Origin of the sequence: Leclercia sp. 29361, from assembly GCF_011290365.1 — a bacterium.
GTDB classification, from domain to species: domain Bacteria; phylum Pseudomonadota; class Gammaproteobacteria; order Enterobacterales; family Enterobacteriaceae; genus Enterobacter; species Enterobacter tamurae.
In genome coordinates this window covers 632,767-863,452 of the sequence record NZ_CP049786.1, presented here as the reverse complement: position 1 = coordinate 863,452, position 230,686 = coordinate 632,767, and the positions used below count along the sequence as shown (strand labels likewise).

General features: G+C 55.8%; 205 protein-coding genes, 3 tRNA genes, 1 pseudogene, 1 riboswitch and 1 other annotated feature (1 of these 211 cut by a window edge). Of the genes and pseudogenes, 104 read left to right on the top strand and 105 right to left on the bottom strand.

The window, feature by feature from the left end; genetic code table 11:
* The first annotated feature begins 18 nt into the window (after positions 1-18).
* Positions 19-1,452 carry a DUF3300 domain-containing protein gene (locus G7090_RS04070; RefSeq protein WP_166181611.1) on the top strand — a complete coding sequence of 478 codons (1,434 nt, stop codon included), beginning with the start codon at positions 19-21 and terminating at the stop codon, positions 1,450-1,452.
* An 11-nt stretch (positions 1,453-1,463) separates the two neighbouring features.
* Positions 1,464-2,258 (top strand): DUF2950 family protein, encoded by a 795-nt coding sequence (locus G7090_RS04065; protein ID WP_166181610.1) that lies wholly within the window; start codon positions 1,464-1,466, stop codon positions 2,256-2,258.
* Positions 2,259-2,316: 58 nt separating this feature from the next.
* Here G7090_RS04065 and lpdA read toward each other — a convergent pair whose 3' ends face one another.
* The 4 genes from lpdA to pdhR form a co-directional block, all read right to left on the bottom strand.
* The gene (gene lpdA, locus G7090_RS04060) at positions 2,317-3,741 is read right to left on the bottom strand and encodes a dihydrolipoyl dehydrogenase (RefSeq protein ID WP_106994262.1); all 1,425 of its coding nucleotides are present in this window, start codon (positions 3,739-3,741) and stop codon (positions 2,317-2,319) included.
* 175 nt (positions 3,742-3,916) lie between these two features.
* Positions 3,917-5,815 (bottom strand): pyruvate dehydrogenase complex dihydrolipoyllysine-residue acetyltransferase, encoded by a 1,899-nt coding sequence (gene aceF, locus G7090_RS04055; RefSeq protein WP_166181609.1) that lies wholly within the window; start codon positions 5,813-5,815, stop codon positions 3,917-3,919.
* Between the two features lie 14 nt (positions 5,816-5,829).
* Complete coding sequence (gene aceE / locus G7090_RS04050; protein ID WP_106994260.1) at positions 5,830-8,493, bottom strand: pyruvate dehydrogenase (acetyl-transferring), homodimeric type; 2,664 nt, start codon at positions 8,491-8,493, stop codon at positions 5,830-5,832.
* A 121-nt stretch (positions 8,494-8,614) separates the two neighbouring features.
* Positions 8,615-9,379, bottom strand: coding sequence for a pyruvate dehydrogenase complex transcriptional repressor PdhR (gene pdhR, locus G7090_RS04045; protein ID WP_103947083.1), 765 nt, complete (start codon positions 9,377-9,379; stop codon positions 8,615-8,617).
* A 538-nt stretch (positions 9,380-9,917) separates the two neighbouring features.
* On the opposite strand from pdhR, the gene aroP reads away from it, so the two are divergent.
* The 3 genes from aroP (at position 9,918) to G7090_RS04030 (ending at position 13,806) form a co-directional block, all read left to right on the top strand.
* Entirely contained in the window at positions 9,918-11,288 is a 1,371-nt protein-coding gene (gene aroP, locus G7090_RS04040; protein ID WP_166181608.1) for an aromatic amino acid transporter AroP, read from the top strand.
* Positions 11,289-11,447: 159 nt separating this feature from the next.
* Complete coding sequence (locus tag G7090_RS04035) at positions 11,448-12,845, top strand: glycoside-pentoside-hexuronide (GPH):cation symporter (protein WP_106994258.1); 1,398 nt, start codon at positions 11,448-11,450, stop codon at positions 12,843-12,845.
* A 10-nt stretch (positions 12,846-12,855) separates the two neighbouring features.
* The gene (locus G7090_RS04030; protein WP_166181607.1) at positions 12,856-13,806 is read left to right on the top strand and encodes a family 43 glycosylhydrolase; all 951 of its coding nucleotides are present in this window, start codon (positions 12,856-12,858) and stop codon (positions 13,804-13,806) included.
* An 18-nt stretch (positions 13,807-13,824) separates the two neighbouring features.
* On the opposite strand, the gene ampE is transcribed toward G7090_RS04030, so the two are convergent.
* Together ampE and ampD are read right to left on the bottom strand one after the other, a co-directional pair.
* On the bottom strand, positions 13,825-14,679 hold the full coding sequence (gene ampE, locus G7090_RS04025) for a beta-lactamase regulator AmpE (RefSeq protein ID WP_106994256.1): 855 nt from the start codon (positions 14,677-14,679) through the stop codon (positions 13,825-13,827).
* On the bottom strand, positions 14,676-15,239 hold the full coding sequence (ampD, locus tag G7090_RS04020) for a 1,6-anhydro-N-acetylmuramyl-L-alanine amidase AmpD (RefSeq protein ID WP_106994255.1): 564 nt from the start codon (positions 15,237-15,239) through the stop codon (positions 14,676-14,678). Before ampD ends, ampE begins: the two co-directional genes overlap by 4 nt.
* Positions 15,240-15,326: 87 nt before the next feature.
* Here ampD and nadC point away from each other — a divergent pair, with 87 nt between their 5' ends.
* From nadC to hofC, 4 genes are all read left to right on the top strand, one after another.
* Entirely contained in the window at positions 15,327-16,220 is an 894-nt protein-coding gene (gene nadC, locus G7090_RS04015; protein ID WP_106994254.1) for a carboxylating nicotinate-nucleotide diphosphorylase, read from the top strand.
* 184 nt (positions 16,221-16,404) lie between these two features.
* Entirely contained in the window at positions 16,405-16,857 is a 453-nt protein-coding gene (ppdD, locus tag G7090_RS04010) for a prepilin peptidase-dependent pilin (protein WP_106994253.1), read from the top strand.
* Positions 16,854-18,239: a type II secretion system protein GspE gene (gene gspE / locus G7090_RS04005; RefSeq protein ID WP_166181606.1), complete on the top strand. Its 1,386-nt coding sequence runs from the start codon at positions 16,854-16,856 to the stop codon at positions 18,237-18,239. The genes ppdD and gspE overlap by 4 nt, the downstream gene beginning before the upstream one ends.
* Positions 18,229-19,425, top strand: coding sequence for a protein transport protein HofC (gene hofC / locus G7090_RS04000; protein ID WP_166181605.1), 1,197 nt, complete (start codon positions 18,229-18,231; stop codon positions 19,423-19,425). Before gspE ends, hofC begins: the two co-directional genes overlap by 11 nt.
* Before the next feature lie 31 nt (positions 19,426-19,456).
* Here the strand turns inward: hofC and G7090_RS03995 are convergent, their stop codons facing one another.
* Positions 19,457-20,500 (bottom strand): GMP reductase, encoded by a 1,044-nt coding sequence (locus G7090_RS03995; RefSeq protein ID WP_106994250.1) that lies wholly within the window; start codon positions 20,498-20,500, stop codon positions 19,457-19,459.
* A 235-nt stretch (positions 20,501-20,735) separates the two neighbouring features.
* Here G7090_RS03995 and coaE point away from each other — a divergent pair, with 235 nt between their 5' ends.
* From coaE to yacG, 3 genes are read left to right on the top strand one after another with little or no spacing between them, the layout of a single operon-like run.
* A complete protein-coding gene (gene coaE, locus G7090_RS03990) occupies positions 20,736-21,347 on the top strand; it encodes a dephospho-CoA kinase (protein WP_106994249.1) in 612 nt (203 codons plus the stop codon).
* A complete protein-coding gene (zapD, locus tag G7090_RS03985; protein WP_166181604.1) occupies positions 21,347-22,090 on the top strand; it encodes a cell division protein ZapD in 744 nt (247 codons plus the stop codon). Before coaE ends, zapD begins: the two co-directional genes overlap by 1 nt.
* 9 nt (positions 22,091-22,099) lie before the next feature.
* Positions 22,100-22,294, top strand: coding sequence for a DNA gyrase inhibitor YacG (yacG, locus tag G7090_RS03980; RefSeq protein ID WP_106994247.1), 195 nt, complete (start codon positions 22,100-22,102; stop codon positions 22,292-22,294).
* A 34-nt stretch (positions 22,295-22,328) separates the two neighbouring features.
* On the opposite strand, the gene mutT is transcribed toward yacG, so the two are convergent.
* The 23 genes from mutT to leuO form a co-directional block, all read right to left on the bottom strand.
* Positions 22,329-22,721, bottom strand: coding sequence for an 8-oxo-dGTP diphosphatase MutT (gene mutT, locus G7090_RS03975; RefSeq protein WP_166181603.1), 393 nt, complete (start codon positions 22,719-22,721; stop codon positions 22,329-22,331).
* Between the two features lie 57 nt (positions 22,722-22,778).
* Complete coding sequence (gene secA / locus G7090_RS03970) at positions 22,779-25,484, bottom strand: preprotein translocase subunit SecA (protein WP_106994245.1); 2,706 nt, start codon at positions 25,482-25,484, stop codon at positions 22,779-22,781.
* A gap of 59 nt (positions 25,485-25,543) precedes the next feature.
* Positions 25,544-26,047, bottom strand: a complete 504-nt coding sequence (gene secM, locus G7090_RS03965) for a secA translation cis-regulator SecM (RefSeq protein ID WP_166181602.1) — start codon at positions 26,045-26,047, stop codon at positions 25,544-25,546.
* 251 nt (positions 26,048-26,298) lie between these two features.
* A complete protein-coding gene (gene lpxC / locus G7090_RS03960) occupies positions 26,299-27,216 on the bottom strand; it encodes a UDP-3-O-acyl-N-acetylglucosamine deacetylase (protein WP_166181601.1) in 918 nt (305 codons plus the stop codon).
* Positions 27,217-27,317: 101 nt separating this feature from the next.
* Positions 27,318-28,469 (bottom strand): cell division protein FtsZ, encoded by a 1,152-nt coding sequence (gene ftsZ / locus G7090_RS03955; RefSeq protein WP_032616544.1) that lies wholly within the window; start codon positions 28,467-28,469, stop codon positions 27,318-27,320.
* Positions 28,470-28,532: 63 nt separating this feature from the next.
* Positions 28,533-29,789 carry a cell division protein FtsA gene (gene ftsA, locus G7090_RS03950; RefSeq protein ID WP_106994244.1) on the bottom strand — a complete coding sequence of 419 codons (1,257 nt, stop codon included), beginning with the start codon at positions 29,787-29,789 and terminating at the stop codon, positions 28,533-28,535.
* 2 nt (positions 29,790-29,791) lie between these two features.
* Positions 29,792-30,628, bottom strand: a complete 837-nt coding sequence (ftsQ, locus tag G7090_RS03945; protein WP_106994243.1) for a cell division protein FtsQ — start codon at positions 30,626-30,628, stop codon at positions 29,792-29,794.
* A gap of 1 nt (position 30,629) precedes the next feature.
* On the bottom strand, positions 30,630-31,550 hold the full coding sequence (locus G7090_RS03940) for a D-alanine--D-alanine ligase (RefSeq protein ID WP_166181600.1): 921 nt from the start codon (positions 31,548-31,550) through the stop codon (positions 30,630-30,632).
* Positions 31,543-33,018, bottom strand: coding sequence for a UDP-N-acetylmuramate--L-alanine ligase (murC, locus tag G7090_RS03935; RefSeq protein ID WP_166181599.1), 1,476 nt, complete (start codon positions 33,016-33,018; stop codon positions 31,543-31,545). The genes G7090_RS03940 and murC overlap by 8 nt, the downstream gene beginning before the upstream one ends.
* A 59-nt stretch (positions 33,019-33,077) precedes the next feature.
* Positions 33,078-34,142, bottom strand: a complete 1,065-nt coding sequence (gene murG / locus G7090_RS03930; protein ID WP_166181598.1) for an undecaprenyldiphospho-muramoylpentapeptide beta-N-acetylglucosaminyltransferase — start codon at positions 34,140-34,142, stop codon at positions 33,078-33,080.
* Entirely contained in the window at positions 34,139-35,392 is a 1,254-nt protein-coding gene (gene ftsW / locus G7090_RS03925) for a cell division protein FtsW (RefSeq protein ID WP_166181597.1), read from the bottom strand. The genes murG and ftsW overlap by 4 nt, the downstream gene beginning before the upstream one ends.
* Entirely contained in the window at positions 35,392-36,708 is a 1,317-nt protein-coding gene (murD, locus tag G7090_RS03920; RefSeq protein ID WP_166181596.1) for a UDP-N-acetylmuramoyl-L-alanine--D-glutamate ligase, read from the bottom strand. The genes ftsW and murD overlap by 1 nt, the downstream gene beginning before the upstream one ends.
* Before the next feature lie 2 nt (positions 36,709-36,710).
* The gene (mraY, locus tag G7090_RS03915) at positions 36,711-37,793 is read right to left on the bottom strand and encodes a phospho-N-acetylmuramoyl-pentapeptide-transferase (RefSeq protein ID WP_039030377.1); all 1,083 of its coding nucleotides are present in this window, start codon (positions 37,791-37,793) and stop codon (positions 36,711-36,713) included.
* Positions 37,787-39,142, bottom strand: a complete 1,356-nt coding sequence (murF, locus tag G7090_RS03910) for a UDP-N-acetylmuramoyl-tripeptide--D-alanyl-D-alanine ligase (protein ID WP_166181595.1) — start codon at positions 39,140-39,142, stop codon at positions 37,787-37,789. Before murF ends, mraY begins: the two co-directional genes overlap by 7 nt.
* Positions 39,139-40,626 (bottom strand): UDP-N-acetylmuramoyl-L-alanyl-D-glutamate--2,6-diaminopimelate ligase, encoded by a 1,488-nt coding sequence (gene murE / locus G7090_RS03905; RefSeq protein ID WP_166181594.1) that lies wholly within the window; start codon positions 40,624-40,626, stop codon positions 39,139-39,141. The genes murF and murE overlap by 4 nt, the downstream gene beginning before the upstream one ends.
* Positions 40,613-42,379 (bottom strand): peptidoglycan glycosyltransferase FtsI, encoded by a 1,767-nt coding sequence (locus tag G7090_RS03900; protein WP_106994235.1) that lies wholly within the window; start codon positions 42,377-42,379, stop codon positions 40,613-40,615. Before G7090_RS03900 ends, murE begins: the two co-directional genes overlap by 14 nt.
* A gap of 15 nt (positions 42,380-42,394) precedes the next feature.
* Complete coding sequence (ftsL, locus tag G7090_RS03895; RefSeq protein ID WP_106994234.1) at positions 42,395-42,760, bottom strand: cell division protein FtsL; 366 nt, start codon at positions 42,758-42,760, stop codon at positions 42,395-42,397.
* Positions 42,757-43,698, bottom strand: a complete 942-nt coding sequence (gene rsmH / locus G7090_RS03890) for a 16S rRNA (cytosine(1402)-N(4))-methyltransferase RsmH (RefSeq protein WP_106994233.1) — start codon at positions 43,696-43,698, stop codon at positions 42,757-42,759. The genes ftsL and rsmH overlap by 4 nt, the downstream gene beginning before the upstream one ends.
* A gap of 3 nt (positions 43,699-43,701) precedes the next feature.
* Complete coding sequence (mraZ, locus tag G7090_RS03885) at positions 43,702-44,160, bottom strand: division/cell wall cluster transcriptional repressor MraZ (protein WP_103178262.1); 459 nt, start codon at positions 44,158-44,160, stop codon at positions 43,702-43,704.
* Between the two features lie 599 nt (positions 44,161-44,759).
* Positions 44,760-45,764 (bottom strand): catabolite repressor/activator, encoded by a 1,005-nt coding sequence (gene cra, locus G7090_RS03880; protein ID WP_106994232.1) that lies wholly within the window; start codon positions 45,762-45,764, stop codon positions 44,760-44,762.
* A gap of 179 nt (positions 45,765-45,943) precedes the next feature.
* Complete coding sequence (gene ilvN / locus G7090_RS03875) at positions 45,944-46,435, bottom strand: acetolactate synthase small subunit (RefSeq protein WP_032616525.1); 492 nt, start codon at positions 46,433-46,435, stop codon at positions 45,944-45,946.
* A gap of 1 nt (position 46,436) precedes the next feature.
* Positions 46,437-48,161: an acetolactate synthase 3 large subunit gene (gene ilvI / locus G7090_RS03870; RefSeq protein WP_166181593.1), complete on the bottom strand. Its 1,725-nt coding sequence runs from the start codon at positions 48,159-48,161 to the stop codon at positions 46,437-46,439.
* A 386-nt stretch (positions 48,162-48,547) separates the two neighbouring features.
* Positions 48,548-49,492 (bottom strand): transcriptional regulator LeuO, encoded by a 945-nt coding sequence (leuO, locus tag G7090_RS03865; RefSeq protein WP_106994230.1) that lies wholly within the window; start codon positions 49,490-49,492, stop codon positions 48,548-48,550.
* A 634-nt stretch (positions 49,493-50,126) separates the two neighbouring features.
* Between leuO and leuL the strand changes: the two genes are divergently transcribed.
* The 5 genes from leuL to leuD all read left to right on the top strand — a co-directional run bounded on the left by leuL (position 50,127) and on the right by leuD (position 54,987).
* Positions 50,127-50,213 (top strand): leu operon leader peptide, encoded by an 87-nt coding sequence (gene leuL / locus G7090_RS23910; protein WP_106994229.1) that lies wholly within the window; start codon positions 50,127-50,129, stop codon positions 50,211-50,213.
* A 92-nt stretch (positions 50,214-50,305) separates the two neighbouring features.
* Complete coding sequence (leuA, locus tag G7090_RS03855) at positions 50,306-51,877, top strand: 2-isopropylmalate synthase (protein ID WP_166181592.1); 1,572 nt, start codon at positions 50,306-50,308, stop codon at positions 51,875-51,877.
* Positions 51,877-52,968 (top strand): 3-isopropylmalate dehydrogenase, encoded by a 1,092-nt coding sequence (leuB, locus tag G7090_RS03850; protein WP_106994227.1) that lies wholly within the window; start codon positions 51,877-51,879, stop codon positions 52,966-52,968. Before leuA ends, leuB begins: the two co-directional genes overlap by 1 nt.
* Before the next feature lie 2 nt (positions 52,969-52,970).
* Complete coding sequence (gene leuC / locus G7090_RS03845) at positions 52,971-54,371, top strand: 3-isopropylmalate dehydratase large subunit (protein WP_106994226.1); 1,401 nt, start codon at positions 52,971-52,973, stop codon at positions 54,369-54,371.
* Positions 54,372-54,381: 10 nt separating this feature from the next.
* Positions 54,382-54,987, top strand: a complete 606-nt coding sequence (gene leuD / locus G7090_RS03840; RefSeq protein WP_166181591.1) for a 3-isopropylmalate dehydratase small subunit — start codon at positions 54,382-54,384, stop codon at positions 54,985-54,987.
* Between the two features lie 89 nt (positions 54,988-55,076).
* Here leuD and G7090_RS03835 read toward each other — a convergent pair whose 3' ends face one another.
* The 3 genes from G7090_RS03835 to sgrT form a co-directional block, all read right to left on the bottom strand.
* Positions 55,077-55,229 carry a Hok/Gef family protein gene (locus G7090_RS03835; RefSeq protein WP_106994224.1) on the bottom strand — a complete coding sequence of 51 codons (153 nt, stop codon included), beginning with the start codon at positions 55,227-55,229 and terminating at the stop codon, positions 55,077-55,079.
* Positions 55,230-55,426: 197 nt separating this feature from the next.
* Positions 55,427-56,632, bottom strand: coding sequence for a sugar efflux transporter (locus G7090_RS03830; protein WP_166181590.1), 1,206 nt, complete (start codon positions 56,630-56,632; stop codon positions 55,427-55,429).
* 103 nt (positions 56,633-56,735) lie between these two features.
* A complete protein-coding gene (gene sgrT / locus G7090_RS03825; protein ID WP_166181589.1) occupies positions 56,736-56,888 on the bottom strand; it encodes a glucose uptake inhibitor SgrT in 153 nt (50 codons plus the stop codon).
* A gap of 87 nt (positions 56,889-56,975) precedes the next feature.
* Here sgrT and sgrR point away from each other — a divergent pair, with 87 nt between their 5' ends.
* The 4 genes from sgrR to thiQ all read left to right on the top strand — a co-directional run bounded on the left by sgrR (position 56,976) and on the right by thiQ (position 62,050).
* Positions 56,976-58,631 carry an HTH-type transcriptional regulator SgrR gene (sgrR, locus tag G7090_RS03820; protein WP_166181588.1) on the top strand — a complete coding sequence of 552 codons (1,656 nt, stop codon included), beginning with the start codon at positions 56,976-56,978 and terminating at the stop codon, positions 58,629-58,631.
* A gap of 36 nt (positions 58,632-58,667) precedes the next feature.
* A riboswitch (TPP riboswitch) is annotated at positions 58,668-58,767 on the top strand.
* A 34-nt stretch (positions 58,768-58,801) separates the two neighbouring features.
* The gene (gene thiB / locus G7090_RS03815; RefSeq protein ID WP_166181587.1) at positions 58,802-59,785 is read left to right on the top strand and encodes a thiamine ABC transporter substrate binding subunit; all 984 of its coding nucleotides are present in this window, start codon (positions 58,802-58,804) and stop codon (positions 59,783-59,785) included.
* Positions 59,761-61,371 carry a thiamine/thiamine pyrophosphate ABC transporter permease ThiP gene (gene thiP / locus G7090_RS03810; RefSeq protein WP_166181586.1) on the top strand — a complete coding sequence of 537 codons (1,611 nt, stop codon included), beginning with the start codon at positions 59,761-59,763 and terminating at the stop codon, positions 61,369-61,371. The genes thiB and thiP overlap by 25 nt, the downstream gene beginning before the upstream one ends.
* On the top strand, positions 61,355-62,050 hold the full coding sequence (thiQ, locus tag G7090_RS03805) for a thiamine ABC transporter ATP-binding protein ThiQ (RefSeq protein ID WP_166181585.1): 696 nt from the start codon (positions 61,355-61,357) through the stop codon (positions 62,048-62,050). The genes thiP and thiQ overlap by 17 nt, the downstream gene beginning before the upstream one ends.
* Positions 62,051-62,056: 6 nt before the next feature.
* Here the strand turns inward: thiQ and G7090_RS03800 are convergent, their stop codons facing one another.
* Together G7090_RS03800 and araC are read right to left on the bottom strand one after the other, a co-directional pair.
* Positions 62,057-62,824 (bottom strand): DedA family protein, encoded by a 768-nt coding sequence (locus G7090_RS03800; protein WP_166181584.1) that lies wholly within the window; start codon positions 62,822-62,824, stop codon positions 62,057-62,059.
* Between the two features lie 129 nt (positions 62,825-62,953).
* The gene (gene araC, locus G7090_RS03795) at positions 62,954-63,799 is read right to left on the bottom strand and encodes an arabinose operon transcriptional regulator AraC (protein ID WP_106994216.1); all 846 of its coding nucleotides are present in this window, start codon (positions 63,797-63,799) and stop codon (positions 62,954-62,956) included.
* 335 nt (positions 63,800-64,134) lie between these two features.
* Between araC and araB the strand changes: the two genes are divergently transcribed.
* The 6 genes from araB (at position 64,135) to rluA (ending at position 74,288) form a co-directional block, all read left to right on the top strand.
* Entirely contained in the window at positions 64,135-65,844 is a 1,710-nt protein-coding gene (araB, locus tag G7090_RS03790; RefSeq protein ID WP_166181583.1) for a ribulokinase, read from the top strand.
* A gap of 10 nt (positions 65,845-65,854) precedes the next feature.
* The gene (gene araA / locus G7090_RS03785) at positions 65,855-67,357 is read left to right on the top strand and encodes an L-arabinose isomerase (RefSeq protein WP_106994214.1); all 1,503 of its coding nucleotides are present in this window, start codon (positions 65,855-65,857) and stop codon (positions 67,355-67,357) included.
* A gap of 51 nt (positions 67,358-67,408) precedes the next feature.
* Positions 67,409-68,104, top strand: coding sequence for an L-ribulose-5-phosphate 4-epimerase (gene araD / locus G7090_RS03780; protein ID WP_166181582.1), 696 nt, complete (start codon positions 67,409-67,411; stop codon positions 68,102-68,104).
* Between the two features lie 118 nt (positions 68,105-68,222).
* A complete protein-coding gene (gene polB / locus G7090_RS03775) occupies positions 68,223-70,580 on the top strand; it encodes a DNA polymerase II (protein WP_166181581.1) in 2,358 nt (785 codons plus the stop codon).
* Positions 70,581-70,709: 129 nt separating this feature from the next.
* Positions 70,710-73,616 (top strand): RNA polymerase-associated protein RapA, encoded by a 2,907-nt coding sequence (rapA, locus tag G7090_RS03770; protein WP_166181580.1) that lies wholly within the window; start codon positions 70,710-70,712, stop codon positions 73,614-73,616.
* A 12-nt stretch (positions 73,617-73,628) separates the two neighbouring features.
* On the top strand, positions 73,629-74,288 hold the full coding sequence (rluA, locus tag G7090_RS03765) for a bifunctional tRNA pseudouridine(32) synthase/23S rRNA pseudouridine(746) synthase RluA (RefSeq protein ID WP_106994210.1): 660 nt from the start codon (positions 73,629-73,631) through the stop codon (positions 74,286-74,288).
* Between the two features lie 40 nt (positions 74,289-74,328).
* Here the strand turns inward: rluA and djlA are convergent, their stop codons facing one another.
* Positions 74,329-75,147 carry a co-chaperone DjlA gene (djlA, locus tag G7090_RS03760; RefSeq protein WP_142488203.1) on the bottom strand — a complete coding sequence of 273 codons (819 nt, stop codon included), beginning with the start codon at positions 75,145-75,147 and terminating at the stop codon, positions 74,329-74,331.
* A gap of 239 nt (positions 75,148-75,386) precedes the next feature.
* Between djlA and lptD the strand changes: the two genes are divergently transcribed.
* From lptD to apaH, 6 genes are read left to right on the top strand one after another with little or no spacing between them, the layout of a single operon-like run.
* Positions 75,387-77,735, top strand: coding sequence for an LPS assembly protein LptD (gene lptD / locus G7090_RS03755; RefSeq protein WP_166181579.1), 2,349 nt, complete (start codon positions 75,387-75,389; stop codon positions 77,733-77,735).
* A gap of 53 nt (positions 77,736-77,788) precedes the next feature.
* Entirely contained in the window at positions 77,789-79,075 is a 1,287-nt protein-coding gene (gene surA / locus G7090_RS03750) for a peptidylprolyl isomerase SurA (RefSeq protein WP_106994207.1), read from the top strand.
* On the top strand, positions 79,075-80,061 hold the full coding sequence (gene pdxA, locus G7090_RS03745) for a 4-hydroxythreonine-4-phosphate dehydrogenase PdxA (RefSeq protein ID WP_166181578.1): 987 nt from the start codon (positions 79,075-79,077) through the stop codon (positions 80,059-80,061). The genes surA and pdxA overlap by 1 nt, the downstream gene beginning before the upstream one ends.
* The gene (rsmA, locus tag G7090_RS03740) at positions 80,058-80,879 is read left to right on the top strand and encodes a 16S rRNA (adenine(1518)-N(6)/adenine(1519)-N(6))-dimethyltransferase RsmA (RefSeq protein ID WP_106994205.1); all 822 of its coding nucleotides are present in this window, start codon (positions 80,058-80,060) and stop codon (positions 80,877-80,879) included. Before pdxA ends, rsmA begins: the two co-directional genes overlap by 4 nt.
* A 3-nt stretch (positions 80,880-80,882) precedes the next feature.
* Positions 80,883-81,260 carry a Co2+/Mg2+ efflux protein ApaG gene (gene apaG, locus G7090_RS03735; protein WP_106994204.1) on the top strand — a complete coding sequence of 126 codons (378 nt, stop codon included), beginning with the start codon at positions 80,883-80,885 and terminating at the stop codon, positions 81,258-81,260.
* 2 nt (positions 81,261-81,262) lie between these two features.
* Positions 81,263-82,111: a bis(5'-nucleosyl)-tetraphosphatase (symmetrical) ApaH gene (gene apaH / locus G7090_RS03730; RefSeq protein ID WP_106994203.1), complete on the top strand. Its 849-nt coding sequence runs from the start codon at positions 81,263-81,265 to the stop codon at positions 82,109-82,111.
* A 43-nt stretch (positions 82,112-82,154) separates the two neighbouring features.
* On the opposite strand, the gene folA is transcribed toward apaH, so the two are convergent.
* From folA to kefF, 3 genes are all read right to left on the bottom strand, one after another.
* Positions 82,155-82,634, bottom strand: a complete 480-nt coding sequence (folA, locus tag G7090_RS03725) for a type 3 dihydrofolate reductase (RefSeq protein WP_039030411.1) — start codon at positions 82,632-82,634, stop codon at positions 82,155-82,157.
* A gap of 114 nt (positions 82,635-82,748) precedes the next feature.
* A complete protein-coding gene (kefC, locus tag G7090_RS03720; protein WP_166181577.1) occupies positions 82,749-84,614 on the bottom strand; it encodes a glutathione-regulated potassium-efflux system protein KefC in 1,866 nt (621 codons plus the stop codon).
* Entirely contained in the window at positions 84,607-85,137 is a 531-nt protein-coding gene (kefF, locus tag G7090_RS03715) for a glutathione-regulated potassium-efflux system oxidoreductase KefF (protein ID WP_166181576.1), read from the bottom strand. Before kefF ends, kefC begins: the two co-directional genes overlap by 8 nt.
* Before the next feature lie 381 nt (positions 85,138-85,518).
* Between kefF and G7090_RS03710 the strand changes: the two genes are divergently transcribed.
* A complete protein-coding gene (locus G7090_RS03710; RefSeq protein ID WP_166181575.1) occupies positions 85,519-88,362 on the top strand; it encodes an autotransporter outer membrane beta-barrel domain-containing protein in 2,844 nt (947 codons plus the stop codon).
* Positions 88,363-88,413: 51 nt separating this feature from the next.
* On the opposite strand, the gene G7090_RS03705 is transcribed toward G7090_RS03710, so the two are convergent.
* The 3 genes from G7090_RS03705 to carA form a co-directional block, all read right to left on the bottom strand.
* Entirely contained in the window at positions 88,414-88,647 is a 234-nt protein-coding gene (locus G7090_RS03705; protein WP_106994198.1) for a YgdI/YgdR family lipoprotein, read from the bottom strand.
* 187 nt (positions 88,648-88,834) lie between these two features.
* Positions 88,835-92,059, bottom strand: a complete 3,225-nt coding sequence (carB, locus tag G7090_RS03700) for a carbamoyl-phosphate synthase large subunit (protein ID WP_106994197.1) — start codon at positions 92,057-92,059, stop codon at positions 88,835-88,837.
* Between the two features lie 18 nt (positions 92,060-92,077).
* Entirely contained in the window at positions 92,078-93,226 is a 1,149-nt protein-coding gene (carA, locus tag G7090_RS03695) for a glutamine-hydrolyzing carbamoyl-phosphate synthase small subunit (RefSeq protein WP_166181574.1), read from the bottom strand.
* Between the two features lie 65 nt (positions 93,227-93,291).
* Between carA and G7090_RS03690 the strand changes: the two genes are divergently transcribed.
* On the top strand, positions 93,292-93,534 hold the full coding sequence (locus G7090_RS03690; protein WP_166181573.1) for a hypothetical protein: 243 nt from the start codon (positions 93,292-93,294) through the stop codon (positions 93,532-93,534).
* A gap of 148 nt (positions 93,535-93,682) precedes the next feature.
* On the opposite strand, the gene dapB is transcribed toward G7090_RS03690, so the two are convergent.
* Together dapB and G7090_RS03680 are read right to left on the bottom strand one after the other, a co-directional pair.
* Positions 93,683-94,504, bottom strand: a complete 822-nt coding sequence (gene dapB, locus G7090_RS03685) for a 4-hydroxy-tetrahydrodipicolinate reductase (protein WP_166181572.1) — start codon at positions 94,502-94,504, stop codon at positions 93,683-93,685.
* A gap of 210 nt (positions 94,505-94,714) precedes the next feature.
* Complete coding sequence (locus G7090_RS03680) at positions 94,715-95,347, bottom strand: alanyl-tRNA editing protein (protein WP_166181571.1); 633 nt, start codon at positions 95,345-95,347, stop codon at positions 94,715-94,717.
* Between the two features lie 92 nt (positions 95,348-95,439).
* On the opposite strand from G7090_RS03680, the gene G7090_RS03675 reads away from it, so the two are divergent.
* Positions 95,440-96,345 (top strand): LysR family transcriptional regulator, encoded by a 906-nt coding sequence (locus tag G7090_RS03675; RefSeq protein WP_166181570.1) that lies wholly within the window; start codon positions 95,440-95,442, stop codon positions 96,343-96,345.
* Positions 96,346-96,362: 17 nt separating this feature from the next.
* On the opposite strand, the gene ispH is transcribed toward G7090_RS03675, so the two are convergent.
* The 6 genes and pseudogenes from ispH to G7090_RS23705 all read right to left on the bottom strand — a co-directional run bounded on the left by ispH (position 96,363) and on the right by G7090_RS23705 (position 102,396).
* The gene (gene ispH, locus G7090_RS03670) at positions 96,363-97,313 is read right to left on the bottom strand and encodes a 4-hydroxy-3-methylbut-2-enyl diphosphate reductase (RefSeq protein WP_106994191.1); all 951 of its coding nucleotides are present in this window, start codon (positions 97,311-97,313) and stop codon (positions 96,363-96,365) included.
* Complete coding sequence (fkpB, locus tag G7090_RS03665; protein WP_106994190.1) at positions 97,294-97,764, bottom strand: FKBP-type peptidyl-prolyl cis-trans isomerase; 471 nt, start codon at positions 97,762-97,764, stop codon at positions 97,294-97,296. Before fkpB ends, ispH begins: the two co-directional genes overlap by 20 nt.
* Before the next feature lie 117 nt (positions 97,765-97,881).
* Positions 97,882-98,382, bottom strand: coding sequence for a signal peptidase II (gene lspA, locus G7090_RS03660; RefSeq protein WP_166181569.1), 501 nt, complete (start codon positions 98,380-98,382; stop codon positions 97,882-97,884).
* Positions 98,382-101,198, bottom strand: a complete 2,817-nt coding sequence (gene ileS / locus G7090_RS03655; RefSeq protein ID WP_106994188.1) for an isoleucine--tRNA ligase — start codon at positions 101,196-101,198, stop codon at positions 98,382-98,384. Before ileS ends, lspA begins: the two co-directional genes overlap by 1 nt.
* 33 nt (positions 101,199-101,231) lie before the next feature.
* On the bottom strand, positions 101,232-102,170 hold the full coding sequence (gene ribF, locus G7090_RS03650) for a bifunctional riboflavin kinase/FAD synthetase (protein ID WP_106994187.1): 939 nt from the start codon (positions 102,168-102,170) through the stop codon (positions 101,232-101,234).
* Between the two features lie 7 nt (positions 102,171-102,177).
* Positions 102,178-102,396, bottom strand: a pseudogene (locus tag G7090_RS23705) (DUF2575 domain-containing protein).
* Positions 102,397-102,497: 101 nt separating this feature from the next.
* Between G7090_RS23705 and rpsT the strand changes: the two are divergent.
* Complete coding sequence (rpsT, locus tag G7090_RS03640; protein ID WP_012015991.1) at positions 102,498-102,761, top strand: 30S ribosomal protein S20; 264 nt, start codon at positions 102,498-102,500, stop codon at positions 102,759-102,761.
* A 57-nt stretch (positions 102,762-102,818) separates the two neighbouring features.
* Here the strand turns inward: rpsT and nhaR are convergent, their stop codons facing one another.
* The 4 genes from nhaR to dnaK form a co-directional block, all read right to left on the bottom strand.
* The gene (gene nhaR / locus G7090_RS03635; protein WP_166181568.1) at positions 102,819-103,718 is read right to left on the bottom strand and encodes a transcriptional activator NhaR; all 900 of its coding nucleotides are present in this window, start codon (positions 103,716-103,718) and stop codon (positions 102,819-102,821) included.
* A 58-nt stretch (positions 103,719-103,776) separates the two neighbouring features.
* Complete coding sequence (gene nhaA, locus G7090_RS03630) at positions 103,777-104,952, bottom strand: Na+/H+ antiporter NhaA (protein ID WP_166181567.1); 1,176 nt, start codon at positions 104,950-104,952, stop codon at positions 103,777-103,779.
* A gap of 172 nt (positions 104,953-105,124) precedes the next feature.
* Positions 105,125-106,261: a molecular chaperone DnaJ gene (gene dnaJ / locus G7090_RS03625; RefSeq protein ID WP_106994184.1), complete on the bottom strand. Its 1,137-nt coding sequence runs from the start codon at positions 106,259-106,261 to the stop codon at positions 105,125-105,127.
* An 86-nt stretch (positions 106,262-106,347) separates the two neighbouring features.
* The gene (gene dnaK / locus G7090_RS03620) at positions 106,348-108,267 is read right to left on the bottom strand and encodes a molecular chaperone DnaK (RefSeq protein WP_106994183.1); all 1,920 of its coding nucleotides are present in this window, start codon (positions 108,265-108,267) and stop codon (positions 106,348-106,350) included.
* A gap of 297 nt (positions 108,268-108,564) precedes the next feature.
* Here dnaK and satP point away from each other — a divergent pair, with 297 nt between their 5' ends.
* The 4 genes from satP (at position 108,565) to G7090_RS03600 (ending at position 112,385) form a co-directional block, all read left to right on the top strand.
* The gene (gene satP / locus G7090_RS03615; protein ID WP_166181566.1) at positions 108,565-109,134 is read left to right on the top strand and encodes an acetate uptake transporter; all 570 of its coding nucleotides are present in this window, start codon (positions 108,565-108,567) and stop codon (positions 109,132-109,134) included.
* A gap of 249 nt (positions 109,135-109,383) precedes the next feature.
* The gene (locus G7090_RS03610; RefSeq protein WP_106994181.1) at positions 109,384-110,457 is read left to right on the top strand and encodes an iron ABC transporter permease; all 1,074 of its coding nucleotides are present in this window, start codon (positions 109,384-109,386) and stop codon (positions 110,455-110,457) included.
* A complete protein-coding gene (locus G7090_RS03605; protein ID WP_166181565.1) occupies positions 110,454-111,230 on the top strand; it encodes an ABC transporter ATP-binding protein in 777 nt (258 codons plus the stop codon). The genes G7090_RS03610 and G7090_RS03605 overlap by 4 nt, the downstream gene beginning before the upstream one ends.
* Before the next feature lie 18 nt (positions 111,231-111,248).
* Complete coding sequence (locus G7090_RS03600; protein ID WP_166181564.1) at positions 111,249-112,385, top strand: ABC transporter substrate-binding protein; 1,137 nt, start codon at positions 111,249-111,251, stop codon at positions 112,383-112,385.
* 33 nt (positions 112,386-112,418) lie between these two features.
* On the opposite strand, the gene G7090_RS03595 is transcribed toward G7090_RS03600, so the two are convergent.
* The 3 genes from G7090_RS03595 to tal form a co-directional block, all read right to left on the bottom strand.
* On the bottom strand, positions 112,419-113,708 hold the full coding sequence (locus tag G7090_RS03595; RefSeq protein ID WP_166181563.1) for an MFS transporter: 1,290 nt from the start codon (positions 113,706-113,708) through the stop codon (positions 112,419-112,421).
* 123 nt (positions 113,709-113,831) lie between these two features.
* The gene (gene mog, locus G7090_RS03590) at positions 113,832-114,419 is read right to left on the bottom strand and encodes a molybdopterin adenylyltransferase (protein ID WP_106994177.1); all 588 of its coding nucleotides are present in this window, start codon (positions 114,417-114,419) and stop codon (positions 113,832-113,834) included.
* 110 nt (positions 114,420-114,529) lie between these two features.
* Positions 114,530-115,483, bottom strand: a complete 954-nt coding sequence (gene tal, locus G7090_RS03585; RefSeq protein ID WP_106994176.1) for a transaldolase — start codon at positions 115,481-115,483, stop codon at positions 114,530-114,532.
* A gap of 261 nt (positions 115,484-115,744) precedes the next feature.
* Between tal and G7090_RS03580 the strand changes: the two genes are divergently transcribed.
* A complete protein-coding gene (locus G7090_RS03580) occupies positions 115,745-117,175 on the top strand; it encodes a sodium:alanine symporter family protein (RefSeq protein WP_166181562.1) in 1,431 nt (476 codons plus the stop codon).
* 66 nt (positions 117,176-117,241) lie between these two features.
* Positions 117,242-118,015, top strand: coding sequence for a peroxide stress protein YaaA (gene yaaA, locus G7090_RS03575; RefSeq protein WP_166181561.1), 774 nt, complete (start codon positions 117,242-117,244; stop codon positions 118,013-118,015).
* A 30-nt stretch (positions 118,016-118,045) separates the two neighbouring features.
* On the opposite strand, the gene G7090_RS03570 is transcribed toward yaaA, so the two are convergent.
* The 7 genes from G7090_RS03570 to yjjY form a co-directional block, all read right to left on the bottom strand.
* On the bottom strand, positions 118,046-118,333 hold the full coding sequence (locus G7090_RS03570) for a DUF2502 domain-containing protein (RefSeq protein ID WP_106994173.1): 288 nt from the start codon (positions 118,331-118,333) through the stop codon (positions 118,046-118,048).
* A gap of 212 nt (positions 118,334-118,545) precedes the next feature.
* The gene (gene thrC, locus G7090_RS03565) at positions 118,546-119,832 is read right to left on the bottom strand and encodes a threonine synthase (RefSeq protein ID WP_166181560.1); all 1,287 of its coding nucleotides are present in this window, start codon (positions 119,830-119,832) and stop codon (positions 118,546-118,548) included.
* A 3-nt stretch (positions 119,833-119,835) separates the two neighbouring features.
* Positions 119,836-120,765, bottom strand: coding sequence for a homoserine kinase (gene thrB, locus G7090_RS03560; RefSeq protein ID WP_106994171.1), 930 nt, complete (start codon positions 120,763-120,765; stop codon positions 119,836-119,838).
* Position 120,766: 1 nt separating this feature from the next.
* Positions 120,767-123,229, bottom strand: a complete 2,463-nt coding sequence (gene thrA / locus G7090_RS03555; protein WP_166181559.1) for a bifunctional aspartate kinase/homoserine dehydrogenase I — start codon at positions 123,227-123,229, stop codon at positions 120,767-120,769.
* Between the two features lie 25 nt (positions 123,230-123,254).
* Positions 123,255-123,372, bottom strand: a sequence feature (Thr leader region).
* Complete coding sequence (gene thrL / locus G7090_RS03550) at positions 123,311-123,379, bottom strand: thr operon leader peptide (RefSeq protein ID WP_103181027.1); 69 nt, start codon at positions 123,377-123,379, stop codon at positions 123,311-123,313. Its footprint overlaps the feature before it by 62 nt.
* A 212-nt stretch (positions 123,380-123,591) precedes the next feature.
* Positions 123,592-124,278 (bottom strand): tRNA/rRNA methyltransferase, encoded by a 687-nt coding sequence (locus G7090_RS03545; RefSeq protein WP_166181558.1) that lies wholly within the window; start codon positions 124,276-124,278, stop codon positions 123,592-123,594.
* 399 nt (positions 124,279-124,677) lie between these two features.
* Complete coding sequence (gene yjjY / locus G7090_RS03540) at positions 124,678-124,818, bottom strand: protein YjjY (protein ID WP_001541509.1); 141 nt, start codon at positions 124,816-124,818, stop codon at positions 124,678-124,680.
* Positions 124,819-124,913: 95 nt separating this feature from the next.
* Here yjjY and arcA point away from each other — a divergent pair, with 95 nt between their 5' ends.
* Positions 124,914-125,630, top strand: coding sequence for a two-component system response regulator ArcA (gene arcA, locus G7090_RS03535; RefSeq protein WP_032616427.1), 717 nt, complete (start codon positions 124,914-124,916; stop codon positions 125,628-125,630).
* A gap of 44 nt (positions 125,631-125,674) precedes the next feature.
* Here arcA and creD read toward each other — a convergent pair whose 3' ends face one another.
* From creD to creA, 4 genes are read right to left on the bottom strand one after another with little or no spacing between them, the layout of a single operon-like run.
* A complete protein-coding gene (gene creD, locus G7090_RS03530) occupies positions 125,675-127,024 on the bottom strand; it encodes a cell envelope integrity protein CreD (protein WP_166181557.1) in 1,350 nt (449 codons plus the stop codon).
* A gap of 58 nt (positions 127,025-127,082) precedes the next feature.
* The gene (gene creC / locus G7090_RS03525; protein WP_166181556.1) at positions 127,083-128,507 is read right to left on the bottom strand and encodes a two-component system sensor histidine kinase CreC; all 1,425 of its coding nucleotides are present in this window, start codon (positions 128,505-128,507) and stop codon (positions 127,083-127,085) included.
* Positions 128,507-129,196 carry a two-component system response regulator CreB gene (creB, locus tag G7090_RS03520; protein ID WP_166181555.1) on the bottom strand — a complete coding sequence of 230 codons (690 nt, stop codon included), beginning with the start codon at positions 129,194-129,196 and terminating at the stop codon, positions 128,507-128,509. Before creB ends, creC begins: the two co-directional genes overlap by 1 nt.
* A gap of 14 nt (positions 129,197-129,210) precedes the next feature.
* A complete protein-coding gene (creA, locus tag G7090_RS03515; protein WP_106994165.1) occupies positions 129,211-129,681 on the bottom strand; it encodes a protein CreA in 471 nt (156 codons plus the stop codon).
* A gap of 214 nt (positions 129,682-129,895) precedes the next feature.
* Here creA and robA point away from each other — a divergent pair, with 214 nt between their 5' ends.
* Positions 129,896-130,765 carry an MDR efflux pump AcrAB transcriptional activator RobA gene (gene robA, locus G7090_RS03510; RefSeq protein ID WP_106994164.1) on the top strand — a complete coding sequence of 290 codons (870 nt, stop codon included), beginning with the start codon at positions 129,896-129,898 and terminating at the stop codon, positions 130,763-130,765.
* Here robA and gpmB read toward each other — a convergent pair.
* Positions 130,762-131,409 carry a 2,3-diphosphoglycerate-dependent phosphoglycerate mutase GpmB gene (gene gpmB / locus G7090_RS03505; protein WP_166181554.1) on the bottom strand — a complete coding sequence of 216 codons (648 nt, stop codon included), beginning with the start codon at positions 131,407-131,409 and terminating at the stop codon, positions 130,762-130,764. The two genes, robA and gpmB, sit on opposite strands and share 4 nt — an antisense overlap.
* Before the next feature lie 49 nt (positions 131,410-131,458).
* On the opposite strand from gpmB, the gene yjjX reads away from it, so the two are divergent.
* Positions 131,459-131,974, top strand: coding sequence for an inosine/xanthosine triphosphatase (yjjX, locus tag G7090_RS03500; protein ID WP_166181553.1), 516 nt, complete (start codon positions 131,459-131,461; stop codon positions 131,972-131,974).
* Between the two features lie 30 nt (positions 131,975-132,004).
* On the opposite strand, the gene trpR is transcribed toward yjjX, so the two are convergent.
* Positions 132,005-132,334, bottom strand: coding sequence for a trp operon repressor (gene trpR, locus G7090_RS03495; RefSeq protein ID WP_106994162.1), 330 nt, complete (start codon positions 132,332-132,334; stop codon positions 132,005-132,007).
* Between the two features lie 56 nt (positions 132,335-132,390).
* Entirely contained in the window at positions 132,391-134,328 is a 1,938-nt protein-coding gene (gene sltY / locus G7090_RS03490; RefSeq protein ID WP_166181552.1) for a murein transglycosylase, read from the bottom strand.
* A gap of 220 nt (positions 134,329-134,548) precedes the next feature.
* On the opposite strand from sltY, the gene ettA reads away from it, so the two are divergent.
* The gene (ettA, locus tag G7090_RS03485) at positions 134,549-136,216 is read left to right on the top strand and encodes an energy-dependent translational throttle protein EttA (protein WP_106994160.1); all 1,668 of its coding nucleotides are present in this window, start codon (positions 134,549-134,551) and stop codon (positions 136,214-136,216) included.
* A gap of 94 nt (positions 136,217-136,310) precedes the next feature.
* Here ettA and nadR read toward each other — a convergent pair whose 3' ends face one another.
* The 3 genes from nadR to serB are packed head-to-tail and all read right to left on the bottom strand — an operon-like array spanning position 136,311 to position 139,944.
* A complete protein-coding gene (nadR, locus tag G7090_RS03480; RefSeq protein ID WP_106994159.1) occupies positions 136,311-137,543 on the bottom strand; it encodes a multifunctional transcriptional regulator/nicotinamide-nucleotide adenylyltransferase/ribosylnicotinamide kinase NadR in 1,233 nt (410 codons plus the stop codon).
* Between the two features lie 35 nt (positions 137,544-137,578).
* Positions 137,579-138,964 (bottom strand): DNA repair protein RadA, encoded by a 1,386-nt coding sequence (gene radA, locus G7090_RS03475; protein ID WP_166181551.1) that lies wholly within the window; start codon positions 138,962-138,964, stop codon positions 137,579-137,581.
* A gap of 11 nt (positions 138,965-138,975) precedes the next feature.
* Positions 138,976-139,944: a phosphoserine phosphatase gene (serB, locus tag G7090_RS03470; RefSeq protein WP_106994325.1), complete on the bottom strand. Its 969-nt coding sequence runs from the start codon at positions 139,942-139,944 to the stop codon at positions 138,976-138,978.
* A 121-nt stretch (positions 139,945-140,065) separates the two neighbouring features.
* Here serB and G7090_RS03465 point away from each other — a divergent pair, with 121 nt between their 5' ends.
* A complete protein-coding gene (locus G7090_RS03465; protein ID WP_106994326.1) occupies positions 140,066-140,710 on the top strand; it encodes a YtjB family periplasmic protein in 645 nt (214 codons plus the stop codon).
* Between the two features lie 39 nt (positions 140,711-140,749).
* Positions 140,750-141,766, top strand: coding sequence for a lipoate--protein ligase LplA (gene lplA, locus G7090_RS03460; RefSeq protein ID WP_106994157.1), 1,017 nt, complete (start codon positions 140,750-140,752; stop codon positions 141,764-141,766).
* 70 nt (positions 141,767-141,836) lie between these two features.
* On the opposite strand, the gene yjjJ is transcribed toward lplA, so the two are convergent.
* From yjjJ to deoC, 5 genes are all read right to left on the bottom strand, one after another.
* Positions 141,837-143,165 carry a type II toxin-antitoxin system HipA family toxin YjjJ gene (gene yjjJ, locus G7090_RS03455; RefSeq protein WP_166181550.1) on the bottom strand — a complete coding sequence of 443 codons (1,329 nt, stop codon included), beginning with the start codon at positions 143,163-143,165 and terminating at the stop codon, positions 141,837-141,839.
* Positions 143,166-143,304: 139 nt separating this feature from the next.
* Positions 143,305-144,027, bottom strand: a complete 723-nt coding sequence (deoD, locus tag G7090_RS03450; protein ID WP_010427122.1) for a purine-nucleoside phosphorylase — start codon at positions 144,025-144,027, stop codon at positions 143,305-143,307.
* A 124-nt stretch (positions 144,028-144,151) separates the two neighbouring features.
* Positions 144,152-145,375 (bottom strand): phosphopentomutase, encoded by a 1,224-nt coding sequence (gene deoB, locus G7090_RS03445; RefSeq protein ID WP_166181549.1) that lies wholly within the window; start codon positions 145,373-145,375, stop codon positions 144,152-144,154.
* Between the two features lie 50 nt (positions 145,376-145,425).
* A complete protein-coding gene (gene deoA, locus G7090_RS03440) occupies positions 145,426-146,748 on the bottom strand; it encodes a thymidine phosphorylase (RefSeq protein ID WP_166181548.1) in 1,323 nt (440 codons plus the stop codon).
* A 55-nt stretch (positions 146,749-146,803) separates the two neighbouring features.
* Positions 146,804-147,583, bottom strand: a complete 780-nt coding sequence (gene deoC / locus G7090_RS03435; RefSeq protein WP_207630095.1) for a deoxyribose-phosphate aldolase — start codon at positions 147,581-147,583, stop codon at positions 146,804-146,806.
* A gap of 261 nt (positions 147,584-147,844) precedes the next feature.
* On the opposite strand from deoC, the gene G7090_RS03430 reads away from it, so the two are divergent.
* On the top strand, positions 147,845-149,386 hold the full coding sequence (locus tag G7090_RS03430) for a YjjI family glycine radical enzyme (protein ID WP_166181547.1): 1,542 nt from the start codon (positions 147,845-147,847) through the stop codon (positions 149,384-149,386).
* Positions 149,358-150,218 (top strand): YjjW family glycine radical enzyme activase, encoded by an 861-nt coding sequence (locus G7090_RS03425; protein WP_166181546.1) that lies wholly within the window; start codon positions 149,358-149,360, stop codon positions 150,216-150,218. The genes G7090_RS03430 and G7090_RS03425 overlap by 29 nt, the downstream gene beginning before the upstream one ends.
* On the opposite strand, the gene G7090_RS03420 is transcribed toward G7090_RS03425, so the two are convergent.
* The 8 genes from G7090_RS03420 to G7090_RS03385 all read right to left on the bottom strand — a co-directional run bounded on the left by G7090_RS03420 (position 150,213) and on the right by G7090_RS03385 (position 156,611).
* The gene (locus tag G7090_RS03420) at positions 150,213-150,995 is read right to left on the bottom strand and encodes a metal-dependent hydrolase (protein WP_166181545.1); all 783 of its coding nucleotides are present in this window, start codon (positions 150,993-150,995) and stop codon (positions 150,213-150,215) included. The genes G7090_RS03425 and G7090_RS03420 overlap by 6 nt on opposite strands.
* Positions 150,992-152,053 (bottom strand): patatin family protein, encoded by a 1,062-nt coding sequence (locus G7090_RS03415; protein ID WP_166181544.1) that lies wholly within the window; start codon positions 152,051-152,053, stop codon positions 150,992-150,994. The genes G7090_RS03420 and G7090_RS03415 overlap by 4 nt, the downstream gene beginning before the upstream one ends.
* A 149-nt stretch (positions 152,054-152,202) precedes the next feature.
* Positions 152,203-152,364 carry a DUF1328 domain-containing protein gene (locus tag G7090_RS03410; RefSeq protein ID WP_002887716.1) on the bottom strand — a complete coding sequence of 54 codons (162 nt, stop codon included), beginning with the start codon at positions 152,362-152,364 and terminating at the stop codon, positions 152,203-152,205.
* A gap of 124 nt (positions 152,365-152,488) precedes the next feature.
* The gene (gene osmY, locus G7090_RS03405; RefSeq protein ID WP_106994148.1) at positions 152,489-153,106 is read right to left on the bottom strand and encodes a molecular chaperone OsmY; all 618 of its coding nucleotides are present in this window, start codon (positions 153,104-153,106) and stop codon (positions 152,489-152,491) included.
* Positions 153,107-153,410: 304 nt separating this feature from the next.
* Positions 153,411-155,000 (bottom strand): peptide chain release factor 3, encoded by a 1,590-nt coding sequence (gene prfC / locus G7090_RS03400; protein ID WP_166181543.1) that lies wholly within the window; start codon positions 154,998-155,000, stop codon positions 153,411-153,413.
* A 90-nt stretch (positions 155,001-155,090) separates the two neighbouring features.
* Complete coding sequence (gene yjjG, locus G7090_RS03395) at positions 155,091-155,768, bottom strand: pyrimidine 5'-nucleotidase (RefSeq protein WP_166181542.1); 678 nt, start codon at positions 155,766-155,768, stop codon at positions 155,091-155,093.
* Between the two features lie 17 nt (positions 155,769-155,785).
* Positions 155,786-156,229, bottom strand: coding sequence for a ribosomal protein S18-alanine N-acetyltransferase (gene rimI / locus G7090_RS03390; protein ID WP_106994145.1), 444 nt, complete (start codon positions 156,227-156,229; stop codon positions 155,786-155,788).
* Entirely contained in the window at positions 156,198-156,611 is a 414-nt protein-coding gene (locus G7090_RS03385; RefSeq protein WP_166181541.1) for a DNA polymerase III subunit psi, read from the bottom strand. The genes rimI and G7090_RS03385 overlap by 32 nt, the downstream gene beginning before the upstream one ends.
* A 102-nt stretch (positions 156,612-156,713) precedes the next feature.
* Here G7090_RS03385 and rsmC point away from each other — a divergent pair, with 102 nt between their 5' ends.
* From rsmC to G7090_RS03365, 4 genes are all read left to right on the top strand, one after another.
* Positions 156,714-157,742, top strand: coding sequence for a 16S rRNA (guanine(1207)-N(2))-methyltransferase RsmC (gene rsmC / locus G7090_RS03380; protein ID WP_166181540.1), 1,029 nt, complete (start codon positions 156,714-156,716; stop codon positions 157,740-157,742).
* 140 nt (positions 157,743-157,882) lie between these two features.
* Positions 157,883-157,968, top strand: a tRNA-Leu gene (locus G7090_RS03375).
* A 29-nt stretch (positions 157,969-157,997) separates the two neighbouring features.
* A tRNA-Leu gene (locus G7090_RS03370) sits at positions 157,998-158,083 on the top strand.
* A gap of 32 nt (positions 158,084-158,115) precedes the next feature.
* A tRNA-Leu gene (locus tag G7090_RS03365) sits at positions 158,116-158,201 on the top strand.
* Positions 158,202-158,242: 41 nt separating this feature from the next.
* On the opposite strand, the gene G7090_RS03360 is transcribed toward G7090_RS03365, so the two are convergent.
* The gene (locus G7090_RS03360; RefSeq protein ID WP_106994142.1) at positions 158,243-158,473 is read right to left on the bottom strand and encodes a DUF1435 domain-containing protein; all 231 of its coding nucleotides are present in this window, start codon (positions 158,471-158,473) and stop codon (positions 158,243-158,245) included.
* A gap of 156 nt (positions 158,474-158,629) precedes the next feature.
* Here G7090_RS03360 and fhuF point away from each other — a divergent pair, with 156 nt between their 5' ends.
* The gene (fhuF, locus tag G7090_RS03355) at positions 158,630-159,418 is read left to right on the top strand and encodes a siderophore-iron reductase FhuF (protein WP_166181539.1); all 789 of its coding nucleotides are present in this window, start codon (positions 158,630-158,632) and stop codon (positions 159,416-159,418) included.
* 131 nt (positions 159,419-159,549) lie between these two features.
* Here fhuF and G7090_RS03350 read toward each other — a convergent pair whose 3' ends face one another.
* The gene (locus G7090_RS03350) at positions 159,550-160,893 is read right to left on the bottom strand and encodes a PTS sugar transporter subunit IIC (RefSeq protein ID WP_106994140.1); all 1,344 of its coding nucleotides are present in this window, start codon (positions 160,891-160,893) and stop codon (positions 159,550-159,552) included.
* A gap of 332 nt (positions 160,894-161,225) precedes the next feature.
* On the opposite strand from G7090_RS03350, the gene G7090_RS03345 reads away from it, so the two are divergent.
* The gene (locus tag G7090_RS03345) at positions 161,226-161,684 is read left to right on the top strand and encodes a YbaK/EbsC family protein (RefSeq protein WP_166181538.1); all 459 of its coding nucleotides are present in this window, start codon (positions 161,226-161,228) and stop codon (positions 161,682-161,684) included.
* 44 nt (positions 161,685-161,728) lie between these two features.
* Here the strand turns inward: G7090_RS03345 and bglJ are convergent, their stop codons facing one another.
* Together bglJ and G7090_RS03335 are read right to left on the bottom strand one after the other, a co-directional pair.
* Positions 161,729-162,364 (bottom strand): DNA-binding transcriptional activator BglJ, encoded by a 636-nt coding sequence (gene bglJ / locus G7090_RS03340; protein ID WP_106994138.1) that lies wholly within the window; start codon positions 162,362-162,364, stop codon positions 161,729-161,731.
* Complete coding sequence (locus G7090_RS03335) at positions 162,364-163,095, bottom strand: response regulator transcription factor (RefSeq protein ID WP_207630113.1); 732 nt, start codon at positions 163,093-163,095, stop codon at positions 162,364-162,366. The genes bglJ and G7090_RS03335 overlap by 1 nt, the downstream gene beginning before the upstream one ends.
* 437 nt (positions 163,096-163,532) lie before the next feature.
* Between G7090_RS03335 and G7090_RS03330 the strand changes: the two genes are divergently transcribed.
* The 8 genes from G7090_RS03330 to opgB all read left to right on the top strand — a co-directional run bounded on the left by G7090_RS03330 (position 163,533) and on the right by opgB (position 170,413).
* Positions 163,533-164,309 (top strand): threonine/serine exporter ThrE family protein, encoded by a 777-nt coding sequence (locus tag G7090_RS03330; protein WP_166181537.1) that lies wholly within the window; start codon positions 163,533-163,535, stop codon positions 164,307-164,309.
* On the top strand, positions 164,300-164,773 hold the full coding sequence (locus tag G7090_RS03325; protein WP_106994136.1) for a threonine/serine exporter: 474 nt from the start codon (positions 164,300-164,302) through the stop codon (positions 164,771-164,773). Before G7090_RS03330 ends, G7090_RS03325 begins: the two co-directional genes overlap by 10 nt.
* A 66-nt stretch (positions 164,774-164,839) precedes the next feature.
* On the top strand, positions 164,840-165,481 hold the full coding sequence (locus G7090_RS03320; RefSeq protein ID WP_106994135.1) for a TetR family transcriptional regulator: 642 nt from the start codon (positions 164,840-164,842) through the stop codon (positions 165,479-165,481).
* 32 nt (positions 165,482-165,513) lie between these two features.
* A complete protein-coding gene (locus G7090_RS03315) occupies positions 165,514-165,942 on the top strand; it encodes an organic hydroperoxide resistance protein (RefSeq protein ID WP_166181536.1) in 429 nt (142 codons plus the stop codon).
* 106 nt (positions 165,943-166,048) lie between these two features.
* Positions 166,049-166,594 carry a primosomal protein DnaT gene (gene dnaT / locus G7090_RS03310; RefSeq protein ID WP_166181535.1) on the top strand — a complete coding sequence of 182 codons (546 nt, stop codon included), beginning with the start codon at positions 166,049-166,051 and terminating at the stop codon, positions 166,592-166,594.
* Positions 166,591-167,328, top strand: coding sequence for a DNA replication protein DnaC (gene dnaC / locus G7090_RS03305; protein WP_106994132.1), 738 nt, complete (start codon positions 166,591-166,593; stop codon positions 167,326-167,328). Before dnaT ends, dnaC begins: the two co-directional genes overlap by 4 nt.
* Positions 167,329-167,412: 84 nt before the next feature.
* Entirely contained in the window at positions 167,413-167,910 is a 498-nt protein-coding gene (locus G7090_RS03300; protein WP_166181534.1) for a DUF2501 domain-containing protein, read from the top strand.
* Positions 167,911-168,121: 211 nt separating this feature from the next.
* Positions 168,122-170,413, top strand: coding sequence for a phosphatidylglycerol--membrane-oligosaccharide glycerophosphotransferase (gene opgB / locus G7090_RS03295; protein ID WP_166181533.1), 2,292 nt, complete (start codon positions 168,122-168,124; stop codon positions 170,411-170,413).
* A 52-nt stretch (positions 170,414-170,465) separates the two neighbouring features.
* Here opgB and G7090_RS03290 read toward each other — a convergent pair whose 3' ends face one another.
* A complete protein-coding gene (locus G7090_RS03290; RefSeq protein ID WP_166181532.1) occupies positions 170,466-171,488 on the bottom strand; it encodes a zinc-binding alcohol dehydrogenase family protein in 1,023 nt (340 codons plus the stop codon).
* Between the two features lie 202 nt (positions 171,489-171,690).
* On the opposite strand from G7090_RS03290, the gene G7090_RS03285 reads away from it, so the two are divergent.
* Both G7090_RS03285 and G7090_RS03280 read left to right on the top strand, forming a co-directional pair.
* Entirely contained in the window at positions 171,691-172,605 is a 915-nt protein-coding gene (locus G7090_RS03285; RefSeq protein WP_166181531.1) for a GntR family transcriptional regulator, read from the top strand.
* A gap of 206 nt (positions 172,606-172,811) precedes the next feature.
* A complete protein-coding gene (locus tag G7090_RS03280; protein WP_166181530.1) occupies positions 172,812-174,173 on the top strand; it encodes an MFS transporter in 1,362 nt (453 codons plus the stop codon).
* Between the two features lie 112 nt (positions 174,174-174,285).
* Here G7090_RS03280 and tsr read toward each other — a convergent pair whose 3' ends face one another.
* On the bottom strand, positions 174,286-175,950 hold the full coding sequence (gene tsr, locus G7090_RS03275; protein WP_166181529.1) for a methyl-accepting chemotaxis protein: 1,665 nt from the start codon (positions 175,948-175,950) through the stop codon (positions 174,286-174,288).
* Positions 175,951-176,034: 84 nt separating this feature from the next.
* Positions 176,035-176,475 (bottom strand): homoprotocatechuate degradation operon regulator HpaR, encoded by a 441-nt coding sequence (gene hpaR / locus G7090_RS03270; protein ID WP_166181528.1) that lies wholly within the window; start codon positions 176,473-176,475, stop codon positions 176,035-176,037.
* A 272-nt stretch (positions 176,476-176,747) separates the two neighbouring features.
* Between hpaR and hpaG the strand changes: the two genes are divergently transcribed.
* The 9 genes from hpaG to G7090_RS03225 all read left to right on the top strand — a co-directional run bounded on the left by hpaG (position 176,748) and on the right by G7090_RS03225 (position 185,340).
* On the top strand, positions 176,748-178,037 hold the full coding sequence (hpaG, locus tag G7090_RS03265; protein WP_166181527.1) for a 4-hydroxyphenylacetate degradation bifunctional isomerase/decarboxylase: 1,290 nt from the start codon (positions 176,748-176,750) through the stop codon (positions 178,035-178,037).
* Positions 178,034-179,500: a 5-carboxymethyl-2-hydroxymuconate semialdehyde dehydrogenase gene (gene hpaE, locus G7090_RS03260; protein WP_166181526.1), complete on the top strand. Its 1,467-nt coding sequence runs from the start codon at positions 178,034-178,036 to the stop codon at positions 179,498-179,500. The genes hpaG and hpaE overlap by 4 nt, the downstream gene beginning before the upstream one ends.
* A 1-nt stretch (position 179,501) precedes the next feature.
* Positions 179,502-180,353 carry a 3,4-dihydroxyphenylacetate 2,3-dioxygenase gene (gene hpaD, locus G7090_RS03255; RefSeq protein ID WP_166181525.1) on the top strand — a complete coding sequence of 284 codons (852 nt, stop codon included), beginning with the start codon at positions 179,502-179,504 and terminating at the stop codon, positions 180,351-180,353.
* Between the two features lie 9 nt (positions 180,354-180,362).
* Positions 180,363-180,743 (top strand): 5-carboxymethyl-2-hydroxymuconate Delta-isomerase, encoded by a 381-nt coding sequence (locus tag G7090_RS03250; RefSeq protein WP_165717373.1) that lies wholly within the window; start codon positions 180,363-180,365, stop codon positions 180,741-180,743.
* 103 nt (positions 180,744-180,846) lie between these two features.
* Complete coding sequence (gene hpaH / locus G7090_RS03245) at positions 180,847-181,650, top strand: 2-oxo-hept-4-ene-1,7-dioate hydratase (RefSeq protein ID WP_166181524.1); 804 nt, start codon at positions 180,847-180,849, stop codon at positions 181,648-181,650.
* A gap of 9 nt (positions 181,651-181,659) precedes the next feature.
* A complete protein-coding gene (gene hpaI, locus G7090_RS03240; protein ID WP_166181523.1) occupies positions 181,660-182,457 on the top strand; it encodes a 4-hydroxy-2-oxoheptanedioate aldolase in 798 nt (265 codons plus the stop codon).
* Between the two features lie 21 nt (positions 182,458-182,478).
* Positions 182,479-183,831, top strand: coding sequence for a 4-hydroxyphenylacetate permease (hpaX, locus tag G7090_RS03235; protein ID WP_106995712.1), 1,353 nt, complete (start codon positions 182,479-182,481; stop codon positions 183,829-183,831).
* Positions 183,832-183,840: 9 nt separating this feature from the next.
* Positions 183,841-184,731: a 4-hydroxyphenylacetate catabolism regulatory protein HpaA gene (gene hpaA / locus G7090_RS03230; RefSeq protein ID WP_166181522.1), complete on the top strand. Its 891-nt coding sequence runs from the start codon at positions 183,841-183,843 to the stop codon at positions 184,729-184,731.
* 276 nt (positions 184,732-185,007) lie between these two features.
* Entirely contained in the window at positions 185,008-185,340 is a 333-nt protein-coding gene (locus G7090_RS03225) for an addiction module antidote protein (RefSeq protein ID WP_166181521.1), read from the top strand.
* A 50-nt stretch (positions 185,341-185,390) separates the two neighbouring features.
* Here the strand turns inward: G7090_RS03225 and G7090_RS03220 are convergent, their stop codons facing one another.
* Positions 185,391-185,846, bottom strand: a complete 456-nt coding sequence (locus G7090_RS03220) for a hypothetical protein (RefSeq protein WP_166181520.1) — start codon at positions 185,844-185,846, stop codon at positions 185,391-185,393.
* Between the two features lie 572 nt (positions 185,847-186,418).
* On the opposite strand from G7090_RS03220, the gene hpaB reads away from it, so the two are divergent.
* The 24 genes from hpaB (at position 186,419) to G7090_RS03100 (ending at position 216,526) form a co-directional block, all read left to right on the top strand.
* The gene (hpaB, locus tag G7090_RS03215; RefSeq protein ID WP_166181519.1) at positions 186,419-187,981 is read left to right on the top strand and encodes a 4-hydroxyphenylacetate 3-monooxygenase, oxygenase component; all 1,563 of its coding nucleotides are present in this window, start codon (positions 186,419-186,421) and stop codon (positions 187,979-187,981) included.
* A 17-nt stretch (positions 187,982-187,998) separates the two neighbouring features.
* Positions 187,999-188,511: a 4-hydroxyphenylacetate 3-monooxygenase reductase subunit gene (locus tag G7090_RS03210; protein WP_166181518.1), complete on the top strand. Its 513-nt coding sequence runs from the start codon at positions 187,999-188,001 to the stop codon at positions 188,509-188,511.
* Positions 188,512-188,996: 485 nt separating this feature from the next.
* On the top strand, positions 188,997-189,371 hold the full coding sequence (locus G7090_RS03205; protein ID WP_106995706.1) for a hypothetical protein: 375 nt from the start codon (positions 188,997-188,999) through the stop codon (positions 189,369-189,371).
* Between the two features lie 17 nt (positions 189,372-189,388).
* Positions 189,389-191,152, top strand: coding sequence for a polysaccharide biosynthesis/export family protein (locus G7090_RS03200; protein ID WP_166181517.1), 1,764 nt, complete (start codon positions 189,389-189,391; stop codon positions 191,150-191,152).
* A 111-nt stretch (positions 191,153-191,263) separates the two neighbouring features.
* A complete protein-coding gene (locus G7090_RS03195) occupies positions 191,264-192,007 on the top strand; it encodes an ABC transporter permease (protein WP_242685353.1) in 744 nt (247 codons plus the stop codon).
* Between the two features lie 10 nt (positions 192,008-192,017).
* Positions 192,018-192,668 (top strand): ABC transporter ATP-binding protein, encoded by a 651-nt coding sequence (locus G7090_RS03190; protein ID WP_166181515.1) that lies wholly within the window; start codon positions 192,018-192,020, stop codon positions 192,666-192,668.
* Positions 192,669-192,679: 11 nt separating this feature from the next.
* A complete protein-coding gene (locus G7090_RS03185; RefSeq protein WP_166181514.1) occupies positions 192,680-193,882 on the top strand; it encodes a sugar transporter in 1,203 nt (400 codons plus the stop codon).
* Between the two features lie 130 nt (positions 193,883-194,012).
* Positions 194,013-195,797 (top strand): hypothetical protein, encoded by a 1,785-nt coding sequence (locus tag G7090_RS03180; protein WP_166181513.1) that lies wholly within the window; start codon positions 194,013-194,015, stop codon positions 195,795-195,797.
* A gap of 2 nt (positions 195,798-195,799) precedes the next feature.
* The gene (locus tag G7090_RS03175) at positions 195,800-197,842 is read left to right on the top strand and encodes an FkbM family methyltransferase (RefSeq protein ID WP_166181512.1); all 2,043 of its coding nucleotides are present in this window, start codon (positions 195,800-195,802) and stop codon (positions 197,840-197,842) included.
* Between the two features lie 123 nt (positions 197,843-197,965).
* Entirely contained in the window at positions 197,966-200,029 is a 2,064-nt protein-coding gene (locus G7090_RS03170; RefSeq protein WP_166181511.1) for a glycosyltransferase, read from the top strand.
* Positions 200,030-200,070: 41 nt separating this feature from the next.
* Positions 200,071-201,069 (top strand): glycosyltransferase, encoded by a 999-nt coding sequence (locus G7090_RS03165; protein ID WP_166181510.1) that lies wholly within the window; start codon positions 200,071-200,073, stop codon positions 201,067-201,069.
* Between the two features lie 16 nt (positions 201,070-201,085).
* Positions 201,086-202,270 carry a nucleotide sugar dehydrogenase gene (locus G7090_RS03160; protein ID WP_166181509.1) on the top strand — a complete coding sequence of 395 codons (1,185 nt, stop codon included), beginning with the start codon at positions 201,086-201,088 and terminating at the stop codon, positions 202,268-202,270.
* Between the two features lie 128 nt (positions 202,271-202,398).
* Positions 202,399-203,790, top strand: coding sequence for a glycosyltransferase family A protein (locus G7090_RS03155; RefSeq protein ID WP_242685352.1), 1,392 nt, complete (start codon positions 202,399-202,401; stop codon positions 203,788-203,790).
* Between the two features lie 212 nt (positions 203,791-204,002).
* Positions 204,003-205,088, top strand: a complete 1,086-nt coding sequence (gene rfbB / locus G7090_RS03150; protein ID WP_166181507.1) for a dTDP-glucose 4,6-dehydratase — start codon at positions 204,003-204,005, stop codon at positions 205,086-205,088.
* Positions 205,088-205,975, top strand: a complete 888-nt coding sequence (gene rfbD, locus G7090_RS03145; RefSeq protein WP_166181506.1) for a dTDP-4-dehydrorhamnose reductase — start codon at positions 205,088-205,090, stop codon at positions 205,973-205,975. Before rfbB ends, rfbD begins: the two co-directional genes overlap by 1 nt.
* A gap of 87 nt (positions 205,976-206,062) precedes the next feature.
* Positions 206,063-206,935 (top strand): glucose-1-phosphate thymidylyltransferase RfbA, encoded by an 873-nt coding sequence (gene rfbA / locus G7090_RS03140; protein WP_166181505.1) that lies wholly within the window; start codon positions 206,063-206,065, stop codon positions 206,933-206,935.
* 52 nt (positions 206,936-206,987) lie between these two features.
* Complete coding sequence (gene rfbC, locus G7090_RS03135) at positions 206,988-207,536, top strand: dTDP-4-dehydrorhamnose 3,5-epimerase (RefSeq protein WP_166181504.1); 549 nt, start codon at positions 206,988-206,990, stop codon at positions 207,534-207,536.
* A gap of 50 nt (positions 207,537-207,586) precedes the next feature.
* A complete protein-coding gene (locus G7090_RS03130; protein WP_166181503.1) occupies positions 207,587-209,590 on the top strand; it encodes a capsular polysaccharide biosynthesis protein in 2,004 nt (667 codons plus the stop codon).
* Between the two features lie 85 nt (positions 209,591-209,675).
* Complete coding sequence (locus G7090_RS03125) at positions 209,676-210,920, top strand: capsule biosynthesis protein (protein ID WP_166181502.1); 1,245 nt, start codon at positions 209,676-209,678, stop codon at positions 210,918-210,920.
* 203 nt (positions 210,921-211,123) lie between these two features.
* Complete coding sequence (locus G7090_RS03120) at positions 211,124-212,011, top strand: YafY family protein (RefSeq protein WP_166181501.1); 888 nt, start codon at positions 211,124-211,126, stop codon at positions 212,009-212,011.
* Positions 212,012-212,231: 220 nt separating this feature from the next.
* Entirely contained in the window at positions 212,232-214,382 is a 2,151-nt protein-coding gene (locus G7090_RS03115; protein ID WP_106995691.1) for a carbon starvation CstA family protein, read from the top strand.
* Between the two features lie 98 nt (positions 214,383-214,480).
* The gene (locus tag G7090_RS03110; RefSeq protein WP_032616354.1) at positions 214,481-214,684 is read left to right on the top strand and encodes a YbdD/YjiX family protein; all 204 of its coding nucleotides are present in this window, start codon (positions 214,481-214,483) and stop codon (positions 214,682-214,684) included.
* Between the two features lie 10 nt (positions 214,685-214,694).
* A complete protein-coding gene (gene yjiA, locus G7090_RS03105; RefSeq protein WP_166181500.1) occupies positions 214,695-215,648 on the top strand; it encodes a GTPase in 954 nt (317 codons plus the stop codon).
* Positions 215,649-215,980: 332 nt separating this feature from the next.
* Positions 215,981-216,526 carry a YfaZ family outer membrane protein gene (locus tag G7090_RS03100; RefSeq protein ID WP_106995689.1) on the top strand — a complete coding sequence of 182 codons (546 nt, stop codon included), beginning with the start codon at positions 215,981-215,983 and terminating at the stop codon, positions 216,524-216,526.
* Between the two features lie 63 nt (positions 216,527-216,589).
* Here G7090_RS03100 and G7090_RS03095 read toward each other — a convergent pair whose 3' ends face one another.
* The 3 genes from G7090_RS03095 to G7090_RS03085 all read right to left on the bottom strand — a co-directional run bounded on the left by G7090_RS03095 (position 216,590) and on the right by G7090_RS03085 (position 219,501).
* Complete coding sequence (locus tag G7090_RS03095; RefSeq protein WP_106995688.1) at positions 216,590-217,960, bottom strand: NAD-dependent succinate-semialdehyde dehydrogenase; 1,371 nt, start codon at positions 217,958-217,960, stop codon at positions 216,590-216,592.
* Between the two features lie 120 nt (positions 217,961-218,080).
* On the bottom strand, positions 218,081-218,560 hold the full coding sequence (locus tag G7090_RS03090) for a type VI secretion system tube protein TssD (protein WP_166181499.1): 480 nt from the start codon (positions 218,558-218,560) through the stop codon (positions 218,081-218,083).
* 248 nt (positions 218,561-218,808) lie between these two features.
* On the bottom strand, positions 218,809-219,501 hold the full coding sequence (locus tag G7090_RS03085; RefSeq protein WP_166181498.1) for a hypothetical protein: 693 nt from the start codon (positions 219,499-219,501) through the stop codon (positions 218,809-218,811).
* Positions 219,502-219,778: 277 nt separating this feature from the next.
* Here G7090_RS03085 and G7090_RS03080 point away from each other — a divergent pair, with 277 nt between their 5' ends.
* On the top strand, positions 219,779-220,522 hold the full coding sequence (locus tag G7090_RS03080; protein WP_166181497.1) for an AraC family transcriptional regulator: 744 nt from the start codon (positions 219,779-219,781) through the stop codon (positions 220,520-220,522).
* A 47-nt stretch (positions 220,523-220,569) separates the two neighbouring features.
* Positions 220,570-221,205 (top strand): LysE family translocator, encoded by a 636-nt coding sequence (locus G7090_RS03075; RefSeq protein WP_166181496.1) that lies wholly within the window; start codon positions 220,570-220,572, stop codon positions 221,203-221,205.
* On the opposite strand, the gene G7090_RS03070 is transcribed toward G7090_RS03075, so the two are convergent.
* Together G7090_RS03070 and G7090_RS03065 are read right to left on the bottom strand one after the other, a co-directional pair.
* Complete coding sequence (locus G7090_RS03070) at positions 221,202-222,017, bottom strand: nucleotidyl transferase AbiEii/AbiGii toxin family protein (protein WP_166181495.1); 816 nt, start codon at positions 222,015-222,017, stop codon at positions 221,202-221,204. The two genes, G7090_RS03075 and G7090_RS03070, sit on opposite strands and share 4 nt — an antisense overlap.
* Positions 221,980-222,978 carry a type IV toxin-antitoxin system AbiEi family antitoxin gene (locus G7090_RS03065; protein WP_166181494.1) on the bottom strand — a complete coding sequence of 333 codons (999 nt, stop codon included), beginning with the start codon at positions 222,976-222,978 and terminating at the stop codon, positions 221,980-221,982. The genes G7090_RS03070 and G7090_RS03065 overlap by 38 nt, the downstream gene beginning before the upstream one ends.
* 117 nt (positions 222,979-223,095) lie before the next feature.
* Between G7090_RS03065 and G7090_RS03060 the strand changes: the two genes are divergently transcribed.
* Both G7090_RS03060 and G7090_RS03055 read left to right on the top strand, forming a co-directional pair.
* The gene (locus G7090_RS03060; RefSeq protein ID WP_166181493.1) at positions 223,096-223,860 is read left to right on the top strand and encodes a metallophosphoesterase; all 765 of its coding nucleotides are present in this window, start codon (positions 223,096-223,098) and stop codon (positions 223,858-223,860) included.
* Positions 223,861-223,929: 69 nt separating this feature from the next.
* Positions 223,930-225,210 (top strand): DUF445 domain-containing protein, encoded by a 1,281-nt coding sequence (locus tag G7090_RS03055; protein ID WP_166181492.1) that lies wholly within the window; start codon positions 223,930-223,932, stop codon positions 225,208-225,210.
* On the opposite strand, the gene G7090_RS03050 is transcribed toward G7090_RS03055, so the two are convergent.
* The 5 genes from G7090_RS03050 to G7090_RS03030 all read right to left on the bottom strand — a co-directional run.
* Positions 225,106-226,275, bottom strand: a complete 1,170-nt coding sequence (locus G7090_RS03050; RefSeq protein ID WP_166181491.1) for a glycoside hydrolase family 105 protein — start codon at positions 226,273-226,275, stop codon at positions 225,106-225,108. The two genes, G7090_RS03055 and G7090_RS03050, sit on opposite strands and share 105 nt — an antisense overlap.
* Complete coding sequence (locus tag G7090_RS03045) at positions 226,272-227,327, bottom strand: hypothetical protein (RefSeq protein ID WP_166181490.1); 1,056 nt, start codon at positions 227,325-227,327, stop codon at positions 226,272-226,274. The genes G7090_RS03050 and G7090_RS03045 overlap by 4 nt, the downstream gene beginning before the upstream one ends.
* 242 nt (positions 227,328-227,569) lie before the next feature.
* A complete protein-coding gene (locus tag G7090_RS03040; RefSeq protein ID WP_166181489.1) occupies positions 227,570-229,243 on the bottom strand; it encodes a hypothetical protein in 1,674 nt (557 codons plus the stop codon).
* Between the two features lie 69 nt (positions 229,244-229,312).
* A complete protein-coding gene (locus G7090_RS03035) occupies positions 229,313-230,380 on the bottom strand; it encodes a DUF2955 domain-containing protein (RefSeq protein ID WP_166181488.1) in 1,068 nt (355 codons plus the stop codon).
* Positions 230,370-230,686, bottom strand: the 3' end of a protein-coding gene (locus G7090_RS03030; RefSeq protein ID WP_166185067.1) for an HlyD family secretion protein. It continues 751 nt past the right edge of the window; only the last 317 of its 1,068 coding nucleotides appear in the window; its start codon lies beyond the right edge, outside the window — the gene reads right to left on this strand; its stop codon occupies positions 230,370-230,372. Before G7090_RS03030 ends, G7090_RS03035 begins: the two co-directional genes overlap by 11 nt.

The window sequence follows — 230,686 nt, the reverse complement described above, 5'->3', positions numbered from 1 at the left end:
TCTCGTCGGAGTCTTACTATGAAGTTGCCCCTTAAGCCACATCTGATTGCTCTCCTGTGTAGCGCCGGGCTGTTAGCCGCCTCGGGCGTTGTCTACGTGAATAGCCGCGTACCGGAAACCATCACTCAGCCTCCCCCACCCGTGCAGCCCGCTCCGGTCACCCAAACTGCGCCAGTGGCTGTGCCCCAGGTGCCGGTGGCCTACACCGCAGCGCAAATCGATCAATGGGTCGCTCCGATTGCCCTTTACCCGGACGCACTGCTGTCGCAAGTGTTGATGGCCGCTACCTATCCGGCAAACGTGATCCAGGCAGCCCAGTGGTCGCGGGACAATCCGAAGATGCAGGGAGATGCGGCGGTTCAGGCGGTCGCGGGGCAGCCCTGGGATCCGAGCGTAAAATCGCTGGTCGCCTTCCCCCAGCTGATGTCGCTGATGGGGGAAAACCCGCCGTGGGTGCAGAATCTCGGGGATGCGTTTCTCGCCCAGCCGAAGGATGTGATGGACTCCGTCCAGCGCTTGCGCCTGCTGGCGCAGGAAACCGGCGCGCTGCAGTCCACGCCGCAGCAGACGGTGACCACGGTGGCGAAAACCGAACCGCCAAAAGCCTCGACTTCAACCTCAACATCAGCTCCTGCCCCAACGGTGATCAAAATTGAATCCGCCGATCCGCAGGTGGTGTATGTCCCGACCTACAACCCCAGCACGGTTTATGGTACCTGGCCTAACACCAGTTATCCGCCAGTCTTTCTGCCGCCGCCTCCGGGGGAGCAGTTCACCGACAGCCTGGTGAAAGGGCTGGGCTTCAGTCTCGGGGTGGCCACAACCTATGCCATCTTCAGCAATATCGACTGGGATGACGATGATGACTGGGATCATGACCATCATAACGGGGATCATCACGGCGGCTATTCGCGTAACGGTGATAACAACATCAATATCAACGTGGATAACTTCAATAAAATCAGCGGTGAACGACTGGATGCTAACCGCGGCTGGCAGCATAATCCGGCCTATCGTGGGGGCGTACCCTACGCCACCAGCCTCACTACGCCGCAAGGGACCGTCAACCGCGACGCCCAGCGCCAGGCGGCAAACCAGCAGCTGAACCAGCTCTCCCAGCGCAATAACTACCGGGGATACGACAACGAGCGCCCGAAAACCACCAAACGGGAAAATAACCCCCAACGCAGCGCGCCCCGTCAGGAAACCGCCCGCAACGCACAACCGCAGCAGCGCACTGAGCACACCCGCCAGCGAGCCACGCAAACGCATCAGCGGGCCAACGCCCTCAGCGGCAACGACAGCCGTTCGGCCAGCTGGCAGGCCCAACAGCAGCGTGGGATGCAGAGCCGTCAGCAATCGGCCCGTACCCCGGAACAGCGCAGCGGTGGCAGAGCCCAGATGTCTGAACGCCGGGGCGGCGGTGAACACCGTGAATTTCGTCATCGTTAAGGGAGACGACAATGAAAAGTAAATTACTCAGCGCAATGATGTTGTTCATGGTATCGACCGGCATCTTTGCCCAACAACATTTCAACACGCCCGAACAGGCGACCGATGCGCTGGCGAAAGCCATCAACGAGCAGAACGACAAGGAACTGGGCAACCTGCTCGGCGAAGACTGGCGCACCTTCTTACCGGCCGACGGCGTTGACCCGGAAGCGGTGGATCGTTTTAAGCGTGACTGGCAGGTGAATCATCACACGGTGATCGATGGCGACATGGCCTGGCTCACCGTGGGCGAGTACCACTGGCAGCTGCCGATCCCGGTGGTGAAACGCGCCGAGGGGTGGCAGTTCGACATGCAGGAGGCCAAAGAGGAGATTCTCAACCGCGAAGTGGGCCGCAACGAGCTGGCCGCCATCGAGGCGCTGCACGCCTACGTCGATGCGCAGGAGAGCTATTACGCCCTCACCAACCAGTATGCGCAGAAAATTGTCAGCAGCGAGGGTAAAAAAGATGGTCTCTACTGGCCGGTGAAACCCGGTGAAGCCCCCAGCCCGCTCGGCCCGGCCTTCAGCCCGAAAGAGCCGGGTCAGGGCTACCACGGCTACCACTTCCGCATCCTGCCGGACAGCAAATCAGGCTTTGCGATGATTGCCTGGCCAGTGAGTTACGGTGAAACCGGGGTGATGAGCTTTATGATCAACGGGGATGACCGGGTGTGGCAGGCCAATCTGGGTGAGGCGTCGGCGGAGGAAGCCAAAGCGCTGGCGGCGTTTAACCCGGGCGATCGCTGGCAACTTGTGGCGCAGTAAGGATTTGCAGGATAAAAAAAAGCGGCTCATGAGCCGCTTTTTTATTGCCGGAAGAAAATTACTTCTTCTTCGCTTTCGCGTTTGGCAGGTCGGTGATGCTGCCTTCAAACACTTCTGCCGCCAGGCCAACAGACTCGTGCAGAGTCGGGTGAGCGTGGATGGTCAGGGCGATGTCTTCAGCGTCACAGCCCATTTCGATCGCCAGACCGATCTCACCCAGCAGCTCGCCGCCGTTGGTGCCGACAATCGCACCACCGATCACACGGTGAGTCTCTTTGTCGAAGATCAGTTTGGTTACGCCATCTGCGCAATCAGAAGCGATAGCACGGCCAGAAGCAGCCCACGGGAAGGTGGCGGTTTCGTAGCTGATGCCTTTCTCTTTCGCTTCTTTCTCGGTCAGACCAACCCAGGCAACTTCTGGCTCGGTGTAGGCGATAGATGGGATTACTTTGGGATCGAAGTAGTGCTTCATGCCGGCGATAACTTCTGCGGCAACGTGACCTTCGTGAACACCTTTGTGTGCCAGCATTGGCTGACCGACGATATCGCCGATAGCAAAGATGTGCGGCACGTTGGTGCGCAGCTGCTTGTCAACGCGGATGAAGCCACGGTCGTCAACTTCCACGCCCGCTGCACCTGCATTGAGGTTTTTACCGTTCGGCACACGGCCGATCGCCACCAGCACGGCGTCGTAACGCTGCGCTTCTGCAGGGGCTTTTTTGCCTTCCATGGAAACGTAAATACCGTCTTCTTTCGCTTCAACGGCAGTCACTTTGGTTTCCAGCATCAGGTTGAACTTCTTGCTGATGCGTTTGGTGAAGACTTTAACGATGTCTTTGTCCGCAGCCGGGATAACCTGGTCGAACATTTCAACCACGTCAATCTCTGAACCCAGCGCATGGTACACGGTGCCCATTTCCAGACCGATGATACCGCCACCCATAACCAGGAGGCGTTTTGGTACTTCTTTCAGTTCCAGCGCATCGGTGGAGTCCCATACGCGTGGATCTTCATGAGGAATGAACGGCAGTTCGATCGGACGGGAGCCCGCCGCGATGATCGCGTTGTCGAAGTTGATCACGGTTTTGCCGTTTTCGCCTTCCACTTCCAGGGTATTTGCCCCGGTAAATTTGCCCAGACCGTTGACCACTTTCACTTTACGGCCTTTGGCCATACCAGCCAGACCACCGGTCAGTTGAGTGATAACTTTCTCTTTCCAGGTACGAATCTTGTCGATATCGGTTTTCGGCTCGCCGAAGACGATACCGTGATCGGCGAGCGCTTTGGCTTCTTCGATAACTTTTGCAACGTGCAGCAGCGCTTTAGAAGGGATACAGCCGACGTTCAGACAAACACCACCGAGGGTGTTGTAACGTTCTACGATGACGGTTTCCAGACCTAAATCCGCGGCACGGAATGCTGCGGAATAACCTGCCGGGCCTGCCCCAAGTACTACGACCTGAGTTTTGATTTCTGTGCTCATCATGACCTCTTAATTTATACCCGTCGTCCACCGGGTCGTTCTATCCGCTCGTATTTTACAAAATTGTTAACAATTTTGAAACAACAAACGGCTCACGAATTTTTGCTTTCGCCAGTAAGCTCACCAACTGCATGAGATTACCAGAAAAAAGCCGGCCGTCAGGCCGGCTTTTCGATTACATCACCAGGCGGCGAATGTCGCTCAGGGTGTTGTTGATGATGGTAATGAAGCGGGCACCATCAGCACCGTCGATCACGCGGTGGTCGAAGGAGAGAGAAATCGGCATCATCAGACGCGGCATAAACTCTTTCCCGTTCCACACTGGCTCCATCGCAGACTTGGAGACACCGAGGATCGCCACTTCCGGCGCGTTAACAATCGGCGCGAAGTGGGTAGTACCCAGGCCGCCGATGCTGGAGATGGTGAAGCAACCGCCCTGCATTTCGCCAGCAGTCAGCTTACCGTCACGCGCTTTCTTGGAGATCACGGTCAGTTCGCGGGACAGCTCAGTGATGCTCTTCTTGTTCACGTCTTTGAAGACCGGAACAACCAGACCATTTGGCGTATCAACCGCAACACCGATGTTGATGTATTTCTTCAGCGTCAGCTTCTGACCATCTTCGGACAGGGAGCTGTTGAAACGTGGCATCTGCTCCAGAGCAGCGGCAACGGCTTTCATGATGAAGACAACCGGGGTGAATTTCACGTCCAGTTTACGCTTCTCAGCTTCGGCATTCTGCTGTTTACGGAACGCTTCCAGATCGGTGATATCGGTTTTGTCGAAGTGGGTAACGTGCGGGATCATCACCCAGTTACGGCTCAGGTTAGCACCAGAGATCTTCTGGATACGGCCCAGTTCCACTTCTTCGATTTCACCAAACTTGCTGAAGTCGACTTTCGGCCATGGCAGCATGCCCGGGATACCGCCACCGGTGGCAGCAGCAGGTGCCGCTTCAGCACGCTTAACCGCGTCTTTCACGTAAGCCTGAACGTCTTCGCGCAGGATACGGCCTTTACGACCGGTGCCTTTCACTTTCGCCAGGTTCACACCGAATTCGCGCGCCAGGCGACGAATCAGCGGAGTCGCGTGGACGTAAGCGTCGTTTTCAGCGAACTCAGATTTGCCTTCTGCTTTCGCAGCAGGGGCAGCGGCAGGTTTAGCTGCCTGAGCCGGTGCAGCAGCAGGTGCCGGAGCGGCAGCCGCAGGGGCCGCAGCAGGCGCAGCGCCTTCCACTTCGAAGACCATGATCAGAGAGCCGGTAGACACTTTGTCGCCGGTGCTGATTTTGATCTCTTTAACGGTACCGGCGAACGGCGCAGGGACTTCCATAGAAGCCTTGTCGCCTTCAACGGTGATCAGTGACTGTTCAGCAGCAACTTTGTCGCCCACTTTAACCATCACTTCGGTCACTTCAACTTCGTCGCCACCGATGTCCGGGACGTTAACGTCTTTCGCACCGCCAGCCGCAGCTGGAGCAGCAGCCTGTGCCGGAGCAGCAGCCTGAGCTGGCGCGGCAGCAGGTGCTGCACCTGCCACTTCGAAGACCATGATCAGGGAGCCAGTAGACACTTTGTCACCGGTGTTGATCTTGATCTCTTTAACGGTACCTGCGAACGGCGCCGGGACTTCCATAGAGGCTTTGTCGCCTTCAACGGTGATCAGAGACTGTTCAGCGGCAACGGTGTCGCCTACTTTGACCAGAATCTCGGTAACTTCAACTTCGTCACCGCCGATATCAGGCACGTTTACTTCTTTCGCTGCCGCGGCAGCTGCTGGAGCAGCGGCGGCCGGAGCGGCTTCTTTCTTCTCTTCCTGCGCAGGTGCAGCAGCTGCTGCACCGTCGGCGGAATCGAAAATCATGATCAGTTTGCCAGTCTCGGTTTTATCGCCAACAGAGACTTTGATCTCTTTAACGATGCCAGCCTGAGGAGACGGGACTTCCATAGAGGCTTTGTCGCCTTCTACGGTGATCAGCGACTGTTCAGCTTCAACTTTGTCGCCTACTTTGACCAGGATCTCGGTGATTTCAACTTCATCAGCCCCGATGTCCGGTACATTGATTTCGATAGCCATTATTCTTTTACCTCTTACGCCAGACGCGGGTTAACTTTTTCTGCATCGATGTTGAATTTGGTAATTGCGTCTGCAACCACTTTCTTATCGATTTCGCCACGTTTAGCCAGTTCGCCCAGTGCTGCTACAACCACGTAAGAAGCATCAACTTCGAAGTGGTGACGCAGGTTTTCGCGGCTGTCAGAACGACCGAAGCCGTCAGTACCCAGAACGCGATAATCATCAGCTGGAACGTAAGTACGAACCTGCTCAGCGAACAGTTTCATATAGTCAGTAGAAGCGACCGCTGGCGCGTCGTTCATCACCTGAGCGATGTACGGAACGCGTGGCGTTTCCATTGGGTGCAGCATGTTCCAGCGCTCACAATCCTGGCCATCACGTGCCAGTTCGGTGAAGGAGGTCACGCTGTAGACGTCAGAACCTACGCCGTAGTCGTTCGCCAGGATCTGCGCTGCTTCACGAACGTGACGCAGGATAGAGCCGGAGCCCAGCAGCTGAACTTTACCTTTGCTACCAGCAACGGTTTCGAGTTTGTAGATACCTTTACGGATACCTTCCTCGGCACCTTCCGGCATCGCCGGCATGTGGTAGTTTTCGTTCAGAGTGGTGATGTAGTAGTAAATGTTCTCTTGCGCTTCACCGTACATACGGGTCAGGCCATCATGCATGATGACTGCCACTTCGTACGCGTAAGACGGGTCGTAAGAGATACAGTTAGGGATAGTCAGAGACTGAATGTGGCTGTGACCATCTTCGTGCTGCAGACCTTCACCGTTCAGGGTCGTACGACCGGAAGTACCACCTACCAGGAAGCCGCGAGCCTGTTGGTCGCCAGCCTGCCAGCACAGGTCACCGATACGCTGGAAACCGAACATGGAGTAGTAGATGTAGAACGGGATCATCGGCAGGTTGTTGGTGCTGTAAGAGGTCGCAGCAGCCAGCCAGGATGCGCCTGCGCCCAGCTCGTTAATACCTTCCTGCAGAATCTGGCCTTTCTCGTCTTCTTTATAGTATGCAACCTGCTCGCGGTCCTGCGGGGTGTACTGCTGACCGTTCGGGCTGTAGATACCGATCTGACGGAACAGACCTTCCATACCAAAGGTACGCGCTTCGTCAGCGATGATTGGAACCAGACGATCTTTGATCGACTTGTTCTTCAGCATCACGTTCAGGGCACGCACGAAGGCGATAGTGGTGGAGATCTCTTTGTTCTGCTCTTCCAGCAGCTGAGAGAAGTCTTCCAGCGCTGGCAGTTCCAGTTTCTCAGTGAAGTTCACCTGACGGGATGGCAGGTAGCCGTTCAGTTTCTGACGCTGCGCGTGCAGATAGGTGTGCTCTTCAGAACCTTCCGGGAAGGTGATGTAGGAGAGGTTTTCAACCTGCTCGTCGGTCACTGGAACGTTGAAACGGTCGCGGATATAACGCACGCCGTCCATGTTCATTTTCTTCACCTGGTGCGCGATGTTTTTACCTTCGGCAGTATCACCCATGCCATAACCTTTAACGGTATGCGCCAGGATTACAGTTGCTTTGCCTTTGGTGTCCTGCGCTTTTTTCAGTGCAGCGTAGACTTTCTTCGGATCGTGACCACCACGGTTCAGGGCCCAGATCTGATCGTCAGTCCAGTCTGCAACCAGGGCTGCAGTCTCAGGGTATTTACCGAAGAAGTGCTCACGTACGTAGGCACCGTCTTTGGATTTGAAGGTCTGGTAGTCGCCGTCAACGGTTTCCTGCATCAGCTGGAGCAGTTTACCGCTGGTGTCTTTACGCAGCAGCTCATCCCAACGACCGCCCCACATGACTTTAATCACGTTCCAGCCAGCACCTGCGAAGATGCCTTCCAGTTCGTTGATGATCTTACCGTTACCGGTTACCGGACCATCCAGACGCTGCAGGTTACAGTTGATGATGAAGCACAGGTTGTCCAGCTTCTCACGGGTAGCGATGGTGATCGCACCTTTAGATTCTGGCTCATCCATCTCGCCGTCGCCCAGGAAGGCGTAAACGGTCTGCTGGGAGGTGTCTTTCAGACCACGGTGTTCCAGATATTTCAGGAACTTAGCCTGGTAGATCGCACCGATTGGACCCAGACCCATGGATACGGTCGGGAACTGCCAGAATTCTGGCATCAGTTTCGGGTGCGGATAAGAAGAGAGGCCTTTACCGTGAACTTCCTGACGGAAGTTGTTCATCTGCTCTTCAGTCAGACGACCTTCCAGGAACGCACGTGCGTACACGCCCGGAGAGATGTGGCCCTGGAAGTACACCAGGTCGCCGCCGTCTTTCTCGGTGCGCGCGCGGAAGAAGTGGTTAAAGCACACTTCATAAACGGTTGCAGAAGACTGGAAGGAAGCCATGTGGCCGCCCAGCTCCAGATCTTTTTTGGACGCGCGCAGAACGGTCATGATGGCGTTCCAGCGAATTGCAGAACGGATGCGGCGTTCCAGATCCAGATTGCCCGGGTATTCCGGTTCGTCTTCGACGGCAATCGTGTTTACGTAGTTGTTAGCCCCTGCACCTGCAGCTACTTTCACGCCACCTTTGCGGGCTTCAGAAAGCATCTGTTCAATCAGATACTGAGCGCGCTCAACACCTTCTTCACGGATGACCGATTCGATCGCCTGTTGCCAGTCGCGAGTTTCGATCGGATCCACGTCATTTTGGAGACGTTCTGACATGGGGGTATTCCTTATCTATCTAATACGTTGATTTGTCTGGAACCTGTCCCATTGTATTTTCGCCAGAAAACACAATAAGACAGGTTCTGCGTTTAGTTGCCGCGCTCTAAAAAACTGGCGCTTAATCCTTTCGTTGCTGTATGCGGCGCAGTGAACGTTCTCGACGACTCTGTTCACGGCTGCGGTCCAGCAAGATTTCCTCAATGAAAGCCAGGTGACGGTGCGACGCTTCACGCGCCTGCTCCGGCTCCCCGGCCATTATCGCCTCGAATACACGAGTGCGATGGTTGCTGACCAGCGGGAGCATCTCCCGACGGGCATACAACAATTCAAAATTCTGACGAACGTTCTGGGCAAGCATTGGCTCCATGCAGCGTAGCAGATGGAGGAGCACCACGTTGTGGGCTGCTTCAGTGACGGCAATTTGATACTGGACGACGGCATCGGACTCGGCGTCGAGATCGCCGGACTGTTGGGCCCGTTCAATGGCCTGATGGAGTTCGCGAATGCGTTCACGATCTTCATCGTTGCTGCGCAGCGCCGCGTAGTAAGCCGCGATGCCTTCAAGCGCGTGACGGGTCTCAAGCAGATCGAACTGGGATTCTGGGTGGTCGGAGAGCAGCTCCACTAACGGGTCGCTGAAGCTCTGCCACAGGCTGTTTTGCACAAAGGTTCCGCCACCCTGGCGACGAAGCAGTAGGCCCTTGGCTTCGAGACGTTGAATCGCCTCACGCAGCGAGGGACGGGAAACATCGAACTGTTTAGCCAGTTCGCGTTCAGGTGGTAGTTTTTCACCGGGGCGCAGGGTCCCCTCAAGGATCAAAAACTCCAGCTGCTGCTCAATCACATCGGATAATTTTGGTTGGCGAATTTTGCTGTAGGCCATATTCCCTGTCTTACGCCTTTTTGCCCGGAGTCAATTGGTCTTACCAATTTCATATTCGTATCGCTAAAGTAACAAAGTATTCACCTTCTGTCCATATTGGTTTTGACCGAAATCAGTAAACCCTGCTTATTTTAACAACCTTACAGAAATAACGTTTCAAAAATGTAACTCTGCACAAATGAAATGATTACTCCTAAAGAGGCAGTTTTAACGTTATCGAAACGATGAAAAGTGCGATCTGAACCGATTTAGCGGAGTAAAAAATGAAAAACTGCCCACTTATGGAGCATTTTTATTCTATAGGTTGATGAAGGGACGCAAACGGAACGATTTACAAATGCTTTCTTTTTATTCGAACTCGCTTTCTCCACGCATAAAGCAGGTGCATTCGCCGTCGCTTAACACTATTCTTCCGATTACGGAAGACACATCCGGTTATTTCAGCCAATTGAACCGTAAACTAATAAATACATGAAATGGAATTTCATAATTACACACGCCTGAGCGTGAACATAACAACCACACACGAGGTTTCATAATGGATGGTCAACAGCACGGCGATCAGCTGAAGCGCGGCCTTAAAAACCGCCATATTCAGCTTATCGCGCTCGGGGGCGCTATCGGTACCGGCCTGTTCCTGGGCAGCGCATCGGTTATTCAGTCTGCCGGTCCGGGTATTATTCTTGGTTACGCCATTGCCGGTTTTATTGCCTTTCTGATTATGCGTCAGCTCGGTGAAATGGTGGTCGAAGAGCCGGTCGCCGGTTCTTTCAGCCATTTTGCCTATAAATACTGGGGCAGCTTTGCCGGCTTCGCCTCTGGCTGGAACTACTGGGTGCTGTATGTGCTGGTGGCGATGGCGGAACTGACCGCAGTTGGTAAATACGTCCAGTTCTGGTGGCCTGAGATCCCGACCTGGGTCTCCGCGGCGGTCTTCTTCGTGGTGATCAACGCCATTAACCTGACCAACGTAAAAGTGTTCGGTGAGATGGAGTTCTGGTTCGCCATTATTAAAGTTATCGCAGTTGTGGCGATGATCCTGTTTGGCGGCTGGCTGCTGTTCAGCGGCAACGGTGGCCCACAGGCAAGCGTAAGCAACCTCTGGGATCAGGGCGGCTTCCTGCCACATGGCATGACCGGGCTGGTGATGATGATGGCGATCATTATGTTCTCCTTTGGTGGTCTGGAGCTGGTGGGTATTACCGCCGCTGAAGCAGACAACCCGGAGCAGAGCATCCCGAAAGCCACCAACCAGGTGATCTACCGCATCCTGATCTTCTATGTGGGCTCGCTGGCGGTGCTGCTCTCCCTGCTGCCATGGACCCGCGTTACCGCGGACACCAGCCCGTTCGTGCTGATCTTCCACGAGCTGGGCGACACCTTCGTGGCCAACGCCCTGAACGTAGTGGTACTGACCGCGGCGCTGTCGGTGTACAACAGCTGCGTTTACTGCAACAGCCGTATGCTGTTCGGCCTGGCTCAGCAGGGTAACGCTCCGAAAGCGCTCCTCAATGTCGATAAGCGTGGCGTGCCGGTTAACACCATTATCGTGTCGGCGGTTGTGACGGCACTGTGCGTGCTGATCAACTACCTGGCCCCGGACTCTGCCTTCGGTCTGCTGATGGCGCTGGTGGTCTCCGCCCTGGTGATCAACTGGGCGATGATCAGCCTGGCGCACATGAAGTTCCGTCGTGCGAAACAGCAGCAGGGCGTAAAAACGCGCTTCCCTGCCCTGCTCTACCCGCTGGGTAACTGGGTTTGCCTGATCTTTATGGCCGCGGTACTGGTTATCATGCTGATGACGCCGGGCATGGCGATCTCGGTCTACCTGATCCCGGTCTGGATTGTGATCCTCGGGGTCGGCTATATGTTTAAAGAAAAAAATGCCAAAGCAGTAAAAGCGCATTAATGCCCTTCCCCTCTGCGTCCCCCGGACGCAGAGGGTTGTTACCTTCCTCACACTTTCCCGTCTACAGCCATTTTATCCATATCACCGACGTTATACTGCAACGCATATTTTGCTTTGGCAGCGAATAATTCTCTCCATACCGAACTCGGAGAATCGTCGATGGATAACAATAAACTTTCAGTAAAAGAAAAGATCGGCTATGGAATGGGGGATGCCGGATGCAACATCATCTTTGGCGCCATCATGCTGTTTGTGAACTATTTTTATACGGATATTTTCGGTCTGGCCCCGGCGCTGGTGGGGGTGCTGCTGCTCTCCGTGCGCGTCATTGATGCCATTACCGACCCAATTATGGGCGCCATTGCCGATCGTACCCGCAGTAAGTATGGGCGATTTCGTCCATGGCTGTTATGGATCGCCTTCCCCTATGCGCTGTTCAGTATCCTCATGTTCACCACCCCGGACTGGACCTACAACAGCAAAGTTATCTATGCCTTTGTTACCTACTTCCTGCTCTCTCTGACCTATACGGCGATCAACATCCCCTACTGCTCGCTGGGTGGCGTGATCACTAACGATCCTAAAGAGCGCGTGGCCTGTCAGTCCTATCGCTTCGTGATGGTCGGTATCGCCACGCTGCTGCTGTCGCTGACGCTGCTGCCGATGGCTGACTGGTTCGGCGGCGAGGACAAAGCCAAAGGCTACCAGATGGCGATGACCGTGCTGGCGCTGATTGGTACCTGCATGTTCCTGTTCAGCTTCTCTACCGTGCGCGAGCGCGTGCGCCCGGCAGTGCAAACCCATGACGAGCTGAAAAACGATCTCAAAGACGTGTGGAAGAACGACCAGTGGGTACGCATTCTGCTCCTGACCCTGTGCAACGTCTGCCCGGGCTTTATCCGCATGGCGGCAACCATGTACTACGTCACCTGGGTGATGGGCCAGAGCACCCACTTCGCCACCCTGTTTATCAGCCTGGGCGTGGTGGGCATGATGCTTGGCAGCGTGCTGGCAAAAGTGCTGACCGACCGCTGGTGTAAGCTGAAGGTCTTCTTCTGGACCAACATCGTGCTGGCGATCTTCTCCACCGCCTTCTACTTCTTCGATCCGAAAGCCACCGTGACCATTGTGGTGCTCTACTTCCTGCTGAACATCCTGCACCAGATCCCGTCGCCGCTGCACTGGTCGCTGATGGCCGACGTGGACGACTATGGCGAATGGAAAACCGGTAAACGCATCACCGGGATCAGCTTCTCCGGCAACATCTTCTTCCTCAAGCTGGGCCTGGCGATTGCCGGGGCGATGGTGGGCTTCCTGCTCTCCTGGTACGGTTATGATGCGGGTGCTAAAGCGCAAAGCGCGGACGCCATTAACGGGATCGTGCTGCTGTTTACCGTCATCCCTGGCGTCGGGTATCTCGTTACCGCTGGCGTGGTCCGTCTGCTGAAAGTCGATCGCGAAACCATGAAGCAGATTCAGGAAGACCTGGAAAAACGCCGGAACAACTATCGCGAGCTGAATGATTTTCAGGAACTCAAAGCCGCTGAGACCAAATAAGGAAAGCCGAATGCAAACCTGGCCAAACCCGTTTATTGAACAACGCGCTGACCCGTACATTCTTCATCATGAAGGGCAATACTACTTTATTGCCTCGGTGCCGGAATATGACCGGCTGGCGATCCGCCGTGCCGACACGCTGGAGGGGCTGCGCAGTGCCGATGAGGTGGTGGTCTGGCGCAAACCGGCCACCGGCCCGATGAGTCAGCTGATCTGGGCCCCGGAGCTGCACTGCATTGACGGCAACTGGTACATCTATTTTGCCGCCACGCACACCCAGGCGCTGGATAAACTCGGGATGTTCCAGCACCGGATGTTTGTGCTCGAATGTACCGACAGCGATCCCCTGACAGGAGAGTGGACGGAAAAAGGGCAAGTTAAAACGCCCTTCGATACCTTTGCTTTAGACGCCACCACTTTTGTTCATCAGGGGAAACGCTGGTATCTCTGGGCGCAAAAAGCCCCGGATATCACCGGTAACTCGAATCTGTATCTGTGCGAGATGGAGAACCCGTGGACCTTAAAAGGCGAGCCGGTGATGCTCAGCAAACCGGAGTATGACTGGGAGTGCCGCGGGTTCTGGGTCAACGAAGGTCCGGCAGTGCTGTTCCACGGCGAGCGGTTGTTTATCAGCTACTCCGCCAGCGCCACGGATGAAAATTACTGCATGGGGCTGCTGTGGATCGACCTCAATGCCGACCCACAGAACCCGGCGAACTGGCATAAATCACCGCAGCCGGTATTCACTACCAGCTATGAGAACCGTCAGTACGGGCCGGGACACAACAGCTTCACCCAAACGCCGGACGGCGAAGACGTGCTGATTTACCATGCACGCAACTACACCGAAATAGAGGGCGATCCGCTCTACGATCCAAACCGCCACACCCGCCTGAAACTTGTTCGCTGGAATGAAAACGGGATGCCTGATTTTGGCATCCCGTCAGCGGATACAGTGTAAGTCCTGCGGCACGCTGGTTTAGATCAGCGTGCCGTAAATGGTCAGCAGCGCCACTATTACCACTACCACAAACGACGTTTTCTTGGCCATTGAGACGGCCGCTTTCGGCGTTTCGATCTTATCGGTGTGCGGCTCGCGTGCCAGCGAGAACTGCGCCAGACGCGTTAACACCAGGTACTGCGAGGTATGACGATCTCCCAGCGAGGCGAACCATGCCGGCAGGGCTTTCTCACCATGCCCGATCAACGCATACACCACCCCGAACAGCCGCACCGGCAGCCAGTCCAGCACATGCAGAATGGCGTCGATCCCTGACTGCAATCGCTCGTGCGGGGTCAGGTAGCGTGCCAGCCAGCTCTGCCACGCGCGTAAAAACGCATAGCCCATCATCAGGACCGGGCCCCAAGCACCGCCCACCACAAACCAGAACAAGGGTGCCAGATAGAAGCGGAAGTTAATCCACAGCAGCGCATTCTGCAGCTCGCGTAAAAACTCGCGCTCATTGCACTCCGGCGGTACGCCGTGGATCAGCGTCAGCTCGCTGGCCATCGCCCCGCGGGCATGGGCATCATTGTTGGTTGCCGCCTTCAGGTAGGCATGGTAGTGCAAACGCACCTTGCCCGCGCCAATGCAGAGGACGCCGAGCAGGATCCACACCACCAGCAGCGGCACATTAAAGAACAGGCCATACAGCGAACGCAGCAGCAGGAACACCACCAGCATCACCCCCGCCGTCATCAGCAGGGTGCGGATCATGGAAAAATGGCGGATGCGACGAAACAGCACTTCCATCCGGTGATCCAAGTGCCAGTGCTCGCCCAGCTTGAACAAACGCTCAGCAATCATTACCAGCAGCATGGTAAATAACGTCATGTCATCTCCTTTTCTGACAGGGCGGTAAGCAGGGTGTTGAATCGTTGCCAGTCAAACGCCGGCCCGGGGTCGGTCTTGCGCTGCGGCGCAATATCGCTGTGTCCGGTCACGTTGCGGGCGATAGCCGGGTAGAGGCTGATAAGTGTGCGCGTCACCGCGGCCAGCTGCTGATACTGCGCATCGGTGTAAGGCAGCGTATCCGTGCCTTCCAGCTCGATACCAATAGAAAAATCATTGCAGCGTTCACGCCCCTGATACTGAGAAACGCCTGCATGCCAGGCACGTTTATCAAAGGGAACATACTGGACGATTTCACCGTCACGGCGAATCAGACAATGGGCAGAAACGCGCAGGTGAGCGATCTCCGCGAAAAAGGGGTGAGCATCGGGATCGATTGTCCCGGTGAATAGCGCGTCAATCCACGGACCGCCAAACTCGCCAGGCGGCAGGCTGATGTTATGCACCACCAGCAGCGACGGGATCTCATCCTCCGGGCGGCAATCGTGGTGTGGCGAAGGAACACGCCGTGCCTCTGCCAGCCAGCCATGTTCTGAGTGCATGCAGGATCTCCTTATATATGGTGCTGATTCCCGGTTCAGAGTAGCATGTTTCAATCTTATGATTCGTTACCAATTTGGAGTTTTAACATGCCGCCTCGTCGCTACAACCCCGACCACAGACGTAACGTACTGCTGGAACGTATTAATCTCGATATTCCGGTAAGCGTCGCCAATGCGTTGCGCGAAGATCTGGGTGGAGACGTCAACGCTGACAACGACATTACCGCCCAGTTGCTGGCGGAAGATGCCCGTTCCCATGCGGTGGTGATCACCCGTGAGGATGGTGTGTTCTGTGGTAAACGCTGGGTGGAAGAGGTCTTTATCCAGCTGGCCGGGGACGGCGTTCAGGTGACGTGGCATGTTGAAGATGGCGATAACATTAAAGCTAACCAGCCGCTGTTTGAACTGGAAGGCGCATCGCGCGTCCTGCTGACCGGTGAGCGCACCGCGCTCAACTTTGTCCAGACGCTCTCCGGCGTCGCCAGCGAAGCACGCCGCTATGTCGATCTGCTCGAAGGCACAACGACCCAGTTGCTGGATACCCGCAAAACGCTGCCGGGCCTGCGTACCGCCCTGAAATATGCCGTGCTGTGCGGCGGCGGCGCCAACCACCGTCTGGGATTATCCGATGCGTTCCTGATTAAAGAGAACCACATTATCGCCTCGGGCTCCGTTCGCCAGGCCGTGGAAAAAGCCTTCTGGCTGCACCCGGATGTGCCGGTGGAAGTGGAAGTGGAGAATCTGCAGGAGCTGGACGATGCGCTGAAAGCCGGTGCTGACATCATCATGCTGGACAACTTTACGACTGAGCAGATGCGCGAGGCCGTTAAACGCACTAACGGCCAGGCCCGCCTTGAGGTCTCTGGCAACGTGACGCACGAAACCTTACGTGAGTTCGCCGAAACCGGCGTCGATTTCATCTCCGTTGGCGCGCTGACCAAACACATTCGCGCCCTCGACCTGTCAATGCGCTTTCGCTAAGTGACACTAAGCCCGGTCAGCACTGGCCGGGCAAGCCCGATTTACGACCCGCCTCGCAAACCCGCTGCATTGCACTGTAACGCCCGCACATCCCGCTGAATCATGCTTCACGAATCGATTTTTGCCCCTCGCCCCCGGTCTGTCCCGCTGCCACAGTAGCCTGCGTCAACTTAAGGAGCGACCCATGGAAAGACAAAAAGGATTTACCCTCATCGAGTTAATGGTGGTCATCGGTATCGTCGCCATTCTCAGCGCGATTGGCATTCCGGCTTACCAGAACTACCTGCGTAAAGCCGCTCTCACCGACATGCTGCAAACCTTTATGCCCTACCGTACCGCCGTCGAACTCTGCGCCCTCGATCATGGCGGAACTGAGCGCTGCGACGCAGGCGTCAACGGCATTCCCTCCCCGGCAACCAGCCGCTATGTCTCCGGGATGAGTATCGCCAAAGGTGCCGTCACCCTTACCGGCCAGGAGAGCCTGAATGGTCTCGAGGTAGTAATGACCCCGCAGTGGGATAATGGCAACGGCATCACCGGCTGGAAGCGACTCTGCACCGTGGGCGAGGACAGCGCGCTGAAGCAGGCCTGCGAAGAGGTGTTCCGCTTTACGGCTGAGCAGGAGAGCGGGCAATGAAGCCTGAACAGTTAACGGCGCTGTGTCGGCGTCATCACGCCCTGCTGCTGACCAGCGACCCGGACAGGATCAATATTGCGGTGGTCGGCAACCCGCCGACCGAATTGCTGGAGGCGTTACGTTTCGCGACGCAGAAAAGAATCGATATTGAATGCTGGACCGCCGAGCGCATGGAAAAGCAGCAGCAAACCACGTCGGAGGCACATCTGCCCGTGGTCAATACCTCGACGCGTTCCGCCACCGACCTTCTTAACCACACCCTGACTCACGCCCTGAGCCAGCGCGCGTCGGATATTCATATCGAGCCCACCGACGAGAGCTGGCAGATCCGCTTGCGCATTGACGGCGTGCTCTATCCGCAGCCGCCGCTCTCAGCCGAACTGGGCAAAACGCTAATCGCCCGGCTGAAGGTGCTGGGCAATCTGGACATCGCCGAACGTCGCTTACCCCAGGACGGGCAATTTACCGTCGAGCTTTCGGGATCGCCCGTCTCGTTTCGTATCGCCACGCTCCCCTGTCGCAGCGGCGAAAAAATCGTTCTGCGGCTTCTGCAGCAGGAGCAACAGACGCTGCAGCTCGAACAGTTGGGGATGAACGAGGCCCAGCAGCGACTCTTCGCCAGCGCGCTGAACAAATCCCAGGGACTGATTCTGGTGACTGGCCCCACCGGCAGCGGCAAAACCGTCACGCTTTATAGCGCATTGCAGGCCAGGAACACGCCCGAAGTAAACATCTGCAGCGTGGAAGATCCGGTCGAAATCCCGCTGGCGGGGCTCAATCAGACCCCCATTAACCCGCGGGCGGGGTTAACCTTTCAGAGCGTATTGCGGGCGTTTTTACGCCAGGATCCCGACATCATCATGGTGGGCGAAATTCGCGATGGCGAAACGGCGGAGATCGCCATCAACGCTGCCCAGACCGGCCATCTGGTGCTGTCGACGCTGCATACTAACTCCACTGCAGAGACGCTGGTTCGCCTGCAGCAGATGGGGGTGGCGCGCTGGATGATCTCCTCGGCGTTGTCTCTGGTGATCGCCCAGCGGCTGGTGCGCCGATTATGTCCCCATTGTCGTACTGAGTTGCGTCGGGATGCGCCGCTACCCCAGGCGCTGTGGCCTCGCCCTTTGCCGCACTGGCAGCCCGTGGGCTGCGACCGCTGCTATCACGGCTTTTATGGTCGGGTGGCAATCTTCGAGGTGATGGTCATCACCCGTGAGCTGCGCACCGCCATTGCCAGCGGCGCGCCGGTCGAAGAGATCGAAAAACTGGCCCGGCAGTCAGGCATGATCACGCTGTTTGAGCATGGCTGTATGGCGGTAGAGCAAGGCCACACCACCCTCGGGGAGCTGGTACAGATGCTGGGCGAATCGGATGACAGGTAATCAACTCTGGCGCTGGCGGGCGCTCACCCAGCAGGGGGAGCAGCAGACAGGCGCGCTCTGGGCGCCCGACAAACAGACGGCGTGGGATCTCCTCTCAGGCCGGGAGCTGGTTCCCCTTGAGCTCAGGCGCTGCCGGCAACAGACGCGCTGGCAGGCGCAGCACCGCTACGAGATGATCCACCAGTTGGCGACGCTACTGCAGGCGGGCTTAACGCTCTCGGCCGGTCTGGCGCTTCTGGCCCAGCAGCATCCGGCCCGACAGTGGCAGGCCTTACTGCAGAGCGTGGCCGACGATCTTAGCGCCGGATGTGCCTTTTCTGAAGCCATGAAAAAGTGGCCGCACGTCTTCCCTCCCCTCTATGTGTCGATGATCAAAACCGGGGAGCTGACCGGCAAGCTTGATGAGTGCTGTCGTCAACTGGCCCAGCAGCAAAAAACGCAGCAACAACTCAGCGCGAAGGTGAAAAAGGCGCTGCGCTATCCGATCATCATTCTCGCCCTGGCCGTCGCCGTAGTGCTGGCGATGGTGACCCTGGTGCTGCCGGAGTTTGCAGCGATCTATAAAACCTTCAATACGCCCCTACCGGCCCTGACCCGGGCCGTAATGGCACTGGCGACCACGCTTCAGGAGTGGGGGGCCGGACTGGTGTTAAGTCTGCTGGCGGCGGCATCTGGCCTGATGTTGGTTCGCCGCAACCGGCGGTGGCAACGTGCTAAGCAGCGTCTGCTGCTGAACAGCCCAGTGATTGGCCCGCTGGTGCGCGGGCAAAAGCTCAGCCAGATCTTTACCGTGCTGTCGCTCACCCAGCAGGCAGGCATCGCCTTTCTGCAGGGACTGGACAGTACCGAGGAGACGCTAACGTGCCCCTTCTGGCAGGAGACATTACAGGCGGCACGCCAGCGCATCATGCAGGGTGCGCCTATCTGGTCTGCCCTGAATGAAGCAGCGATCTTTACGCCGCTCTGCATTCAGCTCGTGCGTACTGGTGAAGCGTCGGGGTCGCTGGATATCATGCTGGCTAATCTGGCGCAGCATCATAATGAACAGACTTTTCAGCAGGCTGATAATCTGGCCTCGCTGCTGGAGCCGCTGCTGTTGATTGTGACGGGGTTAATTATCGGCACGCTGGTGGTCGCGATGTACCTGCCGATTTTCCATCTGGGGGATGCGATGAGTGCGGGATAACGCTGGCGCGAGATGCGCCAGCGAGAGTGTATTACAGGCTATTGAAAACGCGGTTTTCCTGTTCCTGAACGCGGATAAAGGTGGTGCGCTTGGTCAGCTCTTTCAGGCGGGATGCGCCCACGTAGGTACAGGCTGAACGCAGGCCACCCAGGATATCACGCGCGGTATTCTCAACCGGGCCGCGCAGTGGCAGTTTGACGGTTTTACCTTCTGCCGCACGATACTGAGCAACACCGCCTACGTGACGGTTCATCGCCGATTCAGAGCTCATGCCGTAGAACAGCATGAATTTTTCACCGTTTTCATCAACCACGGTACCGCCGCTCTCTTCGTGGCCTGCCAGCATACCGCCCAGCATGACGAAGTCTGCACCGCCACCAAAGGCTTTCGCCACGTCACCTGGCGTGGTGCAACCGCCGTCGCTGATGATCTGGCCGCCCAGGCCGTGAGCGGCATCAGCACACTCGATCACTGCGGAAAGCTGCGGATAGCCAACACCGGTTTTCACGCGGGTGGTGCAGACGGAACCCGGGCCAATGCCCACTTTCACGATATCGGCGCCGGACAGGATCAGCTCTTCACACATTTCACCGGTAACCACGTTACCCGCAATAATGGTTTTGGTCGGCCAGGCCTGACGCGCTTTGCTGACGAACTGCACGAAATGCTCAGAGTAACCATTGGCGACATCAATGCAGATGAAGTTCAGGTTCGGGTTGGCAATCAGGATCTGTTTCGTTTTTTCGAAATCGGCGTCAGAGGTGCCGGTGGAAACCATCACGTGCTTGAGCACGGTTTCAGATACCGAGCCTGCAAACGCATTCCACTCTTCAACGCTGTAGTGCTTATGCACCGCGGTCAGAATGTCGAAGGAGGCCAGTGCTTTTGCCATCGCAAACGTCCCAACCGTATCCATATTGGCGGCGATAACAGGCACGCCAGACCAGGTCTGACCGGAATGCTTAAAGGTGAATTCACGTTCGAGTTCAACGTCGGAGCGACTTTTCAGGGTAGAACGTTTAGGGCGGATAAGAACGTCTTTGAAACCTAACTTCAGATCTTCTTCGATACGCATTTGCGGATTCCTGGGGTACTGGGGTAAATGTCGAAAAACGAAACACACAACTCCAGTGACGCTATCATACGCACTAATACCTGTTGCGCAAGACTGCGAAATTCACTTTTTTTACGCTACAATCCTATAAATTTACCTGGTAAAAAGTCCGTAAGCAGAGCTTAACCATTGCCGTTAAAAGATTAAATCTTAAGCAATTGATATCAATAATGAATATTTCCCAGGATTTTAATTAATGGGGTACATCGTTGCATTAACGGGAGGCATTGGCAGTGGCAAAAGCACTGTGGCCGACGCCTTCTCACGTCTGGGTGTCACAATTATTGATGCCGATATCATTGCCCGCCAGGTGGTAGAGCCCGGTACACCTGCATTACACGCTATCGCAGAACATTTCGGCCACGACATGATTGCGCCCGACGGTACCTTAAACCGCCGGATGCTGCGTGAACGCATTTTCTCGCATCCTGCAGAAAAAGCCTGGCTTAATGCCCTGCTTCATCCGCTGATCCAGCAGGAGACGCAGAAGCAGATATCGCAGGCGACCTCCCCTTATGTACTCTGGGTCGTACCGCTTCTGGTGGAAAATAAGCTTCACGACAAAGCTGACCGGGTCCTGGTGGTGGATGTCTCTCCGACAACACAAATTCAGCGCACCATCGCCCGCGATAATGTCGGGCGCGAACATGCTGAACAAATTCTTGCCGCGCAGGCCACGCGTGAAGCGCGCCTTGCCGTCGCGGATGATGTTATTGATAATAACGGCGCACCGGATGCCATCGCCTCCGATGTTGCCCGCCTGCATCAGTACTACCTGGCGCAGGCCGTTTTACAGGAAAAAGCCTAATGCACACCCACGTTCTTTTTGAGCATCCCCTCAATGAAAAAATGCGTACCTGGCTGCGCATTGAGTTTTTAATCCAGCAGCTTTCAGGCCTCCTGCCGGTACACGACCACACCTCGGCGCTGCATTTTTTCCGTAACGTAAGCGACCTGCTGGATGTGTTAGAGCGTGGCGAAGTCCGCACTGAATTACTGAAAGAGCTGGAGCGTCAGCAGCGCAAATTGCAGGCATGGGCCGAAGTCCCGGGCGTGGATAACAGCCGCATCGACAGCCTGCGTCAGCAGCTGAAACACAACAGCACGGTATTGATGGCTGCGCCACGTATCGGCCAGTTTTTGCGGGAAGATCGCCTGGTAGCATTGGTTCGTCAGCGTCTGAGCATTCCTGGCGGCTGCTGCAGTTTCGATTTGCCGACCCTGCATATCTGGCTGCATATGCCGCAGGAGCAGCGCGATATCCAGGTCCAAAGCTGGCTCGGCAGCCTTGAGCCGCTGACGCAGGCGCTGTCGCTGATCCTCGATTTGATCCGCAACTCCGCGCCGTTCCGCAAGCAAACCAGCCTGAACGGGTTTTATCAGGATAACGGCGAGGATGCCGATCTGCTGCGCCTGCAGCTGACCCTTGCCGATCAGCTTTATCCGCAAATTTCAGGCCACAAGAGCCGCTTTGCGATTCGTTTCATGCCGCTCGACAGTGAACATGGTCTGGTGCCGGAACGTCTCGACTTTGAGCTGGCGTGTTGTTAAGGAGTCATGATGTCTGATGTTACTACCGTGAACTGCCCCACCTGTGGGAAGCCCGTCATCTGGGGCGAGCAGAGTCCTTTCCGTCCTTTTTGCTGCAAACGTTGCCAGCTGATCGATCTCGGTGAATGGGCGGCAGAGGAGAAACGTATCCCGAGCGAAGGCGATCACTCTGAAAGCGATGACTGGAGCGAAAGCCAGCAGTAACAGTATCAGCCTGCTGGCGCTTCGCTGAGCAGGCTTACTCGATACCCACTAAGCGGGTAATAACAGGCGCATTGGCCGGCGGGAATTTATCGGCATCACTTGCCTGAAGCGTAACCCAATTCCCCGGCTGCCCCTCTTTGCCCCACGGCTCCCCTTCCCAGTTTTCTACCAGCCAGAACCACAGCGTGATATGGCGATCGGGAAACGCATATTCCAGTTTATCGAACAGGGTCGCTCCAAGCGGGGTGATCCCCACCTCTTCCTGAAGCTCGCGTATCAGCGCCTGCTCCGGCGTTTCACCAGCCTCGATCTTCCCGCCGGGAAACTCCCATTTATTCGCCATGTGCGCATCGGCCGCACGCTGGGTAATAAAGATTTGATTATCGGAATTGCGAATGATCCCGACAGCGATTTGCAGTGTTTTCATTGTCCTGATTCCATAAAAAAGGCGCAGATATCTGCGCCTTTTCAGTTGGTTTAATGCTTAGCTCAGACGGCCATGGCACTGTTTGTATTTTTTACCTGAACCACATGGGCACGGATCGTTACGACCGACCTTACGCTCACCGGCCTGCGCAGCAATGGCGGCAGCGGCGGCTTCTTCGTCGTCCTGATGGCTGAGCTGCTGCATCTGGGCCAGACGTTCAGCCTCTTCGCGACGCTGCTGCTCCATCTCTTCCACTTCTTCCGGCATGCGCACCTGCACCTTACTCAGGGTGCTGATCACTTCGTATTTCAGGGATTCAAGCATCGCGGCAAACATGGCAAAGGATTCGCGCTTGTACTCCTGCTTCGGATCTTTTTGTGCATAGCCGCGCAGATGGATACCCTGACGCAGATAGTCCATCGCCGCCAGGTGCTCTTTCCACAGGGAGTCCAGAGTTTGCAGCATCACGCCTTTCTCGAAGTGACGCATCATCTCAGCGCCGACCACTTCTTCTTTACGCTGATAAACTTCAATGGCATTAGCAAAAATACGCTCGCGCAGGGTCTCTTCGTGCAGCTCCGGCTCTTTATCCAGCCACTCCTGGATAGGCATGTCGAGGTCGAAATCGTTTTTCAGACGCACCTGCAGGCCTTCGATATCCCACATCTCTTCCAGAGATTGCGGAGGAATGTGAGCATCGATGGTGGCTTTAAACACGTCTTCGCGGATGCTGTTGATGGTTTCGCTCACGTCGGACACGTCCAGCAGCTCGTTACGCTGGGTGTAAATCGCGCGACGCTGGTCGTTAGCCACGTCATCATACTCAAGCAGCTGCTTACGAATATCGAAGTTACGGCTTTCCACTTTACGCTGCGCGTTGGCGATGGCTTTGGTCACCCACGGGTGCTCGATCGCTTCGCCCGGCTTCATGCCCAGCTTACGCATCATGCCTGACACACGGTCAGAGGCGAAAATACGCATCAGCGCATCTTCCATCGACAGGTAGAAGCGGGATGAACCGGCATCACCCTGACGGCCTGCACGACCACGCAACTGGTTGTCGATACGACGGGATTCATGGCGTTCAGTACCGATGATGTGCAGACCGCCCGCAGCCAGTACGGCATCGTGACGAACCTGCCAGTCGGCTTTGATCTGCGCGATCTGTTCCGGGGTTGGATCTTCCAGCGCGGCCACTTCTGCCTGCCAGCTACCGCCCAGCATAATGTCAGTACCACGACCCGCCATGTTGGTAGCGATGGTCACCGCTGACGGATAACCCGCCTGGGCAACAATATCAGCCTCTTTGGCGTGGAACTTGGCGTTCAGAACGTTGTGCTTGATCCCGGCTTTGGTCAGCTCTTCGGAGACCACTTCCGATTTTTCGATGGAAATTGTCCCCACCAGAACTGGCTGGCCCGCGGCGGTACGGTCGCGAATATCTTCGATGATGGCCTGAATTTTTTCCGCTTCGGTCATGTAGACCAGATCCGGCATATCTTTACGGATCATCGGACGGTTGGTTGGCACCACCACGGTATCCAGCTTGTAGATAGAGCTGAATTCAAAGGCTTCGGTATCCGCCGTACCGGTCATCCCTGCCAGCTTCTCGTACAGACGGAAGTAGTTCTGGAAGGTGATAGATGCCAGCGTCTGGTTTTCGTTCTGGATATCGACGTTCTCTTTGGCTTCAACCGCCTGGTGCAGGCCGTCAGACCAGCGGCGACCCTGCATGGTACGGCCGGTGTGTTCGTCGACGATAATGACTTCGCCATCTTTAACGATGTAGTCCACGTCACGGGTAAAGAGCACGTGCGCACGCAGCGCTGCAGTCACGTGGTGCATCAGCATGATGTTGGTTGGAGAGTAAAGTGACTCACCCTCTTCCATAATGCCTTGCTGCACCAGCAACTCTTCAATCTGGACCAGACCACGTTCGGTCAGGTTTACCTGACGGGATTTTTCGTCCACGGAAAAGTGGCCTTCACCCTGGAAGCTATCGGAGTCCTCTTTTTCCTGACGGATCAGGTGAGGAATGATTTTGTCGACTTTGCGATACATCTCGGAGCTGTCTTCAGCCGGGCCGGAGATGATCAGCGGAGTACGGGCTTCATCGATCAGAATGGAGTCGACCTCATCCACCAGCGCATAGTGCAGTTTACGCTGAACGCGCTCTTCCGGGCTGAACGCCATGTTGTCACGCAGGTAGTCAAAACCGTATTCGTTGTTGGTGCCGTAAGTGATGTCCGCGCCGTAGGCTTCGCGTTTCGCCGGAGCCGGCAGGCCTGACATGTTGATCCCAACGCTCATGCCGAGGAATTCAAACAGTGGACGGTTGTTTTCGGCGTCACGCTGCGCCAGATAGTCGTTGACGGTAACGACGTGAACGCCTTTACCGGACAGGGCATTCAGGTAAGCAGGCAGGGTCGCGGTCAGGGTTTTACCTTCACCGGTACGCATCTCGGCGATGCAGCGGTCATTGAGGACCATACCGCCCAGCAGCTGCACGTCGAAGTGACGCATGCCAAACACACGCTTACTCGCTTCGCGGACAACGGCAAAGGCTTCCGGGATCAGACTTTCAACGGTTTCGCCTTTTTCAAGGCGGGCACGGAATTCGGCAGTTTTGCCTTTCAGTTCGTCATCGGAGAGTTTTTCCATTGCTGGCTCAAGGCCGTTGATGACGCTGACAGCTTTGCGCATGCGGCGCAAAGTACGATCGTTACGACTACCGAAAACTTTAGTTAGTAATTTGATTAACATAATAAATTCTCAAACGCCCCATCATGGGCAGTTAAATTAAGGTATTGAAAAGGGTTAATTTAGCTGAGGCGTTGAGGTCCGGCGCGGATGCCCTGTACCTGGCTAATCCAGGCCGACACGGAGAAAGCGGATGGGGGATAAAATGCGGTAAGGGCCACCTGACGAACAATGACCGGCGGCTCGCTCTGCTGGGTAAGCAGTGAGTTGAGCGTATCCAGCAGCGCCAGATGGTGCGCCTGAACCGGTAACGTCTCTTCAACAGCAGGCAACGCCTGCGGTGCCATGGCGAAAGAGAGATGGCGAATAACGGTGCGGATAGCGTGTTGATGCCAGTAATCTACCGTGTAATTCGGTCGGCGGTTCGCTTCCAGCAGGGCAAGGTTAGTGAAATTAACCCGCGTGTTCAGATCTTGTCGGGAGGTAGCGGTCTTCGCAGGATTAGCCGCTTCGGCATTGCTGCTGAGCGCGGGCAGGCCAAAACTCGCCGCGACCATCCCCAGAAGGAGATGCGGCCAGAAGTAACGTCTGCCAAATTGTCGCCAGCGCGTCAGAATTCCGCTCAATTGCCCCACCACAAGTAAGTAAGCCTTAAGACTCACCGTATGATTTTTATATTTTCGCGCCCAGATATTACCACTAAAGCTACTTTACAGCAGCAGTAATGAGGCACCGCAGAGGTTAAAAATGGTGATGAAATCAGCAAACGCGCCATTGACTACGGCAATTCAGAAAGGACAAAAACAAAAACGACTGGTCTTGCTGGCCGGAGAGAGTGCCAGGTCAACCAGTCGAATTTAGATAACGGGATCTACCGTTACGCCAGAACCGTGCTCGGTGCTTTGAATGCCAGTGGCAGTTCAGCTTCGTCTTCGAAGGTCACATATTCCCAGGCTTCCTGTTTTGCCAGAACAGCCTGCAACAGTTTGTTGTTCAGCGCGTGACCGGATTTATACGCGGTAAACGCACCAATGATATTGTGACCACACATGAACAGGTCCCCAATCGCATCCAGCATTTTGTGACGAACGAATTCATCTTCAAAACGCAGGCCGTCTTCGTTCAGTACGCGATAATCGTCAACAACGATGGCACAATCGAAGCTGCCGCCCAGGCACAGGCCGCGGGACTGCAGATATTCGATATCACGCATGAAACCGAAAGTACGTGCACGACTGATCTGACGCATAAACGCATCAGCAGAGAAGTTCATCGCATAGCGCTGGGTGCTGGAATCAATCGCCGGATGGTTGAAGTCGATGGTGAAGTCCAACGAAAAACCATTAAACGGCTTGAATTCAGCCCATTTGTCGCCATCCTGGACACGAACGGTCTCTTTGATACGCACAAATTTCTTCGCACTGTTCAGTTCTTCAATGCCAGCGTCCAGCAACAGATAAACGAACGGTGCAGCGCTGCCATCCATGATCGGGATTTCCGGCGCATCGACTTCGATAATGATATTGTCGATACCCAGACCCGCCAGGGCGGCATTCAGGTGCTCTACGGTAGAGATCCGCACGTCATGCTCGTTCACCAGGCAAGTACAGAGCATAGTATCACGCACAGATTTGGCATCAGCCGGGAAATCTACCGGTGGATTCAAGTCGGTGCGACGATAGATGACCCCGGTATTGGCCGGCGCAGGGCGCAACGTCAGCGTGACTTTCTTGCCGGTATGTAAACCGACACCAGTCGCCTGAACGATACGTTTTAATGTCCTTTGTTTGATCATCGTATAATCTCGCCAAGTTACTTATCCAACCGAGAGTGTATATCACTATCGGGCGGCCAGTTTAGCACAAAGAGCGTAAATTCCCTAATTCCAGCTAATTCTTAATCAGCTTGCTTACGCAGGAACGCTGGGATATCCAGATAATCCGGCTCTTTCTGGGTCTGGGTTGTATTGTCATTGACCACTTTCGCGGCCGGTTTCTGCTCTTGCGTCAGCGGTGCCATGCCGTGCGGCTGGTAGCGATCCATCACCGGCTGCTGAGCAGTTTTGTTAGTTACCAGGGTGATCTCAGGACGTTTGTCCATGCCGATACCGGTAGCAACAACCGTTACGCGCAGCTCATCGTTCATTTCCGGATCAAGGGAAGTACCGATTACTACGGTGGCGTTGTCAGAGGCGAACGCACGGATGGTGTTACCCACGGTTTCGAACTCATCAAGACGCAGGTCGAAGCCCGCGGTGATGTTGACCAGCACGCCACGTGCGCCAGAGAGATCGATATCTTCCAGCAGTGGAGAAGAGATCGCCATTTCAGCGGCTTCTTCTGCACGGTCTTCACCTTTCGCCACGCCGGAGCCCATCATCGCGTAGCCCATTTCGGACATCACGGTGCGCACGTCAGCAAAGTCGACGTTCATCAGACCCGGACGGGTGATCAGCTCAGCGATACCCTGGACTGCTCCCTTCAGCACATCGTTCGCTGCGCCAAAGGCGTCCAGCAGAGAGATGCCACGGCCCAGCACCTTCAGCAGCTTGTCGTTCGGGATAGTGATCAGCGAGTCCACATGCTTGGACAGCTCGGTGATACCCTGCTCGGCGAACGCCATACGCTTCTTGCCTTCAAAGTTGAAAGGCTTGGTCACGACAGCAACCGTCAGGATACCTAAATCTTTAGCAACTTCAGCAACCACTGGCGCAGCACCGGTTCCGGTACCACCGCCCATACCTGCGGCGATAAACACCATGTCTGCACCATCAAGCGCAGCACGCAGTGCCTCACGATCTTCTTCTGCAGCATTGCGGCCGACTTCCGGGTTTGCCCCAGCGCCCAGCCCTTTGGTGATGCCGCCACCGATTTGGATCGTCTGGCCAACCGCCGTCTTACGCAGTGCCTGCGCATCGGTGTTCACCGCGAAGAACTCTACACCTTCGATGCGCTCGCGCACCATGTGCTCTACAGCATTACCGCCGCCGCCACCGACGCCGATGACTTTAATCACCGCGTCGTTGGTCAGTTCCATAGGTTCAAACATAGTTTCTCTCCGTTTTGTGCCTGTCGCCCGAAACCGTTAATTTTCGCCGGTCTCTTACTAAAATTAAAATTCTTTTCGCAGCCAGGTGTTGATTCGTTTAAACCACGAACCTACCGACACGCGTTTTTCTACTTCTGCTTCACCACTGAGATGCGTTTCTTTCCCGTAATGAAGCAAGCCCACTGCCGTTGAATAATACGGCTCCTGAGCATAATCCGTCAGACCGGTGATGTTCAGCGGTGCGCCGATGCGCACCTGCGTATGGAAAACTCGCTGAGCACAGGCCGCAAGACCTTCAATTTGCGCCGCGCCGCCGGTTAATACAATCCCCGCCGCAAGATGGTGTTTGACACCCTGCTGGCGAAGCTGTTCCTGTAACTGCAAAATCTCTTCGTTGACCAGGTTGAGCAGCTCGGTATAACGCGGCTCAATGACCTCGGCTAACGTCTGGCGCTGCAGGCTGCGCGGTGGACGCCCACCGACGCTTGGCACTTCAACGCTCTCATCTTTGCCCACAATGGAGCCCAGTGCACAACCGTGGCGCACTTTAATTGCCTCTGCATCGCTCGGTGGCGTGCCAAAGGCGTAAGCGATATCGCTGGTCACCACGTTCCCCGCATACGGGATAACTTTGGTATGGCGCAGCGCACCACCGGTATAGACGGCCATGTCCATCGTACCACCACCGATATCCACTACACAGACGCCCAGTTCACGTTCGTCTTCGGTCAGCACAGAATAACTTGCCGCCAGACCGGCGAAAATCAGTTGGTCAACTTTAAGACCACAACGTTCCACAGCTTTGACAATGTTCTTCGCCATATCGTTGTGACATGTGATCAAGTGCACTTTTGCCTGCATACGTACGCCGGAAAGGCCTACCGGATTTTTAATCCCTTCTTGATAGTCGATCGCATACTCCTGCGGGATCACATGCAGAACGCGATGCTCGTCGCGAACGCGTACAGACTTGGCAGTATGCACGACGTTTTCGACGTCTTCCTGCGAGACTTCTTCTTCTGAGATCGGCACCATGCCAATCTCGTTCTGGCAGCTAATATGCTTGCCAGAGAGCGCCAGATACACGGAGGAAATCTGGCAATCTGCCATCAATTCGGCCTGATCGATGGCGCGCTGAACGCATTTCACCACCGACTCGAGGTCGTTTACCCCACCTTTATCCATACCACGAGACGGGCAGCTACCCACACCAATGATATTGACCATACCGTCGGGCAGAACTTCCCCTACTAAAGCGGCAACCTTCGCAGTGCCAATCTCCAGTCCTACTACCAGTTTTCTGTCCGTCGCCTTGATCATTGTTATTCTGCCTGTACCTGAGCCTGATTCTGTTGCTGATTAGGTTCCTCAACCGGCGCCGGGATCCACCCGACCGATGCGCCTGAGTCATAGCGCAAATCAACGTAGCTAATCCTTTTGCCTTCAGCCTGCCCCTGCTGCTGCAGAACGGGATAAAGTTCTACAAAACGGGCCAGACGCTTCATCGTGTCACCCCGGCCAAGATTCAGCTTAATGTCGTTCGTCAGCGTCAATTGCCAGGAACGACGCGCAGTCATGGCGGCTTGTTTCAGGGTAAAACGATCTTTAGCCAGCACTTGCCCCATGTTACGGAAACCTTCAAGCACTTCATTTTCGCTGCCTTCCGGACCATATAACATGGGTAAATTTTGCTTGCTGACACGATCGGCCGGGACGCTGAAAGAAATTCCATCTACGTCAACCATATGCTGATCATTCCAACGCGCAATGGGTACATATTCAACCAGATGAATCTTCAATTCATCCGGCCACTGCTTTCTGACGCTCGCCTGTTTAATCCATGGCAAGCGTTCAATCTGGCTCTGGATAATATTCACGTCCTGCGTCATGAAGGTGCCGGGCGATCCTAATGCCAGAATAGACTGCCGGATATCATCATTACGCGTGTAGTGACGGTCACCCGTCACCACCAGTTTCGACAGAGGTAGACGTTGTGCATCTTCCATCCAGCCGAGCACCATCCAGCCGCTGACAAACACCGTACACAGCACGGCGAGCAGGAAGGTGATCCCTGCAAGACGCGTTCCATTACTCCGACGCGAAGAAGAATACTCTTCTTCTTCGTCACGGTTTCGCGTGTTCAGCGCAGCCTGAGACATATCAGCCCGCCTGGTCCAGAATGCGAACCACGAGCTGCGAGAAACTCATTCCCGCCTGGCGCGCCGCCATCGGCACCAGGCTATGGCTGGTCATCCCCGGCGAAGTATTGGCTTCCAGCAGATAAAACTGCCCATCACTATCCTGCATCACGTCGATTCGTCCCCAGCCACGGCAGCCAAGTACATGCCAGGCTTTGAGCACCAGAGCGTTTAAAAGGGTCTCACGCTCCGCTTCCAGACCACTTGGGCAGAAATATTGCGTCTCATCAGAGAGATACTTCGCCTCATAATCATAGAAGGTTCCAGCTGGTTGGATACGAATTGACGGTAAAATTTCTTCACCGAGCATCGCAACGGTAAATTCCGGTCCGCTGAGCCATTTTTCTATCAGAACTTCTTCATCATGTTGAAATGCCAGCGCTAATGCAGATGATATATCGCCTGCTTCGTCAACTTTAGACATTCCTACGCTTGAGCCTTCACGGCTCGGCTTAACGATTACCGGTAATCCCAGCGCCGCAATACGTTCAGTGACGCTAGCATCAAGGCCCTGCTCAAATTCACGACGGGTCAGTGCCACCCATGGCGCAACCGGCAAACCGGCCCCCTGCCACAGCAATTTGCTGCGCAGTTTGTCCATGGAGATGGCCGAGGCCATTACGCCGCTGCCGGTATATGGCAGGCCGATGATGTCCAGCAAGCCCTGCAGCGTACCGTCTTCACCGCCGCGGCCATGCAGGGCGATAAAGACTTTAGCAAAACCCATCTCTTTCAGGCGCGTCACGTCAGTCTCTTTCGGATCGACCAGGTGCGCATCAACGCCGCCTTCACGAAGACCTGCCAGTACCGCAGCACCGGAATTCAGGGAAACCTCGCGCTCTGCAGAGGTGCCGCCAGAGAGGACCGCAATCTTATCAGCCATGACGCTCTTCCTCCGAAATTTGCGGCTTAAGTTTGATTTCGGCCAGCGTACGGGCGATCTTGCCGATATTTCCCGCACCCTGCACCAGAATCAAATCATTGCCGGTCAACACCGGGGCAAGCATCGCGGCTGCCTGGGCATGATCGGAGACCAGAATCGGGTCAATCTTGCCGCGGCCGCGAATGGTGCGGCACAGGGAGCGACTGTCAGCGCCCGGAATGGCCGCTTCGCCCGCGGAGTAAACATCCAGCATCAGCAGGGCATCAACCTGTGACAGCACGTTAGCAAAATCGTCGTACAGGTCACGGGTACGGGTATAGCGGTGTGGCTGGAACACCATCACCAGATTTTTGTCCGGCCAGCCCGCGCGCGCCGCTTTGATCGTCGCATCCACTTCGGTCGGGTGGTGGCCGTAGTCATCAACCAGCATCGCGGTGCCGCTTTTTCCGTTAACAGTTTCCAGTGGGAACTCGCCGAGGAAATCGAAACGACGACCGGTACCCTGGAAGCTTTCCAGCGCCCGCAGAATGGCTTCGTCTTCAATGCCTTCTTCTGTAGCTACCGCAACGGCCGCTGCAGCGTTCAGGGCGTTGTGACGGCCTGGGGCATTCAGCGTGACCTGCAGCAGCTCTTTATCCTGACGCGCGAGGGTGAAATGCCCCTGCGCACCGACCTGCTTGTAGCTTTCCACACGCACGTCAGCGTCTTCGCTGAAACCGTAAGTAGTGATCTGACGACCGACGCGCGGCAGCAGCTCGCGGATCACCGGGTCGTCAACGCACATTACCGCCCGTCCATAAAACGGCAGATTGTGGAGAAAGTTTATGAATGTTTGCTTTAAATTTTCGAAGTCGCCCTGGTAGGTATCCATATGGTCAGCTTCGATGTTGGTGACAATCGCTACCATCGGCTGCAGATGCAGGAAGGACGCGTCGCTTTCATCTGCTTCGGCAATCAGATAACGACTGTTGCCCAGGCGGGCGTGCACGCCTGCGGCTTTCACCAGACCGCCGTTGACGAAGGTCGGATCGAGGCCCGCTTCGGCATAAATACTGGAGACCATCGCCGTGGTGGTGGTTTTACCGTGAGTACCGGCGATGGCGATGCCGTGACGAAAACGCATCAGCTCGGCCAGCATCTCGGCACGGCGGATCACCGGGATACGCGCTTCGTGTGCGGCAACGATTTCCGGATTGTCGGCAGAGATGGCGCTGGAGACTACAACCACGCTGGCATCAAGGACGTTTTCCGGGCGATGGTTAAAATAGATGGTCGCACCAAGGGACGCCAACTGTTGCGTAACAGGGTTCGGCGCCAGATCGGAACCGCTGATCTGGTAGCCTTCATTCGCCAGCACTTCGGCAATACCGCCCATACCGGCGCCGCCGATGCCAACAAAGTGAATGTGCCGGACGCGACGCATCTCGGGCACGATTGAACGCAGTTTCGCCAGTTGTTGTGTATTCATTCTCTAAACGCCATCGACTACTTCAAAAAATTCGTGCAGCGCAACACGCGCTGCGAGGGTTAAACCTGGGCTGCCAGGCTCACTTCTTTCGCCACCCGCTCCGTTGCATCCGGGATCGCTGCGGCACGTGCGTGCTGCGCCATCTCCAGTAATGTCTCCCGGTTCCAGCCCGCCAGGGTGGTGGCGACCGCGTCTGCGGTGAACTGCGGCTGTTCAAAAATTTTCGCGGCGCCGGCTTTCTCAAGCGGCAACGCATTCCAGTACTGCTGACGATCTTTGTGCTGGAACGGCACAAACAGCGCCGGTAAGCCTGCGGCGGCAATTTCGCTCACCGTCAGCGCGCCGGAGCGGCAGACCACGACATCGGCCCAGGCATACGCCGCCGCCATGTCGTCGATAAATTCAGTCACTTTATGCTGCGGCTGGCCCGCGTCGGCATACGCCTGTTCGACCGTTTGCTGACCGCCCTTCCCGCTTTGATGCCAGATGGTCACCGCGTCACCGAGCTTCGCTGCGACTTGCGGTAGCGTCTGGTTCAGAATGCGCGCGCCCTGAGAGCCGCCCACCACCAGCACACGCACCGGACCTTCACGTCCGACAAGACGCTCCTGCGGCAACGGCAGCGCCAGCACGTCTACACGCACCGGATTGCCCACCACGTCCGCTTTCGGAAATGCGCCGGGGAAAGCCTGCATCACTTTGCTGGCGATCCGGGAGAGCCACTTGTTGGTCAGGCCAGCAATACCGTTCTGCTCATGCAGCACAACCGGGATCCCTAGCGACCATGCCGCCAGTCCGCCTGGACCGGAGACATACCCGCCCATTCCCAGCACCACGTCCGGCTTAAAACGCTTCATGATCGCCCGCGCCTGGCGCCAGGCGTTGAAAATGCGCACCGGTGCCAGCAGCAGAGCTTTAATCCCCTTGCCACGCAGGCCGGAGATATGGATAAAGTCGATCTCAATCCCGTGCTTCGGCACCAGATCGGCCTCCATGCGGTCTGCGGTTCCCAGCCAGCGTACCTGCCAGCCCTGATCCATTAAATGGTGCGCAACCGCCAGTCCCGGGAACACATGTCCGCCGGTACCGCCTGCCATCACCATTAACCGCTTCGGTTGATTCATCGTGAACCTCGTGTAAACGCCTGGGCATTTTCCAGACGCGTTTCATAATCTATGCGTAGCAAAAACATAATGGCGGTCGACATGATCAACAGACTCGAACCACCATAACTGATTAACGGCAACGTCAGACCCTTGGTTGGCAGCATACCTGCTGCGGCACCGACGTTAACTAAAGCCTGAAAACTGAACCAGATACCGATTGAACAGGCCAAAAAACCCGAGAAACGGTGGTCGATAACCAGTGCTTTCCGGCCGATCGACATCGCACGGAAAGCCACGAAGAATACCATTAAAAGTGCCAGTACCACACCGATATAACCCAGTTCTTCCCCAATAATGGAGAAGATGAAGTCGGTATGCGCCTCGGGTAAATACTCGAGTTTTTGCACGGAATTCCCCAGCCCCTGGCCCCATACTTCACCGCGGCCAAAGGCCATCAGTGACTGGGTCAGCTGATAGCCGCTGCCGAACGGATCTTCCCACGGGTTCCAGAAAGAGGTCACACGGCGGATACGATACGGCTCGGCAAGGATCAGCAGCACCACCGCCGAAATCCCCATCCCGATGATGGCGATGAACTGCCACAGTTTTGCTCCGGCCAGGAACAGCATCGCCAGGGTGGTTACGAACAGCACTACTACGGTACCGAGGTCAGGCTGGGCCAACAGCAGCACCGCCAGCACAAGGATCACGCCCATCGGTTTTAAGAAGCCGCGCAGGTTGTTGCGGACCTCATCCACCTTACGCACCAGGTAGTTGGCGAGATAGCAGAACAGCGACAGCTTGGTGAACTCCGCAGGTTGTATACGCAGCGGACCGAAGGCAATCCAGCGTGATGCCCCGTTCACCGAGCTACCCACCACCAGCACAATCAGCAGCATGACGATCGAGGCGATCAGCATTGCCGTACTGTGGCGCTGCCAGAATGACATCGGCAGACGTAACGTCACCATCGCCAGACAGAACGCCAGGATGATGTACAGCCCGTCACGCTTGGCGAACAGGAAGGGATCGTTAGCCAGACGCTGCCCGACGGGCATCGAGGCCGAGGTCACCATAATAAAGCCAATCGCCGCCAGCCCCAGCGTGAGCCAGAGCAGCATGCGGTCGTACATAATCAGGCTATCGGAATCTTTATCCCGGGAGCCCATGACCCAGCCCTTTAACGCCGACGAGATCCACATCAGGATGCCAAATCCTGGCATCCGGGGCATCCGGGGCATTCTCAGGCGAGGGAGAGAGAAGCGCATCAGCCTAACTCCTTCGCCAGGCGGGTAAAGAGATCGCCGCGTTGCTCGAAGTTCTTAAACTGGTCGAGACTGGCGCAGGCCGGGGAAAGCAGCACCATGTCGCCCGGCTTCACGCGCGGGGCAATCAGCCGCATCGCCTGCTCCATGGTGTCGGTTTGCTCGGCAACGTCCGGACGCAGCGCCGCCAGTTCGGCACCGTCACGGCCAAAGCAGTAGAGACGCACGTTGTCACCGCCGAGGTACTGCTTCAGCGAAGAGAAATCAGCCGATTTGCCGTCGCCACCCAGCAGCAGATGCAGGGTGCCATCAATGTGCAGACCATTCAGCGCCGCTTCGGTGCTGCCGACGTTGGTGGCTTTTGAATCGTTGATCCAGCGTACGCCGTTATGCTCCAGCGCCAGCTGGAAACGATGCGCCAGACCGCTAAAGGTAGTCAGGGCTTTCAGGCTGGTGGCGCGCGGCAGACCGGCGGCATCCGCCAGCGCCAGTGCGGCCAGCGCGTTGGTATAGTTATGCTGACCCGTCAGGTGCATCTCTTTCACGTTCAGCACCTTCTCACCCTTCACCCGTAGCCAGGTTTCGCCCTGCTGACGGTTCAGGTGATAGTCGCCCATATTGATGCCAAAGCTCACGCAGCGTTCGTCCGCCCCGCGTACCGGCATGGTCAGCGCATCATCGGCGTTCACCACGCAGACATGGGCATTTTCATAGACACGCAGCTTGGCGGCACGATACTGCTGCAGGCCAAACGGATAGCGATCCATATGGTCTTCGGTCACGTTGAGGATGGTCGCCGCCACCGCCTGCAGGCTGGATGTGGTTTCCAGCTGGAAGCTGGAGAGCTCAAGGATGTACAGCTCACGGGCCGCATCCAGCAGCATCAACGCTGGCAGGCCGATATTGCCGCCCACGCCCACATTGACGCCCGCCGCTTTCGCCATTTCACCTATCAGGCTGGTAACGGTGCTTTTGCCGTTAGATCCGGTAATGGCCACAATGGGCGCCTGGGCTTCACGGCAGAACAGTTCGATATCACCGACGATCTCGACGCCCGCGTCCGCCGCAGCGCTTAATGCCGGATGAGCCAGGGCGATACCCGGGCTGGCGACAATCAGATCCGCGGCGTTGAGCCACGTTTCATTCAGACCACCAAGGTGGCGTTCAACCTGCTCCGGCAGTTTATCCAGACCAGGCGGAGAGACACGCGTATCCATTACGCGAGGCGTCACACCCCGCGCGAGGAAAAAGTCCACGCAGGAGAGGCCGGTTAAGCCTAACCCGATGATGACGACTTTTTTACCCTGGTAATCTGCCATGATTAACGTACCTTCAGCGTTGCCAGGCCAATCAGCACCAGCATCAGCGAAATAATCCAGAAGCGCACAATCACGCGCGGTTCTGGCCAGCCTTTCAGTTCATAGTGGTGATGGATAGGCGCCATCCGGAAGATGCGCTGTCCGCGCAGCTTGAAGGAGCCTACCTGCAGGATCACCGACAGGGTTTCGACCACGAACACGCCGCCCATGATTACCAGCAGGAACTCCTGACGCAGCAGTACGGCGATAATGCCCAGCGCGCCGCCCAGTGCCAGCGAACCGACGTCGCCCATAAAGACCTGCGCCGGGTAGGTGTTAAACCAGAGGAAACCCAGGCCCGCGCCGACAATCGCCGTACAGACGATCACCAGTTCACCGGCATGGCGCAGATACGGGATGTGCAGGTAGCTGGCGAAGTTCATGTTGCCGCTCGCCCAGGCCACTAAGGCAAAGCCCGCCGCGACGAAGACCGTGGGCATGATCGCCAGGCCGTCGAGGCCGTCAGTCAGGTTTACCGCGTTGCCGGTACCGACAATCACGAAGTAGGCCAGCAGGATGTAGAACAGACCCAGCTGCGGCATGACGTCTTTGAAGAACGGCACCACCAGCTCGGTGGCCGGGGTGTCTTTGCCTGCCAGATAGAGCGCAAAGGCCACGCCCAGCGCAATCACCGACATCCAGAAATACTTCCAGCGGGCGATCAGACCTTTGGTGTCTTTACGCACCACTTTGCGGTAGTCGTCGACAAAACCGATAATTCCATAGCCCACCAGCACCACCAGCACGCACCAGACGTACGGGTTTGACGGGTAAGCCCACAGCAGCACCGACACCACAATCGCGGTGAGGATCATAATGCCGCCCATGGTTGGCGTGCCGCGTTTACTAAAGTGTGATTCGGGACCGTCGTTACGCACAACCTGACCGAAAGAAAGTTTTTGCAGACGGGCAATCATGCGCGGGCCCATCCACAAGGAGATGAACAGCGCAGTCAGCAGGCTGACGATGGCGCGAAACGTCAGATAGGAAAAGACGTTAAAGCCGGAATAATATTTGACCAAATGTTCGGCCAGCCAAACTAACATGTCCCATTCTCCTGTAAAGCGTGCACAACCTCTTCCATGGCGGCACTGCGTGAACCTTTCACTAAAACTGTCACAATTTGTTGTTCTTCGACCAGGGCCTTAAGGCGGGCGATCAACGCCGCTTTATCGGCAAAATGCTCGCCTACGCCGCTGGCCTGGCTGATATTTTGACTAAGATGACCGGCGCTTAACACGCGATCGATACCGGAGGCTTTCGCCGCTTCACCCACCTGGATGTGACAGGCTTCGCTCTCATCACCCAGCTCGGCCATATCGCCGACCACCAACACGCGATAACCGGGCATCTCAGACAGCACCTGTACCGCAGCGGTCATGGAGCCAACGTTGGCGTTGTAGGAGTCATCCAGCAGCAGTTTGTTTTCCGCCAGCGGGATCGGGAACAGGCGTCCGGGAACGGCTTTCAGGTTCGCCAGACCGGCTTTGATAGCCGACAGCGGTGCGCCGACCGCCATCGTCAGCGCAGTGGCGGCGAGGGCATTGGCGATATTGTGACGACCCGGCAGCGGCAGCAGTACATCCACATCCCCCGTTGGGGTCTGCAGCGTAAATTCGGTACCGTGGGAGGTCACATGGACGTTGGTGGCGGTGAAGTCGCTGTTGGCGGCATTCGGTGAGAAGCGCCAGGTTTTACGATCCCCGATAACGCTTTTCCAGTTCAGCCAGTCGTTGTTGTCGGCATTCATGATGGCGATGCCGCCGACCGGCAGGCCGGTGTAGATCTCGCCCTTCGCTTTCGCCACGCCTTCCAGCGAGCCGAAACCTTCCAGATGCGCTGCGGCGAGGTTATTCACCAGCGCCGCTTCCGGCTGCGTCAGGCTAACGGTCCAGGCGATTTCGCCCTGGTGGTTAGCGCCGAGTTCGATCACCGCATATTCATGCTCGTCGGTCAGACGCAGGAGCGTCATCGGCACGCCGATATCATTATTCAGATTGCCTGCGGTATAGAGGGTGTTGCCACACTGACTAAGGATCGCGGCGGCCATCTCCTTGACGGAGGTTTTACCGGAGGAGCCGGTCAGCGCCACAATGCGCGCCGGCACCTGCTGGCGAACCCATGCCGCCAGTTCACCAAACGCCAGGCGGGTGTCTTTCACCACCGCCTGCGGCAGGTCGATATCCAGTTTACGGCTCACCAGCAGCGCGCCTGCGCCCGCGGCTTTCGCCTGCTCCGCAAAATCGTGCGCATCAAAACGCTCACCCTTCAGCGCCACAAACAGGCAGCCGGGAGTGATTTTACGCGTGTCGGTGGTGACCGCATCGAAGGTCAGCTCGCCGCTGACGTCTGCGCCCAGGATAGTGGCCAGCTGGCTTAGCGTTACGCTAATCATCCCATCACTCCCAGCAGACGCGCTGCGGTCACACGGTCGGAGTAGTCCAGACGGTTGGTGCCGACGATCTGATAATCTTCATGGCCTTTACCGGCCAGCAGCACGACGTCGTTCTCGCCAGCCTGCATAATGGTGTTGGTCACCGCTTCGGCGCGACCCTCGACAACACGGGCACGCCCGGCATCCAGCATCCCGGCCAGAATGTCGTTGATGATGGCGCGCGGCTCTTCGGTACGCGGGTTATCATCGGTCACAACCGCGATATCCGCGAACTGCTCGGCAATGGCCCCCATCAGCGGACGTTTACCTTTATCGCGATCGCCGCCGCAGCCAAAGACGCACCACAGCTTACCGGCGCAGTGCAGACGGGCCGCTTCCAGCGCTTTTTCCAGCGCATCCGGGGTGTGAGCGTAATCCACTACCACGGTAGGTTTACCTGGGGCAGTGAATACTTCCATCCGTCCGCAAACCGGCAACAGACGCGCGGAGGTGCTGAGCAGCGCTGGCAGCGGATAACCCAGCGCCAGCAGAGTGGCGAGAGCCAACAGCAGGTTGCTGACGTTGAACGCCCCCATCAGGCGGCTTTCGATTTCGCCTTCACCCCAGGAAGAGGCAAAGCGGATGGTCGCGCCGCTGTCGTGATAAGTCACGTCAGTGGCTTTCAACCAGCGGCCGTGGCAGTTGGGATTGATATGGTCTTCCATGGAGACCGCAACGGCATCCGGCAGCTTAGCCAGCCAGCGACGGCCCACGTCATCGTCAGCATTGATAATTGCCTGACCGCAGTGGTGCGTGGCATACAGCTGCCATTTTGCCGCTTCGTAGTTTTCCATGTCGCCATGGTAGTCAAGATGGTCCCGGCTCAGGTTAGTGAACACGGAGGCGGCAAACTTAAGCGCCGCAACACGGTGCTGGACCAGACCGTGGGAAGAGACTTCCATTGCCGCGAAGGTTGCACCCTGCCCTGCCAGACCGGCCAGCACATGCTGCACGTCGACGGCGGAGCCGGTGGTGTTTTCCGTTGGGTTCACTTTGCCCAGCAGGCCGTTACCCACGGTGCCCATCACCGCGCTGGTTTCACCCAGCAGCTGCGCCCATTGCGCCATCAGCTGCGTGGTAGTGGTTTTACCGTTAGTGCCGGTCACGCCCACCAGGCGCAACTGGTCAGAAGGTTCGTTATAAAAACGCCCCGCCAGCGCGGAGAGACGTTCGGTTAACTGGCTGAGATAGATGACCGGCACACCGTGCATTTCACGGATTTCACCATCAGCGGCTTCATCTTTTGCCTCAGCAATAATGGCAGCTACACCTTGCGCTATCGCCTGCGGGATATACCGACGCCCGTCCGCCTGATGACCAACCACTGCCACAAAAAGATCGCCCGACGCAGCCACACGGCTGTCGAGTACCATCTCCCGCAGTTCTCGCGCAGGTAAACCAGCTACCCACGGAGCAAGAAGGTCGCGCAAATTACGATCTGCCACCTGTTCCCTCGCCTTGATTAATTACAAATTCACTTTTCTCGCCCGTTGCCAGCGCATCCGGCTCGATGTTCATGGTGCGCAGTACGCCGCCCATGATGGCACCAAAGACCGGCGCGGAAACGGCGCCACCATAGTATTTACCCGCCTGTGGATCGTTGATAACCACCACCAGCGCAAAACGCGGATTACTCGCAGGCGCAACGCCTGCGGTATATGCAATGTATTTATTGATGTAGCGGCCATCCGGCCCGACTTTTTTCGCCGTACCGGTTTTAATCGCGATGCGATAGCCTTTGATCGCCGCCTTCACGCCACCGCCGCCGGGCAGGGCCACGCTTTCCATCATGTGCACGACGGTGCGGACAATCGATTCCGGGAAGATACGCTCACCGGGAACCGGCGGATCGACCTTGGTAATCGACAGCGGGCGATAGACGCCATAGCTGCCAATCGTGGCATAGACACGCGCCAACTGTAACGGGGTTACCATTAGCCCGTAGCCGAAAGAGAAGGTGGCCCTCTCTATGTCAGACCACCGTTGTTTTTGAGGATATAAGCCACTGCGTTCTCCGACCAACCCCAAATTGGTCGCTTTTCCCAGCCCAAAACGTGAGTAAGTATCTACCAACGCTGAGGACGGCATCGCTAACGCCAACTTAGAAACGCCGACGTTACTCGACTTCTGTAAAACCCCGGTGAGGGTCAATTCGCTGTAACGCGCCACGTCTTTGATTTCGTGACCGTTGATTCGGTAAGGCACGGTATTGAGCACGGTATTTTCATTGACGATGCCGCGCTGCAGAGCCGTCATCACCACCATCGGTTTAACCGTTGAACCCGGCTCAAAGACGTCGGTGATAGAACGGTTACGCATGGCGTCTTTGGCCGTTCCGGCAAAATTATTCGGGTTATAGGACGGGCTGCTGGCCATCGCCAGCACTTCGCCGGTGCTGACATCCACCAGCACCGCGCTGCCGGACTCCGCCTTGTTAAAGGCCACGGCGTTATTCAGTTCACGATAGACCAGCGCCTGCAGACGTTCGTCGATGCTCAGCGCCAGGTTGTGCGCCGCCTGGCTGTCCGTGGAAGAGATATCTTCAATAACGCGGCCATAACGGTCTTTACGCACCACACGCTCGCCCGGCTGGCCGGTCAGCCATTTATCAAAACTCTTCTCGACGCCTTCAATCCCCTGGCTGTCGACGTTGGTAAAGCCGATCAGATGCGCGGTTACTTCCCCGGACGGGTAGTAGCGACGGGACTCTTCACGCAGGTGGATACCGGGCAGCTTCAGCTTTTTGATATAGTCGGCCATGTCAGGGTTAACCTGACGCGCCAGATAGATAAAGCGCCCTTTCGGGTTGGCGTTAACGCGGGCTGCCAGCTGATCCAGCGGCATTTTCAGCGCGTCAGAGAGGGCTTTCCAGCGGTTATCAAGAGAGATCCCGCCCGCATCATGCAGCTCTTTAGGATCCGCCCAGATCGCTTTCACCGGCACGCTGACCGCCAGCGGACGACCGGAACGGTCGGTGATCAGGCCACGCGAGGTGGAGACCTCCTGCACGCGCAGGGAACGCATGTCGCCCTGACGCACCAGCATGTCGGGAGCGATAATTTGCAGCCATGCCACGCGTCCCAGCAGGAAACCCAGCGCCAGTAAAATGCAGCCGCAAAGCAACGCAAAACGCCAGCTGATAAAGCTGGCCTGTTCTTCCTGACGTTTTGGTTTTAGCGCCTTCGCCGCGGGTTTCATGCGTCGCGTTTTCCCTTATTTTTGTACTACGATATTTTCCTGAGAAGGATCAACATGCTGCAGCTGCAGCTTTTCCGTTGCGATCCGTTCAACCCGGCTATGATCGCCGAGCGCATTTTCTTCGAGGATCAAATTTCGCCACTCGATATCCAGCGCATCACGCTCCAGCACCAGCTGTTCGCGTTGCGCCGTTAACAAACGGGTATGGTGAGCGGTGGTCACCACGGTAACCGCCGTCACAATGATGCAAATGAAAAGACACAGTGGCAGCTTGCCGAAACGCAACAGGTCGTCCCAGATAACGCCCGGCAAGGCATGACGCTCGTTGCTGCCTAACGTCTCTTTTACCTTGCTGAGGGTGTCTGCCACTCTGCCGATCATGCACTGGTCCTTTCTGCGATACGCAGCACTGAACTACGGGCGCGTGGGTTCTCTTCCACTTCCGCTTCGCCTGGCATTAACTTGCCTAAAGCGCGCAGCTGGCGACCGCCCAGTTTTCTGAGCTGCTCTTCCGTCATCGGCAACCCGGCCGGCACCTGTGGACCACGGCTTTGCTCACGCATAAAGCGCTTCACAATGCGGTCTTCCAGCGAGTGGAAGCTGATCACCGACAGGCGACCACCCGGCGCCAGAACGCTAATCGAGTTTTTCAGCGCCTGCTCAATCTCTTCGAGCTCGCTGTTAACCCAGATACGAATCGCCTGGAAGGTACGGGTTGCAGGGTGTTTGAACTTATCTTTCACCGGCATGGCTGCAGCAATAACGGCCGCCAGCTCTTTGGTGCGGGTCATGGGCTCAATGCGGTTGCGTTCAACGATGGCGCGGGCAATACGTTTGCCAAAGCGCTCTTCCCCGAAGGTTTTGATCACCCAGGCAATATCCGCTTCTTCTGCCGTTTGCAGCCACTCGGCGGCAGACTGGCCGCGCGTTGGATCCATACGCATGTCCAGCGGGCCATCGCGCATAAAGGAGAAGCCACGTTCAGCATCATCAAGCTGCGGTGAGGAGACGCCAAGATCGAGAAGGATCCCGTCAATCTTGCCGGTTAAATCGCGCTCGCCGACATAGTCAGCCAGCGCGGAGAAAGGTCCATGAACGATGGAAAAGCGTGGGTCATCGATGGTTTTCGCCACGGCAATAGCCTGCGGATCGCGATCGATTGCCAGCAAACGGCCGTCCGCGCCCAGATGGGAGAGGATCAAACGTGAGTGGCCACCCCGGCCAAAAGTGCCATCAATATAGATGCCATCAGGACGAATATTCAGGCCGTTGACGGCCTCATCCAGTAGCACCGTCGTATGTTTATAATTTTCCATCATTTTTTATAGAGACAAATCCTGCAATCGTTCCGACAATGTTGCGGAATCGGACTGCTCAGCGTCGATATCTTCCTTGACCCGTTGATACCAGGCCGTTTCATCCCACAGTTCAAACTTATTGAACTGTCCGACCAGCATCACTTCTTTTGTCAGACCGGCATGCTGCCGCAGCACGGGCGCAATCAATAAACGCCCCGCGCTGTCCATCTGACATTCACTGGCATGACCCAATAACAGCCGCTGCACGCGGCGCTCCTGCGGGTTCATGCTCGACAGTCGAGACAGCTTTTGCTCAATGATTTCCCATTCAGGCAAGGGGTAAAGCAGCAGGCAGGCGTGGTTGATGTCAATGGTGCATACCATTTGACCAGAAGCGCTCTCGTTCAGCTGGTCGCGATATCGGGTTGGTACCGATAAACGCCCTTTGCTGTCGAGATTGACTAACGTCGCTCCACGGAACATGCCAGTCTCACCCCTCCTCACCACTTTAACCCACAAATTCCCACTTAAGGGAGTTTACGGAGCGATGGAAAAGCTTGTCAAGCCAGGACTTCCGCGACATCTGTCTAAATGTCACTGATTTACGAATGGAAGTTGACCCGGCTATTAACTGCACAACTGGCGCGGCAAAATTAACGTGATGAATATTTGTGAGAAAAAACGCAAATATGCATACCCGTCTTAAAAACCCCTCATATCATCACGGGGAAATATAAAGTGTCAGTTTGCGACGCGGGCGGCATTTTAAGCCATATTGCAGGGGGATGACAGCGCCAGATGCACCGCGGGCGCGAAGCCTGTAGCGGGCAGGTGCAGGCAGGGAGATTCAGAGAGAAAAAACGGCTGATAATTCAGCACTGGCGGTCGGTTATGTAACAAAATAATACAATTCATCGCACTACTAACAATAATATAAACATGAAGTGACGTTTTAAACAGTAAAGGGAATTAAAACGCGTAGCAGGCAAAGATTTTAAAGGAATTATCTTAAAAAGAATGTGGGAATTAACAGGTTAATCCAGGATGAGAAATTCAGGGCAGCGCGTACTGCCCTGACGTCATTACGAACGGCTTAATATGCCGCGACGATAAAGATTACGACGAATACGCGTCAGACCCGGTTTCGGCTTACGCGGTTCATCGAGGCTTGCCAGTACGATCTCCAGTACCCGCTCAGCCACATCGCGATGACGCTGCGCCACGGCCAGCACCGGGCACTGCAGGAAGTCGAGCAACTCATGATCGCCAAAGGTGGCAATCGCCAGATCCGATGGCAGCTTGCCTTCACGACGCAAGGTCACGTCCATGACCCCCTGTAACAGCGCAAACGACGTGGTGAACAGGGCCTGCGGCATCGGATGGGTTTCGAGCCACTTCTCAAACAGCTGGGCCGAGGCTTCACGCTCGTAGCTGTTGGCATAAAGGTAATCCACTTCACGGGGATCGTCTTTCCAGGCGGTGCGGAAACCTTGCTCGCGCAGGAAACTCACAGAGAGTTCCGGCAATGCCCCCAGATAGAGAACGTTTTCCGCCGGGAAGGTGCGCAGCTCTGCCGCCAGCATTTCAGCATCGTCCTGATCCGCACCTACCACGCTGGTGAAATGTTCACGATCCAGCGCACGGTCGAGGGCGACAATCGGGAACGCATTATTGGCCCAACGCTGATAGAAGGGGTGTTCAGGGGGTAAGGAGGTGGAGACGATAATGGCATCAACCTGGCGTTGCAGCAGATGCTCAATGCAGCGCATCTCATTATCGGGCTGATCTTCGGAACAGGCGATCAGCAGCTGGTAGCCGCGCTGACGCGCCTGGCGCTCAAGGTAGTTTGCGATCCGGGTGTAGCTGGTGTTTTCCAGATCCGGGATCACCAGACCGATCGAACGGGTGCGCCCGGCACGTAAACCTGCCGCCACGGCGTTCGGATGGTAGTTATGTTCACGAACCACTGCCATGACTTTTTCAACGGTCTTATCGCTGACACGATACTGCTTCGCTTTACCGTTAATCACATAGCTTGCCGTCGTTCGCGACACACCGGCTAGCCTGGCGATTTCATCCAGTTTCACAATTGCCCCTTAAAAAAAAGAAAAGAGTCCATGACCTCGTCAGGGTTATGGCTAAATCTTGTAACATCTAAGCGCAGAATAGCCTGTCCGGCAACCGCTTTTGTCGGTACAGCGACATCGGTGCACAAAAAAAAGCCCGGTCATTCACACCGGGCAAGCTCGAGGCGAAACTTTTATCCTTAACGCATCACTTTGTCACCGCGGGAAAGTCCCACGACGCCAGAACGCGCTACTTCAACAATTTTGGCGACATCCCGCACCGAGGCGAGGAAGGCGTCCAGTTTATCGCTGGTACCGGCCAGCTGAACGGTATAGATAGAGGGGGTAACGTCGATGATCTGCCCGCGGAAAATGTCCGCATTGCGTTTCACCTCTTCCCGCCCGTAACCGGTGGCCTGAATTTTCACCAGCATGATTTCACGTTCAACGTAAGCCCCCTGCCCCAGCTCGCTGACGCGTAACACATCAACCAGTTTGTGTAGCTGCTTTTCGATCTGCTCCAGCACCTTGGCGTCACCGACCGTCTGGATAGTCATGCGTGAGAGTGTGGGATCGTCTGTCGGGGCAACCGTCAGGCTTTCGATGTTATAGCCGCGCTGTGCGAAGAGCCCAATCACGCGCGACAGCGCGCCGGACTCGTTTTCCAGTAATACAGATAATATCCGGCGCATATCAGGTTCTCTCCGTTTTGCTTAACCACATTTCATCCATACCGCCGCCGCGAATATGCATCGGATAGACATGCTCGGTGCCATCAACCACGACATCGACAAACACCAGGCGGTTATTGTTGACGTGCTCAAGGGCTTCGCTGAGCTTCGCTTCCAGCTCTGCCGGATCGCTGATACGAATGCCAATATGGCCGTAGGCTTCAGCCAGACGAACAAAATCAGGCAGTGACTTCATATAAGATTGTGAATGGCGACCGGAATAGATCATATCCTGCCACTGCTTCACCATGCCCAGATAGCCGTTGTTCAGGTTGAGCACCAGCACCGGCAGGTCATACTGCAGTGCAGTGGAGAGCTCCTGGATGTTCATCTGAATACTGCCATCGCCGGTCACGCAGACCACCGTTTCGTTTGGCAACGCCAGCTTAACCCCCAGCGCGGCGGGCAGGCCAAAGCCCATGGTGCCCAGGCCACCGGAGTTGATCCAACGGCGCGGCTTATCAAACGGATAATAGAGTGCGGCAAACATCTGGTGCTGACCCACGTCAGAGGTCACGTAAGCCTCGCCTTTGGTCAGTCGCCAGATAGTCTCAATTACCGCCTGCGGCTTGATGCTCTCGCTTTGGGTGTCATATTTCAGGCACTGACGGGCGCGCCACTGCTCAATCTGCAGCCACCAGTCGCGGATCTCATCGAGCGGCTGGACGCTGCTCTCCTGCGCCAGTAACTCCAGCATCTGCTCCAGAACCTGTCGCGCGTCGCCCACAATCGGCACATCCGCCGGGACCGTTTTGGAAATGGAGGTTGGATCGATATCAATGTGCAGCACGGTGGCGTTGGGGCAATATTTCGCCAGATTGTTGGTAGTGCGATCGTCAAAGCGCACCCCCACAGCAAAAATGACATCGGAATTGTGCATCGTCATGTTGGCTTCGTAGGTGCCGTGCATACCGAGCATGCCGAGCGCCTGACGATGGCTGGCCGGGAACGCCCCTAAGCCCATTAACGAAGAGGCTACCGGCAGATTCAGCTTTTCGATAAGCGTGCGCAGCTGCGTTTCACACTTAGCATTCACCGCCCCGCCGCCGACATACACCACCGGCTTTTTGGCGGCGATCAGGGTTTGCAGCGCCCGCTTGATCTGGCCTTTGTGCCCCTGGGTCGTTGGATTATAGGAGCGCATGCTGACTGACTCTGGCCAGACATAAGGCAATTTGTTCGCCGGATTGAGGATATCTTTCGGCAGGTCAACCACCACCGGCCCCGGACGCCCGCTCGCCGCCAGCCAGAAGGCTTTTTTCAACACGCCGGGAATATCTTCCGTCTGTTTAACCAGGAAACTGTGTTTCACCACCGGACGGGAGATGCCGACCATATCGCACTCCTGAAAGGCATCGTATCCAATCAGCGAGGTCGCGACCTGACCGGAGAGCACCACCATCGGAATGGAGTCCATATAGGCGGTAGCGATACCCGTAATGGCGTTGGTTGCGCCGGGGCCGGAGGTTACCAGCACCACGCCAACCTCACCTGTCGCACGCGCCAGTCCGTCGGCCATATGTACGGCAGCTTGCTCATGACGCACCAGGACGTGATCGATACCGCCCACGGTATGTAGCGCATCGTAAATATCGAGGACCGCGCCCCCGGGGTAGCCGAACACTTGCTTCACGCCCTGATCGATTAACGACCGGACGACCATTTCGGCGCCAGACAACATCTCCATGATTAGCCTCCAGGCTTATCGTTTCAGACGGACAGGAAAAATATGCACCGTGCCGTCTTTTTTGTCAGGGTCACCCCTGGCGTTTTTTTATTGTGCAGAGTGACAGTTACCATAACCGCTCCCCGGAAGGCAGGCAATTAGCAAACCCGCGCGAACGCAGAAGCGTGAAAGAAGAAATATGAGGTATTAATATTTGTTATGGATAAATCAACTACGATAACGAAGCGCCGTGAGCATTCATCATTAAAAAAGGGAAAGGTGCAGTAATTCATGCAATTTTACTGACCGAAAGCGGCATTGAAAAAAATGGCTACAGAATATTATTTCAATAATAAAAAGAAAGTCAGGATAAATAACAACAACAGCGCTATTTATCCTGAGGTCGATTAGCGGCGGCAGACGCTCACCAGCAGCTCTTCCATCCACTGATGGCCTTTGTCGCGTCCGGCGGCTTCATGCCACGAGAGATAACACGTCCGCGAGTTCAGGTTCAACGGCAGCGGCAATATCCGCAAATTCAGCGGCTCAGCAAACTCCTCTACCAGCCAGCGCGGCGCAATAGCAACCAGCTGCGTTTGTGAGACGACGTTTAATACGCTGACCATCGCCATTCCCTGATACGCCACGCAGGCCTGTCTATCCGGGGTGTCATACCACGGCTGGCTAAAGGATGCGTAGCGATCGAGGGCGACGACCGCATGCTGTTCGCGATAAATATCGCTCTCCAGCAGCGTACCGTGCAGGCGCGGGTGTGTTTTGCTGGTCACCAACACCATTTCATCTTTGAATAAGGGTACGCAGGAAAATTCCGGGCGGCGGAACTCTTCATAGCCAATCACAAACTCGGTTTCCTGATAACGCAGCTGATGTTCAGTATTCTGGTTAAGGGAAGACTTGAAAACCAGATGAATATTAGGTGCGACCTTTTCAACCTTATTATAAATAAGCGAGGTCAGATAATTATCGAGAGGACTGCAAACACACAAATGGAAAATACGCTCGCTGCTGGACGAGTCGAATCCCGATCCCGGCAGCTCATTCTGCACAAGCTGCAAAGCCTGGCGTACCGATGCAAACAGCTGGAATGCCCGAGCCGTAGGCTGGATCCCGCGGCCATAGCGCACAAACAGTTCGTCATTGAACATGACCTTGAGTCTGGCAACGGCATTACTCACCGCGGGCTGGGACATCCCCAGCGACTGCGCGGCGCGCGTGATATTTTGCTCCTGCATCACCGCATCAAATACCGTTAACAGATTCAGATCTACCGTACGCAGCTGTGGTTTTGCCCCGTCGAGTGCTGCCGGTTTTTCATTTTTTTCTTCAGACATATCCTGCTCCACTGTCACGCTAAACTCCCTTTACTCGTCCGCAACAATCATTTTTAAAAATATGATTTACCACGCATATAAAACAAGAAAAAGAGAAATGTTACAAATTAGGAATATATAAATACCCGTCAATGGTGACAGGGACACAAAATAAAACGTGAGAACATGTTCAGGGAGAAAAAAACATATCTATAAGTTTATAGATCGAATGAAACCATAAATCACACAAATAAACAACATGGCGTTTAGTTAAGGCTTATTTAAGTTTTAATAAAATATTAATAGCAACTTAATTTAAATGCTTAACATTTTATTATCAGTAACACTACCTTCGCAGGCTTTATACGCCTGGCATCAGGCTAACATAATGAAAGTTAACACATTCAAAAGGGCGATGTATTGTTTCGAAAGTTTGAACAATTGCAATGAAGTATATTAAAACAATTCTATCGATGTATTCAGCGACATCCTGCAGAAGAACAAAATTGTCAGAAAGGGAAAAACCAGCACAATAAGCTAATTCCACTGATGGCGTCTGGTATGCCGAATCACCGTTTTCACCTCTCAGGGGTTGACATCAAACGGCGTATCCAGTACCACTAAAAGCATATCTTATTTATCTGGGGCATGATTCATGAATCACAGCATTCGTTTCACCGGTCTACTACTACTAAACGCATCCACTGTGCGCGGTAGACTGGCGGGCGAAATTCAGCGTTGAATCGTTCTCTGGTAACACAAAAAACCCGCGCCACTGCGCGGGTTTTTTTATGCTCGTAGCAAGGCGCCCAAATTCAGACAAGGACCTAACCCATGAGCCAGCAAGTCATTATTTTCGATACGACCTTACGTGACGGTGAACAGGCATTACAGGCAAGCCTGAGCGTTAAAGAGAAATTGCAGATTGCGCTGGCCCTGGAACGTATGGGCGTAGACGTGATGGAGGTGGGTTTCCCGGTCTCTTCTCCAGGTGATTTTGAATCCGTTCAGACCATTGCCCGCACCATCAAAAACAGCCGCGTGTGCGCCCTGGCCCGCTGCGTTGAGAAGGACATTGATGTGGCCGCTGAGTCACTGAAAGTCGCTGAAGCCTTCCGAATTCATACTTTTATTGCTACCTCACCTATGCACATCGCCACCAAGCTGCGCAGCACGCTGGATGAGGTGATTGAGCGCTCCATCTATATGGTGAAACGCGCCCGTAATTACACCGACGACGTTGAGTTCTCCTGTGAAGACGCAGGCCGTACGCCAATTGAAGATTTGGCCCGCGTGGTTGAAGCGGCGATCCGTGCCGGGGCCACCACCATCAACATCCCGGACACCGTCGGCTACACCATGCCGTTCGAGTTCTCCAACATCATTACCGGGCTGTATGAGCGTGTGCCGAACATAGATAAAGCGATCATCTCCGTACACACCCATGACGATTTGGGCCTGGCGGTAGGTAACGCCATTGCGGCCGTCCACGCCGGTGCACGTCAGGTAGAAGGTGCCATGAACGGTATCGGTGAGCGCGCGGGCAACTGTTCGCTGGAAGAAGTGATCATGGCGATCAAAGTGCGCAAAGACATCATGAATGTGCAGACCCGCATTAATCACCATGAAATCTGGCGCACCAGCCAGACCGTCAGCCAGATCTGCAACATGCCGGTCCCGGCAAACAAAGCGATTGTCGGCACCGGGGCCTTTGCCCACTCCTCCGGTATCCACCAGGACGGCGTGCTGAAGAACCGCGAAAACTACGAGATCATGACCCCGGAATCCATCGGTCTGAACCAGGTGCAGTTGAACCTGACCTCCCGCTCTGGCCGTGCCGCGGTAAAACACCGCATGGAAGAGATGGGCTACAAAGAGACCGACTACAACATGGATCATCTGTACGACGCCTTCCTGAAGCTGGCCGATAAGAAAGGTCAGGTCTTCGATTACGATCTGGAAGCGCTGGCGTTTATCAACAAACAGCAGGAAGAGCCGGAGCACTTCCGTCTGGACTACTTCAGCGTGCAGTCCGGTTCAAGCGATATCGCTACCGCCTCCGTTAAGCTGGCCTGCGGCGACGAAATCAAAGCCGAAGCCGCCAACGGCAACGGTCCGGTAGATGCCATCTACCAGGCGATTAACCGCGTCACCGAGTACGACGTTGAGCTGGTCAAATATGACCTGACGGCTAAAGGCCAGGGCAAGAACGCGCTGGGCCAGGTTGATATCGTGGTCAACTACAATGGCCGCCGCTTCCACGGCGTGGGCCTGGCGACCGATATCGTCGAATCCTCAGCCAAAGCGATGGTTCACGTCCTGAACAACATCTGGCGCGCCGCCGAAGTGGAAAAAGAGTTGCAACGCAAAGCTCAGAATAAAGAGAACAATAAGGAAACCGTGTAATGTCGAAGAATTACCATATTGCTGTGTTACCGGGCGACGGAATTGGCCCCGAGGTTATGGCACAGGCGCTGAAGGTTCTGGAAGCGATCCGCACCCGTTTTGCGATGAAAATTACCACCAGCCACTACGATGTGGGCGGTATTGCCATCGATAACCACGGCACGCCGTTGCCGCAGGCGACCGTGACCGGCTGTGAGAATGCCGACGCGGTGCTGTTTGGCTCCGTGGGTGGCCCGAAATGGGAACATCTGCCGCCGGCCGAACAGCCTGAGCGCGGCGCGCTGCTGCCGTTGCGTAAACATTTCAAGCTGTTCAGCAACCTGCGTCCGGCGAAGCTGTATCAGGGGCTGGAAGCGTTTTGCCCGCTGCGCGCGGATATCGCCGCCAACGGTTTCGACATTCTGTGCGTGCGTGAGCTGACCGGCGGCATCTACTTTGGTCAGCCGAAAGGCCGTGAAGGCAGCGGTCAGCACGAAAAAGCCTTTGATACCGAGGTCTATCACCGTTTTGAGATCGAACGTATCGCCCGTATCGCGTTCGAATCTGCCCGCAAACGCGGCCATAAAGTGACCTCAATCGATAAAGCGAACGTGCTGCAATCCTCGATCCTGTGGCGTGAGATCGTCAACGAAATCGCGCGGGAATACCCGGACGTGCAGCTGTCGCATATGTATATCGACAATGCCACCATGCAGCTGATTAAAGATCCGTCCCAGTTCGACGTGCTGCTGTGCTCCAACCTGTTCGGTGACATTCTCTCTGACGAGTGCGCGATGATCACCGGCTCGATGGGGATGTTGCCGTCCGCCAGCCTGAATGAAGAAGGGTTTGGCCTGTACGAGCCGGCAGGCGGCTCAGCACCGGATATCGCGGGCAAGAATATTGCTAACCCGATTGCACAGATCCTCTCTCTGGCGCTGTTGCTGCGCTACAGCCTGGATGCGAACGACGCGGCAACGGCAATCGAGAGCGCCATCAACCGTGCGCTGGAAGAAGGCATTCGCACCGGTGATTTGGCCCGTGGCGCTGCTGCAGTTACTACCGATGAAATGGGTGACATCATTGCCCGCTATGTCGCTGAAGGGGTGTAATCATGGCGAAGACGTTGTACGAAAAGTTGTTTGATGCGCACGTGGTCTTCGAAGCGCCGAACGAAACCCCATTGCTCTATATTGACCGTCACCTGGTTCACGAAGTGACCTCGCCGCAGGCGTTCGATGGCCTGCGCGCGCATAATCGCCCGGTGCGTCAGCCAGGCAAAACCTTTGCCACGATGGACCATAACGTCTCGACGCAGACCAAAGACATCAACGCCTCCGGTGAGATGGCGCGCATTCAGATGCAGGAGCTGATCAAAAACTGCAACGAATTTGGCGTGGAGCTGTATGACCTGAACCACCCGTATCAGGGCATTGTTCACGTAATGGGGCCAGAGCAGGGTATCACTCTGCCGGGCATGACCATCGTCTGCGGCGACTCCCATACCGCCACCCATGGCGCCTTTGGTGCGCTGGCCTTCGGGATCGGCACCTCAGAAGTGGAACACGTGCTGGCGACCCAGACCCTGAAGCAGGGCCGGGCGAAGACCATGAAGATTGAAGTTACCGGCCAGGCTGCACCGGGCATCACTGCCAAAGACATCGTGCTGGCGATCATCGGTAAAACCGGCAGCGCTGGCGGCACTGGTCACGTGGTGGAGTTCTGCGGCAGCGCGATCCAGGCCCTGAGCATGGAAGGCCGTATGACCCTGTGCAACATGGCCATTGAGATGGGCGCAAAAGCCGGTCTTGTTGCCCCGGATGAGATCACCTTCGCATATGTGAAAGATCGTCTGCATGCCCCGAAAGGCCAGCACTACGACGACGCCGTTGCGTACTGGTCGACCCTGAAAACCGACGAGGGTGCACAGTTTGACACCGTGGTGACCTTGCAGGCCGAAGCGATTGCGCCGCAGGTCACCTGGGGCACCAACCCGGGGCAGGTGATCTCCGTTAACGACAGCATTCCTGACCCGGCCTCGTTCGCCGATCCGGTTGAGCGCGCCAGTGCAGAGAAGGCGCTGGCCTATATGGGGCTGAAACCTGGCGTGCCGTTGACCGACGTAGCGATTGATAAAGTATTTATCGGCTCCTGCACCAACTCACGTATCGAAGATTTGCGTGCGGCGGCAGAAGTCGCGAAAGGCCGTAAAGTGGCCCCGGGCGTGCAGGCGCTGGTAGTGCCGGGCTCCGGTCCGGTGAAAGCGCAAGCCGAAGCCGAAGGGCTGGATAAGATTTTCATCGAAGCCGGCTTTGAATGGCGTCTGCCGGGTTGCTCCATGTGTCTGGCAATGAACAACGACCGCCTGAATCCGGGTGAACGTTGCGCCTCCACCAGCAACCGTAACTTTGAAGGTCGTCAGGGTCGCGGCGGGCGTACCCATCTGGTCAGCCCGGCGATGGCCGCAGCTGCCGCAGTGACCGGCCATTTTGCCGATATTCGCAGCCTGAAATAAGGAGACCATCATGGCAGAGAAATTTACCCAACATACTGGCCTGGTGGTCCCTCTGGACGCGGCCAACGTCGATACCGACGCTATTATTCCCAAGCAGTTTTTGCAGAAGGTCACCCGCACCGGTTTTGGTGCCCATCTGTTTAACGACTGGCGTTTCCTGGATGACAAAGGCGAAGTGCCGAATCCGGAGTTCGTGCTGAACTTCCCGGAATTCAAAGGCGCGTCGATCCTGCTGGCGCGGGAAAACTTCGGCTGCGGCTCTTCCCGCGAGCACGCCCCATGGGCCCTGACCGACTACGGTTTCAAAGTGGTGATTGCCCCGAGCTTTGCCGATATCTTCTACGGCAACAGCTTCAACAACCAGCTGCTGCCGGTGACGTTAAGCGATGAGCAGGTCGACGAGCTGTTTGCGCTGGTGCAGAGCCATCCGGGGATGACCTTTGAGGTGGATCTGGAAGCGCAGGTAGTAAAAGCCGGCGATAAAACCTATGGCTTTAACATCGATACCTTCCGTCGCCACTGCATGATCAACGGCCTGGACAGTATCGGGCTGACCCTGCAGCACGAAGAGGCGATTTCGGCCTACGAGAACAAACAGCCAGCCTTTATGAGTTAATTTAATGGCCCGCTAAGCGGGCCATTAAAAAAGGTGCCTGAGCCAACCACACACCTGGAAAGGCGGGGAAAGATCTCCCCGCCCTCGCCTTAACGTTTCACTTCACACGCTAACACTGCCGCCAGCTCTGTATGATCCTGTCGGTATCGCAGCTCACACAGCGAGTCGCGAACCATCCAGGTGAAGATCAATAACGTCATACAGATCATCAACAAACCTAACAGCAGAGTACGTTTTGGCATTCCAGCCTCCTTATTGCTTTCCAGCGATGAAGAGGCTACCCTCATAGGGTCAAGTATGTTGTGTAGGGTAGCCTCACATCAATGTTAAGTTGAGTGGGGCTTTCTTCTGTCTACCCTTGCGCAAATGCTTCAGGCAAACAGCCTCAAGCACCCACCTGAACTCTATTCGTATTCCCCCCCGCTGTCAGAATGGGCTCTCATTTCGTGAAGCCGCCTTCCAGAATTTCACTCTCTTTTACCCGCCAGGTCAGCACCAGCGCCACCAGCGAAATCGCTGCAATTACCCAGTACACCACGTAATGACCATAGCTTTGCACCAGCGCCCCCTGGATGATCCCCGCCAGAATCACCCCGGTTGAAATGCTGTTGGTAAACAGCGTAGTGGCTGAACCTGCCCGCCCCGGCATCAGATCCTGAAACCAGAGCATGCCAATCCCGGCGACAATGCCGATAAAGACCGCGTTGAACAGCTGCAGGGCAAGTAACGCTTCACGGCTGTGGAAGAGGATCAACCCCAGATAAAACAGCACGCCTGCCGCCACCGCAATCACCATCATCCGCCGTTTACCAAAGTGTTTGACGTAATAACCGGCGAGGATCATCGCCGGAATTTCCAGCCCGGCGGCGGTGCCCATTAAGATCCCGGCCAGCTTGTCCGGCAGGCCCAGATCGCTGCTGATCCACAGCGGCATGTCGATGATGTACATAGTGTTGCAGGTCCACATCAGAGTGGAGGCGATAAACAGCCTGCGGACGTTTTTGTTTTTCCAGCCGCTGACCTGGGTCACCGGTATCGCGCCTGCGGAATCCACCCGGGCAACGGAGGGCAGCGCAAAGGCGATTAACCCCAGGCTGATGGCAAAAATGGCCGCCGCAATGGAGAACATGGCGGTAAAGCCATAGTTAAGCGCCAGCATAAAGGCCAGCGGCGGGCCGATAACCCACGCCAGCGACAGCTGGGCACGCATCACCGAGCTGAACATCACCACTTCCCGCGCCGAGCTGTCGGCATATTCCCGCGCGAGGGCAAACAGCTGTGGCATGGCGGTATTGGCCAGCGAAGCCAGCAGTACGCCGCAGGTGAGTAAGGTCAGATAGTGACGGTTAAAAGCAAACAGCAGCGCATTGCCGATCGCCATCGCGCAGCAAAAGAGGATCAGCTTGCGGCGATCGCCCTGGCTGTCGGATCGTTTCGCCAGCCACAGGCTGACCAGGATCCCGGCGACGGCGTTGACGGTGTAAAAAATCCCTACCCAGAAGGGCTGGGCCCCCACCTCGCGGCTCAGGAACAGGCTCAGGGTCGGGGCCTGCAGCGCACCGGCGATGCCCATCATAAAAGCCACCATTAAAAAGGCGGCATAAACACCGTTGAGACGGCGTCCCATCGTCATTAACCAGAGCATTACCTGTTCCCTTTAGCGCAAGTGAAAACGAAAAAAGCCAGCAGATAATACCTGCTGGCGTGGTGATTCGCACCAATACTCAGTCACACATGATCGAAGCCATTCAGCGTTCCGAGGTCGACGTTGTCACCTCCCACTGCATCAGATCTTCCAGTATTTTCAGCCGCTGCTCTGCACACCGGCGGGCCAGCCAGGACATTCCCTTTGTCGCTGAGAAGTACTGTTGGTAAAACTGATTCGTGGTCGACCTCTTCATATTCACCTCCTCGCTTCATCGAAGAAGATTATTGGCCTAATATAGGGATTAATAAATTGCTGATTTTTTGTCAGGAGTTCCTCTTTTATGCCCTCTGGTCGTCTGCAACAACAATTCATCCGCCTGTGGCAGTGCTGTGACGGCCAACCCCAGGAGACCACGCTCAGCGAACTGGCCGAGCTGCTCAACTGTTCGCGCCGTCATATGCGCACCCTGCTTAATACCATGCAGCAACAGGGCTGGCTGAGCTGGGAGGCCGAAGCCGGGCGCGGCAAACGTTCCCGCCTCACCTTCCTTTACACCGGCCTCGCCCTGCAGCAGCAGCGGGCAGAAGATCTCCTCGAGCAGGATCGCATCGAGCAACTGGTGCAGCTGGTGGGTGACAAGGCCGCGGTACGCCAGATGCTGGTCTCCCACCTGGGCCGCAGCTTTCGCCAGGGCAGGCATATCCTGCGGGTGCTCTACTATCGCCCGATGAAAAACCTGTTACCGGGCAGCGCACTACGGCGCTCCGAAACCCATATGGCACGGCAGATCTTTAGTGGCCTGACGCGCATAAATGAGGAAAACGGGGAACTGGAAGCCGATATTGCCCACCACTGGCAGCAACTTTCCCCGTTGCACTGGCGCTTTTTCTTGCGGCCCGGCATCCATTTTCATCATGGACGTGAGCTGGAGATGGCCGACGTCATTGCCACCCTGCAGCGCGCCCGCGAGCTGCCCCTCTATTCACACATTACCCGGGTCCAGTCCCCCACCGCCTGGACCCTGGATATTCAGCTCTCGCAGCCCGACCGCTGGCTGCCATGGTTGCTGGGATATGTACCGTCGATGATCCTGCCGCGCGAGTGGGAATCGATGCACAACTTTGCCAGCCAGCCGGTGGGCACCGGGCCGTATGCGGTCTCCCGCAACAACAATAACCAGCTGAAGATCCGCGCCTTCGATGACTACTTTGGTTACCGGGCGCTGATTGATGAGGTCAACGTCTGGGTACTGCCGGATATCAACGAAGAGCTGAGCGTCGGCCTGACGCTGGAAGGGCCCACCGAGGGCGAGAAAGCGGTGGAGAGCCGGCTGGAAGAGGGCTGCTACTATCTGCTGTTCGACGCCCGCTCCCACCGCGGCGCCAGCGCAGAGGTGCGGCAGTGGGTAAGCCGGATCCTCTCCCCGGCGAACCTGATCTACCAGGCCGAGGAGGTATATCAATCCTACTGGTTCCCGGCGTATGGCCTGCTGCCGCGCTGGCACCACGCCCGCCCGGGACGCGGCGACAAACCGGCCGGGCTGGAGAGCCTCACCCTGACCTTCTACCGCGAACATATCGAGCACCGGGTGATCGCCCGAATGATGAGCGAGCTTCTGGCCGCCGAGCAGGTGACGTTAAACATTCAGGAAGTCAGCTATGAGGAGTGGCATCGCGGCGAGACGGTGAGCGATATCTGGCTCAACAGCGTTAACTTCACCCTGCCCCTCGACTTCTCGCTGTTCTCGCATCTGTATGAAGTCCCGCTCCTGCAGCACTGTATTCCCCGCGACTGGCAGCAGGACGCCGCCCAGTGGCGTGCGGGCGAGATGAACCTTGCCGTCTGGTGCCAGCAGCTACTGTCCCAGCAGGCGATTGTCCCGCTGATCCACCACTGGCTGATGATCCAGGGGCAGCGCAGTATGCGCGGTTTACGCATGAATACCCTGGGCTGGTTTGACTTTAAATCGGCGTGGTTTGCACCGCCGGAACCTTAACACTTTCGTAATATTCACCAAATCATTACAATACCGTCGTTCTCAACGGGGTGCTGCGCGCAAGCGTGTGCTGAGAAAATACCCGTCGAACCTGATCCGGATAACGCCGGCGAAGGGATTTGAGGCTGTCGCTCAAAATCCTTTGCCACTCTCACATACAGAGGTGCAAAGTGTTCAAAACTGTTCTTCCCCTGCTGGCGCTCATTGCGCTGCCTGCCGTTGCCAGTCCTGTCCTGACGGTCTACACCTACGACTCCTTCGCCGCCGACTGGGGCCCTGGCCCGGCGGTCAAAAAAGCCTTCGAAGCCGACTGCAACTGCGAGCTGAAATTCGTGGCGCTGGAAGATGGCGTCTCGCTGCTCAACCGCCTGCGGATGGAAGGTAAGAACAGCAAAGCCGACGTGGTGCTGGGTCTCGATAACAACCTGCTGGAAGCGGCTACGCAAACCGGGCTGTTCGCCAAAAGCGGCGTGGCAACCGATGCGGTTAAGGTTCCTGGCGGCTGGAAGAACGATACCTTTGTACCCTTCGACTATGGCTACTTCGCCTTCGTGTATGACAAAAACAAGCTGAAAAACCCGCCGAAGAGCCTGAAAGAGCTGGTTGAGAGCGACCAGAAATGGCGCGTGATCTACGAAGATCCGCGCACCAGCACCCCGGGGCTGGGTCTGCTGCTGTGGATGCAAAAAGTGTACGGGGACAAGACCCCGGAAGCCTGGCAGAAACTGGCCGCCAAAACCGTTACCGTCACCAAAGGCTGGAGCGAGGCCTACGGGCTGTTCCTGAAAGGCGAAAGCGACCTGGTGCTGAGCTATACCACCTCTCCGGCATACCACATTATTTCGGAGAAAAAAGAGAACTACGCCGCCGCTGATTTTGCCGAAGGTCACTACCTGCAGGTTGAAGTCGCCGCCCGGACCTATGCCAGCAAACAGCCGGAACTGGCGGAGAAGTTCCTGAAATTTATGGTCTCGCCGTCGTTCCAGAATACGATCCCAACCGGCAACTGGATGTACCCGGTGACTGACGTCGCTTTACCGGCCGGTTTCGACAGCCTGGTCAAACCGCAAACCGCGCTGGAATACTCTCCGCAAGAAGTGGCCGGGAAACGTGCCGCCTGGGTCAGTGAATGGCAACGCGCCGTCAGCCGCTGATCGCCGGCTGGTTACTCCCGGGGCTGATCGCCGCCATCCTGATGGTGACCGTCGCCCTGGGAGCATTTCTGGCGCTGTGGTTTAACGCGCCAGCCACCGACGTCACGGCGCTGCTGCACGACAGCTATCTGTGGCACGTCATCCGCTTCTCGTTCTGGCAGGCGTTTCTTTCCGCCCTGCTCTCCGTGGTACCCGCTATTTTCCTTGCCCGCGCCCTCTACCGGCGCCGGTTCCCCGGACGGCAGGCGCTGCTGCGCCTGTGCGCCATGACCCTGATCCTGCCGGTGCTGGTGGCGATATTCGGCATCCTCAGCGTCTACGGACGCCAGGGCTGGCTTGCCGCACTCTGTCAGGCCCTCGGGCTGGAGTGGACCTTCTCCCCTTATGGCCTGCAGGGCATCCTGCTGGCGCACATCTTTTTCAACATGCCGATGGCGACGCGGCTGCTGCTGCAGGCGCTGGAGAATATCCCTGGCGAGCAGCGCCAGCTGGCCGCTCAGCTCGGGATGCGCGGCTGGTCCTTTTTCCGCTTCGTAGAGTGGCCGTGGCTGCGCCGTCAAATTCCGCCCGTTGCCGCGCTGATCTTTATGCTCTGCTTTGCCAGCTTCGCCACCGTGCTCTCGCTGGGCGGCGGGCCGCAGGCCACCACCATTGAGCTCGCCATCTATCAGGCCCTGAGCTACGACTACGATCCGGGCCGGGCGGCGCTGCTGGCGATGGTGCAGATGGTCTGCTGCCTGGGGCTGGTGATGCTAAGCCAGCGGCTGGGTAAAGCCATCGCCGTGGGCAGTAGCCAGCTTACCGGCTGGCGCGATCCGCAGGACAGCCTGCGCAGCCGTCTGACCGATGGCCTGCTGATCACTCTCGCTCTGCTGCTGTTACTCCCGCCGCTGCTGGCGGTAGTGGTGGATGGCCTGAATCTTAACCTGCTGTCGGTGCTGCAACAGCCGGTGCTGTGGCAGGCGCTCGGCACCTCGCTGCGCATTGCCCTGGGGGCGGGGCTGCTCTGCGTGGTGCTGACCATGATGCTGCTGTGGACCAGCCGGGAGCTATATGCCCGTCAGGCAAAGGTGGCTGGGCAGGCGCTGGATCTCAGCGGGATGCTGATCCTGGCGATGCCTGGCATTGTGCTGGCGAGCGGGTTTTTCCTGCTGTTCAACAGCACTATCGGCCTGCCGGAATCCGCCGATGGCATCGTCATCTTCACCAACGCCCTGATGGCCATTCCGTATGCGCTGAAGGTGCTGGAAAACCCGATGCGCGATCTCAGCGCCCGCTACACCCTGCTCTGCGATTCGCTGGGCATGCACGGCTGGCAGCGGCTGAGGGTGGTAGAACTCCGCGCCCTGAAACGCCCCCTGGCGCAGGCGCTGGCCTTTGCCTGCGTGCTGTCGATCGGTGATTTCGGGGTGGTGGCGCTGTTTGGCAATGATGATTTCCGCACCCTGCCGTTCTGGCTGTATCAGCAGATCGGCTCGTATCGCAGCCAGGACGGTGCCGTCACGGCACTGCTGCTGTTGCTGCTGTGCTTTGCGTTATTTACCGTTATCGAAAAACTCCCGGGGCGTGATGCTAACTCTCACTGATGTAACCTGGCTTTATCAGCACCTGCCGATGCGCTTCACCCTGTCCGTGCGCCAGGGGGAATTGATCGCCGTGCTCGGCCCCAGCGGGGCGGGGAAAAGCACGTTGCTCAATCTGGTGGCCGGTTTTCTGCAACCGGCCAACGGCCAAATTACCATTGAGGGCCATGATCATACCCACACGCCGCCTGCTGCGCGCCCGGTGTCGATGCTGTTTCAGGAAAACAATCTCTTTACCCACCTGACCGTGCGCCAGAATATCGGCCTCGGCATGCATCCGGGTCTCCGGCTGAACGCCGGACAACAGCAGAAGCTGAGCGATATCGCGGCGCAAATGGGGATTGGCGATCTGCTGGAGCGGTTGCCGGGCGAGCTCTCCGGCGGCCAGCGCCAGCGCGTCGCACTGGCACGCTGTCTGGTACGCGAGCAGCCGATTCTGCTGCTGGATGAGCCCTTTTCGGCGCTCGATCCGGCATTACGTCAGGAGATGCTGCTGCTGGTCAAAGAGGTGTGTGAACGCCAGAACCTGACGATGCTGATGGTGTCCCACAGCGTGGAAGATGCGCTTAAAATCGCTCATCGGTCTGTGGTGATTGCCGATGGCCGTATCGCCTGGGACGGCGATACGGAACAGCTGGTGAGCGGCAAGGCCAGCGCATCGCGCCTGCTGGGGATCCACTGACGATAGTCAGCGGCTGACGACCTTCAATAAAATCTCACCGTAGACCGGCATCAGAGGATGGCGAACCAGGGCCACCAGCGCCACTACGGCAATCCCCAGGGTGACGGGCGCTACCCAGAATAAGCGCGCGCGCGGCAGGTAAGTGCTCAGACGATCCGCGGAGGCCGTTCCGCTGCGCCACAGCCGCCAACAGAGCCAGGCCGCCAGCCACAGCAGCAGCGCGGTTGCCAGCAGCAGCCACTTAAAGCCGCCGCTCTGCACCCCGGCAGGAATATCGATGGCCGCCCCGGCCAGAATGCCCGGCAGGAAGTAGATCGGTGGCCAGAACAGGCAACCCAGCAGGTTCGGCACGATGAACTTGGTCACCGGCAGATCCAGCATCCCCGCCACCATCGGCACCAGGGGACGCGTCGGGCCGACAAAGCGGCCCACCAGAATGGTAAACATGCTGTGCTGATGCAGGGCGTGCTCGGTTTTATCGAGCAGGGCTTTGTTCTTCTTCATGAACGACCAGCGGTGGAGCGGTTTTTTAAAGCGCCAGCCCAGCCAGAATGAGATCCAGTCCCCCAGCAGACACCCGACGATCCCCGCCAGCCACGCCTGCCAGAAGTTCACCTCGCCGCTGCCGATCAGCGCGCCGAGCCCGCTCATCATCACCGTGCCGGGTAAAATCAGTCCGACCAGCGCCAGGGATTCAAGAAAGGCCACTAACGCCACAGCGATAAGCGAGTAAGTAACGGACTGGGTAATGAAATGTTCCAGCAATGCCTGCATAACAGTTCCGGTCAGGTGGCGAAGCAGGGATTCTGCGAACAGAGGCCTGCTGCGTCAAGACAACAATTGTCTGAATAGTTTACCGGGTGTGAACGGCATTCAGCGAATATGTTTAGTTTTATTTACCTTCTATTCACAGCCTGCGCGAAATTCGCTCGGGCTGGCCCCGGTACATTTTTTAAACACCCGTGAGAAATAGAGCTGATCCTCAAAGCCGACGTTGCGTCCGACGGTAGCAATCGGCATCCGGGTGGTGCTGAGCAGCAGCTTGGCCTGGCTGATACGCTGATCCTCGCGCCAGCTCAGGACACTCACCCCCAGCTGCTGGCGGAACAGATGCGACAGACGCGACGGCGACAGGCAGACGTGCTGGGCGACGCTGGCGATATCAAACTGGCTGTCCGCCAGATGATCGCTGATGTACTGGCAGGCTTCGCGCACCCGGTGATCCAGCGGCGGGTTCAGGGATTCGTTGATCGCCTCCATCCGGCGCAGCAGGAGCTGCTCCAGCAGGTTGATCGCCAGCAGTTCGGCATAGCGCCCTCCCGCCTGTCCGGCCTCGATAATCTGGGCAAAGAGCTCACGAAACTGCGGCTGATGAACCTCATCCGGGCGATAAAAGCCGGTATGGGCAAACATCGACGGCCAGGCCAGCCACTCATGCCAGTAGGCGCGGGGGCGGAAGTAGACCCACTGGTGATACCACTCCCGGGCGTCAGGATGGCGACCGTAGTGGTGAATCTCCCCCGGCGGGAAGAGCAAAATATCCCCCGGACGGCAGACGAAGGTCCGATCGCCATTCTTGATCACCCCCTCCCCGCGCACGGTCAGGTTGAGGATATAACCCTTCATCCCCAGTGGTCGGTCAACGTAAAAATCGAGATAGCCGTCGGCCTCGATGGGCGTCAGCCCCGCCACCAGATGCGCGTTAAACGAGTAGCCCGGCAGCAGGGGATCACTTTGCGTTTCAGCCATATTGTCTGTACTCCTGACGGTCCTGAAGGAAACCATTTGTCCATATCAACAAAAGCGGCATAAAAACGGGCCAGTCAAAGAACGAAAAGGTATCAGCCCGCTTTTAGGTCCGCCATCTTAACGCTTCCGTTGCGATTTAACCGTAACATCGAGCGGGTCGGCAGTAACAAAAGTGTCTATAACCACGGCAGAAATGTCCACATCGATTATTTGCACGGCGTCACACTTTCCCATGTCACAGCAAAATCATCCATAAGATTAGCGGATCCTGCCTGACGATTTTCCCCCTCACTCTCTAATGTTCATGCATATCTGTTTTTTGATGGAGCAACACCATGGCAATTGCGATTGGCCTCGATTTTGGCAGTGACTCAGTACGCGCCCTGGCAGTGGAGTGCACAACGGGTCAGGAGATAGCGACCAGCGTTGAGTGGTACCCACGCTGGCAGGAGGGGCGCTTCTGCGATGCGCCGAACAATCAGTTCCGCCACCACCCACGCGACTACATCGAGTCGATGGAAGCGGCGATCAAAACCGTGCTGGCAGAGTTAAGCGAAGTACAGCGCAGCCAGATCGTCGGCATCGGCGTGGACAGCACCGGCTCCACCCCGGCCCCGATTGATGCCGACGGCCAGGTGCTGGCCCTGCGTCCGGAGTTTGCCGACAACCCGAACGCCATGTTCGTGCTGTGGAAAGACCATACCGCGGTGGAAGAAGCCGAAGCCATCACCCGTTTGTGCCATCAGCCCGGCAAAAGCGACTACTCCCGCTACATCGGCGGCATCTACTCCAGCGAATGGTTCTGGGCGAAGATCCTGCACGTTACCCGTGAGGATCAGCGCGTTGCCGAGGCGGCGGTATCGTGGATTGAGCTGTGCGACTGGGTTCCGGCCCTGCTCTCCGGCACCACGCGCCCGCAGGATATCCGCCGCGGCCGCTGCAGCGCCGGGCATAAATCCCTCTGGCATGAGAGCTGGGGTGGCCTGCCACCTGCCGCCTTCTTTGACGAGCTCGACCCGATCATCAACCAGAATCTCGACTACCCGCTGTTTACCGACACCTGGACCGCCGATATCCCGGTGGGCACGCTCTGCGCCGAGTGGGCAGAACGTCTGGGCCTGCCGCAGCAGGTGGCGATCTCCGGCGGCGCATTTGACTGCCATATGGGCGCGGTCGGCGCCGGTGCTCAGCCAAATACGCTGGTGAAAGTGATCGGCACCTCCACCTGCGACATTCTGACCGCCGACAAAGCCAGCGTCGGCGACCGCGCCGTGAAAGGTATCTGCGGCCAGGTGGACGGCAGCGTGGTACCTGACTTTATTGGCCTCGAGGCGGGTCAGTCCGCCTTTGGCGACATCTACGCCTGGTTTGGCAGGGTGCTTGGCTGGCCGCTGGATCAGCTGGCCGCTGCGCACCCGGAACTGAAAACCCAGATTGACGCCAGCAAGAAACAAATTCTGCCGCAGCTCACCGAAGCCTGGGCCAGGAATCCGTCGCTGGAGCATCTCCCGGTGGTGCTCGACTGGTTTAACGGTCGCCGCACGCCGAACGCCAACCAGCGTCTGAAAGGCGTTATTACCGATCTGAACCTCGCCACCGACGCCCCGGCGCTGTTCGGCGGGCTGGTGGCCGCCACCGCCTTTGGCGCACGCGCCATCATGGAGTGTTTTACCGAGCAGGGGATCGCCGTTAATGAGGTGATGGCCCTGGGCGGTATCGCCCGTAAGAACCCGGTGATCATGCAGGCCTGCTGCGACGTGCTGAACCGTCCGATGCAGATTGTCGCCTCCGATCAGTGCTGTGCCCTGGGCGCGGCGATCTTCGCCGCGGTCGCGGCGGGAGTCCATGCCGATATCCCGACGGCGCAGCAGCATATGGCGAGCCAGGTGGAAAGCATCCTGCAGCCGCGCCCACAGCAGGCGCAACGTTTTGAACAGCTTTATCAGCGCTACCAGCAGTGGGCGAAGAGCGCTGAGCAGCACTATCTCCCTGTCGCCGCCCCGGTTAAGAGCATCCCGGAATCTACGGCAACCCTGACACATTAAGGACACGATAATGACGATTTTTAATAATTATGAAGTGTGGTTTGTGATTGGTAGTCAGCATCTTTACGGGCCGGAAGCCCTGCGCCAGGTGACTCAGCACGCAGAACATGTGGTCAACGCCCTGAATGCGGAAGCAAAACTGCCGTGCAAACTGGTGCTCAAGCCGCTCGGCACCTCGCCGGATGAAATCACCCATATCTGCCGTGACGCCAACTACGACGACAAATGCGCCGGCCTGGTGGTGTGGCTGCACACCTTCTCCCCGGCCAAGATGTGGATCAACGGCCTCACCATCCTCAACAAACCGCTGCTGCAGTTCCATACCCAGTTCAACGCGGCGCTGCCGTGGGACAGCATCGACATGGACTTTATGAACCTGAACCAGACCGCGCACGGCGGCCGCGAGTTCGGCTTCATCGGCGCGCGTATGCGCCAGCAGCACGCGGTAGTGACCGGCCACTGGCAGGATAAACAGGCCCACCAGCGTATTGGCTCGTGGATGCGTCAGGCGGTATCGAAGCAGGATACCCGTCATCTGAAAGTGGCGCGCTTCGGCGATAACATGCGCGAAGTAGCGGTGACCGACGGCGATAAAGTCGCCGCGCAGATCAAATTTGGTTTCTCCGTCAATACCTGGGCGGTGGGCGATCTGGTGCAGGTCGTCAATGAAGTCAGCGATGGCGACGTCAATGCGCTGGTGGATGAATATGAAAGCAGCTACCGCCTGACGGCGGCGGCACAGGTGAATGGTGACAGACGCCAGAACGTGCTGGATGCAGCACGCATCGAGCTGGGCATGAAGCGCTTCCTCGAACAGGGCGGCTTCCATGCCTTTACCACTACCTTTGAAGATCTTCACGGCCTGAAGCAGCTCCCGGGCCTGGCGGTACAACGTCTGATGCAGCAGGGCTACGGCTTTGCCGGGGAAGGCGACTGGAAAACTGCCGCTCTGCTACGCATCATGAAAGTGATGTCGACCGGTCTGCAGGGCGGCACCTCCTTTATGGAGGACTACACCTACCACTTCGAGAACGGCAACGATCTGGTGCTGGGCTCGCACATGCTGGAAGTCTGCCCGTCGATCGCCGTGGACGAAAAACCGATCCTCGACGTTCAGCAACTCGGCATCGGCGGCAAAGCCGATCCAGCCCGTCTGATCTTCAACACCCGCACCGGCCCGGCGATTAACGCCAGCCTGATCGATCTGGGGGATCGTTTCCGCCTGCTGGTCAACTGCGTAGACGCGGTGGAAACCCCGCACGCCCTGCCGAAACTGCCGGTGGCCAACGCCCTGTGGAAAGCCCAGCCGGATCTGGCGACCGCGTCCGAAGCCTGGATCGTGGCAGGCGGTGCCCACCATACCGTCTTCAGCCATGCGCTGGATCTCAACGATATGCGTCAGTTCGCGGAGCTGCACGACATCGAGCTGACCGTGATTGATAACGACACCAGGATGCCGGCGTTCAAAGACGCCCTGCGCTGGAACGAAGTCTATTACGGTTCAAAACGTTAACAGGGGAACCTTTGGCCTGCCGCAGGGCGGGCCTTTTTTCCTGGAGGAAACATGCTGGAAGATCTCAAACGTCAGGTGCTTGAAGCCAACCTGGCCCTGCCGGAACACAATCTCGTCACCCTGACCTGGGGCAACGTCAGCGCGGTTGACCGTGACGCTGGCGTGTTCGTTATTAAACCGTCCGGCGTCGACTACCGGGTGATGACCGCCGAGGATATGGTGGTGGTCAGCATCGCTACCGGTGAAGTGGTGGAAGGAACGAAAAAGCCCTCCTCCGATACGCCGACCCATCGCCTGCTGTATCAGGCTTTCCCGTCGATCGGCGGCATCGTCCACACCCACTCCCGACACGCGACCATCTGGGCGCAGGCCGGGCAACCGATCCCGGCGACCGGCACCACCCACGCCGACTATTTCTATGGCACCATCCCCTGCACCCGCAAGATGACCGACGCCGAGATCAACGGCGAGTACGAGTGGGAAACCGGCAACGTGATCGTCGAAACCTTCGAGAAACAGGGGATCGACGCCGCGCAGATGCCGGGGGTGCTGGTTCACTCTCACGGCCCGTTCGCATGGGGCAAAAATGCCGAAGACGCGGTGCACAATGCCATCGTGCTGGAAGAGGTGGCCTATATGGGCATCTTCTGCCGCCAGCTGGCACCACAGCTGCCGGATATGCAGCAAACCCTGCTGGATAAGCATTACCTGCGTAAGCACGGCGCGAAAGCCTATTACGGTCAGTGATTGTTCCCTCTCCCCTTTGGGGAGAGGGCCAGGGTGAGGGGATACCTGTATAAAACCCCAGCAATACACCCGCAACCAGGCTATACTCACGCCTGGTTTTGTTTTATGAGAAAACGGCGTGGCGCAGGCGCAAGAAGGCTTTTTACTGACCCGACACTGGCGGGATACCCCGCAGGGTACCGAAGTGGAATTCTGGCTGGCGACCGATAACGGTCCGCTGCACATCATCCTGCCGCCGCAGGAGTCCGTGGCCTTTATTCCTGAGCCTGACGTCGAAAAAACAAAACAGCTGCTGCGCGGTGAAAGCGGCTGGCGGCTGACCCCCCTTGAACTGAAAGATTTCCAGCGTCGTCCGGTCTACGGCCTCTACTGCCGCGCCCATCGCCAGCAGATGCGCTATGAAAAACTGCTGCGCGAGGCGGGCGTGACGCTGTACGAAGCCGACGTTCGTCCCCCGGAACGCTTTCTGATGGAGCGCTTTATCACCGCCCCGGTCTGGGTGGACGGTACGCCCCAGGGCGACCGGCTGATCAATGCCCGCCTCAAACCCAACCCACACTATCGCCCGCCGCTGAAATGGGCATCGGTGGATATTGAAACTACCCGCCACGGCGAGCTGTACTGCATCGGCATTGAGGGCTGCGGCCAGCGGGTGGTCTACATGCTCGGTCCGGCCAATGGCGATGCTTCCGGCCTCGATTTTGAGCTTATCTACGTCAACAGCCGCCCGCAGCTGCTCGAGAAGCTTAACGCCTGGTTTGCGCAGCACGATCCGGACGTGATCATCGGCTGGAACGTGGTGCAGTTCGACCTGCGGGTGCTGCAAAAGCACGCCGAACGTTACCGTATCCCCTTGCTGCTCGGGCGCGGCAACAGCGAGCTGGAGTGGCGCGAGCACGGCTTTAAAAATGGCGTCTTCTTTGCCCAGGCGAACGGGCGATTGATTATCGACGGCATCGAGGCGCTAAAGTCAGCATTCTGGAGCTTTTCGTCATTTTCGCTGGAGTCGGTATCGCAGGAGCTGCTCGGGGAAGGTAAGTCCATCGACAACCCCTGGGACAGGATGGACGAGATTGACCGCCGCTTCGCCGAAGATAAACCGGCCCTGGCCACCTATAACCTGAAAGACTGCGAGCTGGTGACGCGGATTTTCCACAAAACCGAGATCATGCCGTTCCTGCTGGAGCGCGCCACGGTCAATGGTCTCGCCGCCGATCGGCACGGTGGCTCCGTGGCCGCCTTCAGCCACCTCTATTTCCCACGCATGCACCGGGCGGGTTATGTGGCCCCTAACCTCGGCGACGTACCGCCTCAGGCCAGCCCCGGCGGCTATGTCATGGACTCCCGCCCCGGTCTTTACGACTCGGTGCTGGTGCTGGATTACAAAAGCCTCTATCCGTCGATCATCCGCACCTTTCTGATCGATCCGGTCGGGCTGGTGGAAGGTCTGGCCCAGCCGGATGAGCAGCACAGCACCGAAGGTTTTTTGGGGGCGCGTTTCTCCCGGGAAAAACACTGCCTGCCGGAGATTGTCAGCCAGATCTGGCACGGGCGCGAAGAGGCCAAACGCCACGGCAACAAGCCTCTCTCCCAGGCGCTGAAGATCATCATGAACGCCTTTTACGGCGTGCTCGGCACCAGCGCCTGCCGCTTCTTCGATCCGCGCCTGGCGTCGTCGATCACCATGCGCGGCCATGAGATCATGCGTCAGACCAAAGTGCTGGTGGAATCCCGGGGCTATGACGTGATTTATGGCGATACCGACTCAACCTTCGTCTGGCTCAAGGGCGCGCAGAGCGAAGCGGAGGCGGCCGCCATCGGCCAGGCGCTGGTGACCTACGTGAACGACTGGTGGCGGGCCCATCTGCAACAGGCGGGCTTAACCAGCGCCCTTGAGCTGGAGTATGAAACCCACTTCTGCCGCTTTTTAATGCCCACTATCCGCGGCACCGATCAGGGCAGTAAAAAGCGCTACGCCGGGCTTATCCAGGAGGGCGAAAAGCAGCGGATGGTGTTTAAAGGACTGGAGACCGTGCGCACCGACTGGACCCCGCTGGCGCAGCACTTCCAGCAGGCGCTGTATCTGAAAATCTTCCGGCGCGAGCCCTATCAGGAGTTTGTCCGCGAGACCATCGCCAGCCTGATGGCGGGTGAGCTGGATGACCAGCTTATCTACCGCAAACGCCTGCGCCGCCCGCTGGCGGAGTATCAGCGTAACGTGCCGCCGCACGTTCGCGCCGCCCGGCTTGCCGATGAGGAGAACGTCCGTCTCGGACGGGCGCCGCAGTACCAGAACCGCGGCACCATCAAATATGTCTGGACCACCAGCGGGCCTGAGCCAGTGGATTATCAGCGCGCTCCTCTTGACTATGAGCACTACCTGACGCGGCAGCTGCAGCCCGTGGCAGACGGAATTTTACCTTTCATGGACGACGACTTTGCTACACTGATGACAGGTCAGTTGGGGCTATTTTGACAGGTGACGAAATCGCTGCCATCCAGTACCATAGCGCCCTTTCCATTCCCGGACCCATTATTCGATTACCGTCATTTCTGATCGGTGGTTGAACTATTGCCTGCAATTAAAGATTAGAGCCGAACAAATATGCCTTTTACACTTGGTCAACGCTGGATCAGCGACACAGAAAGCGAACTTGGGTTAGGAACTGTGGTAGCGCTGGATACGCGGATGGTGACTCTCCTGTTCCCCGCCACCGGTGAAAACCGTCTGTATGCTCGCAATGATTCCCCTGTTACCCGCGTGATGTTCAACCCGGGCGACACCGTTACCAGCCATGAAGGCTGGCAGCTGAAGATTGAAGACGTAAAAGAAGAGAATGGACTGCTCGCCTATATCGGGACTCGCCTCGATACCGACGAGACCGATGTGATGCTGCGTGAAGTGCTGCTCGACAGCAAACTGGTCTTCAGCAAGCCGCAGGATCGCCTGTTCGCCGGTCAGATTGACCGCATGGATCGCTTCTCGCTGCGCTATCGCGCGCGTAAGTTCCAGAGTGAGCAGTATCGCATGCCGTGGAGCGGCCTGCGCGGCCAGCGCACCAGCCTGATCCCCCACCAGTTAAACATCGCCCATGATGTGGGTCGTCGCTATGCGCCGCGCGTCCTGCTGGCGGATGAGGTGGGTTTAGGTAAAACCATCGAAGCGGGCATGATTTTGCATCAAAAGCTGCTCTCCGGCGCGGCCGAGCGCGTGCTGATTGTGGTGCCGGAAACCCTGCAGCATCAGTGGCTGGTGGAGATGCTGCGCCGCTTTAACCTGCGTTTCTCCCTGTTCGATGACGAACGCTACGCCGAAGCCCAGCACGATGCCGATAACCCGTTCGAAACCGAACAGCTGGTGATCTGCTCCCTGGACTTTGTTCGCCGCAGCAAGCAGCGCCTCGAGCACCTGTGTGATGCCGAGTGGGACATCATGGTGGTCGACGAAGCCCACCACCTGGTGTGGAGCGAAGAGGCCCCAAGCCGTGAGTATATGGCGATTGAACAGCTGGCCGAACGCGTGCCGGGCGTGCTGCTGCTGACCGCTACCCCGGAGCAGCTGGGTCTGGAGAGCCACTTTGCGCGTCTGCGCCTGCTGGATCCCAACCGCTTCCACGACTTTGAGCTGTTCGTCGAAGAGCAGAAAAATTACCGCCCGGTCGCCGATGCGGTGGCCCTGCTGCTGGCGGGCAAGCACCTCTCCAACGAGGAGCTCAACACCCTGAGCGAACTGATTGGCGAACAGGATATCGAGCCATTACTGCAGGCCGCCAACAGCGATCGTGACGGTGCCGACGCCGCGCGTCAGGAGCTGGTCTCCATGCTGATGGATCGCCACGGCACCAGCCGCGTCCTGTTCCGTAACACCCGTAACGGGGTGAAAGGCTTCCCGAAACGCGAGCTGCACACTATTCGACTGCCGCTGCCAACCCAGTACCAGACGGCGATCAAGGTCTCCGGCATCATGGGCGCACGTAAAACGGCAGAAGAACGCGCCCGGGACATGCTCTATCCGGAGCAGATTTATCAGGAATTTGAAGGCGACAGCGGCACCTGGTGGAACTTCGACCCGCGCGTTGAGTGGCTGATGGGCTACCTGACCGCCAACCGCTCGCAGAAGGTGTTGGTCATTTGTGCCAAAGCCGCCACTGCGCTGCAGCTGGAGCAGGTTCTGCGCGAGCGGGAAGGTATCCGCGCGGCGGTGTTCCATGAAGGCATGTCGATTATCGAACGCGACCGCGCCGCGGCGTGGTTCTCCGAAGAGGACAGCGGCGCCCAGGTGCTGCTCTGTTCCGAAATCGGCTCCGAAGGGCGTAACTTCCAGTTCGCCAGCCGTCTGGTGATGTTCGATCTGCCTTTCAACCCGGATCTTCTGGAGCAGCGTATCGGTCGTCTGGATCGTATTGGTCAGGCGCACGACATTCAGATCCACGTCCCGTATCTGGAAAAAACCGCCCAGTCGGTACTGGTGCGCTGGTTCCACGAAGGGCTGGATGCGTTTGAACATACCTGCCCGACCGGCCGTACCATTTACGACAGCGTGCATAGCGAGCTGACCGGCTATCTGGCGACGCCGGAAAATACCGACGGCTTTGACGATCTGATCAAAACCTGTCGCGAGCAGCATGACGCGCTGAAAGTCCAGCTGGAACAGGGCCGTGACCGTCTGCTGGAGATCCACTCCAACGGCGGTGAAAAAGCCCAGGCGCTGGCAGAGAGCATCGAAGAGCAGGATGACGATACCAGCCTGATCAGTTTCGCCATGAACCTGTTTGATATCGTGGGTATCAACCAGGACGATCGTGGCGAGAACATGATTGTGCTGACCCCGTCCGATCACATGCTGGTTCCGGACTTCCCGGGCCTGCCGGAAGATGGCTGCACCATCACCTTTGAGCGTGATGTGGCGCTCTCCCGCGAAGATGCGCAGTTCATCACCTGGGAGCATCCGCTGATCCGTAACGGTCTGGATCTGATCCTCTCCGGCGATACCGGTAGCAGCACCATTTCGCTGCTGAAGAACAAAGCACTGCCGGTGGGGACGCTGCTGGTAGAGCTGATCTACGTGGTGGAAGCCCAGGCACCGAAACAGCTGCAACTCAGCCGCTTCCTGCCCGCCACGCCGGTGCGTCTGCTGCTGGATAAAAACGGCACCAACCTGGCGGCGCAGGTCGAGTTTGAGAGCTTCAACCGTCAGCTGAGCGCAGTGAACCGCCACACCGGCAGCAAGCTGGTGAATGCGGTTCAGCAGGATGTGCACGCCATTCTCCAGCTGGGTGAATCCCAGATTGAGAAAGCGGCGCGGGCACTGATTGACGCGGCGCGCAGCGAAGCGGATGAAAAACTGTCGGCGGAGCTGTCGCGTCTGGAAGCCCTGCGCGCGGTGAACCCGAACATTCGTGACGATGAACTGGCGGCGATTGAGAGCAATCGTCAGCAGGTGCTTGAGAGCCTGGATCAGGCCGGATGGCGTCTGGATGCGCTGCGTCTCATCGTTGTGACGCATCAGTAAGCGGAGCGCAACATGTTGATGGAACCCTACAATCCGCCGCAGGATCCGTGGCTGGTCATTCTGTATCAGGATGAGCACATTATGGTGGTCAACAAGCCGAGCGGCTTGTTGTCTGTTCCGGGCAGGCTGGACGATCACAAGGACAGCGTCATGACGCGCGTTCAGCGCGATCATCCGCAGGCGGAGTCTGTGCATCGTCTGGACATGGCAACCAGCGGGGTGATTGTGGTCGCGCTGACCAAGGCGGCAGAGCGCGAGCTGAAGCGTCAGTTTCGTGAGCGCGAGCCGAAGAAGCAGTACCTGGCGCGCGTCTGGGGACATCCACAACCGGCGGAAGGTCTGGTTGACCTGCCGCTGATCTGCGACTGGCCGAACCGCCCGATGCAGAAGGTCTGCTATGAGACCGGCAAGTCGGCGCAAACCGAGTATGAAGTGCTGGAGTACGCAGCGGATAACAGCGCCCGCGTACTGTTAAAACCGATTACCGGGCGCTCGCATCAGCTGCGCGTGCATATGCTGGCATTGGGTCACCCGATTCTGGGGGATCGCTTTTATGCCACGCCGGAAGCCCGGGCCATGGCGCCGCGTCTGCAGCTGCATGCGGAGATGCTGACCATCACCCACCCGGAATACGGTACGCCGATGACCTTTAAGGCCCCGGCGGATTTCTGATGTTTTGCCCGGCGGCGCTTCGTCTGCCGGGCAACTCTCTTTACTTAAATCCCTTCTGCTCTTTGATGAGCTCGTACGCTTTCTGAATTTCCTGCGCTTTTTGCTTCGCCATCTCCATCATTTCCGGCGGTAAACCTTTCGCTACCAGCTTATCCGGATGATGCTCGCTCATCAGCTTACGATAGGCGCGCTTAATGGTCGTCGGCTCGTCGGTCGGCTTCACGCCCAGCACGTTACAGGCATCTTCCAGGGTCGGCCCACGCTGCGCCTGCTGCCAGCCGCCACCGCCCGCCTGCTGTTGCTGATAGCCGTCGCCAAACTGCGCCCCACCCTGCATCATCCGCAGGAACTGATCGAACTGGGTACGGGAAATGCCCAGCTCTTCAGCAATGACATACAGCACCGCGCGTTCGTTCGGGTGGAGCGAGCCGTCAGCAAAGGCTGCCTGGATCTGAATCTCCAGAAACATCCGAATTAAGTCGAAGCGTCCGAAGCAGATGCTGCGAAACTGACGCATTTTTTCGCGCAGGGGATAGTTATCCGCCTTGCCGATGCGAAATGCGTGTTGCGCCGCGGCCCGCGAGTCACCGTGCAGGTTCATGCGGTCCATAAACTGGCTGGCGATATGGATGTCGGCCTCGGTCACTCGCCCCTTCGATTTGGTCAGATGGCCCATCACCTCAAACGTCGTGGCAAAAAAAAGTGCCTGACGTTCACGCTGGTTGGCAAACCAGGCCATCTTACGACTTCTAGCTTTATCAAACATATGGCCGATAATCAGGCCCAGAACGATACCCCAGAAGCCCGCGCCCATCAGTAAAGCGAACGCCACGCCGATAATTTTTCCCCAATACTGCATATACTCCCCAAATGGTGATGTATTTGATCCCGCGAACGCCATCATTCCGGTGGCCTGGCCACGGTCAATTGAAGGACATCGCCTATAATTTGCATTATCATACTCGTCATTCAATAACGAGCCTATCACCACGGCTTGTTTACGGGCAGGATTAACGCTGGCACTGTGATGATGAGTAAGATAGTCTCTGACCGTTTGCCAGCGATAAGCCACTGATGACGGAACAATAAATAAAACGTATGAAAAAACGTATCCCCACCCTCCTGGCCACGATGATAGCGTCTGCCCTGTACAGTCAACAGGGTCTGGCTGCCGATCTCGCCTCGCAATGTATGCTGGGTGTGCCCAGCTATGATCGCCCGCTGGTTCAGGGTGATACGAACACGCTACCGGTCACCATCACTGCTGACAATGCGAAAGGGAATTATCCTGACGACGCCGTCTTTAGCGGCAATGTGGATATTAACCAGGGCAACAGCCGTTTGCTGGCCGATGAAGTTCAGTTGCACCAGAAACAGCCAGAAGGCGCGGCAGAACCGGTACGAACAGTGGATGCACTGGGTAATGTGCACTATGACGATAATCAGGTCATCCTGAAAGGTCCGAAAGCCTGGTCGAACCTGAATACCAAAGATACCAACGTCTGGGAAGGTGATTATCAGATGGTGGGTCGTCAGGGGCGCGGTAAAGCTGACCTGATGAAACAGCGCGGTGAAAACCGCTATACCATTCTTGAGAACGGGACCTTTACCTCCTGTCTCCCGGGCTCTGATACCTGGAGCGTGGTCGGCAGCGAAGTGATCCACGACCGCGAAGAGCAGGTGGCGGAGATCTGGAATGCCCGCTTTAAGCTCGGTCCGGTGCCGGTCTTCTATAGCCCGTATCTGCAGCTGCCGGTAGGCGACAAACGTCGTTCCGGCTTCCTGATCCCGAACGCCAAGTACAGCTCCTCAAACTATTTTGAGTTCTATCTGCCGTACTACTGGAACATCGCGCCCAATATGGACGCCACGATCACGCCGCACTATATCCACAAGCGCGGCAATATCATGTGGGAAAACGAGTTCCGTTATCTGACGCAAGCGGGTGCTGGTCTGATGGAGCTGGACTATCTGCCATCGGATAAAGTCTTTGAAGACGAGCATCCCACCGAAGGCGATCGCCACCGCTGGTTGTACTTCTGGCAACATGCCGGGGTGATGGATCAGGTCTGGCGCTTCAACGTTAACTACACCAAAGTCAGCGATCCGTACTATTTCAACGACTTTACGTCGAAATATGGTTCCAGTACTGACGGCTACGCCACGCAGATCTTTAGCGCAGGCTATGCGGTGAAAAACTTTGATGCCACCGTGTCGACCCGCCAGTTCCAGGTATTCAGCAGCCAGAACGCCAGCACCTACGGCGCGGAACCGCAGCTGGACGTCAACTGGTACCAGAATGATGTCGGCCCGTTTGATACCCGTATCTACGGCCAGGCCGTGCATTTCGTGAATACCAACTCCGATATGCCAGAAGCCACCCGTCTTCATCTTGAGCCGACAATCAACCTGCCGGTATCAAACGACTGGGCCAGCCTGGATACCGAAGTGAAGCTGATGGCGACTCACTATCAGCAGGACAATCTGGAAACGTACAACGCCACTAACGGCACTAACCTGGAAGAGTCCGTTAACCGTACGCTGCCGCAGTTTAAAATGGACGGCAAGCTGGTCTTCGAGCGCGACATGAACTGGAGCGAGGGTTACACCCAGACGCTGGAGCCGCGCGCGCAGTACCTGTATGTGCCATATCGCGATCAGAGCAAAATCAATAACTACGACTCGTCACTGCTGCAGTCCGACTACAGCGGTCTGTTCCGTGACCGTACTTACGGCGGCCTGGACCGGATTGCTTCAGCCAACCAAGTGACGACCGGGGTCACAACCCGCGTTTATGATGATGCTGCCGTTGAACGTTTTAATGCTTCTGTGGGTCAAATCTACTACTTCACAGAATCGCGTACCGGCGATGACAACATCAACTGGGAGAAAAACAACAAAACGGGGTCCCTGGTCTGGGCCGGCGACACCTACTGGCGCATGACCGATCGCTGGGGGCTGCGTGGCGGTCTGCAGTACGATACGCGTCTGGATAACGTTGCCACCAGCAGTGCCGCCATTGAGTATCGCCGTGATGAAGACCGGATGGTGCAGCTGAGCTACCGTTACGCCAGCCCGGAATACATCCAGGCGACACTGCCTAACTTCTCAAATGCCGATCAGTACAAAGAGGGCATTTCGCAGGTGGGCGGTACCGCCAGCTGGCCGATTGCCGATCGCTGGTCTATCGTCGGGGCGTACTACTTTGATACCAATCAGAGTAAGGCGGCCGATCAGATGCTGGGTCTGCAGTACAGCTCCTGCTGCTACGCGATCCGTGTCGGGTACGAGCGTAAGCTTAACGGCTGGGATGTCGACAAAAATCAGAGCGAGTACGATAACGTCATCGGCTTTAACATCGAATTGCGTGGCCTGAGTTCAAACTATGGTCTGGGTACTCAACAGATGCTGCGTTCACCAATTCTGCCGTACCGTAGTTCCTTATGATCTACTTGATTTACAACGTAATCCGCATTGCGGTTAATTGATATGGAAAAAGTATGAAGAACTGGAAAACGCTGCTGCTCGGTATCGCTATGGTTGCGAATACCAGCTTCGCGGCCCCACAGGTTGTCGACAAAGTCGCTGCCGTTGTGAACAACGGTGTGGTACTTGAGAGCGACGTTGATGGTTTAATGCAGTCTGTGAAGCTCAACGCGGGTCAGGCAGGTCAGCAACTTCCGGATGATTCCACACTGCGTCATCAGATCCTTGAACGTCTGATCATGGATCAGATCGTTCTGCAGATGGGTCAGAAGATGGGTGTGAAGATCTCTGATGAGCAGCTCGATCAGGCTATCGCTAACATTGCGAAGCAGAACAATATGTCAGCTGACCAGATGCGTAGCCGTCTGGCCTATGACGGCATCAGCTATTCGACCTACCGCAATCAGATCCGCAAAGAGATGCTGATTTCAGAAGTGCGTAACAACGAAGTGCGTCGTCGTGTGACGATCCTGCCGCAGGAAGTCGACGCGCTGGCAAAACAGGTGGGTAACCAGAATGATGCCAGCACCGAACTGAACCTGAGCCACATCCTGATCCCACTCTCAGAAAACCCCTCTTCCGACCAGGTTGCTGAGGCGGACAGCCAGGCCCGCTCTATCGTCGATCAGGCGCGTAACGGCGGTGACTTCGGCAAGCTGGCGATCACCTATTCGGCGGACCAGCAGGCGCTGAAAGGCGGCCAGATGGGCTGGGGTCGTATTCAGGAGCTGCCATCTATCTTTGCTCAGGCGCTGAGCACGGCGAAGAAAGGCGATATCGTCGGTCCAATCCGCTCCGGCGTTGGCTTCCACATTCTGAAAGTGAACGATCTGCGCGGCCAGAGCCAGAGCATCTCGGTCACCGAAGTGCATGCCCGCCACATTCTGCTGAAACCGTCCCCACTGATGAATGACGATCAGGCGCGGGCGAAGCTGCAGCAGATTGCCGCCGATATCCGCAGCGGTAAAACGTCCTTCGCTAACGCCGCGAAAGAGTTCTCTCAGGATCCAGGTTCTGCAAATCAGGGCGGCGATCTGGGCTGGGCGGCAGCGGATATTTACGATCCGGCCTTCCGCGATGCGCTGATGCGGATGACCAAAGGTCAGCTGAGCGAACCGGTTCACTCCACCTTCGGCTGGCACCTGATTGAGCTGCTGGACACCCGCAGCGTGGATAAAACCGATGCGGCCCAGAAAGACCGCGCGTACCGCATGCTGTTCAACCGTAAGTTCTCTGAAGAAGCGGCAACCTGGATGCAGGAACAACGCGCCAGCGCTTACGTCAAAGTTCTGAGCAAGTAATGAAACAACATCGTGTTATTATCACTCCCGGCGAACCTGCCGGGATTGGTCCTGATTTGGTCGTCCAGCTTGCCCAGCGCAGCTGGCCGGTCGAACTGGTAATCTGCGCCGATGCCAGCGTGCTTGAGGCGCGAGCCAAACAGCTCAATCTGCCGCTCACCCTGCTGCCCTATCAGGCAGAAAACGCGCCTCTCCCCCAGCAAGCGGGCACCCTGACGCTGTTGCCTGTCCCCCTGCGTACCCCCGTCGTCCCCGGTCAACTCAGTACCGAAAACGGCCACTATGTGGTGGAGACGCTGGCGCGCGCCTGTGATGGCTGCCTGAGCGGCGAATTTGCCGCGCTGATCACCGGGCCGGTGCATAAAGGGGTGATCAACGATGCCGGCGTGGCCTTTACCGGCCATACCGAGTTTTTTGAAGAGCGTTCCCACAGTGCAAAAGTGGTGATGATGCTGGCCACCGAGGAGCTGCGCGTTGCGCTGGCTACCACCCATCTGCCGATCAAAGCCGTTTCCGAGGCCATTACGCCGGATCTGCTGCGCGATGTGATTGCTATCCTGCACCATGACTTACGCACGAAATTCGGTATTGCCGATCCGCACGTGCTGGTGTGCGGCCTGAACCCGCATGCGGGCGAAGGCGGTCACATGGGTATGGAAGAGATCGACACCATTATTCCGGTGCTGGATGAGATGCGGGCTCAGGGGATGAATCTCAGCGGGCCGCTGCCTGCCGATACCCTGTTTCAGCCTAAATATCTCGATCATGCAGACGCCGTGCTGGCGATGTACCACGATCAGGGCCTTCCCGTGCTAAAATACCAGGGATTTGGCCGCGGCGTGAATATCACCCTCGGTTTACCCTTTATTCGTACTTCTGTTGACCATGGCACTGCACTTGATTTAGCGGGCCAGGGGAAAGCAGATGTCGGCAGTTTTATTACGGCGCTTAATCTCGCCATCAAAATGATTGTTAATACTCAATGACTAATCGAGTCCATCAGGGCCACTTAGCCCGTAAACGCTTCGGGCAAAACTTCCTCAACGATCAGTTCGTGATCGAAAGTATTGTTTCGGCTATCAATCCACAAAAAGGTCAGGCGATGGTCGAGATCGGCCCGGGTCTGGCTGCACTGACCGAGCCGGTTGGCGAGCGTCTGGATGAACTGACCGTCATCGAACTGGACCGCGATCTGGCAGCCCGTCTGCAGACGCACCCGTTCCTTGGGCCGAAACTGACGATTTATCAGCAGGATGCCATGACCATGAACTTCGGCGAGCTGTCGGAGAAGCTCGGTCAGCCGCTGCGCGTGTTCGGTAACCTGCCGTACAACATCTCCACCCCGCTGATGTTCCACCTGTTTAGCTATACTGATGCCATTGCCGACATGCACTTCATGTTGCAAAAAGAGGTCGTTAACCGACTGGTTGCAGGGCCAAACAGTAAAGCGTATGGTCGTTTAAGCGTGATGGCACAATATTTCTGCAACGTGATCCCGGTACTCGAAGTGCCGCCATCTGCGTTCACGCCACCGCCAAAAGTGGAATCTGCGGTTGTGCGTCTCGTGCCGCATAAAACGAAGCCGTTCCCGGTCAAAGAGCTGCGCGTACTGAGCCGTGTCACCACAGAAGCCTTTAACCAGCGCCGTAAAACGATTCGTAACAGCCTTAGCAATTCGTTTACCGTTGAAGTGTTAGCTGAACTGGGTATCGACCCGGCAATGCGTGCGGAGAACATCTCCGTAGAGCAGTACTGCAAACTGGCTAATTACATCAGCGACAATGCGCCGCCGAAGGAGAGCTAAGCCATGATTGATTCGCCCCGCGTATGTGTTCACGTACAAAGCATCTATGTTGAGTCCCAGTCCACACCGGATGAAGAGCGCTTTGTTTTTGCTTATACGGTAACCATTCGTAACCTGGGGCGGACGCCTGTGCAGCTGCTTGGGCGCTACTGGCTTATCACCAACGGCAACGGTCGTGAAATTGAAGTGCAGGGCGAAGGCGTGGTGGGTGAACAACCGCACATTGATCCCGGCGAAGAGTATCAGTATACCAGCGGCGCGGTAATCGAAACGCCGCTGGGTACCATGCAGGGCCATTATGAAATGGTCGATGCCGACGGCAATGCATTCCGCGTTGCCATTCCTGTTTTCCGTCTGGCTGTTACAACACTCATTCACTAAACATGTCTACATATCTCATTGGCGATGTTCATGGTTGCTACGATGAACTGATCGCGTTGTTAAAGCAGGTGGATTTTACCCCGGGTACGGACACGCTATGGCTAACCGGCGATCTCGTTGCGCGCGGGCCTGGCTCACTGGATGTGCTGCGTTATGTGAAGTCGCTGGGTGACAGCGTGCGGCTGGTCCTTGGCAATCACGATCTGCATCTGCTGGCGGTCTATGCCGGTATCAGCCGTAATAAACCGAAAGACAGGATCACCCCGCTGCTGGATGCGCCAGACGCCGATGAGCTTATTAACTGGCTGCGTCGCCAGCCACTGTTGCAGGTTGATGAAGAGAAGCAGCTGGTGATGGCCCATGCGGGCATTACGCCGCAGTGGGATCTGCAAACCGCAAAAGAGTGCGCGCGCGACGTCGAAGCCGTGCTCTCCAGCGACTCTTACCCTTTCTTCCTTGATGCCATGTACGGCGACATGCCCAACAACTGGAGCATGGATCTCAGCGGCGTGGCGCGCCTGCGTTTTATCACCAACGCCTTCACCCGCATGCGCTACTGTTTCCCGAATGGTCAGCTGGATATGTACTGCAAGGATGTGCCGGAAAATGCACCGACCCCTCTCAAGCCCTGGTTTGCCATCCCCGGACCGGTGACGGAGCATTACAACGTGATCTTTGGTCACTGGGCGTCGCTGGAGGGCAAAGGCACGCCTGAAGGCATTTACGGTCTGGATACCGGCTGTTGCTGGGGTGGAGACCTGACCTGTCTGCGCTGGGAAGATAAAGCATACTTTGTTCAGCCGTCGAACCGGCATCTGGATTCAGGCGAGAAGGAAGCGGTAGCGTCGTAGCGGAGAGCTGCACCTCTCCCGTCGGGAAAGGTGCAGTAAATCATTAGCGGCGTTCAAGGATCTCGAAGCAGTAGCTGTGCGAATTTTGCGCGTCCGCGTCGTGGAATTCGCTGAATACCGATTCCCACTCGTCAGGATCGTAGTCCGGGAAATGGGTATCCCCTTCCACTTCAGCATCAATGTGGGTCAGATATAATTTCTGCGCTTTCGGCAGGAATTGCTCATACACACGGCCGCCACCAATCACCATGATCTCTTCGGCATCGCCGCAGGCAGCGATGGCTTCGTCAATGGATTTCACCCACTCAACACGCTCATCGGTGCCAGGCTGGCTGCTGATGACGATGTTTTTACGGCCCGGCAACGGACGCCCGATTGACTCCCAGGTCAGGCGCCCCATTACTACCGGCTTGTTCAACGTAGTACGTTTAAACCACGCGAGATCGGCAGGCAGATTCCACGGCATGGCATTTTCCATACCGATCACGCGATCTACCGCAAGCGCCGCAATCAGACTGATCATTGATTATTTCCCGGATGCAAAAAATTGCCGCCACTATACGGAAAGCTTAATCTTTCGTCGACTGGCGGCAGAGTAAAGAACAGGAAATTTTTTATATTTGCTGGCAACCCCGCTTCACGCCAGCGGTTTACTCTCCGGCTCGTCCCCCGGATCCCCGGTATGCTTACCCTCTTCGGTTCCCTGCCAGCCGTGACGCTGGGTCAGCGAGAGGTGATTGCGATCCTCATTGATGATGTCCATCAGCATGGCGCTGGTGCGTTTGACCACCGCCGCGCGTGACGTGGCATCGTTCTCCGCCATTGCAGCCATCTCTTCGACCATCTCAATATTAAACCGGCGGAACAGATCGGCCCGCTCCCGGGCTTCATACGCCCCGAGCCCCAGACTCTCCAGCGCCAGCCGGCCGGATTTCAGCGCCCCTTCAAAGGTTTCACGCTCCGGCGCATCAACACCGCTCTGACGCAGCTTGATGTAATGATCGATATCGCGCGCGCGGGAGATGATCTTCAGATGCGGGAAATGGGTTTTCGCCAGCTCGACCAGCTGCAGGCTGTTCTTCGGATCGTCTATCGCGTTGATCAATACTTCGGCCTTCTGCGCTCCGGCAGACTCCAGCAAATCCACGCGCGTGGCATCGCCGTAAAAGACCTTCATATCAAACTTACGCAGGGTCTCAATATGGTCGGGATCGTGATCGAGGATGACCATCTTCACGCCGCTCGAGAGCAGCAAACGACCGGTAATCTGGCCGAAGCGACCGAACCCGGCAATGATCACCCGCGGCTGTTCTTCGTCGATTTCATCCGCCTCGCGCTCCTGGCCGCTGTTGGCCGCTTCCAGACGGGTCAATACCACCAGCAGCAGCGGCGTTACCGCCATGGAGAGCGCCACCGCCAGGGTCAGCGCCTTGGCCCACTCCGGATCGAGGACGTTCGCCATATTGGCCGCGCCAAATACCACGAATGCAAATTCACTCCCCTGCCCCAGCAGCACTGCAAACCAGCGGCGCTGTTTCCCGGGCACCTTCAGCGGACGGGCCACCAGCCAGAGCATCGCCATTTTAATGACCAGGAAGCCCACCAGCAGGATCGCGATGCGCAGCGGATGAGTGACCAGGGTGCCGAAGTCGACAGACATCCCCACGCCGATGAAAAACAGCCCCAGCAGCAGCCCTTTGAAAGGCTCGATGTCGCTTTCCAGCGCGTGGCGGTATTCCGAGCTCGCCAGCAGGACGCCGGCCAGAAACGCGCCCATCGCCATAGAGAGCCCCGCCTCTTCCAGCATCAGGCCAAAGCCGAAAACCAGGAACAGGGCCACGGCGCTGAACACTTCCCGCAGGCCGGAACGGGCGACAAAGCGCAGCAGCGGTCGGCTGACGTATCGCCCGAGCAGGACCACCAGCGTTAATGCCCCGACGACCTTTAATGCTGAGAGGGCAAAAGCACCGAAGGTAGTGGAGGCCCCGGATACCGCCAGCAGCGGGATCATCGCCACCAGCGGGATGGCCGCGATATCCTGGAACAGTAGCACCGAGAAAGCGCTGCGCCCCATCTGGGTCACCGTCAGGTTGCGTTCGTTCATAGCCTGCATGGCGATGGCCGTGGAAGAGAGGGCCAGCGTCATGCCGATTAGCCCTGCCACCTTCCAGTCCATACCCAGCAGGATACAGAACCCGCCCAACAGCAGACCGCAGGCCAGCATTTGCAATGCCCCACCGCCAAATACCGAGGCGCGCAGCTTCCACAGACGACGCGGATCCAGCTCGAGGCCGATGACAAACAGCATCAGCACCACGCCGATTTCGGCAAAGTGCAGAATCGACTCGGCGTCGGTAACCAGCCGGAATCCCCACGGCCCTATCACGCACCCGGCGATCAGATACCCCAGCACGGAACCCAGCCCGAGGCGTACCGCAACCGGCACAATTAGCGCCGCGGCGCCTAAATAGATCAGCGCCTGAATCAGCGTATGGCTATCCATGGTGCGCCTCCTGCCAGTCGAGTAAACGTTGTTTATAGTGTCGGGCCTGGGCCTGCAGCGTTTCATCGTCACAGACGAAGGTGCAGTGCATGGCAAACGGCGGGAGCCAGTTCAGGCCGCAATAGAGCGCGGTGGCCTGTAGCGGCTGCGCCAGCACCTCAAAACCAGGGAAGGATCCGATATCAAAGTGGCTTTCACCGCCCCCGGTGGTGACTGCCCACAGCAGGCTTTTGCCCTTCAGTGCCCGACCGTTATGACCGTATGCCCAGCCGTGAGAGAACACTTTGTCGATCCACAGTTTCAGTAATGGGGGCGTGCTGTACCACTGCATCGGGTGCTGCCAGACGATCAAATCGGCCCTGGCAATCGCGTCCTGTTCGGCAGCGATATCAATATTGAAGTCGGGATAGAGCTGATAGAGCGAGCGGATCTCTACGCCCTCAAGCGTCTTGACCTGCTCAAGCATCCGCTTATTCGCATGCGAGTGCTGCGGATACGGATGCGCGTAAATAATGAGTATCATGATTAACCTGATGAACTGCTTTCTTGTTGTGACAGTCAGTGTAGACAGGAAAGAGAGGCGTTTGAAGAGGTCGGCAGCCTTGCGAGGCTTAACCGCAACGATTGATAAACCGCTATTCGAAGCAATTTATTTTTTTCATTCAAATCATAACGGATTAAAATAATATTTAATATCCAGATTGATTAAGTGCAAATAATAAAAATCGTGAAATAATTAAATAATAATAAATCCACTATTTAAAAACAATCGCTATACATGAATGATTTAAGAATGAATAATTTCACTTTTAACTTTCTATTTACTCCTTAAAAATCAGTTATTTACAAAAAATTACCTTCTCATTAAGATACGCATTCTTTTAAACACAAAATGGATGTGGCAATGAAAAGTAAAGCTCCACAATTAAATAAGACGACAAAATCATTAAAGAGTCTTTTTCCCGCCTTATCAGCATTAATCGTATTTACGCCGTTAATGGTATCCGCAGAAACAACAATCAGTGGTTCAACGCATACCGCACAAATTTTTTCTTCAGATAGTGATTACATCATCAATCCAGGCGTCACTATTTCCACGAGTACTACTGACCCCTCTGTTACCATTTCTGGCAGCACAGTCCGTGGTGTTACTAATAACGGAGAGATCACTGGTGCCGGCGATGGACTTTTAATCACAACAGACGGACAAACACTACAGCTGGATAACCAGCAAAATGCCAGTATTAAATCTACTGCCGCTAACGGCATTACTGTCATTGATATGGGCGGTGAAATAAACAACGCCGGGAGTATTACTGGTACAGAGTCCGGTATTAAAATTGACGAAAATTCAGGCAGTTTTAACGTCTCTAACACCCGTACAGGTATTATCGAAGGCAAAACCGCGCTTTCAGCAGATGCTGGCTTTACGCTTAATAATGCAGGGCTCTTTAAAGGCGATACCGGGAACGGTGTTGAACTTCAAAAAGCGGGTAAAACCAAAATTGAAAATAGCGGGACAATTGAAGGTGCTCAAAACGGCATTATTACGAGTGATAATAATCGGCTTCAGCTTATAAATTCCGGTCTCATAAAGGGTTCAGAAAGCGCGATTACCTTCAAAAGTACTCAAAACAACTCACTGACGCTGGAAAGTGACTCTCAGCTTGATGGTGACGTTATTTCAACCAACTCAACGGGTAATACGATCACTTTGCATGGTCAGGGCTCAGAAAACAGTAATTTTCGTGGTCTGAATGCGGGTGACGGCTTCGCTTCATTGACCATGGACGGTGAAGAGTGGAATCTGTCAGGCAATGTCGATGTGATCGGCACTGGCGACTCAATTAAAGTAAATACCGGGAAACTGACCCTGGCGGGCGATGTAAAAAATGACGTCGGCAACACCCTGATTTCCAACGTCGGCACACTGCAGCTGGGTGACGGCGTTAATACCGGCTCCCTGACCGGCACCGTCACCAATAACGGCACCTTTATCTTTAACCAGGGCTCCGACTCCACCTTCGCTTCGGATATCACCGGCAGCGGTAGTGTGGAAAAAACCGATGCCAACATCCTGACCCTGACCGGCAACAACAGCTACACCGGCAATACCCTTCTGCGCAGCGGCACTACGCTGGTCGCCGAAGGCGCAACCCTGGGTAGTGCAGGCAACACCGCCACCCTCACCGTTGATAACGGCGCAACCTTCGCCAGCGCAGGCAGCGTAAACAACAACGTGGATATCCTCAGCGGCGGCGTGCTGGCATCCTGGAATGCCGTGCAGGGGACCAGCGCATCCACTGCATCCACCGTTAATACCATCAACGGCAACGTTACCAACAGCGGCACGTTGCAGATAGCCGGGCTGAACGACAGCGTGGGTAACGATTTCACCATTAACGGTGACTACACCGGCATTAGCGGCAGCCTGATCGCCATGAACAGCGTGCTGGGCGATGATAGCTCTGCTACCGACCATCTGACCATCACCGGCAACAGCGCGGGCGAGTCTGGTGTCAGTATCAGCAATATCGGCGGGATGGGCGCGCAGACCGTCAACGGGATGCAGGTCGTCAGCGTAGGCGGTAACTCCGATGCCGCTTTTTCACTCTCCAGACCGGTCGTGGTCGGAGCGTGGGAATATAGCCTGAATCAACACACCGATGGCAACTGGTATCTGGAGTCTGCATCAACGGCACCGGCCCCTGCTCCAGACCCTGTCCCGACGCCTGATGATAACAGTGTCGTTCCTGATCCTGTTCCCGCTCCTGATGACAACAACGATGGCGGCTATACCCCACCAGAGATGAGCAATCTGGCCCCGGAAGTTGGCGCTTACTTAGGTAACTACCTCGCCGCCCAGGACATGTTCCTGCACAAACGTGACGATCGCGATCAGCTGACCCTGCGCAACGAGGACGATCTCAACACCTGGATGTACGTCAAAGGCCGCTATCATGAAAATGATGTGGCAGGCGGCAAAGTCAACTATGACACCACCCATTACGTGATGCAGGTCGGCAGCGATTTCATCAGCAAGAAGATGGATACCGGCGTTCTGCATAGCGGGATGATGTTCGGCGCAGGTCAGGCCAAAACCGACTCCACCTCAACCGGCAGCAAACGCTCAGCGCAGGGTAAAGTGGATGGCGTGAACGTCGGCGTATACGCTACCTGGCAGGAAGATCAGCAGCTGCGCAAAGGCAGCTATATCGACAGCTGGGCCTCTTTCGGCTGGTATCACAATAAGCTGAGAAGCGACGATCGCAGTGACGAGTCCTATAACAGCCAGGGCTTTGCCGCCTCGCTGGAAGCGGGTCACGCCTGGATTGTTGACTCTGAAAGCGAAAGAACCTGGAAAATCGAACCGCAGATCCAGGCCGTTTACAGCTATCTGGACCAGGATGATCATACCGACGCCGACGGCGTGCGTATTACCACGCTCGATAACGACAGCATTCTGGGTCGCGTTGGGGTGAAAACCAGTTACTTCGATCAGAAAGATGTCCAGGCCTGGCAGCCGTATGTTGCGGTCAACTGGCTGAAAGGCGCCGGGCAGAACGATATCGCCTTTAACGGTGAAGCGTTCAGCAACGATACCCCGGATGACCGCGGTCAGCTGGAGTTGGGCGTTACCGGCAAGCTAAACGAGACCACGCTGATCTCGCTGCGTGCCAGCGGCGAATGGGGTGAAAACAGCTACGATGCCTACGGCGGTCATATCCTGCTGAACCACCGCTGGTAATCGCATTACCGGAACGATCGATGCAGTGGCTCAGGCCACTGCATTTTTTTATCAGTTCTTCAGTTCACCCATGGACTTAACCTGATCGCGGTTAATCTGTTCCGTCTGACCGGTTTCGGCATTATCAATAGACATCATTCCCGTATCGTCATCTACCTGCGGCTTACCGTCGGTGACGATAGTTTTACCGTCAGTGGTTTTCACCGCCTGATTAGATGAACAACCAGCAACGGTGAACAGTGCTGCGGCAGCAAAAATTGAGGTCATCAGAAGTTTAGTTCGCATGGTGTTCTCCCTGCTTTTCAGTTGGATTTAATTATCGACCTGATAATTTTAGGCTAACTGACTGATGGGAGATGGAAAAGCAGAAGGTTCTGAAGAGGAAGGCAGCCATCGTAGGGCGGGTAAGCGAAGCGCCACCCGCCGTCTGCCCGGGGCACTTTCGCTTCCCGGGCCTACGATAACCTGCGTATTACTTGTTAATCTGCGCGTGCATTTCCTGCACTGAAATCACCTTCTCGGTAGCATCCGCGTTCAGCGCCATGGCTGTCGCGAAACCGCCGTTCAGGGTGGTGTCGTAGTGCACTTTGTACTGCAGCGCGCTGCGGCGAATCAGCTTGGAGTCTTCAATCGCCTGACGCCCTTCGGTGGTGTTGATGATGTAGGTATATTCGCCATTCTTGATACGGTCCTGAATGTGCGGACGACCTTCATGCACCTTGTTCACCAGACGCGGGTTGATACCGGCTTCGCCCAGCACAATCGCGGTACCGTGGGTTGCATCCAGCTCAAAGCCCTGTTTCAGCAACTTGGCGGCCAGGTCAACCACGCGCTCTTTGTCCCCTTCACGCACGGAGAGCAGCGCACGGCCCTGCTTCTTCATGGTGGAGTTGCTGCCCAGCTGCGCTTTAGCGAATGCTTCTGCGAAGGTGCGGCCCACGCCCATCACTTCCCCGGTAGAGCGCATTTCTGGCCCTAACAGCGGGTCAACGCCCGGGAATTTGTTGAACGGCAGCACCACCTCTTTCACCGAGTAGTACGGTGGGATGATCTCTTTGGTCACGCCCTGCTGTGCCAGGGTCTGGCCCGCCATCACACGCGCCGCCACTTTCGCCAGCGGTACGCCGGTCGCTTTGGAGACGAACGGTACGGTACGCGCCGCACGCGGGTTAACTTCAATCAGGTAGACTTCGTTGTCTTTCACCGCAAACTGCACGTTCATCAGACCGCGCACCTGCAGCTCGAAGGCCAGCTTCTGCACCTGGTCGCGCATCACGTCCTGAATCTCTTTGCTCAGCGTATAGGCTGGCAGAGAACAGGCGGAGTCGCCGGAGTGAACGCCTGCCTGCTCGATGTGCTCCATGATGCCGCCAATCAGCACCATTTCACCGTCGCAGATGGCATCTACGTCCACTTCCACCGCGTCATCCAGGAAGCGGTCCAGCAGCACTGGCGCATCGTTGGAGACGCTCACTGCGGTCTGGAAGTAACGACGCAGGTCGGCTTCGTCGTAGACGATTTCCATCGCGCGGCCGCCCAGTACGTAGGATGGACGCACCACCAGCGGATAGGTGATCTCTTTGGCTTTCTCAACCGCCTGCTCAATGGCTGTCACGGTGGCGTTAGCCGGTTGTTTCAGCTTCAGACGGTCAACCGCCTTCTGGAAACGCTCGCGGTCTTCCGCACGGTCAATCGCGTCCGGGCTGGTACCGATAACCGGTACGCCTGCGGCTTCGAGGTCACGGGCCAGCTTCAGCGGCGTCTGGCCGCCGTACTGCACGATAACGCCTTTTGGCTTCTCGATGCGGACGATTTCCAGCACGTCTTCCAGCGTTACCGGCTCGAAGTAGAGGCGGTCAGAGGTGTCGTAGTCGGTAGAAACGGTTTCCGGGTTACAGTTGACCATGATGGTCTCGTAACCGTCTTCGCGCAGCGCCAGTGAGGCGTGTACGCAGCAGTAGTCGAACTCGATGCCCTGGCCGATACGGTTTGGACCACCGCCCAGCACCATGATTTTGTCGCGGTCAACGGACGGGTTCGCTTCGCACTCATCTTCATAGGTGGAGTACATGTACGCGGTGTCGGTGGCAAATTCTGCCGCGCAGGTGTCCACGCGTTTGTAGACCGGGTGCAGATTGTACTGGTCACGCAGCTTGCGGATTTCCGCTTCGCGTACGCCCGCCAGTTTAGCCAGACGCGCATCGGCAAAGCCTTTACGCTTCAGCATGCGCAGGAAGTCAGCGTCGAGGCCGTTGATGCCCAGATCCGCGACTTTCTCTTCCAGACGCACCAGCTCTTCAATCTGCACCAGGAACCAGCGGTCGATGTTGGTCAGGTTGAAGACGCCATCGACGGAGAGACCGGCACGGAAGGCGTCGGCGATGTACCAGATACGCTCGGCACCGGCGTCTTTCAGCTCGCGACGGATTTTGGTCAGCGCTTCCGGGTCGTCCAGGCTCACTTTCGGGTCGAAACCGGTGGCGCCCACTTCCAGGCCACGCAGGGCTTTCTGCAGGGATTCCTGCTGAGTGCGGCCAATCGCCATCACTTCACCGACGGACTTCATCTGAGTGGTCAGACGGTCGTTGGCACCGGCAAATTTCTCGAAGTTGAAGCGAGGGATTTTGGTCACAACGTAGTCGATAGAGGGTTCAAACGACGCCGGGGTACGGCCGCCGGTGATGTCGTTCATCAGCTCGTCGAGGGTATAACCCACCGCCAGTTTCGCCGCCACTTTAGCAATCGGGAAGCCGGTCGCTTTCGATGCCAGCGCAGAGGAGCGGGATACGCGCGGGTTCATCTCGATAACAATCAGACGACCATTCTTCGGGTTAACCGAGAACTGAACGTTAGAGCCGCCGGTTTCGACGCCAATCTCACGCAGTACCGCCATCGAGGCGTTACGCATGATTTGATACTCTTTGTCGGTCAGGGTCTGGGCTGGCGCCACGGTGATGGAGTCCCCGGTGTGGATGCCCATGGCGTCGAAGTTTTCAATAGAGCAGACGATGATGCAGTTGTCGTTTTTATCACGCACCACTTCCATCTCGTACTCTTTCCAGCCAATCAGCGACTCATCAATCAGCAGCTCTTTGGTTGGGGAGAGATCCAGACCGCGCTCGCAAATCTCTTCGAACTCTTCACGGTTATAGGCGATACCGCCGCCGGTGCCGCCCATGGTGAAGGACGGACGAATGATGCACGGATAACCCACGTCAGCGGCAACCGCCAGCGCTTCTTCCATATTATGAGCAATACCAGAGCGCGCAGTGTCGAGACCGATTTTCTTCATCGCCACGTCGAAACGGCGGCGATCTTCGGCTTTATCAATCGCGTCGGCAGTCGCGCCAATCATGGTCACGCCGAACTCGGCCAGCACACCCTGACGCTCCAGCTCCAGCGCGCAGTTCAGCGCCGTCTGGCCGCCCATGGTCGGCAGCACCGCATCCGGGCGCTCTTTTTCGATAATTTTACGTACCACTTCCCAGTGAATCGGCTCGATGTAGGTCGCATCGGCCATTTCCGGGTCGGTCATGATGGTCGCCGGGTTGGAGTTCACCAGGATAACGCGGTAACCCTCTTCGCGCAGGGCTTTACACGCCTGGGCGCCGGAGTAGTCGAATTCGCAGGCCTGGCCGATGACAATCGGGCCAGCGCCAAGGATCAGGATGCTTTTTATGTCTGTACGTTTTGGCATGGTCTTCTCGGCTCCTGATTATTTAGCGGTCTTACGGTATTGCTCGATAAGTTCGATAAAGTGATCGAACAGCGGCGCGGCATCGTGTGGGCCTGGGCTCGCTTCCGGGTGTCCCTGGAAGCTGAACGCCGGTTTGTCGGTGCGATGGATGCCCTGCAGGGTGCCATCGAACAGTGATTTATGGGTCACACGCAGGGTGGCCGGCATGGAAGCTTCGTCCACCGCAAAACCGTGGTTCTGCGCAGTAATCATCACCGTGTTGTTGTCGATATCTTTCACCGGGTGGTTACCACCGTGGTGACCGAACTTCATCTTCACGGTTTTGGCACCGCTCGCCAGCGCCAGCAACTGATGGCCGAGGCAGATACCGAATACCGGAATGTCGGTTTCGAGGAAGGTCTTAATTGCGTCGATGGCGTAGTCGCACGGGGCCGGGTCACCCGGGCCGTTGGAGAGGAAGATCCCGTCCGGATTCATCTTCAGCACGTCGTCTGCCGGGGTCTTTGCCGGCACAACGGTCAGACGGCAGCCGCGATCCACCAGCATGCGCAGGATGTTGCGCTTGGCGCCGTAATCGTAAGCCACCACATGGAACGGCAGCTCCTCTTCTTTTTTGGCTTCCGGCAGTTCACCTGCCAGCGTCCAGCTACCCTGAGTCCAGCTGTAGGCCTCAGTGGTGGTCACTTCTTTAGCCAGGTCCATGCCGTTCAGCCCCGGGAAGGCTTTGGCTTTTTCCTGCGCCAGCGCCGCATCCAGGTTATCGCCAGCGATGATGCAGCCGTTCTGGGCACCTTTTTCACGCAGCAGACGCGTCAGCTTACGGGTATCGATATCGGCAATCGCCACGATGTTATGGCGTTTCAGGTAGGACGAGAGGTCTTCGGTGTTGCGGTAGTTGCTGGCAATCAGCGGCAGGTCGCGAATAATCAGACCTTGTGCATGTACCTGGGAGGACTCTTCATCAGCGGCGTTAGTGCCGACATTACCGATATGGGGATAAGTTAGAGTAACGATTTGGCGGGAATAGGAAGGATCAGTGAGGATTTCTTGATAACCGGTCATTGAAGTATTGAAAACGACTTCCCCAACCGCCGAACCTGTTGCCCCAATGGCCCGACCGATAAACTGGGTTCCGTCTTCCAGAACCAATAGCGCTGACTTAATCAAAACACCCTCCAGAGAATATTCACTCACTTTATTTGCATATTAATGCACAACCATAGTGTGAAGCAATGCAAATCTGCTGCCAGTGGATTTTCGGCAAACGGCGGCATTCTGGAGATTTGGCAGGGGAAAGTCAACTTAAAAAGCGGCTTTTATTTGTAGTTTTTGCGGCACTGATGGTCAGGAAGGTTGTTAATGGGCAAAAAGATCAACTAAATCACGTAAGAAAACGCTTGCGGGTCATTTTTATTGTTAACCCGGCCTTACCAGCCTCAAAAAGTGGACCATTTGGTCAAAATTCACAATTTTGAAACAGAAATAATGGAGATAACTTATATTTATAAGCACTTCAAATTAAAAAAGACTTAAAACAGGATAAAATTAAAGGGCAATAAATTATTGCCCTCTGCAATCAACTAATTATGACTGCAATAACCACATCACGAAGGGTAAACTTGATTATAAATTGTTAAGATCGAGCACGTCACGCATGTCAAAAAGACCATCTTTTTTGCCTTTCAACCAAATTGCAGAACGAACAGCCCCATTTGCAAAAGTCATACGACTGGACGCTTTATGGGTAATTTCAACACGCTCGCCGATATCAGCAAACATTGCGGTATGTTCACCCACGATATCGCCCGCACGCACGGTGGCAAAACCAATGGTGCCAGGGACGCGTTCGCCGGTATGACCTTCCCGGGTGTAGACCGCACACTCTTTCAGATCTTTGTCCATCGCCTGAGCAATCGCCTCGCCCATCGCCAGCGCAGTGCCGGACGGGGCATCGACTTTATAACGGTGATGCGCTTCGATGATTTCGATGTCGGTGTAATCCCCCATCACCTTCGCCGCCTTCTCCAGCAGCTTGAGCATCACGTTCACGCCGACGCTAAAGTTCGCTGCAAAGACGATCGCAATCTCTTTGGCCGCATCCTGAATAGCCTGCTTGCCTGCATCATCGAAACCGGTAGTGCCGATAACCATGCCTTTACCATGCTGACGGCAAAACGCCAGGTGGTGGAGCGTGCCTTCAGGACGGGTAAAATCGATAAACACATCAAAGTCATCTTTAACCGCCTCGAGGCTGCTCTGGACGGTGACGCCCGTCTTCGCTGCGCCCGCTAGCTCACCTGCGTCAGCGCCCAGAAGCGATGAACCTTCGCGCTCCAGCGCCGCGCCAAGTGCCACGCCATCCATCTGTAGTGCCGCCTGAATAAGCTGACGGCCCATACGTCCGCCCGCGCCCGCTATGGCGACACGGATCTCTGCATCATGCATAGTTATTCTCTTACGTTAAAATGATGTAAACCGTTTTCAGATTAACCAGCCCTGACAAAGGCTGCCACTGAAAACGCCGATAATTAGAATTTAATGATAAACAGGGAGAGATATCAGTGAAAGACATGATCGTCAGCGAAAACCGCACGATTCACGCACCACCAGCGCAGGCGGCAGGATGATGCGTTTTGCGGGTTAATCACCATCCTGTTAGTCGAGCGCATAGGTTACCACCAGCTGCCCCTTTTTCATCTTCAGCCCGAGGATCTGCACCATCCCAATATCCGCCAGCTGTTTAACGTGCGTTCCTCCGCACAGGTATGCCGGGAGATCGCCAAAGCGGACCTTGCGTCTGCCCGCTTCAATTTCGGTATGGCGAAGCAGGTTGTCGGCTTTCCAGCCGTCAATCATGACCATCAGAGCGCTTGCATCAGGCAGGGGAGCCACACTTTCACCGGGCATAAAGGTAATCCGCCCTTCACCGGGCCAGTGGTGGGCTTTTACCGGCTTCCAGCCAAACTGCTCGCCGGCATAACCAATCAAATGGCCTGCGCTGTGCCAGCGGGAGTGACGTTCTCTCACCTCTTCATCGACCTGCATCTCCACCTCACCTGGCGCAAGCGCGCCGGACACGATGTGGACCACCTGCTCTCCGCGCAGGAAGACTGCTTCTACCGCCATCCCGTCGAGCGTTCCCCAATCCGCGGGCTGCCCACCCCCCTGCGGATGGAAAAAGGTCTGATTGAGCTCAATGGCGTAACGGCCATCAGGCTCTTCACTGCAACGGATCACCTGTGCCCGGCCTGCTGTCGCGTCACTTGAGTAATAAAGTCGTTCTGTCATGGTTGCTCTCCTCTGTAGCCTGACAGTATATTCGTCACTTAAATATCGATAATCGGCCACTCACACATTGCACTCTTGCCTGGTATGCACAAATGAAACCTGCCCTGCTTCCCGATCTCGCCACTTTCGTCATCATCGTAGAGCAGGGTAACTTTTCAACCGCAGCTCGTCTGACTGGCGCAACGCCCTCCGCGATCAGCCGCTGTGTTTCACGTCTTGAAAAAGAGATGGGATGCAAATTGCTGCACCGCACCACGCGCAAGCTGGCCCTTACCGTGACCGGAAAATCGGTTTATGAACATGCGCTGGATATGCTGGACGCGGCACAGCAGGCGATGGATTCTGGCAGCAGCCTGCAGACCGTTGCGCAGGGAAAGCTCACCATGAGCGTGCCGAAAGCCGTGGGACGTTTTGTGATCCATCCTTTAATCCCGGCATTCCTTGAGCGCTATCCGCAAATAGATGTCTGTCTGCGTCTGGAAGATCGTTATATGGATTTGATCGACGATGGCGTCGATCTGGCGTTACGGATCACTACTACCCCCTCCCCTGGCCTGTACGGTAAACCGCTGATGCCGGTCACCCATGTTATCTGCGCCACGCCAGAGTACCTTTGTCGCATGGGCACGCCCCAGCATCCGCACGATCTTCGGGAACACAGCTGTATCTCGCTCGGTGAAACCCCAGCCGATTCACGCTGGAAGTTTGCTTTGAACGGGAAAACGGAAACGGTACAGACCCACGGACGTTACGCCGCTAACCACACGGGCGTGAGGCTGGATGCGGTAAAGCGCAGCCTGGGAATCGGGAGTTTACCGCTGTTCACGGCGCGTGATGCGCTGGAAAGTGGGGAGATTGTGCAGGTACTGCCGGAGTGGGAGTTTATCAGTAGCTATACGGGCGATCTCTGGCTGCTGTGGACGCGCAATAAACATATGCCAGCCAGGATGCGGGCGATGATCGACTACCTGAATGAAAAAATGCCAGTCATTCAGTGACTGGCATTTTTAAAAGCTTACTTAACTTCGCGGGCGTCAATTCGCAGCTCTTTCGGGACTTCGAAGACGATATTCTCTTCGCGCCCCGCCAGCGGGATGGCTTCTCCGCCACCCAGCTCCTGCAGACGGGCAATCACGTTCTGTACCAGAATATCCGGGGCAGACGCGCCCGCCGTCACGCCAACACATGCAGCATTCTTGACCCAGGCTTCCTGAATATCGGTCGCATCGTCAATCAGGAATGCGGCTTTGCCCATCCGCTGCGCCAGTTCGGCCAGACGGTTGGAGTTCGAGGAGTTTTTCGAGCCGACGACCAGCACCACGTCCGCCTGCTCCGCCAGGGCGCGGACCGCTTCCTGACGGTTAGTGGTGGCGTAGCAGATGTCGTCCTTGCGCGGACCAACGATTTTCGGGAAGCGCTGACGCAGGGCATCGATAACATCAGAGGTGTCATCCACCGAGAGCGTGGTCTGGGTCATAAACGACAGCTTCGCTTCGTTTTTGACGTTCAGCGTCAGCACATCGTCCGGAGACTCGACCAGGTACATGCCCCCTTCCGGGTTGCTGTACTGGCCCATGGTGCCTTCCACTTCGGGGTGACCGGCGTGACCAATCAGGATCGACTCTTCACCGCGACGGCTGGCGCGTGCCACTTCCATATGCACTTTGGTGACCAGCGGGCAGGTGGCATCAAACACGGTCAGATCGCGATTTTTCGCTTCGTTACGTACCGCCTGGGAGACGCCGTGGGCGGAGAAGATCAGGATTGCGCCATCCGGCACTTCGTCGATCTGCTCAATAAAGATCGCCCCGCGGGTACGCAGGCTATCCACCACATAGCGGTTATGCACCACTTCGTGACGGACATAAATCGGCGCGCCGTAAAGCTCCAGCGCGTTTTCAACAATGCTGATAGCGCGGTCTACTCCGGCACAGAAACCGCGCGGGTTAGCCAACAGGATCTGCATTCACATCCTCCAGTACCGGGTCAATTTCCAGCACTTCAACATCAAAATGGACGGTACGCCCGGCGAGCGGGTGGTTGAAATCGACGGTAATGGAGTCGCCGTTGATCTCACGGATCACGCCAGGCATTTCGCTGCCATCCATAGCGGTAAAGAGCATGATTGCCCCGATTTCCGGTTCGCCCGCATCCATAAACTCACGGCGCGAGAAGTACTGGATCAGGTCCGGGGACGGCACACCAAACGCGGCATCCGGCTCCAGAGTGAAGGCTTTTTTCTCACCCTCTTTCAGGCCCAGCAGCTGTTGCTCAAGACCTTCCGACAGAGAGGTATCGCCAAGACGAAACAGCGCCGGTTTGCCGTTGTTGCGGGTGGACTCTGCGGTGGAGCCATCATCCAGTTTCAGCGTGAAGTGAACCAGCATCGCGCTGTTGCTCTGTACGGATTTAGACATACACATTGCTCTTTAATGTTGTCTCGCCTGTTTGCCGGGTGGCGCTTCGCTTACCCGGCCTACAGGATCGGCATATTCGGTAGGCCGGGTAAGCGTAGCGCCACCCGGCATTGACAATTACGCCTGCTCTTTCGCTGCGGGTTTAGGCAGGAAGCCTTCCAGCACAATCATCGCCGCACCGATACAGATCGCCGTATCGGCCAGGTTAAAGGTGGCGAAGTGCCAGCTGCCGACATAGAAGTCGATCATATCGACCACAAAGCCATGCCACAGACGGTCGAACAGGTTACCCAGCGCGCCGCCAATGATCAGCGCGTAGGCGATGTTATTCAGCTTCTGCGTGGCTTTGCTGCGGTACATCAGCACCGCCAGAACCACGCAGATACCGAGAGCGATACCCGCGAAGAACCAGCGCTGCCAGCCGCCGCTGTCAGCCAGGAAGCTAAACGCCGCGCCATAGTTGCGCGCATAATGCAGATTAAGTGACGGGAACAGCGGCATCGTATCCCCCAGAGCAAAGTTCTGGAGGATCAGGTACTTGCTGCCCAGATCAATAATCAGCACGACTACTACCAGCCACAGCCAGCGCAGCCCTGTTGAAGAGAGTGATTTACTCATCAGGCAAACTTACGTTTTTCGCCATCACCGGCGACGTTGCTGACACAGCGTCCGCAGATCTCTGCGTGTTCCGCCACCTTGCCGACATCAGTGGTGTAATGCCAGCAACGCGGACATTTCTCACCATCGGCTTTCACCAGCGCCACCTTCAGCCCTTTGAGCAGTTCGCTCTGCTGGGCATCAGCGCTCGCGTCGGCATAATCCGCAACATTCGCACCGGAGGTCAACAGGACAAATCGCAATTCATCGCCCAGCGCCGTCAGTTTCGCCGCCAGCTCAGGTTCTGCGTACAGGGTTACTGCCGCTTCCAGAGAGCCGCCCACTTTCTTGTCGGCACGCGCCTGCTCGATCACCTTGTTCACTTCGCCGCGCACTTTCAGCAGCTCGTCCCAGAAGCTGTCGTTCATGGCTTCGGTCTCTGCCAGGCCAAACAGGCCCTGGTACCACTCGCCGGTGAAGACATACTTCTCACGATCGCCTGGCAGGTAGCCCCAGATCTCATCCGCAGTGAAGGACATGATCGGTGCCATCCAGCGCACCAGCGCTTCCGCGATGTGGAACAGTGCGGTCTGGCAGCTGCGACGCGCCACGCTGTCCGCTTTGGCGGTGTACTGACGGTCTTTAATGATGTCGAGATAGAACGAGCCCATCTCGATGGAGCAGAAGCGCATCAGGCGCTGCACCACTTCGTGGAAGTCGTAAGACTCGTAGGCTTTCAGGATATCTTCCTGCGCCGCTTGCGCGCAGCCTACTGCCCAGCGATCCAGCACCACCATCTCTTCCGGTTTCACCATATCTTTTGCCGGATCGAACCCATTCAGGTTCGCCAGCAGGAAGCGCGCGGTGTTACGGATACGACGATAGCTGTCGGCAGCACGTTTCAGGATCTCATCGGACACCGCCATTTCGCCGGTGTAGTCAGTTGATGCCACCCACAGACGCAGAATATCAGCGCCCAGTTTGTTCATCACATCCTGAGGAGAAACGGTGTTACCGATAGATTTGGACATCTTGCGGCCCTGACCATCCACGGTGAAGCCGTGAGTCAGTACCTGACGATAAGGTGCCTTGCCCTTCATGGCGGTGGAGATCATCAGGGATGACATGAACCAGCCACGGTGTTGGTCAGACCCTTCCAGATACATGTCGGCAGCGTGACCGGCAAATTCCGGACGCACGTCAACCACAGAAGAGTGGGTAGAACCGGAGTCAAACCAGACGTCCAGAGTATCCGGCACTTTCTCGTAGTTGTCCGCGTCAGCGCCGAGGATGTCCCGGGAGTCGAGATCCCACCACGCCTGAATGCCGTCAACTTCGACGCGCTTCGCCACTTCTTCCATCAGTTCCAGGGTGTTCGGGTGCAGCTCCTGCGTCTCTTTATGCACGAACAGAGACATCGGTACGCCCCAGGTACGCTGACGGGAGATACACCAGTCAGGACGGTTGGCAACCATGGATTCGATACGCGCCTGGCCCCAGTCCGGGATCCACTGCACGCCTTTGATCTCGGAAAGCGACTGCGCGCGCAGGCCTTTCTGATCCATGCTGACAAACCACTGCGGGGTCGCACGGAAGATGATCGGCGACTTGTGACGCCAGCAGCACGGATAGCTGTGCTGCATTTTTTCAACGTGCAGCAGCGAACCATTGTCGCGCAGCATGTTGACGATGATGTCGTTGGCTTTGAAGACGTTGATGCCGTCCAGCGTCGGATATGTGCCTGGCAGATACGCGCCGTCCGGGCCAACCGGGTTGGCGATCTCCAGACCGTATTTGAGGCTGATGCTGTAGTCGTCCGGGCCATGACCACCGGCGGTATGCACCGCACCGGTACCCGCTTCCAGGGTAACGTGTTCGCCCAGGATCGCTGGCACATCGAAATCGAGGAACGGGTGCTTAAAGCGCAGATGTTCCAGCTCAGCACCTTTAACGGTACCGAGAATACGGTATTCGGTGATGTTCGCGCGTTTCAGCACGCTCTCCACCAGGTCTTTCGCGAGGATCAGCGCGCGACCTTCAACCTGTACCAGCGCATAGTCGAACTCCGCAGAAAGGGAGATCGCACGGTTGGCAGGCAGGGTCCACGGGGTGGTAGTCCAGATGACCAGCGAGATTGGGCCTTCTACGCCCGGCAGACCAAATTTGCCCTGCAGCGCATCCTGATCGACGCCTTCAAAGGCCACGTCGATGGATGGAGAGGTTTTGTCGTAATACTCGACTTCCGCCTCAGCCAGCGCCGAACGGCAATCCACGCACCAGTGCACCGGCTTGGCGCCTTTATGCAGGTGGCCGTTGCCGATGATTTTGCCCAGCGCACGGATGATGTTGGCTTCGGTTTTGAAGTCCATGGTCAGGTACGGGTGTGACCAGTCGCCCAGCACGCCCAGACGGATAAAGTCTTCACGCTGGCCGTCAACCTGGGTAGCTGCGTATTCGCGGCATTTGGCGCGGAATTCGGCGGCGGTGAACTTCTCGCCCGGCTTGCCGAACTCTTGCTCCACTTTCAGCTCGATCGGCAGACCGTGGCAGTCCCAGCCTGGAACGTAAGGCGAGTCAAAGCCCGTGAGGCCTTTGGACTTCACGATAATGTCTTTCAGAATCTTGTTTACAGAGTGACCAATATGAATGCTGCCATTCGCATAAGGAGGGCCATCATGCAGGATGAAGGTTTTTTTCCCTTTTTTGGCTGCACGGATGATGCCGTACAGGTCATCATCGGTCCAACGCGCCAGCATTCCCGGTTCACGCTTGGCGAGATCGCCGCGCATCGGGAACCCTGTTTCCGGCAAATTCAGGGTTGATTTATAGTCACTCATCAGATTCTCGGTTCCGTATTTATATCTCAGGCATTAAGCCGGGTTTGATAGCCCAAAAATTTCGCGGGCTGTTAACTCATCTCTCGCGATTTGCGCTTTTAGCTCATCAAGCGAGGCGAATCGCTGCTCATTGCGTATTTTTTTACGCAGGATTACATCTATATGGCGACCATAAAGGTCCATTACAACGTCCAGCAAATGCACTTCGAGCTGCTGGCGTACGCCAGCCACTGTCGGACGGGTACCAATATTGGCAACGCCGGGCAGGGGCTTATCGCCCAGCCCCGTCACTTCTACCGCAAAGACCCCTTTTACCGGGGAAACCTGACGACGCAGCGGTAAGTTCGCCGTCGGGAAACCAATGGTGCGACCCAGTTCATCGCCATGCACGACGCGCCCGGAAATAGAGAACGGGCGACCGAGCAGGGTTGCGGCGGTATCCAGATCGTCGTCAGCCAGTGCCTGGCGTACTGCCGTGCTGCTGATGCGTACGCCGCCTTCGCAGAAGGTCTGGGTGCTGGTGACGTCAAAGCCATACTCCAGGCCAGCCTTCTGTAATAGCAAGAAATCCCCCTGACGACCAGCGCCAAAGCGGAAATCATCTCCCACCGCCAGAAAGCGCACGCCTAGGCGATCCACTAACAGGTCGCTGACAAAATTTTGTGCCGTCAGGGCGGCGAAGCGCCGATCAAAACGGACGCACAGGACGTAGTCCACGCCGCACTGCGCCAGGTAACGTAACTTTTCACGCAGACGGGTCAGGCGCGCAGGCGCCTTCTCGCTGGCAAAAAGCTCCAGCGGCTGCGGCTCAAAAATCATGACTACTACCGGCAGACCTCGTGCCCGCCCCTCTTCACGTAACCCCTGCAACAGCACCTGATGCCCACGATGCACGCCGTCGAAATTACCAATAGTCAGCACACACCCGTGTGGGGCCTGACTGAGATTATGTATGCCGCGTATCAGCTTCATGACTGGCTCAAAACAGTGAAAATCGCCAAAGTATACCTTGTACAGCGGTTAAGGTTAACCGGCGATTGTTCACGCAAAACAGAAAGCCGTAATGATTTCATCAGGGTTGCCTTTCACAGCGAAAAAATCTGGCTGCAGATGAGGATTTTTGTATCGAAAAGCTGTATTCAGGAGAGACAAGCTGGTAGAATCCTGCGCCATCACTACGTAACTTAGCGTCGCTTATTAACGGCGCTTATTTGCACAAATCCATTGACAAAAGAAGGCAAAGAGGGCATATTCCTCGGCCTTTGAATTGTCCACATAGATCATATTTGGGAGTTGGACTTGGCTAATATCAAATCAGCTAAGAAACGTGCCGTTCAGTCTGAAAAGGCTCGTAAGCACAACGCAAGCCGTCGCTCTATGATGCGTACTTTCATCAAGAAAGTATACGCAGCAATCGAAGCTGGCGACAAAGCTGCAGCGCAGAACGCATTTAACGAAATGCAACCAATCGTGGACCGTCAGGCTGCTAAAGGTCTGATCCACAAAAACAAAGCAGCGCGTCATAAAGCAAACCTGACCGCGCAGATCAGCAAACTGGCTTAATCGCCACTTGTTGTTGCTTGTTTAAAGAACCCGCTTAACGCGGGTTTTTTTATGCCTTCAGATTGCCGGTGGCGTAAACAGCGCCGAGTAGTCACGGTTACAGATACGCTGCACCGCCGGATGCTGAATCATTCTTTCCGCAAATATCGCGTGATACTCCTCCATCACGTTATCCACCCTGCCAATCTCCGTAATCCCGATGTCCGAATAGAGATCCTGCGCGTAAAGCGTCGGGGCAACGAAGATCGCGTTGTGCGCTTCGCCAAAGGCCTTCATCAGCGCCGCATCATCAAATTCACCCAGAATCTCTACCTTCAGCCCCTGGGAGTTAAACCAGTTCAGCAGCTTGCGGCCGAGCATGGAGCGTCTGCCCGGCACCAGCAGACGGCGCTCTTCCAGACAGGCGGGAAAGGGTTTTTCCGGCGGCGGGTTGATGCACCAGAAGCTCACCCCACACTCGCCAATCTTCACTGAGAACAGCCCCTCCTGCTGGGTGGAGTCGATCGGGCAGTCGGAGATAATCATATCCAGTTTATGCTGGCTCAGCTGCTCGAGCAGCATCTCGTGAGTGGATTCAAAGCAGCGCAGGTGGATTTGCTCATCTTCAACCACCGCCGCGTCCAGCACGCCGCTGACCAGCCGTTTTGACAGCGCATCCGCGACACCAACGTCAAAGAGCAGATTGGACTCCTTGCGGTAGTTGACGATATCGAGCATCTCCTGGCTCAGGGTGAACATTTTGTCAGCGTAGCGAAATACCAGTTCGCCGAGCTCGCTGGGTTCGATTCCGCGTCCCTTACGCTTGAATAACTTCCCCTGCAGGCGCTCTTCCAGGGCTTTGATCTGCCCGGTAATCGTCTGCGGCGTCAGGTAGAGCGCCTCTGCAGCGCCGACAACTGAGCCCTGCTTGTAGACATGCCAGAAGTAGTAAAGATGGTTGTAATTCAAATGAGACATCGCGAATTCACTCCCTGATCGTAAATCGGGAGAAGGCTCCCCTTCCCCCGCTTTCCTGTTATGCCTGGACGACCTGTCCGGACAATTTTACCTTCAGCAAGGTATAACCCGTCACCGCAGCCAGTAATGACCCGATGAGAATGCCGAGTTTTGCCCAGACGATAAGCTCAGGCGCATGCGTACCAAATGCCAGCGTCGAGATAAAGATCGACATGGTAAATCCAATTCCGCACAGCACGCCCACGGCCGTTATCTGCCTGAAGGTGGTGCCGTGCGGCAATGATGCCAGCTTCAGTTTCAGCGCCAGCCAACAGAACAGGCTGATACCTAACGGCTTACCGATAAACAACCCGGCAATGATGCCCAGCGGAAGCACTGACGTCAGCCCGTCCAGCGTCACCCCGCTAAGGGAAACACCCGCGTTAGCAAAAGCAAACAGCGGCAGGATCATAAAGGCCACCCACGGATGAAGCACATGCTCCAGCTGGCTGGCAGGTGATTTGCCATTTTGCGGTTTAAGCGGTACGAAGAAGCCGACGATCACCCCTGCCAGCGTGGCATGCACGCCCGATTTCAGTACCGCAGTCCACAGCACCATCCCCACCAGCACGTAAATGCCGATACGGCGTACGTTGAACAGGTTCAGCAGCGCCAGCACTGCAATAGCGCCTGCAGCAACGCTCAGCGACAGTATCGACAGTTCACTGGTGTAGAACAGCGCGATAATTACAATAGCGCCAAGATCGTCAATGATAGCCAGCGCCATCAGGAAGATTTTCAGCGCTGCCGGAACGCGGCTTCCCAGTAGTGCCAGTACCCCAAGGGCAAAGGCGATATCCGTTGCCGCCGGGATTGCCCAGCCGTGGCGCGCCACCGGATCCTGCCAGGTAAACGCCAGGAAGAGCAGCGCCGGAACGACCATTCCACCCAGCGCGGCAATGACCGGAAACGCCGCACGCTGGCGGCTGGCAAGCGAGCCCACTATCAGCTCGCGTTTCACCTCAAGCCCCACCAGCAGGAAGAACACCGCCATAAGTGCATCGTTGATCCACAGTAGCATGTTCTTATTAATTTCAAGCGCCCCGACCTTCAGCTCTACGGGCGTTTCCAGAAACGCATGGTAGAACTCATGGGTGATACCCAGGTTGGCCAGCACCATCGCGGCGGCGGCAGCGATAATCAGGATGATGCCGCCGGACGCTTCACTGCTAAAGAAACGGTGTAATAATTTCACTTAAGCTCTCTCTTTTACCACAATACCTCGATAAAACCATAATACCAAGCCTAAAAACTCGGCAAAAACAGATTAATATTGAGTATAAATTCAGTTTTACCGAGCAATACCCACAAATAAAAAAGCCCGGAATCGCTTCCGGGCTTTTTTGAGATGAACGCCAGCTAATGGATTAGCGAGTCAAATCGTCAAAGAATTTTTTCACGCCATCAAAGAAGCTTTTGGAGCGCGGGCTGTTGTTCTCACCCGTTGGGCCGCCAAAGCTCTCCTGCAATTCTCGCAGCAGCTGCTTCTGTTTCTCATTCAGGCCAACCGGGGTTTCGACCACCACGCGACACAGCAGGTCGCCCTGTGCGCCGCCACGGACCGATTTCACGCCTTTACCACGCATGCGGAACAGCTTACCGGTCTGGGTTTCACCAGGCACTTTCAGGTTTACGCGACCGTCGAGAGTTGGCACTTCGATTTCACCGCCCATCGCCGCCATCGCAAAGTTGATCGGCACTTCGCAGTACAGGTTGTTGCCTTCACGTTCGAAAATCGCGTGCTGCTTCACCTGCACCTGAACGTACAGATCGCCTGCCGGTGCGCCATGCTCACCCGCTTCGCCTTCGCCAGACAGACGAATACGATCGCCAGTATCCACGCCTGCCGGAATTTTAACGGACAGGGTTTTGCTCTTCTCAACGCGACCGTGACCGTGGCATTTGTTGCACGGATCCTTGATCAGCGTACCGCGGCCCTGACAGTGCGGACAGCTCTGCTGCACTGCAAAGAAGCCCTGACGCATCTGTACCTGACCAGAACCGTGACAGGTTGGACAGGTCTGCGGTTTGGTACCCACTTTCGCGCCGCTGCCGTGGCAAATGTCACACTCTTCCAGGGTGGGAATGCGGATCTCTTTCGTTACACCGCGTACGGCCTCTTCCAGCGTCAGCTCCATGTTGTAGCGCAGGTCTGCGCCACGGGCTGCACGCTGACGACCGCGGCCGCCGCCGAAGATGTCGCCAAAGACGTCACCAAAGATATCGCTGAAATCTGCGCCACCGCCACCAAATCCGCCGCCGCCGCCCATGCCGCCCTGTTCAAACGCAGCGTGGCCATACTGATCGTAGGCCGCACGTTTCTGGGCATCGGTCAGGATTTCGTAGGCTTCTTTGATCTCTTTAAATTTGGCTTCGGCCTCTTTGTCACCCTGGTTGCGGTCCGGGTGAAATTTCATGGCCAGGCGCTTATACGCCTTTTTGATTTCACGCTCTTCCGCTGTTTTGGAAACGCCTAAAATCTCGTAATAGTCTTGCTTAGCCATCTTGTTTTATCTGCCCCTAACATGCGTGCACGGGCGGAGAGGAAACCTCTTCGCCCGTGCCAGTGTATTACCCGTTCAAAGGGCGATTATTTTTTGTCTTTCACTTCTTCAAACTCTGCGTCGACAACATCGTCATCTTTCGCGTTGTTTGCTGAAGCGTCAGCACCCGCGCCAGCCTGCTGCTGTGCGTGTTGCTGCTGCGCGATCTCCATCAGCTTCTCGGAAACCTGAGCCAGCGCCTGCATTTTTGCTTCGATATCGGCTTTGTCTTCGCCTTTCAGGGACGCTTCCAGCGCGCTCAGTGCAGACTCGATAGCAGTTTTGTCGTCAGCTGGCAGTTTGTCGCCGGCTTCTTCAACCTGCTTACGGGTGCTGTGCAGCAGATGGTCACCCTGGTTGCGGGTCTGAACCAGTTCTTCGAACTTACGGTCAGACTCGGCGTTAGCTTCCGCTTCGCGAACCATCTTCTGGATCTCTTCTTCGTTCAGACCGGAAGAGGCCTTGATAGTGATCTTCTGCTCTTTACCGCTGTTTTTGTCCTTCGCGGAAACGTGCAGGATACCGTCAGCATCGATGTCGAAGGTGACTTCGATCTGTGGCATACCGCGCGGCGCCGGGCTGATACCATCGAGGTTAAACTGACCCAGATCTTTGTTATCTGCGGCACGTTTACGCTCACCCTGCAGCACATGGATGGTTACCGCAGACTGGTTGTCTTCAGCGGTAGAGAACACCTGGCTGTGCTTGGTCGGGATGGTGGTGTTTTTGGCGATCAGCGCCGTCATCACACCGCCCATGGTTTCGATACCCAGAGACAGCGGGGTAACGTCCAGCAGCAGTACGTCTTTAACTTCACCAGTCAGAACGCCACCCTGAACGGCAGCACCGATAGCAACGGCTTCGTCCGGGTTAACGTCTTTACGCGGCTCTTTACCAAAGAATTCAGCCACTTTCTTCTGAACCATTGGCATACGGGTTTGACCACCCACCAGGATAACGTCCTGGATTTCGGAGACGGACAGACCCGCATCCTGCAGAGCAACTTTCAGTGGCTCAATGGAACGGTTAACCAGGTCTTCAACCAGGCTTTCCAGTTTCGCGCGAGTCACTTTGATGTTCATGTGTTTTGGACCGGTCGCGTCTGCAGTGATGTACGGCAGGTTCACGTCGGTCTGCTGCGCAGAAGAGAGCTCAATCTTCGCTTTTTCTGCGGCTTCTTTCAGGCGCTGCATGGCCAGCGGATCGTTACGCAGGTCGATGCCCTGATCTTTCTTAAACTCGTCAACGAGGTAGTTGATCATACGGCTGTCGAAGTCTTCACCACCCAGGTGGGTATCACCGTTGGTCGCCAGAACTTCGAAGGTTTTTTCGCCGTCAACTTCGTCGATTTCGATAATAGAGATATCGAAAGTACCACCACCGAGGTCATATACCGCGATAGTACGGTTGCCGACTTCTTTATCCAGACCGTAGGCCAGTGCCGCTGCGGTTGGTTCGTTGATGATACGTTTGACTTCCAGACCCGCGATACGGCCCGCGTCTTTGGTTGCCTGACGCTGAGCATCGTTGAAGTATGCCGGTACGGTGATAACCGCTTCAGTTACCGGTTCGCCCAGGTAATCTTCAGCCGTTTTCTTCATTTTCTTCAGCACTTCAGCAGAGATCTGCGGCGGTGCCATTTTCTGACCTTTAACATCAATCCATGCGTCGCCGTTCTCAGCGCCGATGATTTTGTACGGCATGATGGCTTCATCACGCTGCACTTCTTCGTCCTGGAAGCGACGGCCAATCAGGCGTTTGATCGCAAACAGGGTGTTTTGCGGGTTTGTCACTGCCTGACGTTTAGCCGGCTGACCAACCAGAGTTTCACCATCCTGGGTATAAGCAATGATAGAAGGCGTGGTGCGATCGCCCTCGGCGTTCTCCAGCACACGTGCAGTGGTGCCATCCATAATCGCTACACAAGAGTTGGTAGTACCCAGGTCGATACCAATAATTTTACCCATCTAAACGTCTCCACTAAAAATTCAGTCAACATGTGGTTGTGTACCTGTAATAAGGGCAGAAGGTGCTTTTTCAACTGTCCAGATTTGAATTTTTTCAGGTCCACACACTGCGGTTGACTACAAGATGGGGTCGCAACGGCATCCATCAAGGGGGAAGGATAAAAAAATTTTTAATTTCACCCTGATTAGATCATAGACGGCGCTGATGCCGCCCATTATGATGCCGCGCCCCGCCAGGGAGAATTGGCGTGGGATTCACCATTTCACCATATTAATGATGATTTTTTTTGAGGACTTATGGGCAACACTAAGTTGGCTAATCCGGCTCCGCTGGGCCTGATGGGTTTCGGCATGACCACCATTCTGCTGAACCTGCACAATATCGGGATGTTCCCGATGGACGGCATTATCCTGGCGATGGGCATTTTTTACGGCGGTATCGCACAGATCTTCGCGGGCCTGCTGGAATATAAGAAAGGCAATACCTTCGGTTTAACCGCATTCACCTCTTACGGCTCGTTCTGGCTGACCCTGGTCGCCATTCTGCTGATGCCGAAAATGGGTCTGACCGAAGCGGCGAACCCACAGTTCCTGGGTGTCTACCTGGGCCTGTGGGGCGTGTTCACGCTGTTCATGTTCTTTGGCACCCTGGTAGGTAACCGTGCGCTGCAGTTCGTGTTCCTGAGCCTGACCGTGCTGTTCGCTCTGCTGTGTGTCGGTCACCTGGTGGATAACGGCGAGTCCATTATTCACGTAGCCGGCTGGATTGGCCTGGTCTGCGGCGCCAGCGCCATTTACCTGGCGATGGGCGAAGTGCTGAACGAGCAGTTCGGCCGCACCGTTCTGCCGATTGGTGAAAAACACTGATCCCCCTTCGTGCCCGCCCTGCGGGCACGAAATCGCCTCCCCTGCCGCAGCCCTCTTTTCAACACGGTCATTTTTCGACCACATCAGAAACGGTTAGTAAACAAAATGCGCATAATCACCTTATTCAATTGATAAGCATTATCATTGCGAATAGTGTGACCCGGCGCATCCCGGATATGGATATCATGCAGTGCCGAACAGGAACCCAAGGGGATGAAATAATTCTGTTGTGTTGCATAAGGTTAACTGATGAATTCCAGCCTTGCCGCCAGCGATCAAACTGGCGAATCCATTATCGCGTCACATTACCGTAAGGTTCTCGTCCGGCGCTTTGCCCTGGCAGGGGTGCTGTTCTTCTTTATTATTTGCTCTCTGATCCTCGACTTCACGCTCGGCCCGTCAGGCATCTCCGTTTCTACCCTCTGGCACACCTTAGTCAACTCCGCCGCGGCCGATGCCGGGACACGGGTAATCGTCTGGGATCTGCGCCTGCCGTTCGCGTTAATGGCCGTCGCCGTTGGCATGGCGCTGGGGCTGGCGGGGGCTGAGATGCAAACCATCCTTAATAACCCGCTCGCCAGCCCGTTTACGCTGGGCGTGTCGTCTGCCGCCTCTTTTGGTGCCGCACTGGCCATTGTGCTCGGTTTAGGTATTCCCGGTATTGCCGATAAGTGGTTCATTCCGGCGAACGCTTTTATCTTTGCGCTGCTGGCCTGCTTTATTCTGGATGGCATCAGCCGCTGGACCCGCGTGGCGACCTCCGGCGTGGTGCTGTTTGGTATCGCCCTGGTCTTTACCTTTAACGCGCTGATTTCCATTCTGCAGTTTGTTGCCAGCGAAGATACCCTGCAGGGGCTGGTCTTCTGGACGATGGGCAGCCTGGCAAGAGCCTCGTGGGATAAGCTCGCCATTCTGGCCGTCGCGCTGCTGATTATCGTGCCGCTGTCGCTGAAAAACGCCTGGAAACTGACGGCGCTGCGTCTGGGGGAAGATCGTGCCGTCAGCTTTGGCATCAACGTGAAAAAGCTGCGTCTGACCACGCTGTTGCGCATCAGTATCATCTCGGCCCTGACGGTTGCCTTTGTCGGCCCGGTCGGCTTTATCGGTCTGGTGGCGCCGCACATCTCCCGCATGATGTTTGGCGAGGATCACCGGTTTTATCTGCCCGGCAGCATGCTGATTGGCGCGCTGGTGCTCTCGCTGGCGTCGGTATTTTCCAAGAACATCGTTCCCGGCGTCATTATTCCCGTGGGCATTGTCACCTCGCTGGTGGGCGTGCCGTTCTTCCTCAGCATCATTATTCGCAACCGGGGGAACGTATGACCGACGGCCTGCGCATCCGCGATCTGCACACCGGCTATCGCAAGAAAAAAATCATCAGTGGTCTGAACACCCCGCTGCTCCCGCGCGGGCAGATCACCGCCCTGCTGGGGCCAAACGGCTCGGGCAAGTCCACCCTGCTGCGCGCCCTGGCTGACCTGAACCCCGCTCAGGGAGAGTTGCAGCTCAACGGCGAAGATCTGATGACCCTGCCCGCGGCGAAGCGCGCGCAGAAGGTGGTTTATCTGCCGCAATCCCTGCCCCAGGGGGTGCATCTACATGCGCTCGAATCGGTGATTGTTGCCCGTCGGGCCAGCGGCAGTCCTTCTGGTCTCAATGTCGAACAGGAAGCGTATTCCATCCTCGATAAACTGGGCGTCGCCCATCTGGCGATGAGCTTTCTCGACCAGCTCTCCGGCGGGCAAAAACAGCTGATCGGGCTTGCCCAGTCTCTCATTCGCGAGCCGGATCTGCTGTTGCTGGATGAACCCTTAAGCGCCCTCGACCTCAACTACCAGTTCCATGTGATGGATATCGTCGCCCGCGAAACGCGGCTGCGCAATATCGTCACCGTCGTGGTGATCCACGACATCAACATAGCTCTGCGCCATGCGAACTTTGCCCTGATGCTGAAAGGCGGCGAGCTTATCGCCAGCGGCCTGCCGGGTGAGGTTGTCACCCCTGCCAACCTGGCGACGGTGTACGGCGTGGATGGTCGGGTTGAATACTGTTCCCGTGGGCTGCCGCATGTGGTGGTCGACGGGTTAACACCATAAGAAGAAGACGGGAAAGACATGACGCTGAAAAAACTCATTGCCGCCGCGGGCGGCCTGGCACTGTTACTTTCACCCTTACTCGCCCAGGCAGAGAGCTGGCCGTTGACGGTGAAAGACCTGGATAACCGCACGGTCACGGTTGAACATGAACCGCAGCGCATCATTCTCCAGGACGGACGCGACATCTTTGCCCTGGCCCTGCTGGAGCGCGATAACCCCTTCTCCAGAGTAGTGGCGTGGAACAACCTGCCGAAGAAGCAGGACACCGAAACCTGGAACGTACTGAAGCGTAAATGGCCGGAAGCGGAGAAGATCCTCGACATGAAGTTTTCTGACCAGGGGAATGTCGATCTCGAAACGGTGATCTCCCGCCAGCCCGACCTGATGATTGCCCAGCTGCGCGCTAAGCCGTCGCTGGTGCAGACCGGCGTGCTGGCGCAGCTGGAAGCCCTGCATATTCCGGTTATCTTCGTGGATTATGAACTGCACCCGGTGGAGAATACTCTGCCGAGTATTGCCCTGCTGGGTAAGGTGATGGGGCAGACCGAGCGCGCGCAGGCCTATATCGATTTCTATCAGCAGCGTCTGGACAGGATCCACCAGCGTCTGGCCACCGTTAGCAAAAAACCGCTGGTCTTTATCGAACCGATTGCCGGTGTCGGCGGGCTGGATAACGGCTGCTGCTTCACCCATGCGCGCAACGGCTGGGGCGGGCTGGTAGAGGCCGCTGGCGGAACCAACATCGGCTCGCAGCTGCTGCCGGGTGCAAGCGGAAATATCGCGGTAGAGAAGATTATCTCCCTGAACCCGGATTACTACCTGATGACCGGCTCAAAACGTCCGGGTAAAGGCACGGCGATTATCCCGTTTGGCTATAACGTCCCGGCACATGATGTCAGCGCAGCCTTTAACGCCCTGCTGACGCGTCAGGGGGTCGCCAGCATTCCGGCCGTCGCGCAAGGCCACACCGGGGCGCTTTATCACCACTTCTATAACAACCCGTATAACATCGTCGCTATTGAGACGCTGAGCAAAATCTTCTACCCGACGCTGTTTAAGGATGTGGATCCGCTGGCGGACTACCACGCCATTATCAAAAACTTTACCCACATTCCGGATGACAACATCATCCTCAGCTTTACTTCGTCGCATTAGCGAAAAGGCCGGGCACATTGCCCGGCCTTCTCATTAACCGGCGAGGACCGGTACTTCTACGGGCTTCTGGCGCAGCCAGAGGCCTAACGCCAGCCCCATCAGCGAGAGCGCCAGCACGTACCAGGCCGGTGCCATTGGCGACACCCCCATCAGCAGGGTAACGGCAATCGGCGTCAGCCCGCCGAAGATGGCGTAGGAGACGTTATACGAGAAGGAGATCCCGGTGAAGCGTACTTCCGGCGGGAAGGCGCGGACCATGACGTAAGGCACGGCGCCCACCACCCCGACGCACAACCCGACCACGCCGTACAGCAGGAACAGCTGTTCCGGATGGCTGCCCACCAGGTGATAGAACGCCCAGCTTGATGCAGCCAGCAGTAGGCTACCGATGATAAAGGTCAGGCTGGAACCGATACGATCCACCACCAGCCCGGCAATCAGGCAGCCAAAGCAGAGCATGATGGTCGCGATGCTATTGGCCTGCAGCGTTACCGCTGGGGCAAAGCCGTACTGTTTTTGCAGCCAGACCGGCGACATCAGGATCACTACCACAATCCCGGCCGACAGCAGCCAGGTGAGCAGCATCGACACCACTACCGCTTTTTTATGGCGCACCACTACCGCTTTGACCGGCAGCTCCTGCGCCAGCGCCTTGCGTTGCTGCATCTCAAGGAAGACCGGGGTCTCCTGCAGCCAGCGACGCAGATACATCGCCACCAGACCAAAGGCACCGCCCAGCAGGAACGGAATACGCCAGCCCCAGTCGAGCACTGCCTGTTGAGTTATGCTGGTGTTCACCAGGGTCGCCACCACGGAGCCCAGCAGAATGCCGACCGTCAGCCCTGCGGTCAGCGTACCGCAGGCAATGCCGATCCGCCGGGCCGGCACATGTTCCGCCACAAACACCCAGGCACCAGGGACTTCACCGCCAATCGCCGCCCCCTGCAGGATGCGCATCAGCAGCAGCAATACCGGGGCAATAATTCCCATCGAGGCATAGGTCGGCAGCAAGCCGATCGCGAGGGTTGGAACGGCCATCAGCAGGATGCTGAGGGTGAACATCTTTTTGCGTCCCACCAGATCGCCGAAGTGAGCCATGATGATGCCACCCAGCGGGCGCGCCAGATACCCGGCGGCAAAAATGCCAAAGGTCTGTACCTGACGCAGCCATTCGGGAATGTCTGCCGGGAAGAATAGCGCCCCGACGACCGCCGCGAAAAAGACGAAGATGATGAAGTCATAAAACTCCAGCGCACCGCCGAGTGCGGCCAGGGTGAGAGTCTTATAATCCTGACGATTGAGAGGCCGGTTGTAATGTGACATAGCGAACCATTATGGGCTGAATTGTTGAGTTATATTTACAGCGATCGTAAAGAAAAAATTACTATACCGTAAATCAATTAGCACGCTACTGCCGTTACAGCTTATGTCACATTATTGTTAATTTCAGGAGATTGTTTCACGTCTCGCGCTTTTCGGGCGAAAAGCTGCTACTACCTGCGGGTCGGTTTCCACATAAGGCCCTTCAAGCAGCTGTACACAATAAGGTACACTTGCGAAGATACCTGACACCACCACCTTGCCGTCGGCCTCTTTCACCCCTTCCAGCGTCTCTTTAATCGACTTCGGCTGGCCCGGCAAATTGAGGATCAGCGCCTGCTTGCGAATTACGCCTACCTGACGGGAGAGGATCGCCGTCGGCACAAAGTGCAGGCTGATCTGGCGCATCTGTTCACCAAAACCCGGCATTTCACGATCGGCGATGGCGAGGGTCGCATCCGGCGTCACGTCGCGACGCGCCGGCCCTGTTCCGCCCGTGGTCAGCACCAGGTGGCAGCTCATTTCATCAACCAGCTCACATAAGGTTTGTTCGATGATCGCCTGTTCATCCGGGATCAAGCGGGTTTGCACTTCAAAAGGGGTGGTCAGGGCAGAAGCCAGCCAGGCTTCCAGCGCGGGGATGCCTTTATCTTCATAGACACCGCTGGAGGCGCGATCTGAGACGGAAACTAAGCCAATGCGTAAGGTATTCATATCTATTCCATTCAAACAATACAGATTGAGGGAATGATACACGCAGCAGGGGGATTCAGACAGGGAACAAGAGAAGTAGCGTGACCGGAAGCCCGGTCACGCAGGAATGATTACAGCAGTTCGCCGATCATTTTTTCCAGTTTTTCCTGGTCGATAGCAAACTTACGGATACCGTCCGCCAGTTTGTCTACCGCCATTGGATCCTGGTTGTGCTGCCACAGGAACTCGGACTCAGTGATGCGCTCAGGACGGGCTTTAACTTCGCCGCTGAAGCTCAGCTTACGCTCGATCGCGCCTTCGCTTTCTGCCAGCTCTTTCAGCAGCGCAGGGGCGATGGTCAGGCGGTCACAGCCAGCCAGTTCCAGAATTTCGCCAACGTTACGGAAGCTTGCACCCATCACCACGGTTTCATAGCCGTGCTGTTTGTAGTACTCGTAAATCTCGGTAACGGAAACCACGCCCGGATCTTCAGACGCCGCGTACTCTTTCTTGTCGGTATTGGATTTGTACCAGTCCAGAATACGGCCCACGAATGGAGAGATCAGGAACACGCCCGCTTCTGCACAGGCACGCGCCTGAGCAAAGGAGAACAGCAGGGTCAGGTTACAGTTGATGCCTTCTTTTTCCAGCTGTTCTGCAGCGCGGATGCCCTGCCAGGTGGAGGCCAGTTTGATCAGGATACGGTCGTTGCTGATGCCAGCATCGTTGTACAGTTTGATCAGGCGTTTGGCTTTGGCGATAGACGCTTCGGTGTCGTAGGACAGACGCGCATCGACTTCAGTCGAGATACGGCCCGGAACCAGCTTCAGAATTTCCAGACCAATGTTAACAGCCAGTTTATCCGTCGCATCGACAACCTGCTGATCGCGGGAGCTGCTCTGGCTTTTCGCCCAGGCAACGGCGTCGTCGATCAGTTTGCGGTATTCAGGGATCTGTGCGGCGTTCAGAATCAGAGAAGGGTTCGTTGTGGCATCCTGCGGCTGGTACAACTTCATTGCCGCGATATCTCCGGTGTCAGCGACAACAGTCGTGAACTGACGAAGGGAGGTTAATTTATCCGTCATGATAGTGTTTCTCTTTAACTTGCCCTGGATAATTCGCGTTACCAGCGGGATGCCAGAAACGGAAAAATGACAGGTTTACTTGTTAGGGGGATGTAACCGGTCTGCCCTGATGATAACACGACGGAAGGTCAGCGCAACCGCAGACAATGCGCTGAAAGATACTGTGATAAACTTGGCAAAACTCCGGACTGCTAATTACCTGTTTGCTCACTCATTAGTAGCGATTACCTATGCACTTTGGCATCAACAAGAGGGACGTTAATGCCTGATTATCTGTCGTTTATTAATGAAATTTTGTGGGGTTCGGTGATGATTTACCTGCTGTTTGCGGCAGGGATCTGGTTCACTTTTCGCTGCGGTTTTATTCAGTTTCGCGCCATTCCCCAACTGCGCACTAATCTGAAAAACAGCCTTAGCCCCCAGCCGGGAGGTTTAACCTCGTTTCAGGCGCTCTGCACCAGCCTGGCGGCGCGGGTTGGCAGCGGTAATTTAGCCGGGGTGGCGCTGGCGATTTCGGCGGGTGGCCCGGGGGCCATCTTCTGGATGTGGATGACCGCTATCATCGGCATGGCGACCTCCTTTGCCGAATGCTCGCTGGCCCAGCTGTATAAGGAAGCGGATAAGCAGGGGCAGTTTCGCGGCGGCCCGGCCTGGTATATGGCCCGCGGCCTTGGCATGCGCTGGATGGGCGTGCTGTTTTCTCTCTTCTTACTCATCGCCTACGGCCTGATCTTTAATACCGTTCAGGCCCACTCGGTTGCCCACGCGCTGCGTTTCGCCTTCGGCCTCCCGGAAATCATCACCGGCGGCGTGATGGCCCTGTTCACCTTAGTGGTGATCATCACCGGCATCAAAGGCGTCGCCCGGTTGATGCAGTGGATGGTGCCGGTGATGGCGCTGCTGTGGGTGATCGCCAGCATGGTGGTCTGCGCCTGGCATGCCGACCAGCTCCCTGCGGTCTTCACCCTGATCGTAAAAAGCGCCTTTGGCTGGCGCGAAGCCGCCGCCGGTGCGCTGGGTTATACCCTGAGCCAGGCCCTGACGGCCGGTTTTCAGCGCGGTATGTTTTCCAACGAAGCGGGCATGGGGTCAACCCCCAATGCCGCCGCGGCTGCTGCCTCCTGGCCCCCTCACCCGGCCTCGCAAGGCATCGTGCAGATGATTGGCGTCTTCGTTGATACCATCATCATCTGCACCGCCAGCGCGATGATCGTGCTGCTGGCAGGCCCGGTGGATCTACCGGCTAATACCGACGGCGTGCAGCTGGTGCAGCAGGCACTGATCAATCTGACCGGAGGCTGGGGCGCTGATTTCGTGGCCTTTATCATCGTATTGTTCGCCTTCAGCTCCATCGTGGTGAACTACATCTATGCCGAAAACAATCTGATTTTTTTGCATCCCGATGCCCGGAAATCCCGCTGGCTGCTACGGGGCGGCGTGGTGCTGATGGTGCTGCTCGGCTCCCTGTTAAGCCTGCCAGTGGTCTGGCAGCTGGCGGATATCGTTATGGCGCTGATGGCGATCACTAATCTGACGGCGATCCTGCTGCTCTCTCCGGTGATCAACGTAATCGCCCGGGATTATCTGCGCCAGCGAAAGCTGGGGGTCCAGCCGGTTTTTGATGCCTCACGTTATCCCGAGATTGCAGCGCAACTGGCGCCCGGCGCCTGGGACGATTTGCCGCGTCAATAACAGCCATCGATCAATCGAGGCGGTTTTTTTGTTAAAATCGCACCAAATCTCCTGCAAGGACTGGATATGCTGATTCTGATTTCACCTGCTAAAACGCTCGACTACCAGAGCCCACTCGCCACCGAGCGTTATACCCAGCCTGAACTGCTGGATCATTCGCAACAGCTGATCCGCGAGGCGCGCAAGCTTTCAGCGCCGCAAATTGCCAGCCTGATGAGCATCAGCGACAAGCTGGCGGATCTTAATGCCACACGCTTTCACGACTGGCAGCCGGATTTCACGCCATCCAATGCCCGTCAGGCGATTCTGGCCTTTAAAGGCGACGTCTATACCGGCCTGCAGGCAGAAACGTTCAGCGAAGCTGACTTTGATTTTGCCCAGCAGCATTTACGCATGCTCTCCGGGCTGTATGGCGTGCTGCGCCCGCTGGATCTGATGCAACCTTATCGTCTGGAGATGGGCATTCGCCTGGAGAATGCAAAAGGCAAAGATCTGTATCAGTTCTGGGGCGAGACCATCACCGACACGCTGAACGATGCGCTGAAGGCGCAGGGTGACAATATCCTGATCAACCTGGCGTCGGATGAGTACTACAAATCGGTCAAACCGAAAAAGCTGGATGCGGAAATCATCAAGCCGGTGTTCCTCGACGAGAAGAACGGCAAGTTCAAAGTGATCAGCTTTTACGCCAAAAAAGCGCGCGGGCTGATGAGCCGCTACATCATTGAAAACCGTCTGACGAAGCCAGAGCAGCTGACGGCATTCGACAGCGAAGGCTATGTCTTTGACGAGGAAGCGTCAGGGAAAGGTGAGCTGGTGTTTAAACGCCACGAGCAGTAACGCAAAACCCCGCCGGTTGGCGGGGTGAGTTTAATGGTGCTTCCAGTCCGGTCCATGACGGTGATCGTCATGACGATCGTTGTGGCGATTATCGTGATGCTCGCCATGCGGACGCCAGCGATTGTCGCGCCACTCGTAGTGGGACTTCCACCAGTCATTGTCACGCCAGCGGCCGCCATCCCAATGGTGACCCCGATTATCCCGATCGCCAATCTGCAGTTTAACCGCCGGTACCAGGGTGATTTCAGCGGCCTGAACCGCCATCGGAGCCACCAGCATCAGCGAAAGTGCGATAAGTGCAGGTTTCAGTTTAGACATAGGTTACTCCTTATTATTCTTGCCCGATGTGGGCCGATGTAAGGAGATTACGTGAGGGGCGTGGAGGATGTTATTCTCTGCAATCCTATTCTGTAAGTGACCGCATTTATTGGGAATTCCTACTTTTTCCCTGCTATTTTTCTCCTTATTTTCTCCATAAAAAAGCCGGGTGGCGGCTTCGCCTTACCCGGCCTACGGTATGGTGCTTTTGTTTACCCGCGGGTCATCATCAACTTACGCAGCTCGGCAAAATCGGCTGGCAGGCTGTGGGACAGCAGCGGCAGATCGGCACGCTCGGCCAGCTCTTTCGGCAGCGGCAGCGATTCACCGAGGATCTCGTCCACACTCTCTTTAAACTTCGCCGGATGCGCGGTGCCGAGGAACAGGCCGTACTCGCCCGGGTTCAGTTGATCGCGCAGGGCGCGGTACGCCACCGCCGCATGCGGTTCGGAGGTGTAACCCACCTGCTTCAGCTCGCGCATGGTCTCTCTGGTGGTGTCGTCGGTCACCGCAGCATAACCCAGCTCATTGAGACGCCAGATTTTACGGCGGAACAGCTCTTCCACACGTGGCCAGTTGTTAGGCTGTGACACATCCATGGCGTTGGACAGGGTGGCCTGCGTGGTGTTTGGCGTCCACTTGCCCTCTTTCAGGAAACGCGGCACCGTGTCGTTGGCGTTGGTAGCGGCGATAAAGCGTTTCACCGGCAGGCCCAAAGACTTCGCCAGCAGGCCAGCGGTGAGATCGCCAAAGTTACCGCTCGGCACCGAGATCACCAGCTGGTTGCGCGCTTCCTGCGGCAGCTGGGCTACCGCTTCGAAGTAGTAGCAAATCTGCGCCAGCAGACGGCTGATGTTGATCGAGTTGGCGGAGTTCAGACCCAGCGCGACCTTCAGCTCTTCGTCGTCGAAGGCCTGCTTAACCAGCGCCTGGCAGGCATCGAAGTCCCCGTCGATGGCGACAGTTTCAATGTTGCCCCCGAGGGTGCAGAACAGTTTTTCCTGCAGCGGGCTGATTTTGCCCTGCGGATAGAGGATCACCACGCGCACGTTTTTCAGGCCATAGAAGGCGTGCGCCACTGCCGCACCGGTATCGCCGGAGGTGGCGGTCAGGATGGTGACCGGCTTATCGCCGCTGATGTGAGTCAGCATCTGCGCCATAAAGCGGCCGCCGAAATCTTTAAATGCCAGCGTCGGGCCATGGAACAGCTCCAGGCAGCCCACGTCCGGCTCAACCTGGCTTACCGGCGCAGGGAACGCAAAGGCCGCGCGGACGCGCTCTTCCAGCAGCTCCTGCGGGATCTCATCCCCGATAAAGGCGGAGAGAATTTTAGTGCTACGGGTGACGAAATCCTGTTTCAGCATCTCGTCGATTTCGGTCAGACCAAATTCCGGCAGATCGTGCGGGAAGAACAGCCCCTGGTTTTTACCCAGCCCCTGCGTGACGGCCTGTGCAAAGCTAACCTGCTCGTTATGATCTTTAAGATTATAGAGTTTCATCGTTTATCCCAGTACTCGTGCGCCGGCCGTATCCAGACGGCAAATATGAACAAAGCCTTCCTGATTTTGCAGGTAATTTTTCCCCAGCCATTCTGCGACCCGCTGCGCCGTATCCGGTTTGTCGCACAGGGCAAACAGGGTCGGACCGGAACCGGAAATGCCGCAGGCCAGGGCGCCGATATCCAACGCCGCGCTGCGCGCTTCGTTGAAGCCCGGCAGCAGTCTGGTGCGGTATGGCTCGGCAATAACATCTTTCATCAGTTTTGCCGCCAGAAGCGGCTGACGGGTATAACAGGCATGAATAAAGCCCGCCAGATGACGACCGTGCGCAATGCAGTCCTGACGGCGGTACTGCGCCGGCAGGATGGCGCGCGCTTCCGCGGTCGACACTTTGATGCCCGGATAGGCCAGCACCCACAGCCACTCATCAAAGCCTGGCACCTGCTGGCTGATGATGCCGTTCTCTTCGATCATCAGCTGCATGCCGCCCAGGAAACAGGGGGCGACGTTATCGTAATGAATACTGCCGGAGATGCGCCCTTCCAGCTCGCCCATCAAGGCCAGCAGGCGGGTGTTATTCAGCGGTTTGCCGCAATGTTCGTTCATCGCCACCAGCGCGGCCACCACCGAACAGGCGCTGGAGCCCAGCCCGGAACCGATCGGCATGCTTTTTTCGAGGGTCATGGCGACCGGCACGTTTTTGCCGATCTCCTGACAAAAACGCTCCCAGCACTGATAAACGATATTCTCACGCGGATCGGTCGGCAACTTGCTGGCGAAACGCCCGACGTTGCTCAGACTGAAGCTGTCCGCGGCCTCTACCGTAACCGTATCCCCCAGCGATGAACCATCCACCGGCGTCACCGCCGCGCCCAGCACATCAAACCCAACGCTCATATTGGCGCTGGAAGCCGGGGCATAAACTTTGACCATGTTAAACTCCTAACTTCCATGACAGGGTACGCAGCAGATCGGCAAACACGCCCGCCGCCGTCACATCATTCCCTGCGCCATAGCCGCGAAGGACCAACGGCAGTGGCTGATAATAGTGGCTGTAAAACGCGAGGGCGTTTTCGCCATTTTTCACTTTGTACAGCGGATCGTTACCGTCTACCGCCGCCATCTTCACCCGGCAGACGCCGTCTTCTTCAATGTTGCCAACATAGCGCAATACCTTCCCTTCATCACGGGCTTTTGCGACCCGGGCCGCGAAGGCATCGTCCAGCTGCGGCAGCCGGGACATAAAGGTCGCCACATCCCCGGAGTCGTCAAAACTTTCCGGCAGCACCGGTTCGATCACGATATCCGACAGTTCCAGCTCCCGGCCCGTTTCGCGGGCCAGGATCAGCAGCTTACGCGCCACGTCGGTGCCGGAGAGGTCGTCACGCGGATCGGGCTCGGTGTAGCCCAGCTCGCGTGCTACGTTGGTCGCTTCCGACAGGCTCATGCCTTCGTCCAGCTTGCCGAAGATAAAAGAGAGGGAGCCCGACAGGATGCCGGAGAAACGCTGCAGTTCATCCCCGGCATTGAGCAGGTTTTGCAGGTTTTCGATAACCGGCAGCCCGGCGCCAACGTTGGTGTCGTAAAGGAACTTACGGCGGGATTTCGCCGCCGCGTGGCGCATCTGATGGTAGTAATCCATCGACGAGGTGTTGGCCTTTTTGTTCGGCGTGACCACATGGAAACCTTCGCGCAGGAAGTCGGCATACTGATCGGCTACCGCCTGGTGCGACGTACAGTCGACAATCACCGGGTTCAGCAGATGGTACTCTTTCACCAGACGGATCAGGCGGCCGAGATTAAACGGCTCTTTCGCCTCCGCCAGTTCTGCCTGCCAGTTCTCCAGGCTCAGCCCGTGAACGTTGGTCAGCAGCGCTTTTGAGTTCGCAATACCGCAGACGCGCAGATCGATATGCTTCTTCTTGAGCCACTCCTGCTGACGCTTGAGCTGCTCCAGCAACGCCCCACCCACGCCGCCGACGCCAATCAGGAACACTTCAATCACCTGATCGGTGTTGAACAACATCTGATGGGTGACGCGCACGCCAGTGGTGGCGTCGTCGTTATTTACCACCACGGAGATGGAGCGCTCTGACGAGCCCTGGGCGATGGCGACAATATTGATGTTCGCCCGCGCCAGTGCCGCAAAGAATTTCGCCGAGATGCCGCGCAGCGTGCGCATGCCGTCCCCGACCACGGAGATGATCGCCAGATGCTCCTGGATAGCCATCGGCTCCAGCAGCTCTTCTTTCAGCTCGAGATAGAACTCTTCTTCCAGCGCCCGGCGGGCACGCAGGCAGTCCACCTGCGGAACGCAGAAGCTGATGCTGTATTCGGAGGAGGACTGAGTGATCAACACCACCGAAATACCGTTGCGTGACATGGCGGCGAACACGCGTGCCGCCATCCCCACCATGCCTTTCATGCCCGGGCCGGAGACGTTGAACATCGCCATGTTGTTGAGATTGGAGATGCCTTTAACCGGCAGGCCATCGTCGTCATTGCTGGCACCAATCAGCGTGCCTGGCGCCTGCGGATTGCCGGTATTTTTAATCAGGCAGGGGATCTGGAACTGGGCGATAGGGGCAATAGTGCGAGGGTGCAGGACTTTAGCGCCGAAGTAGGAGAGCTCCATCGCTTCCTGATAAGACATCGACTTCAGCAGGCGCGCATCCGGCACCTGACGCGGGTCGCAGGTATACACGCCATCGACGTCGGTCCAGATTTCGCAGCAGTCGGCGCGCAGACAGGCGGCCAGCACGGCGGCAGAGTAGTCGGAGCCGTTACGGCCCAACACCACCAGCTCCCCTTTTTCATTCCCGGCGGTGAAGCCCGCCATCAGGATCATATGGTCAGCAGGAATTTTGCCTGCCGCAATGCGACGGGTAGATTCGGCAATATCTACGGTAGATTCGAGGTAGTGGCCAACAGCGAGCAGTTTTTCGACAGGATCGATCACCGTGACGTTATGGCCACGCGCTTCCAGCAGACCCGCCATGATGGCGATGGAGAGTTTTTCACCGCGGCAGATCAGCGCCGCGTTAATGCTGTCCGGGCACTGCCCCAAGAGGCTGATACCATGCAAGACGTGTTTAATCTGGGCAAACTCTTGTTCAACAAAAGCTTTCAGCTGGGCATGCGGAAAACCAGGTTGGGCATCCGCCAGGCCCTGCAGCAGGTTAGCAAAGATCTGCTCTGCGTCGCTGATGTTCACCAGTGCATCCTGACCCCCGATGGTTTTTTCAATCATCGCCACCAGGTGGTTGGTAATTTTAGCCGGGGCAGAGAGTACCGTCGCCACCTGCCCCTGCCTGGCATTGCTCTCCAGGATGTCGGCAACACGCAGAAATCGTTCTGCATTTGCCACTGATGTACCGCCGAACTTCAACACTCGCATGGTTGTTACCTCGTAATCTTTAGCCGAAAAAAAAGCCCGCACTGTTCAGGTGCGGGCTTTTTTCTTTCTTTCCTGTACGCGTCAGCCCGCACCGTTACCTGTGGTAATGATGATGGTTGTGGTAATGGTGGTGATGCTGATGCGTTTCATGGATGTTGTGTACTCTGTCATTATTATCTGTCTGTGCTGTCTACCTATATTGGTTAAAGCATACGTGCCGCTAAGTCAACGAATTTCTGATTTAAGCGCCTTTCCCGACCCTGTCAGGTCTCACTGTTTGAGATTTTATTTCTGCCCGGATCGGGCCGCCTGCAATCCATATCGTGGAATATTTAACCATAATAAAAATTTATGACAGACGTTTACTCTGCCAGCTTTTTTTCGATATCGTGCAGCAATCGGTGCAACATTGCCGTGTCTCGCTGCGCTAACAGACCCAACCGCTGCTGTAGCCACTCCACCATTTTTTGGTCGTCAGCGACATTCAACGTCGTCAGCAAACGATCGGTGCGCGCACGTAACGCGGCAAGCTGGTTTTCATCTACCTCCGCCGCCGGGGCAACCGGCATTTGCATCAGAGAGGCTAATTGATAGCAATAGACCATTACCGCCTGGCCTAAATTCAGCGACGGGTAATCCGCCACCATCGGCACGCCGGTCAATACATCCGCCAGGGCCAGTTCGTCGTTGGTCAGGCCGGAATCTTCGCGGCCAAACACTAGTGCCATCTTCGGCATCCACTGGCTTTTCTCTGCCATCAGCGGCACCAGTTCTGCCGGCGTGGCGTAGTAATGGAACTTCGAACGGCCACGGGCCGTGGTGGCGACCGTAAACGAAATATCGTGCAGCGCGTCCGCCAGCGTTTCATAAGTGGTTAAATTATCGAGAATATCTCCCGAACCGTGCGCCACACGCCGCGCCGCCGGATCGTTATGGGCGTCACTGGCAACGATACGTAAATCAGTAAACCCCATGGTCTTCATGGCGCGTGCAGCGGCACCGATGTTTTCTGCTCTTGCGGGGGATACCAGTACGATTGACAAATGCATTTATGCTCTCTTTTTAGGCAGTTAGCCGATAAAAATGTGATGGACATCATCATATTACGCAGCACGAATTTACAAAATTGCAACACAAATCACCGAAATAGCGTTTCACTACAAATTAAAATCGCTAAACTATTTCAGGAATGAACTTTACGCGATAATGTTAAAGAATAGCACTTATCCCCATGTTTAATAATGATATTGCATTCCTGTGCCGGGTGTTGACATTGGATTCGCCTTGTTTATTAATCAATGAACGCAACTGGTTGGTTTATTGAAAAAATGTGACAAAGGCTAGCAAACGGCTACGATGATTTCATCAAACTGTTAACGTGCTACAATTGAATTTGATATATGTCAACGAAGCGTAGTTTTATTGGGTGTCCGGCGTCTCTTAACCTGTTATGTTGCTGTTAAAATGGTTAGGATGACAGCCGTTTTTGACACTGTCGGGTCCAGAGGGAAAGTACCCACGACCAAGCTAATGATGTTGTTGACGTTGATGGAAAGTGCATCAAGAACGCAATTACGTACTTTAGTCACGTTACGCCGGTCATGTTAATTTGTGGCATGTATCAGGCAGGTCAGGGACTTTTGTACTTCCTGTTTCGATTTAGTTGGCAATTTAGGTAGCAAACATGCAGACCCCGCACATTCTTATCGTTGAAGACGAGTTGGTAACACGCAACACGTTAAAGAGCATTTTCGAAGCAGAAGGCTACGATGTCTTTGAAGCGACCGATGGCGCAGAGATGCATCAGATCCTTTCTGAAAATGATATCAACCTGGTCATCATGGACATTAACCTGCCGGGTAAAAACGGCCTTCTGCTGGCGCGCGAACTGCGTGAGCAGGCGAACGTTGCGTTAATGTTCCTGACCGGCCGCGACAATGAAGTTGATAAAATTCTTGGCCTGGAAATCGGTGCGGATGACTACATCACCAAACCGTTTAACCCTCGCGAGTTAACCATTCGTGCCCGCAATCTGCTGTCCCGTACCATGAATCTGGGCACGGTCAGCGAAGAGCGTCGTAGCGTAGACAGCTACAAATTCAACGGCTGGGAACTTGATATTAATAGCCGTTCTCTGGTGAGCCCACAGGGTGACCAGTACAAACTGCCGCGCAGTGAATTCCGCGCCATGCTGCACTTCTGCGAAAACCCGGGCAAGATCCAGTCCCGTGCAGAACTGCTGAAAAAAATGACCGGCCGTGAGCTGAAGCCGCACGACCGTACCGTTGATGTCACCATCCGCCGTATTCGTAAACACTTCGAATCCACGCCGGATACCCCGGAAATCATCGCCACCATCCATGGTGAAGGCTATCGTTTCTGCGGTGACCTGCAGGAGTAATTCTGCACATCGGCCATAAAAAACGGCGCTTTCGCGCCGTTTTTTTATTTCCATAACCGCATCACCTCTGTATCCGGTTCCGCCGGTGGCTGTGGACGCTTTGGCTGTGAAAGCGAGTACCAGTCAAAGTGACGAGTCAGATACATCACCGCGAACAAGGCCAGCGCCAGCACGGCTGAACCCAGCAGCAGCGCACTGTCCTCCGATCGCAGCAGGAACCACATCACCACGTCCAGCCCCAGCAACGCCAGCACAAACATGCCGCTGAGCTTCCAGCTTTTCAGCACCGCCTGCAGGTAAATACCGTTCATGACCGCCCCCACCAAGCTGGCAATAATCCAGGCGGGCGTAAAGCCTACATGCTCAGACAACGCCAGCAGTACCAGATAGAACAGCACCAGCGACAGCCCGACCAGCAGATACTGCATCGGGTGCAGGCGCAGCCCGGTCAGGGTTTCGAAGACAAAGAAGGCCATAAAGGTCAGGGCAATCAGCAGAATGGCGTACTTGATTGCGCGATCCGTGAGCTGATACTGATCCGCAGGGGTCGCGACCGTGACGCTAAAGGCCGGGATCGCACTCCATTCAGGAACATCGTTGTCGTTGAACCAGCCTCCGAGATTATTGGCGAACCAGCTGCTCTGCCAGTTAGCCTGGAAACCGGAATCGCTAATCTGATGTTTAACCGGCAGGTAATTGCCCATAAACCCCGGATGCGGCCAGTTGCTGTTGAGGGTCATGGCGCTTTTACGCCCCACCGGAACCACCGCAAAGCTGCCGGTACCGGTCAGGTTCAGAGACATCTCCAGCGGGAAGCTTTTAGACTCGAGGGCTTTATCACTCAGCGGCATGTGAATGCCGGATAACGTCCCGTAAACCCCCGCCCCCGGCTCGATGCTTAACGTCTCACCATTGATTTTTGAAACGCTGACCGCGCCAATGCCTCGCGCATCCCCGACGCCGACCACGATAAAGGGTTTCCCCAGGGTCATGGTTTCACCCTTCAGCTGATCCAGTTCATCGAGCGTAAATCGGGCGCTGATTTTTAGCTCAGTATTCCAGATCTGCCCGTCATAAATCCCGATGCTTCGCGACTCAACGTGCTGATTACCGTTGACCTGCAGCGACTCCGGCAGGATGAAGTGCATGTAGCGCTTTTTATATTCAACCTGCTTTCCCTCCTCAGCCTTGAAGTAAGTTTCCGTCACCGGAATGGCGACAAGCGGGCCAACCAGCTGCTGTGGACCACTGGTACTTTGGCGCAGGGTGTTTTCGACCTCGTTGCGATAGCTCTCGCGCTCCGAAATCAGATTACCCACCATAAACAGCGGGACGAGTAACAGCAGGATGCACCCCAACAGGGTGCTGACTTTCCAGAACAGGGGGGATTTCATAGTGGCTCTCCTTTGTGATGAGGAGAGCCTAACTGCGCTATGTGGGGCCAGTTTGAAGTTATGTGAAGGGACGGTGAAGCGTCAGCGTAGCCGTCACGCCGCCGGCAGAGCGATTCTGCAAATCAATACTGCCCTGATGCAGACGCGCCACCTCCTGAACAAAGGCCAACCCGAGCCCGCTGCTTTTCAGCCCGTTCTCCCGCGGGAGCGAATAGAAGCGTTCAAAAATCCGCGCCAGGGCGTAGTCCGGGATCCCGCTGCCGCTGTCGGTCACGGTAATGTTCACCTGCCCGTGGGCTTCCGTGGCCGCAAGCTGGATCGCCCCACCCTGCGGGGTGAAGTCGATCGCATTGTCCAGCAAGTTACCCAGCGCCTGCTCAAGCAGGTCGGGATCGCCCGCCACGCAGCACGGCGTGCGCTGACGGGTCAGGGTGATATTTTTCGCTGCGAGCGTTACCGCCCGCGCATCGGCGAGCCGCGTAAAGAGCGCGTCAACGCTGACGCTCACCGGAACAATCTCTACCCGATTTTCCAGCCGGGCCTGAGCGAGAAGCTTTTCCACCAGCGACTGCATTCGCGCATTTTGCACCAGAATATTGTCGATAAAGCGGGCAGCTACCTGGGGCGGCGGCTGTTCTGCCAGAATCTCCGCCGCGCCGCGGATCGCGGCTAACGGGCTTTTCAGCTCGTGGGTGAGGGCATGAACATAGTGTTCAATATAATTTTTCCCCTCAAGGCGAATACGCATATTCTCCAGGGCCTGCGCCAGCTTGCGCAGTTCGCTGCTTCCCGGATCGGGCAACGGCAGCGGGGTATCGCTGGTAACCGAGTCGGCATAGCGCGACAGGGTGTGAATCGAGCGATTGATCCACCAGGCCACCGCAAGACCAATCAGCAACGCAATACCCAGCAGCGCCCCACCGGCCCACAGGATCCGCCGCTCGCTGCGCTTGATGACCGGGGCCATCGCGCTGTTGGGTTTGCCGACCGACAGTACGCCGATAATCCTGCCCTGATCGACCACCGGCGCGGCCACGTACATCACCGTACTCTCAGGATCGTCCGGATTGCCCGGGGTGCTGCGGGCGCCATATTCACCGCGCAGGGTCAGCCAGACATCGTTCCAGCGCGAGTAATCCTGGCCCACCGCCAGCCCGGCGGAATCAAACACCACCCGACCACGGGCATCAGTCATGTAGACGTGATATTCGTTACGCACTTTGTGAATGCCGCCGATATTGGCGCGAAAAGGTCGCTGATGAAGCTGCGAAAAAGCCTGCGCCAGCCTGCCCCGCTGCGCATCGCCCGAGAGCAGATCCTCGCGTCCGACTTCGGCCAGCAGCGTGGCGGTGTCGATCAGCGTCCCTTCCGTGGCCCTGCGCACGCCGGGCTTCACCTCCTGGACAAAGATCGACAGCACAAACCATGCCGCGATAGCCACAATCAGGAAGTACCCCAGCAACAGCCGCATGCCAATGCGCATTAATACAGTCCCAGGCTGTAGCCCATGCCGCGGTGAGTGCTGATGGGAGAAAGCTGGTCATTCACCGCCCGCAGCTTGGCGCGCAAGGTTTTGATATGGGTGTCCACGGTGCGATCGTAGCTATCGCCCTCCTCTCCCCAGACTTTATCCATCAGCTGCTGACGGGAATAGACGCGGCCTGGCGCGTTCAGCAGCGTTTTGAGCAGCAGAAACTCGTAGCGCGTCAGCGGCAGCGGCTCTCCGTACCAGCTGATGCGGGCGGCGGGCTCATTCAGTTCAAACTCGCCGATACGGACGATATCGGACGGCGCGGCGGATTTTTGCATCCGCCGTAAAATGGTTCGCACCCGGGCGCATACTTCCCGGGGTGAAAAAGGTTTGGCGACGTAATCATCCGCGCCAATCTCCAGCCCGAGCAATTTATCTACCTCATCGCTGCGGGCGGTCAGGAACAGCACCGGCAGCGCGGGATGCAGCGCCAGCAGCTGGCGACACAGCTCAAAGCCGCTGATGTCCGGCAGGCCGACATCCAGAATGGCAAGCGCCGGGATCTGCCGACGCGCTTCTTCCAGCACGGGCAGGCCGCGTTCGAAGGCCTTTACCGCAAAGCCCTCCTGCTGGAGCATGTAGATCAGCGTATCAGCGATACTGATTTCGTCTTCAACCAACCAGACCACGGGTTGCTGCATGGGATAGTCCTGATTTAATGCCACGGCATGATCGGCACCGCGCTGAGGGCATTTTTCGGCGAGCCCTCCACGACCTTATCCGAGTAGGCCAGATAGGCCAGCGTATTACGCTTCGCATCATAGAAACGCACGACCTGCAGTTTTTTGAACACTAACGAGGTGCGTTTCTGGAATACCACTTCGCCCTGCGACTTGCCGTTTTTAATCTTATCGCTCAGCTCAACCGGCCCCACCTGCTGGCAGGAGATCGCCGCATCGGAGGTATCTTCCGCCAGTCCCAGTCCGCCTTTAATACCGCCGGTTTTGGCCCGGCTGATATAGCAGGTCACATTTTTCACTTCGGGATCGTCAAAGGCTTCAACAACGATTTTATGGTCAGGCCCGAAAACCTTAAATACGGTATCAACGGAACCAATTTCTTCTGCCTGCGCGGCATGTCCGGTTAATAAAAGCAGCGTAGTAAGGATCAATGTCTTGTATTTCATATTGTTACCATATTTGAAAATTACATTGCGTCATTATTCAACAATGATGAGAAAAAAGGTAGCCAGATCACAGGATTAGAATATATCTCCCCGAAATGCCGGGCAAAGCGCATTTAAGCGCAAAAAAAACACTGAATGCTAAAACATCAAAAAATGCTATTATCCGCTAACCTGTTTAGCAGGGTGTCTGCTGTATTAAGGATGAGGATAGTATATGGATCAGGCTGGAATTATTCGCGATCTTCTTACCTGGCTGGAAGGCCATCTGGACCAGCCTTTGTCACTCGATAATGTGGCGGCAAAAGCGGGATATTCTAAGTGGCATTTACAACGGATGTTCAAGGATGTCACCGGTCACGCCATCGGCGCCTATATCCGCGCGCGTCGACTTTCCAAATCCGCCGTGGCGCTTCGCCTGACCGCGCGTCCTATTCTGGACATCGCCTTACAGTATCGTTTTGATTCGCAGCAGACCTTTACCCGCGCGTTCAAAAAACAGTTCTCGTTGACCCCTGCGCTCTATCGTCGCTCGCCGGACTGGAGTTCATTCGGGATGCGCCCGCCGCTGCGTCTGGGCGAATTCGAGATGCCGAAGCACGAGATGGTCACCCTGCCGGAAACCCACCTGATCGGCACCACCCAAAGCTACTCTTGCTCGCTGGAGCAGATCTCCGAGTTCCGTCACCAGATGCGGGTCCAGTTCTGGCGTGATTTCCTCAGCCACGCCCCGGCCATTCCGCCGCTGCTGTATGGCCTGAACGAGACGCGTCCAAGTCTGGAAAAAGATGACGAGCAGGAGGTCTTCTACACCACGGCGTTAACGCCTGAGATGGCCAACGGCTATATCCAGGGATCGAAACCGGTGGTCGTGGAAGGGGGGGAATACGTGATGTTCACCTACGAAGGGCTGGGCACCGGCGTACAGGACTTCATCATGACGGTGTACGGTACCTGCATGCCGATGCTGAACCTGAATCGCAGAAAGGGTCAGGATATTGAGCGTTACTATCCGTCAACGGATGTTAAACCGGATGAACGCCCAATCGATTTGCGCTGCGAATACCTGATTCCTGTTCGCCGTTAACGCTGTAGCTCATCTAACGCAGGGGCATCGAGATGCGAGATATCCCCTGCCATCTCCACAATCCAGCCTGACGCCAGCCACGGACTCTGCTGATAATCGATGCGGGAAAGCGAGCAGTTACGCAGACGCAGGCGACGCTCAGCCCATGCCGGCAGTCCGAGGATGGTACTGACCAGGCAACCCAGCGCCATACCGTGACTTACCAGCAGCGGTCGACTGCCCTCAGGCAGCTCCAGACAGGCCGCCAGCGCCGCGTGCATACGCTCGCTCATCTCCAGCATCGATTCGCCTTCCGGTATGCGGCCATCTTCAGAGCCGTTAACCAGCGTACGACGCCATGCCTCTTCCTCTTCGGTCAGGGTATCGATAAGCCGCTTCTCCAGCACCCCCATGTCCAGCTCGCGCAGGCGGGCATCCACAGTGACATCGCAGCCGCAGGCCCGCGCGATGATCTCTGCTGTGCGCCGCGTGCGACCTAAATCGCTGGCGATGATGTGAGTGATGCCCAGTGTTCTGGCGCGTTCGCCAACCTGCCGGGCCTGTTCCTCACCCTTGGCCGTAAGTGGACTGTCTGACTGGCCTTGAATACGTCGCTCGGCGTTCCACTGCGTTTCACCGTGGCGAACAAGGTATACCTGTAACATGCTTTTTTTCCGTTATACTGCGATGATATTTTTAGAGTTAGGCTTAATTATGCACCAGGTTGTCTCTGCTACCACTAATCCTGCCAAAATTCAGGCAATTCTAAGGGCATTTGACAAGATCTTCGGCGAAGGATCCTGCCATATTGCCTCCGTCAGCGTCGAGAGCGGCGTCCCGGAACAGCCATTCGGCAGCGAAGAAACCCGGGCTGGCGCACGCAATCGCGTGGCTAACGCCAGGCTGGCTCGTCCAGATGCCGATTTTTGGGTGGCGATTGAAGCCGGTATTGACGAAGGGGCCACCTTTAGCTGGGTGGTTATCGAGAGCCGCGACCAGCGCGGTGAGGCACGCTCGGCCACCCTGCCGCTGCCGGAAGTGATCCTGGATAAAGTGCGCGCAGGTGAAGCGCTGGGCCCGGTGATGTCACACTACACGGGCATTGATGAGATTGGTCGCAAAGAGGGGGCGATTGGCGTCTTTACCGCCGGGGCACTGACGCGCTCAAGCGTTTACCATCAGGCGGTGATTCTGGCGTTAAGCCCGTTTCATAACGCGATTTACCGTTAATTGCCGGATGGCGGCTGCGCCTTATCCGGCCTACGGTTTGCCCTCAAGCAATACCTGTTCGAGCCAGTGGCGCAGTTCAACCGGCGCCGATTTCAGGCTGTTCGATCCGCGGGTGATAGTCGCTATCCCTGCCCCCAGCTCGCTTTTCAGCTCACGCTGGCTCATCTCACCGCGGAGTAACTCCTCGATGATCCGCACCCGCGTACCCAGCGCCTCACGCTCGTCGGGGGTGAGCATCAGCTGCAGCAGCGGCAGATGCAAATCCTGGTCATAAGATGCACGAAGCAGCTCCACAAAACGAAGCCACTCCTGATGACGTTGTTCGGCCATCGCCGATGAATATGGGGAATGCTGGGTCATGTTATGCCGCCTGTTGTACTCTTAAACGAGTACAAGCATAACATAACCCACACCGATCAGTAACGTCGCTGCCACTCACTGTCGCTCATCAGGGCATCTTTCTCTCCCATGAAGTAGCGATAGTAAGCATCATACGCCAGCACGTTCTTCACATAGCCGCGGGTTTCCGAGAACGGAATGCTCTCGACAAAGGCCACCGCGTCGATGCGTCCGGCGCTGTTACCAAGCCAGGTGCGCACCCGTCCTGGACCAGCGTTATAGGCCGCCGAGGCGAAGATACGGTTCTGACCGAACTGGTCGTAGACGCTCTGCAGATAGGTGGTGCCGATATTGATGTTGGTCTCCGGATCCAGCAGCTGCGATGGGCTGCTGTAGCCCGGAATAGAAAACTTCTTCACCGTATGGGCGGCGGTGGCCGGCATCACCTGCATCAGACCGCTGGCCCCCACCGGCGAGCGCACTTTCGGGTTCCAGGCGCTCTCCTGACGGGCAATCGCCATCGCATAGCTCTGCGGAATCTCTTTCCCGCTGGTGTAGCGCTTGAACAGATCGTTATAGGCCAGCGGGAAGCGCTCTTCGAGATGATCCCACAGCTTGCCGGCGATCGTCGCCTGCACGCTCAGATCCCACCAGCGGTTATCAAAGGCATAGCGCGCCAGCTGGGCTTTCTCATCTACGGTGCGGCTGGTAACCAGATTCGCCCATTCACTGCGGGCGGTGTTATCCAGATTCCAGTACATCAGCTCACGCACTCGCGCCATCTCCGGCCCGTTCACCAGCGCCGCATTGACGCCGGCCGGGGCTTTATCAATCTTAAGGCTGTACTCTTCGCCAAGGCGCTGAGCCGCCGCCATCGGATAGAAACCACGCTGCTGCATCAGGGCGTGCAGGATCGATTTCGCCTCATCCTCCCGTCCCCGCTCCAGCAGGAGATCGGCCTGCCAGTAGCGCCACTCGTCTTTCTCTTTGGCTTCCATCGGCAGACGTGCCAGCCAGGTGTTCAGGCCGCGGCGATCGCCGTTGCCCAGCGCCATACGCACCCGGCGCTCTACCAGCGACGTGGAGTTTGAACGCATGATGGCATCATCGCGCCAGCGTGCCTGCTCGTCGGTAAGGTCATTGCCCATCAGACGCCACGCCACGATATCGCGCAGCTCCTGGGTCTGATCGTCATTCAGCTGCTGTGCCTGGGCCAGGGACGGGATCATCAGCCGGGCGTTTTCCACGTCATCCCGCGCCACGCTGGTAAAGGCCACTGCCGCCATCTGACGGGTAAAATCGGTAGCGCCGGTGTTGCGGGCAAAATCCATCACCGTCTTCGGATCGTTCGCCAGTTGGATCAGGGCGCTGGAGATGGTCTGGTACTCCGGCGGCATCTGCCCGGCGAGGGTGGTCACCAGACGGGTATTACCCGCTTTCATCGCCAGCCGGATGCGCTCGAGATAGGCCAGTGGATCCTGCTTGCCGGACGCGCGCCAGGCGCCAAACAGCGAGTCGCAGGCGTTCGGCTGGCTTTTGCCGGTCAGCCACAGCTCTTTAGCGCCGTTCCAGGCCTCTTCCTGCTGACCCGTCGCCCACTTCGCGTAGTAGTAGTTGCACTGCGCTTCGGTGGTGCCAGGCTTATCCGGGCTAAAGGCCAGCAGGCCACGCCAGTCTTCCCGACGCGCCAGCTCGTTCACAAAGCGCGACTGCAAGGTACGCGCGGGCGGCAGCGTCGGATTGGCCTGAATAAAGTTTTTGACGGTGACGGTCGGCTGGTTCATCAGATCGTCAGTCAGCTGACGGTATTCCAGATACGGATACAGCGGATAGTCTTTCAGTGTCGGCATCAGGGCCTGCACCGTCTCCATCTGCCGCTGATCCCATGCCTGTTTGATCTGGGCATAGCGGTTACGTTGTTCATCCAGTGAATCGGCTCGCGCCGCGCTGCTGATGGTCAGCACGCATACGCTGGCAGCCAGCACTTGCCAGGCCACCTGTTTGGCTTTTACCACACGCTCGTCCTCTGTTAATCGTCGTTAAATGCAGCGTCTTGCCGCGCAAAAGCGTAATTAACTTATGCTAACCAGGCATCGCTTAACGCGCCACGTCATGGACACATTTTTACCTTTCTTGCGCGCTTTAACACTCCCGGCGTCGATGGCTGGGATTAGGCAGGGAAAAAGGCTACACTTCGCCACTATTCTCATCACGATAAAAGAGGCGAAGTCCAACGTGGCTCAATTCGTTTATACCATGCATCGTGTCGGCAAAGTGGTCCCGCCGAAACGTCATATTCTTAAAAATATCTCGCTGAGCTTCTTCCCGGGCGCAAAAATCGGTGTTCTGGGTCTCAACGGTGCCGGTAAGTCCACCTTGCTGCGCATCATGGCGGGCATCGATACAGACATCGAAGGTGAAGCCCGTCCACAGCCTGGCCTTAAAATCGGTTACCTGCCGCAGGAACCGAAGCTGAATCCGGAGCACACCGTTCGCGAGTCCGTCGAAGAAGCCGTTGCCGAAGTGGTTAACGCGCTGAAAGGTCTGGATGAGGTGTACGCCAAGTACGCTGAGCCGGACGCTGACTTCGACAAGCTCGCGGCTCAGCAGGGCAAGTTTGAAGAGATCATCCAGGCACACGACGGTCACAACCTGAACGTGCAGCTGGAGCGCGCGGCCGATGCCCTGCGTCTGCCAGACTGGGATGCCAAAATTGAAAAACTGTCCGGGGGTGAACGCCGCCGCGTCGCGCTGTGCCGTCTGCTGCTGGAAAAGCCAGACATGCTGCTGCTCGACGAACCGACGAACCACCTGGATGCGGAATCCGTTGCCTGGCTGGAACGCTTCCTGCACGACTTCGAAGGCACCGTAGTAGCGATCACCCACGACCGTTACTTCCTCGATAACGTAGCGGGCTGGATCCTCGAGCTGGACCGCGGGGAAGGTATTCCGTGGGAAGGCAACTACTCCTCCTGGCTGGAGCAGAAAGATCAGCGTCTGGCGCAGGAAGCTTCTCAGGAAGCGGCGCGTCGTAAGTCGATTGAGAAAGAGCTGGAGTGGGTTCGTCAGGGCGCGAAAGGCCGTCAGTCTAAGGGCAAAGCCCGTCTGGCACGCTTTGAAGAGCTGAACAACGCCGAATACCAGAAGCGTAACGAAACCAACGAACTGTTTATTCCACCTGGAGCCCGTCTGGGTGACAAAGTAGTGGAAGTCAGCAACCTGCGTAAATCCTACGGCGACCGCGTGCTGATCGACGATCTGAGCTTCTCGGTACCGAAAGGCGCAATCGTGGGCATCATCGGTCCGAACGGCGCGGGTAAATCGACGCTGTTCCGTATGATGTCCGGTCAGGAAGCCCCTGACAGCGGCACCATCACCCTGGGTGAAACCGTGAAGCTGGCCTCCGTTGACCAGTTCCGTGACGCGATGGATAACAGCAAAACCGTGTGGGAAGAAGTCTCCGGCGGGCAGGATATCATGCGTATCGGCAACACCGAGATGCCAAGCCGCGCCTACGTGGGCCGCTTCAACTTCAAGGGTGTTGATCAGGGTAAACGCGTGGGCGAACTGTCCGGTGGTGAGCGTGGTCGTCTGCACCTGGCCAAGCTGCTGCAGGTTGGCGGTAACGTTTTGCTGCTCGATGAACCGACCAACGACCTGGACATCGAAACCCTGCGTGCGCTGGAAAACGCCATGCTGGAGTTCCCGGGCTGCGCAATGGTTATCTCCCACGACCGTTGGTTCCTCGACCGTATCGCGACCCACATTCTGGATTACCAGGATGAAGGTAAAGTGGAGTTCTTCGAAGGTAACTTCACCGAGTACGAAGAGTACAAGAAACGCACGCTGGGCGCCGACGCGCTGGAGCCGAAGCGTATCAAGTACAAGCGTATCTCGAAATAAAATGCAAAACGGCAACCTCGGTTGCCGTTTTTAGTATTTGTACCCTCTCCCTGTGGGAGAGGGCCAGGGTGAGGGCATCAGGCCGCACGAGGGCCTAACCCTTCTCCCCCATCATCTCTTTCACCAGTTCCACGCAGCGCAGGAAGCGGCCGTCATAATCCGCCTCTTCCACATGCACAAAGTCGATATTGTTCGCTTCCAGCATCTCCACCAGCATGGTCTGGAACTCTCTGCGATCCACTGAGCTGCCCAGGCTGCGCATCCCGTCCGCCACCCACGGAGTATTGTTCTCCAGCAGGATCACCAGGTCAAAGCGGTACTCGTCGATCAGTGCCTGCACAAAGGGGTGCTCGCGCCCTTCATACTTTTTACAGAACGCCTGAGTAGTGACGAAGTCGGTATCGACAAAGGCCACTTTATTGGCGTACTTGACCGCGAAATCAATGTACTGGGCATGCCCCAGGGCAATCTTGTCGTAGTCGGAATACTGGAGCGCCATCTCATCCCCGCCGAGGTGCGAGAAGACATAATCCCGGCCATACTCCCAGGCGCTGGTGGTGTTGAAGATGTTCGCCAGCTTGTTAACCAGCGTCGATTTACCGCTGGACTCGCCGCCGAGGATCGCCACGGTACGCACAAAGAACGGCTTCACTTCCGTCGGGATGTATTCCCAGTAGCGGAACGGATTTTCGCGGATCTGCGCCCCGCTGATGTTCATAAAGGTGCGTTTAGGGTCAATCAGCACCGTTTCCGTTCCCAGATGTTCAGGGTATTGCAGGGCATCAGACTCTTCAGAGGTGTAGATCCAGTTAGGCTGGATCCCTTTCTCTTCCATAAAGGCTTTTATGCCGTTGCTCCACACGTCCCAGCCGTGGGGATAAGGTTCCATGCCCTCTTCATTAAAGGCATGAATACGAATATTTTTCTGATACTTGAAGGTCTGCAAGAGCCAGCGCAGGCGATCAGAGACGGTCGGCTGCTGGGACATGGCGCTGGCTTCGAACAGCTCGCGGTCGCGCGTGTCATCGTAGCCCATGATGATATGCAGTTCGTCCACCTGGCTACAGGCGCGCTGGATCAGGTAGACATGCCCGGTATGCAGCGGGTAAAACTTGCCGAACACCACGCCGATGTTCTTCTGCATGCGCGGAAACTCAAGCCCCAGAAAGCGATGCAGCGCTTCCAGCTTCTGCGCGCTGGGGCTTTTGATTTTGGCATTCAGCAGCTGGCTTAAATAGCCCTTGGTCATACCGCTGGCTTCCGCCACCTGCTGCAATGTGCAGCCCTTCTGGCGGATCGCGGTCTTGATATAGTCAAATGACGACATAAATTACGGTGCCTCCTGCAACAACGAATAGGTAATTATAAGTCGTCAAAGACACTTAGCGCATCAGAGAGTTTTTTAACGGGGAAAACCGTCATCCCTTCCGGCAGCTTTTTCGGCACGTTAGCGGCGGGCACAATCGCCCGACGGAAGCCGTGTTTCGCCGCCTCGGAGATACGCTCCTGGCCGCTCGGCACCGGACGGATCTCCCCGGCCAGCCCGACTTCGCCAAAGACCACCAGATCCTGTGGCAACGGACGGTCGCGCAGGCTGGAGACCATCGCCAGCAGCAGCGCGAGGTCGGCGCTGGTTTCGGTGACTTTTACCCCACCGACCACGTTCACAAACACGTCCTGATCCGCCATCTGCAGGCCGCCGTGGCGGTGCAGCACCGCCAGCAAAATCGCCAGACGGTTTTGCTCGAGGCCTACTGCCACGCGACGCGGGTTGCCCATCATGGAATGATCGACCAGCGCCTGAATCTCCACCAGCAGCGGGCGTGTCCCTTCCCAGACCACCATCACCGAGCTGCCGGACGTCACTTCATCTCCGCGGCTTAAGAAGATGGCCGACGGGTTGCTGACTTCACGCAGCCCCTGCTCGGTCATGGCAAACACGCCCAGCTCATTCACCGCACCGAAGCGGTTTTTGTGGCTGCGCAGGGTACGGAAACGGGTATCGGCATCGCCATCCAGCATCACGGAGCAGTCGATACAGTGCTCGAGCACCTTCGGACCGGCCAGCGCGCCATCTTTGGTGACGTGGCCGACCATGATGATCGCCACGCCGCGCGTTTTGGCGAAGCGCGTCAGGTAGGCTGCGGTCTCACGCACCTGGGCGACGCTGCCCGGCGACGACTGCACATCAGCCATGTGCATCACCTGGATGGAGTCGATCACCATCAGCTTCGGCTGCTCTTCTTCAGCAATCATGCAGATCTGCTCGATGCTGGTTTCGGAGAGCATATTCAGGTCCAGGGTCGGCAACGCCAGGCGGTGGGCGCGCATCGCCACCTGCTGCAGCGACTCTTCCCCGGTGACGTACAGCGTTTTCATCTGTGACGCGAGTTTGCACAGGGTTTGCAGCAGCAGGGTCGATTTCCCGGCCCCCGGGCTACCACCGATCAGAATGGCGCTCCCCGGTACCACGCCGCCCCCCAGCACCCGGTCAAACTCTTTAAACCCGGTGGAGAAGCGCGGCAGCGCTTCAAGGCTGATGTCGGAGAGCTTCTGGACTTTTGATACGCCCGCGTTGCCCGCGTAACCGCTCAGGCGCTCGTTACGGGCGACGGTGGGTGAAGCGGCAACTCCGCGCACTTCGGTGATGGTGTTCCAGGCATGACAGGCGCTGCACTGCCCCTGCCAGCGCGGATAATCCGCACCACATTCATTACAAACAAATGCGCGTTTTGGAGCTTTCGCCACGTTTTACCTCTTTATTTCTGATTCACGCTGCCGGAGAGAATGCAGAACACCCCCATCAGGTCAGCATGACGGATAATGACTTCCGTCTTTTCATTCACGGTCGGTTTAGCATGATAAGCAATGCCCAGCCCGGCCACTTTAATCATCGGCAGATCGTTCGCGCCGTCGCCAATCGCCACCGTCTGGGCAACCGGGATATCATATTTTTCCGCCAGACGCGTCAGGGTGCTGGCCTTGAACTGAGCATCGACGATCTGGCCAACCACGTTTCCGGTCAGCTTCCCGTCTCTGATCTCCAGTTCGTTGGCGACCACCGCATCCAGACGCAGCTTGTCGCGCAGATACTCAGCAAAGAAGGTGAACCCGCCGGAGGCGATGGCCACTTTCCAGCCCAGCGTTTCCAGCTTCAGCACCAGCTGCACCAGGCCCGGCATCAGCGGCAGCTTTTCACGCACCTGCATAAGAATATTGGCGTCGGCATCCTTCAGGGTCGCCACGCGCTGTTTCAGGCTGGCAGTGAAGTCCAGCTCGCCGCGCATCGCACGCTCGGTCACTTCGGCCACCATCTCGCCGGTACCGGCCAGTTTGGCAATCTCGTCGATGCACTCGATCTGAATGGCGGTGGAGTCCATGTCCATCACCAGCAGTCCCGGGGTTTTCAGATGCGGGATTTTACCGAGCGGAGCCACATCCAGCCCGGCGTCGTGTGCCAGACGGGTGGCGCGCTGGGTCAGGGAGCCGGCCAGACGAATGACCTGATAATCTTCCACGCACCAGGCGGCAACGATCACCATCGCCGCACCCAGCTTGCTTTGATACTGGGTTAACTGCTGTTTATCCAGGCCGCGTCCATACAGCAGCCAGCCGCTACGGCCAGCATGGTAGTCCAGAGGCATTACCTCATCACCACTTAATGAGAGCGGCAATCCTGGCCATAAAGAGACATCGTTGGGCAGGTCGCACCAGGTAATGTTTGGCATTAAAGCTCCTGTAAAATCGTTCGCGCCGGGAAGTATCCAGGGGGTGAAAATAACGCATGAGGCTACCTTGTAACCATCACTTCTGGCAACATTAACCCCGAAAATTTTCAGCAGGTGGAATATGGCTCGTGCAAAACTGAAATTCCGGCTTCATCGTGCCGTGATTGTCCTCTCCTGTCTCGCCCTGTTAGTGGCGCTGATGCAGGGCGCATCCTGGTTCAGCCAGAATCATCAACGACAACGTAACCCGCAGCTTGAAGAGCTGGCACACACTCTGGCCCGTCAGGTGTCGCTTAACATCGCCCCCCTGATGCGTACCGAATCGCCGGATGAAAAACGTATCGGCCAGATCCTGCATATCCTGACGGATGAGAGCCGGATCCTCGATGCCAGTGTCTATGATGAAGAAGGCGAGCTGATTGCGCGTTCGGGCGAGCATGTTGAGGTGCGTGACCGGCTGGCGCTGGATGGTAAAAAAGCTGGCGGCTACTTTAACCAGCAGCTGGTGGAGCCGATTCAGGGCAAAAACGGCCCGCTCGGCTATCTGCGTCTGACCCTCGACACCCATACTCTGGCCACCGAGGCCAAGCAGGTGGATAACACCACCAACATCCTGCGCCTGATGCTGCTGCTGTCGCTGGCAATTGGCGTGGTCCTGACCCGCACGCTGCTGCAGGGCAAACGCACCCGCTGGCAGCAGTCGCCTTTCCTGCTTACCGCCAGCAAGTCGGTGCCGGAAGAGGAAGAGAGCGAGAAGAAGGAATAGTGTTAAAGTAGCGAGACGATTCAGAAAAGGAACTTTGCCATGACGACGTTACGCCTGCTTATCTCTGACTCTTACGATCCCTGGTTTAACCTTGCGGTGGAAGAGTGCATCTTCCGCCAGATGCCCGCCACGCAGCGGGTGCTGTTCCTGTGGCGCAACGCCGATACGGTGGTCATTGGCCGGGCGCAAAATCCGTGGAAAGAGTGCAACACGCGACGCATGGAAGAGGACAACGTCCGCCTGGCGCGTCGCAGCAGCGGCGGCGGCGCGGTGTTCCACGACCTCGGCAACACCTGTTTTACCTTTATGGCGGGGAAGCCGGAGTACGACAAAACCATCTCCACCAACATTGTGCTTAGCGCGTTACAGGCGCTGGGGGCCACGGCGGAAGCGTCAGGGCGCAACGATCTGGTGGTGAAAACGCCAGAAGGCGATCGGAAGGTTTCCGGCTCGGCCTATCGCGAAACCCTGGACCGCGGTTTTCACCACGGCACCCTGCTGCTGAATGCCGATCTCAGCCGCCTGGCAAACTACCTCAATCCCGACCAGAAAAAGCTGCAGGCCAAAGGCATTACCTCCGTGCGCGGACGGGTTGCCAATCTGGTGGATCTGCTCCCGGGCGTGACCCACGAGCAGATCTGCGACGCGATCCGCGAGGCGTTTTTTGCCCACTATGGCGAACGCGTGGAAGCGGAAGTGATCTCCCCGGACAAGACCCCGGACCTGCCGAATTTTGCCGAGACCTTTGCCCGCCAGAGCAGCTGGGAGTGGAACTTCGGCCAGGCCCCTGCCTTCTCGCACCTGCTGGATGAGCGTTTCACCTGGGGCGGCGTGGAACTGCACTTCGACGTCGAGAAGGGCCATATCACCCGCACGCAGGTCTTTACCGACAGCCTGAACCCGGCCCCCTTAGAAGCCCTTGCGGCCCGTCTGCAGGGCTGTTTGTACCGTGCGGATATGCTGCAGCAGGCGTGCGATGCGTTGATCGGCGATTTCCCGGAGCAGGAGATGGAGCTGCGGGAGCTGTCGGCCTGGATTGCGCGGGCGGTGAGATAATAAAAAGCCCGCTGACGCGGGCCTGTAAAGCGTAGGCCGGGTAAGGCGAAGCCGCCACCCGGCATGACATTCACGCCATTCTTTGGACCATTACTTCAATATCACTTAATCGAGCTTGCATACCCGCTGCGATCTGGCGGAAGTTTTCACTTATCCGCCCTTCAGCCATCACCTTTTCCCAGAACCGTGCCGCCAGCGGCAAGGCAAACTCCCAGGCCTGGCGCGATACCGTGCTGTCAAAACGTATCTCACAGGTTTCCTCACGCATCATGCCCGCGCTGGAAGGGGCAAACGCCATCGGCAACATGTCATAAACGGGGGCGAGGGATAACGGCAAGCCGGAATAATAGAAGGAGAGGTTTCCCGCGTGCATATCGCTATTACCAATCAGGCGGCCAAATGCCCATATCTTTTCGACCCGGCCCGCGGCCGTTGTCTCCACGATTCCCGCCTGCACCAGCTTATTGACCGTGTGCGGCCACGAGGCGCTTGCGGTGACAAATTCACTTTGCACCGCCTCCAGGGACACAATGGCCCTTCTGCCGGTGACACCCTCACAGTCGAAGCGTTTAGCCTCCAGAAAAACCTGACCGTTTTCCCCTTGCAACGCTACTGCATCGCTGGCCGCGATCCCCGCATCCGCCAGCGTAGTGAGGGCAATGGCCTCCGCCAGCAGCAGATCCCCCCAGCGAACCGAAACTGCGCTCAGTTGTGGGGCGGTAAATTTGACCAGCACATGCGCATCACCTGATGCCGTCCGGGTAAAGCAGGAAAACTTGGGCTGTTCCCCGCCCGCCGACGACCCCACGATCTCCCCTGCCAGCGCCTCCCGGGATAATTGCGCATAGCGTCGCGGCTTTTGATCGTCGGGGATGGCCTGCGGTGGCGTGGCAGAGAGCCAGCGCTGATAATTGTCTTCACCCACCAGCCAGCCGCCAGAATGCTCACCTGAAAACTGGCTAAGCGCATACAGCACGTCGCTTTCCTGCCACAGGCGAATATCTTCCGGGAGTGAGAATTGCTGCGCCATGCGGCGGCCCCAGGCACGGCCTAAAAAGCCCTGGGGTCGAAGATCGTTCAGGTACCAGGGAAGCCCATCAAACCATTGCCAGTCGCCTTCGGCCTTTAATACGAGGCAGCTCCCCTGCGGCCAGGTGGGGTAAATCTCGCCGCCTTTAATGGCCCGGCCCTGCTCATTCACTCGCCAGAAGGGAAATACGCTCATCCCCCGCACCGGCCTTAGCAGGGCGTAGCGCGTGGCACGTGCTTTTCCAAACTGGATCACGCGTTCCTGCGCGGAAACCAGCCGTGAAAACGTCGCCTGGCTGATGCCCAGGTGCTGGCGAAGCTCTGGTGCCGCATGCGGCCCCTGTAACAGCAGGTCAGTTATGGTTGTCATCAGTGAATGGTTTTGTGAATAGATACTTGAATGAATTTCATAGCATATTCAAATGAAATGTAAAGGGAAATGGCGAAGCAGGAGGGAGAATATGAATAGATTTTAAAAAAATGGGGGCAGCATGCCCCCAGGGGAATGCTTACTCTTTATCGCCCAGCAGAACGGATTCCAGTGCGATTTTGATCATGTCGTTGAAGGTGGTCTGACGCTCAGCGGCAGTGGTCTGCTCGTGAGTACGGATATGGTCAGACACGGTACAGATGGTCAGGGCTTTCGCACCGAATTCTGCTGCCACACCGTAGATGCCTGCCGCTTCCATTTCCACGCCCAGGATGCCGTATTTTTCCATCACGTCGAACATCTCGCCGCCGTCTGGCGCGTAGAACAGGTCCGCAGAGAAGATGTTACCCACGCGAGCTTCAACGCCCAGCGCTTTGGCAGCGTCAACTGCGTCACGTACCATGCCGAAGTCAGCAATCGCCGCGAAGTCGTGATCTTTGAAACGCATACGGTTTACTTTGGAATCGGTGCAGGCACCCATGCCGATAACGATGTCACGCAGCTTAACGTCCATACGCACGGCGCCACAGGAGCCCACGCGGATGATTTTCTTCACGCCGAAATCGGTGATCAGCTCTTTGGTGTAGATGGAGCAGGACGGGATACCCATGCCGTGACCCATTACGGAAATTTTGCGGCCTTTATAGGTCCCGGTGAAGCCCAGCATGCCGCGAACGTTGTTCACTTCACGCACGTCTTCGAGGAAAGTTTCCGCGATGTGCTTCGCGCGCAGCGGGTCGCCCGGCATCAATACGACGTCAGCGAAATCACCCATCTCTGCATTAATGTGAGGAGTTGCCATCTTCAGATCCTTTTATATTGTTGTTTTGCCGGGTGGCGGCTGCGCCTTACCCGGCCTACATGATGTTCTCCCTCTCCCTGTGGGAGAGGGTCGGGGTGAGGGCATCAGGCCGCACCCATCAAAATCAGAACATGGCTTTGCCATATTCCATGTCAGACGTACCAAAGTATTTCGCGATGGTCTGGCCGATATCCGCGAAGGATTCACGATGGCCCAACGAGCCTGGTTTCACTTTCGGGCCGTACACCAGCACCGGGATGTGCTCACGGGTGTGGTCGGTACCGGTCCAGGTCGGGTCACAGCCGTGGTCGGCGGTCAGGATCAGAATGTCATCTTCCCCTACCAGCTCCATCAGCTCCGGCAGACGGCGGTCGAACAGCTCCAGACCCGCAGCGTAGCCTGCAACGTCGCGACGGTGGCCCCAGGAGGAGTCGAAGTCTACGAAGTTGGTGAAGACGATGGTGTTGTCGCCCGCTTCTTTCATCTCTTTCACGGTGGCGTCAAACAGCGCGTCCAGACCGGTAGCTTTCACTTTTTTGGTGATACCGCAGTTGGCGTAGATGTCCGCAATTTTACCGACGGAAACCACCTGGCCCTCTTTCTCATCGACCAGTTTTTGCAGCACGGTTGGTGCTGGTGGCTCAACGGCCAGGTCGTGACGGTTGCCGGTACGCTGGAAGTTACCCGCTTTGTCACCCACAAACGGACGCGCGATCACGCGGCCAATGTTGTAGCCGCCTTCGGTCAGCTCTTCACGGGCGATTTCGCACAGCTCGTACAGACGATCCAGGCCAAAGGTCTCTTCGTGGCAGGCAATCTGGAACACGGAGTCAGCCGAGGTGTAGAAGATCGGCTTGCCGGTTTTCATATGCTCTTCGCCGAGCTGATCGAGGATCACGGTCCCGGAGGAGTGGCAGTTGCCGAGGTAGCCCGGCAGGTTGCCGCGCTCAACCAGCTTATCCAGCAGCTCCTGCGGGAAGCTGTTTTCGTGGTCAGAGAAGTAGCCCCAGTCGAACAGAACCGGTACACCAGCGATTTCCCAGTGACCTGACGGGGTGTCTTTCCCGGAAGAGAGCTCGTGCGCCCAGGCGTATGCGCCCACCACTTCCGCGTTGCCATCCATACCCGCAGCAACGTTGCCGGTAGAGCCTTCGTGGGCTTTCACCAGACCCAGACGGGTCAGGTTTGGCAGATTCAGCGGGCCCTGACGCCCGGTGTTCGCTTCGCCTTTTGCACAGGCTTCTGCGATGTGACCCATGGTATCTGCACCGGTGTCACCAAAGCGATCTGCGTCTTCTGTAGCGCCGATGCCGAATGAGTCCAGCACCATAATAAATGCACGTTTCATATGTTCTCCGTACTCAGTGCTTATAAAAAAGCGATCAGATCAGTATACCGCTATTCGGTAATACGACGATAGACGCAAGGCGTGGTTTCTGGCGCTTTATCTGCCAGAGTAATGGCCGCCTTCACGGCTTTCGCCGCATCCTGCCAGCTGTTTTCATCTTTCGCGTGGATCACTGTCAGCGGACGTTGGCCGTCAACGCTGTCGCCCAGACGGGCCATGTCGGTGAAGCCGACGCTGTAATCAATGGTATCCGACGCCTGACGACGACCGCCGCCCATCGACACCACCGCCATACCCAGCGCGCGGGTGTCCATTGCCGAGACAAAGCCTTCGGTATCCGCGTAGACCGCTTTGCTGAGCATCGCGGTTGGCAGGTATTTGGTGTAATTTTCCACGAAGTCGGTCGGGCCTTTCTGCGCGGCGACCATCCGGCCAAAGATCTCGGCCGCTTTGCCGTTATCCAGCACCGCCTGCAGTTTAGCGCGGGCTTCGGCATCATCTTTCGCCAGGTTGCCTGAGATCAGCATCTCAACGCACAGCGCCATGGTCACATCGAGCAGACGCGGATTACGGTATTCGCCGGTCAGGAACTGCACCGCTTCACGCACTTCGACGGCGTTACCGGCGCTGGAGGCCAGGACCTGGTTCATGTCGGTGAGCAGCGCGGTGGTGCGCACGCCTGCGCCGTTGGAAACGCCAACGATCGCTTCGGCAAGCTGGGCAGAGAGTTCATAGGTCGGCATAAAGGCGCCGCTGCCCACTTTGACGTCCATCACCAGCGCATCCAGACCTTCAGCCAGCTTCTTGGCGAGGATCGAGGCGGTGATCAGCGGGATGGAGTCGACGGTCGCGGTAATGTCACGCGTGGCGTAAAAACGCTTATCCGCCGGGGCAAGGGAGCTGGTCTGGCCGATAATCGCCACACCCACGTCCTTAATAATGTCGCGGAAGCGATTGTCATCCGGGAAGATATCGAAGCCCGGGATGGCTTCCAGTTTGTCGAGCGTGCCGCCGGTATGGCCGAGACCGCGTCCGGAGATCATGGGAATATAGCCGCCGCAGGCAGCGACCATTGGCCCCAGCATCAGCGAGGTGACATCACCCACGCCGCCGGTGGAGTGTTTATCCACGATCGGGCCATTAAGGTTAAGGCTCTTCCAGTCCAGAACGGTCCCTGAATCCCGCATCGCCATGGTCAGCGACACGCGCTCCGGCATCGCCATATCGTGGAAGAAAATGGTCATCGCCAGGGCCGCAATCTGCCCTTCAGAGATGGTATTGTCGCGAATGCCGTTGATAAAGAAACGGATCTCTTCGTCGCTTAAAGCATGACCATCACGTTTTTTACGAATAATTTCTTGTGCGAGAAACACGGTAACCTCCCGAAAGTAGGCCGGGAGCGCTACGCGTCACCCGGCAATTCAAATCTTAGTAGCTGCTTGCGCTCTTACCGTCGCCGTGACCCAGCGCTTTCAGCAGGCTGGCCAGCAGGCTGGAGGCGCCAAAGCGGTAGTGGCGGGAGTCGGCCCAGTCGGCACCGAACAGCTCGTCGGCAATCGCCAGGAACTGCTGCGCGTCTTCCGCAGTACGTACGCCGCCTGCCGGTTTGAAGCCCACGGTTTTTTCCACGCCCATATCGCGGATCACTTCCATCATGATGCGAGCGCTTTGCGGAGTGGCGTTTACCGGCACTTTACCGGTAGAGGTTTTAATGAAATCAGCACCGGCTTTGATGGAGATTTCAGACGCTTTACGAATCAGCGCTTCTTCTTTCAGCTCGCCGGTTTCGATGATCACTTTCAGCAGCACGTTTGCCGCAGCGCAGGCTTCTTTGCAGGCTTTCACCAGATCGAAACCGATCTGCTCATTACCGGCGATCAGCGCGCGATACGGGAAGACCACGTCCACTTCATCGGCACCGTAAGCGATAGCGGCGCGGGTCTCTGCCAGGGCGATCTCGATATCGTCGTTGCCGTGTGGGAAGTTGGTGACAGTGGCGATACGCACGTCCGGCGTACCCTGCTCGTTCAGCGTTTTACGCGCGATCGGAATGAAACGCGGATAGATACAGACGGCCGCGGTGTTGCCCACGGCGGTTTTTGCCTGATGACACAGGGCGATCACTTTCTCGTTGGTGTCGTCGTCATTCAGGGTGGTCAGATCCATCAGTTTCAGGGCGCGCAGGCTGCTTGCGGTTAAATCGGTCATAACATTCTCCCGGCGTATAGCCGTAAAATTTTACCTTGCGGGTCTGTGAGTATTCTAACATCCACCCGCATTCTCACTTCGACATTCATCACAGTTAAGGAAATCCGCATACAAATTTGCATAACCGTAATGAGATCAACTTCAAATAATTTAGCTACAACTGCTGATTAAAGCGCCAGGCACACGCGCAGGATCAATGGCCACCGACGAAACGCTTTCTACAATCCTTCTCCATCACTGCAGAAAAAGAAGGAAGCGAACATGTCCCCCGATGGCCTGCAACTACGTTGCCAGCAAATTGTGACAAGCCCGGTGTTAAGCCCCGAACAAAAACGCCACTTTCTGGCGCTGGAGGCGGAAAACAACCTGCCTTATCCGACGCTTCCCCCTGAAGCGCATCAGGCGCTGGAGGCGGGGTTGATTTGCGATATGTTTGAAGGCCACGCGCCGTACAAGCCGCGCTATGTGTTACCGGACTATGCGGTGTTCCTGAAACAGGGTTCGCAATGGCTGGAGCTGGAAGGGGCGCAGGATCTGGATGATGCCCTGTCGCTGTTAGCCATTCTTTACCATCACGTTCCGTCCGTTACCGGCATGCCGGTGTTCCTTGGCCATCTCGATACGCTACTGCAGCCGTATGTTAGAATTCTAACACAACAAGAAATCGATATTCGAATAAAACGTTTCTGGCGCTATCTCGATCGTACCCTGCCGGATGCCTTTGTCCACGCCAATATTGGCCCGGCCGATGGCCCGGTAACGCGCGCCATTTTACGTGCTGATGCAGAGCTTAAGCAGGTCTCACCCAATCTGACCTTTATTTATGATCCAGAGATCACCCCGGACGATCTGCTGCTGGAGGTCGCCCGCAATATCTGCGAATGCAGTAAGCCGCATATCGCCAACGGGCCAGAAAATGATAAAATTTTCACAAAAAACGGCTTTGGCGTGGTCAGCTGTTACAACTCCCTGCCGCTGGGTGGCGGAGGCAGCACCCTGGTGCGCCTTAATCTGAAAGCCATCGCGGAACAGAGCGATACCCCAGAGGCGTTCTTCACCCGCACGCTGCCACACTACTGCCAACAGCAGATCGCCATCATCGATGCACGCTGCGACGTCCTGTACCAACAGTCCGGCTTCTTTGAGAATAGCTTCCTGGTTAAAGAAGGGCTGATCGATCCGGATCGTTTTGTGCCGATGTTTGGCATGTATGGCCTGGCCGAGGCGGTGAACGTGCTGTGCGAGAAAGCCGGGCTTAAAGGGCGCTACGGCAAGGATGACCAGGCCAATGCGCTGGGCTACCGCATCAGCGAACAGCTGGCGGCCTTTGTTGAACATACGCCGGTCAGACACGGCTGGAAACAGCGCGCTATGCTGCATGCCCAGTCAGGGATCAGCTCTGACGTCGGCACCACGCCGGGGGCGCGTCTGCCTTACGGCGATGAGCCCGACCCCATCAGCCATCTGCTGGCGGTAGCGCCGCATCACCGGCACTATCACGCCGGGATCAGCGACATTCTGACTCTGGACGAAACCATTAAACGCAATCCGCAGGCGGTGGTGGAACTCTGTCTGGGCGCCTTCCGCGCCGGGATGCGCGAGTTCAGCGCCAATGTCTCGGGTAACGATCTGGTCCGAGTGACCGGCTATATGGTGCGGCTCTCCGATATGGAAAAATACCGCGCTGAAGGGTCCCGCACCAACACCACCTGGCTGGGTGAAGAGGCCGCCCGCAACACCCGCATTCTGGAGCGCCAGCCGCGCGTGATAAGCCATGAACAACAGATGCGCTTTAGTCAGTAAGGTTATCCCGTTTTCCTGCGTCGACGGGCCCGGCAGTCGCCTGGCCCTGTTCCTGCAGGGCTGTAACCTGCGCTGCAAAACCTGCCACAACCCGTGGACGATAGGACGGTGCAACGACTGCGCCGCCTGCGTACCGCACTGCCCGCATGACGCGCTGAACATTCAGGCCGGACGGGTCTGGTGGGATGAGGCCCATTGTCAGCAGTGCGACACCTGTCTGCAGATGTGCCCGCAGCAGGCGACGCCGATGGCGCAGCGGTTAAGCGTCGAGGAGGTGGTGGCGCAGGTCCGCAAGGTGTCGCCCTTTATCTCCGGCATCACCGTCAGCGGCGGGGAAGCTACCACCCAGTTGCCTTTTCTGCTGGCGCTGTTTGCGACCCTGAAAGCCGATCCGCTGTTGCGGCACTTGTCCTGCCTGGTGGACAGCAACGGTCTGTTAAGCGAGACCGGCTGGCAAAAACTGCTCCCGGTGTTAGACGGGGCGATGCTGGATCTCAAGGCCTGGGATAATGAACATCACCGCTACCTGACCGGGCGTGACAACGCACCGATCAAGCACAGCATCCGCTGGCTGGCGGGGCACAACCGGCTGAGCGAGCTGCGTCTGCTGGTGATCCCGGAGCGCTGCGATTATCTGACGCACCGCCGGGAGCTGATCGCGTTTATTCGTCGGTTAGGGGATGTGCCCGTCAGGATCAACGCCTTTCATACGCACGGCGTCTATGGTGAAGCCCGGCACTGGCGCAGCGCCACGGCAGAGGATGTTGAACCTCTGGCGGAGGTGCTGGAGCGGGAACGGATCAGGGTGATCCGCCCGGCGCTCTACTTATAGCGGCAGATCGAACAGCGTGCGGGTGTTGTTCAGCAGCGCCTCAGCGATCTCATCCGCGGGTTCGTCACGCAGTTCACACAACATAGCAAATACTCTCGCCGCCTGTTCCGGGCGGTTCGGCTGGCCCTGAAAACCGTTGAGGGGCATATCCGGGGCGTCCGTTTCCAGCAGCAGGGCGGAAAGCGGTAATTGCGCCATCACATCCCGGGTTTTACTGGCCCGTGGATAGGTGATGGTGCCGCCAACGCCAATTTTATACCCCATCTCCACGAAGCGCTGCGCCTGCTGCAGGCTGCCGGCAAAGCCATGGACCACGCCGGTCCGGGGCAGATCCTGGCGCTTGAGGTGCATCGCCAGTTTGTCATGAGTGCGCCGGGAATGGAGGATCACCGGCAGATCGTAGCGTTTCGCCAGCTTCAGCTGCGCATCAAGGATCGTCTCCTGACGATCGAAATGAGGATCCTCCCGGTAGAGATCGAGGCCGATCTCCCCCACCGCCACCAGCCTTTCCGGTCTCGTGGCCAGCACCGCTTCCAGCTGGTCAAGATGCTCATCGCGATGAGATTCGATCACAATCGGGTGCAGGCCCAGGGCCATATAGAGCGTCGGATAGCGCGCCCCGAGGCGCAGGACACGATCGATGCTCGCCACATCAATGGCGGGCACCACAATCGCCGTCACCCCCGCGTCGGCGGCACGCTGGATGCTGGCGGGCTCATCGTCGGTGAAAGGTGGGAAATCAAAGTGGCAATGGGTATCGATAAAGCGGTAAGTCACGCCAGATCCTCGCTATCAAACAGGGTGTCATTGGCCTGGGGCGTAATCACCAGCGGTATGGCAACCACGTCGTTGGCGACGCTTGCCGGGGGCACCACCCTCGTGGCCGGGGCGATGATCCGACGCAGCGGCGGACGCTCGGCCAGCAGTTTGCCCACCGTCGCCAGGAAATAGCGCCCACACAAGCGCCCGGTTTTGTAGTCGTCCCGCAGGGCGGGCACGCGACTACCCAGCGCCATACTGTTGAGCGGCCGCGGGGGATAAATTTCAAAGATCCGCAGCTTGCCCGGCGGCTTCTCGATAAAACGCTGGATGGTGTGGTAGCTGGCCTCGTGATGTGAGACCAGATTCAGCATCGGTTGCAGGCTGCTGGCACCCAGCCAGCGCTCCATCCGCTTAAACCACTCCGGCGTATAGTACATCTGCGACGGCACGGTACGGATCACCACGATAGTTTGCGCCCCGCGTCGGGCCGCCTCCTGCACCGGGATCGCGTCGCTGACCCCGCCGTCGAGATAGGCGATGCCGTCAAGCGCCGCGCCGGTACGGTAGAAGCCGGGGATGGCACTGGAGGCGCGAAGGATATCGAGCCAGTTCTCTTTTTGCGGGGAGAAGTAGCTGGCCGAGTAGTCATCGCCGCGACAGGCGCACATCCAGAAAGCTTTGCCGGTATCGAACAGCCGCGAGGCGTTGTCCATCGCCAGCGGCATTTTGCTGGCGGTGGCATCCAGCAGCCAGTCAAGATCGATCAGATTGCCGCCGCGCACAAAGCGCAGCGGATCGAAGAAGTCGCGGGAGGTGGTGTAACGCATGATCACTTTGCGGGCGTAGCCCGGCTGATTGCAGACGTAGGCCGAAAGATTCTGTGCTCCGGCGGAGGTGCCGAAATAGAGATCGAACGGATTAAACTGCGCGCGCATGAATTCGTCCAGGACGCCTGCCGTGAAGATCCCTCGCTGGCCGCCGCCCTCACACACCAGGGCTATCTGGCCTGGTCGAAAAGGTTTCAGCGCCAACGGCGCAATGTTGCCGAGCGTGACCGGAATTCGCTGTCCCACCTCTGCTTTCCTGTTTTTTTATTTATTCTGTTACTACACAGTAGCCTATACCTGACCTATGACTCAAATCGGATGCTGGCAAACGTCAGACATAAAAAAAGGCTCATGTTAACCATGAGCCTTTTTCTTCAAAGTACCTATAACCTGAGCTATGGACGACGGCGTCCGGTGAACAGGCTAACCAGGAACAGGATAATACCGACGACGAAGACAATTTTCGCTGCGCCCGCCGCAGTACCAGCCAGACCACCAAAACCCAGAGCGGCGGCAATTAACGCGATTACCAGAAAAATGATGCCCCAACGAAACATAAGACTCTCCTTAACCATAGTTAATGTCGACCGCATGGTGAGCGCTCAGGTTGCTCACGGCGATATCTAAGGTGTAATTCTTATCTCGCCTTCTGGCCTCAGCCAGAAGGACGATTGTGGTGTTTTATTTAACTTTCAGATCGTTTTTAACACTTTTCACGCCATCAATGGCTTTTGCGATGCTCTCAGCACGATCACTCTGTGCTTTTGAATCAACGGTACCGCTCAGCTGAACAACACCATCGGTGGTTTCAACTTTCACTTTACGTGATGGCACGATGTCATCCGCTAACAGTTTAGCTTTGATTTCGCTGGTCGTTGCGGTATCGCCCGCATAGCCTTTGGCAGACTGCTCTTTACCGTCACGCACGTGCAGTTTGTCGCTGACAGAGGTCACACCCTCTACCTTTTTCGCCACGGCAACGGCTTTTTCAGCCTGCGCCTGGCTTTCAACAAAGCCGCTCAGCGTAACAACGTTTTTCTCGGTTTCTACGGAAATATCGGTGCTCTTAATGTCATCAGCATCCACCAGCGCAGCTTTTACTTTTGCTGTGATAGAGCTGTCATCCATGAAGTTACCGACTTTATTCATAGAGTTATCGATTTTTTCGCCTGCGGTATTCGCTGTGGACTGTGCTTTTTCCGTGGCGGTGGTTTCTGCCATTGCAGAACCGCATACCAGAGCACTACCCATCATTACCGCCAGCAGAGTTTTCGAAATCTTCAGTTTTTTAGTATTCATCGATGTATTCCTGTGGTTTGCTCCGAATTCGAGCGTAAATCATCATGCGTAAGTAGTCTTTCATACTACCAATCAACACTCGGGCGAGATGAGAACCTTATCAACACGCATTGAGTGGAGCTTTCATCTGCGCCCGGTGTTAAACACTGAGTTAAATATAGATCACTCTCGGCGCGCCGCTTTCAGAATCGGCTAAAAAATGAGCAACAAGTAACAAAAGATGATGAATTAAGAACATTCCGCAAGGGATTAATAAGGCAGGGATTTAAGCAGAGCACGGCGGCTGCCGTGCTCTGAGAAGGGATTAGTGCTCGCGGGTTTTGCGGAACTGAACGTCCGGGTAACGATCGTGCGCCAGGTTCAGGTTGACCATGGTTGGGGCGATATAGGTGAGGTTGTCACCACCGTCCAGTGCCAGCTGGATCTCGTTCTTACGCTTAAATTCTTCGAATTTCTTCACGTCAGAACACTCTACCCAGCGCGCCGTCGCCACGTTGACCGATTCGTAAATCGCTTCAACGTTGTATTCGCTCTTCAGACGGGCAACCACCACGTCGAACTGCAGCACCCCGACGGCGCCGACAATCAGATCGTTATTGGAAATTGGGCGGAACACCTGCACGGCACCCTCTTCCGACAGCTGAACCAGCCCTTTCAGCAGCTGTTTCTGCTTCAGCGGATCCCGCAGGCGGATACGACGGAACAGTTCCGGCGCGAAGTTCGGAATACCGGTGAACTTCATCATCTCACCCTGGGTAAAGGTGTCACCAATCTGGATAGTACCGTGGTTATGCAGACCAATGATGTCGCCCGGGTAGGCCTCTTCCACATGGGAACGGTCACCGGCCATAAAGGTCAGCGCATCGGAGATCACCACGTCCTTACCGGTACGCACCTGGCGCAGCTTCATGCCCTTTTCGTACTTACCGGACACCACGCGCATAAAGGCTACGCGGTCACGGTGTTTCGGGTCCATGTTGGCCTGAATCTTAAATACGAAGCCGGTGAACTTCTCTTCGCTGGCGACCACTTCACGGGTGTCGGTTTTACGTGGCATCGGCTGTGGCGCCCACTCCACCAGACCGTCCAGCATATGGTCGACGCCGAAGTTACCCAGCGCGGTACCGAAGAAGACCGGGGTGATTTCGCCCGCGAGGAACAGATCCTGATCGAACTCATGGGACGCACCTTTTACCAGCTCCAGCTCGTCACGCAGCTGCTCTGCCAGCTCATCGCCGACCGCCGCGTTCAGTTCCGGGTTATCCAGCCCTTTCACGACGCGCACGTCCTGAATGGTGTGACCTTTACCGGTCTGATACAGGTAAGTTTCGTCTTTATAGAGGTGATAAACCCCTTTGAACAGCTTGCCGCAGCCAATTGGCCAGGTGATTGGCGCGCAGGCGATCTTCAGCTCGCGCTCCACTTCGTCCATCACTTCCATCGGATCGCGGATGTCACGGTCGAGTTTGTTCATAAAGGTGAGGATCGGCGTATCGCGCAGACGGGTAACTTCCATCAGCTTGCGGGTACGATCTTCAACACCTTTCGCAGCATCGATGACCATCAGGCAGCAGTCCACCGCCGTCAGGGTACGGTAGGTATCTTCGGAGAAGTCTTCGTGCCCCGGGGTATCGAGCAGGTTCACCAGGCAGTCGTGATACGGGAACTGCATCACAGAGGTGGTGATCGAGATACCACGCTGCTTTTCCATCTCCATCCAGTCAGATTTTGCATGCTGGCTGGAGCCACGGCCTTTTACCGTACCGGCGGTCTGGATCGCCTGTCCGAACAGCAGCACCTTTTCAGTGATGGTGGTTTTACCGGCATCCGGGTGAGAGATAATGGCAAAAGTGCGGCGCTTCGCCACCTCTTGCAGATAAGGAGACAACGTCATATTAAAATCTTCTTTAATAAGCGCGGCAGTACGCCACGCATTTGGAATACGAATTTGCGGCTATTTTACCCATCAATAGGGGGCAGGCAATCAATGTTTACACAGGAGTTGCTCCAGTTCGCTCAGGGAGGCCACGGTCCAGGTCGGTTTGATTCCTTCCGGCAGGGGGCGGTTATGCGCATTCAGCCAGCAAGTGGACAGCCCGGCGTTCATCCCGCCAAGGATATCGGACTCTGCCGTATCCCCTACCATCAACACCTTTGCCCGGTCAGGGTTTCCGGCCTGGGCCAGCGCATAATCAAAGATTTTCGCGGCCGGTTTGGCGACGCCAACCTGTTCGGAGATCACAACTAAGTCAAAGTAGTCACGGAAACCGGTGCGCTCAAGGCGGATCTGTTGCAGGGCGGTAAAGCCGTTGGTAATAATCCCGAGCTTCGCCTTGCCCTTCAGGGAGGCGAGCAGCGACGCGGCACCCGGCAGCGGGGCGCAGATCTCGGCCATCGCGTTAAGGAAGGCGTGGTTCAGATCGCCTGGCGGAACGTTCAGACGCTCAGACCATCCCTGGAAACGTTGATGCTGCAGCTGTAACGCGGTGATGGATCCGTTCTGGTAATCCACCCACAGCGGTTTGTTCACCAGCTGGTAATCCTGGAAATCTTCAGCGGTAAAGGTCACGCTGTAGTCGAGAAACATCCGCTGTAAGCCGCCAAACGAATCAAACGTAAACAGCGTTTCGTCAGCATCAAAGAAAATCCAGTCCCAGTTCATCGTTACAACCTTTTTAGTTATCCAAGCGGCAGAGCCATGATGATGGCGTCTTCACGTCCTTCTGCGGTGGGGTAGTAGTTACGGCGGATCGTCGCCTCGTTGAAGCCCAGGCTTTCATAGAGTGCGATGGCGGCGGCGTTCGAGGCGCGTACTTCCAGCCACAGCGTGAAAACGTCTCGTGTTTCCAGCTCGCGAATTAAATGTTCCAGCAGCTCTCTGCCCAGCCCACGGCGCTGAAAGGCAGGATCCACGGCGATGTTAAACAGCGTCGCCTCATCCAGAACGACCTGCGTAATGGCGAAAGCCGCCAGGGTATTATCGACATCCAGCCGATAGTTGAGGTAACGCTCGCCCTGGTTGCTGGCAAACGTTTTTTCACTCCACGGAAAGGCGTGGGCGCGTTTTTCGATCTCAAAAGCCTGGGCTAAATCAGTCGTCGTGAGGGAAGAAATTGTGTTCATGTTCGCAGATTTGTTGCCACAGCGCGCGACGTGCCGCCGGGTTCGCGTTAAGTTCGTCCAATACCGGGGTGGCCAGGTTGCCGCCCTCCAGTGCCATCTCTTCCGTCACGCCAAGCTGCCAGCTGTTACAGCGACCGTCTGGCGGCAGCATGGCTACGCGCTCGGGCGTCAGCTGCAGCACCTGTTCGGCGTCCAGCTTCAGGGCGCGCAGCACGTCAGCAATCAACGGCTCGTTCAGCGCGGGCAGCTCCTGCGCCACCATCACCAGGCGAATATGCGCCGGAAGCGAGATGGCGATTTCGCCCTGCAAGGCCGCCGGGCGACGCAACGCCCACTGGGTGATGCCCAGTTGCTGTAATTGCCTGTCTCGTCGGGATGCCATTGCGAAAACTCCTGTCTGTCAGGCGCGCAAATATACCAAATGTGTCGAATCTGCGCCATCTACCTACTATAATCCCCGCCTGAGTTTATTGAGGAACAATTCATGTCTGCATTTACCCCGGCAAGTGAAGTCTTGCTGCGCCACAGTGATGATTTCGAACAAAGCCGTATTCTGTTTGCCGGAGATATGCAGGATGACCTGCCTGCCCGTTTCGAGTGCGCTGAGAGCCGCGCCCACACCCAGCAGTATCACCACTGGCAGTTACTGAGCCGCCAGATGGGCGAACGCGTTCGCTACAGCCTGGTAGCTGAGCAGAGCGACGTGGCGGACTGCGATACGCTGATCTACTACTGGCCGAAGAACAAACCCGAAGCCCAGTTCCAGCTGATGAACCTGCTCTCCCTGCTGCCAGTGGGCTGCGATATTTTCGTGGTCGGTGAAAACCGCAGCGGCGTGCGCAGCGCCGAGCAGATGCTGGCAGATTATGCCACGCTGAACAAAGTCGACAGCGCCCGGCGCTGTGGTCTGTACCATGGTCGTCTGGACAAAAAACCGACCTTCGACGCAGAAAAATACTGGGGCGAATATCAGCTGGATGGCCTGACCATCAAAACGCTGCCGGGCGTCTTCAGCCGTGACGGTCTGGACGTTGGTAGCCAGCTGCTGCTCTCCACCTTCACGCCGCACACCAAAGGTAAAGTGCTGGATGTCGGCTGTGGCGCAGGCGTGCTCTCCATAGTGCTCGCCAGCCACTCACCGAAGGTGCGTTTAACCCTCACCGATGTCGGCGCATCCGCGATTGAAGCCAGCCGCGCGACCCTGGCCGCCAACGGCATTGAGGGCGAGGTATTCGCCTCCAACGTGCTCTCCGACGTGACCGGTCGTTTCGATATGATCATCTCCAACCCGCCGTTCCATGACGGGATGGAAACCAGCCTCGAAGCCGCACAGACGCTGATCCGCACCGCGGTACGCCATCTGAACAGCGGCGGTGAGCTGCGCATCGTGGCGAACGCCTTCCTGCCGTATCCGAAAGTGCTGGATGAAGTCTTCGGCTTCCACGAAGTACTGGCCCAGACCGGCCGCTTTAAGATCTACCGCGCGATCATGACCCGTCAGGCGAAGAAGTAACGTCCCCGTTCGGCCCGATCTCCCCGATCGGGCCATTTTTGCAACAATCAAAACATCCGGCACAATTATCTGTTGACGAATAGCTGAAAACATCTAGAATGCGCCTCCGTGGTTGCGATACTTTTTTGTATCGTTGGTATGCGAAGGTGGCGGAATTGGTAGACGCGCTAGCTTCAGGTGTTAGTGTCCTTTGGATGTGGGGGTTCGAGTCCCCCCCCTCGCACCAACAACCATGATTGATATTGCTCGCACTGGGCGAAGGTGGCGGAATTGGTAGACGCGCTAGCTTCAGGTGTTAGTGTCCTTAGGATGTGGGGGTTCGAGTCCCCCCCCTCGCACCAACGAGGCGATATCAATAAAATAAGATGACTGTGCGAAGGTGGCGGAATTGGTAGACGCGCTAGCTTCAGGTGTTAGTGTCCTTAGGATGTGGGGGTTCGAGTCCCCCCCCTCGCACCAATTATCTTATCTCTCTCATGAAATTCTCTCTTGTTATCCTCTCAGTTCAGATTCATCGCCAGAACCCACATGCCCGCAATCAGCGCGACACAGGATGGCAGCAGCACAAAGTGCCGCAGTTGTTTATGCCAGATCATGGCGGATGAGATCAGCAATCCCGACACGATAATCAGTTTCCAGACCGCCAGCGACAGATCGGTAAAGGCCAGCCCGGCCATCATCGCCCCCGGCAGTATCACTCCCCATCCACTCCCTAACGCTCTGCTCAACATGATCTGTCTCCCGCCTAGATAATGATAACCAATATCATATGATATAATTTCTCATTTGTCAGCGTAGGGCGTAAATGTGTAAAAAATCTTGCGCACGGTTTTATCTATAGTTAGGATTGGCAATCATTATCATTTAGATTTTTATCCAGCTCACTTATGGCCATACGCTCCGCACACGTCATTGAGAATGTTATCTGGCAAACCCGCCTTCCGACCGGGCCTTCAGGGCTTGCGGATGCGGTACGCGATGCCATTGCCGAGACGCATGCGCATATGCTGGATGTCATTAAGCTGGATGAAACGCCTCCGCATCACGCCTTGACGCTGGCACAGTGGCAACGCCCTGCCGAACTGCAGTCGCTGCTGGCGACCTATGCGGATCACATCTATCGCAATCAACCTACATTAGCGCGCGAAAACAAGCCGCTGCTGTCGCTGTGGGCGCAATGGTATATCGGGCTGATGGTGCCGCCGATGATGCTGGCCCTGCTCACTCAGGACGTGGCGCTGGATCTCTCCCCTGAGCACTTCCACGTTGAGTTTCACGAAACCGGGCGCGCCGCCTGCTTCTGGATCGATGTCCAGGAAGACAGTCAGACGACCTCGCTTTCTGCGCAGCAAAGAATTGAAGTGCTGATTACCCGGGCGCTGATCCCGGTGGTTGAGGCGCTGGAAGAGACAGGTGAGATCAATGGCAAGCTTATCTGGAGCAATACCGGGTATTTAATTCACTGGTATCTGACCGAAATGAAAACCCTGCTGGGTGATGAGAAGGTCGACGCGCTGCGCCAGTCCATCTTCTTTGCCCGCCAGCTGTCGGATGGGCGTGATAACCCGCTTTACCGGACAGTGGTTCCGCGCGACGGGTTACTGGTGCGTCGCACCTGCTGCCAGCGCTATCGCCTGCCGGATGTGCAGCAGTGCGGGGACTGCACGCTTAAATAAACGGGTGCGGCCTGATATTGGGTGCGGCCTGATATTGGGTGCGGCCTGATGCCCTCACCCTGGCCCTCTCCCACGGGGAGAGGGTACACACATTAAAAACGGCAACCTTTTGGTTGCCGTTTTGCTTTTACCTATGCCACCTGCTGACTTTCTTCGTCGGCACGCTGAGCCTCTTCGGCTTCCTGCGCCAGCAGCTGCTTCTCGTACACTTTGAAGAACGGGTAGTAGATGATGGCGGAAACGAGGGCTAACAGCACCACCAGGACCGCCGCGCGGAAATCCCAGCCCAGCGCCCAGGCGGCCCCCACTGGCGCCGGCGCCGTCCACGGCACTACGGAAATTACGCGACCAATCAGATCCAGCTTCATCGCCGCCCACGCCAGCACCGCATTCACCATCGGGGCCAGCAGGAACGGAATAAAGAACACCGGGTTCATAACGATCGGCGTACCAAAGATCACCGGTTCGTTGATGTTGAAAATACTCGGCACCACGCTCAAACGGCCAATCGAACGCAGGTGCGCCGAACGGCTACGCAGGTAGCAGAACACCAGCCCCATCGTCGCCCCGGAGCCGCCAATCACAATGAAGAAGGTCCAGAACGCTTCCATAAAGATATGCGGCAGCGGCGCGCTCTGCGCCAGCGCGGTCTGGTTCAGCCCGAGGTTGGTCAGCCAGAACATCTGCAGCATCCCGGAGACAATCGCTGCCCCGTGAATGCCTGCAAACCACAGCAGATGGCCGATCAGCACCGCCAGCAGGATTGCCGGCAGTGAATCCGCAGCGGATACCAGCGGCTTAAAGATAGCCATAATGGCCTGCGGGATCAGCATGCCAAACTCCGACTGAATCAACAGGCTCAGCGGATAGAGGGTTAACACCACCACCAGCACCGGGATCAGCAGATCGAAGGAGTTTTTGATCATCGGCGGAACCTGATCCGGCAGGCGAATACCGATATTGTGCGCCTTCAGGAAACGCATCATCTCCACACAGTAGATCGCCACCAGAATGGCGGTGAAGATCCCGGTTCCCCCGAGGCTGTCCACCGGCAGCGTGCCTTTGGTTTTTGGCGCAGCAATCAGCAGGAAGGCCATCAGCGACAGCATGGCGCACATGAAGGGATCGAGCTGATGGGATTTGACGTAGTGCTTGCCGAGGTTATAGGCGATAGCGGCACAGATATAGAGAGACATCACCCCCATGGTCATATCGAACGGGGTCAGGATCTGGCCTTCAAACTGTTTCGCCATATCCAGCCAGGCGCGGGCAAAGCCCCAGGTGGTGTCCGGTGAAAACGGCGGGTAGGCAAACACTAATAAGAAAGAGCCGACAATCATAAACGGCATGGCGGAGATAAAGCCGTCGCGGATCGCCATCACGTGACGCTGGGAAGAGATGCGTCCGGCAATGGGGCTGACATAGTTTTCGACAAAGCGGAATATCAGGTTAAACGCAGCATGGTTGGCAGACATAACGGCTCTCCTGTCAGACGATCGTTTCGGGCGCAGTCACGCCGCACGGTGTTCCATATACCACTTTCACCACCTTGCTGGTTCGCTTACCAGCGGTACTGCTCAAACGGATAGGTTTCATAATCGACTCTTATTATTTATGGGATACAGGGGAAATGACGTAATCAGTATTAATCTCTGATTCGCGGTCTGCAACCGGTTACTGTAACCGGTTTCCGTGATTGTGAAGAGGATCCAGAAATCGCTGATGTTGGAGTTTTGTTACTTAGGGAATATTTACAGAGCATAATTTCTTATGACAGATTACGCAGAGTATTTTTCTGGAGGAAACAATGAGTTTGCAGTCTGTGCGCCAGTTTTTTGCTGACCATGCCCCTGATGTAGAAGTCATCGAGCTGGGTCAAAGTACCGCTACCGTTGCGCTGGCTGCCGAGGCGCATAATGTCGCGCCGGGTCAGATAGCAAAAACGCTGTCGTTGAAAATTAAGGATGAGGTAATTCTGGTGGTTGCCAAAGGTGACGCGCGCCTGGATAACAAAAAGCTGAAGCAGACCTTTGGCGCAAAAGCCCGGATGCTGAGCAGCGACGAGGTGGTGACCGTGACAGGTCATCCCGTCGGGGGTGTATGCCCTTTCGGGCTGGAAAACCCGCTGGCGATCTACTGCGATATTTCGCTGCGGGAGTATGCCGAAGTCCTGCCTGCCGCAGGCGCCATTCACAGCGCAGTGCGCATTTCACCGGAACGCATGGCCGAGCTGACCAAAGCCACATGGGTGGATGTTTGCCTGTAAGCCCTGCGCCAGCCCCGGGTCTGGCACAGGCGCTGTATCGCGGCTCAGGAATGGAGCGCAGGAAGGAAGCGCGGCGCGCGGTGATCGGGGACCGGGAAGTGCGTCAGAATATCTGCCGCATCCAGAAGCCCCACGTCGGAGTGCACGCCGAGCTTCATCATGGCATTAAATTTATGCGCACGGATGGTTTTAATATTGCGATCCAGCTGGGTGGCAATCTCCTGGATGGAGTAGCCGCAGGACATAAACTGTAAAATGGCGCGTTCGGTCGGGCTCAGCAGCCGTCCACGATGAATATTCCAGTGATTGTTTATGCTGTCATTCACCCGGCGGTTCTCATTCAACAGTTTGCTGAGCTGCTCCTGCAGACTTGCCAGCGGATCGGACTTGAGAATAATCCCGTGCAGACGTGAAGGTGAAAGTTGATTCATCAGGCTGGCTTCTTTCTCGTCTGACGCCAGCACAACGCGCTGAATCATACCGTGGCTGGCGGCCAGCTCTTTGATACACACCAGACAATTGCGTCGTTCTTCACGTTCATCTGAGAGTGAATAAATTAACGTTGAATACGGGACAAAATTAAGTGTGGATTGAAAACTGGCGATGTTATTAAAAAGGTGTACTTCATAACCATTAAATACCGGGCTGGTAAAAAGGTGCTTCAGCCCCATAGCACTCATCATGCACTTTTCGACGATAGCGATATGTCTTTTTGCGGCGCTCTTTTCCATTCGTCTTGCTCTCCATAGGCAGAGAATAAACTCAGCTCTTTCATTCCCTTGGTGCTGTTAATCCACGCATACATTTCGGCATTACTGGTTAAGGAGAGTCTTCTCATGGCGCTATTCTTTTGCGCGCTTACCGTTTTATTACTTTTTTTCAGTAATGTTGCGATCTGATTAATTCCCCATCCTTTGCCAAGCAGGCGCAGTACTTTTCGTTCCGAAAAGGTCAACATGACATCATCCTGATTGTCATAAAACTCTTCCGGCTCGGGTTTTAACAATGTCTGACTAATACGTTCCGCATGCTCGCTCCCGGATCGGATGGCGTTGACCACGCCTTCAATGGGCTCAATATCAGAAAGCAACGTGCTTTCAGGCCGCATCAAGAGCTCGACAGCGAGGGGATAAATGGTACGCGGAACCAGATAAATCCAGTGAATGTCCCGATACTGATTTTGTAGCCTGTAATACTGTTCACAGAGGCTACGCGCATTGCGCTGGTCGCCAGAAAGATCCGTAATAACTACAATAGCGCGGCGTAACTGAAGAAGCGTGAGTTCTTCCTGAGACCGGCTAAATGCGCGCTCATAGTCCGGAAAATAACGAGACATAATGCTACCGAGACCGGTTTGCATTATGGGTGATTTACTAATTATTATTGCGCTTTTACAACCTTTAGACGGCATTGGCGCTCCGAATCCATTCATACAATCATTCCACGTCTTTCATCCATTTGAAATACCTGTCTCTTTTACAGGGCGACGTAAAAATGTAATGTTTTTCCTTTTTCATTAGCTGAGCGAAATGAGAGTGCGATAAGAACCAGCATCACAAATTTATACACCGCCAAAACCGGCGTCAATATCGCAAAATCAGCATTAAAAGTTAATCCCTTATCCCTGATATTATCCACAAAAGCACGTTAGATATTCTAAATATAAAAAATATAACTATATAAATATAAAACCCATAATAATTAATAATTAGTTGTTTCGCTCTTTTCACTGTCATGGGGCGCTAATCTGCCTAAACCTTGATCTAACCCAGAGCAAGCGCCACCGGGTTGTGTGCTAAAAGTAACCATTGCAACCATCCAACCGTCACTCTCTCCTCAGGGCAACAGATGCAGGCAGATCAGTCATCACAACGCGCCGCTACGCGACTGTGTATTCAGTGCGGCCTTTTTTTATTGCAACACGGGGCAGAGAGCGCCCTGGTGGAGGAGCTCTCCACCCGACTGGGGCTGGCGCTCGGCATGGACAGCGTGGAGAGCGCGATATCCTCGAATGCCATTGTGCTAACCACCATTAAAGCGGGCCAATGTCTGACCTCCACGCGCAAAAACCAGGATCGCGGGATCAACATGCACGTCGTCACCGAGGTGCAGCACATCGTCATCATGGCGGAACATAAGCTGCTGGATGCGCAGGGGGTCGAAAAGCGCTTCAACCAGATCAAGCCGCTGCGCTATCCGCGCTGGCTGGTGGTGCTGATGGTTGGCCTCTCCTGCGCCTGCTTCTGCAAGCTCAATAACGGCGGCTGGGACGGCGCCTTTGTCACCTTAATCGCCAGCACCCTCGCCATGTACGTGCGCCAGGTGCTGACCCACCGGCATTTGCATCCGCAAATTAACTTCTGCATCACCGCCTTTGTCGCTACCACGGTCTCCGGCCTGCTGCTGCGGGTTCCGGCCTTCGCCACCACCCCCACCATCGCCATGGCCGCCAGCGTGCTGCTGCTGGTGCCGGGGTTTCCGCTGATCAATGCGGTGGCTGATATGTTTAAAGGGCACATCAATACCGGCCTGGCGCGCTGGGCGATTGCCAGCCTGCTGACTCTGGCCACCTGTATCGGGGTGGTGATGGCCATGACCTTGTGGGGGCTGCGCGGATGGGCATAATCGATTTTCTGTGGGCGCTGGCTCAGGACATGGTGCTGTCGGCCATTCCGGCGGTGGGTTTTGCGATGGTATTTAACGTTCCCCATCGCGCCCTGCCCTGGTGTGCGTTATTAGGGGCCATCGGTCACGGCTCGCGGATGGCGATGATGACTGCCGGGCTGAACATCGAGTGGTCGACCTTTATGGCCTCGATGCTGGTGGGCAGCATCGGGATCCAGTGGTCGCGCTGGTATCTGGCCCACCCGAAGGTGTTTACCGTCGCGGCGGTTATTCCCATGTTTCCGGGCATCTCCGCCTATACGGCGATGATTTCGGCGGTGAAGATCAGCCATTTTGGCTACAGCGAAGCGCAGATGATCATGCTGCTGACCAACTTCCTGAAAGCGTCGTCGATCGTTGGCGCGCTCTCGATCGGGCTGTCGATCCCGGGGCTCTGGCTCTACCGCAAACGCCCCCGGGTTTGAGAGTTGTGTTATCCCGCTGTGGTGGTGATAATCCTCTGTTCTCATGTGGCTAAGTAAGGAACGGATGTGTCTACCCCTGACAGCGAACACGCAGAAAACAGTGACGGATCCCGCCTGAAAGACAAAATTTTTCTCAGCGCCCTCTCGCTGTTTGCCGAGTATGGACTGAACGGCGCGCGCATGGAGCAGATTGCCGAAAAAGCAGGCACCACCAAACGCATGGTGGTGTATCACTTTAAGACCAAAGAGAACCTCTACCTGCTGGTACTGGAGTATGTCTACACCCAGATCCGCGCCAGTGAAAAGCAGCTCAGTCTGGATGCGCTGCCGCCGGTTGAAGCGCTGGTGAATCTGGTCGAAACCACTTTTGATTATCACGCTGACCACCCGGATTACATCCGGATTATCTGCATGGAGAACATGCAGCGCGGGCGGTTTATGCAGCAATCGGCGCTGCTGCGCCAGGTAAACCGTAGCGCGCTGGAGCTGCTGGAATCCATCCTTGAGCGCGGAAAAGCGAAGCAGCTGTTTAACCAGACGGTCAACGCCCGGGATTTGCACCGCCTGATCAGCAGTTTCAGCTTTCACTATGTGGCCAACAGCTACACCTTCACCCTGCTATTTGAAGACGGGGCCGATGAGCAGGCCCAGCGCCAGCACTATCGAAAGATGGCGGTTCAGGTTGCCTTGCGTTATACCTGTCCATAGCTTGCACACAACCCTGAAATAAGGAACTCAACATGTCTTTAGATAAAGTTGTTTATACCGCCAAAGCCAAAGCCACCGGGGGCCGTGATGGCCGCGCCACCTCGTCCGACGGCGTTCTGGATGTCAAACTGGGTGTTCCCAAAGAGATGGGCGGCGCGGGCGGGGAAGTGACCAACCCGGAACAGCTGTTTGCCGCAGGCTATTCGGCCTGTTTCCTCGGCGCGATGAAGTTTGTGGCTAATCGCGACAAAATCACCATGCCTAAGGACGCGTTTATTGAAGGGGAAGTGGGGATCGGCCCGCTGCCAACCGGGTTTGGTATCGAAGCGAAGCTGAATATTCATCTGCCGGGGATGGACGCCGCCGAGGCGAAGAAACTGGTCGATGCGGCGCATATTGTCTGCCCGTACTCTAACGCCACCCGCAACAATATTGACGTGACGCTGAACATTATCTCCTGATTTTTCAGGGGGGCAGAGAGTGGGTATCAGACCCCTGCCAGCCCCCCTCCTCTCTGTGCTACCATAAGCCCATATCACGTCCGCAGTAATCCAGTAGAGAAGTATTATGTCCTCCAGAATTTTGACCAACAGCGTCACTGGCATTGATGCCTTTATGCACGATCCCCGCGCCGTGCTGGCCAATGCTGAAGGCGGTACTGTCGCCGTTTTTGCCGATAATGCACCGGCTTTTTATGCGATCACGCCCCAGCGTCTGGCTCAGTTGCTGGAGCTGGAAGCGCGCCTGGCGCGCCCGACCAGCGATGTCACTCTGGATACGCAATTCTTCGACGAACCCGCCAGCGCGCCGGTTGCCGTGCCGATGGGCAAATTTGCCATGTATAACGGCTGGCAGCCCGACCCCGATTTCCAACGCCAGGCGGCGCTGTGGGGCATTGCCCTCACCCAGCCCGTCGCCCCGGAAGAGCTGGCCGCCTTCACCGCTTACTGGCAGGCGGAAGGGAAAGTCTTCCACCATATCCAGTGGCAGCAAAAGTTGGCCCGCAGCGTGCAGATCAACCGGGCCAGCAGCGGCGCACAATCAAAACGCGACGTGAATGCCTTTTCAGAACCGGATAAACAGATCCCCCACGGATTCCGAGGTGCCAAATGAAAGAGTTCGGCGAACTGATGAAACGTCTGCAGAAGATGATGCCTGCCAACGTCAAACCGGCCTTTACCACCGGCGAAGAGCTGCTGGCGTGGCAGAAAGAGCAGGGTGAGATCCGCGCGGCTGCGCTGGCCCGGGAAAACCGCGCCATGAAGATGCAGCGCACCTTTAATCGCTCCGGTATTCGCCCCCTACATCAGAACTGCTCCTTCGATAACTACAACGTGGAGAGCCAGGGGCAGCTAAAAGCCCTGCAACAGGCCCGCCAGTACGTGGAAGAGTTCGACGGCAACATCGCCAGCTTTATCTTCAGCGGCAAGCCGGGCACCGGTAAAAACCACCTCGCGGCGGCGATCTGCAACGAACTGCTGCTGCGCGGCAAATCGGTACTTATCATCACCGTGGCCGACATTATGTCGGCGATGAAAGATACCTTCAGCAATCGGGAAACCAGCGAAGAGCAGCTCCTGAACGATCTGAGTAACGTGGATCTGCTGGTGATCGACGAGATCGGCGTCCAGACCGAATCGCGCTACGAAAAAGTGATCATCAACCAGATCGTCGATCGTCGATCCTCCTCCAAGCGCCCGACCGGCATGCTCACCAACCACAACGTGGATGAGATGACCCGCCTGCTGGGTGAGCGGGTGATGGATCGCATGAAGCTCGGCAACAGCCTGTATGTGATTTTTGACTGGGAAAGCTATCGCAGCCGCGTGACCGGCAAAGAGTATTAGGATATTTACCCAGGAAGTCCGGTGCCGCGGGGGTTTATACTGCCAGCCACTCCGCCCCGGCGGGCCATCGACAGAGTAGCTCCTATGAAAACACATTTTCTTCTCAGCGCCGCCTTAAGCGCCCTGCTGGTCACCGGTGCAGCACAGGCGGCAACCTCCTGGCAGGATTCGCTCAACAGCGCTGCCAGCCAGCTCAGCGCGGGCAACAGCACCACCTCGTCCCAGACCGGCGGTCTTTCTCTCTCTTCACTGACCGGCCTGCTCAACAGCGGCACCGACTCCCTCAGCGCCAGCAACATGAATAACGCAGCCGGGATCCTCGAATACTGCGCCAAAGAGAAGCTGGCCTCGATGACTGATGCCACCAATATTAAAAATCAGGTATTAGGGAAACTGGGCCTGGAAACCCCGCAAGAGCAACAGCAGGACACCAACTATCTGGAAGGGATCCAGGGTCTGCTGAATGCGAACAACGGCCAGCAGCTGAACCTGGAAACCATCGGCAACACCCCGCTGGCGAAGAAGGTCAAAGCTCAGGCCTGTGATTTTGTCCTGAAACAGGGTCTCAGCTTTATCTCCTGATCCCACTACGCCGCGACCAGCGTCGCGGCGTCTCTCCCTTCCGCGTAAAGCGACGCCCGTCAAACATTGCATTTTCTAAACCAAATCCTAACAACAGCACAATTCCGTGACACTACAATTGCAGCTAAATGGCATCGCCATTACATTGTATCACCCAAAAATTATACAGTTAGTCCGCTAACCAGCGACTGCCCTTATTGAGGATAAGTTGTTGTCAGAGTTTATTTCTGTTGCCCTGTTTCTCGCCTCGGTGGTGATTTATTCCCGCAAGGCGGGTCGTAATACCTGGTGGTTTGCCGTCACCCTTCTGGTGCTGGGGCTTTTTGTCGTTTTAAACATTACCCTCTACGCCAGCGACTATTTTACCGGGGATGGTATTAACGATGCCGTCCTTTATACCCTGACCAACAGCCTGACCGGCGCAGGGGTAAGTAAGTACATCCTGCCTGGCGTCGGCGTGGTGGTTGCGCTGGTAAGCGTATTTGCTCTGCTGGGCTGGATCCTGCGCCGCCGCCGTCATCACCCGCACCACCTCGGCTACAGCCTGCTGGCGCTGGTGCTGGCGCTGGCCTCGGTGGACGCCAGCCCGGCGTTTCATCAGATCACCGAGCTGGTGAAATCGCAGTCGCGCGACGGCGATCCTGACTTTGCGGCCTATTATAAAGAGCCAGGCAAAACGATCCCGAACCCGAAACTCAATCTCGTCTATATCTATGGCGAGAGCCTTGAGCGCACCTATTTTGATAACAACGCCTTCCCGGATCTCGCCCCGGAGCTGGGCGCCATCAAAAATGAAGGGATCGACTTTAGCCATACCGCGCAGCTGCCCGGCACCGACTACACCATCGCCGGAATGGTCGCCTCCCAGTGCGGGATCCCGCTGTTTGCGCCGTTCGAGGGCAACGCCTCGGCGTCGGTCTCCAGCTTCTTCCCGCAGAATATCTGCCTTGGCGATATCCTGAAAAACTCCGGATATGAGAACTATTTCATGCAGGGCGCTAACCTGCGCTTCGCCGGAAAAGATGTGTTCCTGCAGTCCCACGGCTTTGACCATCTGTACGGCGCGGAAGAGTTAAAAACCACCGTCGCGGACCCGACGTACCGCAACGACTGGGGCTTTTACGACGACACGGTGCTGGACGAAACCTGGAAAAAATTCGAGGAGCTGTCGCAGTCCGGCAAACGCTTCTCGCTGTTTGCCCTGACGGTGGATACCCACCACCCGGACGGCTTTATCTCCCGCACCTGCCAGCGCAAAAGCTATGCGATTGATGGCAAACCCAATCAGTCCTTCAGCGCGGTGGGCTGCAGCCAGGAGCATATCGCGGCGCTGATCGAAAAAATCAAAGCCTCGCCGTACTTTAAAAACACGGTGATTGTGGTCTCGTCCGACCATCTGGCAATGAAAAACAGCGCCTGGGATGCGCTGAACAAGCAGGATCGCAGTAACCTGTTCTTTGTCCTGCGTGGCGACAAACCTCAGCAGGAGGTGATGGCCGTTAAGCGCAACACCATGGATAACGGCGCAACGGTGCTGGATATTCTCGGCGGGGATAACTTTATCGGCCTCGGCCGCAGCAGCCTCTCCGGGCAGTCGCTATCCGAGGTGTTCCTCAACATGAAGGATAAAGTGCTGGCGTGGAAACCGGACGTGATCCGCCTGTGGAATTTCCCGAAAGAGCTGAAAGAGTTCACCATCGACAGCCAGAAGAACATGATGGCCTTCTCCGGGAGCCATTTCCGTCTGCCGCTGCTGTTGCGCGTCTCCGATAAGCGGGTCGAACCGCTGCCGGAAAGCGAATACTCCGCCCCGCTGCGCTATCAGCTGGCCGACTTCGCCCCGCGGGATAACTTCGTCTGGGTCGATCGCTGCTACAAGATGGGTCAGCTGTGGTCACAGCCGCTGTCGCTCTCTACCGACTGGTGTGTTTCCCAGGGCCAACTGGGCGGCGAGCAGACCGTACAGCACGTTGATAAAGCGCAGTGGAAGGGTAAAACGGCCTTTAAAGAGACCGTTATCAGCACCGACCGCTACCAGCGCAACGTCGATATGTTGAAAGTCTCCGACAACGACATCCGCTACAAAGCCGACAGCTTCGTCTTTAACGTCGCTGGCGCGCCGGAGGAGGTGAAGCAGTTCAGCGGTATTTCACGTCCGGAGTCCTGGGGCCGCTGGTCCAACGCCCAGCTCGGGGATGAGGTGAAGATCGAGTACAACCAGCCGCTGCCGGCGAAGTTTGACCTGGTGATCACCGCCAAAGCCTGGGGGCCAAACGCCAATAAACCGATTCCGGTACGCATTGGCAACGCGGAACAGACCCTGACCCTCGGTAACGACGTCACCACCACCACGCTGCATTTCGACAACCCGTCGCACAGCAGCACCCTGGTGATTGTGCCGCCTGCGCCGGAATCCACCAACGAGGGGAATATCCTCGGTCACTCCCCGCGTCAGTTGGGGATCGGCATGGTGGAGATCAAAGTGGTTAACGCCGAAGGCTGACAGCATAAAAAAAAGCAGCGCCCAACCTGACCCCGGGCGCTGCATGGCAAGCTTAAAATGCAATCACACCCTTAATCAGCCCGCGATTATTAATCACCTCCGCCTCATACACCTCCGCCAGCTCGCGAAACGCATAGCGGTGGGTCAGCATCATCTCTGCGCTTAACTTCCCTTCGGCCATCAACCGCCCGACTTTGGCAAAATCCTCTCCGGTGGCGTTACGGCTGCCCATGATGGTGGTCTCTTTCTTGTGAAACTCCGGATCGGAAAACTGCAGATCGCCCTTGTGCAGCCCGACGAAAACGATCGCTCCCCCGTGACGAATCAGATTGACGGCATTGTTCATCGCCTGCGGATTGCCGGTGGCATCAATCACCTTCTGCGCCAGCGGGCCGCCGCACTGCGCCCGCAGCTGGTCAGTAAAATCAGCCGCGGAGGGATCCAGTGTCGGCACCCCGAGGCAGGCCTGGACATGCTCGCGCCGGGCCGGGCTGGTATCGGCCACGATCACGTTCGCCCCCTCCGCGTGAGCAATCGCCGCCGCCCCCAGACCAATCGGCCCCGCACCCACCACCAGCAGACTATCCCCTGGCTGAATGGCTGCCCGGCGCACCGCATGGGCGCTGATGGCAAAGGGCTCGATCAGGGCCGCCGCCTCCGGATTAATGCCGTCGGCGGGCAGCAGATTGCTCACAGGCACCGACAGATACTCGCTGAAACCACCGTCCTGATGCACGCCGATCACCGAGATCGCTTCACAGCAGTTGGTTTTACCGCTCTGGCAGGCCGGGCATTGCTGGCAGGCCACGTAAGGAATAACCGCCACCTGCTGCCCTATACTCAACGTCTGAATATTTTTTCCCAGCGCCACAACGTCGCCACATATTTCATGCCCGAGCACTCGGGGATAATTAAAAAAGGGCTGATTGCCGCCCCAGGCATGTATATCCGTTCCGCAAATCCCCACGGTTTTTATTTTTATTAGCGCTTCGTTATCCCGGGGAGCGGGCACGTCCCTTTGCACCCAGCGTAATTTTTTCGGCTCCTGACACACCAGCGCATTCATCGTCGTCATTTTTTTCGCTCTCCTGTTCTTTCGTGGTTTCAGATATTGATGAAAACGCAAAATAACGGGCAGACAAAAACAGGAAGTGTGAATCCCCGCGCATAAAGCCGTTTTAAATAGGGTTTTAATACGCCGAAATAACCGACAGTGCGATATGTACCCCCCTCACCCCAGCCCTCTCCCTCAAGGGAGAGGGAGTAAAAGGAGCCCCATGAGCCGTTCACAAAATTTGCGTCACAACGTGATTAACCAGGTGATCGACGATATGGCCCGGGGCCACATCCCGTCGCCGCTGCCCTCCCAGAGCGCGCTGGCGGAGATGTACAACATCAGCCGCACCACCGTTCGCCATATCCAGACCCATCTCTGCGACTGTGGCGTTCTGACCCGAGTTAACGCTGACTATGTGATTGCCCGCAAGCCCGACGCCGGGGACGGCTTCACCTGCGAAATCGCCCCGCTGGCGGAGCAGACCCGGCTGTTTGAGCAGAGCTTTTTGTCGATGATTAACCAGCGCATCCTGCGTGCCGGGGAGGCCTTTTCGGAGCTGGAGCTGGCGCGCAGCGCAGGCGTCAGTCCTGTGGTGGTTAGGGAGTACTTACTTAAATTCAGTCGCTACAACCTGATTGAGAGCGAAAAACGCGGCCAATGGCGGATGAAGCAGTTCGACCAGTCGTGGGCCGAGCAGCTGTTCGAGCTGCGCGAAATGCTGGAAACCCATGCCCTGCAGCATTTTCTCAACCTGCCCGACAGCGACCCGCGCTGGCTGCAGGCCCGCACCCTGCTGGAGGAGCACCGCGCCCTGCGCGACAGCATCGGCGACAGCTTTCGCCAGTTCTCCCGGCTGGATCGCGACTTCCACTCCCTGCTGCTCTCCGCCGCCAACAATATCTTCTTCAACCAGTCGCTGGAGATCATCTCGTTTATCTTCCATTTCCACTACCAGTGGGACGAGAGCGACCTGAAGCAGCGCAATATCATCGCCATCGACGAGCACATGACCATCCTCAGCGCGCTGATCTGCCGCAGCGATCTCGATGCCAATCTGGCGATGCGCAACCACCTCAATACCGCCAAACAGTCGATGATCCGCTCCATCAAACAGAGCGCGACGGTTTTTTATTAAGTACCGATTAAAAACAGCAAATCTATACGGACTGCACGCTTCCGCAATTGGGCGCACGCGGGAAATTAGCGGCTGCCTATGCTCACCTGGAGTCGACTTATTTTCGTGAGTGGTGATGAAGGGATTTATTTCATCACTGGTCGTTATAGATATTTCTCCAATAAATAGACCCGAGAAATAACCCTACACTTATTCAGGAGTCCGGCGTGGAAAAAAGCAATATAACTCTCGACCCGCAGACCACCTTTGACAAAGAAAATATACCCGATATGTCTCTGCCGCCAGCGGGTGCTATTCAGCGTAGCGCGCGTATTAAGCGCATCCAGACCACGGCGATGCTGTTATTATTTTTTGCCGCGGTGATTAATTATCTCGATCGCAGTTCGTTGTCGGTGGCGAATTTAACCATCCGCGAAGAGCTGGGGCTCAGCGCCACCGAGATCGGCGCCCTGCTGTCGGTCTTCTCGCTGGCGTATGGCATCGCGCAGCTGCCCTGCGGCCCGCTACTGGACCGCAAAGGCCCGCGCCTGATGCTGGGGCTAGGGATGTTCTTCTGGTCGCTGTTCCAGGCGATGTCCGGGATGGTTCACAGCTTCACCCAGTTCGTGCTGGTACGCATCGGGATGGGTATTGGCGAAGCGCCGATGAACCCGTGCGGCGTAAAGGTGATCAACGACTGGTTCAACATCAAAGAGCGTGGCCGTCCGATGGGCATTTTTAACGCCGCCTCGACCATCGGCGTGGCCATCAGCCCGCCACTGCTGGCAGCGATGATGCTGGTGATGGGCTGGCGCGGGATGTTTGTCACCATCGGCGTGCTGGGCATTTTCCTCGCCATTGGCTGGTACATGCTCTATCGCAACCGCGAGGAGATTGCCCTGAGCGGCGTCGAGCAGGCGTACCTGAATGCCGGGAGCGTTAACGCCCGCCGCGATCCGTTAAGCTTTGCTGAATGGCGCAGCCTGTTCCGCAACCGCACCATGTGGGGGATGATGCTGGGCTTCAGCGGCATCAACTATACCGCCTGGCTCTACCTCGCCTGGCTGCCGGGGTATCTGCAAACCGCCTATAATCTCGATCTGAAAAGCACCGGCCTGATGGCAGCGATCCCGTTCCTGTTTGGCGCAGCGGGTATGCTGGTGAACGGCTTTACCACCGATGCACTGGTCAAACGCGGCATGGCACCGGTCCGCAGCCGTAAGCTGTGTATTATCAGCGGGATGCTGTTATCGGCGGCCTTTACCTTTGTGGTGCCGGAAGCCACCACGGCGATGAGTGCGGTACTGCTGATTGGGATGGCGCTGTTCTGCATCCACTTTGCGGGAACGTCGTGCTGGGGGTTGATCCACGTGGCCGTGGCATCACGAATGACCGCCTCGGTGGGCAGCATTCAGAACTTCGCCAGCTTCATCTGCGCCTCGTTTGCGCCGATTGTCACCGGGTTTATCGTCGACACCACCCACTCGTTCCGCCTGGCGCTGATCATCTGCGGCTGCGTCACGGCATTGGGGGCACTGGCGTATATCTTCCTGGTGCGTCAGCCGATTAGCGATCCGCGCCAGCAGTAGTATTGCCGGGTGGCGGCTTCGCCTTACCCGGCCTACAAAATCGTAGGCCCGTGCAAGCGAAGCGCCGCCGGGCACACACACAGCGCCCTGCCTGAACAGGGCGCTTTTTACATCAGAAGGTTTCCCAGTTATCACCGCTGTCGGTAACGGCCGCTTTACGCGTCGTCATCGGCGTGGCAACGGTTTTCACCGCCGCGTGCGCGCGGGATTTCTGCTGGTCCTGCTGAATACGGAACACCGCCACCGCCTGCGTCAGGCGGCTCGCCTGCTCTTCCAGGGCCGCGGCGGCTGCCGCAGATTCCTGTACCAGCGAGGCGTTCTGCTGCGTCACGCGATCCATCTCGGCAACCGCCAGACCCACCTGGTCGATACCGCGGCTCTGCTCGTCAGAGGCAGAGGCGATTTCGCCCATAATGTCGGTCACGCGGGTGACCGCGCTGACGATCTCGCCCATGGTTTCACCGGCGCTCTCTACGAGGGTAGAACCCAACTCAACGCGACCCACGGAGTCTTCAATCAGACTCTTGATCTCGCGTGCAGCCTGGGCGCTGCGCTGCGCCAGGTTACGGACTTCACCGGCAACCACCGCAAAGCCACGACCCTGCTCACCGGCACGTGCCGCTTCTACCGCGGCGTTCAGCGCCAGGATGTTGGTCTGGAAGGCAATGCCGTCGATCACGCTGATGATGTCAGCAATCTTCTGCGAACTGCCGGCGATGTCACGCATGGTCTGCACCACGTTATCCACCACTTTCCCGCCTTTCTGCGCGGTCTCGGACGCGCTCAGCGCCAGATGGCTTGCCTGACGGGCGTTCTCGGCGTTCTGCTTCACGGTCGCGGTCAGCTCTTCCATGCTGGCGGCGGTCTCTTCCAGGGAAGCGGCCTGCTGCTCGGTACGGGAAGACAGATCGTTGTTGCCCATGGAGATTTCGCTCGCGCCGCTGTAAATGGCATTGGCACCATTACGCACGTCGCCCACGGTACGCATCAGCTCAGCCTGCATATGACGCAGGTTATCAGCCAGCTGACCCATCTCGTTCGTCCCGTCCACCTCAATGCGCTTCACCAGGTCGCCGCTGGCGATATGGCGAATGCTGTCGGTCAGACGGTTCAGCGGAGAGATCAGCGCGTGACGGATACCGACCCAGACGCCGACAATCACCGCCAGCACCAGGACCAACACGCTTAACAGGATCCAGATCGCCTGGCTGTAGGAGCTGTTGCTGTCATCGACCGCGGTCTGATACAGATGATCGTTCTGCTGCAGATAGTTGACGTACTGCTTCTCAAAGCCGTCCTGGTAGCCCTGGGTCGGCTGATCGAAGAACTCATTGATCTTGCCTGCACCCAGGAGCTGGATCAGCTCGGCCAGCGCACCGTGATAGATATCGTAGTTACGTTTGATTTCCAGCGCGGCAGCTTCGCTCTGACGCGGGTCGCGCGGCAGGGCTTCGTACTCCGCCCAGTTTTTTTCCGCCTGCTTCAGGGATGTCGACGCAATCTGCATCAGATCGTTCACGGTCGCACCGCTACCGATATTGTTCTGATCCATCATGTAGCGGATGCCCGCGCGGTTCAGGGTGTTACGGGTTTGCAGCAACGCTACCCAGCTGCCGTTAAGCGTGGATTGTTGCTGACGAATGGTTTGCAGAACGGTGAAGTTTTCTTTGTCATGCTTGAGGGCATTAAAAAAAAGACCACCGGATGTGAGTTGTAACAGGCCAAAAATAACCAGGACCAGCAGTAAGCTGGTAACAATCTTTATACGATTTAACATGAGTTCTCATTCCACCAGACAGGTACAGAATTTTCGGCCTGGGAAGCGAAAACTTTACGGAAATCATCCTGAAATTTGTGGTTTTTACTCTTCTTCTCGCTCTGCGACGTGCCGGTTTCCAAGTTCAATAAACGCTTCCAGCAGCGCCGTCAGCTGCTGCATTTTCTCCGGCGAATACTCCGCCTCAATGCGCTGATAGGCCTCTTCCACCTGAGCCTGAGCACGCTCATACAGGGCGCTGCCCTCTCTGGTGAGCGACACATACAGCTTGCGCTGGTCGTTAAGCGGCTTTAAGCGCAGCACCAGCCCGTCGCGCTCCATGCGCGTGAGGATCCCGGTCAGGCTCGGGCGCAGAATGCAGGTGCGAAAGGCCAGATCGTGAAAATCCATCGACGGATGTTCCGCCAGCACGCGCACGATCCGCCACTGCTGCTCCGTCAGATTGTGCTGCTTGATAATCGGGCGAAAAAAGGTCATCGCGGTTTCCCGCGCCTGGAGTAGTGCGATAGTTAACGAATTGTGCATGGCGCTCCCACCTCAACATCATTAATAACGAAACAATCAATGCCTCACGCGGCTTCCCGGCACCAGCGGCGCGGACAAAAAGTCTAACAGATATCACACAAAAATATTAACTATTTGATATAGATAAATAAATTACAGTGAATGTAAATTTATTGTTATTGCTATCACAAATTATTTACTTCTGTTTGCCAAACACCCGGCAAGGGGCTAAAACCTAATCATTAACATATTAATGAACTCAAAACCCGATACCCGGGCCCGAGGAGAAAGGAATGAAAGGTACTGTTTTCGCGGTGGCACTCAATCACCGCAGCCAGCTTGATGCCTGGCGCGACGCATTTCACCAGCCCCCTTACAACACGCCGCCGAAAACCGCCGTCTGGTTTATCAAACCGCGTAATACCCTGATCCGCTCCGGCGAGGCCATCCCGCATCCCGAAGGCGAACAGGTGCTGAGCGGCGCGACGGTGGCGCTGATTGTCGGCAAGACCGCGAGCAAAATCAGCCCGCAAGAGGCCGCCGACTACATTGCCGGATATGCGCTGGCAAACGAGGTGAGCCTGCCGGAAGAGAGCTTCTACCGCCCGGCGATCAAAGCCAAATGCCGGGACGGGTTCTGCCCGGTGGGCGATCGCGCGACGGTCGGCAACATCGATAACCTGACGATCGTCACCGAGATCAACGGCCGGGAAGTGGATCGCTGGAACACCGCCGATCTGCAACGCAACGCCGCGACCCTGCTGAGCGAGCTAAGCGCCTTCGCCACCCTCAACCCGGGCGACGCCATTCTGCTGGGCACCCCGCACTCCCGCGTGGCGCTGCACCCGGGCGACCGCGTGCGCGTGCTGGCTGAGGGATTGCCGACGCTGGAAAACAGCGTGGTAAACGCCCGCGAGCTGCCTGCGCAGCAAACCTTCGCCTGGCCGCTCTCCACCAGCGGCACGCTCTTTGCCCTCGGGCTAAACTACGCCGATCACGCCAGCGAGCTGGACTTCAAGCCGCCTACCGAGCCGCTGGTATTTATCAAAGCCCCGAACACCTTTAACGAACACCACCAGACCTCGGTGCGCCCGGACAATGTCGAGTACATGCACTACGAAGCCGAGCTGGTGGTGGTGATCGGCAAAACCGCGCGCCACGTCGCCGAAGCCGACGCCATGGACTACGTGGCGGGCTACACGGTCTGCAACGACTACGCCATCCGCGACTACCTGGAAAACTACTATCGCCCGAACCTGCGGGTGAAAAGCCGCGACGGCCTGACGCCCATCGGCCCGCAGATCGTGGACAAATCGGCGATTGCCGATCCGCACAACCTCACCCTGCGCACCTGGATCAACGGCGAGCTGCGCCAGCAGGGCAGCACTGCGGATCTGATCTTCAGCATCCCGTTCCTGATCGCCTGGTTGAGTGATTTTATGACCCTGCAGCCGGGGGACATGATCGCCACCGGCACGCCGAAAGGGCTGGCCGACGTGCGCCCGGGCGACGAAGTGGTAGTGGAAGTGGAAGGCGTTGGCCGTCTGGTCAACCGGATTGTCAGCGAGGAGGCAAACTCATGAAGAAGATAAACCACTGGATCAATGGCAAAAACGTGGCGGGTAACGACTACTTCCACACCACCAACCCGACCACCGGCGAGGTGCTGGCGGAGGTGGCTTCGGGCGGTGAAGCGGAGATCGGCCAGGCCGTAGCCGCCGCTAAAGAAGCCTTCCCGAAATGGGCCAACCTGCCGATGAAAGAGCGCGCACGCCTGATGCGTCGTCTGGGGGATCTGATCGACCAGAACGTGCCGGAGATCGCCGCGATGGAGACCGCCGACACCGGCCTGCCGATCCACCAGACCAAAAACGTGCTGATCCCGCGCGCCTCGCACAACTTCGAGTTCTTCGCTGAAGTGTGCCAGCAGATGAACGGCAAGACCTACCCGGTCGATGACAAGATGCTCAACTACACCCTGGTCCAGCCGGTGGGAGTGTGCGCCCTGGTGTCGCCGTGGAACGTGCCCTTTATGACCGCCACCTGGAAGGTCGCCCCCTGCCTGGCCTTAGGTAACACCGCGGTGCTGAAGATGTCGGAACTCTCCCCGCTGACCGCCGATCGCCTGGGCGAGCTGGCGCTGGAGGCGGGTATTCCGGCGGGCGTGCTCAACGTGGTGCAGGGCTACGGTGCGACAGCGGGTGACGCCCTGGTGCGCCATCAGGATATCCGCGCCGTGTCGTTCACCGGCGGCACCGCCACCGGACGCCGCATCATGCAGGCCGGTGGCCTGAAAAAATACTCCATGGAGCTGGGCGGCAAGTCGCCGGTACTGATCTTTGAAGACGCCGATATCGAACGCGCCCTGGACGCCGCCCTGTTCACCATCTTCTCGATCAACGGCGAACGCTGCACCGCCGGCTCGCGCATCTTTATTCAGCAGAGCATCTACCCGGAATTCGTCAAGCGCTTTGCCGAGCGCGCCAACCGCCTGCGGGTGGGCGACCCGACCGATCCGAACACCCAGATCGGGGCGCTAATCAGCCAGCAGCACTGGGAGAAAGTCTCCGGCTATATCCGCCTCGGCATTGAGGAAGGCGCCACCCTGCTGGCGGGCGGCCCGGACAAACCGACCGATCTGCCTGCCCACCTGAAAGGCGGCAACTTCCTGCGCCCGACGGTGCTGGCGGATGTCGACAACCGGATGCGCGTGGCCCAGGAGGAGATCTTCGGCCCGGTGGCCTGCCTGCTGCCGTTCAAAGACGAAGCCGAAGGGCTGCGCCTGGCGAACGACGTCGAGTACGGCCTGGCCTCCTACATCTGGACCCAGGACATCAGCAAGGTGCTGCGCCTGGCGCGCAACATCGAAGCGGGGATGGTGTTTGTAAACACCCAGAACGTGCGCGATCTGCGCCAGCCGTTTGGCGGCGTGAAGGCCTCCGGCACCGGTCGTGAAGGCGGGGAATACAGCTTCGAGGTGTTCGCGGAGATGAAAAACGTCTGTATCTCCATGGGCGACCACCCAATCCCGAAATGGGGGGTATGAGATGGGCAAGTTAGCGTTAGCCGCAAAAATCACCCACGTGCCGTCGATGTATCTCTCTGAGATACCGGGCAAAAACTTTGGCTGCCGTCAGGGGGCCATCGACGGACATAAAGAGATCAGCAGACGCTGCCGCGAGCTGGGGGTCGATACCATCATCGTCTTCGACACCCACTGGCTGGTGAACAGCGCGTATCACATCAACTGTGCGGACCATTTTGCCGGGGTCTACACCAGCAACGAGCTGCCGCACTTTATCCGCGACATGACCTACGACTACGACGGCAACCCGGAGCTGGGCCAGCTGATCGCCGACGAAGCGGTGGCGAAGGGGGTGCGTGCCAAAGCGCACAACATCCCGAGCCTGAAGCTGGAGTACGGCACCCTGGTGCCGATGCGCTACATGAACGCGGATAAGCACTTCAAAGTGGTCTCCATCTCGGCGTTCTGCACCGTGCATGACTTTGCTGACAGCCGCAGGCTGGGCGAGGCGATCGTCAGCGCCATTGAAAAATATGACGGCACCGTGGCGGTGCTGGCCAGCGGCTCGCTGTCGCACCGCTTTATCGACGATCAGCGTGCCGAAGAGGGAATGAACAGCTACACCCGCGAGTTCGACCGTCAGATGGACGAGCGGGTGGTGAAGCTGTGGCGCGAAGGCCAGTTCAAAGAGTTTTGCAGCATGCTGCCGGAGTACGCCGACTACTGCTACGGCGAAGGCAATATGCACGACACGGTGATGCTGCTGGGCGTACTCGGCTGGGACACCTACGACGGCAAGGTGGAGTTTCTCACCGAGCTGTTCCCCAGCTCTGGCACCGGCCAGGTTAACGCCGTTTTTCCTCTGCCCGCTTAAGGACGCCCCATGCCGCACTTTATTGTCGAATGTACCGGGAACATCCGTGAGCAGGCCGACCTGCCGGGCCTGTTTAGCCGTGTGAACGAGGCGCTGGCCGCCACCGGGATCTTCCCCCTCGGCGGGATCCGCAGCCGCGCGCACTGGGTGGACACCTGGCAGATGGCCGACGGCAAGCACGATTACGCCTTTGTGCACATGACGCTGAAGATCGGCGCCGGGCGCAGTCTGGAGAGCCGTCAGCAGGTGGGCGAGATGCTGTTTGCGTTGATTAAAGACCATTTCGCCGGGCTGATGGACGCCCGTTACCTGGCGCTGTCGTTTGAAATTGAAGAGCTGCACCCGACGCTGAACTTCAAGCAGAACAACGTGCACGCCTTATTTAAGTAGCCGTCTGCTTGCCCCTCACCCTAACCCTCTCCCCGAAGGGGAGAGGGAATAATACCGTAGGCCGGGTAAGCGCAGCGCCACCCGGCAAAAACAGGATATCGCCATGCTCGATAAACACACCCATACCCTGATCGCCCATCGCCTGCATCAGGCGGAACAGACCCGGGAGCAGATCCGCGCGATCTCGCTGGATTACCCGACGATCACCATTGAAGACGCCTACGCCGTGCAGCGCGAATGGGTGAGCCTGAAAATGGCCGAAGGCCGCACCCTGAAGGGCCACAAGATCGGCCTGACCTCGAAAGCGATGCAGGCCAGCTCGCAGATCAGCGAGCCGGACTACGGCGCCCTGCTCGACGACATGTTCTTTCACGACGGCAGCGACATCCCCACCGACCGCTTTATCGTCCCGCGCATCGAAGTGGAGCTGGCCTTCGTGCTGGCGAAACCGCTCCGCGGCCCGAACTGCACGATGTTCGACGTCTATAACGCCACCGACTACGTGATCCCAGCCCTGGAGCTGATCGACGCCCGCTGCCACAACATCGATCCTGAAACCCAGCGCCCACGCAAAGTGTTCGACACCATCTCCGACAACGCCGCCAACGCCGGGGTGATCCTCGGGGGTCGTCCGATCCGCCCGGACGAGCTGGATCTGCGCTGGATCTCCGCCCTGCTCTACCGCAACGGGGTGATCGAAGAGACCGGCGTCGCGGCAGGCGTGCTCAACCATCCCGCCAACGGCGTGGCATGGCTGGCGAACAAGCTGGCCCCGTACGACGTGCAGCTGGAGCCCGGGCAGATCATCCTCGGCGGCTCCTTTACCCGCCCGGTCACCGCCAGCAAGGGCGACACCTTCCATGTTGACTACGGCAACATGGGCTCCATCAGCAGCCGCTTTGTATAAGGAGACCACATGAATAACGCCTTTAAAGACGCGCTGAACGCCGGGAAACCGCAAATCGGTTTATGGCTGGGGCTCACCAGCAGCTACAGCGCCGAGCTGCTGGCCGGGGCAGGCTTCGACTGGCTGCTGATCGACGGGGAACACGCCCCCAACAGCGTGCAGACCATCTTAACCCAGTTGCAGGCGATAGCCCCCTACCCCAGCCAGCCGGTGGTGCGCCCGTCGTGGAACGATCCGGTGCAGATCAAACAGCTGCTGGACGTGGGGGCGCAGACCCTGCTGATCCCGATGGTGCAAAACGCCGACGAAGCCCGCCTGGCGGTGCGCTCGACACGCTATCCACCTGCGGGTATTCGCGGCGTTGGCAGCGCGCTGGCGCGGGCGTCACGCTGGAACCGCATTCCGGATTACCTGCATCAGGCCAACGACGCCATGTGCTTGCTGGTGCAAATTGAAACCCGCGAAGCGCTGAAAAACCTGCCGCAGATCCTCGATGTGGATGGGGTAGACGGGGTGTTTATCGGCCCGGCGGATCTCAGCGCCGACATGGGCTTTGCCGGTAATCCGACTCACCCGGAAGTGCAGTCCGCTATCGAGCAGGCTATCGCGCAGATCCGCGCTGCGGGGAAAGCGCCCGGCATTCTGATGGCCAACGAGCAGCTGGCCAGACGCTATCTCGAACTCGGGGCGCTGTTTGTCGCCATCGGCGTCGACACCACCCTGCTCGCCCGCAGCGCCGAAGCGCTGGCGGCTCGCTTTATCGATAAACCGGTTACGTCTGTGAATAACAATAAATCCGTCTACTAAAGGTAAGATCTGGAGCGCAACATGACGACCTCTACCCTGCACCCTGATAATAAAAAAGCTGTAGAACACCGCGTTATAAATAAGCTGTTCCGTCGTTTGATCGTCTTTCTCTTTATTCTCTTTGTCTTCTCGTTCCTTGACCGGATCAACATCGGCTTTGCCGGGCTGACGATGGGCAAAGATCTGGGCCTCACCTCGACGATGTTTGGCCTGGCGGCGACGCTGTTTTACGTCACCTACGTGCTGTGCGGGATCCCCAGCAACATCATGCTGGCAAAGATCGGCGCACGCCGCTGGATCGCCGGGATCATGGTGGTGTGGGGCATCGCCTCGACCTGCACCATGTTCGCCACCAGCCCGCAGACGCTCTACATCCTGCGCATGCTGGTAGGCATTGCCGAAGCCGGTTTCCTGCCGGGGATCCTGGTCTATCTCACCTGGTGGTTCCCCGCGTATCATCGCGCCCGCGCCAACGCGCTGTTTATGATCGCCATGCCGGTGACCATGATGCTGGGCTCGATCCTCTCGGGTTATATTCTGGCCCTGGACGGGGTGTGGAACCTGAAGGGCTGGCAGTGGCTGTTTCTGCTGGAGGGGCTACCGTCGGTAGTGCTCGGGGTGGTGACCTGGTTTTTCCTCAACGACACGCCGGATCAGGCTACCTGGCTGGACGACGAAGAGAAGCAGACCCTCAAAACGATGATCGCCCGTGAGCAGGAGAATGCCGTGGCACACGCCGCCACGCCGCGCTCGACGTTGCGCGAAGTGCTGACCCCGGCGGTGCTGCTCTACACTCTGGCCTATTTCTGCCTGACCAACACCCTGAGCGCCATCAACATCTGGACGCCGCAGATCCTGCAGAGCTTCAACACCGGCAGCAGCAATATCGTGATCGGCCTGCTGGCGGCGATCCCGCAGTTTTGCACCATCCTCGGGATGCTGTGGTGGAGCCGCCGCTCCGACAGGCTGAAAGAGCGAAAAAAGCACACCATTCTGCCCTATCTCTTCGCCGCGGCGGGATGGCTGCTGGCGTCGGCAACCGATCACAGCCTGATCCAGCTGCTTGGCATCATTATGGCCTCAACCGGATCCTTTACCGCCATGGCGATCTTCTGGACCACCCCGGATCAGGTGATTAGCCTGCAGTCCCGGGCGGTAGCGCTGGCGGTGATCAACGCCATCGGCAACGTCGGATCTGCCGTCAGTCCGCTGCTGATCGGCATTCTGCGCGATGCCACCGGCAGCTTCAGCTCCGGGCTATGGTTTGTCGCCGGGCTGCTGGTGGTGGGTGCGCTGGTGCTGACGCGGATCCCGATGACCCGCCAGGAGAGCCGTGACAGCGCGCCGGGGATGGCGGCGCAGAAGATCCATTGAGGAGCGGTTATGTGCCAGAGCCCGATTGCCAATATCGACATCAGCAAAGAGTACGACGAGAGTCTGGGGACGGACGATGTGCATTATCAGTCCTTTAGCCGGATGGCGGCCTTTTTTGGCCGCGATATGCAGGCCCATCGCCACGACCACTATTTTCAGATGCACTTTCTGGATACCGGGCAGATTGAACTCCAGCTGGACGATCACCGCTACTCGGTGCAGGCGCCGCTGTTCGTCTTAACGCCGCCGTCGGTGCCGCACGCCTTTTTTACCGAATCGGACAGCGACGGCCATGTGCTGACGGTGCATGAAGATCTGATCTGGCCGTTACTCGAGGTGCTCTATCCCGGCACCCGGGAGACCTTCGGCCTGCCGGGGATCTGCCTGTCGTTAGCGGATAAACCGGATGAGCTGGCGGCGCTTTCTCACTACTGGCGGTTGATTCAACGGGAATCCACCGCCCAGCTTCCCGGGCGGGAGCATACCCTGGTGCTGCTGGCCCAGGCGGTGTTTACCCTGCTGCTGCGCAACGCCAGTCTTGACGATCATGCGGCCAACGGCATGCGCGGCGAGCTGAAACTGTTCCAGCGTTTTAACCAGATGGTCGACGGCCACTTCCACCAGCACTGGACGGTGCCGGATTACGCCAGCGCGCTGCACCTTACCGAATCGCGCCTGACCGATATCTGCCGCCGCTTCGCCAACCGCCCGCCCAAACGCCTCATCTTCGACCGCCAGCTGCGCGAAGCCAAACGGCTGCTGGTCTTCTCCGATAGCGCGGTAAACGAGATTGCCTGGCAGTTGGGGTTTAAAGATCCGGCCTATTTTGCGCGATTTTTTAACCGACTGATGGGCTGCTCGCCGAGCAGGTATCGGACGCAGAAGGTGCCGGTATCGTGAGTTTTCCCCCGGTGGCGCTTCGCTTACCGGGGCTACGAAACCGTAGGCCGGGTAAGCGTTAGCGCCACCCGGCAACCAGCGTGCACATAAATACTACGAGTATGCATCCAGATTTCGTCCTGCTGGGTTTAAATGGGCGCCTCTCCTTTATAGTATCCCGAAAGTTACCATCCATTGCACATCGTAAACTATGGGCTACAATGCAAGTCGCTGATATTGATAAGGCTATTGAATATCTTAACGACTACAAGCGCAGGAAATGAGAGGTAAGAGCTAATGGCGAAGTCAGCGCTTCATGATGATGCAATAGTAAAACTCCTTAAGGATGATCCGGCGTTCGCACCGATCTACCTCCAACAGGCATTCCTTGAGATTGATGAAGACGGCGGATATGAAGCATTCATGCTTGCCCTACGCCATGTTATCGAGGCGACCGGCGGCATGACGGCCATCGCGAAGCGTGCCGGTATAAGCCGTGAATCATTGTATAAATCGCTTTCACCGAAGGGTAACCCGTCATTCAAGCGTGTTGCGGCTGTCGCATCTGCCACAGGGTTCCCTATTTCCCGCATTGCAACAATCGCCGCGCAGCAACACAACGTAGCGTAGGCGTAGGCCGGGTAAGCGTTAGCGCCACCCGGCAGACAGACCGCACAGGATTAATGCACGGTCAGGTACGGCTCCTTCACAAATTCCGCCAACAGATACACCACGTCATGCAGTAACCCCGTTAAGGATGTTGCCACCGGTGGCGGCAGCGTATTGCTCAGTAGTGCCTGGGTCAGCGCCTGGGCATACTCCACCAGGGTGGCGGTCTCCTGCCAGCAATCGGGGATGCACGAGGTTACGTTTTCACCTGCAATCAGCTGCTCAATGAGATGCGGCGGTAAATCCTCATCGCACAGATGGCGGAACTGGTTTAACGCCTGCAATAAGCGCCCACATAAAGCATTGCTTGCTTGATCGTCGTGAGTATCGACGAGAACACAGACAAATGCGGCGCACGCGTCTGCGACGTCGAAAAGATCTGCCGAGGCCGGGAGGGGTTGGGTAATGATTTGGTGGATAACGTCTTCTTCGAAGTGGGAGTAAGACGGGGTTGGGATAGTAGTCATTAAATAACCTCCATGTGTATTTATTGGCACCACCAAAGTTCTCACGCCTTGGTGGAGACGCTGACGGGGGTGAGAACCGGTACACATGAACCCGGCCAACCCTGAGGTTGCCCCGCCAGCGTCGCCGTAATTTTAACGGCATGTCTGCTGGTACGGTACTTAAACCGTATAGTCATATGTAATCAGGTTCTCACGCCCGGCTGCGGTTATCGCCGCAACACAGGCACCTTACGACTCAACGAAAATAAAAAAAAGACAAATCCCTGTGTTTCATCAGGTTACTTTAGACTTTGCGAGCATGCTTCCAGAAGTAGGCGGTTACGCGGTGTGCGGCCTGTTCCCCTCACCCTAACCCTCTCCCAAAGGGAGAGGGAACCGTCCGGCGCACTCATGTAGGCCGGGTAAGCGCAGCGCCACCCGGCAAAACCCACCCCGATCACAATTCTCACTCCCGCCTGAAAAGTACCCGTCGTTGACCTATTCGTCCCTTCACGAAACCCCTGCATGACGCTTCAATTAAACAACAAAAACAAAACACATATTTAACAACTCTGTACCGATACGAGGTCCCTATGAAACCCGAAGATTTCCGTGCCAGCACCACCCGTCCGTTAACCGGTGAAGAGTATCTGAAGAGCCTGCAGGATGGCCGGGAGATCTACATTTATGGCGAACGCGTAAAAGATGTCACCACCCATCCGGCGTTTCGCAATGCGGCGGCCTCGGTCGCACAACTGTACGACGCGCTGCACAAACCTGAGATGCAGGACGCGCTGTGCTGGAACACCGATACCGGCAGCGGCGGCTACACCCATAAGTTCTTCCGCGTGGCGAAAAGTGCCAATGACCTGCGCCAGCAGCGGGATGCCATCGCCGAGTGGTCACGCCTGAGCTACGGCTGGATGGGTCGTACCCCGGATTACAAAGCCGCCTTCGGCTGTGCGCTGGGTGCTAACCCGGCCTTTTATGGTCAGTTCGAGCAGAACGCCCGCAACTGGTACACCCGCATTCAGGAAAGTGGCCTCTACTTTAACCACGCTATCGTCAACCCGCCGATCGATCGCCACAAACCCGCCGATGAAGTGAAAGACGTCTACATCAAGCTGGAAAAAGAGACCGACGCCGGGATCATCGTCAGCGGCGCGAAAGTGGTCGCCACCAACTCGGCGCTGACCCACTACAACATGATCGGCTTTGGCTCGGCGCAGGTAATGGGCGACAACCCGGACTTCGCCCTGATGTTTGTCGCTCCGATGGATGCCGAAGGGGTGAAGCTAATCTCCCGCGCCTCCTACGAGCTGGTGGCCGGCGCGACCGGCTCCCCTTACGACTACCCGCTCACCAGCCGCTTCGACGAGAACGACGCGATCCTGGTGATGGATAAGGTGCTGATCCCGTGGGAGAACGTACTGATCTACCGCGATTTCGACCGCTGCCGTCGCTGGACTATGGAAGGCGGTTTCGCCCGTATGTATCCGCTGCAGGCCTGCGTGCGTCTGGCGGTGAAGCTCGATTTCATCACCGCCCTGCTGAAAAAATCGCTGGAGTGTACCGGCACCTCTGAGTTCCGCGGGGTACAGGCCGATCTCGGTGAAGTGGTGGCCTGGCGCAACATGTTCTGGGCGCTGAGCGACTCCATGTGCTCGGAAGCTACACCGTGGGTCAACGGCGCGTACCTGCCGGACCACGCGGCGCTGCAAACCTACCGCGTGATGGCCCCGATGGCCTACGCCAAAATCAAAAACATCATCGAGCGCAACGTCACCAGCGGCCTGATCTACCTCCCGTCCAGCGCCCGGGATCTGAACAATCCGCAGATCGACAAATACCTGGCGAAGTACGTGCGCGGCTCCAACGGCATGGACCACGTGGAGCGCATCAAGATTTTGAAACTGATGTGGGATGCCATCGGCAGCGAGTTCGGCGGTCGTCACGAGCTATATGAGATCAACTACTCCGGTAGCCAGGATGAAATTCGCCTGCAGTGCCTGCGCCAGGCGCAGAGCTCCGGCAACATGGACAAGATGATGGCGATGGTTGACCGCTGCCTGTCTGAGTACGACCAGAACGGCTGGACGGTTCCGCACCTGCACAACAACACCGATATCAACCTGCTGGACAAGCTGCTGAAATAACGCAGCGGGAGGTCAAGATGCAACATGATGAACAACGCCTGCGTTTTCGCGACGCGATGGCCAGCCTCTCGGCGGCGGTCAATGTGATTACCACCGATGGCGACGCCGGACGCTGCGGCATTACCGCCACGGCGGTCTGCTCGGTGACGGATACCCCGCCGTCGGTGATGGTGTGCCTGAACGCCAACAGCGCCATGAACCCGGTATTTCAGGGTAACGGCAAGCTGTGTATTAATGTGCTCAATCACGAGCAGGAGCTAATGGCGCGCCATTTTGCCGGGATGACCGGCATGGCGATGGAAGAGCGATTTACCCTCTCCTGCTGGCAAAAAGGCCAGCACGGCCAGCCAGTATTGAAAGAGGCGCTGGCCAGCCTGGAGGGAGAGATAAGCCAGGTCCAGACCATCGGCACCCATCTGGTATACCTGGTGGAGATCAAAAATATCCTCCTGAGCCAGGAGGGACACGGGCTGATTTACTTTAAGCGCAGATTTCATCCGGTGTTAATTGAACAAGAAATGACCGTTTAATCCCCTTCGCCAGCCGAATTTTCGGCTGGCGCTTATTTGTTTTCCACTTGCTCAAAATGAAACAATCACAATCTGAAACTAATCACAATATACGTTTCTACTCCCCCCACCAGAGTTAATAGTTGTTTCGGACTTTTCCCCTTTTTCAGGGCAGATTTCTTAAATTTGAAATGACACAAACTGCAAAATTATGTAATCTTCGCGACACAAAAACACTTTCATGAATAATAAAAAAACGTTTTAGTTGTTTACTGAATAGTTTTTTTATGGCAGCACCCTAAAGCAAACTGGACACTTCTTGACCGGAATCGTCATTTCCGTGCGGTAGCCTACCTTTTTTTTGCCCTTTTTTGCTCCACTTCCTCAGCTATGCCGCCTCTGCTTCCTGACCTTCAGGTCAACTATTTGGGCAATATAAACAGTCGGGTACCGACGAATTTTTATATTTACACGCCAGGTTCCGAATATATGGAAAATATTTACAAATGAAGAACGCAACTCGCCTTCTGGTGATTTCGCTCGCCCTCATCCTGAGCGGCTGTGCATATTCCCCGAAGCAGGTTGAAGCCTCCCGACCGCTTGTCAATCCGGCCGCTTCAACCACACTCCAGCCTATGTCAGCCAACCTGCAACAACCTCTGAATACCCTGCCTCAGGGCGCGGCTCTAAGCGCCAATGGCAATACCTATATCCTGGGCCAGCGTTATGTCTCCGCCCTGGGTCTGGAATGTATTGAACTGCTGCGTAACCGCAACTACAACCAGTCGCAGCATGGCGTGACCTGCAAGAACGGTGATACCTGGTATCTGGTACCGCAACTGGAACAGGCATCCGCCAGCAACCTGCTTGCCGTGCAATAATTTTGAAGAGAAATGTTGTGAAAATAACGAAATTTCGGCAATTGAGTGCCATTCTGCTGCTGGCCTGCGCCTCTTGCGCTGCCTTTGCTGCACCCACTAAGGAAGATGCCCAGGCCTTTGGCATGAATACCCCGGCAGATAGCGGCGACGGTCGACTGCAACTCGGTGGTGAACAGGCAATGAGTGGCCAGGCAAATACCTCCTCCACCACCGGTACCTTTGTGCAGCAAAACCGCCAGGGCATGTTACTCCCGGGCGAGTCCGACGTGCGTAAACTCCTGCCGCAGTCCGAGTCCGGCCTGCCCCCTCCATATGGTGCCAACCTGTTTGCCGGTGGCTATGAAACCGAGCGCAGCGACGGCTTAAACGATAATTACCTGATCGCTCCCGGCGATAAGCTGAATATCTGGATCTGGGGCGCAGTCAATTTTTCCAACGTGGTCACCGTTGATAATCAGGGCAATATTTTCATTCCTGACGTCGGCCCGATTAATGTCAAAAACGTGGCGGCAAGTAAAGTCAATAACTTAGTCACCAGCCACATCAGCGAAGTATTCACCAATAACGTTAATGTTTACGTTAATCTGCTTACCGCGACCCCGGTCAGCGTATTTGTTACCGGCCCGGTGATCCGTCCGGGACAATATGCCGGACAATCATCCGATAGCGTTTTATATTTCCTGAAACGCGCAGGCGGCATCGACTCCGATCGCGGCAGCTACCGTCATATTAAGGTTTTACGTCAGAACCGGGTCGTCCAGCAGATCGACCTGTACGAGTTTATGCAGCAGGGCAAAATGCCGAAGCTGTCCCTGAAGGATCAGGACGTCATTCTGGTTGAGCCGCAGGGCCCGATGATCAACGTGGCCGGTAAAGTGCGTAACCCGTTCCGCTTCGAGTTAAAAAACAGCACCGCGCTCGGCTCGGAGCTGATCGACTATGCCCTGCCGCTCGCCAAGGTGAGCCATGTGGGCGTGATTGGCGATCGCTCCAACGGCCCGTTCTCGGTCTATATGCCGTATAAAGATTTTGACCGCATTCAGCTGAGCGACGGCGACAAAGTGCTGTTTAACGACGACATGCATGCGCAGGTTTACGACGTGCAGGTGATGGGCAGCTATCGTGGGCCATCTTACTTCACCGTGCGTAAAGAGACCCGTCTGCACGATCTGCTGAACCACATCCCGATTGACCCAAACATGGCGGATTACGGCTCGATCTACATCATGCGTAAGAGCGTGGCGGCACGGCAGAAAGAGATGCTGGAAGACTCCCTCAACCGCCTGGAGCGCAGCGTGTTTACCGCGCCTGCCAGTTCCGACGGTGAAGCGTCCATCCGGACCAAAGAAGCCGAGCTGGTGATGCGCTTTGTGGAAAAAGCCCGCAAGATCCAGCCGCTGGGCAAAGTGGTGGTGTCGGATAAAGGCGTGATTGCCAACATCCTGCTGGAACAGGGCGATCAGATTGTGATCCCGAACAAGACCGACCTGATTCAGATTGGCGGCGAAGTGATGATGCCGCAGGCGGTGGTCTACAACGAAGGCGCGAAACTTGAAGACTACGTTGCCTGGGCGGGCGGCTTTACCGACCGTGCGAACGACCAGCGTATTGCCGTGGTGCATGCCAACGGGTTGATGGAGTTTAAAGACGGGGGCAATGTCATGCCGGGCGATCAGATTCTGGTCATGCCGAAAGTGGACAGCAAAATGATGCAGTCCATCAAAGACATCACCCAGGTCATCTATCAGGTTGCCGTGGCGGCCAACGTGGTCCTGAATTAACCCTCACAGCGGGCTCGCTTAACGGCGGGCCCGTTCTGTTATATCGGCCTTCTCATGCTTAAACCTGTTCTCAATCAAACGCCCCGCAGCTCGTTCCAGGTGCTGCGGGATGTGACGTTTGGCCTGCTTATCCGTGAACTGAAAACACGATTTGGGAGTTACCGGCTGGGGTATGCCTGGGCGCTGTTGGATCCGCTGTTGATGATTGCTCTGTTTAGCGCGATTTTTGGGATGCGCGGACACAGTGGCTTTGGTGGCGCGCCTGCACCACTCTTTATTACCGCGGGCTATCTGCCGTTTATCTTTTTTAAAAACGTGGTGAGCAAACTGCAATCAGCGGTCAATGCTAACAAAGGGCTGTTTTGCTACCGTCAGGTAACGCCGTTTTCTACGTTTATTGCCCGTTTTATTCTTGAAACTATTGTTGGCATGATGGTCGGCGGTATTCTGATCTTGGGGCTTTTGTGGTTTGGGTTTGATGCCGTGCCTAATGACCCGCTACAGGTCATTCTTATCTATATGCTGCTGATGATTTTTTCGTTTTCATTGGGCATCATTTTTTGTGTAGTTGGAAATTTATTCCAGGAAGCAGATAAATTTCTTAGCTTATTAATGATGCCATTAATGTTTATATCTTGCGTTATGTTCCCCCTTGCAAGCATACCTGCGCAATATCAACACTGGTTTGTGTGGAATCCGCTGGTTAATGCACTTGAATTAATCCGCTCTGGGTGGATTGCAGGTTATGTCAGTCCTAATGTTAGTGGATATTATTTATTCGGTGTAACGCTGGTGCTACTGACATTTGCAATGAGCTGTTATCGCCTGAGTCATCGCCGCCTGATAGCCAGCTAAGGGAGATAGCATGATTGTACTGGATAACGTTTCAAAGTATTACCCCACCAAGTTTGGCCGCAATTATGTTTTGCGGGATGTAAGCATTACGCTGCCACGCGATCGCAATATCGGTATTTTGGGCGTCAACGGGGCGGGCAAATCTACCCTGCTTCGTCTTCTGGGTGGCATGGATATGCCCAATAAGGGCATGGTTACTCGCCACTGCCGTGTTTCATGGCCTCTGGCTCTCAATGGGGGATTTCAGGGCAGCATGACCGGGCGAGAAAACACCCGTTTTATTTGCCGCATCCATGGCGTGCGCGATACTAAAGCCATAGAAGAATGGGTGAAAGAGTTCGCTGAAATTGGTCAGCATTACGAACTCCCTATTAAGGGTTATTCCAGTGGTATGAAATCAAAATTTTCTTTCGCTGTCAGTATGGCATTCGATTTTGATATTTATTTGACCGATGAAATAATGTCTGTTGGCGATGCTCGCTTTAAACAGAAATGCATTGATACGTTTAACCAAAAACGTGAAACCGCCAGCCTGATCATGGTATCGCATGATATGAAGAACTTACGCCAACAGTGCGATATGGGAATTTTACTCCGCAACGGCGCTCTTGAGCTCTTCGATGATATCGATGATGCCATTCGTATTTATGAAAATTTATAATAGCTAAAATCATGAAACAGCCAATTCGTTCTAACAAATCCTCTCGTTTGATGCGTAAATTGCACAAATTAAAAACCAAACCTAAACATTTTCTCGCCGATTCCAGTGGCTATCGCCTGGCTAAACACTCTTGGAAACAGAGCCTTAAACTTGGCAGTTTTATGTGGGTAGTAGGATGCTTTGCTATTGCCATCATCTATTTTTGTTTTATTGCTTCAGACCGTTATGTAAGTAGAGCAGACATCGTCATCAAACAAGCCGACCAGATAAAAATGTTGCCTGATGCATTATCGATGTTAGGTATAGGTGGCAGCAACCATGAAGATGTACTTTTAATCCAGGATTATCTCAAATCTCCAGATTTACTAAGGAAGCTGGACAAAGAATTGGGTTTAAAAGCCCATTACCAAAGCCATAAAGTAGATTATTTTTCCCGATTGACGAGTGATGTTAGCCAAGAAAATTTTATTAAGTATTATCGAGACCATCTGACATTACATCTGGATGAATTATCTGGTGTACTGACAATTGAGTTACAAGCATTTGACCCTGCCTATGGTCAACGCGTAGTTAGTCTGATGCTGAAAGAATCAGAGGGTTTTATCAACAAGCTCGGACACCAAGTTGCACTGGAACAACTGGCCTTTGTTGAAAAAGAGGTTAATCGCGCCTATCAGCGTGTTCAGGATGAAAAATCTAAGGTATTAGATTTTCAGAACAAACATAATCTGATAAGCCCTGAATCGACCAGTTCAGCCCGTTTGGGTGTAGTCAGCCAGATTGAAGGTGAGCTGGCGAACCAACAAGCGCAACTGAAACAACTGCAAAGCTATATGAAAGACACGGCCCCTGCAGTGATTTCAGTTAAGGCCAGAACGGAGGCCTTAACTGAGCAACTGGCACAGGAAAAAGCGAGACTGACAGGAACAAACCAGGATGCAATGAACGAAGTCACCGCCCGTTATATGGATGTGCAAACCCAGGCTACTCTTGCTGCTGATATTTATAAGACAGGTTTGATTAGCCTGGAGCAAGCCAGAGTCGAGGCGTATCGTAAACTTAAACATCTGCTTGTTATTAGTCAGCCTACTTTGGCAGAAGACGCTGAATACCCGCGACGACTTTACAATCTTGCGACCATCGGCGTAATACTGTGTCTGCTATATGGTCTGATTGTAATGGGCCTTGCAACTCTTCGGGAACATCAGGACTGATAATTCAATTTATCGGCACGGTGAACATATTCAAGAATCTTAGTCTCAAATATTTTTAATCAGAGTCGGCAGCCGACTTTTTCGTCTCAAACAAAGCACAGCATCGCTACACGTTGATTTAGGAGCCTCAGTGAATAGTATACTTATTGTGGGACACCCAAGTTCGGGTTATAAGGAAGTTGAAGAGATTTTACAGCAGCGCGGAATGACTCCTGCGTTACCCTCTCGACGTGATGCGTTACTGCCACAAGATATAACCACAACACTATGTAAAGTCCATCAGGCTTCAGATATTGATAATGTGACGACAGAAGAAGAGATTAAGCCCCTCAAAGTCGCACCAGTCTGGCATGGCATGGCATTAGATTTAATGCTAGGTAATATTGAGCAGACTTTGTGGGGTTGGTCTGATCCTCAATCAATTTATTCACTGGATTATTGGTGCCAGTTGGATGATAACATAACGTTTGTTCTCGTTTATGATGCTCCTCATCAAGCACTGATGAAAGCTGCCACAAATCATAATAACCTATCAAATACGGCAGTTGAGCATCATCTTAATAATTGGATGGCGTACAACGGGGCACTATTGGCATTCTTCCTTAGAAATCGTAATCGATGTCTTTTAGTCAGTACCCAACAAGTTAAACTTAATTCTGAAGCCTGTTTGCAGCAGCTTCAGCCTTTATTGAGCACACCACTTCTATCAGTTGCTGAAACTAAAAGTGAGAAAGTGAGTTATGTCGCTACAACTGATGAAAGCTCATTTTCAGCACCAACCAATCATAATTTATTACCAATACAAAAATTAACGGAAATTGCTAACATTGCAGGTTTAGATGCCAAAGAAACGCAAAATGTATTACAGATAAATACTGTAGAGCATTATTTACTCGAACAATTAATTTCAGACTATCCTGCCTGCCAAGATCTTTATGCAGAACTACAGTCTGCTGCTAATCTGCCCCTGCAATTAGATTATCGAGAAGAATTGAAACCTCAGCAAGTCTGGGAAATCCTGGTTCAGCAGCGTTTACGTAATGCAGAATTAGCTGCAGGCCTGCATAAAGCCTATATTGGAATGAGCAAGACACTGGAGCTCTCAGTATCTGAACAGACCCGCGAGGGTGAACTGTTATTATCCCAATTGCATCAAGTTCAAGAAGAACTTGAGAAACAGTGTTTGCAAAAATTTGAAATAGAGAAATTTAAAACTCAACAAAGTAAGCAATTACAACACCAAATTGCCCTGGCGAAAAGTAAAGAAGAAGAAGTCATATCACTCATAAAGAAAGTCGCGGATATACAAAAACAGTTGGAATCAACCAAAGCATCAGGACGCCAGAGTGAAAACGAAAAAAATAATTTAAATGTAGCGCTGGTTGAAACAAAAAATCTGCTTGCTGCCGCCAAGGCTAATCAGCAAAGTCAATTTGATGAACAAGCTCAGAAATTTGAAATTCTTCAACAAGAAAATGAGCTGCTTTTGACGCAAGTGCATAAAGTACAACAAGAATTAGAACGTTACTTCCTTGAAAACCAAAAGCTTAAACAGCATCAAACTCCTGCATACTATGGTGCTGCAGAGCGCATCAAACAGGAACTTAGCTACCGTCTGGGTGCTACTATGATCAGTCGCTCTCGCTCCCTGACGGGTTGGTTAGGAATGCCACATGCGCTTGCTGCTGAGCGCCGCGCCTGGCTCCAGCTCAATAACAAACAGCCTCCTAAAATCCTTCCACCGGTAACAATCTACCGCGATGCGCACGAGGCAGAACGCGTGAAAAATCACCTATCATATCGACTTGGACAAGTACTTATTAGCAATAGTGGTTCTGTAGTCGGTTGGGTGAAATTACCTTTCGCAATCAGTCGCGAAGTAAGTAAGTTCAGACAACAGCGCAAGGATGTTTAAAAATGTCAGAGCTGAAGATACCTCAGGACAATATTCTACCTATTTCAGTCTGGCTAGATGTACTTGGTACAGTTTTTTCGCCTCAAGGTTTGTTACTCATCGGAGCGGGAAGCGGAAATAGCCAGTGGATAAAATGGCTATTACGCCAAGCGCAATTCCCAATACAGTTAGTTGAAGGTGATAAGGTAAAATATAAGTATCTTGAACGTAGCTTAGCATTTAATGAAGATTGGACACTGCAGCATGAAGTTGTCGCTCCAAGACCCGGCCCGATCGAATTTCATCATGCCAGTAACCCAAATGAGAGCGGTCTCCTCCCTCCTTCGCAGTTAAACAGTTTTTGGCCACACCTAGAATGTGTTAGAACTGAGCATGTTGAAAACGCCGTTACGTTGTCATCCCTACTTGAAGCTAAAAGAAATATTAATTGGTTGGTGCTGGATTGCTTGCCTGCAGCAACCATACTTATGGGCGCAGGAGAACGCTTATCAGATTTGGATGTAATTATCGTCAGGGTCGCATTTAACGATCATTTTAATACTGAATCAGGTGCAGACCAGAATTCAATAAATATATTGCTGCAATCTGCTGGCCTTACTTGCATCCATGTAGTACCGCAGAGGCATCCAGCGCTGGCACATGCTATTTACGTTAGGGATATAAAACGGCAAAAAAACGAACATGCTCAGAATAAAGAAAATATCAATCAACTAAAATTGATGGTTCAACAGGCCGAAGTCAATCATAATAATGATCTGGAACTAGCCTTTAAATCAGTTGAATCGTTGAAAATTGAATTAAATGAAAGCTCAACCAAGCTCATTAAAATTAAAGAAAATAACCAGCAAATCGAGAATAAATTCTCCCTGCAAAGGGATACTCTGATAAAAACTGAAGAAAGACTTAAACAATCTCAACAGGAACTTAATCATTTAAGTAACGAACTTAAGAAAGAGCATAAATTAGTTACAGAATCAGAAACACAATTCGCTCAGTGCAATGTTGAACTTAAAAGCATGCAGAAATGTAATGAGCAACTTAAGCAGCAACTTGACCTTCAAAATAATAATTTTAGTGAAATTAAAGATAAATTAACTGATAAAAATAAAGTTCTTATAAGCACTGAAGAAGCGTTAGCAGAAACAAAAAACAACCTTGATAAAACAAAAACAGAGTATGAGAAGCTTAAAATTGATGCACTTCAAAACATCAATAATTTAAACTCTCAGCTAGAAAAAAAGAAAACTAAAATAGATGAATTAACAAAAACCCTAGAAGTAGCATCAACGGTTCAAACTAAGAAAAGTGACACAACTGGGTTTGATTGTTTTATTGATGATATTGAGCCTTATCTCTACGGGAAATCAATTACCTATGTTGATGTCGGCGCATTTGTTGGAGACGTTTATAAATTCATTATTGAAAATAAAAAAATCCGAGTCAGAGAAGCCCATTTAATAGAACCAAATCCAGACAGTTATGAAAACCTAATTTCCAATATTAAAAAATATCGAATTCCGGCATTACATACTTATAACATTGGTGTTTCTGATACTGAACATACATTACGTTTTAGCACAGCGGCATCAATGACTAAAGCTGTGACAACATCTCAAAGCCTGATTAGATCTGAAGATTGCCACGATATAAAATGTTCTCCACTGGATGAGCTTAGTCAATTCATTACAGATGGGAGAATTAATTTACTTAAAATCGATGTTGAGGGACATGAAATGTCAGTGCTTAGAGGAGCCGAAAGTATGCTTCAAAAAAGCAATATTGACATTATTTATATTGAAGTTGGTTTTAACATTGCTGGAACACAACAATCCTATTTTGCTGAAGTTGACCAATTTCTTCAAAAATATAATTATCGCTGTTTCAAAATTTACGAACAAACACATGAATGGATTCATGATCATCCATGGCTTCGTCGGTGTAATTTCGCCTATTTGAGTGCGCCATTTGCTATTAATAACCCTGCAAAATTAACACTTGAAAATAGACGCCTACAGCAGTTACTAGAAAATAAACCTAACAGTTAATATGTAATATCTAATTAAGAAAGATTATTATCTGGTATAAAATTAATAGACTAACTAATAAGATTATATAAACACTCCCCTTAAAAACATCTTAGCGGTTAACAACAATCACATGGATAAATCATGAGTATTTTCAACGAAGCCATTACACTTTATAGAAAAAAAGATTACGCTCAAGCACTGCAAATGTTCGAACTTGCAGGAGAACATTATGGTAAACATTTAGTAGAAGTTAACATTCATATGTGCCGAAAGGCACTTGGAGCAAATTTCTTAGAAAACAAGGCTAAAATATCCCTGAGTATTTCTAAGGTTGATGTCACTATGGATGCGGCTACAAAATTAATGCTAGCCAATGAAAACTTGATCACTATTAATGATTCTGAAAGATTAGAACTATTAAATGAATACCGTGATAGCACATCCCGCAAATCAGAAGATGCCGCAGTTAGAACTGTAAATCCGATTCCTACTGACTGGCCTAAAGATTTGGTATTGCCTCCTTTAGCAGAAGGCACCAATGATTATAAATGGAATGCAAATCGTAAAAAGCGACTTGGTATTATAGAATCAGCAAAAGCAGGCTTAAGTGTTATCATCCCTACTTTCAACAGAGCCAAAATATTAGATATTACATTAGCATGTTTGTTGAACCAGAAAACAGATTGTCCATATGAAGTTATTGTTGTTGATGATGGAAGTAGAGAACAAATTGTTGATATCGTAAAAAAATATGAAAAAACGCTTGATATAAAGTATATCCGTCATCCTGATGATGGATTTAGAGTAAGTACAGTTCGTAATTTTGGGCTAAATATTGCTAAATATGATTTCGTCGCATTCCTCGATTGTGATATGGCACCATGTCCGACATGGATTCAATCATATATGGAAATATTATTAGATGATAATGATATTGCTTTAATTGGCCCACGTAAATATATTGACACTTCATCCATACCTGTTGAAAGATTTTTGAATGATGCTCATTTCATTGATACTCTTCCCGAAGTAATGACGAATAACTTAGTTGCTGGAAAAATTGTTAAAGATATTTCAGTTGACTGGCGTTTAGAACACTTTAAAAAGAGTGACAATCTACGACTTTGTGATTCTCCTTTCAGGTATTTTGCTGCAGGAAATATCGCCTTTGCAAAAAAATGGATCATTAAGACAGGGGGTTTTGATGAAAACTTCGAAAATTGGGGAGGAGAAGACGTTGAGTTTGGTTATCGCTTGTATAGAGAGGGTTGTTTCTTTAGATCGGTAATACCAGCTATGGCCTATCACCAAGAACCACCCGGAAAAGAAAACGAAACTGATCGCGCCGCTGGTAAAGCTGTTACTCAACATCAAATGAAATCAAGGATACCTTACTTTTATCGTAAGCCTTTAAAAATTGAAGATGCTCAAATAAATAAAAAACCGTTAGTTTCTATTTACATTCCTGCTTACAACTGCCGAGATAGTATTGTTCGTTGCGTTACAAGCGCGTTAAACCAAACTATTGTCGATCTGGAAGTCTGCATTTGTGATGATGGGTCAACTGATGATACATTATCTATTATCCAGTCCTATTATGGGCATCATCCAAGAGTTAAAATTGTAAGCAAAGAAAATGGTGGCATTGGTTCTGCATCAAATTCTTCGGTCAATATTTGCAACGGTTATTATATTGGTCAACTTGATTCAGATGATTATTTGGAACCTGATGCGGTTGAGTTATGTTTGAAAGAATTTTTAAGCGATAAAAATCTCTCCTGCGTATATACCACTTACCGCAATGTTAATCCAGATGGTACTCTTCATAGTGATGGTTATAACTGGCCCATATATTCAAGAGAAAAATTAATGACCGCAATGATTGCTCATCATTTCAGAATGTTTACGATAAGAGCATGGAAATTAACAAAAGGATTTAATGAGAAAATAACAAATGCAGTCGATTACGATATGTATCTTAAATTGAGTGAGGTTGGTCAATTTAAACACATCAACAAAATTTGTTATAATAGAGTCTTGCACGGCAATAATACCTCCATAAGAAAAATTGGAGAGCAGAAAGAAAATCATTTTATTGTAGTTGGCGGTTCCTTTGAACGTTTAGGAATTAAATCTCATAAATATCTTCCTGTAAACATCAACGACCCAGCTTGCAGAAAATACAAATTCGAAACGGACTTTTAATTATAACACTTTACATCACCTTTTATTGTGGCTATTGAATCATGAAAAAACATGTTTTTGTTATTGTACGATTTTCAGTTATACAACCTGGCTCCGGAGCTTGGAATTCATCCTCATCAGATCTCCAAGAAATGGCAGGAAAAATATTCGACTACGAACGTCTAGCATTCAGATTCAATACATTTGAAAAATTTTGCATGCAGTCGCTTATGGATCAAAAAATCGCTAACGAAGACAATATAGATTTTACTTTTTTGATTTTAGTATCAGATGCTCTCCCTGAAATTTTTAAAAATAGATTGGCCATTTTAAAAGATTCTTTTAATAAGAACACTATTCATGGTGCGATGGAAACTTTAGCTATTAAGTCTACATTGATCGATCCTTCAGATGATAGCTTCAAAAATATGAACGAAGCCATTAAGCATACCATTATCAATTATGCAAATAAACACTGCTCTAGTAGTCAATGTTCTTTTGCAACTGTTAGATTAGATGATGATGATGCACTTAGCGACAATTTCATCACCGAAACAGGAAAATATCTTTCCCCTCAAATGAAAGGCATGTGTATTTCATTTGCATATGGATTTGAAGGCTATGTTGATCCTGCAACATTAGCTGTTAATGATATTCGACACTGCTATTTCCCAAAAGCAGCACAAGGATTAGCTTATATCAATTTAATCCAAAATGGTGATGTGGTTGATAAAAAAACTTTCCATGTACTTAACACAAATAATCATACAAAAGTTGATGAACGTTACCCAGTGATATTAGATTCACGCATGCCAATGTATTTCAGAGCATTAAGTTTCACTAATGATTCCAACGGTTCACCCCATCATAATTTCCTGCCAAAGGTAATGGGTAAACCAACATTAAATATGGTGCCATGCCTTACAGATAAAATCACAGATACCCTAAGTCATGACGTTGAAGATTTCTTTGCCCTTGAGATATCAAAAAAAGCAAGTCACGCAGCAGCAATGATCTCTAACTTAAATAATAAAATTACCATTATTAGAAATTCAAAATAGGTTTTTTGTTTTTATCATGAATACATCGACTCATTCAATATGCATCGCTGGAACAGGTTATGTTGGATTATCTAATGCAATCCTTTTAGCCCAACATCATAAAGTCATAGCTTTAGATATTGACCCACAAAAAGTGCAATTAATCAACGATGCCATCTCCCCCATCGTTGATACGGAAATTCAGGAATACTTGTCTCAACGCCCGCTTAATTTGCGGGCAACCCTCGATAAACATGAGGCGTACCAGGATGCGGATTTCGTTATTATTGCCACCCCTACTGACTATGATCCGGTAACAAATTACTTTAATACCAGCTCGGTCGAAACGGTGGTGCGAGATGTTATGGCAATTAATCCTTCTGCCGTAATGGTAATTAAATCCACTGTTCCTGTAGGGTTTACTGAACGTCTTAAGCGAGAGTTAGGCTGCGATAACCTCATCTTCTCGCCAGAGTTTTTACGAGAAGGTAAAGCGCTGCACGACAACCTCTACCCCTCACGCATTGTCGTAGGCGAGCGAAGCGAGCGGGCTCAGACCTTCGCTAATCTGTTACGTGAAGGAGCCATCCGCAAGGATGCTCCTGTGCTGTTAACCGATAGTACCGAAGCTGAAGCCGTTAAATTATTTGCCAATACCTATCTCGCCATGCGGGTAGCCTATTTCAACGAACTGGATACCTACGCAGCTATTCATGGATTAGATACCCGGCAGATTATTGAAGGAATCGGTTTGGATCCCCGTATTGGCAATCACTACAACAACCCTTCTTTCGGTTATGGGGGTTATTGTCTTCCGAAAGATACCAAACAACTTCTGGCGAACTATCGGGACGTCCCACAAAGTCTGATTCGTGCAATTGTAGATGCTAATACAACGCGTAAAGATTTTGTGGCCGACGATATTTTGCGCCGCAATCCTAAAGTTGTTGGTATCTATCGTCTGATCATGAAAGCAGGTAGTGACAACTTCCGCGCCAGTAGTATTCAGGGTGTGATGAAGCGTCTCAAGGCCAAAGGCATAGAAGTGATTGTGTATGAACCGGTACTCAAGGAAGAACAGTTCTTCGGTTCGCGGGTAGAACACAATATTGAAGTCTTCAAACAACAAGCCGATGTCATTGTAGCCAACCGTCACGTTCCTGATCTGGCTGAGGTTGAAACTAAGGTTTATACCCGCGATCTCTTTGGTACCGACGCTTAAGGCGGACTTGTATCATGCTCAACCATCTACGTTTCTTATGGCAATATCGGCAGAATCGCTTCACGCATGCTATAGCTACGGTCAACCACCGGCAATCCAGACGAGAAGCAAGGAAAAAGCTATGGGCTATGTACCAACTGAATATGTATCGCTCAGTAGCTCGGCAACCCGCTAAGCCTTCATGCTGGCGTACAAGCCTGGCTAAAGCCGTATCGCTGGCTGCATGTGGTGAGATTAATGCTGCTCGAGAAATTGTGACTTCTTTCCAGAAACAACATACTCGTTTTCGGCAAAGAATGGCTTTGGTGAAAGGCCTAGCACCTTTTATGCCGCAAGATGCACTAATGTTGCTAGAAGGGTTGCCCAAAGCGCCTCCGGCTATGCATATCGCACTACTATTGCGAAATGGCCATCTTGCCCAGGCACGTAGCATGGTTGAGCAATTACCCTCCAATATTGTAGAGATCGATCCCGAGCTTTTGCTCATGCAAACAAATACCTTCAACAGCACACCCGAAATCCAGTTGCAACGGCTGAATAATTTTCTGCAGACGCATAGTCTTCCGCCACTAAGCTTAGTTAACTCTTCGCTAGCTCCATCGCCGCTTAACCTTAGGGCAGCTAAAGTGACGGAGGCACGATCAGGTCCTCTGATTTCGGTGTTAATGACCACATACAACACCGGATATCGTGCAGAAGTGGCTATATCTTCCATTCTGGCGCAAAGCTATCAGTCTCTGGAATTGATAATTGTGGATGATGCCAGTAGCGATGACACACCGGAACGACTGGAAAGATTAGCTCGTCGAGACAATCGCATCACACTGCTGAGGTTACCGCGAAATGTAGGAACCTATGCCGCCAAAAGGATTGGTTTAGCGCAAGCAAAGGGAGATTTTGTGACTTGCCATGACTCAGATGACTGGTGTCATCCTGAGAAACTAAGTCGGCAACTTGCCCCTATGCTGTCTGACTCAACCATAGTTTGTACTGTGTCTAACTGGGTTCGTATGCAAGATGATGGCGTTTTTTACGCACGGCCAGTTTACCCTTTAACACGTCTTAATCCTGCATCCCCTCTTTTTCGACGAGAGCAGGTAATACGTAAAGCAGGCGCATGGGATTGTGTGCGAACTGGTGCTGACAGTGAATTCCTGGCTCGTCTAAAACTTGTTTTTGGAACTAAAGCAATTAAGAAGGTCAATCAACCCTTAACGCTTGGCAGTCATCGTCCCGATTCTCTGATGACATCAATGTCGACTGGCTACACGCATATGGGGGTATCACCACAGCGACAAAAATATTGGGAGGCATGGTCACAATGGCATATTGATTCTCTGGCCGCCGGTAAAAAGCCCTATATAGATAACGCGGTACCGCTTACTTCAGACAGACCGTTTGAAGTGCCAGTTAGTTTGTTAGTGGATCCTGAAGCATTAGCCGATTGCATGAAAGTACTTAATCCATCTTATGTCTTTGATATTGCTGAAAAAGAAACGAATAAAATCGAATTCGCGTAGTTTAGAGACAGAAATAATGTTTCACTCTTGGCCAAAACGAACTGAGCATCATGCCAAGTAAAATAACCCTAAGCGGGCCAAACCAGAACTTTTTAGAAAGCTTCAATTCTTAATTTATACAATCCTGGTAGCTCTGTATTGCCAGCCTCAAGAACGGATAGTTAAACTTGGCTCCAGTTACCACCTCATCCAAAATAAAAGAAAAAACGCTTATGAAAATTCTTGTAACCGGTGGAGCCGGTTTTATCGGTTCTGCTGTTGTTCGCCATATCATCCGTGACACTCAGGATGCGGTGATCAACCTTGATAAGCTTACCTATGCGGGCAACCTCGAATCCCTGGCCGACGTAGCCGCAAGCGACCGCTACGCCTTTGAGCAGGTAGATATCTGTAACCGTGCGGAGCTGGACCGGGTCTTTGCCACCCACCAGCCGGATGCGGTGATGCACCTGGCCGCCGAGAGCCACGTGGATCGCTCCATCACCGGCCCGGCCGATTTTATCGAAACCAATATCGTCGGCACCTACACGCTGCTCGAAGCAGCCCGTGCCTACTGGAGCGAGCTGGATGAAACCCGCAAGCAGGTGTTTCGTTTCCACCACATTTCTACCGACGAAGTGTATGGCGATCTGCCACACCCGGATGAAGTGAGCGCAGGCACTGAGTTACCGCTGTTCACCGAAACCACCCCGTACGCGCCAAGCAGCCCGTACTCGGCGTCGAAAGCCTCCAGCGATCATCTGGTGCGCGCATGGCGTCGTACCTATGGCCTGCCGACCATCGTCACCAACTGCTCCAACAACTACGGCCCGTATCACTTCCCTGAGAAGCTGATCCCGCTGGTGATCCTCAACGCGCTGGACGGCAAGGCGCTGCCAATCTATGGCAAAGGCGATCAGATCCGCGACTGGCTGTACGTCGAAGATCACGCCCGTGCGCTCTACACCGTAGTCACCACCGGCGTGGTAGGCGAGACTTACAACATCGGCGGCCACAACGAGAAGCAGAACCTGGACGTGGTCCACACCATCTGCGATCTGCTCGACGAGATGGTGCCGAAAACCGGCTCCTACCGCGACCAGATCACCTACGTGACTGACCGCCCGGGCCACGACCGTCGCTATGCCATCGATGCCAGCAAAATGAGCCACGAGCTGAACTGGCAGCCGCAGGAGACCTTCGAGTCCGGCATCCGCAAAACCGTGCAGTGGTATCTGGATAACCAGCAGTGGGTCAACAACGTGAAAAGCGGCAGTTATCAGGACTGGATCGCGAAGAACTACCAGGAGCGCAACTGATGCATATTCTGCTGTTCGGCAAAAATGGCCAGGTGGGCTGGGAGCTGCAGCGCGCGCTGCTGCCGCTGGGACGTATTACGGCGGTAGATTTTGACTCTACCGAGTACTGCGGTGACTTCAGCAACCCGGAAGGCGTGGCCGAGACCGTGCGTCTGCTAAAGCCGGACGTGATCGTCAACGCCGCCGCCCATACCGCGGTGGATAAAGCCGAGAGCGAGCGTGACTTTGCCGAGCTGCTCAACGCCACCAGCGTTGCCGCCATCGCCAAAGAGGCCGAAGCGCTGGGCGCGTGGCTGGTGCACTACTCCACCGACTATGTCTTTAACGGCAGCGGCGAAAAGCCGTGGGTCGAGACAGACCAGACCGCCCCGCTGAACGTCTACGGCGAAACCAAGCTGGCGGGTGAACAGGCTGCTGCGCTCTGCTTCCGTCACTTGATCTTCCGTACCAGCTGGGTGTATGCCGCTCGCGGCGCCAACTTCGCTAAAACCATGCTGCGTTTTGGTAAAGAGCGTAGCGAGATGTCGGTCATTAACGATCAGTTTGGTGCCCCGACCGGAGCAGAGCTGCTGGCCGACTGCACCGCACATGCAATCCGTATCGCGCAGGATAAACCTGAAGTGGCCGGGCTTTATCACCTGATCGCTTCCGGCACCACCACCTGGTTCGACTATGCCCAGCGCGTATTCGCCACCGCTCGTGCGGCAGGCGTTGAGCTGGCCGTAACCCAGGTGAACGCCGTCCCGACCAGCGCCTTCCCGACCCCGGCAAAACGTCCGCATAACTCACGTCTCGATACCAGCAAGTTCCAGCGCACCTTCGGGATGACGCTGCCGGACTGGACTATCGGCGTGGATCGCATGCTGGCCGAAATTCTCGGGAAATAAATGCAGCCCAGGGTATGCTATGCATGCCTTGTTGTAGGGCGTTTTGCCCTCCCGGAACATGTAACCAAACAGAAGAAATGAAGGATTATGAACAAGCGTAAAGGTATTATTCTGGCCGGTGGGTCAGGGACTCGTCTCTATCCGGTCACCATGGCGGTGAGCAAACAGCTGCTGCCGATCTACGACAAACCGATGATCTACTACCCGCTGAGCACCCTGATGCTGGCCGGTATCCGCGATATCCTGATCATCAGCACCCCGCAGGATACGCCGCGCTTTGAGCAACTGCTCGGTGACGGCAGCCAGTGGGGCCTGAACCTGCAGTACAAAGTGCAGCCAAGCCCGGACGGTCTGGCTCAGGCCTTTATCCTCGGTGAAGAGTTCATCGGCAGCGACGACTGCGCGCTGGTGCTGGGCGACAACATCTTCTACGGTCACGATCTGCAGAAACAGCTGGAAGCCGCCGCGGCGAAAACTGCGGGCGCCACCGTCTTTGCCTATCATGTACATGATCCTGAGCGTTATGGCGTGGTGGAGTTTGACCATGCAGGCACCGCGATCTCCCTGGAAGAGAAGCCGCTGGAACCGAAGAGCAACTATGCGGTAACCGGCCTCTACTTCTACGACAACCGCGTGGTTGAGATTGCCAAAAGCCTGAAACCATCGCCGCGCGGCGAGCTGGAAATCACCGACGTGAACCGCATCTACCTTGAGCAGGGCGATTTGTCAGTCGCCATGATGGGCCGTGGTTATGCCTGGCTTGATACCGGCACCCATGAGAGCCTGATTGAGGCCAGCAACTTCATCCAGACCATCGAAACCCGTCAGGGGCTGAAAGTGGCCTGTCCTGAAGAGATTGCCTACCGTCTGAAGTTTATCGATGCCGATCAGGTGCGCAAATTAGCCGCGCCGCTGGCGAAGAATGCGTACGGGCAATATCTGCTGAAAATGCTCAAGTAGTCATCATTAACTCATGGGGCGTGAAGCCCCATTTATGAATCAGGCTGTCACCATGAACGTAATTCAGACCGCAATTCCCGACGTATTTATCTTTGAGCCAAAAGTGTTTGGCGATGACCGTGGTTTCTTCTTCGAAAGCTTTAACCACCAGCAGTTCGAAGCCGCCATTGGCCGCAGCGTAAACTTCGTCCAGGACAACCACTCCAAATCCTCAAAGGGCGTGTTACGTGGCCTGCACTACCAGCTGGCGCCACATGCGCAGGGCAAACTGGTCCGTTGCGTGGCCGGGGAAGTATTCGACGTGGCGGTGGATATCCGTAAAGACTCCCCGACCTTCGGTCAGTGGGTGGGTGTGCATCTGTCGGGTGAGAACAAGCGTCAGCTGTGGATCCCGGAAGGTTTCGCCCACGGCTTTATGACCCTGAGCGACACCGCAGAATTCCTGTACAAAACCACCAACTACTATGCGCCGGAGAGCGACCGCGGTATCCGCTGGAACGATGAGACCATTGGAATTACATGGCCAGAAATCGACAGCGAGATCCTCACCTCCGCCAAAGACAGCGTGGCCAAATCCTTCCCTGACGCAGAGTACTTCTGAGTCACACGCCCCGCAGTGACGCGGGGCGTTTTCTGATGCACAGAGCGCACATGAAATTTTACACAGGTTCAGCCGGGATCCTGGCCCGAAAAGCACAGCTCGAGCCGATGCTTGGCCGTCCGCTACACGCCTTCAAAACGGGCATGCGGCTGGCGCAGGACGATGTGCTGGTCGGCTGGGGCCAGAAAGCCAATACCCGACAGATCAAACAGAAAGCCCACGATCTCGGCCTGCCGTACTGGCAGCTGGAGGATGGCTTTATCGGGTATATCGGCCATCCTGCCAGAGGGGGCAAGGCCGTCTCCCTGATCGCCGATCCTGTGGGCATTTACTACGACGCTCGCCAGCCGAGCCGCCTGGAGCAGCTGATCGCCACGCCGTGCGATGACAGCATGCTGGCGCGGGCCGACGCACTCATCTCTGAACTGCTGCGCCTGGGCATCACCAAGTACAACTGTTATGCCGCCGACAGCGGCCTGCCCGACGCGCTGGCTGCCCGTCTGCATAATGACACCCGCCCTAAGGTGCTGCTGATCGACCAGGTGGCAGGGGATCTCTCCATCCCCGGTGCGCTCGCCAGCGAGGCGGATTTTATTGAGATGGTCGCGGCAGCGCGGCGTAACCACCCTGACGCCCGCCTGCTGCTGCGCACCCATCCGGATACCCGGCTGGGCAAGAAACGCGGCGTGCTGGCGCAGATGCAGCTGGATGACGTGGAGCTGGTCACCGAGCACTGCCATCCCCATGCCCTGCTGAATGAGGTGGAGGCGGTCTATACCGTCTCCTCGCAGATGGGGTTTGAAGCCCTGCTGCTGGGCAAAGCGGTGTACTGCTTCGGCATGCCGTTTTACGCCGGCTGGGGGCTGACCCACGACAGCAAACAGTGTGAACGTCGTCAGGCCCAAATTAGCCTGCCGCAGCTGGTGGCGGCGGCGTTAATCCTCTATCCCCGCTATCTGGATCCGGTCCTGGGCCAGCGTTGCGAAGTGGAGCAGGTGCTGGAAGTCATAGCGGGTCAGCTGACCCCGACTCCGCGCTATCGCCGCCTCTATATGGTGGGTTTCTCGCTGTGGAAGCGCGCCTTTATGCGCGCCTTCTGCCAGCCGCTGGCCACGGAGCTGCGCTTCGTGCGCACTCCGCCTGCACAGCTGGCCGCCGACGAGCAGGTGCTGGTCTGGGGCAGCCGTTATCCTGAGCTGGCAAACCCGATCCGGGTGGAAGATGGCTTTATTCGCTCCCGGGGGCTGGGCTCGAACCTGTGCCGCCCCTCTTCGCTCTCCATCGATCCGGTGGGGATCTATTTCGACAGCCGCCGTCCGAGCGGGCTGGAGCAATTGCTTAATGAGCAGCCGCTCAACGAGCAGGCGCTGGCGCGCGGTGCGGCGCTGGTGGATCTGCTCCGCCAGCATGGGGTCAGCAAATATAACGTTGGCACCGTCCAGCCCTTCACGCCGCCCGGCGACGGACGTTCGCTGGTGCTGGTGGTGGGTCAGGTCGATGGCGATGCCTCGATCCTTACCGGTAGCCCGGTGATCCGCAGCAACGAGCAGCTGCTATGGGCGGTGCGCGCTGCCCGGCCCGAGGCGCATATCCTGTTTAAACCGCACCCGGACGTGGTGGCGGGCAACCGGGCCGGTGCCATCTCGGCCGAATGCCTGGCGAGCTGCGTGGACAGCCAGGTGCTGGATCTTGGCCTGACCAGCCTCTATCCCCATGTCGACGAGCTGCATACCATGACCTCCCTGAGCGGGTTCGAAGCGCTGGTGCAGGGGGTAAAGGTTACCACCTGGGGCCAGCCGTTCTACAGCGGCTGGGGGCTGACCGAAGATATCCACCCTGCTGAGCGCCGTCAGCGTACCCTGCCGCTGGCCGCGCTGGTCTACCTGACGCTGGTGGCCTATCCGCGTTATATCGACTGGCAGAGCGGTTTGTGGATGAGCCCGGAGCAGCTGATCCGTCAGCTGGCGGTGCAGGGAAACTCCTCATCGCAGAAGGCCAGCCGCTGGCAACGCTGGCAGCTCAAGCTGAGCTATCTCGCGCAGACACTTCGCTAGCGAACTATTTATCCTGATTTATTAAAGAAAAGCGGTCATCAAGCCGTTACACACTGTTCATCAACGGACCGATCTGGGAAAAATAATGGAAGAGCAAGCTATCCGCCATCTGCTGAATGGCCGTCGATATCTGTTACTACAAGGACCGATGGGCCCCTGCTTTTCACGTCTGGCAAGCTGGTTGCAGAGCAGCCACCGTGAAGTGAAGCAGGTCTGCTTTAATGCCGGGGACTCATGGTATGCCGCGAAAGAGACCGCGCTGCACTACACCGGCTCAGTGAAGAATTTTGCCTTCTGGCTGCGCGAGTTACACAAAACCTACCCCTTCGACACCATCGTCTGTTTTGGTGACTGCCGACCGATGCACATCGAAGCGAAGAAGTGGGCCCGCAGCAAATCCATCGATTTCCTGGCGTTTGAAGAGGGCTATTTCCGGCCGTTCTACATCACCCTGGAAAAAGGGGGCGTGAACGCCTTCTCGTCGATGCCCATCGATGCGAAGTATTATCGCGAGCAGCCGCTGCCGGAGGTGAAAACCCCGACGCCGTGGAAGCCGAGCTCCTTTAACCGTGCCGCCCATGCCATGCTCTACTATGCGGCGGGCTGGTTTGGCCGCCATCGCTACCGGGGCTACCGTCACCACAAGTCGTTCTCCCCGTGGTACGAGATGCGCTGCTGGTTCCGCGCCGGTCGCCGTAAGCTGTGGTACCGCTGGCAGCAGCGCAACATGCTGAGCCATATCACCGGCACGCTGGATAACGAATACTACCTGGCGATTTTGCAGGTCTATAACGACAGCCAGATTATTCACCACAGCCCGTATAAAGACGTGCGTGAGTATATCGAAACCGTGATCCGCTCCTTTGCCCGCCATGCGTCGAAAGAGCGCCATCTGGTGTTCAAGCATCATCCGATGGATCGTGGCCATCGTTTTTACGGCACCCTGATCAACAAGCTGACCGAGAAGTACAACATTACGGGCCGGGTGATCTACGTCCACGATCTCTCCTTGCCTGCCCTGCTTACCCACACCCGGGGGGTGATCACCGTCAACAGCACCGCAGGCCTGTCGGCGTTGATCCATAACAAACCGCTTAAGGTGATGGGCAAAGCGCTGTACGACATCGAAGGGTTAACCTGGCAGGGGCCGCTGAACCAGTTCTGGCAGGCGAATTTTGCCCCGGATAAAAAGTTGTTCCAGCGTTTTCGAACTCATCTGCTCTATCACACGCAGATCAACGCCGTCTTTTACGGCAAGTCCGACTGGCTCAACATTCCGACAGAAGTCCCTCTGACGACACCGCTTGCCGATTCCGAACTCGAACGATAATTCCTCCCCACGCCGGGGAATTTGCCCCGGCGGATCCGATCTATCCCCCGCTTTTATCCCTTCGTTGCAAAAATCCCTAATGTTTATCCCGAAACTGGCCGTTATAACCTAAGACAAATTTTTATGCCCAACTCTGTACTGACATATTTTGTCAGCCGCACCGGCATAATTCACAGCAATGGTTTAAATAACGGGAAGCTAATATGACAATTCCGACCAGGAGTCGCTCGGCTGAAAGGTTGGTTGATATTCTGCTGGAGCTTCATTTACACGGCGTGGTTACCCGCCAGGCATTGATGCATAAATTTAATATTACTGAGCGCACGGTCTATCGCGATCTGAATGCACTTTCGCCCATTGTGGAACGCTGCGGAGACGGGCAGTACCGGCTTATTCATACCCGTCCGGGTCAGTCAAGTCCGGGGCTGCATCATGTCATTGCTAACTTTCTGAATGTGGATGATTTTTTTCCGTCAACGGGCCGTGAGTTCTGGGACAAGCTGGAGTCACGTGTCGAGGAAAACCATATTATGATCCTCGGCAACGATGCCGAGCGCACGGGACCCAAAGATATTCACGGCCTGTTAGCCGCCTTTGAAAAGGCGATTAAGGGCCAGCAGGTTTGCCAGATCCTGTATAAAGGAAAGTCCCGGCAGATTAATCCCTATAAAGTAATTAACAAAAAGAACATATGGTATTTACAAGCTACCGAAGAAAAGCGTTTGAAATCGTTTTCTTTGAGCCTGATCCAGTGGCTGGATATTCGTAGCGAAACCTTCACGCCGGATAATGACACCCTCGACCTGCTGGAAAAAAACCTCGATCCCTGGGTCAGCGAAGAGACGTTTGAAGTAGACGTATTTATTCCCTCCAGCATTGCGCACTATTTTACGCGCCGCGATCTGCTCCCTGGCCAGCAAATTCTGGCGCAAGAGCGCCAGGGGATCACCCTGCGCTGCCATGCCGCACATGAGAACCAGATCCTGCCGCTGCTCTTCTACTGGCTGCCCAACATACAGGTGCTGGAACCGGCCTGGTTGAAGCAGAAATTTGTCGGCACGTTAGAAAACTATCTGGCCAGCGCGGAGTGAACCGCGCCTGACTGCGTGATCCCCTTCACACTATTCCCGCCTGCGACGGCGAGCCTGAACCACTCGCCCTCGCCTTTGACCGCTCATGCCGCCATACAACCACTCACCGATTTACCTTCCTTTACGCGCGTAAGGCTCTGGCAAGATCGCCTCAGCATTACTCAACATCTCTCACAGCGAACCCTGACCCTTTTTTTCATCTAAAAAACCAGGTTTTATTATGGACACTAAAAAACTACTTAAGCACGTTCCCTGGCTGCTGCTCGGGATCCTCGGTGCCTGTTGCCTTGCCGTCGTAGCCCTGCGCCGCGGCGAGCACATCAGCGCCCTGTGGATCGTGGCGGCCTCGGTATCGGTCTATCTGGTGGCGTACCGCTACTACAGTCTCTATATCGCGCAGAAGGTCATGAAACTCGACCCGACGCGTGCCACTCCGGCGGTCATTAACAATGACGGCCTGAACTACGTGCCAACCAACCGCTACGTGCTGTTTGGCCACCACTTTGCCGCCATCGCTGGCGCGGGCCCGCTGGTCGGCCCGGTGCTGGCCGCACAGATGGGCTACCTGCCGGGTACCCTGTGGCTGCTGGCCGGCGTGGTGCTGGCGGGTGCGGTGCAGGACTTTATGGTGCTGTTTATCTCTTCCCGCCGTAATGGCGCCTCTCTCGGTGAGATGATCAAAGAAGAGATGGGCCGCGTGCCAGGCACCATCGCCCTGTTCGGCTGCTTCCTGATTATGATCATCATCCTCGCGGTGCTGGCCCTGATCGTGGTGAAAGCCCTGGCCGAAAGCCCGTGGGGCGTGTTCACCGTCTGCTCCACCGTACCGATTGCGCTGTTCATGGGGATCTACATGCGATTCCTGCGTCCAGGTCGCGTGGGTGAGGTGTCGGTGATCGGGATTGTGCTGCTGGTGGCGTCCATTTACTTCGGCGGCGTGATTGCGCACGACCCGTACTGGGGCCCGGCGCTGACCTTCAAAGACACCACCATCACCTTCGTGCTGGTTGGCTATGCTTTTGTCTCTGCCCTGCTGCCGGTATGGCTGATTTTGGCCCCACGTGACTACCTGGCGACCTTCCTGAAAATCGGCGTGATCGTCGGGCTGGCGATCGGCATCGTGATCATCAACCCGGAGCTGAAAATGCCTGCGGTGACCCAGTACATTGACGGTACCGGCCCACTGTGGAAAGGCGCCCTGTTCCCGTTCCTGTTTATTACCATCGCCTGTGGCGCAGTGTCTGGCTTCCATGCTCTGATTGCTTCCGGCACCACGCCGAAGCTGCTGGCGAACGAAAACGACGCTCGCCTGATCGGTTATGGCGCAATGCTGATGGAATCTTTCGTGGCGATCATGGCCCTGGTGGCAGCGTCCATCATCGAGCCGGGTCTCTACTTCGCGATGAACACCCCGCCAGCCGGTCTGGGCATTACCATGCCGAACCTGCATGAGATGGGCGGTGAAAACACGGCACTGATCATGGCGCAGCTGAAAGACGCCAGCGCTCACGCGGCGGCAACCGTCAGCTCCTGGGGCTTCGTGATCTCTCCTGAGCAGATCATGCAGACCGCGAAAGACATCGGTGAACCGTCGGTGCTGAACCGTGCCGGTGGCGCACCAACCCTGGCGGTAGGTATCGCCCACGTGTTCCACAAAGTGCTGCCGTGGGCGGACATGGGCTTCTGGTACCACTTCGGTATTCTGTTCGAAGCGCTGTTCATCCTCACCGCGCTGGATGCCGGTACCCGTGCAGGCCGCTTTATGCTGCAAGACTTACTGGGTAACTTCGTGCCGTTCCTGAAGAAAACCGACTCTCTGGTTGCTGGGGTTCTGGGTACGGCGGGCTGCGTCGGGCTGTGGGGCTACCTGCTGTATCAGGGCGTGGTCGACCCACTGGGCGGCGTGAAGAGCCTGTGGCCGCTGTTCGGGATCTCTAACCAGATGCTGGCAGCTGTAGCCCTGGTGCTCGGTACCGTGGTGCTGGTGAAGATGAAGCGTACCAAGTACATCTGGGTGACCGTGGTCCCGGCTCTGTGGCTGCTGCTCTGCACCACCTGGGCGCTGGGTCTGAAACTGTTCAGCACCAATCCGCAGCTGGAAGGCTTCTTCTTCATGGCTAACCAGTACAAAGAGAAGATTGCCGCAGGCGATGAGCTGACGGCTCAGCAGATTGCCAACATGAACCATATCGTGGTGAACAACTACACCAACGCCGGTCTGAGCATTCTGTTCCTGGTGGTGGTGTACAGCATCATCTTCTACGGCATCAAAACCTGGATGAAAGTGCGTAACGCCGACGACCGTACGGACAAAGAGACCCCGTATGTGCCGGTGCCGGAAGGCGGTGTGAAGACCTCTTCACACCATTAATCCACTCTCCTCCCCCTCTCCCCTATGGGGAGAGGGCCGGGGTGAGGGGAAACAACGCCCGGCGGCCCTCGCCGGGCTTTTTCTATCTGGATGAGACAATGTTTGGTAACTTAGGCGAAGCTAAAAAATACCTCGGTCAGGCGGCGAAAATGCTGATTGGCATCCCGGACTATGACAACTACGTTGAACATATGAAGACCAACCATCCGGATAAGCCGTACATGACCTACAACGAATTCTTCCGCGAGCGTCAGGAAGCGCGCTACGGCGGAGGAGGAGAAGGCGGCGTACGCTGCTGCTAAAGGAGAGACCATGACACCGATTGCCGTTACCCTACTCACCGGTTTTCTCGGCGCGGGCAAAACCACCCTGCTGCGCCACATCCTCAACGAACAACACGGCTTTAAAATCGCGGTCATCGAAAACGAGTTCGGGGAAGTCTCCGTTGATGACCAGCTGATTGGCGATCGCGCCACTCAGATCAAAACCCTGACCAACGGCTGCATCTGCTGCACCCGCTCAAATGAACTCGAAGATGCCCTGCTCGACCTGCTCGACAGCCGCGATCGGGGTGAGATTGACTTCGACCGCCTGGTGATTGAGTGCACCGGCATGGCCGACCCCGGCCCGATCATCCAGACCTTCTTCTCCCACGAAATCCTCTGCCAGCGCTACCTGCTGGACGGCGTGATCGCCCTGGTCGACGCGGTGCACGCCGACGACCAGATGAACCAGTTCACCATCGCCCAGTCGCAGGTGGGCTATGCCGACCGCATCCTGCTGACCAAAACCGACGTGGCGGGTGAGAGCGAAAAACTGCGCGAGCGCCTGACGCGTATCAACGCCCGTGCGCCAATTTACACCGTGACCTTTGGCGATATCGATCTCGCCCAGCTGTTCAACACCAACGGCTTTATGCTGGAAGAGAACGTCACCGCTAAACCGCGCTTCCACTTTATGGCTGACAAGCAGAACGATGTCTCCTCTATCGTGGTCGAGCTGGATTATCCGGTAGATATCAGCGACGTCTCCCGGGTGATGGAGAACCTGCTCCTGTCGTTTGCCGACAAACTGCTGCGCTACAAAGGGATGCTGTGGATCGACGGCGAACCGAACCGCCTGCTGTTCCAGGGCGTGCAACGGCTCTACAGCGCCGACTGGGACCGCCCGTGGGGCGAGGAAACGCCGCACAGCGTGATGGTGTTTATTGGGATTGAACTGCCCGAAGAGGAGATCCGCGCGGGGTTTGCTGAATTGAAGAAATAACATCGGCACTCCCTTTTTTCACCGAAAGGGAGTGTAAATAAAGGTTAGAAACTGTAAAACTCAAATCGGCTTGCGTAAGTAAACTCATCTTCATTATTCCGCCGCACACGCTTATCTGTGCGCTATTCAGCGTCTGTTTAGGGAATAAACTAAATCGATCTTAAACACGCTTAAATCAAAGATTGACCTCGCAACAAAGTCACCATTTCGCAACAATAGCACTGAAATAAATTCACACAATCAGCATAAAAACCCGACCCCGATCACATTTGCAGTCATAAACGTCGCTTGTTAAGGTGCCCTCAGATTAATTTGATGACGAGGCATAAAACATGAAAAAGCTTAATATCCTTCTCCTTTCTGCGCTGACTGCTGTATCAGGTTCTGCTCTGGCCATGGGCGGCAGCATTGAACAGGGTAAAAACTTCACCAACCTGAATGTGGAAATGGGTAAATCCTCATCCGGTCTGTATACCGAAGGTAACTGGCTGAAAAATACTGATGACGGCACCCAGACCGGTGGCGTTGGCGCAGGCTACAACTTTGAAGTCGGCCCGGTAATGCTGAATGCCGGTGCAAAAGCGATCTACATCGGCCCGAAAAAAGGCGATAACGGCGTGGCATTCCCGGTCGGTGGCGGCGTGAACGTAGCGCTGACCGACAGCATCAACGTGTTTGGTGAAGGCTACGTGGCACCAGACGGCCTGAACAACAGCGTTAAAAACTACGTTGAAGCTAACGGCGGCGTAAGCTGGACGCCAGTTAAACCTGTTACGCTGAAAGTGGGTTACCGCCACGTGAGCGTTGACGGCAAAGACGGTCGTCCAAACCACACCCTGATTGACGGCGCCTATGTTGGCGGCGGCGTAAGCTTCTAAGGCTCCGTACCGGATTTGTTCCCTCTCCCCTATGGGGAGAGGGTCAGGGTGAGGGGAAAATAGCTATCGGCGAATCACCACCAGCTTCTGGTTCACAAACTCTTTAATCCCCAGATCCGACAGCTCACGCCCGTAACCGGAGCGCTTCACGCCGCCAAAAGGCAGTTCTGCAGCGGTATCGGTGAGCCAGTTAATCCACACCATCCCGGTCTCGATTTTCGAGGCCATCTTTTTAGCGCGATCGATATCTTTACTGAACACCGCGCCGCCCAGACCGTAGTGCGAGTCGTTGGCGAGCTTCACTGCCTCATCATCGTTTTTCACCACGTAGATCTGCGCCACCGGGCCGAAGAACTCTTCGAAATAGGCGGGGTTATCCCGGGTGATGTTGGTCAGAATGGTCGGCTCAAAGAAGCTGCCTTCGCGCTGGACCGGTTTGCCGCCGTAATGCAGCGTCGCACCATTCTTCACCGCCTCGTCCACCTGTTTCGTCAGGGTCTCAAGCGCATCTTTTGAGGACAGCGGCCCCAGCCGGGTGCTCTCGTCCAGCGGATCGCCGATCCTGATGTTGCGGAATGCCTCGGTGTATTTCTCGAGGAACTGCTCGGCCACCTTCTCATGCAGAATAAAGCGCTTGGCGGCGGTACAGACCTGTCCGGCATTGGCGAGGCGCGCGTTGACGCCGATCTTCACCGCCTTCTCCAGATCCGCATCGTCCAGGACCACGAACACGTCGTTGCCGCCCAGTTCGAGGGTTGATTTCTTGATGTGCTTCGCCGCCTGCGCAGCCACTATGCTACCGGCCTTCTCGGACCCGGTCAGGGCCGCACCCTGCACACGATCGTCGGCGATGATAGTTGCTACCTGATCTGAAGAGATAAACAGGTTAGTCCATGCCCCGTCCGGTGCACCGGCTTCGCGCACCAGATGGGCGAAAGTCTCGGCACAGTGCGGAACGATGCTCGCATGTTTGGCGATCACCGGGTTACCCGCGGCCAGGTTCGGGGCCAGGACGCGCATCAGCTGGTAATAAGGGAAGTTCCACGGCTCGACGGCCATCACCACGCCAATCGGGTGATGCTCCACCCACGCCTCGCCCATCTCAGACGGGTATTTCACCGGGGCAAGAAATTGCTTCGCGTTATCCGCGTAGTAGCGGGCAATCTGCGCGCAGAGTTTAACCTCGCCGCGGCTCTGGGCAATGAGTTTACCCATCTCCTCACTGGCAATTTTCGCCAGCTCTTCGGTACGGGAATCAATCAGATCCGCCAGCTTATGCAGCACCGCCAGGCGTTTATCCATGCTGCCCTTCGACCAGTCGGAGTGGTAGAGCGCATCGGCGGTGCTCAGTGCCGCTTCGACATCAGCATCGGTATGAGAAGGATATTCTTTGATGAGTTTGTTGTTGGCAGGATTCACTGTCTGATAGGCCATTGTTGCCTCCTTTTTTACCGCGTTGGGTATTAAGGGTAGTCAAAATGGCTGGGTTTGCAGGTAAAGTTAGGTATACATGGCGCGCCACCCGGTGGGTGGCGCGGGATATTATTGCTTCAGTCATGCGACGCAGCGTTCGTTCCAGCTGTCTTTGAAGACAATATTTCCGTCGACATACTTCCATTGAATAGACTCGTAGCGAAGCTCAATATTTTCTAAATGGGTCCCTGTTCCCGAGCCCGGATGAAGGCTGGGCGTAATTCCTGTGATTTTAACATTTTCCATATAGATGTTAAAATATTCCATCTCCCTTCCCGATTCTACGATTTGATACATTTTAATTTCTGCTGACTTAAGCGTGTGGCCGCGACTAATAGCGCGATATAAAAGTGGCGTTACACGGTCAAACTCTTTTTGTATTAATATTGGCGTATGGATACGCGTACCTGTTAATTTTCCCGTGTTTGGATCTGTCGGGATAGTCATGTGGTGTGACAACGATTTTATCTCAATAGATCCCACACGGCCCAATACGCAACATCCTCCCACAACAGGAGATCCATTTTCATCTGTTAACCATAAATAAGCAGGATTAGACATTTTATTTCCCTATTCACTGTTTTTGTTTCTTTCAAGATAGTTTTCTAAAAATCTGACAACTTTTGAACATAAGTAGAATACTATCAACCATAAAATGGCAAAAAAGAACTTCATTGGCCACACGACAGGCAGCATAATGCAAAGTATAAAGCCACCGACAAAACAGGGACTCGAAAAAACTCCAGATATGAACGGTGACCCACAGCAATATATTTAGAATATATTTATAGATAAACGAGAAAGCAGTGTTATTTGCCATTTAATTTACGCTCAACTATTTCAATTATTTCATTGAAATAAGGCTGCCCAAATTGGTTTGCTATATGAACGGCTTCCACAAATGGTTCTACAGCAGGTTCAAAAAGAAAATATGTTAGATCATAATCATGTGGACGAAGTAATTGATATATTTCAGGTGCTTTAATAGCAAGCTCTTCAGACACGCTAATCGAACGTTCAGCCATCCCGCCAATAAGCAATACCATAGTGACTCTGCCAATCCAGTTATTAGCTGTCTTTGCACCAATGAAGGATACACGTGTGAGAACTGCCGTCCCTATTGTTGAAATAATTTTAGCGGTAATTAAGCGACCTGCGATAGATGAAACAACACTACGATAAACATTGTCTTGCTGTCTTATACTGAGGTATTTATTGAATTTTTCAAATATTTTTTCAACCGCGTTTGTGATGTGATCATAATTTAAAATATCGTTATGAATTGCCTCTGCCATACGGATTCGCTGAGTTTGATGGGCAAAACGTGAATCCGTATCAATATAGCCTATAGCAAGATACCCTAAATCAAGCGGAACGGTAAGGGCCCCATTTATTAATCCAGGAATAATGCCCGGTGATACGATTATATCATAAATCCTGTTAGCAACCTTTTTCACATCATCCGTAGCTATATTTCCTACGAAAATAGCGGTATCGACCATGATATCCCTCTCTTATTCAACATCCCTGAAATTTATATCACTACATAAACGCCGTTGAAATAGTTATTACCATTCGAAAGCATACATTCAGAAGGATTATTATTGAGATGCTTTACATAAAAATTATAAGAAGGCGATTCTTTAATGAGCTTATTGTTGCACTATTTTGTGTCTAACAGGATTTTGCAATCTATGCTGGCACGATGCCAAAAACGAAGAAGGGATTCGTATCCCCCATCATGCTATAACCCCCTTATCCCTCTTACCGGTAATCAACATGACCCACACGCGCCACGTTAATCAGACCTTCCTTCGCCAGCCCGGCGTGGAGCTACGCAGCACCTGGCAAAGCACCCTGGCCTATAAGCGTCACAGCCATGCACAGCTGTCCATTGGTGCCATCCTGGAGGGGCAAACCTGCTGCACCTGCAACGGCGAGCCGTTCACCCTTTATCCTGGCGATCTGATTGTTATCCCCGCGCAGATGCCGCACAGCTGTAATCCAATCGCCGGACAGCCGCGCAGTTACCATATGCTTTATCTGGAGACCGACCTTCAGCCCGCCATGCAGGTGATCCGCAATGAGGCGCTGTTTCGCCAGTATCTGACCGTCGTTGAAACGCTTTCAGCCCCGGCCATCGACAGGCTTCTCTCCCTGCTTGCCGCCAGGCAAACGCCCCCCGTCACCCTGCGTCCCACCAGTCTTGCGCTTCAGCAGACGCTACGCCACAGCCTGCAAACACCGCCGTCGCTGGACGCATTAGCCCAACGCTTCTCACTGCGCAAAGAGACGCTTATCAGAACCTTTAAGCAGGATACCGGCCTGACGCCGGGCTCTTTTCTTGCCATATCGAGAATAGAGTTCGCCAAAGCGCGCCTGCGTGCCGGGGATGGCATTGCCGACGTCAGCTACCAGAGCGGCTTTGCCGATCAGAGCCACTTCCATAAAACCTTTGTCAGCTACACGGCCGCCACCCCACGCCAGTACGCCACCGGCCGATCAATATCCGACAATAATTAGCGCCCGCGTCGGCGTAGCCTGACCTCAGTTTTGCTGATGAGGTCACTATGGAACTGCTAACCACTCTCTTCCCGCCCGCTTTTTTGGCCCTCGCGCTGGCGCATTTTGTCGCCCTGCTCAGCCCCGGCCCGGATTTCTTTTTGTTGATGGGCTTCGCCGCCCGCCACCGCCTGCGCGGCAGCGCCGGGCTGTGCGTGGGGATCGCCGCGGGCAACGGGCTCTACATCCTGCTGGTGATAATTGGTGCAAGCGCGCTGCGTCAGTTCACGCTGCTTTTCAGTATTATTGAACTGCTGGGCGCGCTGTATCTGCTGTGGATCGGCTGGCATCTGGTGCAAAGCCGCGCCCGCACGCTGGCACTGGATAGGGCCGAGCCGGAGCGCCCCTCCTGGCACCGACAGTTCCTGCTCGGGCTGGGGTCGGCGGTGTTAAATCCGAAAAACGCGCTCTTTTATCTCGCGCTGATGACCGCGCTGCTGGGCCCGAACGTCACCCTGTTGCAGCAGTCGGTCAGCGGGATATGGATGGTCACGGTGGTGTTGATGTGGGATCTGGCGGTGGTGTCGTTTATCGCCCTGCCCGCCGTACAACGGCGGTTGAGCCACAACCTCTGGAAGATTGAGCGCGTGGCAGGGGCGGTGCTGATAGGGTTTGGCACCTGGATAATAGTCATGCGTTTTTAAGCGGGTGTTTCCAGCAGCGTGCGCCAGAAATCACTGACCAGGTTTTCAACGTGCGCCGCATTCACATCAAGGTTTTGCCGCACCATGGCATCCACCAGTTTTTGCATATCAAACTGCTGAAGGCTGGCTCGGTTTTCGTCGGTCATCAGTGCGGCCACGTCGCTGCCCGCCAGCAGCGCACCCATGCGTTCAGGGTCCCACTCCACGCTATCGCCCCATTCGCCGTTATCGTAAAGACGAGACTCTTCAACGTGATGATACTCATGCAGGATCTTGTGGATATCAATGGCGTCTTTGGTAAATTCATCCCCTCGCTCACGCCAGGCGAAGAGTTTTAGCAGCAGCAGTCCAGGCAAGGAACAGAAACGCACGTCGCCGCAACCGGGTATCTCAATCGTCAGGGTATTAGCATATGCCTCTTCAAACCCTTCGACGGACATCGCCACGTCCAGCTCCGGCGGCCAGAGGATCTCATTGCCCCGTGCAATCTCGCCGAAGGGTAAAATATCGACCTCGACCCCTTCCCATAACAGGCGCTGCACTTTACCCGGTATCTCAATTGCCCCCTGCGCCTGCATAGCCGCTTTTAGCGCATGAAAATCGTCCCAGCGATGAATAAGGACAGCAATATCAATATCACGCGTATGCCGTCCGCTATTTCGGCCATAAAGATGCGTTAATACCACTTCACGTGCCATCGCACCGGCAACAAAAAAGTCGCATTGCGCCTCGCGGCAAACGGTCGAGATACGCGCCAGCGTGGCGCTAATGTTCTCAGACAGTGGGCTTTGTAATGTGAAGGTATTTTTCATTAATTTTTCTCGCTGTCTCAATGTTGCGATCGTCATTGGTCGCCAGTAGCTCAGCGATAGTTAACAACGCCCAGGCGCGTTCATTTTCGCGTACAGGAAATGTCTCTCCCCAGAAGCACTCAATCAACTCCCAATTTCCGGAGGGTGTGGGACGCATATCAAGTTTTTTCCGCCGCTCATTAAAGCTGTAAGGGGTAAATAATTTCACGTTTTCCGGATGCAAATACCCCCCGCTGAGAATGTGACCTGCAACCTCCCCCGACCAGCATTCACCCGCTAATAACAGGTTGTCACTCCATTGCACTTCACCCTGCATCTTCAGCGTCTTCAGTTTGGGCCGCAACACTAAAGGATATTCCTGTACCCACAGCCAGTAGAGATCGTTAACACGGGTTAAACGCCGTCCGCCCTGACTGACGCGGTAGAGGTTTTTACTCTCCAGATAATCAAAGCCTTTGCTGACCATGCCCAGCGAAATTCCCGCCAGTTGCGCTATCTCCCGATAGGTATAGTTAATGGCCTTGTCATCCGCGAGCAAAACAAACAGCAGTTTCATGATGCCGACAGAGACGGTGCCTGAAGGCGTGGCCCGTTCCCCCTTCTTGCCGCTGATATGGATATAGATGCCGGGGGCCACAATTCGGGCGTTTCCTGCCCCATCAATAAAGTTGATATTATGTTCGACGCAGTACTGTTGAAGTGCGGGAGAGAGGTAAAGGCATGCAACCAAGGGTGGCAAGGGATCGTTTTGATGCCGCATGTGCCATTGCTCAAGCCAGGATCGTCGTGGTTGCGTTTTTATCTCCACATTAAAAGCGATCGCTTCACTACCAGGGATGCTCATCTTCAGAATGCCGTCGTCGCCGTAGTCTTTCCCGGACTGCGAGGAGACAAAATCAAGAAATCTCAGCTCCGTGGGAAGCTGGTCAAAGAGACTCTCTATAATATCGTTTTCCGTCATCGCTTGTTCACGCCCTTTTATTGTTCACGCATCATGAACACTGCTATTTTATGAACAAACCTTCGCTACCTGCAACTGGTGTTTTAGTATCCACAGGTTCAACGGAATGGAAACCTTATGATTGTTTCACTTTTGCCAGACACGGCCGGACGGGATTTTATCCTCGGGGATTTACACGGCCGCTGGACGATGCTGGAAGCCTTACTCAGCCACGTTCATTTCGAGCCCCAGCGCGATCGCCTCATCGTCACTGGCGATCTTTTTGATCGCGGCGATTCACCGCTGGAGTGCCTGCATCTGCTTAACCAGCCATGGTTTTTTTCCGTGCGCGGCAATCATGAACAGAATCTTATCAACTGGCAACGGGCCAGCCATGCAGCCAAAATGTCGAAAAAAGAACAGATCATTGCGGACGGAGGCGGCTGGTTTTTTGCCCTGGCCGAAGATGAACGGGCTGCGCTGTGCAAGAAAATAGAAAATCTGCCCATGGTGATTTTAGTTTCTGCGGGCGAGCGACGTCTTGCGGTGCTTCACGCCGAAATCCCGGAGAACATGCATCATTTCGACGAATTCTTACAGGCGCTCTGGCAACAACATCCCGCCGTGCATCACAGCTGTCTCGTTGGCCGCCGTCGCCGCAGACTCACAGTCTCAACACCTGTCGCCGATATCGATTTAGTGATTTGCGGCCATACGCCGGTGGAACCGTCACGTTGTTTACGTGAAAATACGCTGAACCTGGATTTTGGCCTGCCACCTCGTCATCCTCAATCCGGGCTCGGGTTATTCGATACCGCCAGCGGGACGCTCTGTTTATGCAGTCCCGGGATGACAATAACCTCCATTGTTTGTTCACGACTACAAAACGTTCACGCAACGTGAACAAAATGAAAATGTGAACAAACAGAACTATTTTGCATCTTCTCGCCGCTTCCCTCTATCCTTAACCCTATGGAAAAACTCGCTGAACTCAAACGCGCCAAGCTCCTGGCGCTGTCGCTGCTGCTGATTGCCGCCGCGACCTTTATCGCCACCCTCTTCCTGCCGCAGACCTTCTGGGTGCGGGGGGTGAAGGCCATTGCCGAAGCGGCGATGGTCGGTGCTCTCGCTGACTGGTTTGCCGTAGTGGCCCTGTTTCGTCGGGTGCCGATCCCGTTTATTTCGCGTCATACGGCGATTATCCCGCGTAATAAAGACCGGATTGGCGACAATCTCGGCCAGTTCGTGCAGGAGAAATTCCTCGATACCCAGTCGCTGGTGGCGCTGATTCGCAAACATGAACCGGCTCTGCTTATCGGCAACTGGTTCAGCCAGCCGGATAACGCCCAGCGCGTCGGGCAGCATATCATGCAGGTGATGAGCGGCTTCCTTGAGCTGACCGACGACGGCCGCATTCAGCGCATGCTCAAGCGGGCGGTGCACAAGGCGCTGGATAAGGTCGATTTCAGCGAAACCAGCGCGGCGATGCTGGAGAGCATGACCAAAAATAACCGCCACCAGGTGCTGCTGGACGCGGTGATCAATCGTCTGATTACGCTCCTGCAGCGCGACACCACCCGCGACTTTATCGCCGCGCAAATCGTCCACTGGCTGAAGACCGAACACCCGCGCAAGGCGATGATCTTGCCCACCGAGTGGCTGGGGGATCAGAGCGCCGAGCTGGTCTCTAATGCGGTGAATGCCATCCTGGATGACGTCAGCCACGACCGCACCCACCAGATCCGTCAGGCCTTCGATCGCGCGGTGCTGAAGCTGGTGGAGAACCTGAAAAACGATCCTGAAACCGCGGCTAAAGCGGAGAACATCAAAGAGTATCTGAAGAACGACGAGGCCTTTAACCGCTATCTGGGTGAGATGTGGGCCGATCTGCGCCAGTGGCTGAAGGCCGACATGCAGAGCGACGACTCCCGCGTCAAGCAGCGCCTCGCCAATGCCGGGCTGTGGTTTGGTGAAACCCTGGTGGCGGACACCAACCTGCGCGCCTCGCTGAACGAACACCTCGAGCAGGCAGCCCATCGCGTGGCGCCGGAGTTTGCCGCGTTCCTGACCCGCCATATCAGCGACACGGTCAAAGGCTGGGATGCCAAAGATATGTCCCGGCAGATTGAGCTCAACATCGGCAAAGACTTACAGTTTATCCGCGTCAACGGCACCCTGGTGGGCGGCACCATCGGGCTGATTCTGTTCCTGCTCTCGCAGCTGCCCGAGGTCCTGCCTCTGATCGGCCGATAGCCAGCCGCCCTGCTCGTACTCCAGCAGCAGCAGGATGGTTAACGCCTGGGCATAGGGCACCGGGGCCATGGCGATATCGCAGTAGTACTGAATATCCCAGCCCAGCATGGTGCCGCGCGAGGCTTCCAGCACGATGCCCTCGTCGTCGATACGCGCCATCACCGCCTCGAAGGCGCGCAGGGCATGCGCGCTGACGGACGCATCCAGCATCCCCATCCGTATCCCGCGCAGCATGCCCCAGGCGATGCCCGCCGTGGCGGAGGACTCCTGGGGCGAGAGCGGATCGTCGAGCACCGTGTGCCACATGCCGTTCTCCGCCTGCAGTTCGCACAGACTGCGCACCTGCCGCGACACCACCTGCGACAAATAGCGACGCACGCTGGCATCCAGATGCTCGCCCATCAGCGCGATAAACTCCGGAATGGCGACGGTGATCCACGCATTGCCCCGCGCCCAGAACGCCCCGGCAAAATGGTGCTTATCGACAAAGGTCCAGCCGTGATACCACAGGCCGCTGACCGGATCGCTGAGGTAGCGGGTGTGGAGCAGAAACTGGTAGCTGGCCTCGTCGATCAGATCCCGACGCTTCAACACAATGCCCGCCACCCCGAGGAACAGACAGGTCATAAACAGGGTGTCATCCCACAGCTGGCCGGTGTTGGGCTGCTCTTTCACCACATGCTGGAACCCGCCCTCTTCCGTTTTAGGCAGATCGCGCAGCAGGGCATCGGCCCAGTCGCTGACCGTCTCCAGCAGATCCTGGCGCTGATGATGCCCGGCCACCAGCGCCAGGGCGATCATCGGCGCGGTGGTGTTGATCTGCATCTCCGGCAGCCCTCTGGCAATTTGCCCCTCGTACCAGGCGAGGATCGACTGCTGCAGAACGGCATCCTGCTGATGCTCCGCAAAGCGCCAGAAGCCATACAGCCCGACGCCAATCTCCCACTCCCACTCTTCGAAGTTGATGGCGAACCCGTCCCCGACGCCCACTTCATCGAGATTTTTCAGGCGACAAAACCCGCGTACCACGCGATCCAGAGTCGTCATCTGCTGTTCTTTGTTCATGCTTTTGCCCCTGTAAGGTATGCCTCTGCCTGCTCCCGTAGCGTCCGGGCGTCGGCCGCGCGCATCAGCGCCAGGCGCTGCTGTTGCTGCCCCCGGCGGCCCGAGGCGATAAACAGCGCCTCCGGGAACAGCTGCCCCGCCAGATACTGCGCGGTCTGAAAGGCGAGCGTATTTTCCTCGCCCCAGAACGCCATCACATCGCAGCCCCGTTCGTCGTGCCAGTAGCGATAGCCCAGCACCGTGGATTTCACCCGTCGCCACAGCATCCCGGGGAAGTACTCCCCCCGGTGGCGATGCCAGAGGGAGAGCAGCGCCAGCAGTGCAAACACCGAGCCCTCTTCCCGGGCGCTGACGCACTTCAGGGTGCGCAGCAGCAGGGCGTCGAGTTCCGGGCCATACTCGCGCTGCGCCATCAGGGTCAACAGACGGCGGGCGCTGTCGTCCTGGCCTGGCTCGCAAACCGATGGCGGTGCGATCGGCGGACACGCCTCCGGCAGCGCCACGCCGAGCGTGGGTTCGTCGAGATAAATCATCTGCAGGGCAAAAAGTGTCTCGCGCTCGAAGAGCTCATCGAGATGGATCAGCAGGCTGTTTCGGCCCGCGTTTAGCGCCAGCTGAACGTCGGAATGCTGCAATCTGTTGCGGGTAAAAGGGGTGAAGCACGCCAGCAGCTCGCCGTCATTCCAGATCCGTACCCCGCCGCAGGTCGCCAGGCGAAAGGTAAAGATCCCGCGGTAGGGCGCGAACAGATCCACCCTCAGCCAGCGCTGCAGATGGTAGGCCTGCGGGCGGAATCCCGAAAAAGCGACGGTGTTATCGACCCCAACAACGGCTTCCCGGCACGGCAGCGCCTGGGCGGGATCGACATGCCGCCGGGCGTGCGTCTGCAGAAACAGATGACGGCAAAAGGACACCGCATCGGGCCCCACGATCCGGGCAGGATCGTCCGTTTCACCGGTATAAAACTCGGCAAAGCGCTCTGCTTTTACCGCTGAAGCCAGAAAACGCGTGAGCGCGTCGCCCTGTGCTAACTGCCAGTCACCCTGGGACATATCTTCCTCATCTCTCGCAAAACGAATACATTGCGCCGCTATCATCAGCAGATTCGATATCTGCCGCGAGGAGCCAGATGCGGGGATTAGCGGGAACTGCCCGGCAACTCACAAACTGGCCGCGACGGGGAGACGGAGCGTGATGCGGATCGCATCCCGCCGCGGATGGAGAGAGAAAAAGATGAGAAAAATCACGTCGGTTTTTTAAGCCAACCCCACCGACGTGATATGCATCACACAAACTAGCCCTTCAGCGCTTTTAGCTCGTCGCTCAGGCTGTCTGCCAGGGCGCGTACGCGGGAGGCATCGAACAACACGTGCAGGCCGGGGGAGGCGTCGGCATGTTTCAGGCAGAAATCGTCCAGCTCGGCGGCGCTGCGATACAGCTCCTGAATGTTGATCTGGCAGATCTCGCGCATGCTCCAGCTGTTCTCCACTTCCCGGGCAAAGCGCAGGGTAAAGAAGGCTTTCTGGGCGTGAACAAACAGATGGCAGTAGAGCGCAAAGCCCTGCCACTCCTCCAGCCAGCGGCGTTTCAGCGCCCAGGGGAACGCGGCGGTGTCGGCAAAATGCAGAGCCTGCTCCTGCAACACCTCTGAGGCATCCCGGGCGTCATCCTTCTCGCGGGCAATGCGCGACAGCGACGCGGAAGAGGCCTCAACGTCGCTGGCGCTGAAGAAAATATCGCGCTCCGATCCCGGCAGCCAGTGGTTGCGGTTGAGCTGGCCGTAGAGGCTCCACACCGCCTGGCTGTAGCTCTCCGGCACCTGGCTGTGACGATGGAACACGTGATCGCGCACGTAGAGGGCGCCGTACAGCACCTGCCCCGCCTGCTCCAGCAGGGATCGGAAGGTGTCAAAAGTCTCGCCATCCGGGCGCCAGCCGTAGCGCTCATCCAGCCAGTCGCTTAGCAGCTGTGCCACGCTGAGATGACGGCCATCGCTGGTGACTATCCGGCTACAGGCCACCAGATTGCACTCGCTCAGGGTGCCCATCACCCAGTGGTTATCGACCCCCTCCCAGCTGGTTTTGCATACCACGCCGCGAATCGCCGGGTTCGAGCGGCACCACAGCAGGCGGCCCTGCAGCTCGTCGATACGCAGCCAGGGGAGCACGCCCCAGCCGACTTCCTCCCCCACCAGATCGATATCCGCCCACACCTCCCGCTCCTGCACCGCCAGCAGCGCCGGGTTATTGGGAAACGAGGGCCAGAAACGTTCCGGGGTGAGTTTGATCGAGACACTGACGCTCTGTGGCAGGGGGCGGATCGCCTCCAGCACGTTGTTGAGATCGTGGTTGCCTGCCGGGAACACCCGCAGCACCAGGTGCTTGTTCTCAGCCTGCATGGTGCGGGTCATGGCATTGAAGCAGCGACTGTAGATCGCCAGACTGCGTTCATCGCGCTGGGCCGGATTGACCTCACCCTCTGCCTGCAACTCCCAGTTAGGGCGCGACACCGGCAGCAGGCCATCGGTGCTGGAGATCGCCACCAGCAGGCCGCTGAGAGCCGGAATGCGCTGGCAGATCAGGGCGATTTTACGGGTCAGATATCCGCACCAGAAATCGACGTCGAGCCGCACGCCCTGGCCCGGCTCAAACAGATGCGGGTGCGCCAGCAGCAGCTCGGTGGGGAAGCTGAACTCTTTGGCCTGCAGGTAAAAACGCAGCCCCTTTTGCTGACACAGCAGCCCCAGGCGGTTGAGGTAGACGCAGCGGGCACGCTGCTGGCTGGAGAGACGGTCATTGTCGAGATGCGGCGTGTAGCCTTTCGGGGAGACCAGTTTGTCGAACAGATCCACCTGCCCGACAATTACCGTATTAAAATCATGCGCCACGGCCCAGTCGACCAGCTCGCAGGCCTTTTCCCAGTTCCAGTACGCCTGATTATTCAGCTCCAGCGCCCGCGTCTGCCACATATCGTCATCCCTTTTGTCGGCCAGTTAATCGACCGACAGTGATAGCACAGAACGCGGGAAAGATGTGTGCTAAGGATTGCGGATCACGTAGCGCGTCGGCGCAAAGCAGTTAAGGATCAGATGCATAATGAACACCATGGTCAGGGTCGCCACCAGCGCCACCGTCACCGAGACGATGCGGTAGAGGTCGCTGAACACCAGGTCGCCGTCCGGGTGCATGTTCTGGCCGAACATGATGCCGATGGTGGTGATACTGGCAAAACCGACCCCGGCCCCCACCTTCTCCATCACGTGCAGGCGGGCGCCAAACGCCAGCCCGAGGCCAATCAGGGGCATCATCAGCAGCATATGGCTGCTGTGATCGTACAGCACCAGCTGCACCACCAGAATGTAGAGGCAGCCGAGCACCACCCCGACCACGCGCCACAGGGAGCTCATCACCGCCCCGCGGTAGTGCATCGGGAAGAGGATCAGTACCCCCGCCATCAGCGCCGAGAGGGAATCACTGAGATCGCTTATCTGGAACACCACAAAAATCAGCGTCGCCACGGTGCCGGAGAGCAATGACTCGTGGCGCACGCGGGCGGCGTCTTTCTCCAGCCGCGGCGGTGGCGTGCGCGGCTCGACATCCGGCAGCAGGTAGTGCATCAGTGCGCTCAGGCACACCGCCATCACGCTGGCTTCGAGGTTGGAGAACAGCAGCGTGTGCCAGTTGGTGGTGGGATAGCTCATAAAGTTGAGCATGGTGCTCTGGCACACCACCCCCATCGAGCCGAACAGAAACAGCGGCCCCTGGCTCATAAAGCGAAAACGCATCACGTAGAGGCCAAACACCACCAGGGTCATAATTACCGGCCACTGCGCCAGATAGCCAATAATAAACACCATTTCGATGCAGTTCAGCGCAGAACTGAACACAAACTGCTTAGCGACGTGGCGGTTAAACACCGGCACCAGCGACAGGAGCATGATCGGGTAGATCACGAAGAAGACGCCGTAACTGGTGTTGTAGAAGCTCGACACGCTCAGCGCAATCATCCCGGCAATCACGATCCGCAGCGTCTGGCGAAAGTCGTTGGCGGTGTAGACGATGTTGCCGTGCGGGGTAAAGACCCGCGCGAGGGTATTAATAGACATAATGCAGCAGGCTGACGAGGTGGATCTGCATCCCGGAGAAGAAGCGGGCAAACGGACCTTCGCTGTTGTAGAGCTGCACGGTGGCGCGCGCCCCGGTCGGGAGGTGCTTCGGCAGGGTGTCGTCCAGCGCCACGTGGATACGCATCCGTTGGGCGTCACGCACCCAGCGGTTGGAGGTTTCCGGCTCCGACAGCTGGCCGTTGACCGCCTCCTGTCCCGCTAAAATCCCGGCATCGCTGCTGGTGACGTGGGCGCGGAATACGCGGCCCGGGAAGGCGTCAAACACCACCGCGGCGTCGGTGTTCT

What these genes read in the sequence shown, in the direction of transcription:
- lpxC (WP_166181601.1), bottom strand. Translation starts at nt 27,216, where the DNA reads ATGATCAAACAAAGGACATTAAAACGTATCGTTCAGGCGACTGGTGTC.
- kefC (WP_166181577.1), bottom strand. Translation starts at nt 84,614, where the DNA reads ATGGATAGCCATACGCTGATTCAGGCGCTGATCTATTTAGGCGCCGCG.
- nadC (WP_106994254.1), top strand. Translation starts at nt 15,327, where the DNA reads ATGCCGCCTCGTCGCTACAACCCCGACCACAGACGTAACGTACTGCTG.
- G7090_RS03090 (WP_166181499.1), bottom strand. Translation starts at nt 218,560, where the DNA reads ATGTCTAATCCTGCTTATTTATGGTTAACAGATGAAAATGGATCTCCT.
- G7090_RS03045 (WP_166181490.1), bottom strand. Translation starts at nt 227,327, where the DNA reads ATGTCCCAGGGTGACTGGCAGTTAGCACAGGGCGACGCGCTCACGCGT.
- G7090_RS03170 (WP_166181511.1), top strand. Translation starts at nt 197,966, where the DNA reads ATGAGTATTTTCAACGAAGCCATTACACTTTATAGAAAAAAAGATTAC.
- ftsZ (WP_032616544.1), bottom strand. Translation starts at nt 28,469, where the DNA reads ATGTTTGAACCTATGGAACTGACCAACGACGCGGTGATTAAAGTCATC.
- G7090_RS03285 (WP_166181531.1), top strand. Translation starts at nt 171,691, where the DNA reads ATGAGCCGTTCACAAAATTTGCGTCACAACGTGATTAACCAGGTGATC.
- leuC (WP_106994226.1), top strand. Translation starts at nt 52,971, where the DNA reads ATGGCGAAGACGTTGTACGAAAAGTTGTTTGATGCGCACGTGGTCTTC.
- prfC (WP_166181543.1), bottom strand. Translation starts at nt 155,000, where the DNA reads ATGACGTTGTCTCCTTATCTGCAAGAGGTGGCGAAGCGCCGCACTTTT.
- sgrR (WP_166181588.1), top strand. Translation starts at nt 56,976, where the DNA reads ATGCCCTCTGGTCGTCTGCAACAACAATTCATCCGCCTGTGGCAGTGC.
- murC (WP_166181599.1), bottom strand. Translation starts at nt 33,018, where the DNA reads ATGAATACACAACAACTGGCGAAACTGCGTTCAATCGTGCCCGAGATG.
- rfbA (WP_166181505.1), top strand. Translation starts at nt 206,063, where the DNA reads ATGAACAAGCGTAAAGGTATTATTCTGGCCGGTGGGTCAGGGACTCGT.
- dapB (WP_166181572.1), bottom strand. Translation starts at nt 94,504, where the DNA reads ATGCATGATGCAGAGATCCGTGTCGCCATAGCGGGCGCGGGCGGACGT.
- G7090_RS03600 (WP_166181564.1), top strand. Translation starts at nt 111,249, where the DNA reads ATGACGCTGAAAAAACTCATTGCCGCCGCGGGCGGCCTGGCACTGTTA.
- G7090_RS03130 (WP_166181503.1), top strand. Translation starts at nt 207,587, where the DNA reads ATGAAATTTTACACAGGTTCAGCCGGGATCCTGGCCCGAAAAGCACAG.
- G7090_RS03070 (WP_166181495.1), bottom strand. Translation starts at nt 222,017, where the DNA reads ATGAAAAATACCTTCACATTACAAAGCCCACTGTCTGAGAACATTAGC.
- G7090_RS03125 (WP_166181502.1), top strand. Translation starts at nt 209,676, where the DNA reads ATGGAAGAGCAAGCTATCCGCCATCTGCTGAATGGCCGTCGATATCTG.
- araA (WP_106994214.1), top strand. Translation starts at nt 65,855, where the DNA reads ATGACGATTTTTAATAATTATGAAGTGTGGTTTGTGATTGGTAGTCAG.
- G7090_RS03060 (WP_166181493.1), top strand. Translation starts at nt 223,096, where the DNA reads ATGATTGTTTCACTTTTGCCAGACACGGCCGGACGGGATTTTATCCTC.
- murF (WP_166181595.1), bottom strand. Translation starts at nt 39,142, where the DNA reads ATGATTAGCGTAACGCTAAGCCAGCTGGCCACTATCCTGGGCGCAGAC.
- fkpB (WP_106994190.1), bottom strand. Translation starts at nt 97,764, where the DNA reads ATGTCTAAATCCGTACAGAGCAACAGCGCGATGCTGGTTCACTTCACG.
- G7090_RS03100 (WP_106995689.1), top strand. Translation starts at nt 215,981, where the DNA reads ATGAAAAAGCTTAATATCCTTCTCCTTTCTGCGCTGACTGCTGTATCA.
- nhaR (WP_166181568.1), bottom strand. Translation starts at nt 103,718, where the DNA reads ATGTCTCATTTGAATTACAACCATCTTTACTACTTCTGGCATGTCTAC.
- rfbC (WP_166181504.1), top strand. Translation starts at nt 206,988, where the DNA reads ATGAACGTAATTCAGACCGCAATTCCCGACGTATTTATCTTTGAGCCA.
- ppdD (WP_106994253.1), top strand. Translation starts at nt 16,405, where the DNA reads ATGGAAAGACAAAAAGGATTTACCCTCATCGAGTTAATGGTGGTCATC.
- thrC (WP_166181560.1), bottom strand. Translation starts at nt 119,832, where the DNA reads ATGAAACTCTATAATCTTAAAGATCATAACGAGCAGGTTAGCTTTGCA.
- nadR (WP_106994159.1), bottom strand. Translation starts at nt 137,543, where the DNA reads ATGTCGTCATTTGACTATATCAAGACCGCGATCCGCCAGAAGGGCTGC.
- araB (WP_166181583.1), top strand. Translation starts at nt 64,135, where the DNA reads ATGGCAATTGCGATTGGCCTCGATTTTGGCAGTGACTCAGTACGCGCC.
- leuL (WP_106994229.1), top strand. Translation starts at nt 50,127, where the DNA reads ATGAATCACAGCATTCGTTTCACCGGTCTACTACTACTAAACGCATCC.
- hpaE (WP_166181526.1), top strand. Translation starts at nt 178,034, where the DNA reads ATGAAGAAGATAAACCACTGGATCAATGGCAAAAACGTGGCGGGTAAC.
- rimI (WP_106994145.1), bottom strand. Translation starts at nt 156,229, where the DNA reads ATGAACACAATTTCTTCCCTCACGACGACTGATTTAGCCCAGGCTTTT.
- G7090_RS03705 (WP_106994198.1), bottom strand. Translation starts at nt 88,647, where the DNA reads ATGCGAACTAAACTTCTGATGACCTCAATTTTTGCTGCCGCAGCACTG.
- G7090_RS03080 (WP_166181497.1), top strand. Translation starts at nt 219,779, where the DNA reads ATGACCCACACGCGCCACGTTAATCAGACCTTCCTTCGCCAGCCCGGC.
- deoD (WP_010427122.1), bottom strand. Translation starts at nt 144,027, where the DNA reads ATGGCAACTCCTCACATTAATGCAGAGATGGGTGATTTCGCTGACGTC.
- G7090_RS03690 (WP_166181573.1), top strand. Translation starts at nt 93,292, where the DNA reads ATGCAAATCTGCTGCCAGTGGATTTTCGGCAAACGGCGGCATTCTGGA.
- yaaA (WP_166181561.1), top strand. Translation starts at nt 117,242, where the DNA reads ATGCTGATTCTGATTTCACCTGCTAAAACGCTCGACTACCAGAGCCCA.
- rfbD (WP_166181506.1), top strand. Translation starts at nt 205,088, where the DNA reads ATGCATATTCTGCTGTTCGGCAAAAATGGCCAGGTGGGCTGGGAGCTG.
- gpmB (WP_166181554.1), bottom strand. Translation starts at nt 131,409, where the DNA reads ATGTTACAGGTATACCTTGTTCGCCACGGTGAAACGCAGTGGAACGCC.
- ftsL (WP_106994234.1), bottom strand. Translation starts at nt 42,760, where the DNA reads ATGATCGGCAGAGTGGCAGACACCCTCAGCAAGGTAAAAGAGACGTTA.
- G7090_RS03175 (WP_166181512.1), top strand. Translation starts at nt 195,800, where the DNA reads ATGTCAGAGCTGAAGATACCTCAGGACAATATTCTACCTATTTCAGTC.
- ribF (WP_106994187.1), bottom strand. Translation starts at nt 102,170, where the DNA reads ATGAAGCTGATACGCGGCATACATAATCTCAGTCAGGCCCCACACGGG.
- G7090_RS03545 (WP_166181558.1), bottom strand. Translation starts at nt 124,278, where the DNA reads ATGCATTTGTCAATCGTACTGGTATCCCCCGCAAGAGCAGAAAACATC.
- G7090_RS03465 (WP_106994326.1), top strand. Translation starts at nt 140,066, where the DNA reads ATGGCTCGTGCAAAACTGAAATTCCGGCTTCATCGTGCCGTGATTGTC.
- G7090_RS03220 (WP_166181520.1), bottom strand. Translation starts at nt 185,846, where the DNA reads ATGACTACTATCCCAACCCCGTCTTACTCCCACTTCGAAGAAGACGTT.
- aceE (WP_106994260.1), bottom strand. Translation starts at nt 8,493, where the DNA reads ATGTCAGAACGTCTCCAAAATGACGTGGATCCGATCGAAACTCGCGAC.
- surA (WP_106994207.1), top strand. Translation starts at nt 77,789, where the DNA reads ATGAAGAACTGGAAAACGCTGCTGCTCGGTATCGCTATGGTTGCGAAT.
- deoC (WP_207630095.1), bottom strand. Translation starts at nt 147,583, where the DNA reads ATGACCGATTTAACCGCAAGCAGCCTGCGCGCCCTGAAACTGATGGAT.
- secA (WP_106994245.1), bottom strand. Translation starts at nt 25,484, where the DNA reads ATGTTAATCAAATTACTAACTAAAGTTTTCGGTAGTCGTAACGATCGT.
- G7090_RS03040 (WP_166181489.1), bottom strand. Translation starts at nt 229,243, where the DNA reads ATGTGGCAGACGCGGGCGCTGGAGCTGAATAATCAGGCGTACTGGAAC.
- coaE (WP_106994249.1), top strand. Translation starts at nt 20,736, where the DNA reads ATGGGGTACATCGTTGCATTAACGGGAGGCATTGGCAGTGGCAAAAGC.
- hpaR (WP_166181528.1), bottom strand. Translation starts at nt 176,475, where the DNA reads ATGCACAATTCGTTAACTATCGCACTACTCCAGGCGCGGGAAACCGCG.
- ftsW (WP_166181597.1), bottom strand. Translation starts at nt 35,392, where the DNA reads ATGCGCTTCTCTCTCCCTCGCCTGAGAATGCCCCGGATGCCCCGGATG.
- ftsA (WP_106994244.1), bottom strand. Translation starts at nt 29,789, where the DNA reads ATGATCAAGGCGACGGACAGAAAACTGGTAGTAGGACTGGAGATTGGC.
- G7090_RS03115 (WP_106995691.1), top strand. Translation starts at nt 212,232, where the DNA reads ATGGACACTAAAAAACTACTTAAGCACGTTCCCTGGCTGCTGCTCGGG.
- tsr (WP_166181529.1), bottom strand. Translation starts at nt 175,950, where the DNA reads ATGTTAAATCGTATAAAGATTGTTACCAGCTTACTGCTGGTCCTGGTT.
- dnaK (WP_106994183.1), bottom strand. Translation starts at nt 108,267, where the DNA reads ATGGGTAAAATTATTGGTATCGACCTGGGTACTACCAACTCTTGTGTA.
- G7090_RS03110 (WP_032616354.1), top strand. Translation starts at nt 214,481, where the DNA reads ATGTTTGGTAACTTAGGCGAAGCTAAAAAATACCTCGGTCAGGCGGCG.
- rsmA (WP_106994205.1), top strand. Translation starts at nt 80,058, where the DNA reads ATGACTAATCGAGTCCATCAGGGCCACTTAGCCCGTAAACGCTTCGGG.
- G7090_RS03835 (WP_106994224.1), bottom strand. Translation starts at nt 55,229, where the DNA reads ATGCCAAAACGTACTCTGCTGTTAGGTTTGTTGATGATCTGTATGACG.
- dnaJ (WP_106994184.1), bottom strand. Translation starts at nt 106,261, where the DNA reads ATGGCTAAGCAAGACTATTACGAGATTTTAGGCGTTTCCAAAACAGCG.
- araD (WP_166181582.1), top strand. Translation starts at nt 67,409, where the DNA reads ATGCTGGAAGATCTCAAACGTCAGGTGCTTGAAGCCAACCTGGCCCTG.
- lptD (WP_166181579.1), top strand. Translation starts at nt 75,387, where the DNA reads ATGAAAAAACGTATCCCCACCCTCCTGGCCACGATGATAGCGTCTGCC.
- G7090_RS03995 (WP_106994250.1), bottom strand. Translation starts at nt 20,500, where the DNA reads ATGCGTATCGAAGAAGATCTGAAGTTAGGTTTCAAAGACGTTCTTATC.
- G7090_RS03085 (WP_166181498.1), bottom strand. Translation starts at nt 219,501, where the DNA reads ATGGTCGATACCGCTATTTTCGTAGGAAATATAGCTACGGATGATGTG.
- rluA (WP_106994210.1), top strand. Translation starts at nt 73,629, where the DNA reads ATGTTGATGGAACCCTACAATCCGCCGCAGGATCCGTGGCTGGTCATT.
- apaG (WP_106994204.1), top strand. Translation starts at nt 80,883, where the DNA reads ATGATTGATTCGCCCCGCGTATGTGTTCACGTACAAAGCATCTATGTT.
- robA (WP_106994164.1), top strand. Translation starts at nt 129,896, where the DNA reads ATGGATCAGGCTGGAATTATTCGCGATCTTCTTACCTGGCTGGAAGGC.
- G7090_RS03065 (WP_166181494.1), bottom strand. Translation starts at nt 222,978, where the DNA reads ATGACGGAAAACGATATTATAGAGAGTCTCTTTGACCAGCTTCCCACG.
- G7090_RS03410 (WP_002887716.1), bottom strand. Translation starts at nt 152,364, where the DNA reads ATGTTTCGTTGGGGCATCATTTTTCTGGTAATCGCGTTAATTGCCGCC.
- yacG (WP_106994247.1), top strand. Translation starts at nt 22,100, where the DNA reads ATGTCTGATGTTACTACCGTGAACTGCCCCACCTGTGGGAAGCCCGTC.
- rapA (WP_166181580.1), top strand. Translation starts at nt 70,710, where the DNA reads ATGCCTTTTACACTTGGTCAACGCTGGATCAGCGACACAGAAAGCGAA.
- ilvN (WP_032616525.1), bottom strand. Translation starts at nt 46,435, where the DNA reads ATGCGCCGGATATTATCTGTATTACTGGAAAACGAGTCCGGCGCGCTG.
- G7090_RS03335 (WP_207630113.1), bottom strand. Translation starts at nt 163,095, where the DNA reads ATGCCGTCTAAAGGTTGTAAAAGCGCAATAATAATTAGTAAATCACCC.
- G7090_RS03605 (WP_166181565.1), top strand. Translation starts at nt 110,454, where the DNA reads ATGACCGACGGCCTGCGCATCCGCGATCTGCACACCGGCTATCGCAAG.
- G7090_RS03325 (WP_106994136.1), top strand. Translation starts at nt 164,300, where the DNA reads ATGGGCATAATCGATTTTCTGTGGGCGCTGGCTCAGGACATGGTGCTG.
- hpaD (WP_166181525.1), top strand. Translation starts at nt 179,502, where the DNA reads ATGGGCAAGTTAGCGTTAGCCGCAAAAATCACCCACGTGCCGTCGATG.
- hofC (WP_166181605.1), top strand. Translation starts at nt 18,229, where the DNA reads ATGACAGGTAATCAACTCTGGCGCTGGCGGGCGCTCACCCAGCAGGGG.
- hpaA (WP_166181522.1), top strand. Translation starts at nt 183,841, where the DNA reads ATGTGCCAGAGCCCGATTGCCAATATCGACATCAGCAAAGAGTACGAC.
- satP (WP_166181566.1), top strand. Translation starts at nt 108,565, where the DNA reads ATGGGCAACACTAAGTTGGCTAATCCGGCTCCGCTGGGCCTGATGGGT.
- G7090_RS03050 (WP_166181491.1), bottom strand. Translation starts at nt 226,275, where the DNA reads ATGAACAAAGAACAGCAGATGACGACTCTGGATCGCGTGGTACGCGGG.
- G7090_RS03360 (WP_106994142.1), bottom strand. Translation starts at nt 158,473, where the DNA reads ATGTTGAGCAGAGCGTTAGGGAGTGGATGGGGAGTGATACTGCCGGGG.
- G7090_RS03570 (WP_106994173.1), bottom strand. Translation starts at nt 118,333, where the DNA reads ATGTCTAAACTGAAACCTGCACTTATCGCACTTTCGCTGATGCTGGTG.
- ispH (WP_106994191.1), bottom strand. Translation starts at nt 97,313, where the DNA reads ATGCAGATCCTGTTGGCTAACCCGCGCGGTTTCTGTGCCGGAGTAGAC.
- hpaH (WP_166181524.1), top strand. Translation starts at nt 180,847, where the DNA reads ATGCTCGATAAACACACCCATACCCTGATCGCCCATCGCCTGCATCAG.
- leuB (WP_106994227.1), top strand. Translation starts at nt 51,877, where the DNA reads ATGTCGAAGAATTACCATATTGCTGTGTTACCGGGCGACGGAATTGGC.
- arcA (WP_032616427.1), top strand. Translation starts at nt 124,914, where the DNA reads ATGCAGACCCCGCACATTCTTATCGTTGAAGACGAGTTGGTAACACGC.
- yjjX (WP_166181553.1), top strand. Translation starts at nt 131,459, where the DNA reads ATGCACCAGGTTGTCTCTGCTACCACTAATCCTGCCAAAATTCAGGCA.
- G7090_RS03680 (WP_166181571.1), bottom strand. Translation starts at nt 95,347, where the DNA reads ATGACAGAACGACTTTATTACTCAAGTGACGCGACAGCAGGCCGGGCA.
- ampD (WP_106994255.1), bottom strand. Translation starts at nt 15,239, where the DNA reads ATGCACTCAGAACATGGCTGGCTGGCAGAGGCACGGCGTGTTCCTTCG.
- G7090_RS03250 (WP_165717373.1), top strand. Translation starts at nt 180,363, where the DNA reads ATGCCGCACTTTATTGTCGAATGTACCGGGAACATCCGTGAGCAGGCC.
- thrA (WP_166181559.1), bottom strand. Translation starts at nt 123,229, where the DNA reads ATGCGAGTGTTGAAGTTCGGCGGTACATCAGTGGCAAATGCAGAACGA.
- sgrT (WP_166181589.1), bottom strand. Translation starts at nt 56,888, where the DNA reads ATGAAGAGGTCGACCACGAATCAGTTTTACCAACAGTACTTCTCAGCG.
- thrB (WP_106994171.1), bottom strand. Translation starts at nt 120,765, where the DNA reads ATGGTCAAAGTTTATGCCCCGGCTTCCAGCGCCAATATGAGCGTTGGG.
- G7090_RS03940 (WP_166181600.1), bottom strand. Translation starts at nt 31,550, where the DNA reads ATGGCTGATAAGATTGCGGTCCTCTCTGGCGGCACCTCTGCAGAGCGC.
- creD (WP_166181557.1), bottom strand. Translation starts at nt 127,024, where the DNA reads ATGAAATCCCCCCTGTTCTGGAAAGTCAGCACCCTGTTGGGGTGCATC.
- G7090_RS03610 (WP_106994181.1), top strand. Translation starts at nt 109,384, where the DNA reads ATGAATTCCAGCCTTGCCGCCAGCGATCAAACTGGCGAATCCATTATC.
- G7090_RS03290 (WP_166181532.1), bottom strand. Translation starts at nt 171,488, where the DNA reads ATGACGACGATGAATGCGCTGGTGTGTCAGGAGCCGAAAAAATTACGC.
- tal (WP_106994176.1), bottom strand. Translation starts at nt 115,483, where the DNA reads ATGACGGATAAATTAACCTCCCTTCGTCAGTTCACGACTGTTGTCGCT.
- hpaG (WP_166181527.1), top strand. Translation starts at nt 176,748, where the DNA reads ATGAAAGGTACTGTTTTCGCGGTGGCACTCAATCACCGCAGCCAGCTT.
- rsmC (WP_166181540.1), top strand. Translation starts at nt 156,714, where the DNA reads ATGTCTGCATTTACCCCGGCAAGTGAAGTCTTGCTGCGCCACAGTGAT.
- G7090_RS03830 (WP_166181590.1), bottom strand. Translation starts at nt 56,632, where the DNA reads ATGCTCTGGTTAATGACGATGGGACGCCGTCTCAACGGTGTTTATGCC.
- mraZ (WP_103178262.1), bottom strand. Translation starts at nt 44,160, where the DNA reads ATGTTCCGTGGAGCGACGTTAGTCAATCTCGACAGCAAAGGGCGTTTA.
- trpR (WP_106994162.1), bottom strand. Translation starts at nt 132,334, where the DNA reads ATGACCCAGCATTCCCCATATTCATCGGCGATGGCCGAACAACGTCAT.
- ampE (WP_106994256.1), bottom strand. Translation starts at nt 14,679, where the DNA reads ATGACGTTATTTACCATGCTGCTGGTAATGATTGCTGAGCGTTTGTTC.
- hpaX (WP_106995712.1), top strand. Translation starts at nt 182,479, where the DNA reads ATGACGACCTCTACCCTGCACCCTGATAATAAAAAAGCTGTAGAACAC.
- deoB (WP_166181549.1), bottom strand. Translation starts at nt 145,375, where the DNA reads ATGAAACGTGCATTTATTATGGTGCTGGACTCATTCGGCATCGGCGCT.
- thiQ (WP_166181585.1), top strand. Translation starts at nt 61,355, where the DNA reads ATGCTAACTCTCACTGATGTAACCTGGCTTTATCAGCACCTGCCGATG.
- serB (WP_106994325.1), bottom strand. Translation starts at nt 139,944, where the DNA reads ATGCCAAACATTACCTGGTGCGACCTGCCCAACGATGTCTCTTTATGG.
- zapD (WP_166181604.1), top strand. Translation starts at nt 21,347, where the DNA reads ATGCACACCCACGTTCTTTTTGAGCATCCCCTCAATGAAAAAATGCGT.
- mog (WP_106994177.1), bottom strand. Translation starts at nt 114,419, where the DNA reads ATGAATACCTTACGCATTGGCTTAGTTTCCGTCTCAGATCGCGCCTCC.
- G7090_RS03345 (WP_166181538.1), top strand. Translation starts at nt 161,226, where the DNA reads ATGAGTTTGCAGTCTGTGCGCCAGTTTTTTGCTGACCATGCCCCTGAT.
- G7090_RS03205 (WP_106995706.1), top strand. Translation starts at nt 188,997, where the DNA reads ATGAAGAACGCAACTCGCCTTCTGGTGATTTCGCTCGCCCTCATCCTG.
- G7090_RS04070 (WP_166181611.1), top strand. Translation starts at nt 19, where the DNA reads ATGAAGTTGCCCCTTAAGCCACATCTGATTGCTCTCCTGTGTAGCGCC.
- ftsQ (WP_106994243.1), bottom strand. Translation starts at nt 30,628, where the DNA reads ATGTCTCAGGCTGCGCTGAACACGCGAAACCGTGACGAAGAAGAAGAG.
- lspA (WP_166181569.1), bottom strand. Translation starts at nt 98,382, where the DNA reads ATGAGTAAATCACTCTCTTCAACAGGGCTGCGCTGGCTGTGGCTGGTA.
- hpaI (WP_166181523.1), top strand. Translation starts at nt 181,660, where the DNA reads ATGAATAACGCCTTTAAAGACGCGCTGAACGCCGGGAAACCGCAAATC.
- G7090_RS03095 (WP_106995688.1), bottom strand. Translation starts at nt 217,960, where the DNA reads ATGGCCTATCAGACAGTGAATCCTGCCAACAACAAACTCATCAAAGAA.
- pdxA (WP_166181578.1), top strand. Translation starts at nt 79,075, where the DNA reads ATGAAACAACATCGTGTTATTATCACTCCCGGCGAACCTGCCGGGATT.
- aceF (WP_166181609.1), bottom strand. Translation starts at nt 5,815, where the DNA reads ATGGCTATCGAAATCAATGTACCGGACATCGGGGCTGATGAAGTTGAA.
- rfbB (WP_166181507.1), top strand. Translation starts at nt 204,003, where the DNA reads ATGAAAATTCTTGTAACCGGTGGAGCCGGTTTTATCGGTTCTGCTGTT.
- G7090_RS03330 (WP_166181537.1), top strand. Translation starts at nt 163,533, where the DNA reads ATGCAGGCAGATCAGTCATCACAACGCGCCGCTACGCGACTGTGTATT.
- G7090_RS03425 (WP_166181546.1), top strand. Translation starts at nt 149,358, where the DNA reads ATGAACAACAGATGCGCTTTAGTCAGTAAGGTTATCCCGTTTTCCTGC.
- kefF (WP_166181576.1), bottom strand. Translation starts at nt 85,137, where the DNA reads ATGATACTCATTATTTACGCGCATCCGTATCCGCAGCACTCGCATGCG.
- yjiA (WP_166181500.1), top strand. Translation starts at nt 214,695, where the DNA reads ATGACACCGATTGCCGTTACCCTACTCACCGGTTTTCTCGGCGCGGGC.
- apaH (WP_106994203.1), top strand. Translation starts at nt 81,263, where the DNA reads ATGTCTACATATCTCATTGGCGATGTTCATGGTTGCTACGATGAACTG.
- ileS (WP_106994188.1), bottom strand. Translation starts at nt 101,198, where the DNA reads ATGAGTGACTATAAATCAACCCTGAATTTGCCGGAAACAGGGTTCCCG.
- hpaB (WP_166181519.1), top strand. Translation starts at nt 186,419, where the DNA reads ATGAAACCCGAAGATTTCCGTGCCAGCACCACCCGTCCGTTAACCGGT.
- creA (WP_106994165.1), bottom strand. Translation starts at nt 129,681, where the DNA reads ATGAAATACAAGACATTGATCCTTACTACGCTGCTTTTATTAACCGGA.
- rsmH (WP_106994233.1), bottom strand. Translation starts at nt 43,698, where the DNA reads ATGATGGAAAATTATAAACATACGACGGTGCTACTGGATGAGGCCGTC.
- yjjJ (WP_166181550.1), bottom strand. Translation starts at nt 143,165, where the DNA reads ATGACAACCATAACTGACCTGCTGTTACAGGGGCCGCATGCGGCACCA.
- G7090_RS03055 (WP_166181492.1), top strand. Translation starts at nt 223,930, where the DNA reads ATGGAAAAACTCGCTGAACTCAAACGCGCCAAGCTCCTGGCGCTGTCG.
- dnaT (WP_166181535.1), top strand. Translation starts at nt 166,049, where the DNA reads ATGTCCTCCAGAATTTTGACCAACAGCGTCACTGGCATTGATGCCTTT.
- dnaC (WP_106994132.1), top strand. Translation starts at nt 166,591, where the DNA reads ATGAAAGAGTTCGGCGAACTGATGAAACGTCTGCAGAAGATGATGCCT.
- G7090_RS03190 (WP_166181515.1), top strand. Translation starts at nt 192,018, where the DNA reads ATGATTGTACTGGATAACGTTTCAAAGTATTACCCCACCAAGTTTGGC.
- G7090_RS03185 (WP_166181514.1), top strand. Translation starts at nt 192,680, where the DNA reads ATGAAACAGCCAATTCGTTCTAACAAATCCTCTCGTTTGATGCGTAAA.
- G7090_RS03900 (WP_106994235.1), bottom strand. Translation starts at nt 42,379, where the DNA reads ATGAAACCCGCGGCGAAGGCGCTAAAACCAAAACGTCAGGAAGAACAG.
- pdhR (WP_103947083.1), bottom strand. Translation starts at nt 9,379, where the DNA reads ATGGCCTACAGCAAAATTCGCCAACCAAAATTATCCGATGTGATTGAG.
- carB (WP_106994197.1), bottom strand. Translation starts at nt 92,059, where the DNA reads ATGCCAAAACGTACAGACATAAAAAGCATCCTGATCCTTGGCGCTGGC.
- G7090_RS03430 (WP_166181547.1), top strand. Translation starts at nt 147,845, where the DNA reads ATGTCCCCCGATGGCCTGCAACTACGTTGCCAGCAAATTGTGACAAGC.
- G7090_RS04030 (WP_166181607.1), top strand. Translation starts at nt 12,856, where the DNA reads ATGCAAACCTGGCCAAACCCGTTTATTGAACAACGCGCTGACCCGTAC.
- G7090_RS04035 (WP_106994258.1), top strand. Translation starts at nt 11,448, where the DNA reads ATGGATAACAATAAACTTTCAGTAAAAGAAAAGATCGGCTATGGAATG.
- leuO (WP_106994230.1), bottom strand. Translation starts at nt 49,492, where the DNA reads ATGTCTGAAGAAAAAAATGAAAAACCGGCAGCACTCGACGGGGCAAAA.
- G7090_RS03300 (WP_166181534.1), top strand. Translation starts at nt 167,413, where the DNA reads ATGAAAACACATTTTCTTCTCAGCGCCGCCTTAAGCGCCCTGCTGGTC.
- araC (WP_106994216.1), bottom strand. Translation starts at nt 63,799, where the DNA reads ATGGCTGAAACGCAAAGTGATCCCCTGCTGCCGGGCTACTCGTTTAAC.
- creC (WP_166181556.1), bottom strand. Translation starts at nt 128,507, where the DNA reads ATGCGCATTGGCATGCGGCTGTTGCTGGGGTACTTCCTGATTGTGGCT.
- G7090_RS03595 (WP_166181563.1), bottom strand. Translation starts at nt 113,708, where the DNA reads ATGTCACATTACAACCGGCCTCTCAATCGTCAGGATTATAAGACTCTC.
- G7090_RS03120 (WP_166181501.1), top strand. Translation starts at nt 211,124, where the DNA reads ATGACAATTCCGACCAGGAGTCGCTCGGCTGAAAGGTTGGTTGATATT.
- yjjG (WP_166181542.1), bottom strand. Translation starts at nt 155,768, where the DNA reads ATGAACTGGGACTGGATTTTCTTTGATGCTGACGAAACGCTGTTTACG.
- folA (WP_039030411.1), bottom strand. Translation starts at nt 82,634, where the DNA reads ATGATCAGTCTGATTGCGGCGCTTGCGGTAGATCGCGTGATCGGTATG.
- G7090_RS03160 (WP_166181509.1), top strand. Translation starts at nt 201,086, where the DNA reads ATGAATACATCGACTCATTCAATATGCATCGCTGGAACAGGTTATGTT.
- G7090_RS03225 (WP_166181521.1), top strand. Translation starts at nt 185,008, where the DNA reads ATGGCGAAGTCAGCGCTTCATGATGATGCAATAGTAAAACTCCTTAAG.
- ilvI (WP_166181593.1), bottom strand. Translation starts at nt 48,161, where the DNA reads ATGGAGATGTTGTCTGGCGCCGAAATGGTCGTCCGGTCGTTAATCGAT.
- G7090_RS03035 (WP_166181488.1), bottom strand. Translation starts at nt 230,380, where the DNA reads ATGTCTATTAATACCCTCGCGCGGGTCTTTACCCCGCACGGCAACATC.
- G7090_RS03165 (WP_166181510.1), top strand. Translation starts at nt 200,071, where the DNA reads ATGAAAAAACATGTTTTTGTTATTGTACGATTTTCAGTTATACAACCT.
- G7090_RS03710 (WP_166181575.1), top strand. Translation starts at nt 85,519, where the DNA reads ATGAAAAGTAAAGCTCCACAATTAAATAAGACGACAAAATCATTAAAG.
- leuA (WP_166181592.1), top strand. Translation starts at nt 50,306, where the DNA reads ATGAGCCAGCAAGTCATTATTTTCGATACGACCTTACGTGACGGTGAA.
- mutT (WP_166181603.1), bottom strand. Translation starts at nt 22,721, where the DNA reads ATGAAAACACTGCAAATCGCTGTCGGGATCATTCGCAATTCCGATAAT.
- aroP (WP_166181608.1), top strand. Translation starts at nt 9,918, where the DNA reads ATGGATGGTCAACAGCACGGCGATCAGCTGAAGCGCGGCCTTAAAAAC.
- G7090_RS03155 (WP_242685352.1), top strand. Translation starts at nt 202,399, where the DNA reads ATGTACCAACTGAATATGTATCGCTCAGTAGCTCGGCAACCCGCTAAG.
- fhuF (WP_166181539.1), top strand. Translation starts at nt 158,630, where the DNA reads ATGGCCATACGCTCCGCACACGTCATTGAGAATGTTATCTGGCAAACC.
- G7090_RS03385 (WP_166181541.1), bottom strand. Translation starts at nt 156,611, where the DNA reads ATGGCATCCCGACGAGACAGGCAATTACAGCAACTGGGCATCACCCAG.
- mraY (WP_039030377.1), bottom strand. Translation starts at nt 37,793, where the DNA reads ATGTTAGTTTGGCTGGCCGAACATTTGGTCAAATATTATTCCGGCTTT.
- osmY (WP_106994148.1), bottom strand. Translation starts at nt 153,106, where the DNA reads ATGAATACTAAAAAACTGAAGATTTCGAAAACTCTGCTGGCGGTAATG.
- creB (WP_166181555.1), bottom strand. Translation starts at nt 129,196, where the DNA reads ATGCAGCAACCCGTGGTCTGGTTGGTTGAAGACGAAATCAGTATCGCT.
- murD (WP_166181596.1), bottom strand. Translation starts at nt 36,708, where the DNA reads ATGGCAGATTACCAGGGTAAAAAAGTCGTCATCATCGGGTTAGGCTTA.
- leuD (WP_166181591.1), top strand. Translation starts at nt 54,382, where the DNA reads ATGGCAGAGAAATTTACCCAACATACTGGCCTGGTGGTCCCTCTGGAC.
- lplA (WP_106994157.1), top strand. Translation starts at nt 140,750, where the DNA reads ATGACGACGTTACGCCTGCTTATCTCTGACTCTTACGATCCCTGGTTT.
- murG (WP_166181598.1), bottom strand. Translation starts at nt 34,142, where the DNA reads ATGAATCAACCGAAGCGGTTAATGGTGATGGCAGGCGGTACCGGCGGA.
- bglJ (WP_106994138.1), bottom strand. Translation starts at nt 162,364, where the DNA reads ATGAGTGCTATGGGGCTGAAGCACCTTTTTACCAGCCCGGTATTTAAT.
- gspE (WP_166181606.1), top strand. Translation starts at nt 16,854, where the DNA reads ATGAAGCCTGAACAGTTAACGGCGCTGTGTCGGCGTCATCACGCCCTG.
- G7090_RS04065 (WP_166181610.1), top strand. Translation starts at nt 1,464, where the DNA reads ATGAAAAGTAAATTACTCAGCGCAATGATGTTGTTCATGGTATCGACC.
- thiP (WP_166181586.1), top strand. Translation starts at nt 59,761, where the DNA reads ATGGCAACGCGCCGTCAGCCGCTGATCGCCGGCTGGTTACTCCCGGGG.
- djlA (WP_142488203.1), bottom strand. Translation starts at nt 75,147, where the DNA reads ATGCAGTATTGGGGAAAAATTATCGGCGTGGCGTTCGCTTTACTGATG.
- G7090_RS03075 (WP_166181496.1), top strand. Translation starts at nt 220,570, where the DNA reads ATGGAACTGCTAACCACTCTCTTCCCGCCCGCTTTTTTGGCCCTCGCG.
- G7090_RS03580 (WP_166181562.1), top strand. Translation starts at nt 115,745, where the DNA reads ATGCCTGATTATCTGTCGTTTATTAATGAAATTTTGTGGGGTTCGGTG.
- G7090_RS03675 (WP_166181570.1), top strand. Translation starts at nt 95,440, where the DNA reads ATGAAACCTGCCCTGCTTCCCGATCTCGCCACTTTCGTCATCATCGTA.
- G7090_RS03210 (WP_166181518.1), top strand. Translation starts at nt 187,999, where the DNA reads ATGCAACATGATGAACAACGCCTGCGTTTTCGCGACGCGATGGCCAGC.
- lpdA (WP_106994262.1), bottom strand. Translation starts at nt 3,741, where the DNA reads ATGAGCACAGAAATCAAAACTCAGGTCGTAGTACTTGGGGCAGGCCCG.
- G7090_RS03350 (WP_106994140.1), bottom strand. Translation starts at nt 160,893, where the DNA reads ATGTCTGCCAACCATGCTGCGTTTAACCTGATATTCCGCTTTGTCGAA.
- G7090_RS03315 (WP_166181536.1), top strand. Translation starts at nt 165,514, where the DNA reads ATGTCTTTAGATAAAGTTGTTTATACCGCCAAAGCCAAAGCCACCGGG.
- G7090_RS03800 (WP_166181584.1), bottom strand. Translation starts at nt 62,824, where the DNA reads ATGCAGGCATTGCTGGAACATTTCATTACCCAGTCCGTTACTTACTCG.